Source organism: Nodosilinea sp. LEGE 06152, assembly GCF_015207525.1.
Lineage (GTDB): Bacteria > Cyanobacteriota > Cyanobacteriia > Phormidesmidales > Phormidesmidaceae > Nodosilinea.
On record NZ_JADEWR010000009.1, the window covers coordinates 57,672 to 288,357 of the forward strand.

Here is a 230,686-nt window from a genome sequence, read left to right on the forward strand (position 1 = left end):
AAAGAGAAAGGCTGCACCATTCTCATGGTCACCCACGACAACCGCATTCTCGACGTGGCCGATCGCATCATCAACCTGGTCGACGGGCGGCTAGAGTCTGACGAAAGCCCGCAGCAGTTTGCCGATTCCCACGCACCCAAATCCCTCGACCAAAAGATGTTCATCCTGTAGGGGCTGGCGGAAAGCGGGTTGCTCCACCCAGAGGCAATGCTGGGCGCTGCCCACCCTGCGACCCTACCCGCCCATCTACCCTCCCACCCATCCACCCTCTCCCTCCCCATGCCCATCTCCTTTGCCAGCACCGTTCAGGCGCTTACCTACACCAAAGTCGCCGACTACCTACAAACCGCTACCCTATTTAAAGACAGCCTGCGGGCCTACTCCGATATTCCCCGGTTTGACGTGCTCTACGGCTCGACCCTAGTCGAAATTGAGGTACTGCCCTGGGAGGTGCACCCGTGGGAAAAAGCTGACCTGGCGACGGTGCGGGCCACCAGCTGCGTCACCATCGGCAGCACCATCGACGATCAGCTCATGCACTTTTTGCTCACCGAAAACCGCCGCATGCGGTTTGGGGCTTTTCACCTCGACGAGGCCAACCAGGTGCTGTTTGCCGAAAGCGTGCTCGGCGGCGAAAACATGGATTTGATGGAGCTACAGACCTGTATTCTTTCGGTGGTGACCATCGCCGATACCTACGACGACATTATTGCCCAGCGCTTTGGCGGCGATCGCGCCATTGACCGCCTGGGGCAGGCGATCGCGCCCTAGGTACACTTCTTTGCGGGCGACAACAACTGCTGCCGAGCTTTAACTGCAGCACACAAGACGCTTTTGTGGAACCAACCCCAATTTGAGTTCGCCAGAAATTTCTGCAGACGGTGTAACGACAGGTCTTAAGCTGAAGCTGCCCTGAAATCGGCCGTCCCCATTGACTTCGCTCAGAGAACGGCTATGGCTGTTTTTATCGTTGAGGGTGCCGCGCTAGTGGCATAGATGATTGGTATAAGGCAATCCAAGCTAGTTTGTAAAGGTAGGGCAGGCATCTCGACCATGCAGGCGTCTCGCCTGCCCTACGCATTTTCGCAATTCACACAGGATTGCTAGATGCACTATTTTTCAGCGTCAGTAAGCAAGTTTACGCCATTTTAATAAAACAGGACAGTTGATTAAATAGAACAAGAAGCCAAGTCCAGAAAAGTTACTAGCCGTTTTTTTTGGGCATAGAATCCAAACACTCAAGTTTAACTTCGGTTTAATCACAGTTTAATTTCATAGGACAGCCGTCTACCCGTGCAGCGCACGCACTAATTTTTGTTAAGAGCTTGACCTTGTCTTCAAAGTTTTTGCTTAGAGCAGGTCTACTCGGCTTTTAACCGATTACGTGTGCCCAAGCATTGTCGATTTCGGAGTTCCTAAGCTTCAAGTGATAAAAAACCTGGGCGTTCAAAATCATAAATATTTATATAGTCTAGCCGCATGTTGAATATCAAAAGTTTAACCAAAGGGGTATCTAAACTCAGAGTAGAGCTTTCAAATTTTCAAAGGAATAACTTTCATGCTTGAAAAGGTTTGGCGAAATGACAAGTACAGCAAGACCAATCGGCAAACGATTAAGTAATACTAGATTCGGCTTGCAGCGCCTCAGTTCATAACTGAGCATCTCGTAGAGGTATTACCCTGTAGCGTCTCGAGCTGTTGAAATGGGCGGTAAGACTTGCGATAGTCAACTGGCTTTTTAATAGTTGTAGGTTAAACCTAGTCTGGGCTTTGAATTGTTCGCATCAGCGAACTCCACATCTTAACTTGATTGAGTTTAGATAAAAACGGTAAAAATTCGCTGGCTGCATAAAAATCTCCGAGTGAAAATTATGTTAAGAAAACGCTCAGATCAATACATCTTAAAAGAGACAACCATAGGGCTTGACCATCTACTTGGTTCGAGTACCAATCAGTTTTTTATGTACGTCGACAAAAAATTGGTACCCTGGAATATTTATGACCCTGAACCTGACAACTGTGGCTTTGTTGACTATTTTGGGCAGGTGCTGCAGGCTGTTGATAGAGCTTTGCCCAACCAGGGTTTAATTTTTTACGTCACCATGACTGAGATGAAGGAAATGCCTTCCTATGGTGAGAATGTTTTTGTTTTAATCCTGGGCGATGAGTTTTACCGAATCCCAGACTATGTTGACAAGGTTGGCGGGGTATTTAAGTGCTACGGAACTCGTCAGATCCGGGAGCAGCTAAATCTTTATCGGCCCCTTTTGAAGCCATCCTACTTCAAATTTTTGGTGCTGGGGCAATCGACCAAGAACTTCGCTCATCGCTTTGCCAAAAAAATTAGATACAGGCTCAAGAAAATTAAGTCCTTGCTTTTAGGGAGAAGCAAGATAGTTCCTATCTACGACATTCCGCCAGGGTATTTTAATTCTGAAAACCTGCCCATCAAGCCCGTTCAAGACCGTACTTGCGACGTGTTTTTTGACGGCAGTGTCGTTCAGCATCAGTATCCGGTCTGGTCACTGCGGTACTGGTCTAAAACTCCAAAAGCCCATTCTCGCGAGGAAATGGTTGCCAACCTGAAAAGGTTTAAGGACAATAACCCTGAGTTCCAAGTTCATCTAACGCTTGTAGCTGGTTTTGCTGGGGCCAATTACACACCGCAGAGTACCTACAGTCAAGACTTGATGAATGCCAAAATTTGTTTGGCCCCAAGGGGGACTACCCTAGAAACCTACCGACTGTTTGAGGCCATGCGCTACGGCTGTGTCATTATTGTGGAATCGCTGCCGTCTCGCTGGTTTTACAATGGTGCCCCCATCATTCAAATTGGCAGCTGGCAAAATTTAGAGCCGGTGTTGACCAAACTGCTCAACAACCCAATGCTGCTACAGTCGCTCCACCAGCAAACGCTAGACTGGTGGGAGACCAAGTGTTCTGGAAAAACCGTTGGCAAGTATATTGCCGATGAAATTAACGCTCTCCGGTTAAAGTTGTAGGCGGCTAGGCTGTATCAATCAAGCGCTAAACATCAGAGCACCAATCATGGCCTGGTTAATATAGCCCGGTCAACAACGTTCACAAACTACTCTAGGCCCTGCAAAATGTGCTTGGTGGTGAGTAGAGCGCTCAGGCCCACAAACCCACTACAGCGGCCCCGCTGGGCCGTCATACCCAGGGCGATCGCGGCGGCCTGGGCCGGGTTGCGCACAAAGCGAGGAGAGGTGTTGACGTAGACCACTGCGCTGGTGGCCAGCTGGGTAAAGCGGCTGCCCTCGGCGTAGGCTTCGGTGGCAATGGCGTTGGCGTGACCACTGCTGTGGCGATTGATTAGGGCGACAGCGGTTTGGACATTCTCAACTGAGCCAAAGGCAACGGTTTTACCTAAAAAGGGGCGGCTCCAGTCGGCGGCGGTAGCTGGTTTAACGTTGGGTAGATCGGCCAGCAGGGCCTCGTCAGCTAGCACCTCAAAGTCGTGATCCCACAGGGTGTGACAGAGTTGAGCCAGGGCCGACGGGCTACAGCCCCGATGCACCAGCACCTTTTCGATCGCATTGACGGCGTCGGGCTCGCCCCGGTGGCTGTCTAAAATCATGTGGGTTACCGTGTCGAGCTGGCCCGAGGCCGACCAGTAGAGGTAGCAGTTGCCCATAGCCGTCGGCAGCACCGGCACCCCGGCCTGGCGCACAACCTGCTGCACCAGCCCCGGTCGCCCGTAGGGAATAATCAGATCTACGCCGAGATCTTGCAGCAGCCAGGAGCGGGCCACATCTCCCTGCTCCTCGGTGAGGGAGAGAATGCAGTGCTGAGGCAGGCCCACCTGGTCGAGCGCCTGGTGCAGAGCCTGCAAAATTACCTGGTTAGTCTGGCTAGCTTCGTTGCTGCCCTTGAGAATGAGGCCGTTACCCGTGCGCAGGCTCAACCCCGCCGCGATCGCCGCCAGCTCTGGGAACGCCTCGTAGACCAGGGCAACCACGCCCAGGGGCACCACCTGACCGTAGCCTGCTACGGCCTTGCTCAGGCGGCTGGGAGCAGGGTGCAACAGCCCGCGCGGATCGCCGAGGTAGGCCAATCGTCGCAAAATCTTAGCGGTGGTTTGCAGTCGTTCGGGGGTGAGTTTGAGCCAGTCCAACACCCGCTCTGGTACGGCCATGTCAAGGCTGGCTTCGAGATCGAGGGTATTGGCTTCGAGAATATCGTCGAGGCTGGCCTCAATGGTGCTGGCCACAACCTCGAGCAGGCGGCTTTGGGTTTCTGCCCCAGCTGCAACCAAAACGTGGCTGGCCTGGCGCACCTGCTCGACTGCGGCGCTAAAGTCTGCTTGGGTCGCTAATTCCACCATAGTGCTAACGCCGTGAGGCTAGCCAAAACATGCTCACCACCGCCAGCGATACGGCCAGGGTGGTCAGCAACCGCGCTATAGACTGGGCACCATCAGGGGTTTGCAGGGTAGCCAGCAGCAAAAAGAAAACCATTACCCCAAAGGCCGCCAGCACCACCAGGGGCAAGTAACTAACGCCGAGGGAAGAGCGATCTAGCCGCCACTGCTGCCCTGTCCACCGCCAGATCCGCTTGTAGGGATAGTGGGTGGAGAGCTGCTCAATTACGTAGCCGTCGTCTTGGACAACAAAAATTTGCTGGCAGCGATCGCAGCCAAAGGCCTCGGTCAGGGTAATGGGCTTGATGCAGCCATTCCGGCGACAGGGGCAGGGGTAGTCAGCGTTCTGGTCGATCTTCTGGCTTTTGTAGGTACGCACAGCACTGCCAGTGGGGGGGCAAAAATGGGCTGGTAGTAACCCAATCATTCTGACACATTAACTAAAACCGCTTCTGAAAAACAACCAGCTCGGGCAAGTATATTTAGCGACTTGACCCAGTCGCTAAATTTTTAGCGTCAATGTATCTGCTAAGGCTTGAAATTTTAGGGACAACCGTGGTAGTTAAGAGGCTACTTATCAGTGCGGCTCCTTTTCCAGAATGGTGGGGGAGGTTCGTTCTGGCTCCCCTAACTCCTACGGACAGGATGTTGCTATGGCCACCGATCGCCTGGAGACGGCAGTGAGAAACTTTCAGCACGTCAATCAGATGGTGGAGCGCTACACTCGCCTGTGCCGCGCCTACGTCAGCCTGTCTGAGCGGTTTCACCAGCTCGATGTCGATCACATGACCTTGAAAGGGCAGGTCGTACCCCTGCTTAAGGCGCTCAAAGATCACCAGACCAAACTCAAAGCCGTAGAAACCGAAAAAGCCATTCTCCAGGCCCGCCTAGACCAGCAGGCCACCCAGCACCTGCAGGAGCTGCAGCAATTGACTAAAACCTACGAAGATCGGCTGCAGGCTCTCTCTAGCCACGTGGCCGAGCTGCAGCCCCTAGAGCAGCTGCTCAACGGCGAGACCCACCACGAACTCAGCGTAGCTGAAGAGCAAATGGAGCTGGTAGAAACTACCTTTCTAGAAATGGAGCAGGATAGTTCCCCTGATCTTTCCCACGAAGAAAAAGCCCTGCTGGCCGCCTATCAGGCCGATCCCAACGCCTTTCTAGTCGCCGCCGCCGATGCCCCAGTCAGCACCAGCCCAGTTAGCACCAGCCCAACAGGCACTAACCTGGAAGCGGAAGAACCGGTGGCCTCTCTGTGGAACTACTACGACGACAAGCAGGTTCCCGACGGGCTGGGGCAGTAGCGCTGCCCCAGGGCTGGCGTTTAGGACACAATTTTGCTGATTAGCCAGTTAGCCAAGCCGCCGCCGTAGGGAGCACAGACCTTATGTATGGTTGCGATCGAAAAGCGCTGGCGGTAGAAGCAGAGAATATTGCCATAGACCCCGTTGGCGTAGAAAGGTGACTCACGAGCTAAATCTAAGGACTGCAGGTCAAACACCTTGGCCTGAGTACCCGAGGCGTAGTCAACCATAATGCTGAAGTCGTACCCTAGCTGCTGCAGGGTTTTTAGGCAAGTCATAGTACCCTCAAAAAACCTGGGCGACCAGCCTTTTTCTCCTAGGGCACGGCTGCTGCCGCCACCGTACTCAAACATAACCGCCTGGGGCAGTAGCTCGGCGGGCAGGTCGGCAAACTGCTGAATTACCACCGGCTCCCACCCTTCAACATCGAGCTTAAAGGCGGTGATGCGGGTAGCGGCCACTTGCTCAAGCAGCGCGGCAAGATCTAGGGTAGGCACTGAGCGAGTGATGGTCGAAGCCCCAAACCAGTCGGCCGCCAGCGAGCTAAAGTTGCTGTTGGCCAGGTTGGCAAACTGGCCCATGTGCAGGGTTTGGGTGCCCACCTGGTCCGATAGGCACTGCTCAATTAGCTGAATTGGGTACTGCCCACAAACGACCCGCAGTTTGTCGGTTGGGGAAGGCTCCACCGCTGCGGTGGCAAACCCCAGTCGAGCAAATAGCTCACAGTAAAAGGCAAAGGTACCCACCCCAACATCGATACAAAGGCCCTGCCGCTGGGGGTCGAGTTCGGGCAACAGGTGCTCAAGCAGGGCCTGGCAGCAAGCTTCTACGCGCATTAGATCGGCCCCGAAGAAAAATATGCCTTAAGCGTACCACCTGGGCCAGAGCAGGATTTCAAACCTAATTTAAGTCCAGCCAGTGAAGCTTTGCCGGTAGGAAAACTTCAGATGCTGAGCTGGACTTGCCCTTAAAAATAAATAGCCGTCCCTAGCCCCTTTGGGGCGGCTTCACCAACGACTTCAATCGGGGAAGAGCTATGGCTGTTGTTATCGTTGAGGGTGCCTTGCTAACCACATGAGTGATTGATTCAAACCTCGGCTTGACCGTTGCTGGGGCGCATCTCTCTCTCCTAGCAGACGCATTCAGATTAAGCCGCCGTTAAGGTGAAAGGCTCTGGTGCAAAAGCTAAAGCCAGGGCGGTACGCCAATGGCCTGCCCGAAAATGCGATTGTCTGGGTAGTTGCCCCTAAACAAATTTGTCTTATCAGTCGAAAACGAGAGGTTAAACAATGGGGTCGAAGAAGAAGAGCAAAAAGAAAGCCAAATCTAATCAGTCAGAGGGCAAAAATTCCCAAGGCGATACCACGGTTTTGGGAATGAGCCCGCGAGAACTGGGAGCGGCAGTAGCAGCGGCTGTGGTTGCCGAAGTTTCACAGGTTGCTATTGACAAAATATCTAAATCGGCCGCTCAATCAAACCCTCAAAAGACGCTTCAAAATCAGCTGAATCCTGTCAACGATTCAATTAAAAATATTGTTGGTGGAGTCAAGGATGCGATCGCTGACACTGCCTCACCAGCATCGGATGCGCTTGGCGCGGTAGTAAGTACCGTAGCTAACGGTCGATCCGCGGTAGGAGATAAAGTCGAGCGAGGCTTTGGAAATGCTAAAGAAAAAACGGCTGTAACGGCAGGTATTGCTCAAGATCAGGTTGACGATTTGATCGACGACGCTGAAGAGGGAACTGACCAAACGCGAGACTTTGTCGTTAGTCAGATCGAGAATGCGATCGCGGGCACTCAGGCCACGGCAGACAAAACGCGACACGTGGTAGGCAACACCGTCGAGGCGGGCCAGGATAGCGCTAGTGCTACCCAGGAAGCCGTAGCTGTAGTTATCAATGAGGCCGTTAGCCAGGTGAAATCAATTCTGGCCAATGCTGGCTCAACCCCTTTTCAGCGAAATGGAAAAAAAGGGAAAAAGGGCAAGAAAGGTAGGAAAAACAAAAAGAGTAAGTAACAGGATAGGTACGCTGTGGGGAGTACACTGCTAACGGCATTATTAATTGGCCTGCTCACGGCATTTGCCTTTCATTTACTGCTGGCTTGTTTTGGTTTTGCCATTGGCGTCACAGCCTTGGGTTTTCGGCTTTCTCCATCGGCAGATCCGGCCCTGACGCCTACGGCAAAATCTGTCGAAAATCGGCACGGCATTGCCAAAACCGGCCCCAAAAACTCCAGGTATGCGGGTTTTTGGGTTGGTATGGGACTACTTCTGAGCACAAATGGAGTGCTGTTTAGCGCTTGTTTTTTGGCGGCAAAATTTAGCCGACTAGACGACCCTGTTTTAGGAGCGATCGCGGGGATAGTGATCTGGTCAGCCTACGGATTAGCCCTGACTTGGGCCAGTTCGGTCGCAGTTGGCAAGGTGCTCGATGCCATTTTAAGTACAACTACAGGCGGGCTGCGCCAGTTGCTAGCCGCTGTCGCTGCCCCCTTTCAAAACGAGAACAATACCCCGCTGTCTCAGGAGGAAATAGTTGAGATAGTTCAGCAGGAAATTCAGCAAGCCTTGAGCCCTGTTGCTCTCGAACTGTTGCCTAGCCAACCCGTGGGCGATCCTTCCGATCGTTTAGAGGTTGATGACTCCCTCCAGCGATCTAAGCCAGCCCTTGAGGACGTAAATCTACAGTTAAAGCAAGAGCTAGAGCTGTACCTACGTCACGCCAGTTCAAAACAGCTGACACCAGAGCGCGTTCACTACAAATTAAACGCGTTGTTAGAGGAGGCGCTGGAAAAATCTAGCTTTTCAGCTAAACAACTAAATTTAGACCAAACTCAGTTAAAAGCGGTGCTGAAAAAACGTAAAGCGATAAGCAAGCAGCAGCGTCGGCAGATTTTGCAAGCCGTTGAAACAGCCTGGCAGCAGCTCACCACCCCACCGGAGGCGGTATTTGTACAGGAACAGCCTGAAGCAGACCCCTCATCCTCCCCAGAAGTTTTTCAGGCTATTACAGCCTACGTTACAGAAGCTGTGCGTAAGCTTGACCATCAGTTCTTAGCCAACGTTGAACCGGAAGCCATGCTTCAGAAACATGTGTCTGAAGGCCTAACTTTTTCCACAGCGGCGACCCTGGTGGTTCTACATCAGCTCAGCCAGATCGACTGGGATACACTCCTCGATCGCCTGCCGTTAGGTAAGTTTACCGATCGGCCCGTCGAGCAACTGGTTGGCAGCGTACGCTCGACCGCCCAGGATCTGATCAATCAACCGCAGCAGTGGGTGGAGGACGATTTGATCCCTCAAACCCAGGGGTTGAAAAGTCAGGTGATGCAGCAGGTAGAGCAGTTTGAGCAAGGGCTACAGGCTCGCACACATGCTGTCAAAGCCCAGGCTCAAGAACGCCTGAACAATACCCGCAAAGCGGCGGCCGCCGCCGCGTGGTGGTTGTCAATGACAGCGCTTACAACTGCCGTTTCGGCCGCGATCGCCGGAGCCCTGGCGACGGGAATGCGTGTCCCAATCTTCTAGTCCCCAGTCTTTTGAATGAAACCCCAGCACAGTCCTAGAAAATTGCTCTAGGGCATGACGGATTGGGGTGGGGGCGATGCCGGTCCGCCTACAGCAAAAACCGAATTCCGACGTAGACGCTAATGACCATGAGCTGCAGCGCCATCAGCGGCAGGCCGTAATTCAAAAACAACCGAAAAGAGATGGGTTTGCCGTGCTGCTCGGCAATGCCTGCCGCCACAATGTTTGACGAAGCACCCACCAGGGTGCCATTACCCCCCAGGGTGGCCCCAAACATCATTGCCGCAAACAGCGGTAAAATTTCCGGTGGAATTTGCCCGGCAAAGTCGGGCGACAGCAGCTCTGGCCCCGCCAGGTTCACATTCACCAGGTATTCCTTCAGCAGGGGCACCATTGCCACCACCAGGGGGATGTTGGGAATCAGGCTTGAGAGAATGCCGGTTACAAACAGCAGCAGCATAGCCCCTAAGGCAATGTTTTGACCAATCACGACCCCCAACAAGCCCGAGGCCGAACTAATTACGCCGGTCTCCTGCAGGCCGCCGATCAGTACAAACACGCTCATGAAGAAAACCAGCGTACTCCAGTCGACATCGCGCAGAATGTTTTGCACGGTGTCAATGCCGCTGTGGTGAGTGAGCAGCAGACAGAGGGCGGCACCCAACAGCGCGATCGCCGCAGGCGAAATAGGCACAGGTAAGCTCTCGCCCACCACAAACAGTCCCAGCACCAGGGCCACAATTACACCGCCTAGAGCCAGCATCCGGGGGTGGTTGATCACCGGGTGGGGCAGGTGGTCGAGGTCAGCCAGCTTCTTGTTCCAGGTGCTGGGAAAGAGAACGGGCAGCATGACCACGATGGTGCCCACAGCAATGACGCCCCCCAGGCTGAGCTTCATCACGTAGTCTAAAAAAGACATATTGATCGAGCTGCCCACAATAAAGGTGGCCGGGTCGCCCACAATAGTCAGCAGACCGGCACTATTGGCCGTGAACACCATCAAAATCAGCAGCGGCACAAAATTAACGTTGAGTTCTGCCGCCATGGGCGGAATCAGCGGAGCCAGCAGCATTACCGTGGTAGCGTTGGGCAGCATGGCGCAAACCGGGGTGGTAATGGCCACAATGCCCAGCAGCAGGCGCTTGCCCTCCCCTCGCGCCATGATCACTATCTGGGTGGCCAAGTACTCAAAAATTTTGGTGGGCTCAAAGGCACGCACCATTACCATCACCCCAAAAAATAGGGCCAGGGTGGCATGACTTTTGCCGATGTAGGCGATCGCCTGGTCGAGGGTCAACACATGCAGAAAAATCAGCAGCATGGCCCCCAAAAAGGCAGCGATCGTCAGGTGCAGTCGCTCGGTAGCAATTAGGGCCAAGACCCCAAAAAAGACCACCGACGCGGTGATCCCAGACCAGGTTTCCATACCCTGTCTCCTGTTGTGGTGATATACAAAAACCCTCCGATGAGTAGCCTTCATCGAGGGGGTTAACAATCGTAGGAGAACTACGGATAGCGCTAGAAAAAGCTTCCAGTACGTTCTCTCCCAAGGCCGACGGAGTTAGCTGACGGGCGAGGGGTGAGAGATCCCCTTCTCTGGCGATACGATTCGCCCTGAGATAAGCCCCAAGAGTTGGTTCCTCCGCTTCAGCAAAAGCTGAATTAGGCAGCACAGCTATTGAGCTGAGAAAGAATCTAGCACATCTGCAAGCGATCAACAATCAGCAAATGATCACACAGGCTGACTTGCAGAGCTTACCCACATTAAAATGTGTCTTACACTACCGCATTTTTGGGTACATTTCGGCGGCGCTAAGGACGCAGGTAATACATCAGGGTTTGCACCAGATCGGGGGCCAGCCCCAGGCGACGCTGCAGGTCAGCAAGATCTTGGTAGGGGCCGCGGCGCGATCGCTCCTGCACTACCGCCTGGGCCAAAGCAGCGGGCATTCCCGGCACCGCACAGAGCTGAAGCGCAGTAGCCTGGTTCAGGCTAAGACTGGGGAGGGCACCGCTGTGCTCTTCGTAGTAGCAAAACGACAGCACCGGGGCCAGGCGAGCGAGCTGAGCCGAAGCTACCCCCAGGGCGGCCGCCACATCCTCTAAACAGTGAAACTGCACCCCAGCCTGGCCCAGGCGCACCAACCCCTGGGCCTGACGAATCGATAGCCCCGGCAGTCGCAACCAGTCGTCTACCGTGGCCCGGTTTACGTCAAGGGCAAACCCTAGGCGGGCGGCCTGCTCTACCTCCTGGTAAGACCGCAATCGATAGCTTGGGTCCTGGCTCAGGCGACTAGCGAGGGGATCGAGCTGCGCCCTCAGGGTTTGCCAACGCTTCAGCACAACGTACCTACCCACTTACCGACCAATATCTGCATGTTTCTGAGCGTGTTCTTTGGCCGTGTTCTCTGGCTAGGCTACCCGATCGAGCAGCAGGCGGCGCTTCTGCTCAAATTCAAGCTCTGAGATCAGCCCTTCCTGGCGTAGGGTATCCAGCTCTCGCAGGGCTTCTGCCAAGGCATTAATCTGCTTTGGATCGAGGCCAGCCTTAGCTTCTTGGGCGGGAACATTAACTGCGCCAAAGGCATCTGGCGATTTAGCCAGCAGCAGAAAGCCCTCGATAGCGCAGGCAACCCGAGGAATTTGTGTCCAGCTGAGCAGCAAGTAGAGGGCTCCCCAAAAGGGCTGACCCAGGTAAAACTTATGAAAGCCTGACACCGGAGTAAAAACCCCAGCCCACGCTAGAAAAACGGCTGTTTGACGGGAACGCTGTGCCAACATTGCTTCGTCACCTTTGAAGCCCGTGAAATTTAAACCTTTGAACCAGCTTTGAACTGGCTTGTGAAACCAGTATAAGCCTGGCGTAAAGAATCGACATTGACCTCCGGATTCTAGTATGGGGTTAGCCTTAATCCGTGAAGATAACTTAGAGCCCCTTAGTTCTGCCCCTGAATGCCCCACGCTGCCTTCTCCCCTGAGTGGCTAAAACGCTTTACCGATCCCTACGCACTGCTGGGGTTATCGGTCGCTGCAGACGAGCGCCGTATTCTCAAGCGCTATCGAACCGTAGCTAAACAGCTCCATCCCGATGCCTTGATCAGTGTGGCACCGGAGCTGCGTCAGTTTGCCGACCAGGTGTTGCCCAAGCTAGTCAACCCTGCCTACCAGCGTCTGAAGCAGGACAAGAGCCGCAACGAAGTGCTGGCCATGCTGCGCTTTAAGGTGCGCCGCCTGAGCCGCGATCAGCCGCTCGAACCCACTGGCGAGCAGAGTAAAAAGCTGCTGGAGGTGCCCGAGCCTGAGGTTGACGTGTTCTACGAACAGGCGGTTGACAGGCTATGCGATCGCCAGTACGGGTCGGTGGCCGATTTTGAGGCCTGCACCCAACAGCTGAGCGAGCTAAATCTAGTCTACTTGCGCCGCAAAATGGGCTCACCGGTCATTCGCGAAAAGCGAACCGGGCTGATGACCGCCGCCTCAGTGCCCAACTCGCCTGCGCCGCTGACCGACTCACCTGTCGATGGTAAGTCAGCCTCTGGGCTAATGTACGCCGAGCGCCACTACAGCCGTGCCCAGGAGTATCTCAAAGGTAAAAACGTTCAGGCGGCCATTCAAGAACTCAAAGACGCCCTCAAAATCGATCCGCAAAACAGCAGCTACCACTGCCTGATGGGGCAGGCCTATCTGCTCAGCAAGCTGACGGGGATGGCCAAGGTGCACTTTAAGCAGGCCCTGCGCCTCAACCCCAAAAACGCCGTCGCCCTCAAATATGCCCAGCAGCTGAAGGTAACGTTGACCGAGCCCCCCCAGCGCGGCTCTGGCAGCTCTGAGACTACAGCTAAGCCCACGGCCGAAAAGCGATCGCTGTTTGGCGGTTTATTTTCTAAGGGGCCAACTCGCTAGAGCAGATTGCTCCTTGGGGCTCGATTGGCAACACAGCCTACAGCACAGCAGGGCAGCAGATGTAATAAGATCGCAACGCCGAGAGTATTCCATCTAAAAAACACCCGCATCCCAGACGCCAAGCTCCAGCAAAGTGGGCTGGTCTACTCACATTCTCGATGGGTGTTTAGCTGGAACACTCTAACCATGATTCCCGTCGCGACTCGGAGAGCCCAAGCCCTGTGAACAGCTTTAACGCCAAAACCCACCTCACCGTAGGCAGCACCACCTATACCATCTACAGCCTGCCCGCCGCTGCCGCCATCCTGGGTGATATTGACCGCCTGCCTTTCAGCCTCAAGGTATTGCTCGAAAACCTGCTGCGCCACGAAGACGGGCGATCGGTCACGGCGACCGACGTACAGGCGGTGGCCGACTGGCTGCAAACGCAGTCCTCCTCGCGCGAGATTGCCTATCGCCCCGCCCGCGTGCTGATGCAAGACTTTACCGGTGTGCCCGCCGTAGTCGATTTAGCCGCCATGCGCGACGCCATGGTCAACTTGGGCGGCGACCCCGACAAGATTAATCCGCTTTCCCCCGTAGATCTGGTGATCGACCACTCGGTGATGGTCGATGCTTTCGGCAGCGCCGACGCCTTTGGCCAAAACGTCGAGAAAGAATTTCAGCGCAATTTTGAGCGCTACGCCTTCTTACGCTGGGGCCAAAACGCCTTCGACAACTTCCGCGTGGTGCCGCCGGGCACCGGCATTTGCCACCAGGTCAACCTCGAGTATCTAGCCCAAGTCGTGTGGACAAAAACCGAAAACGGCGAAACCATTGCCTACCCCGATACCCTGGTCGGCACCGACAGCCACACCACCATGATCAACGGCCTCTCGGTACTGGGCTGGGGCGTGGGCGGCATTGAGGCTGAGGCGGCGATGCTGGGTCAGCCCATCTCCATGCTGGTTCCCGAAGTAGTGGGCTTTAAGCTCACCGGGCAGCTGCCGGAAGGGGCTACCGCCACCGATCTGGTGCTCACCGTGGTGCAAATGCTGCGGGCCAAGGGCGTGGTCGGCAAATTTGTCGAATTCTACGGCGACGGCCTCGACCACCTCACCCTGGCCGATCGCGCCACCATCGCCAACATGGCTCCCGAGTACGGGGCCACCTGCGGCTTCTTCCCTATCGATGGCGAAACCATCCGCTACCTGGAGTTCTCGGGCCGTGAGCCAGAGCGCGTCGCCCTGGTCGAAGCCTACGCTAAAGCCCAGGGGCTCTGGCGTGAGGCCAACGCCCCCGACCCCATCTTTACAGACTCGCTATCGCTGGATTTAGCGGCCGTAGAACCGTCTCTAGCTGGGCCAAAACGGCCTCAAGATCGCGTCACCCTGGCGGCCCTTGCTCAGCAGTTTAAGGACTCTGATTTCCCCGCCTTTAGCGGTAAGCCCTACGCCGAGAAGCGCTCCGTCCCTGTGGTGGGCACCGACTACAGCCTTACCGACGGCGACGTGGTGATCGCCGCTATCACCAGCTGCACCAATACCTCTAACCCCTCGGTGATGATCGGTGCAGGTCTGGTTGCCCGCAAAGCTCGAGAAAAGGGGTTAACCGTCAAACCCTGGGTTAAAACCTCCCTCGCCCCCGGCAGTCAGGTGGTGAGCGACTACCTCGAAAAAGCCAACCTCCAGGAAGACTTGGATGCCCTGGGCTTCAACCTGGTCGGCTATGGTTGCACCACCTGCATTGGCAACTCTGGTCCCCTATCTGGCCCAATTGCCAGCGCCATTGATGGCAACGATTTAGTAGTGGGTGCGGTGCTGTCGGGCAACCGCAACTTTGAGGGGCGGGTGAGTCCTCACACCAAGGCCAACTACCTGGCCTCGCCGCCGCTAGTGGTGGCCTATGCGATCGCAGGCAGCCTGGCCATTGATCTCAAAACCGACCCCATTGGCCAAGACCCCGACGGTCGCCCCGTCTACTTAAAAGATATCTGGCCCACCAGCGCCGAAATTCAGGCGGTCATGACTGAGGCCCTCACCCCCGAAATGTTCCGCAGCCGCTACGGCAACGTGTTCACCGGCACCGCCGACTGGCAGCAAATCGCCACTCCAGAAAGCCAAACCTACACCTGGAGCGGCGACAGCACCTACGTCCAAAACCCGCCCTACTTTGCCGATATGGCCCCCAGCGTCAACGGTCAGGCCTTTGCCGATATTGTTGGCGCACGCCCCCTGGCCATTTTGGGTGACAGCATCACCACCGACCACATCTCCCCCGCCGGGGCGATCAAAACCGATAGCCCAGCGGGTAGCTATCTGGTGGGCAACAACGTGACAGCTGCCGATTTCAACTCCTACGGGTCGCGGCGCGGCAACCACGAGGTGATGATGCGCGGCACCTTCGCCAACATTCGCCTCAAGAACGAAATGGTGCCCGGTTCCTCCGGTGGCGTGACCAAATACATGCCCGACGGTACCGACATGTCTATTTATGATGCGGCCATGAAGTACCAGGCCAGCGATACTCCCCTGGTAGTGATCGCAGGCAAAGAGTACGGCACCGGGTCGTCCCGCGACTGGGCCGCCAAGGGTACCCGGCTGCTGGGGGTTAAAGCGGTCGTGGCCGAGAGTTTCGAGCGCATCCACCGCTCCAACCTGGTAGGCATGGGCGTGCTGCCTCTCCAGTTTGTCGATGGGGTACACAGGGGCATGCTGCACCTCGACGGCAGTGAAATCTTTGACCTGACCGGCCTCAGCGGCGGCATTCAGCCCGGCATGACGGTTAACCTGGTCATTCATCGGGTCGAAGGGGACACCACCACGGTGCCCCTGCTGTGCCGCATCGACACCCTAGATGAGGTAGAGTACTTCCGCCACGGCGGCATTTTGCCCTACGTACTGCGGCAGTTGCTGGTAGCTTAGGGCACAACGGGGTCTGCGCTGGAACCGCAATGCCCTGCGTCCGTCAAGGGAAGGAACACGCCGTTGTTCCTAACCAACTCATCAACGACTTATTAAGACTCGTTGAAGTTGAGGTCGGAGGCAGGGCAACCCCAGGAAGAGACTTCTATAGTTTGCATTGTTGGGGGAATCCTCACAGTAACCACTGCACTAACCATTACCAGGGATGCCGGTATGACCTCATCCATTGCTCCAGATCAAGATCCACAGGTAGTTGCCCACCAGCCCGCAGCCGAGGATCTAGGCACCGTTTGTGTCGTTGGAGTGCCATCTACCCTAACCGTTGTTGAGGCGGTTGAGTTTGAAAAACAGGTCAAGCACCACTGCCTCAGTCAGCCAGTCCCTGAGTCCATCATCATTGATCTCAGCCAAACCGAATTTATTGACAGCAGCGGTCTGGGTGCCCTGGTCATCTGCTACCGCACCTGCAAAGCCAAAGGCGTGGAGATGGTGCTGCGAGGCGTACAGGAACAGGTTCGCATGGTGCTGGCCCTCACCGATCTAGAGCAGCTTTTCACTTTTGAGGCGGTGTCAGGGGAGCCAGAAGCCCCGGTTGCCAAACCCGAAATGCGGTTTGTGGCGCTGACGGCGCATCCATCGGTGACCTCTAGGGGCAAGCGCGCGCTAGATATTGTGGGAGCCCTGGTAGGTCTGGCCATTACTGCGGTACTGTCGGTGCCAATTGTGCTGGCCATTAAGCTCGAAGACGGCGGCCCGATTCTCTTTAAGCAGGTGCGGTGCTCGTGGATGGGCAAACGCTTTGAGATCTGGAAGTTTCGCTCGATGGTAATCAACGCCGAAGCCCTCAAGGCTCAGGTTGAAAATGAGGTGGAAGGGCCGCTGTTTAAAAACGAGAACGACCCCCGCATCACCAAAGTAGGCCGTTTTCTACGCCGCACCAGCCTAGATGAACTGCCCCAGTTCTGGAATGTGCTCCGGGGCGACATGAGCCTAGTAGGCACGCGTCCACCAACCCCCGATGAAATTGAGCAGTACAAGGTGCCCGAGTGGCAGCGCCTGGATGTCAAGCCCGGTATGACTGGCGAGTGGCAGGTGAACGGTCGCTCAACGGTGAAGAAATTTGAGGACGTTATTCGAATGGATCTGGATTACCAGAAGAACTGGAGCCTAGCCTACGACGTTCAGCTAATTATCAAGACCGTGCTGGTGCTGTTTTCTAAAAAAGCAGGGGCGGCTTAGCCAGGAGGTAGGTGAGTAGGTCAGTAGGTGGGTAGGTGAGAGCTGGCCGTGTTGACCCAGACAAATTAAGAAGGGTATCTACACAGAATGCGGTCTGACCTGACAAGCCGCGATAGAGTAGTGGTGTTGAGACTTGCGGATGCACCAAGCGCTATGGGGGTTCAGGTTCTGGCGATCGCGGTTTGGCTGGGCAGCATTGCCATGTACGGAGCCGCCTTTTTTTTCCCGGAAGTGCACCGCCGCCACGATTTTTTCTGGAGTGGGGTAGGCGGGTTTTACGGCCTGGTGCTGTGGTTTAGCGCCGTTCAAACCTCGCCGACCGAGCTGCTGGGGCACCTGGCGAGTGTGGTGCTGCTGGGCTGGCTGGGTTGGCAAACCCTGACCCTGCGCCGCAAGCGCACCCCGCTAGATCTGCAAACTCCCCTCACGCCCGACTCCTGGTCTACATTTGGTCGCCAGCTCCAGCAGTCGGTGCTGAACCTGCTCAAAGCCACTCCCCTGCGCCGCTGGCTGCCTGAAACAGAAACTGGCAGACGACCGGGAGATCCGGCGATCGCCATCAGCGAGATTCGGGTTTCATCCCTAAAGGATGTGGACTATGAGTTTGTGGATGAATTGGAGCCGGTCTCCCATCGCTCGAACGCTGCAAAAACCGACTCCGAAAAAATCGACGCTGGTAAACCCGGTTCTGCTAGAACCGGAGGCCGAACGCCTAAACCCACTGTCGCAGAGTCAGCTAGCGCCCCCACCCCAGCGTCAGCCAAGACTAAACGACCGCCGCGATTCGCGAAGCGTTCGGGAGCCGATTCGGAACGAGTATCCCCTCAGAAATCACCAGTGCCACCGGCCCCACTAACCTCGCCGCCGATGGCCTCACCGCAAAAGCCTGCCACCTTGGGGGCGAGATTGACCGGTCTCAAAGCGTGGGTAGGGGATGTCGTGAAGGCTAAGACTACCCCCAAACCCAAGCGAGCCGTGATCGAGATTCCGCCGCGTCCCTCGCCTCTGGCTAAAAAGAAGGCACAGCCTGCGACTAAACCAGACTCCCGGACTGAAGGCAGGTCTGACTCAGGCCAGCCGCCAGGGATTACCATTGTCGACACTGAGGCGATCGCCAGTGTTTATCGGCCTGAGGGCGACGGCGACACGGCAGTAGCCCCAGCGGGCCAGACGAATCCTATTGACGAGCCCCTGGCAGACGCTCCACCCTCGTTCAATAACGGCGCTGGGAGCCTGGGCGACACTGAGGATACGAACTGGGACGATGACGAAAATTGGGCCGATAGCTAAAATTCCCGCACCGCTGCCCTCGACTGGCCAGATTAACCCTACAATTGCCCTCAACCTGACCTAATGTATATAGATGCGTAATGCATCGAATCTGCCATAATGGCGCGAACAATCCTTCACCTTTAGTCGAATTCAGGCTGTGACAGACCCCAAAAGCTACAAAGACACCGTTCTGCTGCCCCAGACAAGCTTTGACATGCGGGCCAACGCCCCCAAGCGTGAGCCTGAGATTCAAGCCTTTTGGGCCGAGCACCAGATTTACGAAACGCTGTCGGCCAACAACCCCGGCGAGGTGTTTGTGCTGCACGACGGGCCGCCCTACGCCAACGGCGACCTGCACATTGGTCACGCCCTCAACAAAATTTTGAAGGACACGATTAACAAGTACCAGCTGCTCAAGGGCCGTAAGGTACGCTACGTGCCCGGCTGGGACTGCCACGGCCTGCCCATCGAGCTGAAGGTACTCCAGGCCATGGACCCGGAGGCGCGGGCCAACCTGACGCCGCTCAAGCTGCGCTACAAGGCCAAGGCCTTTGCTCTCAAAGCCGTCGATCGCCAGCGGGAGAGCTTCAAGCGCTACGGCATCTGGGGCAACTGGGAGCACCCCTACATGACGATGACTCCCGACTACGAAGCGGCCCAGATCGAGGTGTTTGGCCAGATGTACCTAAAGGGCTACATCTATCGCGGCCTCAAATCGGTGCACTGGAGCCCGACTTCTCAGACGGCGCTGGCAGAAGCCGAGCTGGAGTATCCCGAAGGCCACACCTCCCCCAGCATCTACGCAGCGTTTCCGATGGTGAGCGCGTCACCCGAGGCGAAAGCAGCGCTGGAGCCCTACCTGGGGGAGCTGGGCGTGGCGATCTGGACGACCACCCCCTGGACGATTCCCGCTAACCTGGCGGTGGCGGTGAATGCCGAGCTGACCTACGCCGTGGTGGAAGTCGCGGCTGGAAAACCGTTTAAGTACCTGATCATCGCCAAGGATCTGTGCGATCGCATGGCCCAGGTGCTCGGCTCTGAGCTTACCCTCAAAGCCGAGATCAAGGGTGCTGCCCTGGAGCACTCCACCTACCGCCATCCCCTATTCGATCGCACCAGCCCCATCTTGATCGGTGGCGACTATGTGACGACGGAATCCGGTACGGGCCTGGTACACACCGCCCCCGGCCACGGCGACGAAGACTTTAAGGTGGGCCAGCGCTACGGTTTGCCGGTGCTGTCTCCCGTCGACGAAAAGGGCGACATGACCGAGGAGGCCGGTCCCTTTGCGGGGCTGAACGTGCTTACCAATGCCAACCCGGCGGTAATTGAAGCCCTGGAGAAGGCGGGTTCCCTGCTCAAACACGAGCCCTACGTGCACAAGTACCCCTACGACTGGCGCACCAAGCAGCCCACCATCTACCGGGCCACCGAGCAGTGGTTCGCCTCGGTGGAGGGCTTCCGCGACGAGGCACTGAAGGCGATTCAGTCGGTGCAGTGGATTCCGGCGACGGGCGAAAACCGGATTACGGCTATGGTGGGCGATCGCTCCGACTGGTGCATCTCGCGCCAGCGCACCTGGGGCATGCCCATCCCTGTGTTCTACGACACTGAGACCGGCGAGCCGCTGCTCAACGAAGACACTCTGGCCCACATCAAAGCCCTGTTTGCTGAAAAAGGCTCCGATGCCTGGTGGGAGCTGCCCGAGGCTGACCTGCTGCCCGAGGCCTATCTCAACAACGGTCGCACCTACCGCAAGGGCACCGACACCATGGATGTCTGGTTCGACTCCGGCTCCTCCTGGGCGGCGGTGGTTCAGCAGCGCGGCGAGCTAGACTACCCTGTGGATCTGTACCTGGAGGGCTCTGACCAGCACCGGGGCTGGTTCCAAAGTAGCCTTTTGACCAGCGTTGCTGTGAATGGCTACGCCCCCTACAGAACGGTGCTCACCCACGGCTTTACCCTCGATGAGCAGGGCCGCAAGATGAGCAAGTCCATCGGCAACGTAGTAGACCCGGCCATTGTGATCGACGGCGGCAAAAACCAAAAAGCAGAGCCGCCCTACGGGGCCGACGTGCTGCGCCTGTGGGTATCGTCGGTAGACTATTCCTCCGATGTGCCGCTGGGGAGCAACATCCTCAAGCAGATGTCGGACGTGTACCGCAAAATTCGCAACACGGCGCGGTTTTTGCTGGGCAACCTGCACGACTTTGACCCAGCAAAGGATGCGGTGCCCTACGACCAGTTGCCAGAGCTCGATCGCTACATGCTGCACCGCATGACCGAGGTGTTCACCGACATCACCGACGCCTTCGAGACCTTCCAGTTCTTCCGGTTCTTCCAAACCGTGCAAAATTTCTGTGCGGTCGATCTGTCGAACTTTTACCTAGATACCGCTAAAGATCGGCTGTACATCAGTGCGGCGGATTCGTTCCGGCGGCGCAGCTGTCAGACGGTGCTGGCGGTCGCGATCGAAAACCTGGCCCGCTCCATTGCCCCGGTGCTCTCCCACATGGCCGAAGACATCTGGCAAAACCTGCCCTATCCGACCGCCCACCAGTCGGTGTTTGGGTCGGGCTGGGTGCAGCTCGATGACCAGTGGCGGCAGCCGGAGCTAGCCGCAACCTGGAGCCAGATTCGCACCGTGCGCCAGGAGGTAAACAAAGTCCTCGAACAGGCCCGCACCGCTAAGGATATTGGCTCTTCTTTGGAGGCGAAGGCGCTGATCTATGTGGCCGATGCTGACCTGCGCGAGAAGCTAGCGGCGATGAACCCTGAGGATGCTGTAGCCCCCGGCGGCAACCATGTGGACGAACTGCGCTATCTGTTCCTGGTGTCGCAGGCGGAAGTGCTGGATACGCCTGAAGCTCTAAAGGGCGTGAAATGCAGCAGCGAGTCCGACGCGCTGGGGATTGGTGTGGTAGATGCGGAGGGCCAGAAGTGCGATCGCTGCTGGAACTACTCGACCCACGTGGGTGAGAGCAGCGAAGACCCGACTATCTGCGAGCGCTGTGTTGAGGCGCTGGCGGGCACGTTCTAGCCTCCACCGATTTAGGGCGAGCCGCTGGGCCGAATTTGCTGGAGCAAATCTTGGCGGGTGAAGGGTTTCGGCAAAAAGCTCTGGAACCCCTGTTGCTCGGCTTTGGCTACGGCATCGGTGGAGCTGAGGCCGCTCATGGCGATCACCCGCAGGTCTGGGTTAATGCGCTTCAGCAGGGGCACTGTGGTAAGACCATCCATCGTGGGCATCATCAGATCCATCAGCACGGTGTGGATAGTGTCTGGGTGCTCACTTAGCAGAGCGATCGCGGCCTGCCCGCCATGGGCCACCATCACTCGATAGTTGTGCAGCTCTAAAACCGTACGGACTGCTTCGTAGACGGCGGGTTCGTCATCGACTACCAGCACCGTTGACTGGTGCCCATCCAGCGTGGTCACGGGGATATCAACTTCAGGGCTGGGTTCAAAGCTGGCCCGCAGGTACACCTGAAACTGGCTGCCCTGGCCCACCTGGCTCTGCACGTCAATAAAGCCTCCGTGGCTTTCAACAATGCCCAGCACAGCCGAGAGCCCCAGGCCCGTACCTTGGCCCAGGGCTTTGGTAGTAAAAAACGGGTCAAAAATTTGGTTCAGCACCGCTGGCTCCATACCGGTACCGGTATCGGCAATGGTGACTTTGACGTAGAAACCAGGCTGAGCCTGAAAATGCCGCTGGGCTGAGTCATGGTCCAGGGTCAGGTTTTCGGCAGTAATGCGTAGGGTGCCACCAGTGGGCATGGCGTCGCGGGCATTGACGCAGAGATTCATAAACACCTGGTGCAGCTGGGTCGGGTCACCCCACACGGGCCAAAGGCCATCCGGCACGTGGGTGTAGACGTCAATCGACTTGGGCAGGGTTTGCTGCACCAGCTTGCGAATATCCACCAGCAAATGGTTGACCTGAAGGGCAAAACGCTTGCCCTCGACCCCCCGCGTAAAGGCGAGAATCTGTTTGACCAGATCGGCCCCCCGTTGGGTGCTGGCTTCTAAAATATCGAGCTTGCTCTGCACCCAGGGGTCGATCGCTTTTAGCTTGAGGGGCAAAAGCTGCACCACCAGCAAAATGGGCGTCAGGATGTTGTTGAGATCGTGGGCAATGCCGCTGGCCAGGGTGCCTAAGCCTTCGAGCCGCTGCGATCGCAAAAACTGCGCCTCTAGCTGCTTTTTGTCGGTGATATCCATGTGAATGCCCAGCAGCCGTTCGCTGTGGGTCTCCACATCGCAAATCAGGCTGCTGTTAATGGTCAGCCAGTGGACGCGATCGCCTACCAAAATGCGAAACTCGGTTTTGAGCCCCTGCCCCTGCTGGGTGGCCCGCCTCAGCTCCTGGCTAACCCGCTCCGTGTCGTCGGGATGAATGGGCCAGGGCCAGTTGGCGCTAAAGCTGGCCATCATATCGGCGATCGGCCAGGGCGATGCCACCGGGTCCGATGACGAAGGCGGGGCCAGGGCATCGACACACCACTCGAAAGTGCCTATGCTGGCGGCGTTTTGGGCCAAGGTAAGGCGTTCTTGAATGCGCTGGCGCTGCTCGATCTCCTGGCGCAGGTGCCGGTTGGCGGCCTCTAGCTCGGCGGTGCGAGCCTGCACCCGGTCCTCTAAAATCTCGTTGGCGTCGCGCAGGGCGTCTTCGGCTCGCTGCCGCTCGATTGCGTAGAACAGCGATCGCACCAGCACCTCCTGCTGGAGCGATCGCTTCATCAGGTAGTCTTGAGCGCCGTGGCGCACGGCGGCCACCGCCAGGGTGTCGTCGTTGGTGTTGGTGAGCACTACCACGGGCAGGCCGGGAGCCTGCTGAAGCAGCACGTCTAGCGAGTCGAGACCGCTGCTGTCGGGCAGGGTGAGATCGAGCAGCGCCACATCAAAGTCGTCTTGCCCCAGCCAGGCGATCGCCTCCGCCAGGCGCTTGGCGTGGCGGAGCTGAAACCGACTGCGGGGTGCCCCCTTCAGCACCTCCTGCAAAAACCGGGCCTCGGCCAGGTCATCCTCAATTAAAAGTACTCGCACCGCCGCCGGGTTCAGGACGTAGTCGAGGGCAGCGTCGCTGTTTCTAGCCAAAATGCCTCAATTCCTTGCACAATTTTGAACAGCTGGGCCAGGTTGCGCGATTTTGAAATGTAGCAGTTGACGTGCAGGTCATAGCTCTTGCAAATGTCCTCCTCGTTCCGTGAAGTGGTCAGCACAATAATGGGAATGTGCTTGAGGGTATCGCTGGCTTTGATCTCAGCTAACACCTCTCGCCCGTCCTTTTTAGGCAGGTTGAGATCGAGCAAAATTAGGTCGGGGGTAGTGGCCGCCGCAAACTCCCCCTGGCGGTGCAGGTAGTCCATCGCCTCCATGCCGTCCCGCGCGATTACAACCTCGCACGGGGCGGCGGTGCTCTTGAGGGCCTCCTGAATCAGGCGAATGTCGCCCCGATTATCCTCGACTAAAAAGATAGTTTTTGGCCTTGTGTCCGTTGCCATGGTTGCGATCGCGTCCTTCAACGGGGATGGTGAAATAGAAGGTCGCCCCCTGACTGAGAGCGGCCTCTACCCAAATACGGCCTCGGTGGCACTCGACGATTTTCTTACAAATGGCCAGGCCCATGCCCGAGCCCGCATACTCATCGCGGGTGTGCAGGCGCTGGAAGATGACAAAGATGCGCTCGGCAAACTGGGGGTCAAAGCCGATGCCATTGTCTGTCACCGAGAACAGCCAGTGCTCCTCCTGGCGCTGCACCCCAATGTGAATATGGGGTGTTTCGCCAGGCTTGCGAAACTTAATCGCGTTGCCAACCAGGTTCTGAAACAGCTGCATCAGCTGGGTGCCGTCGGCCACGATGGTGGGCAGTGGGTCGGCGGTAATGATCGCGCCGGTTTCGGCGACCCGCCCGCGCAGATTGCCCAGGGCCTGGTCGAGGGCCTGCTGCACTTCCGTCAGCTGCCACTCAATGCCCTGGAGGTCTACTTTGCTGTAGGCCAGCACGTCGTCAATCAGGGTTTGCATCAGGCTGACCCCCTCCACGGCAAAGCCGATAAACTCTTTGCCGTCGTCGTCGAGCTTGGCGTCGTAGCGCATCTCGAGCAGCTGTACAAAGTTGGCCACCTGGTTGAGCGGCTCTTGCAGGTCGTGGGAGGCGATGTAGGCAAATTTCTTTAGCTCAGCGTTCGATCGCTCCAGGTCGTTGGCCAGCAGAGCCAGTTCTTCGGCCTGGCGCAGCACGATGTTGACAATCGCCTTGCGCAGCTCCAGGGCCGCTTTAATTTCTACGCTTTGCCAGGGCAGTGATCGCAGGCTGACCGTCTCCTTCCACAGCTCAAACGACTGGCGCGGGCACAGCCGCTGCTCGTCGCCCTCGCCCACCAGGGTGTAGGCCTCGTTGGGGTTGCCGCCCCAGTTCACCGTTTGAATCACCTCCGGGCGAAACCACAGCACGTAGCTGCGCTTGGAGATGGCGATCGCCAGCAGACCGCTGGCCACATCCTTAAACCGCTGAGCCTCGGTATAGTCCAGCGGCAGGGCATTGGTGACGAAAATGTCCTGCTCGGTTTGCTCAGCCCGGTTGGCCAGCCACTGCACCAGGTAGTTCAGCTCCTCCTCGGGCGGGGTGCGGCCCAAAGTCGTCCACTGACCGCCAAAGCAAATTGCCGCCCCCTTGGCCCCGACTAAATCCAGCAGGCTGGGGTCGTGGCGCACCAGGCCATCGATGAAATAGTCGGCCCGCGCCATTTGGTCAATCAGCGCCGACTGCACCGCCGCCAGCTTTAGCCGATAGCTCTGGTCAGCCTCTTCTTCGAGGGTCGAAATTTCGGCAAAAATCACCCGACCCAAAAATTCGCAGGCCTTGCGCAGCTCGTAGGGCACGTACTTGGGCGTCTTGTGGTGACAGGCAATTAGCCCCCACAGCTTCTGGTCCTTCATCAGCGAAATGGTCAGGGAGGCCTCCACATTCATGTGGTGCAGGTACTCCGTGTGACAGCGGTAGGGCTGTCGCAAAATCGACATCACCAGGTCGGTGCCGTGCTGGGTCACGGGGTTGATGGCGGGCACCAGGTCCACAGGCTCGGCGCTGGCGTTCGGAATCACCCGAATCCAGTTAGACAAAAACATTTTGCGGGCGGGCTGGGGCACATCCGACTCAGGAAAGTGCAGGCCCAGGTAAGCCTCCATATCGTCAAGTTTTTCTTCGGCCAGCACCTCGCCGTGGCCGTCGTCATCAAACTTGTAGAGCATCACCCGATCAAAGCCCGTCACCTGCCGCACCTCGTGGACAATAATGCGGCAAAAATCGGCAAGGCTAGCCGTTCCTGCCTCCAGTTGCCCAATCGACGCCCGCGCCAGGTGGTAAAAGCTCAAAAACGGAATGGCCTCGTTGTTGAGGGCGGGCTCCAGCTCCAGAATCAAAAAGCCCTCGCTATTGCGGTGAAAAATGGCGTCGTACACGCCGTAGTCGTCCCCGCGCCGCCGCACCCACACCTTGGTGGGGTTCATAATGTCCAGGTTGTCGTGGCGCAGGCCAGCTCGCACCTGATCGACCTGGTAAGCATCCAGCAGGTCATCGAGGGTTTGGCCCAGCAACTCCTCCGCCGGTAGGCCAAAGGCCGCGCGAGCGTTGCGACTCACCTGCACAATCGACAGGTCTGTCTCCCGCAGCACCAGCAGCACTCCGTGGGGCTGCACCTGGGTTAAGGTGTGAATCTCGGGCTGCTTTAGGCTCACCAACTGGGCCTCGGGATTCAGATTACGAAGGGTCATAGCGATCGCTCTCCTAGCAAAAATTGTGAGTGTTGCAACGCAGCCTGAACGGCAGAATGCTGTGGTGTTAATCGCTGCCAATCCAGGCTTTGAGGTTTTACTGACGGGTCCTATCGACGGTGGGTTTTACTCGATGTCAGCGCTAAATAAAGTGAACGTCCAGCTTGAAATTCTCTGTCTTAAAATCCTCATGTCTTAAAGTTTTTGGGCTTGAGATTTTCTGCAAGGCTGCGTCACCGCAACCAGATCGAACCTTAGACTGCCCTAGCTCAGTCTAGACTCGAAAAGTCGCAGTTCAGGTACCCAGCAACGGAGGCTAAGGGCTAGGCCTAAAAACCTGGCACACCCCATTTGTCCGGCGGCTTCAACCGTTAGCTTCAACCCTTTATGCAGAGATTATTTTGGGCTGCAATGTTTCCATCTAGCAGCATAGCTCAGATAAATTGATGCCCCAGAAGAGGATTATTAAAAGAATAGAAAGCTTAGTTTTTTGTGTAAATTTAGTTTTTGCTTACCCCGCAAAAACAAGGAAATTGCTAGCAAGAATTTTGATTTGTTTTTGTTTGTTCATCAATCGTATTGACGCGGGTGAGGGCTACATCAGCGGCAGCGTTACAATCTCAAGCCAAAACGCCTCAATTTGTTTCACCGTATGAGACAACTGCTCTATATCAGCTGCCTTCACCACGTAACAGTTGCTTTGGCTGGTATAACTGCGTAAAACATCCTCGGTGCGATCGGACTCAGTGAATACAATCACCGGAATGCGCTTAAGGTGCGGCGTGGTCTTGATCGTGGTGAGAATGTGGTAGCCATCGTCCGGCAGATCGAGATCGAGCAGAACTAAGTCTGGACGCGGTGCCTGGGCGTACTCGCCCCGCTGCAGCAGGTAATCGATCGCGGTCCCCCCATCCACCAAGATCTCAAAGCGATTCCGGGACGGATACTCGTTCTGAGTCGGTTCCCGAACGCCCGGCGAATCGTAGCCCGAGCGCTGGCCTAGAACCTGCTGCACCACCTGGGCATGATCGCGATTGGGGTCAATAACTAAAATGAAGCGCTCTCGTTCCAAATCGTGATCCTGCATAGGGCATAGCCAATCCTAGAGATGATTCGGGTAAGGCTAGCCCCATCGCGCACTTTTGCCTATGGCACTGGGTGGGCCACATATACAGCCTTGATAGTGAACGCTAGCGACAAATAGCTACAAACAGCTCATTGTGCGGAAAGTTGTAAGATTCAGTCCCCTAGCCCTGTTTTCTCCTTGGCCTACCGCTCAGTGGTCTACCACTTAATAGGGCTAAGAATTTGGTTGAGCAACCGCAGCTGGTCGGCATTGCCCATGGTAATTATCGTGTCATTGGGGTAGAGGCGGGTGTCGGCGGTGGGGCCAAAAATCAGCGTGTTGTCGGCCCGGCGAATGGCCAAAATGAGCGCCCCCGACTGGCGACCGAGCTGGGCCTCGGCCAGGGTTTTGCCAACAATGGGGCAGCTCTCAGGCAGCAGCAAAAACTCTTCTACATAGACCGATCGCTCGGCCCCGGTCAAAATACCGTCTAAAAAATCGACCACCTGGGGACGCACCGCCGAGGCGGCCATGCGCTTGCCGCCGGTAATGTAGGGCGATACCACCACATCGGCCCCGCCGCGCCGAAGCTTGACCATAGCCTCCTCGCTGCTGGCGCGGGCAATGGTGCGAATCTGGGGCGACAGGGTCTTGGCCGAGAGCACAATGTAGAGGTTTTCAGCATCGGAGGGCAGCGCCGCCACCAGACAGCGCGATCGCTCTACCCCAGCCTGAAGCAAGGTTTGATCCTGAGTTGCATCGCCCTGCAGGGTCGTGTATCCCAGCTGCTGCGCTGTTTGAATGGCAGCGCTATCGGAGTCAACCACAATAAACGGGATGGCTTCAGCGGCAAACTCGGTTGCTACCTGGCGGCCGGTGCGCCCAAATCCGCAAATAACGTAGTGACCCTGCAAAGATTCCATCAGTCTGCGCCGTTTGAGTAACCGAAATCCGGCCTGAAAATGCCCCTGCACAATGGCATCGGTAAGACTGTTGAGGATGTAGGCAATCACACCTACCCCCATCATGATCAGCAAGATGGTAAACAGCCGCCCTCGGGGGCTGAGCGGATTAATTTCTCCAAAACCAACGGTGGATAGGGTGATCACCGCCATATACGTGGCATCGAGCCAGCTCCACCCCTCGACCAGGCGATACCACAGCACCCCTAAGAGCACCACGCCGCCCAGGGCGATCGCGCCCCGAATCAGGTGCAGTCGAGTGCGTCGGTAGTTTTCCTCAACAACGGTTTCGCCATAGCGAGGGCGTTTTTGACGCACAGGTGGTAGCCCCTCGAACTTGGCTCGCTCAACTTGCCCCCAGACCTGGCTGGTAGCACAACGTTGCCCCTAGCTGCCGCCAATGGGCTGTGCTCTAAGTTGTAGATTGTAAGAGCAAACAGCCGAAGCCGCAAAAAACGCCCTGGGCTGAGCCAGAGCGCGAATCCCCTTTCCTGGAGGTACTAGTCGGTCAGGCGCACTCGCCCGGTCCGAATGCTGTCGAACACCTGGTTGATGTGCTGGCGATCGCTGGGGGTCAGGGCTGGGTTGCTGAGCATCGCCGTCGATAGAATGAGGTGGTCACGGCGGCTCAAAACGCCCTGCTGAATCACGGTGCTAACGAGGGCTTGAATATCTGAAGCGGGGTTTTGGGGTAGAGACGACACCATAATTGCAAATCCTCGATGCAGGAGTGACGATAGTAGGGCCCGTGCCAGAGACAGTAGGCGGTGCTGTAGCGATGGCTACATTTTTATCTTCTTCAAGCATGCCTAATCCCTAAGCGTTACGCTTGGGCAGCCGGTAAAGATTCAGTAAATCTGTATTAAAGCCTGGTCAAGGTTAGATTTTCCACAGAGAAGTTACGGAGACGTTACGACAAATGGCGCAAATTGAGGGAAGCACGATAGAAATCCATCGCGTAGCGGCCTTTCGCGACAACTATATCTTTGTGCTCTACGACACCGCTTCGGCTCAGGCGGCGGTAGTAGACCCCGGCGACGCGATCCCGGTACTCCAAACCTTGGACCGCTTAGAGGCAACGCTGACCACCATCCTTAACACTCACCACCACAGCGATCACGTGGGCGGAAATCGTCAGCTGCTAGAGCGGTTTCCAGCGGCTTTGGTCTACGGTGGGGCTGAAGACCAGGGCCGCATTCCAGGGCAAACGCACTTTTTAAAGGAGGGGGACAGGGTGCAGTTTTGCGAGCGCCAGGCCGAGGTTTTCTTTGTGCCCGGCCACACCCGTGCCCACATTGCCTACTACTTTGCCCCCGCTGACCCCACCGGCTGGGGCGAACTCTTCTGCGGCGATACGCTGTTTGCCGGGGGCTGTGGCCGCCTCTTTGAGGGCACCCCCCAGCAGATGGTCGAGTCGTTGGGCAAGCTGCGGCGGCTGCCCGACACCACTCGCGTATGGTGCGCCCACGAGTACACCCTCAGCAACCTAAAATTTGCCGTTACGGTCGATAGTGCCAACGCGGCCCTGCGCGATCGCCTGGGGCAGGTCGAGGCGGTTCGCGCCCAAAACCAGCCCACGGTGCCCACTGAGCTGGGCCTTGAGAAGCAGACCAATCCCTTTCTGCGGTGGGACGATCCTGCCCTGCAGCGGGCTACCAGCAGCACCTTAGCTGTACAAAGCTTTGCCCGGCTGCGCGGCAAAAAAGACCTGTTTTAAGCTCTGCTACGGGGAGCGGGTGCTATACAATCACAAGAGCAGCGCCATTCTGGGCCATCCTGAGGTAAATCACCTCAGAACGACGTTACAAGGGGCAAAACCTGGCTATGATGCTCAAATCGACCACCCGGCACATTCACATCTACACCGCGATCGTTGCCAACAACGAACTGGTGCCCAGCGACGATAAACTCACCCTAGACATCGACCCTGACAACGAGTTCAACTGGTCCGAAGACGCACTCAAGGCCGTCTACGCCGAGTTTGACCGGCTGGTCGATGCCTCCGCTGGCGAAGATTTGACCGACTACAACCTGCGTCGCATTGGCTCTGATCTGGAGTATTTTGTGCGTCAGCTTTTGCAGCGCGGGGAGATTAGCTACAACCTCAAAAGCCGTGCCCTCAACTACAGTATGGGGCTACCCCGGATAGAATCGGCGGAATCGGCGGAATCGGCGGAATCGGTTGGTTAAGGCGATCGCAAGCGGCTTCTAACCCAGGTCATGCTGTCTTGATCAGGGCAGCTAGGTGGGAACAATCGACATGATTTAAGTGGGTTTGGAGCCAGGGGTTGGCGGCTCCAGCGGTTCAAACTACGGGTTAGATACTCCTGGGTTAGATACTATTTAGAAACATGTGAGTTAGGAACATACGAGTAGAAACTACGAGCTGTTTATCTGCCCCAGAGGATCGTGATCCAGTGCTCTAACCCATCCTGCCGGTCGATTTCGACCCCACCTGCCAGCCGCTGCAAGGTCTGCGAAACGCCCCTGCTCTACCGTTTTTTGCTGGCGGTTGGCGATGAGCCAGTGGCAACTCGCCCCGGTGCGCTGATTGCAGGCCGATTTTTGGTCTGGAATGATGGTTCGAAGTTTGGTTCTGAATCGGTCCCAATCGGGCACCAAATTTGGCTAGATACTCGGCCCGACCACCCTCCCCCGACTCTGGATACGATTCCAGCTTCGGTACTCAACTATTTAAAGCTGTTTGCCCTGGCCCAGCACATTCCCCGGCCCTACGCCCATCTGACTCCAGAGCAAACGGGGCTGACAGCGACCGTGCTGCTGCTCGATATGGCCCCCATCAGTGTTCGGGTCACCGAGCCGGAGGCTGACAGCAAGGCTTCATCTCCAGATTTATCCTCAGGGCTGGGGCAGGTTGAGGCAACGCTGCTGCCCTCCCTGGCTCAGCTCTGGACCCACGGATCGGCTTTGCAACAGCTGAACTGGCTGCGGCAGATCGCCAACCTGTGGCCTATTTTGGCCACCGAGCGGGTGGCTACGACTCTGCTACAGCTTGATGAACTGCGGGTCGATGGGGCCCTGCTGCGGCTTGCCACCCTAGCCGTCGATGACGCCACCCCTACCCTGGCCCAACTCGGCCAGCGGTGGCACGTCCTGGTGGCTACGGCTCAGCCCCCCGTGCGCCCCTACCTGAGCTGGTTGGTCAAGGCCATCAAAGACGGCCAGCTGACCTCCATCAAAGACCTGCTGGCCGAGCTAGAGGGGGCAATTCAAACCCTGGCCCAGGGATTGTTGGTGGCGGTTGACTGGACGGCGGATACGGACCAGGGACCTACCCGCGATCGCAACGAAGACGCCTGCTACCCTGAAAAAGAGCCCCGCCAGCAGCGGTTATCCGGGCTGGCAGCGGGGGTCGAGCCGCCCCCGCTACTGCTGGTATGTGACGGCATTGGCGGCCACGAACAGGGCAACGTGGCCTCCCAAACTGCAATCAAGCTGCTGCAGCAGGAGCTCGAACCGCTGACCCAGCAGCCCCACCTGTCTCCCACTGCGATCGCCGAGCGCCTCAGACAGGCGATCGTTCTGGCCAACGACGCGATCGCGGCCCGCAACAACGACGAACAGCGATCGGCTCGGGCCCGCATGGGCACGACGGTGGTAGTTGCCCTGGTGCATTTTCCCTACGTGTCTGTTGCTCACGTTGGCGACAGCCGGGCCTACCGGGTTAGTCCCCGCACCTGCTACCAAATCACCGTCGATGACGATGTCGCCTCGCGGGAAGCCCAGATGGGCTATGCCCTCTACTCGGAGGCCATGCAGCTGCCCAGCGGGGGAGCCCTGATCCAGGCCCTGGGCATTAGCGACTCTGACTTGCTCTACCCGACGGTGCAGCACCTGCTGCTCGACGACAGCGTCGTGCTATTGCTTTGCTCTGACGGGCTGAGCGACTACGACCGGGTCGAAGCGCTAGCCCCTCACCTGGTCGCCCCCCTAACCCACGCTCCTGGCCCCGCCAGTCACGCCGTCGAGGCCCTAATTCACCAGGCCAATCGACTTAACGGCCACGACAATGTCACCGTTGGACTAATGCGGTTTACGCCCCAGGTGGGAGCCCTGCCGATGCTGCCCTCTGGCCCACTCCGACAGGCCGACGCGGCTATCCATGGCGATTTGGGTACGGTCTCTGCTGCACCAAAAACCGCGCCGCCATCCACGCGAGTCGTAGCCCCAGGCGCACAGAGCGGCGCACAGAGCGGCGCACAGAGCGATACCCGTCCCACCCGCTCCAGAATGGCCTGGAAGCCCTTCTTTGGAGGCATAGCCGTGGTGCTAGCGGGGCTGGGAGCGGCGGCTCTGCTGTGGGAGCGGCGATCGCAGGCTCCGGTGGCGCTACAGCCCTTGCAGACCAGCTGGTCGATCGCCGCCCTGATGGGACAACCACTGCCAGAAGCCGCTCTAGCCGCTACCGTGGACGTGCCCGTGGGGTCGTACTGGCAGGCTCAGCAGGCCGCCACCTCTGGCCCTGCGTCGGGCGGCCTGCGGCTGCGATCGCAGCCAAACCCACCCAGTAACGGGCTTGCCAACGCCCCAGAAGCGCCGGACGTGGCGACAGGCGTGGCGACGGGCAGCGTTCTGCGGGTTGTCAGCCGCCAAACCACGGCCGACAATGTCGACTGGGTCCGGCTGCGGGTTTGCTCTATTCCCTCTGGGGTATCGCTAGACCAGCGCCCCCAGGAGACTAATCAGCCTCCCGTCTCGACCGCTGACCCCGATCTGAGTCAGCAACTCCTGGCTCCGGGTGACGAAGGCTGGGTGCAGGCCCGCCAACTTTACCAAGGCGCGGCCTTTTTAGACTTGGTAACCCCGGCTCAGTCGGGCCGCTGCCTGCCCTAGCCGATTGGCTCCAGTCCTGGCATCTACCTATTTGGCTCTGTTGATTTCGGCTCGCCTATGCTGTCGCCCGATGCTCTCACCCTTTGCCTTGCCATCGATCGCCTCACCCAGGTCGAGTCCAACCACTATGCCATTTGGGTGCTAAAGAGCCCGTTTCCGGGCGGCTATGCCCACCACGATCGCCTGTGGGATAGCCAGATGGCCCAGCTTTGGGAGAGTTGGCAGCAGTTTTTTTCGCTGCGCGGATTGCCCCAGGTGCCCCACGTGCCCTCGGCCTACGTGCCGGCGTTTCATCTCGACGACTTGCTCGATCGGGTGGCCCCAGCCGCCGAGACCGGCGGCAAAACCGGGCGACTGATGCAGGGCTTGGGGGTCAGCCTCTGGGAATGGCTGTTTGATGGCCCCATTCGCCAGACCCTAGAGCGCAGCTTGGGCATGGCCATTGGCCAAAACCGACCGCTCAGGCTGCGGCTAGAGGTGCGACCGCCCGAGCTGATTAGCCTGCCCTGGGAAATTATGCAGCCCGAGCCCGGCTGTCCAGCCCTGTCGCTGGGGCCGCAAGTGCTGTTCAGCCGCACCGCCAGCGCCGTAGAACCCCTGCCCGAGGCCGAACTCGATATCTCTTTACGCATTCTGCTGGTGTTAGGGCAGGATGATCCGGGCAGCGCAGAGGGGGGCAAGAACGTTCTGCAGCTGCCCCAGGAGGCCGAAGCCCTCAAGCAGCTGCTAGAGCTCAGCGCCTCTCGGCTCAGCTATCAGGGAGCTAGCCCAGTGGTTTGCCAGGTGCAAACCCTGATTGAACCCGATACCAAAACCCTGCTGAATGCCTTAGAGACCGGGTACTTTAACGTCTTTTTCTACGCCGGGCATGGGGTACCCGCCCCGGATGGGGGGCTGCTGTTTTTGCGCCAGGGGGGCAGCCTGAGCGGCACCGAGCTGGCCCAGGGGCTGGCCCGTAACGGCATTCGCCTGGCGGTGTTTAACACCTGTTGGGGAGCCCAGCCCGACCTGCAGGAGCAGCAGGTTATTCCCCGCAGCAGTCTGGCGGAGGTGCTGCTGCACCACGGCGTGCCAGCGGTGCTGGCCATGCGCGACTCTATTGCTGACCACGAGGCCTTGAGCTTTATTCAGGTGCTGGCCCGGGGGCTGGCCGAGCGACAGCCCGTGGCCCAGGCGGTGGCCCTGGCCCGACAGCATTTGCTGACGGCCTACCACTTCAACCATACGGCCTGGACGCTGCCGGTGCTCTATCAGCACCCGCAGTTTGAGGGGCACTTGCTGCGCGAAGTTGGCCTGGCCGTGACCCAGCTGCCGGGGCAAGACCTGCGGGCTACCCAGGCAGTGGTGCTGCGCTGTCTGAATACCCCAACCCGCCTGTGGCGTCTCTACGACGGCTATTTGCGGGTGGGGCGGCTGCCCGACAATGACCTGGTGATTTTAGAGCCCTGGGTCTCGGGGCAGCATGCCGAAATCTTTTGCCGCACTCAGTTTGACAACGGGTTTCAAGAGACCCACTACTACCTGCGCGACATGTCACGCTACGGTTCGTACTACTTCGACCAGCGCGGCTGGCACCACGTCCACCGGGCCGAGGTGCCGCTCGCCCTGGGTACGGCCATCCGGTTTGGCAGCCAGGATGGCGAACTGATGGAGTTTACCCTGGAGGGTAGCCCCAAATCGACACCGCCCTGCTAGCAAAATCACAAAATTGCTCACGTCGTACGGAATCCTCAAGCGGCGCGATGTATCCACTGACATCAGGTACTGTTACCATCTCGTGCATCTGTAGATAACGCTATGACCCAGCCATCCCAAAACCCCAATTCTGCTTCTGAGTCCGCCATGGCCGCCGAACACGATTTGCTTGCTGCGATTCTTCACCCCGAACCGGCGTACCCCTGGCAGCCGCTGGCCCCAGAGGCAGAGGGCTACCTGGCCAACCTGGAAACAGAGTTTGACGCCCTGGCCGACGATGACCTCAGTACCGCGATCGCCGCCGGTTGGCAAACCCTGGCAGCCCAGATCACCACCCAAATGGATGCGGCGCAAACGGCTCCTCAAACCGCTGTGGGTCTGGGCCAAATGGCCGCCACCTCGGTGCTCGATCAGCTGCGCCAGTTTCAGGGACGGCTGCCCAATGACCTACTCCAAAGCCTGGCCAACTCCGCTACCACCCTGGCCCGCAGTGGTCAACCCCTGATCGATCAGCTGGTGCAGTGCGCGGGCGACATCTTGCCCGACTGGAACATTGACGATCTGGCCGTGCTGGCCCGTCCTTTGGCCTACTCACTGCGCGACGGCCGGGGCGAAATTGTAGAGCTAAACCTGCGGGCGATTCCGGCCAGTGCCTGGGACTCGCTGTCTGACCTGGAGCAGGCGCGGCTAACCCTGACTATTGCCTCGGTAGCCCTCAAGGCGGCTAAAACCGACGCTGGCCCTGGCAACAACCCCTCCGCTGACTGAGCGGGTTTACAGTCCTCACCTTTGTATCGACGGCTGTAAATGCGAAAACTGCATAAAAGAATGGCGCTACCCGTTACGATCTCGTAATGCTTCACTGACAAGGCCAGATTCCCAAGGAATCATGAGGGTGGATGCCTCTCCTCACCAATGATTCTCAATGCTCATGGGACGTTACTTTACCCCCTGGCTGCGCCGCCAGCAGGCTCGCTATCGCTATCGACAGGCCCTAACCCTGATTCGCCAGGGAAACGTCGATGCCGCGCTAGTGGTGTTGTCCCAGGCCCTAGACGGCTATCCCCATCCGGCCGATATTCACATTGAGCTGGGTAAAGCCCACTGGCAAATGGAGAATACGGCGGCGGCGCTGAGCCACTTTACCGCCGCGATCGCCCTTGACCCCACCAGCATTCGAGCCTACGGTAACCGTGGCTTGCTCTACTGTCACCAGGGGCAAGACGATCTGGCTTTGGCCGACTGGCAACAGGCCCTAGAAGGCCAGCCCGGCCACGCGCTGATTCACTACAACCGAGGGCTGCTGTATTTTCGGCAGCAAAACTACGGGTTGGCCCTGGCCGACTTTAATGCCGCCATTGCCGCCAACCCCAACCTAGCTGAGGCCTACCTGCACCGGGGCCACACCCACGAACAGCTCGGCCAGCCCGATGCCGCCGCCCACGATTGGGAACTGGCCCTCTGCAATGATCTCAACCTCGACCAGGCGCGGCTCAAGTTGCACCACCGCTACCAGGCCCACCGCGATCGCGCCCTTTCTCAGCGCCTGCAGACAGAGCTGGGCCTGCGACACATCACTGTTGTGGCCCAACACCAGGACGACAACTTGAGGATTCAGGTGCATCGCCCGGTAGGGGTCGGCATCAACTACTTCACCCTGCCCGACCAGATTCGCGCCCTGATCATCAAGTGGCAGCTAGAGGAGGTGCAGAGCTTTGAACTCACCGGGCAGGTGCAGGATCAGCCCGTGGTCGAGTGGCGGGGCAGCTACAAGCTGTTTCAGGGGCAGCCCTGTCCTCCGGCCCGGTGGCATCGGGTGCTGCTCACGGCCTTCGTGATTTTTCCACCCCTAGGCATTCCCGCCCTGGCCTGCGCCATGAACCTGCGCCAGGCCTACCAGCGGGGCGACTACCTCACCGCGCTACGGGCCTCCAAGGCCATTCAGGGCCTGTGCCGCGCTGGGGGAATTGCCTCACTCACTTTGGTAACGCTGCTGGCCGGGTACTGGGGCTACCAGCGTTTCTATGGGCCGCCGGAGGCTTCGGCCGCCCCAGCTCAGCTTACCCCGGTTAAGAAGCCGGTTCCGGCTGATAACTAGCCGCCAGTTCGGCGGGGGTCATGGTTTCGTAGCGCTCAAAGGGCTGGTGAATCCAGGGGTTGTCGGGCAGGTAGACCACGTGGTAGTCGGGCTTGAGAATGGAGTCGGCCTTGTACCACAGCACCGCCGTGCGCAGATCTTCAATGTAGAAGCCGTACTTGTGGCGCAGCCAGTCCATCGACTTCTTCAGGCTGTAGCCCGAGTCGACCAGGTCATCGACAATTAGCACCTGGCTGCCCAGGCTGGGGGTGGTCATGCTCAAATCGCGGGAAAACGTGATGGCCCCGCGGGTGCGACCGTCGGCTCCGCCGTAGGAGGCCGTAGACAAAATAGCCAGCGGCACGTCGAACAGGCGGCAGAGGGTATCGCCAATGCGCAGCCCGCCCTTGGCCAGACAGACAATTTGGTTAAACTCCCAGCCTGATTCGTAGATCTGAACGGCCAGCTTTTCGGTATCGCGGTGATAGTCGTCCCAGCTTACGTAGAAATCAGCCATAGCCATTCTCCTAGGCAATCCCCTAGTGGATAAACTGCTGTTCGGCGGTTGTCCAGCCCTCTACTCAGCTATAGAGTTTTGTCCAGAGAAGCGCTACAGTTCCTAAGCTGGACTTGGTGTAGGGCGTTTGCAATGGGGAAATAATACACTGAGGACGCGGTTTGAATCGTTATACATCCACGATCATCGCCCAGTCTTTGATCACTTCGTTTACCGAGCACCCGACCTATGGCTTCTAACGTTCCGCCAAGCGGCGCTAGCTACTCTGTCCCCAAACCGTTTTCGCTGGGAGGCAAGCTGGCCTTTGGAGCCGGAGACATTGGGCCGGGGATGACGGCCAACCTGCTGGCGTTTTCGTACCTGATCTTTTTGACTACGGCGGCGGGTTTGAGCCCGGTGGCAGCGGGCTCGGTACTGGCGATTGGGCGAATTTGGGATGCGGTGAATGACCCGTTTATTGGCTACTTGAGCGACAAAACCCGCACCCGCTGGGGTCGCCGCTACCCGTGGATTTTGCTGGGGGCGATTCCCTTTGGGGTGACATTTTTCTTGAACTGGATAGTGCCAGCGTGGGAAAGCGATACCGCCAAGTTTTGGTACTACGTGGTGATCTCGCTGCTGTTTCAGATATTTTACACGGTGGTGAATTTGCCCTACACCACGCTCACCGCCGAACTCACCAAAGACTATGACGAGCGCACCGAGCTGACCGCCTTTCGGCTGGGCTCGTCGCTGTTTGGGGCGATCGCGGCCCTGGGCCTGGGTCTGGTGATCACTCAATCGATCGCCGATTTGCGCCAGCAGTACCTGGTGCTGGGGGGCATCTGCGCGGTGCTGTCGGTGCTGCCGCTGCTGTGGTGCGTGTGGGGCACCTACCCCTACGCCGTGCAGCGCAACGCCCTCCAGCCTGCCGATACGGACGAAGTTGCCCTGTCGTTTCCCGCCCAGATCAAGGTGGTCTTTGCCAATCGGGCCTTTTTGTTTGTGGTCGGCATCTACCTGTTTGCCTGGCTGGCCCTGCAGATGACCGCCAGCATCATTCCCTTCTACGCCACCTTCTGGATGGGTCTAGATTCGTACTTTTTGGCGGCGCTGCTGGTGCAGGGTACGGCCATTTTGATGATGGTGGTGGTGAACTACCTCAGCCGTCGCCTGGGCAAGCAGGAGGTATTTTACATCGGCATTGGCATCTGGATTATTGCCCAGATCGCCCTATTTTTTGTGCAGCCGGGGCAGGTGGCGTTTCTGTACCTGCTGTGCATTGTGATTAGCTTTGGGGTAGCCACCGCCTACGTGGTGCCCTGGGCCATGCTGCCCGACGTGATCGAACTCGACGAGCTCAAAACCGGCCAGCGGCGGGAGGGCATTTTCTACGCCTTTATGACCCTGCTGCAAAAGGTGGGCCTGGCCCTGGGGCTATTTTTGGTCAGCCTGGCGCTGCAGTTTTCGGGGTTTGTCAGCGAGGCTACCCAGCAGTCTGACCAGGCGCTGCTGGCCATTCGCGTGTTTATTGGCCCGGTGCCGATGGTGCTGCTGCTGGCGGCGATCGCGCTGACCCGGTTTTACCCCATCACCCGCCAGGTGCACGAGGAAATCTTGCTGCAGCTGGTCGAGCGCCAGCGCAACCTGGAGCAGGATGGGTAGTGTCAGCGATCGCTCAAAATGATCGGCACTAAGTCGTAGCGAATCCGACTTGAGGCGGGTAGAATGGTGAGAATCGATACATTTATCTGGCCTATTCCAGCGCTGGAACCGCCTTGGGTCGTCATCGTCTGAGAAAGGCCCTAATCTCGATCTAGCACCCTCGTTGTCTACTCTGTGGGAGTCACCATGAGCAACCCGCCCAGCCCCGACCGCATTCTCATCTTTGACACCACCCTGCGCGACGGCGAACAGTCGCCGGGGGCGACGCTAAACGTCGAAGAGAAGCTGGTGATCGCGCGGCAGCTGGCCCGGCTGGGGGTCGATATCATTGAGGCTGGGTTTCCCTTTGCCAGCCCCGGTGACTTTGAGGCGGTGCAGAAGATTGCGCGGGAAGTCGGTACAGAAAACGGCCCCACCATTTGCGGCCTGGCCCGGGCCACCAAGGGCGATATCGAGCGGGCCGGAGAGGCGATCAAACCCGCCGCCAAGGGCCGCATTCACACCTTTATCGCCACCTCCGACATTCACATGCAGTACAAGCTGCGCAAGAGCCGGGAAGACGTGCTGGCGATCGCGCCCGAGATGGTGGCCTACGCCAAAACCTTCACCGACGATGTGGAGTTTTCGCCCGAAGATGCGGGCCGCTCTGACCCTGAGTTTTTGTACCAGGTGCTGGAAGCGGCGATCGCCGCTGGAGCCACCACCGTCAACATCCCCGACACCGTGGGCTACCTCACCCCCACTGAGTTTGGCGACCTGATTCGCGGCATCAAAGAAAACGTGCCCAACATCGACCAGGCCGTGATCTCTGTCCACGGCCACAACGACCTGGGCCTGGCGGTAGCCAACTTTCTTGAAGCGGTGAAGGCCGGGGCGCGCCAGCTCGAATGCACCATCAACGGCATTGGCGAGCGGGCGGGCAACGCCGCCCTCGAAGAGCTGGTGATGGCCATGCACGTGCGCCGCAGCTTCTACAACCCCTTCCTCGGTCGCCCCGCTGACTCAGAAGCGCCCCTAACCAACATCGACACCCGTCAGATCTACAAGACCTCGCGCCTGGTGTCGAACCTGACCGGCATGTTTGTGCAGCCCAACAAGGCGATTGTGGGGGCCAACGCCTTTGCCCACGAGTCGGGCATTCACCAGGATGGCGTACTCAAAAACAAGCTCACCTACGAGATCATGGATGCCACCTCCATTGGCCTCACCGACAACCAGATTGTGCTGGGCAAGCACTCGGGCCGCAACGCCTTTCGCACCCGCCTCAGCGAGCTGGGCTACGAGCTAGACGACCAGGCCCTCAACCGCGCCTTTTTGCGCTTCAAAGAGCTGGCCGACAAGAAAAAAGAAATCACCGACTGGGATATTGAGTCGATCGTCAACGACGAAACCCAACAGGCCCCGGAACACTTTCACCTCGACCTGGTGCAGGTGTCCTGCGGCGACAGCGCCAAGCCCACCGCCACCGTCACCCTGCGCACCCCCGACGGCGAAGAGCTGATGGATGCGGCGATCGGCACTGGCCCGGTGGATGCGGTGTACAAGGCGATTAACCGAGTGGTGGATATCCCCAACGAGCTGATCGAGTTCTCGGTGCAGTCGGTAACAGCGGGCATCGACGCCCTGGGCGAAGTTACCATTCGCGTTCGCCACGAAGACCGGGTGTTTTCGGGCCACGCGGCGAATACCGACATCGTGGTGGCCTCGGCCCATGCCTACCTCCACGCCCTCAATCGACTCTATGCCGCTCAGCAGGGAGAAAAGGTCATTCATCCCCAGCGCGATGCGGTGACGGCTTCGCTGTAAAGACTACCTCGCGCTCACAACGCTGGTCCTGAGCTGACTCCAACTACTCTAAATGTTCGTTGTGGCAACCTGCGAAACGTTGGCTGATGGGGTAGCGCCAGCCAGGTTATACCAAATTCTATCTGTATACCCCCGGTTTGTAGGGGCATTGCAGTGCAATGCTCCCTACGAGGTATCGGTTTTGAATCGGGGTTGGGTGACTCGGATTTGCTCTATAAATAGCCGTCCCTAGCCCCTTTGGAGCGGCTGAGTGCCCAGCACTCGCTTCGCGAACACCAACGACTTCGCTCAAGGACCGGCTATGGCTGTTTTTATCGTTGGGGGTGCCGCGCTAGCGGCATGGACGATTGGTATTACAGGATCGTGCGATCGCTGGGTCAGGTAGAGTTCATAGCGCTAGCGATCGCCCAGCCGAGGGCGACCTCTATCAACGTCATCGGCGGCCAACTTGCAGATGGTTAATTTAATAAGGCTGTCCATTCGGTCTATCCTTGTAGGATGCCGTGTTCAGCCCAGCCGTAGCCATGCACAACTTCTTACCCGTTGCCTACTTTGAAGGCCAGTTTTGCGACTTTAACGACGCCAAACTTTCCGTTGCCACCCATGCCCTGCACTACGGCACCGGGGCCTTTGGCGGTCTGCGTGGCATCCCCGACCCGGCGGGGGGCAACCGGGCTTTGCTGTTTCGCCTCGATCGCCACTGCCAGCGGCTCAGCACCAGCGCCCGCCTGCTCAACTACGACCTGCCCGCCGACAAAATTCAGGCGGTAATCGAAGACTTTGTCCGCAAAAACAGCCCCGACAAATCCTTCTATATCCGGCCCTTTGTCTACACCTCAGACCTAGGCATTTCGCCCCGGCTGCACAACGTTGAGAAAAGCTTTTTTGTCTACGGGCTAGAGCTGGGCGACTACCTCTCGCCGGAGGGCGTCACCTGCCGCTTTAGCTCGTGGTACCGGCAAGAAGACCGCAGCCTGCCCCTGCGCGGCAAAATTAGCGGGGCCTACATCACCTCATCGCTGGCCAAAACCGAGGCAGTCGAGTCGGGCTTTGACGAATCGATTTTGATGAATGCTCAGGGCAAGGTCAGCGAAGCCTCGGGCATGAACGTGTTTATCGTGCGCCACGGCAAACTAATTACCCCCGGCTACGAGCAAGACATTCTCGAAGGCATTACCCGTGACAGCATTCTCACCGTGGCCCGCGATCTGGGTATCGAGGTGGTTGAGCGCCCGGTCGACAAATCTGAGCTGCTGATTGCCGACGAGGTTTTCTTAAGCGGTACGGCAGCCAAGATTACCCCGGTGCGCCGGGTCGAGTCCTACGATTTGCCCACGAGCCGCCCCATTACCGATCGCCTGCGCGACCAGCTTACAGCCATTACCGAAGGGCGAGTCGAGGCGTACAAAGACTGGGTGTTTGCGATCGATCTGGGCTAGCTTAGGCGGGCTGGAGCAGTTTGCGAAAAGCTACTTTATCATAGCCCGTCGTGTAGAAGTCGCGAATGCGTCCTTCTTCCTCGTAGCCACATTTGCGGTAAAACTGACGGGTGCGATCAAACTCCGGCGTCCCTGCGGTTTCGACCACCAGCATCCGTCCGCCGCGATCCACCAGAGTTTTCTCAACCTGGTGCAGCAGAGCTGTGCCGCGCCCCTGTCCCTGGCGATTGGGGTGAATGGCGATTAGCTGCAAATTCCAGGTCTGATCGGTCATCCGCTCCGGCTCGCAGTAGGCGACCCCCACGAGGCCGCGATCGTCATCAGTCAACCAAAACGCCTCGCTGGCCTTATCACCGTCAAAGGTATTGGCCAACAGAGTGCCCAACATCTTCAGGTCGTTTGCGTCAAACAGGCCAGTAGCCTCAGCTAGGGCCAGTACAGCCCTGACGTCGTGGGGCGTAATTGAACGAATCATGCTCAAGTAGGGGTTAAGGAATGGCACTAATCAGCCGCAGAATTTACGCCCGCAGGGCTTGCACCCGCAGGGCCGCGTTGCTCAGGGCTTATACTACGACATACTACATCGATTACCTTAAAATTCGCTGAGCCTGAGCATGTCGTCAATTCAGGCTAAAGTCCTGATGCCATCAGCATGGCCACGTCCGACCCCAAAATAGGCTAGGAGCTGTAACCCCTGATTCTTGAACCATCGGCGGCTACTTGATGACAGCCCCTAGGGCCATGGCAGGTGAGCCCGTTAGGACCGAGTAATGTCTGGACCCAGAGTTGCCGTAGGGCGTGTTGCACTGCAATGGCCCTAGAGAATCACTACCGCGTGTTCTACCTAAGCCAACTGCTGCGGTAGTCAAACGTTTAAAGTAGATTTTTGAACAGGAGCGCCCCCCGCCCCTTAATCTTCTCCAGGCGAGGGCGGTTTTGCCATTCGGCGTAGCTGAGGCACAAGCTGTTGTCCATGGCCTTGAGAAAAAACTGCTCAACTTTTTGGGCCAGTTCGGGGTAGCACCCGGAGATATTTAGCTCGTCGTTGTGGAAGTAGCTGCGGGGGTCAAAGTTGGCGCTGCCGGTGCTCACCCAGTCGTCGTCAACCAGCACAAATTTGGCGTGCATCATGCTGGGTCGGTGTTCGCAGATTTTGATGCCGGCTTTGAGCAAGGGGCCGTAGAGGCCGCGACTGGCCAGGTGCACCATTTTTTTGTCGGTGGCAGACCCCATGGTGAGAATGCGGACATCCACCCCTTTTTGGCAGGCGCGGATGAGAGCCTGGATGGTGGCATCATCGGGTACAAGGTATGGGCTGCCAATCCAGAGCCGCTTTTTGGCCGCCAGAATGTGGAGCTGCATCAGCAGTCGCATGGATGACTCATTGAGGCTAGAGGTATTGTCGGTGATGAAAAGCGGCGTGGTTCCCGGCTTCTGAACCGAATTTAGGCCCTGTTTGAGATCGATGCAGCCGCCTGCGGAGGACCAGTTTTGCAAAAATTTGCCCTGAAGTAGACTGACCACTTCGCCTTCGTAGGCCACGTCAAAGTCGAGCCAGGGGGCCACATCGTGCTCAAAGGCGACCCCATCCCAAAAGTCGGACACGCCAGCGCCGCCAATATACACCCGTTGACCGTCGATAATCAGCAGCTTGCGGTGCGATCGCGAGTTGTACTCCAGGGGTGCCCGCCAGTCGAGGGGGCGAAAAAACTGAATATCAACGCCTATATTTCTCAGCCGCCGCCAGTATTTTTCGGGCATGGCCTTAGTGCCCTGGTGGTCGAGCAGAAGCTGAACTGCGACCCCGGCCAGGGCGCGATCGGTAACGACTTCGGCAAAGGCATCGGCCCGGCGGCCCGGCGTCATGAAGTAGGTTTCGTACTGAATTAGGTATTTAGCACTGGCGATGGCAGCGTTGCGGGCCGCGTAAATGTCGTCTATCTCGCTCCAAAAGCCGACGAGGTGCCCTGTGGTATCGGCGGAGTTGGCCAACCCCTCAAGGCTGAGGGCAAAGCAGGGGTCATCTAGGCTGGGTACGTTGTCGATCGTGCAGTTAGAGGGTCGGCTAAAGCTACCCCTGAGATACCCATAGCTGACCAGCACCAGCACCAGCAGCACCAGCCCGCCCACTAACCACCACAACCACACAGGGGGAGGCTCCGAATCATCGGTTTCGGTAGACATAGGGGCGAAATGCTCAGCGAATAAAGTAAACCCTAGCGTAGCGTCGAACGTTCTTTCAAGGCTCTACTTCCAAAGATATATCCCGTAGGGAGGGCCTATCTAGACCTGCGATCGCGACGACGGTAGCACTCGACTCAGCAGTACGTAGAGCACCAGCGCCGAGACAATGCCGTTGATGGGCACAATGCCCCAGCCCGCCTGGCCAGTAACGTAGGCGATCGCCGAAGCCACCACGTAGGCCACTACCCCCGCCCAGTTAAACGCAGGCTGACGTTCATCTAGCGCTGGAAACTGACCCCGGCGGTTGACCCAGTAGTCGGCCATGATGATGCCGCCAATGGGCGGAATAAACGTACCCAGCAAAATCAGGTATTGCACCAGCCCTTCGTAGATGCCGCCCCAGGCCATAAACAGCGCGATCGTGGCCCCGCCCAGCACAAACAGCGTGCGACGACTGCTGCGAAACATATTCGACCCGGCAATCGAAAAAGCGTAGATGGTGTTGTCCTGGGTGGTCCACATGTTCAACAGGAACAGGATCAGGCCGCCCACCAGCAGCCCCTGCTGGGCCATCACCTGCACGATGTCGGGTTCGCCGTAGACCTTGGCGCAAAACGCCCCTGAGAAAATCAAAAAGCCGTTGCCTAAAAAGAAGGCAATCAGCGTGGCGATAAAGCCCGCTTGACCGTTTTTGGCAAACCGACTCCAGTTGGTAGCCTGGGTGCCGCCCGAGACAAAGGTACCCACAATAATCGTAATGGCGGCGCTCAGGGGCAGCGGATCGGCGATCGCTGTCGCCTGCAGCCCGGCAAAGCCACCCACATCTCGCGTGGCCACCGTTAGGCTCATGGCCATTAGCAGCACCATGGCCGGTACCGCCAACCGGCTCAGCCAGTCCATGGCGGTGTAACCAAGGTAGGCAGTGGAGCAAAAGGCGTAGGTAAAGAACAAAATAATTAGCCAGTTCCACGACTCGGGCACCCCAGCCAGGGTGTTGAGCAGCTGCGCCATCAGCGCTGAGCCCCAGGCGTACCAGCCAATCTGCGTAAAGCCGAGAATGAAATCGACCCAGCGCGACCCCACGTTGCCAAAGCTAAACCGCGCCATCAGCACGGTTGTCAGCCCGGTTTCGCCCGCAATGTAGCCCAGCAGCGCGGCGTACAGCCCTAAAATCAGGTTGCCGACTACAATCAGCGCCACCAGATTGGGCCAGAACTGAAAGGAAGGACCCACCAGCCCGCCAGCAAACAGGGTGCCTGAGTAGAGCGTAAACCCGACCAGAATGGGGGCCAAGGAAAAGAGCGATCGCCGCGCCGCTACCGGCACCGGACTGAGAGGATAGTCTTCAGCAATGCTGCCCTGGTTGCCCAGAGACGATTCAGTAGTGGTAGACATGGGGTTATTAAAAAACGCCTTGGCCCGCATTGTAAGGATAGGCCAAAGCATAGAAAGTATTCCAGTAAACAGTTGGCTAGTGGGGCGCTCCAGCTAGGCTAATACCAATTGTCCATGCCGCTAGCGCGGCACCCCCAACGATAAAAACAGCCATAGCCGGTCCCTGAGCGAAGTCGAAGGGATGGCTATTTATAGAGCAAATCCTGCATGAATACCCCAATTTTTGGGGACGCAGCATGCTACGCCCCCACGAGGTTCCTGATTATAAATTGGGGTTTACCAAATCAAATTTCCTATGAGACTGGGGGTATGACCCAATTTGGAGCTAACCCTAGGGCTGTCCTGGAGGCAATCCGTTACCTATGCCGCCAAAATTTGAGCAGCGGTCAAATCTAAAGACGGAACCCTAGGCGACTGGAGCAAATCACTCCCTTGAAACACGGCTGAGTCATAAAACTGGTGGTCTAATCCGCAGAGCGTGATGAGATTTTGAACAGGATCAACAATCCAGTACTCAGGAAGGTTAGTTTGTGGGCGGTAGTGGCCATCGCTGATCGCCGCTCCCCTAAGCCGACGGTGGCAGGCGATCGGGCGGTTTACCCTGGCCCAAGCGGTTTTTCATCGCTTCTAGCTCACTATCCACTGTAGTTGAGCCACCCTCAAGGGCGGCAAACTGGCGCTCTAAGGGGTCGCCGCTAAGTTCTTCGAGAGCTTCGGATCTGGCTTCTAGCTCCATCACCCGCTCCTCCATGCGCTCGAAGGCTGCGATCGACCCGCCGGTACCCGTCTGACCCAGCATTTCCTGAATGCGTTGGGAGGCTTCGGCAGAGCGGGCGCGAGCAATGTACAGATCTTTTTTGGTGCGGGCGTCGGAGATTTTAGCTTCGAGCCGCCGCATATTGTCTTTGAGACCGCCGACTACGTCGCGCTGCTGGTCGAGTTGGGCATCCATAGCCTGAGCCGACTGCAGGTAGGTTTGACGCCGGGTGAGCGCCTGACGGGCCATGTCCTCTTCGCCCTTTTGAATAGCTAGCTCAGCCCGGTTGTACCACTCCTGGGCGGTAGATTTGGCCTGGGCACTCTGGCGCTCAGTGCGCTTTTGGGTGGCGATCGCCTGGGCCACCGCCTGCCTGAGCTGAATCAGGTTGGCCTGCATATCGGCCATCGCCTGTTCCAATACCTTTTCAGGATCTTCGGCCTGGCTGACGGCACTGGTGAAATTAGACCGCAACAATCGCCATATCCGATCAAACAGCCCCATCGATCGTTCTCCAGCGAGGGTAACCTGCTTCAGCATAACAGGCGGGTTCGAGTCGCTGTAGGCCCACGATACATCGTGGGCCTACAGCGACTTGTGGCTTTATGGCGAGATCACCTGCGCCGGAATCCCCTGGCTTTCTAGCTGCTGCTGCAGATTGCGGGCCGACGACTCCTGGGAAAATGCGCCCATTTGAATGCGCGTGCTACCGGAGAAATCGCGCACGTAGGCATCGCCGACCGCCCCCCGCGCCGACTCTAAGGAGCTAGCCCCGTTGTAGTCGGTAACCACGTAGTGGCTGGGAGCGGCCTGGGGCGGTGCCTGGGTAATGGGGGCTGGAGGTGCCACGGGAGATGGAGCAGCGACCGCAGGCGGAGCGGTCTGGGCGCGATCGCGGGCCAGAGGCTGCGGGGGTTGAGCGTTGGCAGCCGGAGGGGCTGCGCGCAMCGCTGGGGGCGGAGTTGCCGGAGCAGCCGGGGCGGGGCGAGAAGGCGTAGGGGCAGAGCGAACGGCGCTGGGCTGCGTGGTTGTGGCCGGACGCGGGGCCGCCACAATGTCGGCTCGCACCACGGCTGAGTTAGGCGAGTTAGGTGAATTGGGTCTGCCACCAGCGGGGGTCAACACGCCCGGTCGAGGGGTTGAGGGAACTGCCCCAGGCGCGCTGTCACCCTCAGCGAGAGGAGTTGCGCCCAGCTGGCCTTGCACCGGCACATTCCGAACTGGAGTTGGCGAGTTGGCCGAGGGCAGGGTGCTGATATCGTTTAGACCAATGGAGCCAAACTCCTGTTCCGACAGGTCGGGACCGAGGGGCTTAAAGCCGCTTTCCCCCTGGTTGGCCAAGCCCGCCTGGGCCGCATCGCTGGCGGCATCATCGGCCGGAACGGGGGTGCTCCTCAGTCGTCGGGCAATGGGGTTGTTGCTCAGGTGGCTAATGGCCTCAGGCGAGGTAACCAAATAGCCAAAGCTGGCGCTGCCCACCAGCAGCAGCAGCAGGGCACCCATTCCCAGTGGAGTAGTCAGCTGACGAATTAAAGACGGAGACTCGTCGCCATCCGGCCCGGACTGGGGGCGGCTAGGGCGACTACCCAGCAGCGCTTCAGTGCTTTCTAGATACTCCTCAGGGGAGGGGCGGTAGGTGGTGAGGGTGCCGCCGTGGCTAAGCCGCACCTGGTTGACGGTGGCTTTGGGTGGGTAGGTCTGGCTATTGGGTACCGACGCCTGCCCCAGCAGCTCCTGTAGGCGAGCGTTAGGCGGGGGCGGGGGCGGAGCCGTCGCTGTAGCCCCGGCAGCCGTTTTAAGGGCAATCAAATCGATCGGTTTGCGGTTTGGGCGCAGCTGTAGCCGGGCTGGCGCTGGCACTGTCGCACCCTGGCCAGAGCGATGCTGGCGATAGCGTTGCAGTTCGTCATCCAGGTTGAGGGCGAGGCTCTCGATCGCCCGCTGCAGGCGCAAGGTCGACTCACCTGAGGGGGCAAAACTCTCAGGCCTGGTGGATAGACCGGAGGGCAATGGCGTCATAGTCATCATCTCCTGGATGCGGCAATGATTAATACTACTGATTTCTCAAAAGTTAGCAAGTAAAAATTGCGAAACCTCATTGGCACCACCTGCCATTCCCCAAAGAACCGGGCAATCGCGTTTTGGGGAATGCGCGATCGCGGTGATTCTAAGCCGCCATTCGGGCTTTCTAAAGCTATAGCCAGCGTTGGCTTGAGAGAGACGCTGGCGCGTCTGGTAGCACCTTAGTAATCAGCTTCTCAGCGATCGCTTGCGTTCTCAGCTACCGGGCCATCGCCATATCGGGTGCAGAGAAGAAATGAGTAATCTGACAGGTTTGCTGGGGGCTGGCGCGTACTGCGCGGGGCTGCTCTGGGTCAGTCTTTGGGTGCACCACCTGGGGTTTGACCTCTGGGTTGGAGTCGGGGTAGCGGGCATGGGGGCGCTGGGGGCCGCCGCCCTGGCCGCCCTGGTGCTGCCCGCTCGCTGGTGCAAGGGGCCGACGGCTGCCCAGTGGCTGGTGGCGGGGGCGATCGCCCTGTTGGCCAGCCTCAACTACGGCCTGCGCTACCCCGTCCCAAGTGTGCTCGACATTAGCCACCTGCTTACCCAGGGCGATGCCGTCGGAGCGCAGCAAATTGTCTGGGGCCAGGTGCAGGAAATGCCACGGCTCTCGCGCAGCGGTCGCGGACAGCTGTGGCTCAAGACCGACCAGGTGCGGCGGCTCGATGCCCAGAATAACCCGCTCAGCCCCCCCGGCATTGCCCAGGGCAGGCTCTACATCACCGTCCCCGCCGAGCAAATCGAAGGTCTATTTCCAGGGCAGCGGGTGCAGGTGGAGGGCAAACTCTACGCACCCGCGTCAGCCAAAAACCCCAATGCCTTTGACTTTCGCCGGTACCTGGCCAGCCAGCGCTGCTTTGCCGGGTTTATAGGTAAAACGGTCGTTCCCGAAAAGGGCCAGTTGCCGCCCCGATGGGCGCTGTGGCGGGTGCGCCAGCGCATTGCCCGCGCCCATGCAGCCCGGTTGGGTACTCCCGCCGGGCCGCTGGTCAGCGCTATGGCCCTGGGCCGCAAAGCGGTGGCCGTTCCTTACGACATTCAGGATGCCTTTGTCCAGGCTGGCATGGCGCACACCCTAGCGGCGAGCGGCTTTCACGTGTCGCTGGTGCTGGGGGTGGTGCTGGTGATCCTGGGGCAGAAGGCGATCGCAACCCGGCTTTCTAACCCCGCACAGGCAAAATTCTTGGCCGGCAGCGCGACCCTGATTGTTTACATGCTAATCACTGGCGGACAGCCCAGCGTTATGCGAGCGACGGTGATGGGCTTTGGCATGCTGGTGGGCATTGCCCTGGAGCGCAGCGTCAAGCCTCTGGGCTGCCTGCTGGTGGCGGTGACGCTGCTGCTGCTGCTCAACCCAGGCTGGATTGACGACATTGGCTTTCGCCTCAGCGTGATGGCCACCCTGGGGCTGATGGTGGCGGCAAAGCCGATCGCCGAGAAGCTAGAGTGGCTGCCGACCACGCTGGCGGCAGTGGCAGCAGTACCTCTGGCCGCCTACCTATGGACAATCCCACTCAGCTTAGTTGTCATGTAGAAATGACCAAATCAATTAGCTCTTTATAGAGCAACTTGCAGGCGTAACCGTGTAGATTCCCTGCCCTCTGGTACATATTTTTTCCTTTCCCCTTCAGCTTGTCCCGGTGGTCTTTGAGCTTTGTCGAGAGTGGGGCCTTTGCGCGGCCTGTCTCGATTTGCACCACCGCATAATTCCAAAATGCGATCCGGCTGTACTTGCAACCGATGGGTTGGATCTTGTCCTCCTTGCTGTCGGTACGCTTCTTGGCCTGCCATCGCTTAGAAACCGTTGGCGCTAGTCCTCCATCGGTGCCACTGCGCGGCGTGGACTGCGCGGCCCCTAGAGCTGCCTTGAACTGGCTTAGGCTGCGGTCGTGAGTGCAAATCTTGCCCGTGGTTCGGCTGGGCCTTCTGACGCGCATAGGCAGCCCATCGGCTCCCATGAACCGTTCAAATGGGTAGATCCGAGTCAGCCAGATTGATCGCACGAATTGACTTAGCCCAAGCTTGTCGAATGCTTCCATGTAGGGCTTAAAGCGTTCCTGGGCCAATAGTGCGTTGATGTCGTTTTCGATCGCGGCCATTGCATCCTCGATGTCTGCCATCTGAGTCGCAATCCAGCGAGTGTACTCGCTGACTCCACGGCCAAAGGTGCCGGGGCATTTCACGCGCGGGCGCGGTTGCCCTGGCCCTGGGGCCTTGAGCCGCCTGACTGCGCCATCGTGCAGGTTATTCCAATAGCTATTAGTGACCTTCTCAGCTCGACCGGCTAACCAGGCGATCACTCCATGCACCCCCTGGCCCCAATCCCGTTCATAGGAAAATTCCATCTGTTCGGGGAACTCATAGGCAAACTGCCCGCGCACCCTGGACAGGTGTGCCGATCGCAGCTTGTTGAGGCTATGCCGCCTTAGCCACTGCTGCCTCAACCAGTCCATATCAGGGTCAATGTCGGGCAAAAATGCCCGTGTGTCCTCCCAATGCTTCAGGCCATAGATGGCGATCGCCAGTGCGTCAAAGTGATCGTTCTTCTCCAGCCGCATCTGCTGCCGGTCTAGGCTCATGCGTCGGCCTGAAACCTGGCGGTAGGTGATGCCTTTGGCCCTGAAGTAATCGCTAAATGCCCGCTCGTATCGGCCTCCACTGGCCTCGAATAAGATGGCATCGGGTTCTAAGGCTGCGATCGCCCCCAAGTCGCTTGCATTTGGCTCGATGTGCCAGAACACAAAGTCTTTAGAGTGGATAAAAGTTTCTAGGTCTTGCGGTATTTCCTCCAGCATTACGCAGGTTGCAATGCCCTTGGAAATATCCATTCCTATGATTTTCATGCACCTAAACCTATTGCTTACTACTAAAAAGCCCGCTCAAGCGGGCTGTGTTTTGCTGGTTCCCTTGCGGGTTTCCTCGTTAACTCTTAAAGCTGCCTATGGCTGCCGCTGCTGTTCACAAAAACCAGCGATAGAGGTAGCAACCGATTAAGCTCTAAACGGCAAAGCCGCCTTTTAACCGATTTCTATCTCAAGAGGTAGCAACCGATTAGAGACAAAACGGCAAAATGCTGTCGTGTATTACTTAAGCCGCTACCTCTGCGGGTTGGGGTTGGAAGCCAAACCGCGACACCTGCTTTAGTAGTTCTCGGCCTGAGCAACGTCCAAACTTGTCCAGGCTTGAAGAGTTTTCGGCAGGTGTTTCGGCCCTGGCTAGGGGCCTCGTCAGGCGGGGAAAATGGGCTCAATCTTGGCCTTAGCGAGTGCGGCTTGCCAATTCTCAAAGGTGGCCTCTGGGTCTGGGGTCTGCTGCATGAGCATGGCCAGGGCCTTACCGATCGCCTCGTTGTCGGCATCCTCGGCCAGGTCGAGAGAGAGATTCAGCGATCGCTCGGGCCTGGGCCGTTCCCCAAAATACTCGTCGGCCTCGGCCTCGGTAAGGTCAAACTCGGGATGATAGCCCTGGGCAACCATGCCAGCTAATTCGGGCGTTTCGGTCTTCTGAGCGATCGCCATCGCCAGGTTAGTGATGATCTGCCTGACAAACTCTGCGCTCTGGCCGTGGTTGTCAGGGTGCCTTAGCGCCAGCTGCAGGTGAGCGATCAGGATAAATGCTCTGCCGGGGCTGGTGGCGAACTCGATTACCTCCTGAGAGCGGGCAACGCGATCGATAATTTCCTGTGGTGTCATAGGGTCTTACTCCTGGCCTGGGGCATAAACAACACACTCTGGCTCTGTCCCAATGCCGTCGCCTGGGTCGGCTGCGGTGGGGGTGTCGTCCTCGGTTAGCCACCCTGGATCGGCCTGGGCCTGTAGGGCGATCGCCCGCTGCTGGTTCAAACTTTCCTGATAGGCAAGTTTGGCTATTCGCCTTAAGCGCTCAAACTCTAAATGTGTGCAGTAGATCCCTATGTGGTTTATCAAGTCGTCGCGGGTAGTTAGGTGCATTAAGTCATCCTCGATATGTGGGTCTTGAGCGGGGTCTAGCTCGATGTACTCCAGCAGACCACGCAGGCGATCGCATAGGTCAGCCTTGGTAAAACTCGGGCCTTCCCTCAGCAGGTAACACAGTTCGTTAACCTCTGCGATCGCTATGTTTTGCCATTCCTCCATCGTCAAACCCTCGGTAAAATCGGCTCTGGTCGGTTGATCACTGGTGCTCGGGGGATGTTGTCCCAAACATTTATCCTCACTGGTTCAGGCTCTGGCTCTGGCCCTGGCTCTAGCTGTGGCCGATGGGGCGGCGGGCTGGTGCCGAGGGCTTCTACCTGCATTCGTGCGACATCTAAGCCCACTTGAATCAGGTTTCGACTGCATCTGATCGTCACTTCCACTACTTCTTGGGTGGTGTCTTCGATCGCTTCAACGGTGAATGTCTGTTGGCTCATGGCGTATTCTGTAGGGGTGGCCACCCCGTAGGGTGGCCCTGAACATGGTTCTTTTGGTTCTGTGTTCTCTGGTGGCAGGGCGAGGGGGAGTGTGTAAGCTGGTAACTCATTGCTCCCCTGGCTCGGCCTATAGGCGGGTGCGTCTGCGGCGGGCGGGTTGTCCTGAGTAAGAGGTTTGCCCTGGCCTTGGTCGCTGCTATCCGAAGTCTTCTACCTATCCGGGGGGGTCGTTGCCCTGGCCCCCAATCCGTGGCCCTTGCCGCGTGTGATTAGCTGCCCTGAATGTCGAGCTGCCCACATCGGGCGATCGCATATCGCCTCATGTTGGCGGGGTCTATCGTCACTAGGCGCTGGTGCAAAATTGCGGCCTCTGTGCGGCCAATGGTTTCGGCAATGATCATGTTGGGCTGCATTCTGAGGTCTACCAGGCAGTAATCAAACTGCTTGCCCTGGCTAATGATCGTTGTGTATTCGCCGTCTGGGTCTAGATGTTGCAGGGCATAGACCAGGGTGTTTGCGACGGTGGCGATCCGGGTGCGGGCGATCGCCTCGGAGAACTTTTGCTCTTTGAATAGAACGACAAAATTTAGCTCTGGCCGTACAACCTGACTGGTTGCGGCTGGTGCTGACGCAAGGGGAGGCATAGGCGAAACTCCAAAAGGAAGGAAGGCGATCGCTCATTGGGAACGGCTGAGCGATCGCTGATGCTGTTGGCATAATTTGGTACAAACTTGTACCGTTTCTGTACCATACCACAGGGTACAATATTGGTACTAGGATGTTTCTAATCTGTATCTGTGCGAGGATCGGCACGATGTCTGCGAACGACTCTGACACTATGCCGAAGCGCTTCTGGGTTGGCCCTCTGGGTGTCCATGATGATGATTGGTTAACCATTTGGGCATGGCTAAACAACCGCTCCAAAAGTGCTCAGGCTGGCAGCCTGATTAGTTCTAGGATTCGTGCGAATCAAACTCAAATTGAGGCGATGTTGAGCTACACAGCTGACCGCATGGGCCTTACCCCTGATGAGCTGCGCCGTCAAATCCTCCGCAAAGAGATCACTCCTGGTGATGTTGAGTTACCCGAGGATGACGAATGAGCGAACCCGCCACAGAACGACTTGCCCGCGCTATGGAAGAGGCGGGCTGCCCTGCTGAGGCGATCGCGCTGGCCAGCGCTGGCCACTACGACGATTTCAAATCACCCTTAGCTTTACCCACTGAGCAGCTGCTTATTGATCTGGAGAATAACGGCTTTCCTGAGTTGGCAAAGCGAGTTGCCGCTGGCGAGTTTGACGCTACCGCCGAAGAGGGGCGTGAGTGGTTTGAGGCTGAGGGGCGATCGCTTTTAATGAGTGGGCTTATGCCTGACATCATCAGCGGTTCACCGCCAAACAATCGCCCCACGCCAAAGGGGTTTGGCTGATGTGGGGCACCGTAAACTACACCCCACCCACCCTTACAAGCGCATCTCAATGAGCACCCAAACGGAGAACGGCACGGCCTGGGCCATGGTGACGGCTTACCCCAGCCACGGCAAACGGTATTACCGCTTCATGGCTGGCCTGGGCGATCGCATCGACGTACAGAAGCACATTCCCGGTGGTGCCTGTGGGACTCCGACAGCTGAGGCGCGCGCCTCTGAGGTGGGCAGATGGGTGCGGCTGGGTCGCAGTACCACCGATGTATTAGGGCTGATAAATTCGTGGAGTCACAAAAAGTAAGTCTTCCGCAAGTAACCGAACCACAGTAAAGCTATGAAGAAAACCATCGAAATTTCAGTGAGCAAAATTCTTGACCTAATTGGGGATTTTATTGTTGCGGAGCTGGCTACCAGCGCTGATTGTGAGATGTACGTCAATAACTACGAGTGGTCTGAGGATGGCGAAACGCTCAAGGCCATTGTTTTTGCCGTTGAAGAGCCGGATGAGTTTGACGATTAGCCATGCCGATCGATCGCTCTCGCTACTCCCCTGATTGGCCCAAGATTTCTCGCCAGGTGAAAGAGGCGGCGGGCTGGTGCTGCTGCCGGTGCTCTCGTCCGTGCCGAATGCCTGGGGAGGATTTAACCCAATTCAGCACAAGGGCGATCGCGGCGGGTTGGGGTCTGGAGCTGCACAAACCGGGGCGCTTTGTGCTGACGGTGGCGCACCTTAACCAGAATCCTAGGGACAATGACCCGGCTAACCTGGCGGCCCTTTGCTCGGTCTGCCACATTAACCACGATCGCCCTTACCTGCTGCACAACCGCAGGCGTAAACGTGAGCGGGCGGGGCAGCTAAACCTGATCGAACCGCCAGCGCTGCCGGTGGTGCCTGCTGGCCGTGGCCTCAACCCCGATCAACTCCAGCCCCCATTCTGGGGGTGATGCTCGGGTTGCTCTGGGGCACCGTACAGAATTCGCTTTATAGCTGTCTCCTGACCTTCGGTGATGTGCTGCTTATTGGCCTTGAGTGTAGCGATCGCTTGCTCGATTTCCTGGCGGGCGATCGCTACTGCTTGCCGGTGGGGGTCGCCATAGGTGGGGCTGCTCTCGCTCATGCCTGGGCCTTTGCCGGTGGGGGATATCTAAGCGTACAAAAAACCCAGCCTTGCGGCTGGGCGGGGGTTGTAGTTTCGCCTACTCACACTCTGGCATTATCGGCTAAGAGGCTTTGGCTTTTGCGGCTGAGCTTATGGCGATGGTAAGGGCTGCCTCAGCGTCGACGCCGAGCACTCGCAAAAATCGGGCGAGGTTTTCCCAACTGGCGGAGTCGGGTTTCTCGACGATTCTAAGCAGGGTGTTGCGGTATTTGTCCTGACGCTCAGGCTTCTCCCCGTCCTTGGCTATGCCGTAGGCGATCGCCAACTGGTTGAGGTTGCGCCCATCCGCCTCTACAAGCTGGTCGACCAGAGGCTTTAACATTTCACATACCGCATAAGAATGCGGATTTATCATAGCTCATCCTCTCCTGCGATTTGCCGTAGCTGCCGCCTCTGCCTGGGTGTAATGAAGTCCTCGTGCTTCTCTAGGGCTGCGATCGCTCCCTCAATGGCGGCGGCGATCGCCTGTTGTCGTCTGAACTCTGGCTCTGTTTTCCGCAGTGCCCAGATAACCCTCATCCGCTCGGTGTGCTTTGCCCTGGATCTTTTGGTGCCAGTTCCGTTGAGGGTTGGCTGTAGCTTTGCTATCCATGCGTACTCCCCGATTGAGTTTGGCCCAGAAGTCTCCAAAACCTCAAAGGTGAATGACTCTATGCCGTATTCGTCCGCTAAGGATTGCATGTCGGAGTTGTGGTGTCTCCTGGCGACCAAGTCTTTTCGGTGCTTCTCCCATCTCACCGCAAGCTTGGCCGACCACCCCACATACTGATCACCTGTCGCGGTGCAGGTGATCAGGTACACGCCCTCTGTCATCCCAGCGCCTTCACAACGTAGTCGGGCAGCTCGTCAGCATCGGCATCGGCATCGGCGGCGAATGTGATCAGTCGACCATAGGCAACGGTGTCGCCTTCGCCTTTGCCCATTGCCCGAGAAAACCAGATTGCGGCTCCATACTTTTTGTTCTGGCCTGCCCTCCGCGTGTAGTGGTGGCCCATCCAAAAAACTTTGGTCGGGCCGTGCTGGTCGCGGGCGACTTCGTAACCTCCGATCGCTTTCACCCATCCGTTTTTGTAGCTGGCTAGGGGCCGCTTCCAATTGGGGGGATTGGCGGCGGCGGTGGCCATGAGTGCCAGCTCGATATTTTTAAGAGTGCGGGTTAGCTCGGCGTAGGTGTCGGTCTGCTGTTGGTCGGTCATGGCTGATTTCTCTTTGTGGTGGTTGTGGTTAGCGATAGCGTTTGCCGTTACAGACTGGGCATGGCTCGGGGTTGCGGCGGCTGGTGTCTACTCCGGTGCCGTTGCACTCGTCGCAACTCTGGCGAGCGCGGCGGCTGTCGCGCATAAGGGCAATCAGGCTGCGATCGTTTAGGTAGATGCTGGCTAGCTTGCCTCGGTCTTTGAGGATGGCGACCATCCGGGCTTTCGTCACCAGCGCGATCGGCTGGCTGGTGAGGCGCTTTGGCCTGTCGTCGTTGTGGCCTGAGTGCAGTAGCATCGCTCTGCCGCCTTTGTTGGTGCTCATAGCTGGTTACTCTCTGCTGTGGTGTATGGGTGCCCGCCTGGGCGGCGGGCTGGTGCCGGGTGGGCTAAAGAACTGGGCGGTATAACTTGCAGGTTTGGGCGTAGCTGTTGGGCGGCTGCGGGTTGCGATCGAGCTGCGCCATAGCCCAGCAGTGGGCGGGCCTGAGCTGGCCGTTAACGATGCGGGCCGACTGCCAGCACTGGCAGAAGCTACAGGCGGGCTTGCTTAGCTCGGCCTCTACCCATGCCCAAAAGTCTGCATCTGGCTCTGCCTGCTCGTTGGCCCATTGATCGGCGGTGGTCTGCTGCTCGTAGGTCATGGCTCTGGCTGTGGTGTGGTGGTGAATAGATGAGAGCTGCCCTTGGCGGTGGCTGCGAGTGCCTTAAAACCAGTGCCTTAAAATGCCGGGTCTGGTGTCTAGCGGTCGGTGGCCAACCTGCTGCCGCCACTACCAAGGAGAGATACTTACCGAAGCTTCAAAATGGGCTTTCGCCCTACGCCTTGAGGTGCCTTGCTGTCTCTCGTGCTGGGGTTCGCCTGGTCGGCTGCTGCCCTATCAGTCGGGTACATGGGCTGATCGTTCGCCTGGGCGGCTGCTGCGATCGGCAAATCTTGACTACCTAAGCCGGAATTTCTCTCTTGCTCTTGTCTAATTATACGCGCAGTAATGCGGAAATAGCAAGGCAATAGAGCTGTAAGAATGTAAATATATACGCGCAAAAATGCGGATAGGATGCTACAATAAAGGGGTACCGATATAGGGCTGAGAGATGGGGCTAGTGAGCTGGGCGACATGGGCGAGAGCTGCCAAAATGGGCCGCGCTGGTGTGGTGGTGGCCGTGGCCGATGCTGCCGCCTGGGCGGCTGAGCTGCCCGCGCTGTGCCYCARTKCCNCGCWNGSTGGSWGCNCGYYMSKTKYYMCCARWCCRKMGSSCWGGNCGGYKNNTGKCTCTRSRRYKYYSMKGNAGCNNCWGCWGCKSGNGCCWSMRYNTGCGMRRSWTNNCAGCARCWYRGCGGGAAACCTGCTGCCCTGGTAGGGCTGCGCCTGGGCCGCGAGGCTGGCCCAAACCCCTACGCCAAATGGCTGAACCGCCGCGAAAAAACTTGACAGGCGGGCACGGCCCTGCCACCCCCGAGCCGGGGTGGGGGTCTGGGGGCGGGGCGACGGGTGAGCGCCCGCACCCGGCGCAACCAAAACGCGACCGGAGGGAGCACCATACCCCGTAGCGCAGCGGAGGCAGAGCATCTATCCGATGACAGCGCCCAACGCGAAGCGACACCACGCCGCGAAGGGGCCGCCAGGGCATGAGGCGCAAAAAAATGGTCGCGCTGACCTTAAAAAAGCGGGTGGCTGGCACAGATCCCGAGTGTTGCCGATCGCCTGTGGGCCGCAAGCCAACAACAAAACGAGCACCCCTAAAATGCGCCGGTAGTGCAGCGCTTGCCCTGGTGGCCAGGGGTCTGCGTGGTATGCTTTCCCGCTGCGCTGGCACTCGGCAACGAGAAACTAACTACTTGCGGAAACTCTGACGCGGGTTTCCCGGTGGCCCAACGGGCGACCGTTCCTCTACTTGCGGAAAGTTTGACGCGAGGATTTGCGGAGGGTGGGGCCGACAGCGCAGCACGGCCCGCCCTGGAGCATCCAGCGAGTGAGCAAAGTCGGAACCATAAAAAAACCCAGCAGAGGCGAGAGCCCCTGCCGGGTGAGCCGCTAAGCGACTGACTGAACTAGAACCCGAGCACCGCGCCGCTTGCCGAGGGTGCCCTTGCCGGTGACCAGCAACGGAGTGGCACCGACCGGCGCGTGAAACTTGAGCGCGAACTGAGCCGCTAGAGAGGGGCTGGCGGTGAAGTGAACCCACCGAAAACCGGGAGCGCTAGCGCACTCGCCCGCGCAGGTGACAACACCGCCAAGCTGCTGAACCCGCGCAATGGTGGCCGCGCTGCTGGCTGCCGGGAAACCCCAGAGACAGTAGCCGCCCTGGCCGATGGACTGGTAAAACCGAACGTGCTGCCAGCTGCGAGGAACTGAGGCACCGACGACCAACGAAAACTGATGTGAAGTAAGCATGTGAAACCTGCCGAAACTACAGGCCCTCTACCCGGTACGGTTTCCTTCGGGGCGACCGGGGTACTAGCGCCAGCTGCCAAAGCGACTACCGGCGATCGCAGGCATCTTAGCCCGGTGGCCCAATGGAGCGCAGCACCAAGGGAGGCCGCGCAACGCAGGCCCTAGGTGTGCCGATCGCCTACTGAGTGGCCGGAATAGGCATGGGCTGGCGCGGGTGCTTAGCTAGGGATAATAGAAAACCTGTGGAGGCTAGATAACTGTGGCGGATCGGGGTCTTTGTTGTTCCGGCTGAACAGTGGACTAAGCTCGTGCCCTTTGGGCCGCTGGGGATAGTAGCGGAATGGCCCACGCGATCGCCGGTTAGCATTCACCTTTGATAGGGCCATTGGTAGCGGATAGCCCCAACGAGTGCAGCGGAGCGGAGCGAGTAACCGTGTGGCGATCGCCGGTCAATCATCCTGCAGCAGCAGCGCCAGCAAAAGCAAAGCCTCCGCAAGTGCAGAGGCTGAGTGGGTTGTGAAACTTACGACCGGATTAACCCACAAAGTCTATCGGTAAATCTGCTCACAGCAGCGATCGCACCTTCATAAACCCTTTATTGAAACTCCGGTATTCCTACCGGGCTGGGGGTTTCGGCTGCTTGGGAACTCTTGAAGCATGAGCCGAAACTTTGTCGAAGTCACCGCCAGCCTGGCACAAATATCAGAAGCCCCAGCGCTGGCCCCAACGATGGATCAAATCCCCTTTGGTGAAATCGGCTTCTTTGCGATCGCGGGCCTCTGGATGCTCCAGTACGTGCTGAAAAATAGCGATCGCCAAAACCAGCAATCTAACGCCACCATGCAGCGGCTCCTAGAGTCGCACTTTCAGACCAACGAGACTCTAGCCAAGACTAATCAAGAGCTAGTGCTGCGGCTGGCGCGAGTGCATGAGCGGCTAGAGAGGATAGAACGGGTGCTGCTAGACAGCGGGAAGGTGAGCTAATGGCGCGATCGCGGAAGACCCCAACGGAAACCGACATCCAAAAAATTGAGCGACTGGCGGGCCAAGGCTTTCGCCTGGAAGACATTGCGATCGCCTGCGACATCAGCGTGAGCACTCTGCAAAAGTGGAAGGACACCCCCGAGGTTGAGCGGGCCTACCGGAAGGGAAGAATTGAGGCGACGAGCAACGTTGCCAACAGGCTCTACACCCTGGCGATGGAAGGGGAAGTAGCAGCCTGCATCTTCTGGTTAAAGGCGCAGGCTGGATGGAGCGATCGCCCCCAACCAGAAGCGACGGCACATGCTGAAGTACATATTTATCTGCCGGACAATGGGCGGGCTGTTGCTGCTTAGTGCTACGCGCCCGCGAGATGTGACAGCAAACTAACTCGGGTGAGATGCCCCCGCAGGGCTGCGATCGCTATCGACTTAATGCCGGGACTCCCCCCAACCCACCCCAGCCTACATTTCTTAGACCAGGCGCAAAATTTTTATGATTTCCCAAACCCTCGCCCTCGCCCTGGCCCTCGCCCTGGCGCTGCTGCTGGCCCTGCCGGTGCTGGCCAGTAAGCGCGATCGCTTCCCTGGTCGCCGTCAGCCTGGGACAGCTCCAGGCGCGATCGCTGATGTGCTGGCCTTCGACCTGGACGGCGACGCGACCATTATGGGCATGGAAGAAATTTAGGCGGCTCCAGCCTGGGCAAACTAGGGCGATTCCCCTCCGGGGACGCTGCGCGATCGCCCCTGTGCTGAATGGCTGAACATGCCCCAAACCATCGAACTACGCCCCCAACCTGGCCCCCAAACTCAGGCCCTATCCTCGGCGGCTGACTTCGTCATCTTCGGCGGTGGCGCGGGCGGCGGCAAAAGCTGGACGATTCTACTTGAGGCGCTACGCCACATCCAAAACCCCGCTTTCAACGCCACTTTTTTCCGGCGATCGTACCCTCAAATTAAGAACCCTGGCGGCCTATGGGATGCAAGCTTAGCGGTGTTCCCCCTCGCTGGCGGCATTCCGCAAGTGTCGGCCCTGCGCTGGAATTTCCCCGCAGGCTCTTACGCTGTGATGCGTCACCTCAAGAATGATGCCGCTGTTCTGGAATGGCAGGGCACAGAGCTGGTCTACATCGCCCTTGATGAGCTGACCCACTTTAGCGAATACCAGTTTTGGTACCTCACCAGCCGGATGCGCTCGACCTCGGGCATTACCCCCTACCTGCGGGCAACCTGCAACCCCGAGGTAGACAGCTGGGTGCGATCGCTGATTGGCTGGTGGCTAACTGAGGACGGTTTTGCAGACCCCGAGAAAGCCGGGGTGGTGCGCCACTTCGAGCGACACGACGGGCAGCTGCTGTGGTTCGACGCACCCACCGAAGACAGCAAATCGCTAACCTTCATCCCGTCGAGCGTCTACGACAACCCGGCGCTGCTCCAGAAAGACCCCAACTACCTGAAAAACCTAAAGGCGCTGCCGCTGATTGAGCGTCAAAAACTGCTTGAAGGCAATTGGAACGTGAGGGCCGAGGCTGGGAAAGTCTTTAGAACCGAGTGGTTCACGACCATTCAGCAGCTGCCCCAGGTGGTTAAGTGGGTGCGCGTGTGGGACTTCGCCAGCACCAGCGATCGCGAGGGCAAAGACCCCGACGCTACCGCGAGCATTCGCATGGGCCTGATGCAAAATGGCGGCGTGGTGATCAGCGACTGCACCCACGACCACCTGACCCCTGCCGGAGTCGATACCAAGCTGAAGGCGATCGCCGCTGCTGATGGCCCTGGCATACCGGTGCGCTGGCAACGTGACCCAGGCCAGGCCGGAGAGTACCAGAATCAGGCCCTGCGATCGCAACTTGCCGGGTACGACGCAAAGGGCATTACCACCACGCTAAGCAAGCTAGAGCGGGCTAACCCTCTGAGTCGAGCTGCCGAGTTTGGCGAGGTCTACCTACTGCAAGGGCCGTGGAACAACCAATTTATCAATGAGCTGGTGAGCTTCCCCGATGGTGCCCACGACGATATGACCGACGCGGCTGCCCTGGCCTACCTGGAGCTGCTCGGCGTAGGGCTGCCCAAGTTTGGATCAGCCTCGTTCCGGTAGTCTCACAAAATGCGGCCGGCAGTCTTACGGTGAGACTCAGCGATCGCGGGCATTATGGGCTAGCTCACACGCAAAAAACCACCTTTAAAAAGAACGTGCGCTGGTACACCGTCAAAACTGCCCCCGATACTGAGCCGGTGAAACTCCCCAGCGTCACCAGCATTCTTGATGTGACCATGCCTCAGAATCGCCGCGATACCCTGGTGCGGGCTGAGCTGGCGGCTCCTGTCGATTACCAACTGAGGCGAGAGGCCGCGATCGCTCGGGGCACTGCGGTCGATACCTGGTTTAAGCGCTGTGTTGTCGATGGTCGGGCCTACGGTGCGCCCCATCCGGTAGAGCGTCAGTGTAGGCGACTGCTCCCGCTGGTGCGCTCCATCATCCGAACCGGGGGGCCGGTGTGGGTGGATCAGGTGGTGCACCATGCCGACCTGGGCTATGCCGGGACACTGGATGTGGTGGCCACCCTGCCCATTGTGGGGCTGGCCTGTATCGAGCTGAAAACCTCTGCTTACACCATCTGGCCTGAAGCTGTGGCCGAGGCACAACTACAGGCGATCGCTTATTACCTGGCCTGGAATAGGATGCACCCTGACGAAACCTTGAAGGCGATCGCAACCTTCCACGCAACGCCCTACATGCTGCATCAGCAGGTGATTCATGATCCTACGGCTCTGGGCCGTGCCAATCAGCTTTGGCTGCTGCGCCAGCGTCAGTTTGCCTCGCGCTTCAACCAAATGGAGATGTGATGGCCTCCAAATTCTTTCGTGCCCCTGGTGCGACAGTCACCTATAACGCTTACCAAACCCGCGAATATGTCAGCCGTAAGGCGCGGGTGAGTCGGGGGCTATTCATTACGCCTGCCCGCCGCGATCGCACCCCTGACGGGTGGCGCTTCTGGTTCCCGTCGCCGCGCGGGCCTGCCAGCGATCGCGGCAATTGGAAAGTTGATGTGGTGCGCTTTGAGGAAGACGACGACCCAACCCCACCGCCCTATACCTTTGTTGGTGGTCAGCTGTGCATAGGAGGGATCTGCTACTCGGTTGGCGGCGATAGCGTGGGCACTCCTTACCTGGACGATAAGCGCCCCTTTTACTGGATGCGAACGACTAACCAGGGCGCGGCCTGGGTGGATGTGGGCACCCCCTACGATGCTCTGGTGTCTCAATATGGCAGTGCCAACGTGAAGCCTAGTGACTTTGGCCCTAACCGTGGCTTTGTGCGGGCAAGCGTTTACCTGTCGCCTGGGCCTAGCACTGAGCAGGCCACGGGGGTTGTTACCGGCGGCGGCACCCTTGGCGCGATCGCTACCCTGCCTGCACCCGGTAATAGTGGGCTGTTTGCGATTGAGCAGCGCTACTACTACCTGCTGAATTTCTTTAACCGCTGCAACACCGCCAGGGTTATTCTGCGGAGCACTCCCGGTTACTTCTACGAAACTCCATCAGCGGTTACTTTCACCCGCCAGTACACAACCGCAGCAGACCCCATACCCTACTGGTTTTTCCCGACCTACACAGGGACGAATGATCAGCCTAATTGCCTGGTCGATGGCCCTGGCTATGATGGGCCTTGGCCTTTGCCTAGTGACTCTGGCGGCGGCGGTGCCCTCCCTGATGGCTACCTGCCTGGTGCTGGGCCATGGGCCTACGCCTGCAGCTGCCCAGACTTTACCGGGGAAGAGACACGTTACCGGGTGGCTACCGCCCCATCGCATCGCCGCGATCGCAGCTGGGGGCAGATACGCCCTGAGTCGCCCTGTAAGCACATCGCCTCATCGGCTAAGGCTCTGGGTGATCAGAAGACGTTGGTTAAGTGGGTTCGCACCTTTAAAGACGACAGCCCCGGCTCTGAGTTTAGCCAGTCGCCTACGGTGATCATCGATCGTTCTTACCTGAATGAGCAACGACGACAGGAAGCCGCTTTTAGACGCACGACTCGCAACATGCGCAGGGCTACAGCTGCGCTAAATCGTCAGCAGCGGGCCGAGCGCTCTGCCCTGGCCTTGAGCAATCGCCTGGGCCGAGTTTGGCGCATGAATGCCGATGGCACCACCACGAGCAGCAAAAAACGGGGGCGTTTTGGTGAGTCTTTGGAGGGGGTGCAGGTGCCTAACTGGTATGGCATTGACCCGACAAACGGGGGTGATCAGTTCTCCCGCGAATGGGATGAACGGATGAGGCGCTACCAGTCGCGGCCTGATGTGCGGGTAAGGAATGCGATCGGAGGTGTGCTCTCAAATGCTGGCGATCGCATTCAGCGTAATTTGCCGATGCCACCGCCTAGCTCTTACCTGGCGGGTTTTGATGAATGGAGTAAGCAAAACCCCAACCGCCGATCGAATCACCTGTTTGACACCTACGGCGGTGAGCGCTTTTCTGATGCGGTCTATGGTCAAGGGATGCGGCGGGTGGGTACGTTTGACCCTAGAGTTATTCCTACGGTTCGGGTTCACCCTGCCCCTACGGCGGCCACCCTTTCGATCAACTCCAACCCTGAAGCTTACGGTTACTAGATGCCTTTCGCCACTGCCACCGCCCCCAAGCTGGGCAAATATCTCGGTTACCCTGTCACCCAAAACAGCCAAGAGACGATCGCCGCTGCCCTGGCCACCATCGACGCTATGAGCAACGCTGCTTATAGAGATGCGTCGATCGCCACGATTGAAGGCTACCTAGACACCCTAGACACCCTGGCGGCGGGCATCCTGTCAGAAGCCCAGCTAGAAGGGTCTACCCTCGTTAGCGAACTGCGCCGCGAGTACCGCCGTCACTGCGCCTTGGTGGCGGTGGCCACTGGCCTTGATACCTACTCAGACACGACAGGAGCCACCCAAACATGACGCTTACAGCTGCTGATATTGAAGGCATTCGCCGCTTTTTGGGTTACCCCGGCGATATGGGTACCCACCAAGCGATCGCGGCCCAATGCGCGGCCCGCGTGGCGGAGATTAGCGAACCCGCAATAAGAGCCCACCTGCGCCAGCTGGAGCGACTGCAAACCCAGATGACTACTACGGTGCCTTTTGCGGCCCAAACCTTTAGCTCTGGGGCTGGGGGAACTCAGCAGTATGCGCCTGGTCAACGCATGGCTACGCTACATCAAGAGGCCAACCAATACATTGATGAGATTGCCAGCACTACGGGGCTGGTGGTCTACCGTCGCATCTATGGCGGTGGCGACGGCGGGGGCCGGTGGAGTGGCGGGCTTATAATGCGCGGATAGGATGAACTCTCATAACTGTGGTCTGCCGCTGGTGCTCCTGGCGGCTTTTTCATGCCTTCGACAGCGCACCTTAAAAGACGGCGGTGGCTGGCACAGATTTAGAGCTCCAACCAGCACGCTATGGGCCACCGCCCGCGTAACAAAGGCGCTTCCCCACACCGCTGCGGGTAGACTTAGCCTTAGTCTCATGAGTCTCAGCCTTGCCCGCTGCTTTAATCAATTACGAGTGCGCGTCTTACCGCCAGCAGGCCCCCATCTGGCGGCTGTTGGAGGATGTCTATACCGGCGATCGCGCCTGGTTGGAGTATCGCGCCGACGGCACCATTGAGCCACGACAAAGCGCTAAGCGTTATCTCCCGCAGCTGCCGGGGGAAGAGGCCACCGAGTATAAGCTGCGGCTGCTGCAGTCGCATTTTGACGATCGCTTTGCCCAGAGCTGCCGAGATTTTGTCGGCCTGGTCTTTAACAAAGGGGTGCGCCTGGAGGGTGTGCCGGCTGCGATTAAAAAACACTGGGCCAACCTCGACGGCGCGGGCCTGGCGGGCGATCGCCTGTGTGGCCAGATTGGCATGGCGGCGCTGCGGCTGGGGCACACCTTCACCCTGGTCGATTTTCCTGAAGAAGACGATCGGATTGTGAGCTTGGCCGATAGCCTGGGCGCGGGCCGTGCCCCCTGCTGGAACCATTACAGCCCGCTCGATGTGATCAACTGGCGCTATCGGCGCGTGGGGGGCCGCAAGGTTTTGAGCATGGTGGTGCTGCGGTACAGCCAGATTTTGCCCGATGGCGACTATGGGGAGAGTGAGCAGACTTTCTACCTACAGCTGACCCCTGGGCGCTTCGATACGTTTGTGGTCGTAAAGAATCAGGCTGGCAAGCTTCAGCAGGTTGCCGTCCCTGGTCGCTGTGGGCCGATGGGTCGGCGGCTGCGCGGCGTGGTGCAACCCTTTGACCATATCCCCCTGGTCTGCCTATACGGCGGCGATCGCGCTGGGTTCTTCAGCAGCAACCCAACCCTTTTAAGCCTCGCCAAATTAAACCTGGTGCATTACCAGGTCAACTCTGACCACCGCCAAAAAATGCACTACTGCAGTTTCCCTACTCCGGTTCGCACGGGTGGCCAGGGTGAGGATCTAACCCTTGGGCCGCGTCGGCTCGTGGATGTGCCGTTAGGGGGTGGGTTTGGCTGGGCTGAGCCGAACAGTCAAAGTCTTGCGATGTCGCGTATTGAGGTGAAGGACATTGAAAGCGCAATGGATTTTTTGGGGGCCGATTACCTGGTTAAACCGAGCGATCGCCAAGCTGCAAGCACAACGATGGTGCAGGCCAAAAAGATCGAGAGTGAGCTTTACCTCTTTGCCTCTGATTTTGCCGCTGGCATTAGCGAGTGCCTGCGCCGTCATGCCCAGTGGTTGGGCCTGGACTATGGCGGTACGGCCACCCTAGAAACCAAATTTTTCGAGAATCTTGCCAGCGACCCGCAGCTGCTGTTGGCCTATGCCCGCCTGCGGGAACTGGGCGACATCAGCACAAAAGAAATGCGCCAGCTGGCGGCTGCCGCTAACTTCTTTCCTGACTCTGTAACTTTGGAGGATACCAATGGACTTTCTGCAAGCACTCAACAAACTTAAAACCTCTCTGCCCGAGGGCACCGACACCACCCAGCTTGACGCGCTTCAGCAGGCGCTGCAGCCCTACCAGGGACTAGACCCGGTGGCCGCCCGCGCTGCGATCGATGCTCAGAATCAGCGCAGCGCCACCGATGCCCAGCTAAAGCAAACTCAAACCGAGCGAGATGACTTTAAAACCCAGCTGCAGCAGATGCAGGCGGGTAACGCTCAACTGTCGAAAGAGCTGGCCGCGACTCGCGGCCTCACGGCTGCCGGGGTGCGGCCTCAGTATGAGGAACTACTGCTTGGCAAAGTAACCAGCTCGATCGAGCTGGCCGAGGATGGCACCCCCAAAACTCCCGAGGGTTTTTGGGATGGCCTAAAGACTAAATACCCCGATATGTTCCATGCCGAGGATGGGGCCGGGACTGGGGCCACCCCCGGCGATACCGCCGCCGATACCTCGCCGCGCACGGTGCAGGCCACTAACGGCATTGTCAGCGGTGTTAATCCGACTGATGTGCTCAACGGTTCGGTAACTGTGCAGCGCTAGGTTTCAACGTTCGCTCTCTCTCACACTCTCAACTTAGGACTCTGAAAAATGGCTATCGAAGATCTTTATGGCAAGGTGCTTGCTCTGAGCATCCAAACGATTAGAGCCCAAACTGCTCTACCTGGGCTGGTAAACAACCTCACGGTGGGCGATCGCTCTCAGGCGGCGAATCGCGGCGGGACTACAGAAGTGATTGTTCCGCCTGAGTTTGTAACCCGTAACGTTGTACCGGCGGCGGTGCCTCCGGCCTCGCAGGCTGCCCCTAACCCGACGACCGTGCAGGTGCCTCTAGACTTTTGGCAGGAGGTCAATTTCCCGCTGACGGAGAAGCACATTACCCTTCTCGAAAATGCCGACGCTGCCGCGCCGATGTTTTTGCAAAATGCGGTGGGGCCGATTGTCGAAGCGATTACCACTAGCATCGTGAATACCTATCCTGGCATCTACGGCTATGTGGGCACGGCGGGCACTACGCCCTTTGGGGCTTCCCCAGCTGAGGCACAGCAGGCTAAGACCGTGCTAACTCGCCAGAAATGCCCGCGCTTTATGCGTCAGCTGGTGCTTAACTCGGGGGCCTATGGCAACGCGACCGGCTTGCAAAACTTTCGCCTGGTGGATCAGTCGGGTAGTTCTGAGACTCTGCGCGAGGGTGAGATTGGGCGGGCTTACGGCTTTGATTGGCATGAAGACGTCGGCTTAGATGGCATTAGCCACACCAGCACACCCTTAACCGCTGGGGCTGCCACGATCAACGGGGCGCACCCTGCCGGGTCTACGGTGATCAGCGTGAACAAGGCGACCAACGCTAGCCCGCTGGTGGCCGGTGACATCGTTACATTTGCGGGCGGTACCCAAACCCATACCGTAGTCTCTTCGGTAAACCTGGCGGTGGGTAATACCAACGTGACCATCTCGCCGGGGCTGCGGGTGGCTCGGGTTGGTGGTGAGGCGATGACGCTGCGGGCCTCGCACTCGATTAACCTGGCCTTTCACCCGATGGCCTTTGCCTTTGACTCGCGGCCTGCTGCTCGGTTGAACATTCCTGGGGTGACTAACAATTTCATGACCTGGGTGGACGATATGACCGGCGTGGCCCTGCGGCTTGAAATCAGGGACGAATACCACCAGACCGGCTTTTACCTCTCCTGCCTGTGGGGTCGTAGGCTGGTCGACGCGCGGTTGGCCTGTCGGATTGCTGGGATGGTGGGTGAGTAATGAGTGAACTGCCGACGATCGCGATCGCGGCCCCCGAGGCTCCTGGGGGCTACATGCTGATCAATGCCTCTGAGTTTGACCGTGAGAAGCATCAGGTCTTTGATGGCCTGATTCATGAGCCTGAGTCTATGGGTGAGGAAACAGCACCGCCAGGGCCTGAGCCTGAGCCCAAGGAAACACCAGCGCTGGAAGATCTAACCCTGACTGAGTTGCGATCGCTGGCCAGAGAAAGGGACATCTCAGGCCGATCGGCTATGGATAAGGATGAGCTGATCGAGGCTTTGCGGTGAACTTTGAGCGGGCCTACCTCGCGGCCTTGGATGCGCTGATCGTCGCCCTGGGGGGTGTGGTGCCGGTGGCCACGGTGCCCAACTACCAGGCGGCGGTTTTGCTGCGCCTGGTGGCGATTGTGCAGGCGGTTGGCGGGGTGCTGCCGTCGCCGTCGATGAACTATGAGGCGGCTGTTCTGGCCCACTGGCGGGCGGCGATCGCGGCTCGGGGTGGGGTGGTGCCAACGGTTTACCGGAGTTACCGAGAGGGGCTGCTGCTGCATGTGCAGGCATTCCAGGCGACTCGGGGGGCAGCGGTGGCCACCCTGGGCCGAAACTTTGAAGAGTCGATCTTGGCTCTGCTGAGTGCTGTTCCGGCTGGGCCTGTCTATGATGCCGATGCCCTGACCTGGTTCACTGCTGTTGAGGCGGCTGGATCGGTCTTTGCCAGTGGGGCCAAGGCAGCCTATAACAAATTCGTTGTGCAACTCAAAGCCGATAGCAACCTTGCCCCATTTAGTAATGGGATGCTGCTGGCATTCGCTGGGTTCTCGGGGTTGGGTGGGTGCTTTGTGCCGCTTTGCTCTAGGGGTGGGGCGCTGCCCACTAACATCGGCTTTGTCTCGGGCCAAAAATCTGTGAACGGGTTGCAGGGTAATGGCTCTGCTTATATAGGCTTCAACATTGGGTTTCTGGCTGGTCAGCAAAACAACCACAGCGTCGGGTTTAGCTGCGGGGCCTTACACACAAATTCTTTGAGCATTCAGATCGGGAACTCGGCAGCCGGCTCGACTTCTGGGGCTGTCGAGATATTTGATAGCGCTTCTATACAGCGGGTTGTCAGGTCTTCTAGTTCTGGGGCGGCTAGCAACATCCCTAAAAATCTAGGTTTCTTTGCCGTCAACCGTAGCGCCTCAAACGCTTACACCCATTACAGCTCATCTGGCTCTACTGTTGTCACAAACACCAGCTCTACCATACTCACAACGAATATGTCAGCTTTTGCTGGTGCGTCAGGTGCTGGCCCATCGAATGCCCGCAATCAACTGGTATTTTGGGGTGATTCAATTCCAGATCCGATCGCGTTTCGTACTGCTGTAACTACTCTTTTGTCTGAGCTTGGCGCTGCATGACTCCTGAGCAACTAGAACTAAAGCAGCTGCTCGACGCTAACCCGATCGCCTGGGTCAACCTGACAGCACCCCAGCGATCGCTACTGCGTGACACCCTGCGCCCTGATGGTGAGTTCACCCCTGAGCAAAGAGAACTCCTGCGCGATCGCTGGCTGCCGGTGACCGAAAGCCAAATAGCACAGATGCGATCGCTGCTGCCTCGGTGGGTGGGCGTTGCTCCTATCGCTGACATCGATGGCGGGCTGTGGCTGAGTGCTGACCTGCTGACCGATTGTATGGAGGGCACCGACACCTACCACGCGATCGCCCCCATGCTGGCGATGCTGCCGATAACGCTGCTGGATAGCGATCGCTTTCCCCAACCTGACGAGGAATTGATCTAGCTGAGCGGTGCTGCTCTGAGCTGTGCCGAATGCTGCTGCCACGGCCTGAGCTGTGCTGATGGATTGGGTACAGATGGAGTCGATTGGGTCAGGTGCCCCCGCAGGGCTGCGATCGCTATCGACTTAATGCCGGGACTCCCCCCAACCCACCCCAGCCTACATTTCTTAAACCACGCGCAAAATTTTTATGGTTTTGAGAAAGGGTTTCAGGGGTGGGTTGGACACTTTAGCTAAGAGTGTATTACTTCAACACCCTCACCACCTACAGCATCTTGCTCAATATGGTGGCTACGCCCCTTGTTATGGTGATCAGCTTGGGGGGCATGGTCAGCGGTCTGGTGGCGGCGGTGTGGCCCGCACTGGGCGGCCTGGTTGCCTGGCCCCTGGGGCTGCCCACTCACCTGCTGATTGCCCTGGTACGGTGGGAGGTGGGCCTGCCCGGCAGCGCCCTGACTACAGGCCACATCGGGCTGGGGCAAATGTTTGTGCTCTACGGGCTCTATGTCCTGTGGGGCTGGGGGTCGGGAATTTGGCCAACCGGACGGCGGCGAGGCCTGGTGGCCCTGCTGATTGGGCTGGTGGCGCTGGGGCCGCTGCTGTACCAGGGGGCAACGCGATCGCAGGTCACGGTGCTGGCGGCGGGCAACGATGCGGTTATGGTGGTGCAGGACGGGCGTAACGCTTTAGTCGTCAACAGCGGTACCGACAAAACCGCGTTTTATACCGTGGTACCCTTTTTGCGCCAGGCGGGCATTAACCAGCTAGCCAGCGCCATTCACAGCGACGACAGCGATCGCGACAACTGGCTCACCATTGCAGAGAAAACCCCCATTCGCAATTTTTACGGAGCCAGTTCGGCCCTGGCGATGGCCCCGGCAGTCAAACAGTTTCACCCCCTCACAGCGAGCCAGGTACAGCCCGTCGATCGCCAGCGGGTGGAATATTTGCAGGACGGCGATCGCGGCCTGCGGCTAACGCTGCTGAACAACCACACCTGGCTGCTGCTGCCCAAGCTCTCTGCCGATCGCCAAATGCCCTGGGTTCAAGCTCATCCAGGTCTGCAAAGCGAAGTGCTGTGGTGGCACGGCGAAGCGCTGAGCGAGGCAGCGATTGCGGCGATCGGGGCAAAGGTGGCGATCGCCTCAGCCCCTGCGATCGACCCTGCTACCGAGGCCCTGCTCCAGCAGCACCATGTTCAGGTGTTCTGCACCGAGCGCGACGGGGCTATTACCTGGAACCGCCATCAGGGCTACCGGGCCTACCTGGCTGCCCAACAGCACCCTACGGCGGGACTTGACTAACCCTGTTCTACTGCACCAGCAGATTGAGCTGGTAGTTAATGCGGCCAGTGCCGCCGGTCTGCTGCTGCACCACCGTGTTGGGGCCGTTGAAGGCGATCGCCACCGAGGCCGAGGCCGGTGAGTAGCTGCCCACAATGGTGACTTGGGTAATTGACTCGCTCAGGTAGGGGCTGACATCGACAAATTCTGAACTGGTGCCCAGGGACACGCGGGTGTGGCCATCGATTTCAATGTAGCCCTGGAGCGTCGCCCCCCCCGGCACGCTCACCGACAGCAGATGGGGTTCGTCTAGGTTGGCGCGATCAAGGCTGATGGTATTGGTCTGTTGCTGATAGGAATCCATAACATCCTTGGCGCTGGCCTTTGACAGAATGGCGCTGAGGGCCTGATAGGTACCCCCAAACGACTGATTACCGTTGGCTGAGGAAGGCCCTACCACGGCGGTAACCGCCACTAAAATCAAAAGAGCAACCCCAAGGGCTGACGGATGTTTCATGACATTGACATCTCCAGGAAAAGGGGAAGGCCGTACCAGGGCTGCCATAGCCGCAGGTGCTTGGCAAGGTTAGCACGGCCAAAAACAAGCGCTATGACCTTTGATGCGGTGCTGATACGTCTGAACAAGCCAGGCTAGATAGACACCGTCTCGGGCTAGCGGGTTCCCTCCCTAGACTGGTGCTACCGCCGCAGGCGTTCGGCGGGGTTGTATACATCGACCTGGACGTTGACCGGCACGGTCACAGTTGGCCCCGAGACAGCACCAGTGGCCTGGCCAGAGCCGCGCAGCTGGTGGCGGCTTTGGCGCGTCTGGCGCACCTCACCAGTACCGCCCACCTGAATTTGGCGGTTGGTGCTGACGCTGGTGTTGCCCACGCAGGGGCCTTCGGCATCGACAGCCACGTCGTTGACCTGCTCGGCGGGCTTGTTACCGCCGTGAATTGCCGCCTGAATGGATACATCGGCGACCACACACTGGGCCGAGGCCTCTGGGGCAAACGACCCTAAGGCCCCAGCACAGAGGAGCCCCAGAAGGTACTGAGGTTTAATCATAGTTACGGCACGGTTATAGAGAATTAGAGCGAGGGCTCAGACGTTACTGGCACACCCGTGTGGTGCTGCGATTTTCGCTATAGACCACGTTGCCCCCCGGCGTAGACCGAGTGGCATCGGAGCTGTGCGATCGCGCCGTACAGCCCGGCGCAAAGTTAGCCCTAGGCAGCGGCAGGGTTGAATCGGCCTGGGGGGCGATCGCTGGGCGCACCAGATCTAGGGGCTGGTCAGCCAGGGTGCGGATGTAGACCTGGCCGTTGTTGCTCACCTGAAGCTGCACCCGGTCGGTGTTGATCGACACCGAACTGGCCAGGGCGGCGGGGGCGAGGCTGGCCAGGGCGATCGCCCCCACCAGGCCCACCTTTAAAGTTGAAATCATCATAGTTGTCTCCCTGCAATGGCAAGAGGGTTGAGAATGGGGCCGTCGCCCAGCTCAGCGCTAAGCCTTAGCGACGGCCCCTCGGTGTTTACTTGCGAATGTCGATGCGGGCACCGCCACGGCCATGGCCCCGACCACGGTTGTCGGGACGGCTTTCGCGAATGATGTTGACCTGGTTGCTCTCCTGGTAAGCGGCGTTGTCGTCGCCCACCACGGTACCGGTCTGGTAGATGTCTTGCACAACGCCCGTGCTTTCTACCCGGCGGCCAGCGGGGCCACGGGTCTCAACGCGGTTGACCTGCTGACTGCGTTGCACCGTAGCGTTGCCATCCCCCTGGATGTAAATATCTTGGGTGCCCTGCTGCACTACGGCGGTGTCAGCACTGGCGGGCATGGCCACAAAACCAAGAGCAGCAAAACCCAGTAGACCCAGAATAGAGATGTGCTTCAGCATTGAAACGTCCTCAACAATATTAAGTGTGCAAATGAGTGAACTTGTGAATCCAACTATTTGAAATGAGCTTTGCAAGCAGTTTTATGCCTTTAAAGCAACATTCATTTTCATCGATTCACACCCTCTATGACCCGTGTAATTACGCAAAGGTTCCGGAAAATAAACAATAAAGTTTTGTGGTTTTTGAAAGCCAAAAAATTCCCAAAGGCACAAAAACCTTTGGGAATTAAAAGTAATTCCGTCAAAATGTTGACTATTAAAGCAAGTTCAGCTTTACCCAGAACTCTGTTTAGGAAAAGTTGAAGAAAGCACTAGAACAATACCAAAATAGCAATGGTGAGACAGACATGCTTAGCTTTGGCTTTACTAGAACGATTAGTTAGGACTGGAATTAATCGTCATCGTCATCATCGCGATCGCGGTCATGCCCTCGTCGCTGACCCCGATTGCCCCGCTTGTCGTCGTCATCGTCATCGCCGCTATGGCGAACGCTATTGCCTCGCCCCGGCGACTGCCGCTGCTGATTGATCTGATTGGTTTCTTGGTAGACACTATTGCCATTGCCATCAATAGTGACGCTCTGTGAGCTGTCCTGCACTGTCCCTTGCACGGTGGCGCGGCGATCGTTATTGCCCAACCCTCGGCCTAGACCCGGATGGCTAATATTGACCTGATTAATAACTTGAATCACTTGGTTATTGCTGCCATCAATAGTTGCAGACTGTGTGCCAGTTTGCTGAGTGGCTGTATTAGCAAAAACAGGTAGCGCCAGCGTGCTAATAGCCGCTGCTCCTAATAGGCTAAATGCTCCATGTCGCTGTTTCATTGTGGTGAAGTCCATAGGCAAACGAGTCACTTTAATAGACCCCTACCGATGCCTTTAAGGTTCCAAATGTTACGTGAAGCTTGGATGAAGCTAATTATTTCCACTGTAAAACTACTGAATTGTTGACAGAACTGTTGTATGTGCGTTCCACTTTCATGCGCATTGAAATATAGACGCATCCTACTGTGCATCTACGAATGAAGAATATTCAAATTAGGATCCGGACTTAGAGGTTTGCTACAGGTCTCAGCGAAACCGCTTCGCCAGCTGAGCCATGGACTGAAATAAAGCAGCGGGCATCGCCAAAGCAGCTAACGACGAAAGTTGAAAATTGCCGCGAGCAATACAGGCCATCAAAGCGTGGCGATGACGTCGAATTTCTGCCGTCTGATTGGTCCACTTACTGCCCAGCAGCAGCAGTTCGTGAGCCCGATATTCCAACCCGTTTTGGCGATAGACCTCAAAGTGCTTTTGGGCCACACGGTACCACGACATGGGGCTAACCTTGCGGCTGTTGCTGCCCAGATATTTGCGCCAGATGTAAATTATCGCTGGGGTGCCGTAGTAGCCGCAGGGCAACGCCATCGCCCGCACCCAAAATTCTAAATCGTGCAGGTCTTCAGCTCCCAGCTCGGGGTCGCTGTGGCCCACCGCCTCCCAAAGCGATTTGCGCAGCGGAGCGGTGCCAATTAGCGTCCAGTTGGTGCTGAGCGAAAATCGTCTGGCCCGCAGCAGCGAATTCAGCGAAATCGGCGCTGCTTTGACCACGCGGGTGTCGCCAGGGTGGCGCTGACACAGGTAGCTACCGTAGATAAACCCAGCGTCGGGATGGTTGGTAAACGCTTGCTGAATGTGGCTCAGGGCATCGGGGGGCAGCAGGTCGTCGGCATCAAGGGGTACTAGGACTTCTCCTTTGGCAGCGGCAAACCCGGCGTTGCGGGCTATCGAAGGGCCACCATTTTGGGCCTGCCACACTAAAGTAATATCTGGCTCGGTCTCAAGCTGGCGGCAAATCTGGTTAGTGCGATCGCTCGGCGAAGCGTCATTAACAATGACAATCTCCAGGGGCGGCTGGGTCTGCTGCCGCACGCTTTCCACCGCCTCCAGCAGCAGGTCGCCCTCGCGGTAACAGGTAATGACAGCGCTCAGGGTAGGGGGCATAGCTGACAACTAGAGCTCAATGCGTTAAGGGTGCTTTAGTTAGGGGTTAACCGATCGCGCCTTAGCTTCAACCATGATATCTAGTAGGCGGTGGGCCAGGTTTTTGCGGGTGTACTGCTCAATTTTGTCGTACTGAGGGTTGTAGGGCAAAGTATGGCCGGTCAGCAGGGGAGCCAGTAAATCGGCGATCGCTGTTGGGTCGTTGCCTACGGGGTGCCCTACCCCGAGGTCGAGTATGAGCTGGCCAGCCGCGGTGGCGGGGGTAGCGCCAATGCCAAGGATGGGCTTGCCTGCAAAGATGTACTCAAACAGTTTGCCGGTCAAAATGCCCTTGGCTGACGGGTCTTGCCAATCTAGAAAAACGAGTGCGTCGGCGCTAGCCTGCATAGATAAAATTTGCGATCGCTGCCGCGAACCACCCAAGCTCACTATATCACCCAAATTGTCGACCTCTGCCTCTGCTGCTAAGGGGGCCAGGTTCCAGCCGTAGAGCAAGACCTCTAGCCGTTGATCGAGGTTGGGGTACTGACAGCGGAGTAAAGCTAGGGCAGCAAACAGAGGCGCAATGTTCTGCTTGCCAGGGTAAACCGTGCCGGTATAGAGCAGGTGAACTTTGCCATTGGGCCAGTGGTAGAGCTCCACAGCGGTTAGATCGTCGGTGTCAAAGCCATTTTCAACGGTGGCTACGGGAGTGTGCAGCCGCGTAGACAACGCCTCAGCTAGCCCCTCAGATACAGCAGTGACCAAGTCGGCGTGCCGCAGGCAGCGGCGCTCTCGCCAGTCTTCTAGGCGGGCCAGGGCGGTATTGATGGGCAGGTAGCTGTTGCCGTGCCAGAGATCACGGTAGTCGGCCACCCAAAACAGGCCAGTGGTTTGCCTAAGGCGGGCGGCGATCGCGTGATTAGCCGGGGGCCCGTAGGTGCTGATTACCAGGTCTAACTCAACGGTCCGGTGCAGTCGTAGCGCTGCGCGGTAGGCTGGGACCTGCCAAAAGTCGCTGGTTTGAAGAAAACTGCCCAGTTTTAACGTTTGGCGGGTGACTTGCAACAGCGATCGCAACTCACCCAATACTCTAGGTTTAAAGAATTTCAGGGTGGTAGGTGCCGCTGAGCTCTCAGGGATGGGCACTGGCATGGTCTTGGTGGGTCTAGCAGGCCAGTAGGGCACTCCTAGCACGGTAGGGTTGGGACCGGAGGTGGGGCGATCGGCTCGGTGGGCAGTGATCACGTAGATCTGATGGCCAAGTTGCGACCAATATTTAGCCCAGGCGTGGGGGCGTAGGGAGGCAATTTTGGCCCAACTGTTCTCTGGGGGGTAGTAGAAAGCAATGATGAGGATTTTCATCTCAAGGAGCTTCTACCTGCTGCCCAACACTGACTGGTAAACTTCGATCAGCTTTTCCTGCTCAAATTCCCAGCTATAGAGCTGTCTAGTGGTAAGCACCTGGGCTCTCGCCTGGGCCAGGTCATCGGGACTAAGCGACTGCACCAACTGGATCACGGTTGCCGCATCCACGCTAGACTTCCACCCAACCCCGTGGGTATCAACCATCCGGGCCATTTCAGGAAAATTGCTAACGATAATGGGCAAACCTGCGGCCATATATTCAAAAACCTTGTTGGGCAGACAGTAGTAGTAGCTCAGGCAGGTATTTTCAATCAACGAAATGCCCACGTCGGCAGTGCGGGTGTAGGACAACACTTCCGCCGGAGGAACCGCCGGGAAAAAGTGGATATTTGAGAACTGGGCCGCATAGTTTCTCACCAGGTCTTCGAGCTCACCGTAGCCCATAAACACAATGTGTCGATCGCCCGGCAGTTGCGAAAAGGCCTCCAGTAAGATTTGAATGCCTCGCCCCGCAAAAATAGCGCCTTGGTAAATAAATAGAGTTTCTGTGGGGGGAACGTGAAGCACCCGCTTCAGATCGGGCAGATTGCCAGCTTCTTCTACTCCATTGAAGTGGATTTGGGAAGTAACATCGGGAATATTTCTAACGACGTGAACATTGTCTAAGGAATAGGTTTTGCGGTACCAATCGGCGATCGCATCCCCCACCACCAACACCGCATCTGCAAAGGGAATAAACAGCTTTTCGAGCACCTTGTAGGTCTTTTTGCGGTTCCCGGTCAACCCGTTAGACTCTGTCTCTAGCTCGTGAGCATCGTAGACTAGCTTAGCCCGCCGCAACCATTTGAAGAGCATGCCAGCGGGCAGAGCGCTGAGACTATGCACATGCACAACCGGCACCTGTCTGTCGCAGGTCTGCACAATGATCCTAATGATCCACTCAATGTATTTGAGCACATGCAGAAATGGCAGCTTGCGAGTAATTAACTTGATTCGCCAGATGTCCCTAGACGAATCAATGGGTTCTCGCTCTACCATAGTCCTTCTCCAAATGGCCGCAAAGAGAACCCGTTGGAAGAGATCCGCTTCCACCAAGCTCTTCGATTCCTTTAAAGCCCTCGACTCGTGGGTAAAAGGCGACAAAAAAATATGTAGGTTGGTAGACAGTGGAGGCATTGTTGAAACTAGGCTAGATTTTTTACCAAGGTCTTGTCAAAACTTGAGCTTGCTTTTTATCTTCCTGGCCACCTTAATCGCGCCGCGCAGGCCGCGAGTGAGGTAGTAGTTTGAGGGATAATTGCGGAAAGTTGTCTTGGGAGCCTGGAGCAGCGCCTCCAACTCGCCCTCGGTAATGCCCAGTTTCTTAATTACAAAAGCTCGGTCTTCCGCCAGTTGATCTAGTGGGTAAGCGTCACGACTTAATTCCGCTAGGGCCGCTTCACGGGTCATCTGACCCGACACGACCAGACTAGACAGGTGAGCCTTGCGCTTATCGTAACCAAAGCGAATGGGCAGATAGTAGCCTTGGAAAAACTTGGTAAAGCGCGACTCATAGTGCTTACCGCCGTAATAGCGCCAACCCAGCTCTTTCTCTAAGATTGTCATCGCCTCTTGTTTGTCGTAGGGCATGTAGTTGAGGGGAGCCACTACCTTCATCCGGCGAAGGAAGGGATAGTTGATGTTGTAGTCGAAGAAGCTGACGGTGGGAAACGACTGGAGTGGGCGCTGGCCAAACCGTTTGTGAATCGCCTTGAGGTGCTGAGCATCCATAGCATCGTAGCCCCACGCCTTAGGCAAAATTGACTCGGTGGCCAGGTTGCTGCCGCTGAGCACGTAGCGAATGTTGTTCTGAACGGCAAACCCGTAGAGGGCGGCAAAAAAGGCATGATCCTGGGGTACATCCTGGTTTGCCACGCCAGAGCGCAGAAACGCCACCTGCAAATCCTGCATCTCCTCCCAGTCCACCACATAGGTATAGAGGTCAATATTTAGCAGCTTGACGATGTTCTCAATATTTTTCACCGCCAGTTCCGAGTTCCACCCGGCATCTACATGCACCGCCAGGGGGCGCAGACCCATGCGCTTAACCTGGTAGGCCAGGTACGAACTGTCTACCCCGCCACTGAGACCAATGATGCAGTCATAATCCTGGTCTTTGCCCTCGGTTTTGATCTGCTCAACCATTGCCTCTAACTTGGCGCGGCCAATCTCGTTAGGAAACCAGGCGGGCCGCACTGAGGTCTCGAACCAGCGGCAATAGCTACAGACTCCCTCGGCATCAAAAGTGATTTCGGGATCGGTGGTATCCATCACACAGCGGGTGCAGATCTGATGGTCGCTGGTGATAGAGGAGGGCTGGAGGTTCTTACTGGCTTTGAGGGAGCTGGCCATAGCGTTTAAGGGGGTTAGGGCGTAAATAGGTCGCGAATCTCTTGTCTGGATGGGTAGGTGACTAGAACTGCGCGGTGCTTGCCGTGGAATACAAACTGACTGCCTGCTGCTAGGGCCGAGGCGCCCGCTTGAGTAGCCTGCTTGAAGTCAGATAAGGAACCGGCACCACCGCAGGCAATGACCGGAATATCTACAGCATTAGCCACTTTTTCGATGATGGGCATATCGTACCCAGCCATTGTGCCGTCTCGATCAATAGAGTGAAGGAGGATTTCGCCTGCCCCCCGACCTTCTACCTCGCGGGCGTGTTCTACTGGGTCGCGCCGCCAGTCTTGTTTACCCCCGTGGGAAAATACGCTGTACTTACCTAACAGGTTTTTTTTGATGTCGATCGAGACTACGATGCTTTGAGCTCCAAAGACGGCACTGGCTTCAGTAATGAGTTCTGGGGTTTCAAGGGCAGCAGCATTGATAGAAATTTTTTCTACGCCTACCTCAAACAGTTGGCGTATTTGCTCAACTCGTTTTATGCCACCTCCGTAACAGACTGGCATAAAGCATTCGCTAACGATATCGCGCAGAAAATCTAACCGCAGTTCCTGATTATCTACGGTGGCTAAGATGTCGACCAGAATAATCTCATCCACTTCCTTTTCGTTGAAGATGCGCACGGTATTGACAATGTCGCCAATATATTTAGGGTCTTTAAATTTGACGGTCTTGACTAAACCATTGCGGCGAATCAGCAGGCAGGGGATGATGCGGGGATTGATCACAATTACAGCTCAGCGAAGTTCTTGAGTAACTGCATACCGTAGCGGTGGCTTTTTTCGGGATGGAACTGCACTCCAAAGATGTGGTCACGCTCTAGGCAAGCTACAAATTTGCGACCGTATGCGGCGGTGCCTGCTACCTCTTGAGGGTTGTCACTAAATACATAATACGAATGGACAAAGTAAAACCGGGCTTCGCCCTCCCAACCTTTGAACAGTCGGCTCTGGGGGTTGTAGCTGACCTCGTTCCAGCCCATGTGGGGAATTTTGTGGCGGCGATCGCTCGGTAAATCTCCCGGTTGAAAGCGCACTGTGTCGGCGGCAAACCAGCCTAGACCGTGCCCAGTGCCCTCTTCACTACGGCGAGTCATTAGCTGAATCCCTAAGCAAATTCCTAGCACGGGAGTGTGCTGCTCCAGCACTGCCCTGTTGAGCGGCTCCAAAAGCCCTCGTTCTGCCAAGTTCTGCATGCCTCGGTCAAAAGCCCCTACCCCCGGCAAAATTAGCTTGGTAGCCGCTGATACCGTGACTGGATCGCTAGAAATAGTGGACTCGGCCCCAATTCTTCGTAGCATGTTGAGCACTGAGCCCAAATTGCCCATGCCATAGTCAAGGATGACGATCATAGGTATCAGTACGTTATGTTGGGTTTAAGCCCATAGCTACACAATATATACTGCGTAGTGCATTGACTACTGGTTTGGAGCCGAATCTATCTAAACAATCTTTCTGAATAAGCGCAGGATCAAAGCGATTTATATTTTCGGCCATGCCTTGAATTGCACCTGCTAAAGCATCAGCATTATCAATTGGAACTAGAATACCGTTGCGATCATTGACAATACACTCGGGTCCGCCGCATGCTGTAGAAATCACAGGTTTTCCATGCATCAAAGTTTCTATTAAAACTACTCCAAAGGTTTCATAACGGCTGGGGTGAACCAAACAGTCGCACTTCAAAATTTCATCCTTAACTTGCCTACGATCTAGATAGCCTTTGAAAGAAATTATCTCCATAATATTTAACTGCTTAGCCAATTGCTTCAGATTCTCTTTTTCAGGACCAGAACCCACAATCGTAAGCCTAACTTTGCTGCTTGTGTGAACAAAATTAGCCAGGGCTCCAAGAAGAGTATCAATACCTTTGTTTCTATCCAAGCTAGCGATTGCTAGTAGTTTAAGCTCACCCACTAATTCCTTTTTTCTATAGGTCTTTGGCAATCCTGACTCAAACTCTGGGTCGATTAGATTTGGAACCCATTGCCATGTTTGCCTAAGTTGATGAAACTTGCCTTCCAAAAGTTCACAGAGGCTTGGACTGACAGCAATTAAGGCTTTGGAATGACTATAAGCAGTTTTTACATCGTTTAATTCTTGATCGTCAAGGTTGCCAAGAGCAAATACAGAGCTATGTTCTGTGATGACATATGGAATGTTATACTTTTGATAAATGGATTGGGCCAAAAGGCCAGCTATAATTGCATTGTGCGCATGGATAACATCAGGTATACCATGGCAGTTGATGTATTTTTCAAATATCCCTAGGCCAGTTTTTATCCATACACGGGAGTAGTTTGAGATAAATCTCTCCCAAACCCAAATTTTTTTCTTGTGAACAGGAATTTCTTCGTCTAGGTAAGTAAAATCCCTAGCATTTCTCTCTGACACTCTGATTTTCAACATCTCTGAGAACCTAGAGGTGAACAAATCAGGAGACACTATCCCAACTTGGTAGCCATGACGCACAAGGGCTTTGGCTTGATGACGCTGAAAAATACCTGACAACGGAGAATCATCAGGCAGATATCTTTCAGAGGGAATGATCAGAATATGCATTTTTCTTGAGAAGAGAAAAATATTTTCACGGTTGTCTTCTAATTCATTGCTTAAAATCTAAATACATTTGGACAATCAAACATCCAATATTTTCATTTGAGAATTAGATGATATTTTGCGCGTCCATAGGATTACACCAAGCAAACTAAGGCTTGCAATTGAGGATACGCCTAGAAGCAAAATGCTAAATTCAACTTGAAAATTAGCTAGAACTAAAGCGAATCCAGGCAAAAGGATACTGACCGCCAGTCCTATAAAGAAAAATTGTTTTTGTTTGCCAAGGACAACGGGCACCATGGATAGCGGCGAAGCCAAAAAGCTAAGAATAATCCAAGGGACTAAAATCCTGGCGTAGATCCCAGCTTTTAACCACTTGTCTCCAAAGGCAATGGAGAAGACAACTGGGGCAAGTAACATAATCCCTAGAAGTAGAGGCAAGAAGACAACAAGCAATTTTTTAATTAGCTCTTTACACTTCAGCCATAAGTTAATTCTATGGTTATGAGCTTCAGCTATTTCTTGATAGAAAACCTGTGATATCGGTGTACTAATCAGACTTATAGGAAGCTGGATAACTCTCTGAGCTAAGGAATAGTGACCAAGACTTTCCATGGAATAAAATGTTGATATAGCAAAGTAGATTCCATTTGTTCTGAAAGTATCAAGAAAAACCTGCGGGGCGTTAAACTTTGGAAAGTCCTTGTATTTGGCTGCATAAACAAAGCTCTTATTTAGGCTTACATACTTTCCTAGTTCGTGATCCTTCCTGAATATATGAAAACCTAGGTAGGATATTCCAATCGTCTGACTAATTAATCCGCTACATATCAACCCGCCCACTCCCAAATCGTTAAGTCCAGCATATAGATTAAAGGCGGCTCCTAGCAAAGACTGCAAAATAGATGTTTCTACGAGTTTTCTATAGTATTTCTTCCGATTAGACCAGTAGCTAAGTGTTTGATAAACACCCGTTTGCAGAACCGTAACTGGAATGAAGTAGAGCCATCGCGAGATTTCTATGTTACTAATCTGTTTAGCAATGCTCTGATTGAATACACTAATAATCACTAATGATAGTAGACTCGAAATAACTGCCAGGGAAGCAGTAAGTGCGACAACATTAACTGCTTCTTCGTCTTTCTCTGGCAAAACTATTGAAACCTCATACTGCCCTGTAGCAATCACTGAAATCGAAGTTGTAATACCTAAGTAAATAGCTATTACACCATAGTCGCTAGGTGTAAACAACCTGGACAGAATAGGAGACATGCCTATGGAAACTACTTGAACAAAGGTTGTTCCTGTAGCCAGCTTAAGCACATTTTGATTAAAGCCATCTTTAGAAAACCATGCCTGTATTGATTTCATGTTTCAAGAGTCAAGACATCAAAAGTTCAATTAATTTTCTTTGCGCTATTCACTCGCGAGTCAATATCACTGATGAAATGGTATAAATGGTCATCAAAAATCAATTCAGACGGACAGGGTTATGGATTTTCGCTACCGGGATCAAACCTTTTCAATCAATAGCCTTTCAGAAAGTGATCATATTTACAAGCATATTGTTGAGAGCAATAGTTTTTATGAAATTGACCTACTTGAGTACATTTACTCGTTAAGATCTTTTTTGCCTCGCGGTAAAGCTATTGCTATAGACGTAGGAGCTAATATTGGTAACCATTCTATCTTTTTAGGAAAATTTTTGTCAGACTACGTCTTTGCGATTGAGCCTTACGAACCTACCTTCCAAGTTTTACAAGACAATCTTAGAAGAAATTTGTCGGGTGATCAGTATTTCACCTTCTGCCTAGCTGTAGGAGAATCGGATGGAACTGGTGTAATGAAATTACCTGACGATGGCGATAGCAATTTTGGCATGATGAAGTTTGAAGCATCCTCCGAAGGTGGGAGAACTCGTTTAGTAACCTTGGAAAATCTAGTTGATGAAGCTTGCACGAAGGAGCTTTTAAACGCTAATGTCGCTATCGTAAAGATTGACGTTGAAGGCATGGAAATGTCGGTTTTAAGAGGGGGAAGAAAAATCTTAGAGAAATTCAAGCCTCATCTATTCATTGAGCTTTCAACCGATTCTGCTTTTGAGTCGGCTAGTCAATTTTTGGATGAGCTGGGGTATAAAGTTATGAGTTGTCACGCAGATACTCCGGTCTATCATTTTGCTTACAAACCTAATCAACTGCTGTATCTCTTCATTAAATACCTAAGTGCCAAGCTCTATTTCGACAAACATTTAAAGCCTAGAATTATTCAAAAGCTGCACACAGTTTTTAGCTGAAGGTGGCTGTATCCAAGGCACTCAAAGCCCCAAGCTTATCTGACGCAGTAAGTTCACCTGTTCACGAGTCCAACAATAGCAATCAGTATCGTAGAGAGACTCGGACATCGCGCTTACCCCACTGGAGCAACCTGTAACGCCGAAAACCGTTGATACTTAACTTCCATTGAATCTACGGCGAAACCCTCGGCATCAAACTCCAGCACATCACCGTAGGCACTCATCCAACCCATGATCTTGGCTGGCACCCCCGCTACCATGGCATAAGCTGGCACATCCTTCGTCACTACCGCCCCCGCCGCCACAAAAGCGCACTCGTGCAGCGTCACCCCACACACGATTGTCGCATTAGCCCCAATGCTCGCCCCCCGCTTCACCCTCGTAGTCAAGTAGTCGTCGGAGGTATTGCGTGGAAACTCGCAGCGCGGTGTTTTCACGTTGGTAAACACCATACTGGGGCCGCAAAACACGTAGTCTTCCAAAATTATCCCCTCGTAGAGGGAGACATTGTTTTGGATTTTGCAGCCGTCGCCAATGGTGACCCGATTGGCCACATAAACATTTTGCCCCAGTGAGCAGTTTTGGCCGATGGTAGCCCCAGCCATAACGTGGCTAAAGTGCCAAATTTTGGTGCCCTCGCCAACGGTGGCCCCAGCGTCGATGAGAGCGGTATCGTGAGCAAAAAAATCAGCCATGGAGTGCCGCCTCTACCTGTTCCAAAATATTTACTACCGCAACCCCATTCCACCCGTCTGAGTGGGGGCGCTGACGGCTAGCCACACAAGCTAAAAAATGTTCACATTCCAGTTTGAGCGGCTGAGCATCGGCAATATCGATAATTTGGGTGCCCTTGTCCACAGCATTAAGATCGCCGTCGAAGTGCTTGTGATGCACCGTCACTACCTGCTCAATCTCGTCGTAGACCAACATTTGATGCTCAGCAATTACTACAGTGCCCCGCTGCTTGAGGGGCCACTGCCAAGAGCAGTGAAGATGGGCGGTTTGCCCGGTGGCAAAGGCAAGGTCTACCTGCACCTCGTCAGCGATCGCAGTTTGTAGACGGGCATGCCCCACCGCCTGCACCGCCTCAAGGGCAGGCGACCCCAGCAAATCGAGAATGATAGAGACATCATGGGGGGCCAGCGACCACCATACATTTTCAGTGGTGCGTACCTTGCCTAGGTTAAGCCGCTGGGTGGCTACATGCTGCACCATCCCAGCTTCCCCCGATCGCAGATAATTGCGCATCCAAGCGATGGCAGGCTGGTAGAGCAGCAGGTGCCCCACCATCAAAATGCGATCGTGGGCATCGGCGTACTCAGCCAGCTGCCGCGCCTCAGTAGCCCGCAGCGTCATGGGCTTTTCGACAAACACATCTTTGCCTGCGGTGAGCGCAGCTAGGGCCAACTCAAAATGAGTGGGGGCCGGGGTGGCCAGCACCACAGCTGGCGCATCACTGGCAAGGGCCAGATCAAAGGTTTCGTAGATAGTGGCTTTGGGGTGGTTGGCCTGTAGGCGCTGCCGCAGGGCCGCATCTACCTCGACCACTCCGGCCAGGTGGCCCAACTGCTCAAAGTTGCGCACTAGGTTTTGGCCCCAGTGACCGCTGCCAACTACAATCACATCGGTCATAGCAGGGTTACCTTATGGTTGGGATCGCTTAGGTGGCGGGTGGCTCCTCGGGTGTCAAGAATGGCCTTGGCCTGGTGCAATACCCGGCTAAAGTCTACAGAACTGTGCTCGGTGGTGATGATCACCAGGTCGGCGCTGGCAATGGCATCATCGGTCAACTCTACGCTCTCTAACAAGTGGCCGTTGAGGTGCAGCGACGGCACGTAGGGGTCATGGTAGCGCAGGGTAACCTGCTCGTGCATGAGCGACTCCATTACCGCCAGGGCCGGCGATTCGCGCCAGTCGGCCAAGTCTTTTTTGTAGGTGACGCCGATGACTAAAATTTGCGATCGCGACGGGGCAATACCTAGCTGATTGAGTACCCGACAGGCTTTGCTGCGCACAAAAGAGGGCATGCGGCGGTTGATCTCGCCTGCCAGGGCAATGAAGCGGGTGTTGAAGTTAACCTCTTTGGCCTTCCACTCCAAGTAGTGGGGGTCGATGGGTATGCAATGGCCGCCGACACCAGGGCCAGGGTAGAAAGGCATGATGCCAAAGGGCTTGGTGTTAGCGGCGTCAAGCACTTCCCAAACATCAATATCAATACGATCGCACAGCAGCGCTAACTCATTCACTAGAGCGATGTTGACGGCCCGGAACGTATTCTCAAAGATTTTTACCAGCTCAGCGGCCTTGGCGCTGCTAACGGGCACCACGTGATCGATCGTCTGCTGGTAAAACAGGGTGGCAATCTCCAGGGAAAGTGGGTCAGAGGCCCCCACTACTTTATTGGTGTTTTTGGTGGTATAACGCTGATTGCCCGGGTCTACCCGCTCCGGGGAATGGGCTAGAAAGAAGTCGCGCCCCTGCTTCAGCCCACTGTGGTGCTCTAAGATCGGCCGCATCACGTCGTCGGTAGTGCCCGGATAGGTGGTGGACTCCAGGGAAATCAGCTGGCCGGGGCGCAGGTGGTGGGCAATGGCGGTGGTCACACTCTCGATGTATGACAGGTCGGGGGTAAGGTTTTTGGTCAGGGGCGTGGGCACGCAGATTACTACTACGTCGGCATCAATGATGCGATCGAAGCCGGTAAATGCTTGAATTTTGCCCGCTTCCACCAGCGCCTTGAGTTCGGCATCATCCACATCGGCAATGTAGTTGTCGGCTCGGTTGACCCGCTCGGCCCGTTTGGGGTTTTGCTCAATGCCCAGCACCTGAAATCCGACCTTAGCTTTTTCGACCGCAAAGGGAAGGCCAACATAGCCCAGCCCAACAACGCCAATGCGGGCGGTATGCTGAGTAATACGCTCTTTAAGCTGCAAAAAACACGCGGGTAGAGGCGTTGAAGTCCTTTGGGGGTCAAAGGTAGTTGAAGTCATAGGTGTAAGGGGGGCTCATTACAATTTATCTTGCCCACGGGTATGGCCAAACCTACACCAACAGGAACTCGTTACTGTGCTTTACAAAGCTGGTCAATTCGCTAGAACGAGTACCCCCCACTAGGGGTACTTCACTTGTTACTGGCAAAGACATAGGTAATCTCAGCACCTCAAGAAAAATCACTGGCACTGCCGGGGCGCTCGATAGGGGCACCATCAGCCCGTCCAGGCAAAATGAGCTTTCTTCGACAACGGAAACCACATACTCGAAGGCACAGTCTGCCAGCAACCCAGGGGTGAGTTCTGCCAGTAGGGCGGACGATCGCACCCCTCCACCCTCCGCTAAATCACGTCGGCAAAGGTGCGCTCCATGCGGCGGAAGTAGAGAACGCCTGTGACCAGCAGCACCACCACCAGCAGCATCGAGAGCCAGAACCCCGGCCAGTAGAGCGCCACATCGCCGCCAATGATCGCCCAGCGAAACCCATCGATCACCCCCACCATGGGGTTGAGGGAGTACAGCAGCCGCCAGCGATCGGGAATGATGCTGCTACTAAAGCCGACGGGCGAAATGTAGAGGCCAAACTGCACTAAAAACGGCACCACGTAGCGAAAGTCGCGGTACTGCACATTGAGGGCGGCCAGCCAGAGACCTGCGCCCATAGCGGCAGCAAAGGCGATCGCAATAAACACAGGCAGTGTCACCACCCGCCACGAGGGCATTTCCTGGTACCAGGCCATCAGCCCCAGCAAGATAATGCCCGAAATCAGAAAGTCCACAAAGCTGACGATGACGGCGCTGGTGGGCACCACCAGCCGAGGAAAGTACACCTTAGAAATCAGGTTGGCGTTGGTAATCAGGCTGTTGCTGCACTCGCTGAGGGCGTTAGAAAAGAACTGCCAGGGCAACAGCGCTGAAAACACCAAAATGGGGTACGGGGCACTGCCCTCGGTGGGCAGGTTGGCCAGGCGACCAAACACCACCGTAAACACCACCATGGTCAAAAACGGGCGAATCAGCGCCCAGGCCACCCCGATCGCGGTCTGTTTATAGCGCACCAAAATATCGCGCCAGGCGAGAAAGTAAAATAGCTCGCGGTAGCGCCACAGGTCGCGAAAGTATTGGGCTTCGGTGCGGCCCGCCTCAATAATCAATTCGGGCGGAGCGGCGGGGGCGGGGCGGCGGGGACGTTTTAGGCGAGGCATAGGCACAGGTTACTCTATGGGCCAAGGTGCCCATCCTAAAGCCAAAGTCGCTCAGATGAACACCTGAGCGCTCAATTTTTTTAGCCTTAGCCTGCTATCCGGCTACCACAAAGTTGACCAGCTTGCCGGGCACCACAATCACCTTTTTGATCTCCTTGCCGGTCAGGTAACGTTGGGCTGCCTCCGACTCGCGGGCGTATTGCTCGAGCGCGGCTTTGTCGGAGTCGGCGGGTACCTCCAGGGTGCCGCGCGTCTTGCCCATGATTTGAATCACCAGGGTAATCTCATCCACTACCAGGGCGCTGGGGTCAAATACAGGCCAGGGAGTGCGGTGGACGGACTCGCTATGGCCCAGCTGGTGCCAGAGTTCGTCGGCCAGGTGGGGCGCAAAGGGGGCCAAGAGCAGCACCAGGGCGCGTACACCCTCGGCGTAAACCGGGGATGCTTTCGTGGCAGAGTCTGTGAGGGCATTGCTGAGCTTCATCAGCTCTGAGACGGCGGTGTTGAACTGGTAGTCGCCATCAATGTCTTCGGTAATCGCTTGAATGGCGGTGTGGATGGCGCGGCGCAGATTTTTTTCGTCCTTAGAAAGATCGGCAGCGGTATCCCCGGCGGGCGAGCCACCATTTGCCCCTGCGGTGGCGATGTATTCGGTTACCAGCCGCCAAACTCGGTTGAGAAAGCGGAACTGCCCCTCTACGTCGGCGTCATCCCACTCCAGGTCTTTTTCGGGCGGGGCCTTGAAGAGAATGAACATACGGGCGGTGTCGGCCCCGTACTTGGCCAGCACGGCCTTGGGATCGACGCCGTTGTACTTCGACTTTGACATTTTTTCGTAGAACACCTCCAGGGCATCGCCTGTCTGCGGATCGACGGGGTGCGCTGGGTCGGCCACATCCTCAGGGGCAACATACCTACCCGTCTTGGGGTTTTTGTAGGCGGTGTTTTGCACCATGCCCTGGGTTAGCAGCCGCTCAAAGGGTTCGTCGCAGGAGAGCAGGCCGCGATCGCGCAGCACCTTAGTAATAAAGCGCGAGTACAGCAGGTGCAGAATGGCGTGCTCAATGCCGCCTACGTACTGATCCACAGGCATCCAGCCGTTGGCCTGGGCGGTGGCAAAAGCCTGCTCAGGGTTTTGGGCATCGGTATAGCGCAAAAAGTACCAGGACGAGTCGATAAAGGTGTCCATGGTATCGGTTTCGCGCCGAGCGGGGCGATCGCAGGTGGGGCAGGGCACATTCACCCAGTCGCCTAGCTGGGCCAAGGGCGAGGCACCGCGCCCCGAAAATTCCACATCCTCGGGCAGGGTGACGGGCAGCTGCTCATCGGGCACAGGCACAATGCCGCACTCCGGGCAGTGCACCACCGGAATTGGCACCCCCCAGTAGCGCTGGCGCGAGATTAGCCAGTCGCGCAGGCGATAGTTCGACTCGCCCTGTCCCTTCTTGTTGGCCTCCAACCAGCGAATAGCGGCTGGGACGCTTTCGGCCTCCCCTTTACCCGCTGGAATGTCATTGAGCGGTCCAGAGTTGACCATAACGCCTTCCCCGGCCCAAGCGGCGGTCATGGTATCGCCGTCGAGAACGTCTCCCTCTGGCTGCACCACCACCTTGACCGGCAGATCAAACTTGCGGGCAAACTCAAAGTCGCGCTGGTCGTGGGCGGGCACCGCCATAATCGCCCCGGTGCCATAGCCCATCAGTACATAGTCGGCAATCCAGATGGGGATCTTGGCCCCGTTCACTGGGTTCACCGCATAGCTGCCCGTCCACACGCCGGTTTTTTCGCGGTCTTCGGCGGTGCGATCGATCTCGCTTTTGGCGGCGGCGGCCTTGCGGTAGTCGTCTACGGCAGCGACGCGATCGGGCGCGGTCAGCTTCTCCACCAGCGGGTGCTCCGGCGACAGCACCATAAAGGTGGCCCCCCACAGGGTATCGGGTCGGGTGGTAAACACCGGCAGGGCATCCCCCGCCTCGGTTTTAAATACGACTTGAGCGCCTGTGGACTTGCCAATCCAGTTAGCCTGCATGGTGCGCACCCGCTCGGGCCAGCCGGGCAGCTTATCCAGGTCTTGCAGCAGCTCCTCGGCGTAGTCGGTAATCTTTAGAAACCACTGGCGCAGCAGCTTTTTCTCTACCAGAGCCCCCGATCGCCAGGACTTGCCCTCGCTGTCTACCTGCTCGTTGGCCAGCACCGTTTGGTCAATGGGGTCCCAGTTGACCGCCGCCTCTTTTTGGTAGGCCAGGCCCATTTGCAGCATTTGAATAAAAATCCACTGGGTCCAGCGGTAGTAGTCGGGGGCGCAGGTGGCCACCTCGCGCTCCCAGTCGTAGGAGAGGCCGAGTTCCTGAAGCTGTGCCCTCATCTGGTCAATGTTCTGGTACGTCCACTGGGCCGGGTGAACGCCGCGATCGATTGCTGCATTTTCCGCAGGCAGGCCAAAGGCATCCCAGCCCATGGGGTGCAGCACCCGGTAGCCCTGCATCCGCCGCACCCGCGCCACCACGTCGGTAATGGTGTAGTTGCGCACGTGGCCCATGTGCAGGTTCCCCGACGGGTAGGGAAACATCGACAGCGCGTAGAACTTGGGCTGATCGGGGTTCTCGATCGCCCGATCTAGCCCTTGCTCGGCCCAGACCTGCTGCCACTTCGTCTCGATCTCTGCGGGGTTATATTTGGACTCCACGTCCCTAGCTCCTACTGCTGCACTGGTGCGAACTGTAGACCATGATAGCGACGAGTGGGAGCGAGATTGCGAACAAAAAGATGCGTTCGTCCTACAAATTTTCAGCCTGTCCAGTTTACGACCCGCCCCTACGTCTCTAGCAGTGACCCTAAATACATAGGGTCACAGGTGGCTATGCACGCACAGAAGTTGTTTTTTGGTCACGTTGCCTTAGGTTGCGGCAATCAGCAGGAAAAATTCATAAGCAGGAACACTGCACAGAAAAAACTTGTCACTTTTCGGCAATGAAACCTTCTTAAATGAGCTAAAAGAATAAAGTTCTGCGGGTCTAAATTTATGATGACAACCGCACCGGACACATGAGCTATGACTGAGATTTTAGAGTTTTGTGGAGAATTTTCTCCACCCACAATTGGAACTAGATCCAATTCAGTTAAAATTGCTGGAGATGGCTTTTGTCAATTGACAGACAAGGGATTGAGAGTTCAGGGGTTCAAAGATCGTCGACTCAGCAAAACCGAGTGGATCAATGCGGTTTTCTGGGTGCTAGTTTGTTTTGTCACCGGTTTTTTTGTTTTCTTTGTTTGGTTTGCTGGACTGGGATATGTGATTAGGTTAATTAACTTAAGAAAACGAAAAAATAAGCGTGGCAAGCCAGTTGATATTCTGATTCCCTGGAAGAAAATCTCATCCTATAGCTTAAGTTCAGCAGCCGACAAGATAATTATTATCCACCTTAAGAAGTTCAAATCAAGACAGGGAACTTTTGCTGGGAAGTTATTTTTTCAAGTGGATGACTCACGGAATTCAATGGATTTTTTGGATTTTGCTGAAGAACTAGTGAATTATGGAATTCGGCCTCTGTCTTAGCCAGAATTTTAGAATTAGGCCTCAAGGAGGTAAGCACCTTGGTGCCTACCTCCAAACCCCGAAAACTCTGGAAGCACGCACCTCAGGGTTAAAACCTTGCGCCTAATCAACCAGAGCGGGCTAGATGCCATATACACCCTACCGCGCTGTAAGCAGGTACACCTGAGCAATCAGCATCTTAATCGCGATATAGCAAGGCTTCTAACGATTCAGGATTACGTTTAAGTAGGCTTACTTACTTAATTTCCTCGGCAAAGCTGGCCCGGCGCTTAAACATAAACGGCCCCGCCAGCGATCCCCACAGGTGCTCGTTGGTCTCCGGGTCGCGGCCCCGATCCCAGCTGATGAACTGGTCGGCGTCGATTTCGAACTCGCTATCCAAATAGGTGAGCTTGCCGTTGCGGGTCACCATACAGGCGTTGCCGGGTTCGACTGCCCCTTTGAATTTAGTGCCCGTCCAGTGGACGATCATGTTGCAGCCGGGGGTTTTCTCAAAGTGGTCGGCGGTGAGCTTGGCCAACTGCCCCAAATCGCGGGAAGCGCCGTAGAAGGCTTCGCCGTCCTTGACAGTGTAGTTTTCAATCAGGATATGGTCGTCTTGGGCGCTGAGCCGCATGCCGCGCGCCCGGTAGGGCTGATTGAGCTGAAAATCGTAGGCCTGCTCAATATAAAAGCCCAGACCGTCGAGGGTGGCGGTGGGCAAAGGGCGCATGCAGACGCGAATGTGGGCAAACAGGGGCGGGTTGTCAAAGGCCTGCTGCTGATTGCTAAAGTCTGCCGCCATCCAGCGGGCCAGGGTGTGAGTATCAGTCGCGTGGGTCATGGATGGGTATAGAAAGCATCGTGATAAGGTTCTAGTCTACAGGTTTGGCGGTGCTAACTTTTGGGAAATGCCGTGGTGAAGAAGCTCCATATCGCTCTGTCTACCGAGGACATTGCCGCCTCTGTGGCCGATTATTCGGCCCGTTTGGGCTGCCGCCCCGAGCTGGTGGTCGAAGGAATTTATGCCCTTTGGCGGACTGACCAACTCAACCTTTCGATTCGTCGGGCCGACGGTGTGCCACCGGGGCAGCTGCGTCATCTGGGCTGGGAAGATGATGCTGCCAAGGCCTTTACCGCCGAGGTAGATGTCAACGGCATTACCTGGGAGCGCTTTGCCGCCCACCACCAGGCCGATGAAATCAACCAGATCTGGCCGGAGACGAACTACCGGGTTGAATCTGGAGCGGAGGAATGAAGCTAGGGCGGGGCGATCGCGTTTTGACTGTGCTCAACTCTCGATGGCCACGCTTCGCTTTACCCCACGCCAGCCAGGCCTAGCAACGTCGAAACTGGCGCTAACTCAATCACCCCACAGAATCTTGGCGATGACGACTCACCCCACTATTGAAACCTTTTGCCTGCACCTCGAATTGCTCGACAGCGACCCGCCGATCTGGCGACGGGTCTGCCTGCAAGGTGATACCTCCCTAGAGGCGCTGCACCGGGTGCTGGCAGCCGCAATGGGATGGTCGGGGCAGGCCGACTACGTAATTAAAGGGCAGGGCCAGGGTTTGCAAAGCGGCGAAGACAGAACGCTCTCTACCCTGCTTACTCAGCCCGGCGACAGCTTGATCTATACCTACGCCCCGGCCCAGGGCTGGCTGCACAAAGTTACCCTCGAATCGATTGGCCCCGCTGAAGGCTCGGTGCCCCGCTGCACCGCTGGAGAGCACCAGTGCCCGCCCGAGTTTTGCCAGGGCGTATGGGACTACGTCGATCTACTCGATCGCCTCAGCGATGGCGACGACCCCGACGAGGTCGATGCCCTCTGGCAAAAGGTCGGCTACGACTTTGACCCCGAGTACTTTGATTTAGCTGCCGCCAACCAGCGATTGCAGGAGCGATCGCGGTAGGGGCACAGGGTCAGTACAGCCTCGCGGCACCGTTTCCCGATGCTGGTGGGCAGAGGCTGCGATCGCACCCCTAAACCGCATCCCGAATATCCTTCACCAGCGCATCGATCGCCTCGGTAGTCGTGTTCCAGGCGCACATTAGCCGCGCGCCCTCAGTGCCAATGAAGGTGTAGAACTTCCAGCCCCGGCGGTACAGCTCCTCCGTCAGCGCCGGGGGCATCTGCACAAACACTCCATTGGCCTGACGGGGAAACAGCATTTTCAGCTCAGGAATTCCCTGAAGCTGCTGCTCTAGGTAGGCGGCCATGCGGTTGGCGTGCTCGGCATTGCGCAGCCAGGCTCCGGTCTCGAGCAGCCCTAGCCAGGGGGCCGAAATAAACCGCATTTTGGAGCACAGCTGCCCCGCCTGCTTGCAGCGGTAGGCAAAATCTTCCGCCAGTGCTTTGTCAAAGAAAAGAATAGCCTCCCCAATGCCCATACCGTTCTTGGTGCCGCAGCAGCACAGCACGTCAACGCCCGCCTGCCAGGTCAGCTCGGCCGGGGTTTTGCCCGAGGCTACCAGCGCATTGGCAAAGCGCGCCCCATCCATATGTACTTTGAGTCCGTGGTGGCGGGCCAGGTCGCTGAGAGCAGCCAGCTCATCGACCGTGTAGAGGGTGCCCACCTCGGTGGCCTGGGTGAGGCTAATCACCTTGGGCTTGGGGTAATGAATGTCGGTGCGCTTAGTAATTAACCGCTCCACGTTAGCGGGGTCAAGCTTGCCATGCTCGCCCTGGGCCAGCAGCAGCTTCGAGCCGTTGCTGGCAAACTCGGGGGCACCGCACTCGTCGGTTTCCACATGGGCCAGCTCGTGGCAAATGACGCTGTGGTACGACTGGCACAGCGACGCCAGGGTGAGCGAGTTGGCCGCCGTACCGTTAAAGACGAAAAAAACTTCGCAATCGGTCTCAAAAATGGCGCGAAACTTATCGGTGGCTCTTTGGGTCCACTCGTCATCGCCATAGGCGGGCACATCGCCCTGGTTGGCGGTCAGCAGGTAGTCTAGCGCCTCGGGGCACATGCCGGAATAGTTGTCGCTGGCAAACTGAATAGGGCGCGTGGCTGGTGGGGCAGTGATCATAGCGGCAATGGCGTTAGGGGTGTTTTGAGGATAGCTTGGGGAAACGGTCGCTGGATGTTTTGCAGACGGGTGCCAACCCGCCGCGGCTCCAGAGCAGCAGTGGCATTGCAAGGCGTGCGGAGGCCGGGTGGACAGAATCTAGCAGTGGGCCAGGGCCAACGGCAGCGACGGAGGGATGGAGTAAGATTGGAAAGCTAGATAAGCGTTAGACCACAACGGGATTAGGACTTGGGCTATGGCAGATGGGTTGCGCTGGGTTTGGTTGACGGCAGCAGCAGCAGGGGCATTGGTAGCCCTCAATGGCGGCAACCTGGCCCAGCTAGGGGTTGCACCGGCCCAGGCTCAGGATGGGGGTGCTATTACCCTGCGATCGGATATCCAAGAAGCCAACGCTGCCACGGGCATCATCACCGCCCGCGGCAATGTGCAGATCGACTATCCCAGCCGCAGCATTCAGGCCACATCAGCCCAGGCCGACTATTTCAGCAATGAGCAGCGCATTGTGCTCAGCGGCGGTGTTGTGGTTACCCAGCGAGGAAACACGCTGCGAGCTGAAGTTGTTACCTATCTCATTGAAGAAGATCGCTTTGTGGCCACCCCACGCCCCAACGATCAAGTCGAGGCGGTGTACATACTGCCCGAGTCAGCGCCCAGTTCGGTTCAAGGAGAAGCGCCGGGGAATACCCGTCCGCCTACGCCTCGCCCGCCCACGGTGCTAGATGTCAGCCCCATTGAGCCTGAGCCTCAACCTTCGACCCCCCTAGAAAATTAGGACCACCGGCTACAGACGTTTGCCTAATACCAGAGCTGCCTAAGAACAGCTCCGAATGATTCTATGGATCAAAATACTCTGTAAGTGAGGGGTCTGAGCCACTTGACCCTGGCAACCACAGTGCTAATCTTCGGTAGTTACCTGGATAGACTTTCTATGTATTCACATCCCCCCAAAGGTAGATTTTATTTATCTGGGCTTTATTAAACTGCCTCTAACGAAAAGTATTGTGAAAAGGGTTCTATGCGTAATGGCGATCGCAAGGGCAATCCTAGATAGTAGGAATAGAGCACAGGTCACAGCGGAAAGAGATCCCTTGGGTTTGCTGTGCATTAAGTGTTTCCCTGGCTGAGTTGAAATCTACCGCATAGTTGATTGGCTGGATGGTTGCTTCCGCAGTCACCCCTAATTAAGGACGCACACGCGTAAAAAATAACGATGTTCAGCCCCTTGGATCTACAAGTTTAGGGTGCCAGCTCACAGCTGAGCAGACTTAGCGCTGGCGTGCACGCGACCTTTTTCACTCTTTTGTAATTAATGCCGATCTGTGGCTGAGATTTTGCAGATGTTTTTGACATCTGTCACATTCCCCTGCGCCCCAAACGAGACCTGCCTGTTCCTGTAAAGCGTTGCTGAATAATGCGTTTTTAATTTCGGCCAACATGCTTACTTATTTTCTGTCTTCATTTTCACTAAAAGAGAGTTCTATTGTTGGCTCACTAAATCTGGTGCTGAGTAAAGTGCGGTCAATTCTGCGGCTGCTGTGGGGCGACCCACGTTTTTTGGTGATGAGCTGGCTGGCGCGCTTTATTGCCGTGCGGGAGTGGGTGGCCGATCGCGGCGGCTACCAGCCCCCGGCAACCATTGATACAACGGTCATACAGGCGACAGTCGGGGCTCGTTCCTTAGCAACGTCAGGCCAGGTTGCGAAGCTCATTCAGGCCCATGGCTACTACGTCGGCTTTACTCTACAAAACAGCATTTTGCAGGACTTGCTCACCTTTGCTGAGACAAAACCTTGCTATGCCAACCGCGATCCGGCTCTGCCGTTTTATATCAAAAACAAAGATCAGTTGGAGCAATCGTTAGGTACCCAGCTGCTGGTGGCAGGATATTTAGACACCCATGAAGCCTGTGACGCTTACCAAAAACTGAAGACAGACCCATACCTTTTAGATGTAGCCAGCCAGTACCTCAATCACTCAGCAATTTACATGCGGGGCGAGTTGGCCTGGGGATTTCCGGCCCCCAATACCCCGGCAGAGAAAATTAGCACAGCGCGAGTTTACCACTGCGATATCAATGACTTTAAGACGATTAAGTTTTTCTTTTACCTCACCGAGGTGGGCGAGGGCGAAGGCCCCCACGCCTATATTAAAGGCACTCATCGCCACCGTCGGTTTAGCCACCAGTGGATTGGCCAGGGCTGTGCTGCCCTTGACGACGAAGCTCTAGTCGATATCTATGGCCGCGATCGCGTGCATGTTGTTACCGGGCCAGCCGGGCTGGGCTTTGCAGGCGATCCCTACTGTTTGCACAAAGGGGGCGTACCTTACCAGCAGCCTCGGCTGCTGCTGCAGCTTGAGTTTGGCATTTACCCCTATCGCATTTGGTACTTTTAGAGTTTGCTATGCTTGAGCTGCCTAACTTTTATACAAAGGACGGGGTGGACCGTGGTCGTTAAGCAACCGTTGCAGGTCACGGGTTTGGGCACCCTAGATTTATGGTTCTAGTCGTCAAAATATACCAGCCTAGGATATAGATAATGTCGATCGCTCAACCGGATACTCCTGCACAGACGGCCCCAAAAGTCGCCTACCTGGTCAATCAGTACCCCAAGGTCAGCCATAGCTTTATTCGGCGTGAAATTGCTGCCCTCGAAGCCCAAGGGCTGACAGTAGCTAGATTTTCAATTCGCTCCTGCGCCGACGAACTGGTAGACCCCGACGACATCAAAGAGCTGGATAAAACTCAGATTGTGCTAGACCATCCCTGGTCTGAGCTACTGCTCACCATCGCTCGGGTTGTGCTCCAGCGACCGCTGGCGTTTGTCGCCGCCCTCGGCTTAGCCCTTCAGCTCGGCCTAAAGGATGAGTCGGGGCCGCTGTATCACCTGGCTTACCTGGCCGAAGCCTGCGTGCTGCTGGCCTGGTTCGAGGCCGCCGATGTCGACCATGTGCACGCCCACTTTGGCACCAACTCAACCACCGTCGCCATGCTGTGCCACGCCCTGGGCGGGCCACCCTACAGCTTTACGGTGCATGGGCCAGAGGAGTTTGACAAGGTGAGGGCCATTTCCCTGGCCGAAAAAATCAGGCGTGCCGCCTTTGTGGTCGCCATTAGCTCCTTTGGCAAAAGCCAACTATACCGCTGGAGTGCCCTGGAAGACTGGCCCAAGATTCACGTCGTGCACTGCGGCCTCGATCAAAACTTTTTGGCCCAGGCGTTTACGCCCATTTCGGAGCAGCGCCACCTGGTCTGTGTGGGGCGGCTCAGCGGGCAAAAGGGCCACCTGCTGCTGCTGGAGGCCGTCAAACAGCTCGTGGATGCGGGCTATCGGTTTACGGTGACGCTGGTAGGCGATGGCGAAATGCGATCGCAGGTCGAAGCGCTACTGGCCACCTACGGCCTGCAAGACTGTGTTTCGATTACGGGATGGGCCTCCAGTCAGGTGGTCAAAGATCAGTTGCTCAAGGCCCAGGTGATGGTATTGCCGAGCTTTGCCGAAGGGTTGCCCGTCGTCATTATGGAGGCCCTGGCCCTGGGTCGCCCGGTCATTACCACCTCTATTGCCGGCATTCCTGAGCTGGTCGAAACGGGCGTCAACGGCTGGCTGGTCGTTCCCGGATCGGTTGAGTCGCTGGTCGAGGCCATGCGCGCCGCCCTCGATACCTCCCCCGCAGAGCTAGAGACCATGGGCAAAGCGGGCATGGCCAAAGTTGCTCAGCAGCACAACGTTGACAACGAGGCCGCCCACTTGGCCCAACTTTTTGCCAAGCAGCCTCCCAGCTAGACAGGGTCTGGTGCGTTAGCACTGGTCCTGAGCGTAGGCCATCACAATAGCCATCCGTTTGCTAACCACCTGAGCCCTTGGGAAGCAGCGGGTTAATGGTGTACCAGGTGGTCAGGTTTTAACGGCGCATAGCCTCGGCGATCGAGGACTGAGCGCAGTCGTTTGTCCTCTGGCGGGCGTTGCCAACGCGCGGCGTCTCCCAACGGGAGAGAAGTTCGATCAGCGGTTACCTTGTTCTCTTGCTAGCCCCTGAGACTCAGGCGAGGGGCAGAATCTCCTGACCTACCCCATCGAGGCTACCGCCTAGAGTAGGGAAGAGCTTTGATACAATTTACGCAGCTCAATAAACCCTAAAGGCCAAGGCGCGCCCTTGAAAATCGTACTTGACAACGTTCAAAAGACCTACGGCAAGCGCCAGGTAGTTGACCGGGTTAGCCTTTCGGTAGCCCAGGGCGAAATTGTGGGACTGCTGGGGCCAAACGGGGCGGGCAAAACCACCACGTTTTATATGGCGACTGGGCTAGAGCGGCCCGATGGCGGCAAGGTCTGCCTCGACCAAATCGACATTACCGACTTGCCCATGCACCAGCGGGCGCGGCTGGGCATTGGCTACCTGGCCCAGGAGCCGAGCATTTTTCGCAACCTGACGGTGGCCGACAATATTTTGCTGGTGATGCAGCAGACGCGGGTGCCGCCGGACGAGTACGGCGATCGCCTGCAGGACCTGCTGAAAGAGTTTCGTCTGGAGAAGGTGGCTAATTCTCTAGGCATTCAGGTGTCGGGGGGCGAGCGTCGCCGCACCGAGCTGGCCCGATCCCTGGCCTCTGGCCCCGAAGGACCAAGGTTTTTGTTTTTGGACGAACCCTTTGCTGGGGTAGACCCGATCGCCGTCAACGAAATTCAGGAGATTGTGGCCAAACTGCGCGATCGCGACATGGGCATTCTCATCACCGACCACAACGTGCGCGAAACCCTCCGCATTATCGATCGCGCCTACATCATGAGCGACGGCCAAATCCTGGCCTCCGGCAACGCCGACGACCTCTCCAGCAACCCCCTGGTGCGCGAGCACTACCTCGGCAAAGACTTCGCGATTTAGCCCCCCCTCAAGCCTCCCTCCTCAGGCCCCCCTCCTCAGGGCTTAAGCCCGTGGGCTATCCTGCAACCAAGGGGCATCCTATGCTACTTCAGCCGCCCTATTTTCTCATCCCCTCACCTCCTCATCCCTCGCACCTCCTCCCCTTTCCCCTACCGCCGCACCTATGACCACCGCTCCCTACAGTCCCCCGCGCCCCCGCCCTCGGCCGTCTCCGCTGACGGTGATGGATCGCTACATTGCCAAAGAGCTGACCATGCCCTTTTTGTTTGGGGTGGGCGCATTTTCCTCGATTGGCATTTCGATTGGGGCGCTGTTTGAGCTGATTCGCCGCATTACCGAGTCGGGGCTGGCGATTACCCTGGCGGTGCAGATTTTTGTGCTCAAGCTGCCCGAGTTCATTGTGCTGGCCTTCCCGATGTCAACGCTGCTGGCCACGATGATGACCTACAGCCGGTTCTCCAGCGACAGCGAGCTGATTGCCCTGCGGGGGGTGGGGGTGAGCATTCGCCGCATTATTGCCCCGGCGGTGGTGCTCAGCCTGCTGGTGACGGGCCTGACCTTTGTGTTCAACGAGCTAATTACTCCGGCTGCCAACTACCGGGCCGCCATCACCCTGGAGCAGGCGCTCAAGTCGGAGCGGCCCCCCTTTCAGGAGCGCAATATTTTCTATCAGGAGTTTCAGCCCGCCAGCGACGACCCCGCCGCCCAGGAGCTTAAGCGCCAGTTCTACGCCCGCCGCTTCGACGGCACCACCATGCACGGGCTGACCATCATCGACTTTTCCCAGGCGGGTCTAAACCAGGTGGTCAGTGCCGAGTCGGCCAACTGGGATGTGGAGAGCAACGCCTGGACGTTCTACAACGGCACCATTTACGTGGTTGCTCCCGACGGCTCCTTCCGCAATATCATTACCTTTGAAACTCAGGAGCTACAGCTGCCCCGCACGCCTCTCGACCTGGCCAGCCGCACCAAAAATGACACCGAGATGAACATTGCCGAGGCCACCCAGCAGCTAGAGCTGGTGCGCCAGAGCGGCGACGAAAAGATGATTCGCCGCTGGCAAATTCGGATTATGCAAAAGTATGCCCTGCCCTTTGTGTGTGTGGTGTTTGGCCTGGTGGGGGCCTCGATTGGGGTGCTGCCCCAGCGCACCAGCCGCGCCACCAGCTTTGGCATCAGCATTGTGATTATTTTTGGCTACTACCTGCTGTCGTTTATTACCAATGCCATGGGCGAGGTGGGGGTACTGTCGCCGTTTTTGTCGGCCTGGCTGCCGACGCTGCTGGGGCTAGCGATCGGCCTGTATCTGTTGTTTCGAGCCTCAAAGTAGGGGCACAGCATGCTGTGCCCCTACGGGGCAAGATTTTACAAGACGGCGTCTTTTTCACGGCCTATGCTTAGAGCTGATGTTGCCCTGGACTCGGCAGTGATAGAACAGGCAAAAGCGTGGCGATCGCCGATTTTCACCAATTTAGAAGTGCTCCATGCCAGCTATCGCACCCATGCTTTTGCCCGGCATGTCCACGAAGATTTTTGTGTTGGCATCATTGTTGATGGTGTAGAAGCAGTTAAATATCGAGGAGCTACGCACACTGCCCCCAAAGGCAGTATTGTTGTGCTTCAGCCAGGTGAGGGACACAGCAATTGGGCTGCTGTCGATGCTGGCTGGAGCTTCCATGTTATCTATCCTTCCACAGGTCTTTTGCAAGCATTGCTGGTTGAAGAAACCGAACAGCCAACAGCGATTCCTTTTTTTGCCGAACCTGTGATTTGCGATCGCCCGCTGTTTCGGCAGCTAGCCCATGCCCATGCGCTGCTGGCGCAGCCAACAGTAGAAGACAGCCTATCGCTAGAGACGCATTTATTAACCCTGCTGCGCAGATTGGTGAGCCGTCATGCTGTTCACAGCGGCCATAGCCCTCGACGGCGCAAGTTTGAACACCCGATGGTGCAGTCTATCAAGCACTACTTAGAAACCCACTACTCCCAGCATTTCACCCTAGACGATTTATCGCGGCAGTCTGGGCTCAGCCCGTACTATTTAACCCGAGTATTTCGAGAAGCGGTTGGGCTACCGCCCCACAGTTACCTCACCTATCTCCGTATTGCTCAGGCCAAGCAGCAGTTGCGCCAGAATACCTCGCTGACTCAGCTGGCGTTAGATCTTGGCTTTGTCGATCAAAGCCACTTTACAAAAACTTTCAAAGCCTGGGTAGGTGTTACCCCTGGGCAATATCGGATGCAGCTCACCCGTTAAGCGGTCACGCCATTATTTAAACCCGTCCTCAACCCAATATTTGCGAAGCGCAGAAATGTTTAATTTCCCTCGTCTGCTTCCCCTTGGTTCAGGCTGCCTGGCGGCTTTGGGCTGGGGACTCACCGGCACGTTCATTAAGCTGATGCCTCAGTTCAGCACCTTAGAGGTGCTATCAATTCGGTTGGGAATTGCTGGATTGGTCATGCTGCCAATTTTAGTGATGCGCCGCACCCTTTGGTCAGACTTGCGGATGCTGCTGAAAGACCCCCTAACGGTTTTGCTGTCGAGTTTGATGGTGCTCTATTACCTGTTTGCCGTTCGAGCATTTCAGCTGGCCCCCGTGGGCGATGTCGTTTTGGTGGTGGGGCTGTCGCCGCTGCTGGGGCTAGCCGCCAAGACCTGTCTCAGGCGGCCGCTGACGGCAGCCGAAGGCATCGGTGGAGTGGTGGCGTTTAGCGGACTAGTGTTGTTTGTGCTGCCCAAAATCCAGGGAAACAGTGATGACAGTTTGGCCTACCTAACAGGGTTGGGGTTTGCTCTACTGTCTGCGGCCACTACCCTTGCCTATGCCTCACTGTTTAAATTCCACGGCGCAAAACAGCCTCGGCTAACCCCGCTGCTGGTGGCGTTTATCACCTTCGCGATCGGGTCAATCTTGATCATCCCAATAGCCTGCCTATCCACCTCCCACCGCCTCAACGACCTGGTTCAGCCGCAGGTAGGGACGATTATGCTGGGATTGGGATTGATCTCAACGGTAGTTCCTACCCTGTGTTATAGCTACGCTGCCAAGCACCTCTCACCGATTTTGACCACGGCATTAAACCTGATGACACCCATATTTGCCGCTGCAGTCGCCGCTATTTTACTGGGTGAATACCTGTCCGGATGGAACATCGTTGGTGCATCGCTGATCCTCACGGGTATTCTCACCCTATCTGGGTTTCGCCCTAGAGGCACAACCCAACAGCATTGAGATACCACTAACGACCGATATCCTCTACCAAAAGGACCCTGCCAAGGCTGGGACTGGGGTGGTACACCACCTAGCTTCTCAACAAAAACTAAAAGAAAAATCCGTCTTGCTCGATTTCTTCAATGGTTTGTAGCCCTCGGGTGTCGCCAACCTTGAGCAGAGCGGTGCGGGCGTCTTCGCGCACGCCCAAATCGTCTTCTTCGGCAAAGCTCTCGATCAGGGCATCGATCGCGGTGTGGTAGACCACGTTAGAGGGCAGTTCGCGGCAGAGCTGACCCACGGCCCAGGCGCAGTTGCTGCGCACCGCCGGTACCGAGTCGCGGCGCAGGCCCTCAATCAGGGGGGGAATGGCGGCAATCACCGACGCGTAGCTGACCTGAGACATTTGGGCTAAAGCGCTGGCGGCCCACAGTCGCACCGCCGAGATATCGGTCCGCAGGGCTTCGATTAAAGGCAGCAGCGATCGCCCGTCGTGGGCATTGCCCAAGGCCCACACCAGCCCCTTGCGCACATAGCCATTCCAGTCGGTCGCCAGCTGGGCAATCAAGGCTTCCACCGCCGACGGGTGAGGGTTACGGCCCAGGGCGTAGGCCGCACTGACCCGCACCAGGGGGCAACGGTCGGTGAGCAGCGCCGTCAGGGGGGCCACGGCACGGCTGTCTTCTACCTCGCAAAAGGCTCGGGCCGCCAGCATGCGCTGCTGCGGATCGGTTGCCGTCAACAGAGGCAGCATGGCCTCGGGGTCGTACTGGGGTGCCTGCTCCTCGTCTATAGGACCAAGGGCATCAAGGGGGTCGGCAAACTCCAGATCGGGGTTTAGGGTTGTGAGATCGTCGTCATACATAGGGCTACTTTATCTGGTTGTGCCGCACTTTTAGCGGTAGCAACAGACCCCTGCAAACTTTCGTTAAGCAAAGCCATAAAACCTGCCTTAAAGGCTGTTGAGCGGCCCGGTGAATGAGCTGTACCACCGCGCCCTTAGTAAAAGACGCGCCGGTACGAAGCAGGCCCCTGCCATGGCAAGGGGCCGCAAAAGGATTTTGTCCTGTGAGAACAGCCGCAACGGCCATCTACAGCGGGAGATGATGCCTAACCGTCAAACCGTGGATGTTATATCAATCGTCCAGCGCTATGAATGGCAGTAGCAAGGGGCAGAATCCTCCCTTAGATTGGCGAAATAACCAAACTGAGGGGGTGGCAACGGTCCCCAACTTTCCGAAGAATATCCGTAGTTCTCTGTAGCCCATCCAGACAGCCGTTAGGATGAGGGCATAGGCCGGGTAAGACATTCCCCAGCGACCAAGGCTACGCCTCACTGACGCTGGCCGATCGCCTAACTGATTAACTGACGACTAAATCGGGCTCGGTCAGCTGACGCAACTGACGCCTATCCCACCCAGAGACAACCCCGGCGATGTAACCAGGAGTATGGTAGCAATGGCTTCCCAAGATCAAACTAGAAACTTTTTGGCCCACTGGTTTCAACTGGGCAAACCCGTGGTGCTAGCCGAAAATCGCGGCGAATGTCTGCCCGACCCTGTTTTTCAAAACGGTCGCTATAGCTCGTCGTTTGAAGACTGCTGGCACAGAATCATGGTGACCAGCGGCCGAGACTGCTATCTCAAAGGCACTACCCAAAGCATTGCCGAGATGCTGTCCCCCGTCTGGGATATCACCCCCTGCGCTCGCTGCGATATGCCCATTGCCATACCCGCCGCAGGCGTTATGACGTCCCTCTGCCCCTGCGATGACTTACCCACCTGGCCCAATACCGACATGCCCATGCCTCGCACCGCTGTCGATAACCAGCAGCACCTCACCAACCTGAGGCAGCGGCTGGGCAACGTCAAGGGGTAGTCAGTATCAGAACTCATAGGCGCTCGGCTGTTGGCCAAGCGCCTGTGCCTAGACTGACGACGAAGCCAGCACCTTCTCGTCCTGCCGGGGAATGTCGTAGATCATAAAGTCGTGGGCCATCGCCGTGTGCGGAAAAATGGCCTGAGCCTCAGCCAGCAGATCGGGCAGCTGAATGTCGTTGCCGGGGGCATAGCGAGGGCTGAAGTGGGTCATAATCAGCTGCTTGGCCTGGGCGGCAAGGGCCACCTGGGCCGCCATGGTTGAGGTGGAGTGCAGCCGCTGGTAGGCCAGATCGGCATCGCGGTGGGAGAAGGTGGCTTCGTGGATGAGCACGTCGGCGTTGGCGGCCAGGTCTACGGCGCGATCGCAGTAAATGGTATCGGTGCAGTACACCAGCTTGCGCCCGACTAAATCTGGCCCGCAGAGGTCGGCCCCGTTGATGGTGCGGCCATCGTCGAGCTTCACCCGCTGCCCCTGCTTCAGCTGCCCGTAAATAGGGCCTGAGGGAATGCCCAGGGCTTGAGCCCGCTTGACATCGAAGTGACCGGGGCGATCGCGCTCTTCGATGCGATAGCCGTAGGCGGGCACCCGATGCTCTAGCAGGTCGCAAAACACCCGAAAGTCGTCATCTTCAAACACCAGCCCCGGCTCGACAGCGTGGATTTTGATCGGCAGCGAGAAGTGGGTTTGGGAGTAGCGGCGGCTGGCCTGCAGGTAGTCATTCAGGGGTTTGGGGCCGTAGATATCGATGCGCTGCTGGCGGTTGCCCGCTAGACCGCAGCTGGCTAGCAGCCCCATCAGGCCAAAAATATGGTCGCCGTGCATGTGGGTAATAAAAATGCGGCGAATTTGGCTCGATTTGAACTCGCTGCGCAAAAACTGGTGCTGGGTGCCCTCACCGCAGTCAAATAGCCACACCTCGGCCCGCTGGGGCAGCCGCAGGGCCACGCTCGACACGTTGCGCGCGCGGGTAGGCACGCCAGAACTGGTACCCAAAAATGTAATCTGCAAAGAAACCGCCTCTGGGAAACGCAACGAGCTAGGGCGGCAAGCCCACAGCCCAAGCCTACCCACCTATCTTGCCACGACCCAGAGCCATTGGCTGGGGCCACCGGTAGAATCTAGCGCCACGGAGTATCATCGACACAGGTGGGTTATGCCTACCCAGGGCCACGTCAAGCCGCAGCGATGGGAAAACACCAATGATTTCAATTTCAATGACCTATTGGCTGACGGCGTTGGTGAGCGGGCTGGGGCTGGTCGCCAACATGCCCGCCGCCCAGGCGGCTCCGCCAGGTATCCATTACGCATGGCAGGTGCTGGGCATCGACACCGCCCAGTGCTTGAGCCAGGCTAGCCAGGCGCTAGAGTCCCAAGGGCTAGAGCCGGTGCAAAACGATTCCACCAGCGTGGCCGGGCGTTCTGAGACGGTAACGGCCATGTTTGTCTGTATTGAGAATCCTGCGGCCATAACCACGGTCATGGTGGTGGTGGCCAGCGACAGCGACGAACAGGCCTTGGCCCTGCGTGAAGCGCTCAAGCAAGCGTTCTAGGTCATGCGCATCGTCGCCTACCGCTACCGAGAGGTCGATGTCTCAGCCGATCCTGCTCTTGAGGCCCTCGGCGAGGAGACGCTGGCAGCGGTTGAGCGAGTCTACATCGATGTAGCGCTGCCGACAGAGCCGCACTACCGGCCTGAGCGCGATCGCCTACTCGCTGATAGCCGCACCAACCCGCCCGACCTGGTGCTGGTCGACGATCTCTCTAGCCTCGGCAACGACCCCGAGGACGTCTGCCACTGGGTTCAGACCCTAGAAGCGACCGGGGCCGAAGTCGTTTCTGTTAAGGACAACCCGGTCGATCTCGCCAGCCTTCGGCAGGGAGCCCTTTTGGCCACCCAGCAGCGTCGTCGCCGCCTGCGTGAGGGGCACGCCCGCAGCCGCTTGCAGGCCCTACCGCCCCCCGGCAAACCACCCTACGGCTACCGTCGCGGTCAGGGCCGCTACCTGATCGATCGCGCCACGGCTCCGGTCATTACCGCCTTTGTGAACGAGTTTTTGCTCTACGGCTCGCTGCGGGGGGCGGTGCGGTTTATCGAAACCCGCTTTGGCAAGCGCATCTCGGTGTCTACCGGGCGGCGCTGGCTCACCCACCCGGTGTACCGAGGCGACCTGCAATACCAGGATGGCAACACCCTACGCGATACCCATGCCGCCATCATCAGCCGCGACGAGGCCGCCCAGATCGATCGCCTGCTGCGCCGCAATCGCCCCCTGCCCCCCAGAACGGCGGGAGCCGCGCGATCGCTGGCGGGCCTTGTCACCTGCCAGGAGTGCAGCCAGCCCCTGACCATTTCTAAAACCGCCCCCAAAACCACGCCCAGGAGCCAGGCCAAAAGCTACCTCTACCTCCGACCCAGCGGCTGCTCCCGCCGCCCCCGCTGTAAAGCCATTCCCTACGACGATGCCTTGCAGCACATCGTGGCCGAGATTTGTCGGGTACTGCCCCAGGCCGTCGCCCAGTTCACCAGCAGAATTCCGGTGGGAATGCCGGCCCCCAGCACCCGGTTGCAGGCGGAGATCGACGCTAAAGAAGCCGTCCTGGCGCAGCTTCCCGACCTGGAGAACACTGGCATTTTAGATGCCGAAACCGCTGCCCTACGCCGCTACAAGCTGCGTGGCGAAATCTCTGCTCTGCACCAGCAGCTCGCGCAGCTGCCTCCGGTTAACCTGCAAGAGCTGTCGCAGTCGGTGTCAATTCCTCAGTTTTGGCTCGATCTATCCGAAGCCGAGCGGCGATTCTTCTTCCGCGAATTCATCCGCGATATTCAGATCGTGCGGGATGAGGGCGCTTGGCGAGTGGAGTTAGTTCTGGTGTTTTAAAGAGATGATTTAAGCTCAAGCAAACTGGCCAGCGCTACAGCTTAAAGCCCCTGGCCAGAGATGCAGACGCAGTCTGACCAAGGGCGATCGCTGGACGCGACCCATTAGTGGGTGGTGAGCTTAGGCAGTTTTACAATGCCCCGACGCAGGGCTACGGCGGTGCCTCCCGACAGCAGCAGTAGGGCAACGCCGCCGAGGCCCATGGTGCTCAGGGCTGCCCCCGATGAATCGTTGTTGAGGGCGGCCTGGGTTTTGCTTAGGTAGTCCTGCACGTAGGGGTAGCTGGGGTTGAGCTCGCTGACCTGGCGAAAGCTGGCTAGGGCGCGCTTGAACTGGCCCCGCTCAAACTGGGTTACGGCCGTTTGGTAGAGCTGAGAAACGCCGCTGGGGGCAGGTTCTACATTGGCCTGGCTCAAAAATTCGTTCACTACGCCCATGGGGATGACGAAGTTCGCCCCCTGCACCTGGTTGCCCGTGGAGGGGTCAACCTTGGCAAAGGTGGCAATGCCGATCGCCTCACCAGCCTCGTTAAACACCGGACCACCGCTGTTGCCGCTGCTCATGGCGGCATCGGTCTGCAAAATATCCCAGCCGTCGGTCATGGTTTTGCGGGCGCTGACCAGCCCGGCGGTGAGGGAGGCTTCGACCGCTTCTTGCTCGTCGATCACCCCAGCGCCGGGGTAGCCGAGAATGAACATGCGATCGCCCGCTGCCAGCGCTTTGTCATCTCCCAGGGCCACGGTGGGCATGTGGGTGGCCTCGATTTTGAGAATCGCCACATCCTTACCGGGGGCAGGTTCACCGATCGCCTTGACGGTGGCTTTTTGGCCCTTTTCTACAATCTGGTCGCGGGCGGTAGCACCCATTGCCGCATAGATTTTGGTGTCGAGCGCATCCAGCGACATGTGGTGGGCAAAGTATTTGGCGTGGGCCTGCAGACAGAGCTGCACAAATTCCTGGGTACCCATCAGCGCCCCGACCGCCTCTTGGTAGGAGCCGCTGCCAAAATCGTCCCAGATGTTCTGACAGCTCGAAACCGCCACTTCCTCCAGGGCGCTGTCGGCCAGCATCGCCTTAATGTCGTCCTGCTCCGAAGAGACGACATGGGCGTTGGTAATTAGGTAACCATCTTCGGTGACGGCCAGGGCCGAGCCGGTAGTGCTGATCTCAGCCTGCTCCTGAACCCGCGTGGAGATCGGGGTGAAGTAGGCCAGGGGGTCGGATAGCACCGTTTGAATGATGGCCACAAACACCTGCTGCTCGGAGGTGTATTCGCCACTGGCCACTTTTTTGCCCAGAGCCTCGACGAGCTGGGCCATTTTGACCTCGTTGAAGTCGTAGTCGGGCACCGAAAACTCGGCGTTGTGAACGGTTTGAATGATCAAGGTGCCAGGCTTGTTTTGTTCGGCTAGCTGGCTAGGGCTGAGGGCGGTAGTTTTGCCGCAGCCGGTGAGGGCAACGGTGAGTAGGCTAGCGGCGATCGCCAGAGACTTGAAGAAGCGGGTCATGGGAGGATTCCTTTAGAAATAAAAGACTGGGGGGGCAGAGATGCCGAAGGCGGTAGCGTTCAACGAAACCTATGTCTGAGCTAAGCCAAGTTATTCAACCCGTCAGGGGTGCGCCGGGGCTACAGCCCATTGCCGATGAGAATGAAGGGAGCCCAGTAGTAGGGATGGCTGAGGTTTTCGGTGACGGCTCTGGGCAGGCCGCTCTGGGCGGTAACGAGGGTAATATCAGCGCGATCGCCCGTCCCTTCAACCGTAAAATCGCCGTCGATTAGCGCTTGCTGGGCGAGCTGTAGGGCGGCGGCTTTGGTGTAGCCCGCCTGCAAGCCAGCGTAGAAGGCATTCATCAGCACCTGGGTGCCGCCGTCGCTGACCTGCCAGAGGGAGGCGATCGCCGCCTTGGCTCCAGCGGTCTGCATCTGGTAGCCAAAGCCCAAAATCTCGACCCCGCTGCCCAGTTGAGCTTCACCCACGGCGGTTTCGCAGGCGCTCAGCACCACCAGGTCGGCATCGAAATTCCAGGCCTGCATGTCGCGTAGGGAGACTGAGCCGCCATCGCCCGTGACAATGAACGATTCGCGGCCCTGGCCCTGCAAAAACTTGGCGTGGGTAGCCAAATGCACAATGGGAAACCGGCCCATGAGAGAACGCAGATCGCCCGCGCTAAAGGCCTCGTTCAACCGCAGCTCGGTATTGGGAATTTGCGCCGCCAGGGTTTCGACCTCGACCCCAGCATTGGGCAGGTCGGCAAAGCGGTAGCCGTTGATATTCTCAAAGCTGCACTGCACACAGGCGGCAGCCAGCAGTTCCAGGTTGCCGGGTTGGTAGGTGGGGCGAGCCGTAAAATCGATCAGCGAGGCGGCGGTGATGTGGCTGACGGCAAAGCGCTCGGCCAGCCACCCCTCGCCATCGTGCAGCGCCGCCAGCGGAATGTAGCGCAGCGCGCCATCGGGGGCATAAATGATGGTTTCGGCCTTGACCGCCGCCAGGTCGTCTGCAATGGGCGCGACCAGCCACTGGTAGAGCTGCTGAGCGGAGGCCTGGGCATCGAGACGCGGGTCTTTGAGCGCCTGGCCCAGCTCGACAATGGCGCGGTTTAGCGCGGCAGCTTCGACGGGTACAGGCCGCCGAATGGGGGCACCGTAGGGGGTGATCAGCACCAGCTCCAGGCGATCGGGCAAGATCAGCGGGTAGAGCAGCACGGCGTTGGTGTCGAGGCTGTCCAGGCTGTTTTGCAGCTGGTTAAAGTGGCTCAGCTCGATATTTTGGCCGTCGGTGCTGGTGCGGAGCTGAGCGATCGCCGCCCGCACATCGTCGCGATCGCGAAAGTCTTGAAAGACGCTGCGCAGCTCATCCTGGCGGGCCAGCAGCTCGTCGCGCCGCTGGGTTTCGGCGGGGGTTAGGGAGTCTTTCGCCTCCAGGGCAGCCAGCTCTGCCCCTTCGGCAACGGTTTGGTTGTATAGGTCGAGAATGCGCTGCTCGGGTTCCCACAGGTCTACTCCTGTGGCGGTTTGCTCGGTGCTGCGCACGTTGTGCAGGTAGTCGTCTAGCTCCTGCACCCGCAGCAGGTCGAGCACCCGCTGGGCCTCGAGCACGCGGTTTTGCAGCAGCAACAGGTCGGCCAGGGTGCGGTAGGTGTCGGCCACGCTGTCGGTGTACGACTGTTGCAGGTCGGCGGGCAGGGTGCCCAAGTTGGCACGAATGCCCTCGGTGATGTTGACCGACTGTTTGTAGAATGCGATCGCCATTTCGGGCTGGTTTTGGGCGGCCAAAAGCTCCCCCAAACTGGCCAAGGTCTGCGCCTCGATCGCCGGTTCGTTGATCTGGCGCTGGAGTGTAATTGCCTGCTGAAACGCTGCTAACGCTTCATCCTGTTGGCCCTGCTTGCCGTAGACAACGCCCAGGCCGCGCAGAGCGCTAGATTCGGCCAGCCGAAAGCCCGTCTGACGCGCCAGCACTAGGGCTTGCTGATAGGTGGCGATCGCGCGATCGCTCTGCCCCTGGCGATCGTAGGTGCGGCCCAAAGCATCTAAAAACGCCGCCTCGGTGTTGACCTCGCCAATGTCACGGGCGAGAGCTAGGCCCTGCTCGTAGAGCGACTGAGCTTGGGAAAGCTGGCCTTGACTGAGATAGGTTCTGGCCAGGTTTCCCAAAGCCAAAGCTTCGTTCGAGCGCTGGCCCACCGCTCGGCTGAGGTCGAGCGCCTGCTGGTGAAACTCGCGAGCTTTGTCGTCTTGGCCCAGGGAATGATACACACGCCCCAGACCAATCAGGCCGCTGATTTCGCTCGAGCGCGCCCCTATTTCTCGATAGATAGCGATTGACTGCTGCCTCAGCTCAAGCGATCGGCTGTAGTTGCCCTGGCCTGAGTAGATGTCAGCCATATTTCCTAAAACGGTGGCTTCTGAGAGGCGATCGCCCGATGATTGAGCGATCGCTAGGGCCTGCTCTAGTTTTTCTAAACCCTCCGCACTGAGCCCTTGATCGGAGTCCAAGACAGCCAAATTGTTGAGGCTGGTTGTCAGGTCCAGCCCTAATTCCTGGTTGATCGCCAGGGCTTGTTCATAGACATCACGGGCCTCGGCGACCCGGCCTTGGGCACTGTAAACCGCACCGAGATTGCCCAAAACTGTGGACACGGAAGATGGGCTGTCAATGGCCTGAGCCAGTTGAAGACTGCGTTGATACACCTCCAGGGCACTGGGATAGTCGCCTTTTTCGCTATAGGTACGGCCCAGGTTGTTGAGGGCAATGCCTTGATTTGGGCGGCTGCCGGTGGTCAGAGCAATGGCTAGGGCACCTTCGTAGGCGGCTATGGCCTCGACGTAGTTACCCAGTTCGTCGTACACGCCGCCGATGTTGAGCAGCAAAGAGGTCTCTAGCTCAAGATTTTTGTAATCCCGGGCAATGGCTAGCGCCTGATTGTAAGCCGCGATCGCCTCTGGGTAGCGCCCCAGGGATTGATAGTAGGAAACTTGATTGTTCAAACCCACAGCCATGCCATAGCGGTAGGTACCTAGGCACTGCTGCCGAATGACGGCACCTACATCCTTGGCGTAGCCGCTGCAAAATCGATCGAAGCTCTCGTCACTGTTGGTTTCCAAAGCATCGATCGCCTCCTGCTGACGGGCGATCGCCTGCTGCTGTGTCTCTAACGCTTGCCGATAGTTGCCCTGATCTGAATAGACGGTGGCAATGTTGTTGAGCAAAGAAATTTCGGTATCAATGTTGCCGATGGATTGCGCGATCGGCAGTGCCTGCTGGTAATGGTCTAGCACCGCCGGGTACTGACTCAGGTTATGGAAAGCCTGCCCCAGTTTGGTGAGGGCCTTCAACCTAGCGGAGGCATCGTCTGGCAGCTTTTCGGTGGCGATCGCCATAATGCGCTGAGCCACGGCTAGGGCTTGGGCATAGTCGCCCAGGTAGGCGTGGTTGCTCGACTCCAGGCTCAACGCCGATATTTGCCGAACGGGGTCATTGAGCTGTTCCGCAAGTTGCCCAGCGCCTTGAAAAGCCGTAATGGCCTCAGCATACTGACCATTATTGGAGTAAGCGACTCCAAGTTGGCGCAGAGCATCTAAGCGCTCATCCAGGTATTTGGCCTTGGATATGCGATCGCGGTAGGTGTCTAAAATTTCAAGAGATTGCCGATGGGCCGCGATCGCCTCAGGAAACTGGCGCAGTTGGCCAAAGGCCAGACCTTGGGTGGAGTAAACAATGTGGGCAGAGGTAACTAGGGCTCCATCCTGTTCCAGACTCAACCCTGCGGCCTTGGCCCGCTCGAGCGCCTGTTGGTAGGGCGCGATCGCCTGCCGGGCAGTAGCGACCGACTCTGCGTAGGCTTCATCGGCGTAGAGGCGCTGGGCCTGGCCGAGGTAGGTAGAACCCACACCCCAAAAACCATAGGCTTCTTGAGTAACGTTGTTGACCTGCTGAGCGCGATCAATCTGCCGCTGAAAGTATGATCTGGCCTGTTCGTAGTCCCGCAAGGTTTCGTAGGTATAGCCAATTGTGTTGAGCAGTCCAAGCTCACCGACAGCATTGTCCTCGGCCTGGAACAGAGCCAGAGCCTGCTGGTGAGCCGCAAGGGCCGGGTGGTACTGTTCTTGCCGCTTGTGGGTATGGCCAATATCAGACAGTCGCCAGGCTTGGGCACTGCGATCGCCCAGGCTAATGTAAAGCTCGAGCGCCTGCTGATAGGCCACTCGCGCCTCATCGTAATTTTCCTGATCGTAGTGCAGATTGCCGATGCGGGTGTAGCCGTCGGCCACCGCCGCAGAAATGTTGAGGGCCTGCACGGCGGCAATGGCCGCTTCATAGTTGGCGATCGCCTCAGTAAAATCGCCCTGCTCTTTTTGCAGATCGCCCAAAAACTTCAGCGCCAGGCTTTCGAGGGAGCGGTTGCCCAATGTACGAGCCAGCTCCAGAGCCTGCTGCAACGAGGCCACCGCCGTTGCGTAGTCGCCCTGCTGCCCCTGGGCGTACCCCAGCCAGGCCAAAATTACGCTGCGTCGGTACTGCTGGCGCTGCTCTAGAGCGGGTTCGACCGGGGCATTGAGAATGGCGATCGCCTGTTGCATAGTGGCCAAACCCTGGGCTGCATCGCCCTGCTTGGTTTGACCAATGCCAATCAGGCCCAGCGTCCAGCCTTCCCCCGACTGGTCTTGCACCGCCTGGCGCAGCGTCAGCGCCTGTCGCAGGCTGGCAACGCCCTCATCGTACTGACCCAGATTGAGCTGGGCATCTCCAATGGCGTGGAGGGCGGCGGCTTCGCCAGCGCGATCGGCTAGGGCCTGGTAAATTTCTAGAGCCTGCTGGGCCGCCTCTAGCTGGTCATCAAACTGCCACGACCAGAGATATGATTCTGACAATCCTAACAGGGCCGCGGCGGCCCCTGAGCGGTTGTGGCTCTGCTGACACTGCACTAGGGTGAGCTGAAATGATGCGATCGCGCCCTGGAGCTGACTGGTGTAGAGCTGCTGATAGCCCTCGGCCATTAGCTGGTCGACCATAGCGATCGATTCTACTGAGGCGGGCTGTTCTGCCAGGGAAATGGGAGTTTGGGCTGCTGCGGGTAGGATGGGCGCGATCGTAGCTAGCAGCCAGGAAGAAGCCAATAGACCAAACAAATATGTACGGCGCATAGGTTAAATCCTGAAAGTAGCTAGAGCATATAGGTCTGGCCAAAGTGAACTTATTCACTTTTGTGCCACGCTGCCTGCGCAACCCTACAAAGACTGCCTCTCCGGTTTGCGCTGACCGTATGAGCCGTTAGGATTGAGCTACCGCGTTGCGTTCAGAGGATGACTATGGTTGCTGCTTCAGCCTTTAGCTATGTCTCCCCAGAAGACTACCTAGCCGCAGAAGCCACCAGCCCCACCAAGCACGAGTACCGCGATGGCGAGGTTTATGCCATGGCTGGGGGCACCGATGCCCATGTCACCATTGCGCTCAATTTTTGGGCACTGCTGCGGGGGCATTTACGAGACCAGGGCTGTCGAGCCTATGCGCTGGATATGAAAGCCCGCATTGAAGTGCTTAATTGCTACTACTATCCAGATGTAATGGTCACCTGCGACGATCACGATCTCCCTTCCAGCACCTTTAAGGGCTATCCCTGCCTGATTGTTGAAGTGCTCTCAGACAGCACCGAAGCCCTTGACCGAGGGGATAAATTCACCGACTACCGCCACCTGGAGAGTCTGCAAGAGTACGTGCTAGTTTCCCAAACTCGGCAACAGGTGGAGGTGTTTCGCCGCAATACCGAAGGGTTATGGGTGCTGCATCCCTTTAGCGAAGGCGATCGCATTTCGCTCGCTAGCGTGGGCTGGGAAGGGGCGATTGCCGACCTATACGAAGACGTTACCTTCTCTGAATCTGACGCGGCACCACTCAGGGACGCTGAAGCCCGCTAGTAAAAGCTCCGCTGGGCCATACGCTCTAAGGCTAATCTCAACTACTCAGGGAGTAGAGCTTTTCTCCTGAAACTGGGTAACGCTGGCTTCCAATTCTTCTAGAGCCTGTAAACTCCCCACCGTCCAAGCGCGACTCACAGCCTGCTCGACCCAGCCAGCGATGGGAAAGTGAGGAAACAGCGGGCTGGTGTCTGAGGCAACGTAGTCTCCGGCCTGGAGCAGGTAAAGGGTTAACTTGCCGTCGGCGTAGATCCAAACTTCGGGGACTGCGATCGCGCGATAGGCCGTTATTGTGGTCAGCGACGTAACATCGGTTTCGATAGCTAAATCGGGCGGCGGATCGCCTGGCTGTAGCTTGCGTCGGCCAATCATGCGTTCATAGTTGTGGATGTAGAAGCAGGCATCAGGCTCTACCCCGGCCACCCCTGGCTGCTTAAATGTAGTAGAGCCAAAAGGCTGATAGCGTCTGCCCGTCATCCGCAAGAGCAGCTTGACAATGTCTGAGATTAAATCCGTCGGTACTTCATGTTCAGGCAGCGGCACTGCAATTTCTAGAACGTTTAAGCTGTAAGCAATTCGAGCCGCTCGCCGCTCACCTAATTCTTGCAAAATAGCCTCAAACTCTGCCCAACTTACATCTGGAATGGTAACCTTACTGCCCGGAGCAAGGTGTAGTTGGCTAATCGGTTTGCTGACAGGAACAAGGGTTGTCATGGTGCCAGACGGGGAGTGCTCATGTCTCGCGCTGCTCTCATTGTAAGTGGGCATGGTAAGCGAATACCACCGTAGAGCACTATCACCCACCTACACCTGCTGGCGCTTGACCAACTGGCTAAACAACCCCTCTGCGGTGGCCAGTTGATCAAAGCTGCCCTGCTGAACTAGGCGACCTTTTTCGAGCACGTAGATGCGATCGGCATTGCGAATGGTGCTGAGGCGGTGAGCCACCACAATGCGCGTCACCCGCAGCCGCTCCAGGCTTTCGCTGACGATTGCCTGAGTGCGGTTGTCCAAAGCACTCGTAGCTTCATCAAACAGCAAAATGCGGGGACGCAGGGCCAGGGCGCGGGCAATCAGCAGTCGCTGCCGCTGCCCACCCGAAAGGTTGGTGCCCCCCTCGCTCACCACTGTGTGCATCCCCATCGGCATCGAGAGAATGTCGTCGGCCAGACCCGCCATCGAGGCCGCCTCCCAGGCTTCTTCCATCGTGATGCGGGCGCTGCTGGCGATATTTTCAAAAATTGAGGCCGACATCAAGCGGCTGGTTTGCAGCACCACGCCAAACTGTCGCCGCAGAGCGTTGAGGTCTAGCCCCGCCATATCCTGCCCGTCAAAATAAACCGTGCCCACCTCTGGCGCATCAAACCCCAGCAGCAGGCGAAACAGCGTCGATTTGCCGCTGCCCGAGGGGCCGACCAGGGCAACAAATTCCCCCGGTTCAATGGCGAGGGTGACGCCGTCGAGAATAAGATCCCCATCGGAGCGGTAGCGAAAGCCCACGTTGCTCACCGTCACCTGGCCTGAGATCCGCCCAGGGTCGGCCTTAGAGGGGTCAACCTCCGGCTGGGCGGCGAGAATGGGTTCGGCCCGCTGCCAGATGGGCAGCACATCCAGCACGTCAATCACGGTGCTGCTGAGGCTAGTAGCCCCACCAATAAACGTGCCAAAGGCCGCATTAAAGGCCAGAAACGTGCCGGTCGAAAAGCTCCCATCCCCCGCCTGCGACTGCTGGATCATGCCGGTAGCGAAGGCGAACAGCACCGCCGGGGTGAGGGCCGCCAGCAGGTTGTTGATCACCGTCAAATTGTCTTCGATACCTTCTGAAGCCAGGGTGAGCCGCAGTTCTTGACCATACTGACGCCCCCAGTAGGCAAAGGCGCGGGTCTCGGCCCCAGCTACCCTGAACTTGGCCACGCCGTTGATCATCTGCACCATCATGCCGAAGAGCTTGCCCTGCTGGTCGTGGAGGGGGCGAATTTTCTTCAGCGTCAGCACCCCAGAGACTACGGTGACGGCCATGTTAAGTAGGGCAACCCCAGCGGCAATCAGCGCCAGGGGCACGCTGTAGTAAAACAGCAGCCCCAGATTCAGCAGCGAGAACAGGCTCGAAAACAGGCTCTTGAGCAGGGTATTGCCCAACCGCTGGCGAATCTGGCTAATCGACGACACCCGCGCGCTCAAATCGCCAATGGAATAGCCGCGAAAGAAGGAGGTTTTCAGCTTCAGCAGCCGATCCCACACGGCGGCCTGGGTGCTGCTGTCGGCAAAGGACTCGATTCGCATCAGGGCAATGCCCTGGGTGAGCTGAAACAGGGTGGCCCCAAAGGTGGTGGCCAGCAGGGCAAAGGCAATCTGTAACAGCAGGGTTTGGTCGGCGTTGGGGATGGCCTGGTCGATGAGAATGCCCGTGGCCTGGGGCGTCACCATGCCCAGCAGGGTAGCGGCAATGCTGGCGATCGCCACCACCAGCAATTCCTGACGGTGCCCTTGCAATGCAAACTGAAGCAGCTGCACGGGCTTGAGTTGGTAGGGCAGCGGTCGGTAGAAGGTGTGAGCCGTGGGTAAAATTCCCTCGGCAACGGCTCGACTGCACGGTACCCGCGTGCCTCGCTGCGGGTCAACCACCTCGTAGCGGGTCGCCCCCACCGGCAGCAGCGCCAGCGGACGGCCATCCTCACGGGCGTAGGCCAGCAGGGGGCCACCGTCGCGCCGCCACCAGTCATCGCGCAGGGCCACCTGGCGAGTGCGAATTTGGGACGCGCGGGCGATCGCCTCCAGTGGATCCCTCACCCGCCGCAAGTCCTCCGACTGAGCTGGGGGCTGAATGGCAATTCCCAAAGCACGTCCCACCGCCCCAGCCGCAACTAGCAGAGCATCCTCGCTGGGCTGCTGTCCCTGGGAGTCTTGAACAGCAGCGGCGGGCTCAAATACCCCCGCCAGCTGTGTTAGCGTTTGGCTCACGGCTTGGGTGTTTAGCCGCGCGCGAGCTTCAAACCGCTGATATTCCTGTACCTGCTGCTGCGCTTCGAGGTGCTGAATGCCCCTAAGCACCAAGGTTTGCAGGTGGCCCAGGCCAGCTAAAACTGGCTCCGCCCGCCCCTGGGGCTGCCAGATTTCTAGCTCCACCATCGCCGTCGCCTGCAACCACAGGTGGCTACTGAGGGGTATGGGGCCAACCGCCGGAGTCAGCGTCAGATGCTCCAGCCCCAGCAGTTGCCCCTCCCCAGCCAGCAGCCGCACCCAGGTGATCCGTCCTTGGGATGGCTGATACACCTCTCCCGGCGACAGCAGTCCGCTGGTCTCAATCGGTGTCGCCAACCGGGCCGATACGGTGTCTGACAGCGCCGCCCCTAGCCGATGCACCCAGTTTTCTAGGGCTTCCAGATTGGTTGCCGCCGTCTGGCTATTGGCCAACTCGTCTGCCAATGCCGTCAGGGCGATCGGTCTCAAACTCACCGATTCCAGCGGCATCGCCATCAGCTGGCAGGGGGTCTCTTGCTCCAGCAACGCCACCGGAAACAGCATCGCCCCCGGCTTGACGCTAAACAGATAGCGCCGCCGACTGGTCAGCGCCTGCACACTGACTGCAAACAGCGCCAGCGTACCCGCTTCAACCCGCCAGCAGGTCTTGGGGTCGTCGAGGAAGAATGGTTCGTTGCTGCGGAGGGCGTGGGGGGGGAAGGGGAGGGGGTGGTGGGTGGTAAGCATGGGTGGATGGGTGGATGGGTGGGAGGGTGGATGAGTGGATGGGTAGGAGGGTGGAAGAGGAGAAATGCAAAATGCAAAGTACAAAATTTTGAATTCTCAATTTTGAATTTTGAACTCAAAACTTCCTCACCCTTCTTCGCTGCGAATCAGCTGCAAATACGGCCCTTCCTGGTCGCGCAGGTCGTCGTGGCTGCCGCGCTGGACGACTTTGCCGTGGTGCATGACGATGATTTCGTCGCAGTCGCGGATGGTGCTGAGGCGGTGGGCGACGATCAGGCAGGTGCAGCCGCGCAGGCGCAGGTTGTAGTCGATGGTGCGTTCGGTTTCGGTGTCGAGGGCGCTGGTGGCCTCGTCCATGACCAGGATGGCGGGGTTGTTGACCAGGGCGCGGGCGATTTCGAGGCGCTGGCGCTGGCCGCCGCTGAGGTTAGCGGCCCCTTCGAGCAGTTCGGCGCTGTAGCCGCCGGGCATCGAGAGAATGGTGTCGTGAATGGCGGCATCGCGGCAGGCTTGGATCAGGTTGGCGTCGGGGATGGTGGTATCCCACAGGGTGAGGTTGTCGCGCACGGTGCCCGCAAACAGCAGAATGTCTTGCTCGACCATGGCTAAGGAGTTCGTCAGAACGGGGCGCGGAATCTGGTGGCGGGGCTGGCCGTCGAAGCAGATGTCGCCCGACCAGGGCTGGTAGAGGCCGCACACCAGCTTGGCGACGGTGGATTTGCCGCTGCCGCTGCCGCCGACTAGGGCTACCCGCTGCCCCGGCCTGAGGGAGAGGCTGAGGTTGTCGATTAGCGGCGGCGCGGTGCGGTTGTAGCCGAAGGTGAGGTGGTGGAGGTCGAGGAAGCCGTGGAGTTTGGGAGAGAGGGGAGGGGTAGGTGGGTAGGCGGGTAGGCGGGTAGGCGGGTGGGCGGGTAGGCGGGTGGATGGGTGAGCGGTGGCAGTTGTTAGGGTAGAAGGATTGGGTTCTTGATCGACAGTTTCTTGCGGCTCTGTGTTTCGCCCACCTGCCCACTCGCCCACTCGCCCACTCGCCCACTCCCCGTCGGGCAGCAGCGGATCGACGGGATTCTGGAGCACGTCGTCGAGGCGATCGAGGGTGCCGCCAAGTTCTTGGAAGTCGCCTGCGAGCTTGAGCAGCTGGTTGACGGGCTGCATAAACTGCTGGATGAGGGACTGGAAGGCGACGAGCATACCGATGCTGAGGGCACCGTCGATGACGCGAAAGCCGCCGATGGTGAGCAGCAGCATGGCGCTGAGGCCAGAGAGAAAGGCGGGGAGCATGCCGAGGCGCTGGTTGAGGCGGTCCATCTCCTGGCGGGCGTTGAGCGATTTGGCGTAGTACCCGGCCCAGCGGTTGAAGAAGTCGGACTCTAGACCCGAGGCTTTGAGGGTTTCGATGCTTTGCAGACCGGCGATCGCAACCCCGCTGACCTTGCCCTGCTCCTGCATCAGGCGCATATTCGTGTCCGATCGCTGGCGGGCCACCCAGCGCAGGGCAATCAAATTTACCGCTACTGAGCCAATGCCGATCAGGGTCAGCACCCAGTCGTACTGCCACATCACCAGGCCGTAAAAGACCACCATGACGCAGGAAATGGCGGTGGTGGCCAGCTCGCCCGAGAGCAGGCTGGCCAGGCGATCGTTGAGCTTGATGCGGTTGCTGATCTCCCCGGCAAAGCGCTGGTCGTAGAAACTCACCGGCAGGTGCAGAATGTGCCACAAAAAACCGCTCGACATGCCCATAGCCAGCTTGATCCGCAGCCGCCGCAAAATTTGCAGCTGTAACCGCGTCAGCAGTCCGGTTAGCACCGAGGTGACCAGCATCCCCAGCAGCAGCGGTCGTAGCCAGCTACTGCGGCCCTGAATCAGCACCTGATCGACAAACACCTGAGAAAAGGCGGGCATGGCCAACCCCGGCAGCACCAGCAGCAGCCCCGCCAGCAGGCAAAAGGCCAGGGCGCGCACAGAGCCGCGCAGGCGCAGGCGCAGCGATCGCACCAAATCCCGCCTTTGCCCACCTCTTTCAAACTCGGCATCGGGGGCAAAGGTCAGCACCACCCCAGTAAACCCCTCGCTAAATTCGTCAAGGGAAACCGTGCGCGGGCCGGTGGCCGGGTCATTCAGGTACACCTTCTGGCGGTGAAACCCTTCCACTACTAAGAAGTGGTTAAAATTCCAAAACACGATGTAGGGCCGCTCTAGCTGCTGCACCGCTTCTAAGGAAACCTTAAAACCCTTGCCGTTGAGGCGATACAGCTGCGCCGCATTCAGCACATTCGACGCCTTGCTGCCATCGCGCGAAACGCCGCAGGCCTGGCGCAAATCCGCCAGAGAGACAATCCGTCCGTGGTAGCCCAGGATCATGCCGAGGGAGGCAGCACCGCATTCCACCGCTTCCATTTGCAGCAGGGTGGGCGTGCGCCGCAGGTCGGGGCGGCGGAGGCGGTCTTTGAGTTTGGCAATGAGGTGTTGCATGGGAGTGGATGGGTGGGAGGGTGGATGGGTGGGAGAGTGGATGGGTGGGAGAGTGGGAGGGTGGATGAGTGGGAGGGTGGATGGGTGGATGAGCGGGCAGTGTAGGTAGGGGATGAATGGGGATATGAGGGGATAGCATTCAAAACCAATACCCATCCACCCATCCACCCCCTACCCATCCACCCCCTTCACCGCCTCATCCCCAAACCCCGCCCACTGCTTAAGAATGGGCAGCACGTAGGAGATCGGGCGGCGCTTTTCGACGGTGATGCGCACGGTGGTGGTCATGCCGGGGGTCATGGGCTGGTCGGGGCCTTGGGGGGAGGCTGACCAGCGCAACTGGCTGGGGTTGTTGGGGCTGTAGTCGGGTTGCAGGGTGGCAAAGACGGCGATGTGCGGCCCCTGGCCCATAACGCCGGGAAGGATGTCGGGATGGCCGACCAGGCGGGCGGCTCCGGCCTGGGTGACGGGAAAGCTGGAGACCTGATCGACGGTGCCGAGGATGCCGCCGTATTCTTCGCGTTTGACGGTGGTAGGGGTGGCCTGGAGGGCCATGCCGACGCTGATTTTTTTGCCCTCGCTGACGGGCAGAAAGGCCACGCTGGTGAGGGGGGTGTTGCTGTCTTGGGCGGCGATCATGGCCACGGGCATGCCGGGGTCGAGGCGCTGGCCGGGCTGGGCCATGACTTCAACCACCTGGCCGTCGTGGTCGCTGGTGATGGTTTGGTTGCGGCTGAGCTGCTCGGTGAGCTGGGCGATGGTGGCCTCGGTATCTTTGATTTCTTTTTGGCGCTGGGCGGTGGTGGTGCTGTCTTGCTCACGCTGGGCGGCGGCGCGGGCGTCGAGATCTTGAAGTTGAGCTTGGAGGTCGGCGATACGGCTGAGGTTGTCGAGGTAGTCGCGCTGGGCTTCGGTATCGCGCAGATCCAGGGTTTCGAGCTGGGTTTCAACGTCGTTGACTTCGTTTTGCAGTTCCTGATATTCGAGCTGCACGCTTAGCACCTCTTCTTGGGACATTGCGCCCTCGTCGGCCAGGCGCTGCCAGTTTTCCCAGCGGGTTTGATAGATGGGCAGGCGGGCTTGCAGGGTGGCGAGCCGCTGCTGGAGGGTTTGGCGCTCCTGGCGTAGCGATGCTTCGGCGCGGGATTGCAGGGTGGGGGTGAGGGACTGCTGCGATCGCAGATCTTGCTCCAGTGCCCGCCGCTGCTGGGCGATCGCCCCCTGGTCTAGCCCGCTGCGTTCGCTGTTCAGCCGCTGGGCCGTCTGGTCTTGAATTTGGAGCTGGGTCAGCTTCTCCTGGGCCAGCCGCAGCTGGGTCTCTAGCTCAGACTGATCGAGCACTGCCAGAATGTCGCCCGCCTTCACCCAGTCTCCCGGCTTCACCTCAATGGATCGTAAGGGGCCGGCACCGGGCGACTGCGCCGTCACCACATCGCTGGGGTAAACCAGCACCCCCTGCCCAGTAACAGTTAGGGGAATTTGGCCCAGTACGCTCCAGGCGGCCCCGGCGCTGACCAACAAACCCAGGGCCGTCAGCGCCAGCCAGCGCTTGGGGCTGACCACCTGCACCAGCTGGTCGAGCTGTTCGGGAGAGGCGCTGCGCTCTAGCGCCTGGGGGCGAAATAGGTTGCTATGCTTTGCCGTTACCATGGTCAAACTCCGGGAAAAAGGCAGAAGGAGGAAGGGTGAAAAATGAGGAACGGAGGGCGTAGGGTGGGCAACGCCCACCAGGCACATCAATAAATTGGTAGAACCGCTAGTGCAGGCCCCTAACCACAGGCGCAAATCCAAAATCCAAAATCTAAAACTGAGCCTGGGTCTGCAAACGCTGCACCAGCCACTCAAACCGGGCCTCAGCCAGGGCTACCCGCTCCAGCAGCTGACCATCAAGATCGGTGTTGGGGGCCAAAACGCCCAGTTTTTCCAGCATGAGCTGCTGTTTGCTGGCCAGCAGCAGCGCTAGCAGTCGGTAGAGGCGGGCGGCAAAGGGGCGATCGTAGAGCAGCTTGGCCAGCAGCCGCCAGCGGGGAATGGTCAGCAGAGTAGACTCCCGCAGGGCGATCGCCCCCACCGACGCCGGAGCCGAGTCGAGCAGCAGGGTTTCACCAATTAAGTCGCCCCGCGACAGGCGGGCAAACTCGGTCTCAGCTCTCTCTAGTTCTGGCCTGAGGGCTGCCACCACCAGGTTAGGCGGTTGTTCTTCAGCGTTCAGGCCCACAGCCCCTTCTAGAAGCAGGTGCAGGGCATCGACTGGGTAGCCGCAGCGCAGCAGAGGCGTGCCGGGTTTGACCGATTCGACCTGCCTCACTGCCATCATCCAGTCCAGATCGCTATCGGCCAGTTCAGCAAACACCGTCGCTGCTTCTTTAAGCTGAAGCTGGCCGAGCAGGGCGACGCTGTAGCCCATTTGCATCGCCCACTGGGTGAGCTGGTGCCGCATAGACAGAGCCACCACCCGGTAGAACGGGGCAGCGAAGTTGGCATCGTCGGCTAGCTTTTGAGTGAGAGCAGCTAGGGGAAGCGCCAGAACAATCGCATCGGTGAGGGCAAACAGGGTGGATCGGGAGAGGTGTGTCGTTACGGCAGGTATTGCGCCAGTCAGCTCCCCGCTGGATAACCGCAGAATTTCTGTGGCGATAGCTTTATCGCCCTCGTTAACGGGCTGTGCTTCTAACACAACTGAAAGCTGACCGCTGACCACAATCCACAGATGGTCAAGAGGCTGGGGCGGGGTGTGGAGGCGATCGCCCGCCTGGAGCGATCGCAGCGTGCCGGTTTGCCCTAGCCAATCCACATCCGCCTGGTTAAATTCTCGCAGTAGGGGCGTCGTCATAGCGAAATCCTTGAGTTGCTAATCGTTGAAAAATTGCTATCGCCCGAACAATCGCGAGAGTCCGGCGAAGACCGCAAAAATTTGATCTACCGATTCAAAACCCAACCCGGCAAACTGAAAGCTGCCGGAGGATGTATTGGAGGTTTGAGCCAGCTTAGATCCAGGGCAACCACAGCTCCCAGACTGGCCCAAAAGACTATCGTTCTGCTCAAACATTGCGCCCGAAATAAAAATATCCAGGCCACCAGAAATATCGTCCAATTCCGCCGAGCTTAGCTCCACCGGAGCGAGATCTAAATTTTGTTCTTCCATGACAAAGCATCCTTTGCCTAAATAAATTACTGAGTCAATCTGACCTATCTTTTGGGGAGGAAACATGCAGAGATATGGTGGAGCCATACCTCTGCATGGAGCCCTATCTGATGGTTGAACGAGGACCTTAAAAGGTCACCCCCCTAAGGTCACTCGCGGCATTGATCCTGAGCCTGTCTACAGCCCGAAGCTAATCACATCGGAGTTACCGGAGGCGGTGTTGAAGCCGGTGAGAGAGCTCATGCTGCCAGCACCGTTAGGGCCAGCAAAGCTCACCTGATCCATCGTGACACCCGACTGTTCGAAGAAGCTGCTCGCCCCTTTGAACAGGCTGCTGATATCGCCCAGACCGCTAGCACCCCCGCTACAATCGTCGAGTTCGCCTGCGGAAAGCTCGGTAATGGCCAGGTTGGCAGCCTCTTCAGCTTCAGCAATGATGTCGTTGGGCTTAATCATGTCAGACATGGAAGTTTCTCCTTTTGAGAAAGTTGGTTTTTTCCGAATGAGGAAGGTAAGTTTGATTGCCTTCCTGTTTTTACCTATGTCTTGGGGAAGTGAGCTTATTCACTCTTGGGATGGGAGTTAGCAGAAATTTTGGGTGCGATTTTGAAAGCTGTCCTAGCTGGCCTCGGCTGGGCGTAGAATGGGTTGGTTTTACCCGTTGTGGGATGGTGGGCAGTGCCCACCCTACGAGATCTATAACCTAGAAGAAGTAGGTTGGGTAAAACGAAGTGAAACCTAGCGCTTGACTAAACTCTGTTAGTTCTGCTAGCGGGCTAACCAGCTTACACAACGATGAGTTCAACTCATTTAAAAAGCAGGGACATAGCATGCTATGTCCCTACAGGGATGCGGATAAAAGCTGGGGCTAGGCCAATAAAATCTGGGGAGACAGTGGGCAGCATCCATGGGAGATGCAAATCAGTAATAGCCTTCTTCTGTGGGCTGTAGGGCAATTGGAGCGGGGACATTGTTTGCGCTGGCTTTGGGCTTGGCAGCCTGCTGTAATTGCCGCGCCTGCTGGTGATAGCGCAGGGCAACTTTGTTTTGCTGTAAGCCTTCGTGCAGGTTAGCGAGATCGATTAAAATCTCGGCGGCCAGGGCGCGATCGCACTTTTGGCACAGCAACAGAGCGGCCTCAAAATGGGCGATCGCTAAATCGGTGTGCCCTGCACAGTTGGCCAGCCTGGCAATGCGCCTGCGAATCATGATTTCGTAGCCATTTCCCTCAAGCAGGGTCTGGTGCTGGCGATAGCCGTCGAGGGCCGCCTCATAACAGGAGAGCGCGCACCAGTGCTCGCCTCGGGCTGCATAGACTCGCCCCATGCAGCCCAGGGTAATGGCTTCGCCCAGCTCATCGCCCAGTTCGTGGCGCAGGGCGAGGGCTTTTTCGAGAGTTTTGAGGGCCAGTCGGTAGCGGCGACGGTAGTAGTGGCCCATGCCTAGGGTGTGCAGGGCGGCGGCATAACCCGCGTTGTCTGCGGTATTGTGCAGGTGTTGCACGGCCTGGGCGGCGTAGTCGTAGGCCCAGCGGTACTGCTGGCGCTGGGCAAACACCACGCTGAGGTGGGTGAGGGTGCGGCCCAGGGCAACGGCGTCTTCGGCATGGCTAAAGGCATTGAGCGATCGCAGATAGGCCCCGGCAGCACGATCCCATTCGCCCAGTTGACAGTAGAGGTGGCCCAGGGCACTCTGGGCTTTGCCGGTTTCGAGCAGGGCAGGCACAGATCGCAGCCAGGAAAGCTGATAGCGCGGTTCGATGGTCTGTACTGTCGGGAACGCCTGCATCAAAATTACGGGGCGGCTCTGGGTCAGGTAGGCGATCGCAAAGCGGGAACTGGTCATAGGAATGGGGTTGAACTCATCTACCATTACGTATGTCTGGAACGACTAAACCGATTCAACGTTGACCAGCTGGCGATTTCGGCGGAGATCTCTTGCTAAGTCGGTTCCCGTTTCTGGATGCCAAAGGCTTTACGCTACGCGAATTGCTCCTGCCGAGTGCTCAGTTTTCGACCACTCGAATTAGGGTAGATAGGGCCGCGAGCTGGGTGGTGTCTACCCCGTGCACGTCGCCGCGCAGGCTTACCGAGCTACGGGTGGTGCGGTCAATATCGCCCAACAGGGTTTCGACCACATTGACGGGGTCATCGTTTTGCAGGCCGATGGGGTCGCCGCTGCGGGTGTTGTTAGCAGCGGCAATTTGCTGAAGACTGCGCAGGGCATCGCGCAGGGGGCTGGTGCTCACCAGGGTCAAAATTTCGGCGTAGCCAGAGCTGCTCAGGCACAGGTGAAAGGCCCGGCTGGGGTCGCTACAGTAGTTGCGGTTTGGGTCGCGCCCTGGCCCCTGCCGGGGAATGTCTAACTGCTGCCCCGGCTCCAACAGCGATTCGCTTTCGGGAGCATCCCAATCGGTGGGGTGCAGCACTGACATACTTCCCGAACTGCCGATGGCCAGCACGGCTACGTAGAGGCTGCGAAATTCACCATTGGTCACCGTCACCACAATTTCGCTGCCCGATCGCAGCGCTTGACCAGAGCCATCGAGCCGTTGGGCTATCTCGCCGCTGTTGCCCCCTCGACTGCTGGCGCTGCGACTGGCAATAACAGGGCCATTCACCGGCTGTACAGCGACATCGACGTTGAGGTTGGAAGTGTCGCCGTTGAGCAGCGATCGCAGCACCTGTCCGGCCAACAGCAGCTTGAGCGTGGGGTTGAGCCGCTGCACAGCATCGGCCATAGATTCTCCCGGTTCACCAAAGCTGGCCCGTAGGGCCACCAGCCCCGGCGTAAACAGGCCAATGCTGCCCAGTTCGCCCACATTGCGCACGGCTTCAGCAGCGGCAATTTCAAGCCCCTGCTCGGTCATGCGACCCAGCAGGTAGTGGGGGCTTTGGTCGCTGTCTACCGCAACGGGCTGAACGCGATTCAGGCGAGAAAGCTGCGATGGCGCCTCCCCCAAATCAGCGCCCAGGGAAGTATCTAGACCTACTCGCAGGGTCAGGTCAGTCGGTATTCCCCGCACTCGCTCCCGCAGCAGTTGCCCCATTTTAATCTGACTTCCAGTGCCTCTAACTAGAGTGCCGTAACCCTCTAGCCCTACCCGCCGGGTTTGCGCGACCTGGCCGATCTCATGGCCATCGCTATCTACAACCGAGAAAACAGCTCCGCTCTCAAACGCCGCCAAACTTTGGGACGATACGCCCCCCAGCCAGAATTTGACCTCGCCAGCCCCAGCACCCACCACCACAGCCTCTGCCGCCGGGGTTTGGGGCGAGCTAAAAAAGAGCGGCTCTTGACCAAAGTTGCGGCCCGGCGCTACCTCGTAGATAGGCGACTGCACAATGCGGGCGCTATTAGCCACATCTCGCGTACTGCGGGCCAGGTCGACAAACACGCGATCGAGGGGCGGGCTGCCGGGCTGCTGCCACAGGTAGCGAGTCAGCGCGTAGGTAAACGCCCCGGCGTAAAACTGCCCATTCCCCTCGCCAAAGGAGGCATCTGCCGCCAGTTGATTAGCCTGGGCCGACCCCAGCGCTACTCCCTTGGCAATGCCTCGGCTGCGCTGAGTCTTTAGCTCAGCCGATGACCAGCCCAGCCGCAACCGCCAGCGTTCCTGTTCGGCCAGTTCTAACGGGCTGGGTTCTGCATCGCCCAGCGCCACCCGCGACTCAACGGCCCGCAGAATTAGATCGCCTCGGGTGCCGCCGCCGGAGTGGCAGCTGTCGAGCATGACCGTCACCTGATCGGTTTTAAGGTTGGCCATCAGCAAAAACAGGGTTTTGCCCATGATGTCATTGACCTGGTTGCCCCCCAGGTTTAGCCGGGCGTCGTAGGGCAGCAGGCTGCCGTTATAGCCTTCCAATGCTGTGGGTATGGGATCAGGGTCACGCACTAAGGAACCGTGACCTGAGAAGTGAAACACCACCACATCCCCCGGCTGAGCCTGATCGATCAGGTGCGTCTCAAAGGCGTCGAGCAAATTCTGACGGGTGGCGGCCTGGTTTTCTAGGGTGAGAATGTTGGCGGGGTCAAAGCCAAAGCGATGCACCAGCAGCTCCTTTTGCATTCGCACGTCAGTGAGACAGCCTCGCAGGGGAGTGACTCCAGCGGGGTACTGATTGACACCCACCAGCAGGGCTAGTTTGCGAGGGATGGGTTGGGCCAGGGCTAGGGCATAGCGATCGCCCTGTCGCCGCACATTCATTTGGTTAAGGCCTACGGCGGCTAGGGCCGACCCAGCGACCTGCAAAAACCGTCGTCGCTTGAGGTTAGGCATGGGAATAGTTCCTGAATGGCGAAGAGGGGGCAGGCCGGGTGACTGTCAACGCTCAGTTGGGCTGGTGGGCAGTGCCCACTACGGTAGAGCGGGAGTACATTAGCAGGCCAGTCGATGCTGCTGGCGCAGCGCAGCTTGCTGGGGCCAGGACTCCCTCTATGTTTTGGGAACCGGCGGTCAGCGACGACAGAACCGCTGCCAGACCGCACAGCCCAGCCAGGGCCACCCTCTGCAGCCGTCGAGAGGCAAAACGCGGCGGATGTGGGAGTCATGGGAAAGTCCTCTACGGTGGGGCAAAGAGGCGTTGGGGTCTCTCTGCAAGGTTCTATAGCTGCAACCTTGAAACTTATTCAGTGATGCAAAACGTTGGCGCGACCAGGTTTGGGGTTGACCCACCGCTATGGCCACGGTCCCGCCGCTGGATTGATGGACTCTAGAACTGTAGATTGACTGCCGCACCCAACGGGTACGCAAACCTGACCTTGTCTTTGCCGAAAACTGAATAAGTTCACTCGGCCCAGCCCTATAGTCTGGTGTCGTCAACGGAATTTTGGTTAATCGCTGCCATGCATTAGCTGCTGCCACCAGGAGTTTTGCCATATCACCCGTAGCTGAAGCGATCGCCTAAAAGGCATCAATCAGCGCCTTTTCAAAAATATTTTTATCCTTTCAACAGCAGTATCACTCTTTGGCTTTGCCCTCACCTATTCCTTTGCTCCAGTCGCAACTTAGCTGCAAAATCATGACGATATTTCGATACTGGCAACTTCTTCGCATCACCAGTGCAGGTGAGTGTCAGGCACATTTGCTGTCCCACGTGCAGGATTGGCTTCAGCAGGCCTTTGCCGACTCGCTCAGCGACACCGAGGCCCAAGCAAGCAATCTGCAGAAGGCGCTGCTCGATCGCTGGCGTTCGAAAACAGCCCAGGCCGACCTGGCGTTGCTCAGTTTGCGCTGCTTTGTCAGCCACCAAATCCGCGATGCCTGCCACCGTCTGGCGCAAAAATTTGGCCACCACTATGGCTTCACCACCGCCGAGCTGCTGGCAGTCGTGCTGGACGACGACGGGCGATCGCCCTCTCCCCATCGCCCCTTTACCCAGCAAATTTTGGAGAGCTACGACCCTGACAAGGCCGCCCTGAGCACCTGGAGCAGTCGGCTGACCTGCAACCACCCCGAGCTAGACCAGCTATTGCTACAAAAAGGGCTTTACCGGGTCAGCGATTGGGCGATTCTCAACGACACCAGCCTGGAGCAGGCGAAAAAGATTTTGCGCACCTTCCACCTGTGCAGCGAGTACGAAGTGACGGTGGCGGTAGCGCTGCTGGAGCAATATCAGCGGGTGTACTGCCGCGATCGCCTAGCCCAGCGCCAGAACAGTGGCCCCCGCCGCTGCCCGACCCCTACTGACAAACAGCTCAAAGAAATGGCCCCTGGGTTAGCTCCCAACACGACCCTCAGGCAGCTGCGCGATCTGGCCAGCCTGCTGCGCCAGTATCGCATCTCTGTGCGAACCGGCGGCCCCCATCAGCCCGAAGCCCCCGACTGGGAGCAAGTGCCCGATGCCACCCCGGTGCTCGACGAGCAGGAGGAGTTTTTGGCGGCGTTTCGGCAGGCGGTTCAGCAGGGGCTAGACGGAGCGATCGCCCAGGTGATTGCCGCCAATATTCACCGTCTTAGCCAAAAGAAAACCCCAGAAGACAGCGTTTACGTCCAGGGGTTGCACCGCTTCTACTGTCTGGGCCAAACCATTGGCGCTCTGGCCTCAGAGCTGGGTCTGGGCAACTTTGCCCGAGCCCGACGGCTGCTCGACCTCCAGCGGCTGCGCGCCGACGTGCGCCATCGGCTGATTCCCACCCTGTACGACCAGGTGCGGCAGGAGGCCGTTGACTACAGCTCCCCCGAACAGCTACACCAGCTCGATCAAACCCTGGAGGCAATTTTGGCCGAGCACATCGACAGCCTGATAGCCGAAGACGCCGCCGCCGCCCAAAGCCCCCACCGCTCTGGCCCCACCAGCCTGTTTGCCCAACAGCTCTGCGCCACCATTCACCAATTCATGCCCGATTCAGAGTAAGACCATGGCTTTTCCTACCTTCTATTCACCCGCTACCCTAAACGCTATGAACCCTTCCCCCGACCCAGTCGATTTTGAGTTTACGCCCCAGCGGGCTACCACCGTCACGCTGTCGAGAGAGGCGGTGAACTGGGCGGTGCAGATGGGCCAACAGGTGTCGGATGGGGCACAGCCATGGCCGACATTTTTGCGCGCTATGGCGCTGCGAGGGTTGCAGCATTGGCTAGAGGCCGGTGCCCTCAATTTAGCCCTCTACTACGACACCCATCAGCCCCCCACCCCTGGCGTTAACGGGCGAGTGGGCAACTACCGCCTCTGCCTGGTGGCCCAGGGCAGCCTCAGCGACGATGAGGTGGCTATCCCCGCCGCCACGGTGAACGACCCAGCGGGGTTTGCCCACCTCTATATATTGGCCGAGGTGCAGGAAGAGGTAGACCAGGTGACCATTTTGGCCGGGCTGCGGCGCGATCGCCTGCTCGCCCAGCAACACACCCTGGGCCTGGTGCCCCAAACCGACGGCACCTACCGCATCCCCATCCACTGCTTCGACACCACGCCAGAGGATCTGCTGCTCTACCTCACCTGCCTCAACCCGGCCCAGATCGGTGGCTCAGAGACCGCTCCAGCAGCGGCGATCGCCCTTCCCCAAACCCTTCCCCAGCCCGACCCAACCCGCGCCCCCATCAATGTCGGTCGCTGGCTGCGCAACCAGCTCGACGCCGTTGCCGACAGCCTGGCCTGGACGCTGATGCCGCCACTAGCCACAGCCAATGCCATGCGATCGATGAGAACACCCGTGGAGCAGCTCGAAGATATTCTGCGGAAATTGCAGCCCACGGGCGTCACCATTCCCCCCAGCGCGCGCGGAGCCTACACCGACCTACAGACCATGGGGCTACCCTTTCGCCTCTACGCCCTCACCTGGACGCTGGTTGAACCTCACCCCCCCGAGTGGACGCTGTTTTTGTTCCTAGGCCCCGCCCCCGGCGAACACCTGCCCCCCGGCACCCGCCTAATTGTGCGCGACGCCGCCACCGTTTTGGCCGAGCAAACTCTGGCCCAGGGCAACGAAGGCGGCTTTCTCTACGCCCAGGCGATCGGCACCTGGGATGAAGCCTTTACCGCCACCGTTGAACTGCCCAACGGTAACACCCTGAATTGGCCTCCGTTTGTGTTTCAGCCTGAGGGGTAGGCGGTGAGGGGTGAGCGAGTAAGGAGTAGGCGGGTGGATGGGTGGGAGGGTAGGCGGGTGGGCGGGCATGGCTGCGGGTGTAGACCTTGGCATGGCTGCTGCCAAGGCGGAGTCTCTCCCTAGCGTCATCCCCCTCCTAAACCGAAAGCCGTCCCCTCCCCTTCCACCTCATTTATCCCCCCTCCCCTCATTCATCCACCCATCCACCCTCCCACCCTCCCACCCATCCACTCCCCCACCCATCCACCCTCCCCCCATGCCCTACCGCCTCACTGTGCATAAAATCGACCAGAGCTGCCTGTTCGAGCTGGCCTGGGGTCAGGGGCAGCGGCTGACTGCTAGTCTGAGGTTTCCGGCGCAGCTTTTAGAGCTGTACGAGAGCTGGCGGCGGACTTACCTGGGCTATTACAAACAGGCGCTGCSRSRKCGACCTGGGGCGGTGGGCCAGGTCGCTGTGGAGGTCGATTGGCACAGCCAGCTGGTGCAGGCCGAGGCGCGGCTGCTGTCGGAGTTTCACACCTGGCTGAAGCACGGCGACCTGTTTGACCTGCGGGAGGAGCTGCGGCAGGCGGCCCAAAATCAGGGCGGTCAGGCGCTGTTTTTGACCTGCACGCCGCTGGAGCTGGCCCGGCTGCCCTGGGAAACCTGGGAGTTTGGCCCCCAGATGCAGATTGTGCGATCGCCCGCTACCATTCGCTCGGCTACGGGCGATCGCAGTCAGTTTCGCCGGGGCAAAGCGCGAGTGCTCGCCATTCTGGGGGATGAGACCGGGCTAAATTTTGCCGCCGAGCGCCGCGCCCTCAACGCCCAAAAGAGCTTGCTAAATATTCACTACCTGGGCTGGCAGCCGGGCGAGAATGCCGCCGACCTGAAGCAGCGCATTTGCCAAACCATTGCCGACCCCCAGGGCTGGGATGTGCTGTTTTTTGCCGGACACAGTAACGAGGAGGCGCTGCTGGATGGACAGATTGCCATTGCGCCCAAAACCGCTATTTCTGTCAAAGAACTGTCGCCTTACCTGCAACAGGCCCAGCAGCGGGGGCTGCAGTTCGCCCTGTTTAACTCGTGCAGCGGCCTGGATATTGCCCAGGGGTTAATTAATCTGGGGCTAAGTCAGGTCGTCATTATGCGCGAGCCAATTGATAACGACGTTGCCCAGGCCTTTTTGGTGCAGCTGGTGCAGCGCCTGGCCCATTACGAAAACGTGCAAGAAGCGGTGAAAGGAGCCTGTGAATTTCTCAAGCTGGCAAAGCACCTCACCTACCCCTCGGCCTACCTGTTGCCCTCGCTGTTTTATCATCCCCAGGCGGTGCCCTACCGGCTTCAACCGATGGGGTGGCGAGCGCTGCGGCGGCGATGGCGACCGACCCAGCGAGAGGCGATCGCCCTGGGAGCGCTGGCCCTGTTCAGCCTGCTGCCCCAGCCCCAGCAGTGGCTGCTCGATCAGCGGGTGGCGGTGCAGGCCCGGTATCGCGGCCTCACTGGCCAGGTGGTCGCCGGTACGACCCCGCCCGTGGTGCTGGTGCAGGTCGATCAGGCCACCTTTGTGCAGCAGGGCATCAGCGACTTTAAGCCCATCGATCGCGCTCTGCTGGCCGACATCATTACCCGTCTGAACGAACTCAATGCTCCGGTCATTGGCATCGATTACCTGCTCGACCTGGCCCAGGCCGACCACGATGCCACCCTCAACCAGGCCCTGAGCGAAACCATGGCCAACCAGGCTTGGCCCGTCTTCATCACTGTCCAAAACCCCGGTGGTGATTGGGCTGAACTGTACTCCCAGGTGGCTGACCCCTACCGAGTGCTGCACGGCGATGCCTGGGTGCCCCAGTGGCACATTCTGCCGCTGCGGAATGCGCCCGACTATCGTGCCCCCTTCAGCTACCAGCTGGCCCTGGCCCACCAGTTGAGTCAGCAATCGCGTCCCAACCGCCCCCGGCCCGGCCTCTCTGGCCCTCCACTCCAAGCCCAGGCGCAGGCCTACCTGAGAGAGCATGGCGATTTAGCCCCATCCCCCTGGGCCAGATTGCACCCCATCACGCATATGTCCTACCGGTTTAGGCAGCGCTGGTTACAACCCTTGCTCGATTTTTCGATTCCCCCAGAGCAGGTCTACAGGTCAGTTTCTGCTGCCGCGCTGCTGGTTAATCCAGAGGGTGAGGTGCCCCAACTCGACGGGGTTCGCCTAGAGGATGCGGTGGTGATTGTGGCAGCGGGAGGCTACTACGCTGCTGGGGTTGCCGCCGATGGCGACGACAATCTGCCGATGCCCCCGGCCCTCGGCTACTGGTTTGGGCAACAGGGCGACAGTCGCGTGGATTTGACCGGTGGCGAAGCCCATGCCTACATGACCCACCACTTTTTGACCGACCGACTGGTGGTGCCCATCCCCGACCTGTGGCTGATTTTAGTCGCAGCCCTGGGGGGCAAGGCCCTGGCTCTGTATCTCAGCGATCGCCCCAAGTTTGGGCGAGCCAGTCTAGGGGCGGCCCTGGGCACAGCCACAGCAGGCTACGGCTGGCTGAGCCTACAGCTTTACATTGGCGGAGCGGTGCTGTTGCCCTGGCTGCTGCCGTCGCTAATGGTTTGGAGTTACGCACTACCGCATTTTAAGGAGGCTAACCATGAGCAACAATAACTGGATCTTGGCCGGGCTGATGACGGCGGCAATGGCGAGCAACCTGGGGCTGCCGGTGGCGATCGCCCAACCCGCCCCCGAGCCATCCCTGGCGTTTGAACAAGTGTTTGACTTTTTTCGCGGCGAGGTGCGCGATCGCCGCCGGGGCCAGATCAGCGGCTCTAGACCGGTGAGGGGGGGCGAACTGCCTTGTCTAGTTAACCCTGGCGACAGCGAAACTATCTGGCACCAAAAGCCGTTGTTTGTGCTGCGGGGAGACATAGCTCAGATTGAGGTGCAGCCCTTGGGTAACGCTGCCGCACAACCCTGGAACGCCGCACCAGCTGCAACCGAATCGGGCTTATTAACCGCTCCCTACGACGGCGAGCCGCTGCGGTTAGGCAGCCTCTATCAAATGCTGATCTATGAAAATCAGCCGATCCTTGGTCCGGTGCAAACGGTGCAAATTCCCTTTCGGGTGATGGCGGCGGGGGATGAGCGCGATCGCATTGCCGCCGATCTAGAGCAAATCACTGCTGAGCTGACCCATGAGCAGGCCAATGCTGAGGCGATCGCCCAGGCCAAAGCCGACTACTTCCTCAAAAACGAGCTGCCCGCCGACGCCCTACACATCCTTTTCACCGTTGAAGCCCCCTCTGAAGAACTGGTTGCTGCCCGCGAAGCACTAGCCTCTGACCTTTGCAGTGAGGAGTTACAGCCCTAGCGCACGCCATCCCTATTATCCGTCCAAACCGCTGGTGTAAGCGGCCTCACCAGTAGCGACGAAGTCTGTTTACAGAGGTTCTCGATCGTTAAGAGTGAGCCGGATTCAGCTTAAGCCCGTGGTAGGGTTGCCTTGAACTATGCTCTAAACCGCATCTATGGCTATTTTTCCTGCTTTGAGCAAAGCCTTACTGACAAGGTCACTGCCGCTGACTACGACCCTGGTTTTGCTTGCAACGGCAGGAGCAACGCCCCTAGCCCAGGCGCAAGTTATGCCCGACGCCACCTTGGGAAACGAGGCGTCTACCGTAACCCCTAATGTGCCGGTGCGCGGCAGCGAAGCCGATTTGATAGAAGGCGGTGCCCTGCGCGGCAGCAACCTGTTCCACAGTTTTCAAGAATTTAACGTCGATGCTGGGCAGCGGCTTTACTTCGCCAACCCAGCGGGGGTCGAGTCAATTCTCAGCCGTATTACCGGGGGCAACCCCTCGGCGATTTTTGGCACCCTGGGGGTTGATGGCGCAGCCGATCTGTTTTTGATCAACCCCAACGGTCTGGTGTTTGGCGAAACCGCTACCCTCGATATCCAGGGCTCGTTCTACGCCAGCACTGGCGAGGCCATCCCTATAGGCGATGGGGTCTACAGCGCCACGGCCCCCGAGCAAAGCACCCTGCTCACGGTGAACCCCAGCGCTCTATTTAGCAACTATCTCAGCGAGTCATCTGGCAACATCGTAAGCCGAGCCCCCCTGGCCGCGGGCGAAAACCTCATCCTGGCCGCCAACCAACTCGACTTGCAGCGACAGGTAGCAGCAGGCGGCGATTTAATGCTGCTAGGCAATACCGTGCAAATTCGCGATGCGGTAGATGCCCCGTTTGTGGGGTTCGCTGGGGGCGATTTGCTGGTGCAGGGCAACGAGCAAGTCGATATTGTGGCCCTCAGCCACCCTGACAGCGGGCTGTATAGCTATGGGGATATGGTGCTGCGATCGCAAAACCCCGTCGGCGGCGATGCCCACTACTGGAGCGGCGGCAACTTCACCGTAGAAACCCTCGACGGCAGCGGCGGCAGCCTCTACAGCCCCATCGACCCCATCATCCGCTCCCTGGGAGACGTATTTTTTGAAGTTTATGTAGGCAGTTCGCTCCATATCTTAGCTGGTGGCTCAGTTGCGTTCGACACGGCTGTTATCACAGATCCTGACCCTGGAGTTTTGGGAATTGATTTTTTACAAGAAACTATTACTCTGTCAGATAGCACAGTAGTGCAAGTGGATGGCGGTGCCCAACCTACACTAGACGTGCGAGCTGGTGTTCGTCCAGAATTTTTGGGAGCGCCACCGATAGAGTTGTTAACAGGCTTTGATATTGCTACTGACGCCTTTGACAATCTCTTTTTTGAAGACGTCCCGTCGAGCGCAAACATTATTGTCGGCGACGTTTTGATCGCAGCACCTAATGGCTTGGTGCTGCTAACCAACCAATATCAGCCCAATACAAATCTATCTGGGAGTGATATTTCAATTGTAGGCGGGAGCATCTTTAGCGACAGCGGCATTAATGTAAGCAGAGCTAGTGACCAGGGCGGTGCTGTTTATCTTGATGCTCGTGGCGATGTCTCTATCATTAACAGTTTTATTGATACTTCCTCGGCAGGAGACGTGGGTAACGTAGTAATTAATGCCAACAGCACGGTTCGATTAGACAGCACCAATAACCGTTTCACTGGAGTTTTTGTGAACCTGGTGACTGGGGAAGAGGGTGTTGGCGGCGATATTCGAATCAATGCCACCAATCTTGAAGTAGTAAATGGAGCACAAATAGGCACAGTAGTTTCAGGCCGAGGCCAGGGTGGTAACGTTGAGTTAGCCATCCGCGATACCGTTCGTCTTGTAGGCTCTAATCCAGCTACTGGTATACCTAGCAGCATTTTGAGTAGTGTCGTTCCTACAGGCGAGGGCAACAGTGGCAATATTCAAATTACTGCTAGGAATCTTGAAGTTTTAGATGGAGCACGGATTGGTACAGGTATTTCTGGACTAGGAAATGCAGGCAATATAGATTTAAATATCTCCGAAATGGTTCGCCTTGCTGGCTTTAATAATGTTAGTGCTGATAACAGTGGAGTCTTTAGTATTATCAATACATCCGGAGAAGGAGTAAGCGGCAATATTCAGATCACTGCTGGCAATATTGAGGTATCAGATGGGGCTCAGATTAATACCTCAACCTTTGGATCGGGGAACGCGGGCAGTGTGATTTTAGAGACAACAAACTTGACCAGCTTTATTGGGTCTAATCCAGTTAGTGGTAATCCTAGTGGAGCTTTTAGTAGTATTGAATCCACTGGAAATGGAGTAGGAGGTAATATTCAAGTTACCGCTAGAGTCCTAACTGTACTGAACGGAGCCGTGATTGATGCCTCGACTCTTGGTGTTGGAAATGCAGGCAGCGTAATTTTAGATATTGCTGGGCTGGCCCAATTTGTTGGCGCGGATACTATGGGTCTTCCTAGTGGGGCTTTTAGTCGTATTTACCCCGGTGGAGTAGGAGCAGGAGGCAACGTTGAAATCACAGCTGGTGCTCTAGATGTCTTGGCTGGAGCATTGCTCGATGCTTCAACTTTTGGCCTAGGGAACGCAGGCAACGTAACCTTAAACATCACTAACCAAGCCCGCTTTGCGGGTTCTGGCTCTATTGACGGTATCGCTAATGGAGCATCTAGCAGCGTACAACCAATGGCAATCGGGGCAGGAGGCAATCTGCAAATAACAGCTAGTACTCTCGAAGTTTCAGGAGGATCAACACTGAGCGCATCATCCTTCGGTAGTGGGAATGCAGGCAGTGTTACTTTAGATATTAGTGAGCTAGCGCGCTTTGTCGGCATTGACCCGATTGATGGTAGCCCTAGCGGTGCTTCTAGCAGCCTTGAATCGACTGGGGAAGGAACAGGTGGTAATCTTCAAATAACTGCCAGTACCCTCGAGGTTTCTGGCGGAGCAACCTTAAACGCTTCAACTTCTGGAATTGGTAATGCAGGCAATGTCACTTTAGATATTACTGAACTCGTGCGTCTCTCCGGTTCTAACCCGTTTGACGGCAGCCCTAGCGGTGCCTTTAGCAGCATTGAGCCTACCGGAGAAGGCGCTGGAGGTAACGTTGAAATAACGACTAAAACTCTTGAGGTTTTAGATGGGGCACAGATTGGGTCTTCGACTTTCGGAGTAGGAAATGCAGGCAACATACTTCTAAATGTTACTGGGCTAGCTCGCTTTGTTGGCTCTGACCTATCTAGTGGAGTGTTTAGTAGCGTTGAACCAGGTGGAAATGGTAGAGGTGGTAACGTTCAGGTTATTGCTGGCAATGTAGAGGTTTTAGAAAATGCTGCGCTAGCAGCAAGTAGCTTTGGTTTTGGCAATGCGGGAAATATTATTTTGCTGATCCCTGGGGGGCTGTTGGTAAGTAACGGCACCATAGCAACTAATTCACAGGCTGCATCAGGTGGGCAAGTTAGTATTCAGGCGGGTCGGGTTCTTCTCAGAAATGATGGAGACATTCAAACTTTCGTCAATCAGGGAGCCGGAGGTGGTGGCAACATTACGATCGCATCCAATTTCCTCATTGCCCTCGAAGACAGCGATATTCTGGCCTTTTCTGCCGATGGCCGGGGTGGAATTATTGACCTCAGCCGCACCACATTCTTTGGGCAAAACCCCAGCATTGCAGCGCGTAATCTAAGCCTCAATGAACTGCTAGATTTAGACGGCAACGATCGCGTCGATATCAACGCCACAGGCGGCATCGAGTCAGGGCAAATTTTTGTGGGCGATGCCACCTTTGTCGAAAACAGCCTGACGGCCCTAACCGATGCCATTGTCGATACCAGCGCCCTCACCGCAGGGAGCTGCATTGCCCGCAACGAGAACAGCCTGGGCTCTTTCGTCGTCACAGGCCGTGATGGGTTGCCTGCTACCCCTGGCGATGGTGGCATCTCGGCCTATCCCACCGGCACGGTACGCACTCTGGATGAATCTACCGCCACCGTCATTCAAGAGCCCGATGGCGTGTATCAACTCCCCAACGGTCGCCTGGTGCTGGGTCGGGCTTGTAACTAAACGCTCTACTCTTGCTCGGCCAGGTAGCTGAGGCGATCGCTAAACAAAGAAATACCATCGTTGGGGTTCAAAGCCTCCTGCTCGGCCAGCTCCGCCAGCAGCTCGCGGCGGTAGGTGTCGGCCTCTGGGGAAACTGGAGCCTCCGACAGTAGGGCGATCGCATCGTACCAGAGCCCCGCTGCGATCGCCTGCTCGGCGCGATCGACCAGACTGCCCTGCCCCACAGCAACCCGATTCGAGGCGGTCACCACCTGCAAGTCGGCCTCATCCAGCGCCACCTGGGAGGGTCGGCCTGGGTTGCACAGCAAAATTACTTTCCAGCGGTAGGTGCTGCCCACCGCTAGCGCGGGTTCGTCCTCAGGCAGGGTAAACGACTGGTAACCGGGCTGGCTGTCTCCCAGGTTGAAGGTGTTGACCGGCGTGAGTTCATCACCCTCAGCCGCCGCATAGCGATAGAGCTGAAGCTGCATTGAGTAAGGGGTTTCGTCGGGTACGTACCAGACCAACGTGGGACGAGTCGCCGCCGTTGCGCCGATGTGCGCCTGGGGGGCCAGCGCCGTGAGGTTGATGGGGGCGGTGCCATCGCAGCCGCCTCGGGTGCCGCCCCCCACGGTGCGGCGGGGGGCACGGGATGTGGGCGGCGGCTGATAGCCTCGGCGATTCGAGCTTTGAGCGATCAGAAGGGGGCTTGGGGCCACCTGATTGCCCCAGCTGGGGTTGCCCACCGATAGAAAAACACCGGTTAGGCTGCTGACCGTCAAAAGTGCCGCCGCGATCGCTGGTTTGTGCATCCCTAATTACCCTTCTGTAGGTGTGCCCCTAAGATTAAAGGAGCGGCCTAGCCAATGGGCAAAATTTTGCGCCAGTTCATCGACGCTTAACGGTCACAGGCGTTGCCGGTTTCGGCAAAGGGCGCGGCTTGGGGCAGGGTTTGAGTCTCGTCAACTCATCGATTCAATCCCCAAAACCCCAGACGGTGCGGCTTCACCAAAGGCCATCGCAGCTCGCAACAGGTGCCCGCACTGCTAAACTCGCGCTTAAACTGCCCTTTCAATCGCTGAGCCAGTTGTTTGGCCTGCCGGGTGCCCCAGCCTGTACCCGCCGGAGAGGCCTCAAGGGAGTACGGTCCCTGGCCGTTGTCGATCACCTGAATCAGGTTTTCGGTGTCGGTGGCTTGGCAAACCACCGTCAGGCGGGTCACATTCACCCCGTGCTTGCCCACATTCAGCAGGGCCTCTTCTAAAAACTGGCGAAGCCCCTGCTGGTCGTCAGCGGAAAGGCCCAGGGTGCTGAGGGGTTCAAAGGTAACAACCTTGAGCTTGAGCGATCGCAGCCCCGGAAAGTCTGGCTCGCCCCGCTCCAGGGTTGTCGTATAGGTTTCCCATAGCTTTTCGTGCAGAGGAGCGGACTGATCGCCCCCTGGCAAAGCAACGGCGGGCAGGCTCTCGCGGATATCGCGCAGCTCTTGGTTAAGGCGCTCCAGTTTGGGTCGGGCCTCGGCCCAGGAGACTGGGTCGGCCTCCCGCAGCAGCAGGGCCAGGGTTTGCAGCGGGCCATTGTGAATGGCGCTATAGGTTTGGTCAATAATTTGCTGGCGCTCGGCAATGCGCGATCGCAGGGTTTGGTCATACAGATAAAACCCCGGCAGCACCAGCCCGTTGACGCTAAACACCACCAGCGTCGGCACCAGCGGTATCCACCAGCCCCCCAGCCACAGCAGGCCAAAGCTTACCCCCACCAGGCCTAGACCAATCAGGCCCATCGTTAGCAGGTACCAGGAGGGCGACCTGACTCCCCAGATCAGCACCGTGCCCATCCCACCCCACAGCACAATCCACAGATATTCCAGGCCGTCGGGCCAGGGGCGCAGCAGGGGGCGATCGTCTAGCACCGCACTGACCAGCTGACTGGTAGCGTGGGCCTGCATCACCACCCCATACACCAGCCCTGGACTATCGGTCGCCACCGCCGCCGAGTTGAGAAAATCCTTTGCGCTCGACGAGGTGATGCCCACCAGCACAATGGCATTCTCAATCCAGGTGGGGTCTACGCTGCCATCGAGCACCTGCTGCAATGACACCCGCCGAAAGGGTTGAGGGCCACTGCGCCCGTTGAGCAGCACCTGGTGCCCCCCTGCATCGGCCCCTACGTAGCCGCCGGTTTGGGGAGAAATCTGAGAAAATTCTGTCGAGCCAAAGCGCATGGCCCAGGGGTCGCGTCGGCCATTTTTGAGAGTCAGCCCCTCCGCCTGCAAATAGGTCTCGGCCAGCCGCAGCGCCAGGGAAAAGCGAAACTCTCCCACCGCATTGGGCGATCCCAGCAGCGCCCGGCGCACAAATCCGTCGTCATCCTGGGGAAAGTCCACAAACCCTACCTGCTCAGGGGGCAGGTAGGTCGGCCCCGCCACTGGCGGATTGCTCAAAATATTCTCAATGGCGATCGCATAGGGCAGGGTGTCTAGGGTTTCGACCAGGGCTGCGTGGCCCGGCTCCACCGCCAGATCGCGGTAGATGTCGATGCCCACCGCGCGGGGCCGATGCGCCGCCAGGGTTTGCAGCAGCTCGGCCAGCACCCCGTCGGGCACCGGGTAGGTGCCCAACCGCTGAATATCGGCCTCGTCAATGCCAACGATAAGCACCCGCTCGTCGGTGGCCTCAGCCGGTCGCCAGCGCAGCAGCTGATCCAGCATCTTCAGCTCCAGACCCTCAAACAGCCCCAGCAGCCGGGCACCCACCACCAAGCCCAGCACCACCACACCGGGCACCACCTGCCGCCACGGCATTTTCCCTGCCGGGTAATGGCGCTGCCAACTGTGCCGAACTTCGTCAAAAGGTTTCATAGGGCCAAGGAATTAATGACGGTCAGGACGGGTGATCACCGCTAAGCCAAGCCTACAAAACCTTAGCGCTAGAACGTTGCAGAGTTACGTTAACCCGCTTGCTGAAACCTACGCAATGTCAGGTTGAGTGGGAGCAGGTTCACCTCCAGATTCATGTCTCAACTCAGCAACGCCACCACCCGCTGATCCCAAAGTTTGACCGTCGTAAAGCGGAGACAGGTGCTAAAGTTTGGGTGCTTTTTCTCTGTCCTTGGTTATGCCCCACTCTACCCTCCCTGTTTGCGGCGTGTTGGTGTTGGGGGCGATCGCCACCCTCGCCGCCGCTCCCCCCACGTTGGCGCAGCTCGTGCCCGACACCACCTTGGGGGCCGAAAACTCAACGGTGACCCCCAGTGCCCTAGTGCAGGGAAATCTCGTCGAACTGATTGGCGGCGGCGCTGTGCAGGGGGGCAACCTGTTCCACAGTTTTTTGGAGTTCAACGTGGACGCCGGGCAGCGGGTCTACTTTGCTAACCCCGCTGGAGTCGAGGCGATCTTTAGCCGTGTCACCGGGGGCAACCCGTCAAACATCTTTGGCACCCTGGGGGTCGATGGCACAGCCGATCTGTTTTTGATGAACCCCAACGGGCTGGTGTTTGGCCCCAGTGCCCGGCTAGATGTGCAGGGAGCGTTTACGGCGACGACGGCTAGCGCCATTCAGTTTGGGGAACAGGGTAGCTTTGACGCTGCCGATCCAAACCCGCTACCGATTCTTACCGTTGACCCCTCAGCCCTCTGGTTCAACCAACTAAGCCAGGGAGCGATCACTAGCCAAGGAATCCTCGACGTCGAGGCTGGGCAAAATCTTGTGTTTGCAGGCGGAGATCTTACGCTAGATGGCAGCATTTTAAATGTAGGTTCTGCGGCTGGAGGCCGCATTGAGCTGGGTGCTGTAGCTGGGGAGGGTGCCGTGGCATTTGCCCCAAACGGTGGCCTGGTTTTTTCAGAGACCTTGGGACGGGCCGATATTTTGATCGGCAATGGTTCAGCGCTGGATGTCACCGCTAACAATGGCGGCAGTATTGCCCTTACGGGCCGCAACATTACTATTTCTGGCAGTCAGCTGAGTGCGGGTATTCCCCCTGGGTTGGGCACTAGCCAGAGCCAAAGCGGCAACATTCAGATCAGGGCAACTGAAACTGTACGCATTGAGGACAATAGCCTAGTTAACAACGTTATTTTTGGCAATGCGATAGGCAATCTTGGCACTATTGAAATTGAAGCTAACAACCTCACCGCTCGGCGATCGCAGATTAGTGCCAGCACCATCGGTTCAGGTAATGCCGGTAATATCAACATTCGGGTTGCGGAAAATATTTTTTTAGATGACGCCAATGTGTTTAGTTTGGGGGGGCGAGGTGTTACTGCTAACGCAGGAGATATCAACCTTGAAACCACCAATCTTGCGCTGGTAAACGGGGCACAAATTAGCGCCAGCACCTTTGGGGTAGGAGCCACGGGCAATGTGGTAGTTAATGCTCGCGATCGCGTTAGTCTAGACGGGTTTCCTAGCGCTATTTTTAGTTCTATCTTTGGCAGCTCACCGACACCAGGGGGCAACATTGAAATTACGGCCCGAGAGTTTTTACTCACCAACAGTGCCAAGCTGGATACGAGCGTTAACGGCCAAGGGGAGGGCGGTGATGTCATCATCAATGCTCAAGACGGGGTAATTATTGATGGCATTCAGTCGGGCAGGCCAGGCAGCTCGATTTTTAGCACTATTGAAGAAGTTTCCTCTGGTACTGCGGGGGATATTCGCATCAATACTGGTTTTCTGGCGTTGACCAATGGCGGCAATATTCAGTCACTGGTGCGCGGCCAGGGAGATGCTGGCGACATTCGCATTCAGGCCCGCGACTATGTGGTTTTAGATGGCTTTGGCATTCAGAGCGTAACAACTGTTCCCGGTGGTCAGGTGCTCAATATTATTGCCAGCGCCATCTCAAGCGGCGTTACTAACAATGACGGCGCGTCAGGCAACGGCGGTAACATTACCATCCAGGCTGAAGACTATATCTCCCTCAGCAACAATGCAAGAATTGAAAGCAGTATTGAGCTAGAGACAGCGATCGGTAATGCAGGCAACATCACTTTAGAATCTGGTTCATTCCTGATGGATGATGCGCGTATCGACACGACCACCGTTGCCCAGGGAAATGCGGGGGAAGTTACGATTAATGCCCGCGATCGCGTATCGATGGATAATGAATCTCTAATACTATCTTCTACGAGCGGTAGGGGCAATGCAGGCAATATAGACATCAAAGCTGAGGGCACTGTGGCCCTTAACAATGATTCAGTTATTTTTAGTACTGTAGAGCGGAATGGTCAGGGCTCAGCGGGCAATATTTCTGTCAACTCAGGCTCACTACAGGTAAGCAATGGTTCTCAGTTTCTTACGGCCACCCTCGGCGAAGGAAATGCTGGGAATGTCTTGATTTCTGTCGCAGATTCAGCAGTATTTAACGGAAGAAGTCCTGGTGATTTTTCCAGCGGCATTTTTGCGTTTGCAGGAGAAGAAAGTATCGGAGACGGAGGCGACATTCAAATTGCGGCTCGATCGCTTTCTCTGTCAGAAGGTCAAATAACAGCTGTGACATCAGGAAACGGAGATGGAGGAAACATCTTACTCGATATTCAAGAAGAAACAGTTTTAGATAACGAAACACTTGTTTCAACAGCCGTGTATACTGACGCCAGGGGTGATGCAGGTAATATTCAGGTAAATACCGGAACGCTGACCGCCAATAATTCTGGAGCATTTGAATCGGATACTGATGGGTTTGGAAACGCAGGTGACATTACGCTAAATGTTCGCGGTGATGCCCAGTTTTCTGGTGCTGTTATCATTGGCAATCGAATTCGTCCAAGCGGGGCCAGCAGTTCTGTGAATAGAAACGGAGTAGGGGATGCTGGAGCCATTCGGTTGACTGCTAATTCAGTGTCTTTGACTGATTCAGCTGCTCTGCAAACCAACACCCTTGGCCAAGGAAATGGTGGCGATATCTTCGTAGAGGCAGCCAACCAAGTTTTTCTAGATAGTGCCAGGCTGGCTGCCATTGTGGGCGACGGAACAGGTCGATCTCTCATCGGCAGGGGGGATGGTGGCACCATTCGCGTTCAGGCTCAGGATTTATCTTTAGTGAATGGTGCACAGCTTCAGGCCAGTACTTTTGGCAACGGCGATGCCGGAAATATTGAGATTGATGCGGCAAATACGGTGTCTCTAGATGGCGAAGTTCTCGTTCGGGATGATGATTTTTTGCGCAGTGCGTTCTTTAGCATTGTCGGCATCACCGGCATTGGCGCAGGCGGCGATATTTTGGTGAAGACAGGAACGTTATCAGTTACCGAAGGGGCTGTTATTAGTTCCGCTACCGTGGGCCGTGGGCCAGCGGGCAATATTCAGGTGGAGGCCCGCGATCGCCTCGTCGTCGATGGCTTTAGCACGCAATCGGGCTTTCCCAGCACCCTGCAAACCTCTACTGAGTTACCGTTTAGTGGGCAGGGGGGCGACATTGACCTCTCCGTCGGCCAGCTAGAGGTGCTGAATGGTGCGCAGGTGCTGGCCACCAGCTTGAACCAAAGCCCAGCAGGCACCGTGCGAGTCAATGCTACCGAGGGCATTCTGGTTGCTGGCGGCAACCCAACCTTTGCCGCCCAGGCAGCTCGCAGTCCAAATATTAGAAGGCTCTTTGTGCCCCAAAGCGCCATTTCGGTGCGCTCCAGTGCCGAGGGCGCAGCGGGCAACTTGATCATCGGTGACCGGGGCAACACTCCGCGCCTGGTACTCGACGGCGGTCAGCTAATTGCCGAGTCGGCAGCGGTCGATGGCGGCAACATTGTCATCGACCTGAGCCAGGTGCTGCTGCTGCGCAACGGCAGCCTGATCTCCACCACGGCGGGCACCGCCCAAGCCGGGGGCAACGGCGGCAACATCACTGTGCGATCGCCTTTCATCGTCGCCATCCCCAGCGAAAATAGCGACATTCGTGCCGATGCCTTTGCCGGGTCGGGGGGCAATGTGTCTGTCACCGCGCGGGGCATCTTTGGTATTGAACCGAGGCTCGAGCGCAGCCCCCTCAGCGACATTACCGCTACTTCAGAACTGGGGGTAAGCGGGGTGATTGCCGTCGATACGCTCGATACCAGCTTCATTGAAAGCAGCCTGACCCCGCTTGAAGATGCTCTGGTAGACACGGCGGCCCTGACCAGCGGCAGCTGCATTGCCCGCACCGAGCCGGGGCTGGGGGCGTTTACCGTCACAGGCGGCGGTGGGCTACCGCTCAGCCCTGGGGATGGAGCGATTTCAGCCTACCCTACCGGCACCGTGCGTACCTTAGACGAATCCGCAGTATCCCCGATTCAAGAGCCAGACGGGGTGTATCAACTGCCCGATGGTCGCCTGGTGCTCAGTCGTCGCTGTGCCGATCGCTCAGCCCCCAACGGCTAGAGGCCTAAAGCGCAGATCGCCAAATTGGCCGGTTTCTCCATTGACTCTGCGATCGCCCCGTTGGATAGTTTGAGCCGCAGGGTTAACTCCCCATGCCACCGTCGGTTTTGTAATCAGAGGCGCTAGTTGTGATGCATCTACTTCGTGCTGGGCTGTGCGCCCTGATCGTGGTGTTGGCCCTCGACCAAGGGGGGCAGGCCCAGACCCCACCGCCCAGTTTGCCCCTGCCCGAGCCGACTGAGCCCAGCCGACCCGCCCCCCTCAACCCGCCCCTGCCCGAGCCGATTCCGCCGCAGGAGCCGCTGCTGCGACCGGAGCCTGCCCCCGAGGCCAGTCCCCCAGGGGGTGAGCTGGTGTTTACCGTCAACCGCATTGAGGTGGTGGGCAACACTGTTTTGGCGGATGAGATTGCGGCTTTGGTGGCACCTCTGGAAGGGCAAGCCCTATCACTGGCCGATTTGCTCGGGCTGCGCACCGCCATTACTGAGCTGTACCAGAGCAACGGCTACGTCACCTCCGGGGCCTTTTTGCCCACCAACCAGGATTTGGGCAGCGGGGTAGTGCAGATTCAGGTGATTGAGGGCGGGGTCGAGACCATTCAGGTGAATGGGTTGGGGCGACTGCGCGAGGGCTATGTGCGCGATCGCATTGCCCTGGCCACCCAGTCGCCCCTGCAAATAGCCCAAATCGAAGACGCCCTGCGCCTGCTGCAAATCGATCCCCTGCTGGAGCGCGTCGATGCCGAACTCACCGCTGGCAGCCGACCGGGGCAAAACATTTTGATTCTCGACGTGGCGGAGGCCGACCCCCTATCGGCAGCGATCACCCTCGACAACTCTCAGTCGTCGAGCATCGGGGCCTGGCAGGCCGAGGCCCAGGTGCAGCACCGCAACGTGCTGGGTCTGGGGGATGCTGCCAGCCTGCGCTACGGCCGCACCCAGGGGCTAAACCTCTACGAGCTGCGCTACGGCCTGCCCCTCAACGCTCGCGACGGCACCCTGCAACTGCGCTACGAGAACGCCAGCAGCCGCATCGTCACGCCCCAGTTTGTCGATGCGGGCATTCGCAGCAACAGCCAAACCCTGGCGCTGAGCCTGCGCCAACCTCTAAGTCGCTCCATCAGCCAGGAGTTTGCCCTGGGCCTGGCCTTTGATCTGCGCCAGAGCCGCAGCTTCATTCTCAACGACATTCCCTTCTCGTTTTCGATCGGGCCAGAGAATGGGGTGGCGAAGGTGAGCGCTCTGCGGTTTTCCCAGGATTGGCTGGCGCGAGATCTGCGGCGGGTGGTGGCGGCGCGATCGCAGTTTAGCCTCGGCCTTGGCCTGTTTGATGCCACCGTCAACGACACGGGCACCGATGGTCGCTTTTTTGCCTGGCTGGGCCAGTTTCAGTGGGTTGAACGGGTTTCGCCCAACCTGCTGCTGGTCAGCCGCGTCAACGCCCAGCTCACCCCCAACTCGCTGCTGCCCCTGGAGCGCTTCAGCGTCGGCGGGCAAGACACCGTGCGCGGCTACGCCCAAAACCAGATCGTCACCGACAACGCCGTGGTCGGCTCCGTCGAGCTGCGCATTCCCCTGTTGGCCGACCCCAACCAGCTCTTGCTGATTCCCTTTGTAGACGCGGGCACCGGGTGGAATACATTGACCGAAAGTCCTACCCCCTCGGTGCTGCTGGGTACCGGCCTGGGGGTGCAGTGGCAGCCCATCCCCGACGCCAGCCTGGGTTTCACCTACGGCATTCCCCTGATTGGCGTACCGAACCGGGGCAGCTCTTGGCAAGAAAACGGCTTCTATTTCACCTTTACCTATCAGCCGCTTTAATTGGGCGTAAGCGAAAGGGAATGCCCTGTCCCATTGCAGAGAACCAGATTGCAGAAAAGTGCAAGGTCTCTGGCTGCAAATGCGGTTTAATTCTGATTGAGTCGCCCTAGAGTAGAGAGCAGAGAGCAGCTAGGGAATTCGTCTCGGCTGGCACAGCGAGGGAGAGCTTGTTTGACAAAGCTTGTGAAGCCCGTTATCGACTCGGCTTGGCTATTGCGCTGGTGGCACCGGCACCAGGCCCAGTGGCTAAACCGCGAAGCCGATGCCATTCGCAATGGTCTGCTGCAAGACCTGTTTGCGGTGCGGCGGCAGCTAGAGCTGCTGCCCAGTGGCGGTGGTCTGGCCACCGTCGAGCACCTGTATGAGGCACTCGCAGACCTGGGCAATCGGCTCAGCTCGCCCTACCTGCACGACTCGCTGCCCTTGGCGATTCAGCAGGCATTGGCAGACTGGCCGCCCCAGGTGCCTGCCAGAGCAGAGCTGCCTGGCCAATGGTCGGTCGAACCGGTCGAGCACACCCTGCTGCTGCTGGCCGTGTTAAACCACCTGGGGCAAGCTCTGGCGGCTCAGCCCAACCAGCCCCAGCTCTGCGTTGTGAGTCTCGCCGAAGGCCCCGATCGCAAGCGGTTGACGGTCTCTGTTGACTACGCGATCGCCGTTCCGCCTGCCCTGCTGGATCTCGATCAGTCGGAGGCCTGGATGGCTTACCTCACCACCTTTGACCTGTTTAGCCAGGGTCAAGCTAGCTCTACCTACGAAGCCACCACCCTGCGCTGGACCTTTGACTGGTAGCGGTTCGCCGCGATCGCCCCTTGAATTTGTTGCTGCACCTCTCTAAACCTATGACTACTTCCCAACGCCAACAGCTGCTCGTCGTCGATGACCACGATGCCGTGCTCAGCGGCACCGTCAGCGCCCTGCAAAAAGACTACCCCGAGGCCGATATTCGCACCGTGCGCACTGCCGACGAGGCTGCGACCAGTGTGGCGACGGTGCTGCCCGCCCTGCTGGTCGTCGATCTGTCGATTCCAGAAAAAGTGGGGGCACCGTCGCTGCCCGAGACCGGCATTGGCCTGCTGCGATCGCTCATGCAGCAGCACCCCGACCTCAACATCGTGGTGCAGAGTGCCCATGTCAAATCGCTGGTGCGGCTCAAACCGGCGATCGACGCCCATCAGGGAGGCTTTACCATCGTCGATAAAAGCCTGCCTCTGCACGAAATGCTGACCAAGGTGAGCTGGGCCATGCAGGGGCTCATCTACACCCCCAGAGACATGCGCAGCGGCTTGGAGGTTAAACCCGAGTGGCTGAACGTGTTGCAGCTGGCGTTTAAAGAAGGGCTGCAAGACAAGGCCATCGCCGATCGCATGAATGTCTCAGAACGTACCGTGCGCCACTACTGGAGCAAAGTGCAGGATGCCCTGGGCGTCTACCCCGACCCCGGCAAAAATATTCGCATTCAAACCGAAATTCGCGCCCGTGAGGAAGGACTGATCGACTGAGCAATTAGGTGTTGCCGAATTGAATTTGGGTAGGAAAAAAACGGCTGTTTTTCTTTACGAGAGACGTTGCAGTTTTGATTCATACCGAATCCTGCCTGACTACCCTCGATTGGTAGAAACATTGCAGTGCGACGTCCCTATGGGGAACCTGTTTTAAATCGGGGTTTCTTATGGCGGATTTTGTACCATACCTGCATCCAGCAGTGCCAGCGATCGCATATTTTCTCATCTTTACCTGCTGGCAATAGTAAGCGACCTCAATCAGCGGCCCCAAATGGGGCCGCTTTTTTGTTCTGTAGTTTTCGGCAACCTACCTGGTGGGTTTAAGTCATTTCATTGGCATTTATACCTCCTGATTGGCGAATACAAAGGCTCTATTCTAAAAACCATAGAGAGCAAAGAAATTCAGCCAAGGTTCTGAATCAGGCATCTCTTTAACTGTCATCAAATGACCGCATTGACTTCTGTCAAAGTTGTGCAAATTCAACTGAAAGCGGCTTAATCGTTCCACTCTTATTTTTTGGAGAAACCCATGGCTATTATCAACGGCAGTGTTTTTGGTGATGTTGTGACTGGCACCATTGGCAACGATTCGATTGCATCCTTTGGGGGCAACGACTACATCTACGGCAGCTTTGGCAATGACTTAATCAAGGGCGGTTCCGGCATTGACACCGTTGACTACAGCATGCTGGGTCAGCCTATCACCCTGGGGGCTGGTGGATTTGTCGGCAAGGGAGCGGCTGGGGTTGATCAGATCGTGTCTGTCGATAACGTTATTGGCGCGACCGGTCAATTTAATACCATTGATGCATCTACGGGCAACAGCGGCATTGTATCGATTAGCGTCGATCTTTCTATTAATAGCCTGGTGGTTAATAACATTCCTGGTATTGGCACAATTGGGCTAGGGGTACAAAATTTTATTGATGTAATTGGCACCACCCAAGACGATTTTATTGCCGGTGATTTTCAAAACAATATTCTGGACGGCAACAGCGGTGATGACTTTTTGTTTGGCAACTCCGGCAACGACCTAATATTTGGCGGCAAGGGCAGCGACATTGTCCTGGGGGGCAGCGGCAGCGATACGCTAATCGGTGGTTCTGGCAACGATTTCCTCAATGGCTACGGCTTTACTCTAGGCGAGTTTGATGTGCTTGAGGGCGGTTCAGGGGCCGATGTATTTGCCCTCGGCGATGCCAATGGTCCCTACTACCTCGACAATGGTTATGCCACCATCACCGACTTTAACTACCTGGAGGGCGACAAGATTCAGGTTACGGGTAGCGCTAGCAATTACGGCATCGCGTTTCAGAATTTTTCTGGCGGGTTGGCCACCGATACGCTGATCTTCTTTGGCGGTGATCTGATTGGCGTGGTGCAAGATACGGCAAACGTGGTTCCCAAGTTTGATTTCATCGCCGCCTAGGGCGGGGCGATCGCGCTAATTTTCGCCAATGCTTTCCTCTCTAGCAGTGCGGTCGCTCCGCGTTGCTAGAGTTTTTAACGTTTATAGCCCACCGCCTTGGCTCCTGAGCAGAACACCTGGATTGGGTGCCCTGCCTGAGATCCTCTGGTACCCTGGGCTTAGCTGTTGCCAAGGCTTGAGTGGAACCAGCTCAACAGGTCGCATTGTCATTTGAATAGGGGTGTGTTTCGATGCCAAACCGTCTGCGTCGTCGCCTAAAAAGCCTCTGGGGCCTGCTGTTTTTGGTGGGGCTGCTGCTGGCGATTTGGAGCGGCCAGGGGTGGTGGTCAGCGGGGTTGGCAAATGATGCGATCGCACCTGAGACTGGCACCCCAGAGCAGCTGGTGCAGGCAGGCGTCTCCTTCTACCAGGCTGGCGACTACCAGAGCGCCATCGATCGCTGGCAGCGAGCTTTGCAGAGCTATGGCCCCGGCGCTGAGTCATCGCAGCGGGCGCTAGTCTACGAAAACCTGGCCAGAGCGCACCAGCAGGTGGGGCAACCTGCCGAGGCGCTAGACGCCTGGGCAGCAGCGGCGACCCTCTACCGCGATCTGGGCGACTCGCTGCACCTGGGGCGCACTTTAACCGAACAAGCTCAAGTGCATTTGAGTTTAGGGCAGCACCGACGGGCAATCGCCCTGCTCTGTCTACCTCAGACCGAGGCTCCCGCAGACGCCTGCACCCCCGGCTCGGCCCTCGCCCTCGCCACCGCCACCGACGATGATCTGGGGGAAGTCGCGGCCCTGGGCAGTCTGGGCGAAGCCTACCGCCTGCAGGGTGACTACCCCGAGGCCGAGGCCGTGTTGCAGCGAGGGCTAACACTTGCCCAATCGTCGGGCTATGGTGAGTTTGAGGGGCCATTGCTCAACAGCCTGGGCAGCATTTTTCAGCGGCGATCGCGCCTTGACTACCGCCGAGCCGAGGCAGCGAGCCAGCTGGGGCTAACCGGCATTGCCAACACCTTTAGCAGCCAGGCCGAGGGGCAAGCGCAGCAGACCCAGCAGTTTTTAGAACAAGCCCTTGAGCGTGCTCAGCAGCAGAGCAATCTAGCCGCTGAGTGGCAAACCCGACTCAATCTGCTGCCCCTTTACCGCCAGCAAGACGCCCCCACCGCTGTGGATGCGACCCGCCAGCGGCTGGCCGAGTTGGTAGCTCAGCTGCCCGCCAGCCGGGCGGTAGCCTATGGGGCGATCGCCGTAGGGCGGTCGTACCAGCCGGTGGGCACCACCTTTCGCTGTGCCCTGCCCAGTGACGAGGCCCAGGCCCAGACTTGGCTAGAGCAGGGAAGGGCGATCGCCGCTCAAATTGGCGACTATCGCGCCCAATCCTTTGCCTTAGGAGAGCTGGGCCACCTGCGCGAGTGCCAGGGCCAGCTCGAGGCCGCTATGACCCTGACCCAGCAGGCCCAGGTGGCCGCCACCCAGGGGTTGGCCGCCGCCGACAGCCTCTACCTGTGGCAGTGGCAAGCGGGCCGCATCGATCGCCGCCAGGGTAACGCCGAAGCGGCGCTGGCCGCCTACACCCAAGCCGTCACCACCCTGGAGAGCATTCGTACCGAAATTTTGGTGGCCGATCGCGATGTGCAGTTCGACTTTCGCGATACCGTTGAGCCCCTCTACCGCGAGCTGATTGAACTCCAGCTGTCGGGGGTGGACAGTCTCCAGGCGGCCGCCAAGCAAGCCCTGCCCCCCTCGGCCTCGGCTCTAGAGTCGGCCCTGGTCACCGCCGATGCCCTGCGGCTAGCCGAGCTGCAAAACTACTTTGGCAACGACTGCATTCTCAACCCCGTTGCCCAGGCCCGCGTTGACCTGCTGGCCCAAAGCACCAATACCGCCGTCATCAGTTCGGTCGTGCTGCCCCAGCGCACGGCCCTGATCGCCAACCTGCCCAACCAACCGCCCCAGCTAATTTGGATTAACAACAGCGCCCAGCTGCGAGACACCGTGGTGCAGTTTCGCCTGGGGTTAGAGGCCTTCTACACCGAACCCTACGACACCACCGTGGCCGAACAGCTCTACGGGCAGTTAATCAAGCCCCTAGAACCGGCGCTAAAGGCGGGCAACATTACCACCCTGGTGTTTATCCACGACGGCTTTTTGCGCAGCGTGCCCATGGCGGCGCTCTACGACGGCAGCCAGTTTTTGATTGAAAAGTACGCCGTGGCCACCACCCCGGCCCTCACCCTGACCCCTGCSSYSSSSCAGCRCNNCCSRACWRMTKRCRGSSGYNTNGGTGCTGGGCAGCAGCCAGGCGGTGGTCGCGGCGGGGCGCAGGTTTCCGCCCATTCCGGCGGTGCCGACGGAGGTGGCCTCGGTCTTAGCGGCGCTGCCGGGCAGTCAGGCCCTGCTCGATGAAGCCTTTAGCCAGGCTCAGCTACAGCAGGCTCTGCAAGAAACGCCCTTTTCCATTCTGCACTTTGCCACCCACGGGCAGTTTAGCCCCGACCCGACGGAGAACTTCATCATCACCGGGCAGGGGGAAACCGTTACCTTTGGTCAGCTAGAGGGGTTCATTCAGGCGGGGAACCCCAACAACTCCCAGGTTGACCTGGTTATGCTGACGGCCTGCGACACCGCCGCCGGGGACGATCGCGCTACCCTGGGTTTAGCCGGGGTGGCGATTCGGGCGGGGGCAAGGAGTGCGATCGCCTCTCTCTGGCAGGCTGACGACACGACCACAGCCCAAATTAGCCAGGATTTCTACCGGTTTCTGAAAGAGCCTGATCTCAACAAAGCCCAGGCGCTCCAGCAGGCTCAAATTCAAGCTCTTCGTCGGGGTTCTAGCGTGACCCCCGGCAAGTGGGCATCACTCATTTTGGTGGGCAACTGGCTTTGAATCCAGCGTTACAGCAATGACAAAAGCCCATATTCGCCCCGCCCAGCCAGGCGATAAAGCGCAGATTCTAGCCTTTTGCCAGCACACCTGGGATGACGAAGCCGACTATATCCCCACCGTGTGGGATCTCTGGCTGGCTGACCCCGCAGGCCACATCCTGGTCGCCGACATCAATGGCCAACCCGTCGGCATGACCAGGCTTGTGCAGCTTTCCGACACCGAAGGCTGGTGGGAGGGGCTGCGGGTCGATCGCGCCTTTCGCCGCCGGGGCATTGGCTCTCGCCTCACCCAGACAGCTCTAGATCTAGGACATTCCCTGGGCCTCACTACCCTGCGCACCTGCATCAACGTCACCAATACCTCCATGCATCCCTTCGTGCAGCACCAGGGTTTCAGCCCCCTAGGTGACTACGCCATTTACCATGCCGCCAGCGAGAATGCCCCTACGGCCCTGCGGTTGCTGGAAAAAGATGACTGCGATCGCGCCTGGGCCGCCATTAACCGCTTTGTAGAGCAAGAGCGCGATCTGCTCTTTGTCGTGCGCGGGGCTAAATGGCAAGCCCTCACCTCGGCCCACCTCGCCCAGCGCCTGGGCCAAAGCTGGGTCTGGGGCTGCTTTGAGGGCGATACCTTGGTCGGCCTATTCATCCGCAGCCCCATGGAAAACCCCGACGGCACCCTTTGGACTGGCTGGCTAGGTGGCACAGCCGCCGGAGTTCAGGCGGCCCTGCATGGCTTGTGCAGGGTGGCCCACTCGGCGGGCTTCAGGGCGATTGGCGGGTTCCTACCCCAGGGCACCTTGGCCACTGTTCTAAAAACGATTGGCCACGAATGCTCCGACACCAGCGTCTACAGACTGTACGAAAAACGTTTATAACGCTGGAGGTCCGCCTGGGGTTCTATACGGCAGGCGGCGGGGCTAAAAGTCAACACCCCGCTTTAAATCGATGCCTTTTTCGGCGTAGTGTTTGTGGTTAAACACCTCAGAGTGGGTGCTGGCCAGCTCAAAGTAGGCGGGGCGGTTTTTGCAGCGTCCGGTAATAATGACCTCGGTGCCGCGGGGCTTGCGCAGCAGCGCCTGCAAAATTGGCTCTTCGGGCAACAGCTCGAGGTCTACAGTAGGGTTTAGCTCGTCAAGAATGATGGTTTTGTAGAGGCCGGAGGCGATCGCCGTGCGGGCAATTTCCCAGCCCCGCTCGGCCTCGACGTAGTCAATTTCCTGCTGCTGGCCGCGCCAGACGATCGCGTCGCGGCCACAGCGCTGGTGGTCGACCAGGTTGGGGTAGATTTTGCGCAGGGCGGCGATCGCGGCGTCTTCGGTATAGCCGTTGCCCCCCTTGAGCCACTGAATAATCAGCACCCGGTGAGAAAAATCCTGACTGATGCCGCGACCGATCGCCTGGAGCGCCTTGCCCAGGGCGCTGGTCGATTTGCCCTTGCCCGAGCCGGTGTAGATCTCGATGCCCTCGATGCCTTCGATGCCTTCAGGTTTAGGCTGGGGCTTCATTTCGGAGTGCAGGTTGGCGACATCGAGCAGGGGCTGGGGGGCACCGCGCCCGGTAGCAATAATCTCCAGATGGTCGGGCTTGTTGCGCAGGGTTTTGGCCACTTCATCCACGTCGAGCAGGCCCAGGTCGAGCACCGGGTTAATTTCGTCGAGCACGACCACCGAGTAGAGACCCGAGGCGATCGCCCCCTTGGCCACATCCCAGCCCCGCTGCGCCTCCTGCTTATCGAATTTGGTGATGTCGTCGGGGCCAAAAAACTCGGCCCGCCCGGTGCGCACCTGGTCGATCAGGTGGGGAAAGCCCCGCTGCAGGGCCTCAATGGCGGCGTCTTCGTCGTAGGTGCGGCCCGGCCCTTTGAGAAACCGCAGCAGCAGCACCCGGCTCTCTAGAAAATTTTGAATGCCCAGACCAATCGATCGCAGCACCACCCCCAGCGCCACCTGCGACTTACCCTTACCCTCGCCGTCGTAGACGTGAATTTGCCCCGTAAGCCGCTCGTTGCCCTGCTGAGCGGTGCGAATGCCAATGCCGGTTCTAACCATGGGTGTTGCGTATTGCGTAGTTTGTTGATGGGGCCGCTACAAGATCTTAGCGAAAGCTGGGTCGAGGTTATACCCTTGATAGTGCACTGAGAAACCCTTAAGACCCTCGCGTTTGCCGCCCGCCCCATGCCCCTTAACGATTTGCTGTCAGAACTTGGCATTATGCCGCTGCGGGCGATCGCCTTTCAGAGCCTGCTGCTGATGGTGGCCATTGTGCTCGAAGCCATGGTGCTGCGCCAGCAGCTGCGCCTGGGCTACCGCACCAGTATGCAGTACGCCGCCACCCTCAACCTGCTGGCCACAAGCCTGGGCTGGGTGGCGTTTTTGGCGGCCGAGGCGGTGCTGCCCCTGGCCCTGCGCAGCCAGATTATCAGCTATGTCCTGTTTAACCGCTTTTACGCCAACAGCTGGACCGACGTGCTGCCGGTGGTGGTGGTGGTGGTAGCGATCGCCGCCTTCTTCTTCACCTACTGGATCAAGCTCCAGGGCCTGCTCTGGCTGCTGCAGCTGCTGGGTCAAAAGCCCATCGATACCACCCCAGAGGCGATCGAAGTCAGCCGTCGCCAGCGCTACCAGCGGGCCCGCCGTGTCCAGGTTGAAGAACAGCGGAGCGACTCGCCTCGGGCCCTGGCGGTGCTGCAGGCCAACGCCCTGAGTTTTACCGCCATTTTGGTGCTGTTGCTGCTGGTCAATCAGACTGGGGTGGTGGGATGGTAGGAGGGCTGTTAACTTTTCTGCGCCAAACGCTGATTGAGCTGGGCAACCTGCTGAGCAACCTGCTGCCGCCGCGCTACTTTTCCTGGCAGACCGTCATTTATATGAGTCTGTTCTCGTGGCTGATGTCGCTGCTGGCCCGCCTGCTTGCCACCACGGCGTTCACCATCGGGCTGCTGGCGACCATCAGCTGGATCTGCCTGGCGATCGGGGTAGGCTGGGCTCTGGAGTCCAACAAAGCCCGGCTGTTTGGCATACCCATTGCTCCCTGGGTGTCGGGGGCCATTCTGTGCCTGTTTTTGTTTGGGTCGTGGGGCGGGCGGTGGCTACAGCCCGCCCTGGTGGCCTGGCCCCTGGTGTCTTTTGCGGTAATCGCGGTGCCGAACCTGCTGAGCTGGGATTTTTCGCTCAAAAACCCGCCCCCCGCCGTGCGTCAGCAGCTGGCGCTGCTGTTTTGTCTCAGCCTGCTGTTTAGCAGCTGGTTTCAGTTTTACTTTCGCATTCAAACCTGGGTACGCAACTACCCCAGCCTGGTGGCCGACAGCGTTGAGAATAGCGCCTTTGTCTACCGCATACCGGGCCAGACCATTGCCTTACCCGCCGGGGTCACCCACTTGACCATTGCCGAAGAGCTGCTGCGCGAGCAGGTTGACAACAAACCCTGGCCCTCGGTAGAGCGGTGGCTGCTCAACCTTGACGGCCAGCGCCAGGTCATGCGGCAGCGGGTGCGCAGCCAGACCGGGCGCACGACATCCCTCGAAGACTCGCTCTGGCAGCTCGATTTTCAGCCGTTGTCCAATGGCGATGGCTACACCCTCAAGCTGTGGGCAATTTGGTCGGGGCCAGCGGCCAGCCCCAGCGGCTACTACCTAGAGAAAACCTGCCTGCTCATGCCCGTCAATCGCGGCGGTCTGTTGCCAGAAAACTCGCCAGCGGGCTACAGCACCACTCAGTGGGCCAGTCTCACCTGCGACTTAGAAACGCCGCGGCTGGCTGGGCACCCTAGGGGGGTAGGCGCAAGAGGTCAGGTTTGAAGCCAGTTGTGAGGTCACTAGGGAGTTGAGATCGATGGTGCTATCTCGGGTGGCGGTGATTGCCCGCACGGTATTTTTAGAGGTGATTCGCGATCGCATTCTGTATCTGGTCGCCCTGTTTGCCCTGGTCATGGTGATAGCGCGAGTGCTGCTGCCCGATATTGCCGCCGGAGCCGAAAACAAAATCTTGCTCGACCTGGGGCTGGCCGCCATTCACCTGCTAAGCGTGATTGTGGCCGTGTTTGTTGGTACGGGTTTAATCAACAAAGAAATCGAAAAGCGCACGGTGCTGGTGCTAATTGCCAAGCCCGTCAGCCGCGCCGAATTTATCATCGGCAAGCACCTGGGGCTGACGGCGGTACTGGCCGTGCTAATTGCCGCGCTCGGGCTGATTTTTGTGGTGCTGCTGGGGGCTAGCGGCGTGCCCTTTTCGCTGAGCAGCATCGGGCTGGCCCTGGCCTTTATGATTTTGGAGGCGGCCCTACTGGTGGCGGTGGCCATTGTGTTTGGGGTGTTTACCAGCTCGCTGCTGGCCACCCTGCTGACCTTCGCCGTCTACCTGATGGGCCACCTCAGCCAGGACATGGTGGCCTTTGGAAACCTGAGCGAAAACCCGGCGGTGCAGCGCCTGACCAACACCCTTTACCTGGTGCTGCCCGACCTGGAACGCCTCAATCTGCGCAATGCCGCCGCCTACGGCCTGGAGCTGCTGCCCGCTGCCCCAGATCTGTGGGGCCACACCATCTACGGCCTGCTCTACACCGGGCTATTGCTAGCCGTGGCAATTCTGGTTTTTTCGCGCCGCCAGTTCTAGAGACCAGTACAGAACCCCGGTTTCTTGGCTCCTTGTCGTTAGGGCGGCGATGGCAGAAACCAGGGTTTTAGCCATGCCGTACCAAGGCTCTAGGGGCTGGGCGTGGCAATGGGGATGGCATCAGGACTTTAGCCGGAATTGATGACACGCCCTAGGACTTGATTAAAGAATCTGTTTTGAGGGCTCTAATACCAATCGTCCATGCCGCTAGCGCGGCACCCCAACGATAAAAATAGCCATAGCCGGTCCCTGAGCGAAGTCGAAGGGATGGCTATTTATAGAGCAAATCCGAGTCACACAACCCCGATTCGTAATCGGTACCTCGTAGGGAGCATTGCACTGCAATGCCCCCACAAATCGGGGGTATACAGACAGGATTTGGTATAACGTGTTTATAGCGGTGGCCAGTCCGCTTAGGACATTGGTAACCGCCATTGGCGAAAACTCGGGCAGCGAACTGGCGTATAGCCATCGCTCCAGAAGCTCCGGAATATCCTAACCGTCCTGGCGATGGCTATAGCTTAGCTATCGGCGAGGGGGCGATCGCTGGTGGCTTTGCGAGCGGCCAGGGCTGCAGCCAGCAGGCTGATGCCGGTCAGCAGCAGGCTAATGCCCACGTATAGCCCAATCAGCCAGAGGGCGCTAACGGGCCAGCGATTGAGCACCATAATGCCAAGAATGAGGGTGACAACGCCGTTGAGCACCACCAGCCACGACATGCTGCGGCCCACCTTTTGGGTAAACCCCATAATAATGGTGTAGATGCCTTCAACAATAAATAAAATACCGAAGGCCAGGGTGAGGGCGAGCAGGGCTGCCCCCAGGTTTAACAGAATATAAAGACCCGAAATGGCGTAGAGCAGACCGACCACCAGGTTGAGCCAAAAACCGCGCACGGGGTGCGATCGAAAGGATTGAATTACCATTAAAATGCCGCTGACCAGGGCAATCCATCCCATCATGGCGGTGAAGAAGGCCGAGGCCACCATTGGCGAAATGATGGCGAAAATGCCGAGCACAATCAGCGCAATGCTCAGAAAAATGACCCAGTTTGTCGCTTTTTTAATGTCTTCGCTCGAGAGTAGGTCGGATGTCATAATCGTTTCCTCGCGTTTTGTTATTGAGGGGGACTGAGGGGTTCCGAAACATCAACACTTAGCTAGCGTGAAATGAAACGACTGTGAAAATTGTAGGCGGTGACAAAAGCCAGTGAAATTAATAGATGTAAACCGTGCCCACCCCGTCTACATAGAAGGAATGGAAGAAGGCTACGAGTTCAACACCGTAACGCCGCGCAAGAATAAACCCAGCGCGATCGCTCGGTTGTTCAAACCCACGGGTTTATCCTGATATTCAGCGCCGATCGCGCACAGTAACCAGGCCGCGGCACTCTCGATTTAGTTCACCGTCGCCCCCTGGCTGTAGAGAATCTGCACCACCCGCGAGCCGGGTTCGCAGACGGCGTCGCGGGCCACCACGGCCACTTCGCCCATGACGCCAGCTCGGTACTCGGCCACCACATCGCCAAAGGCATTGCGCTGCCGGGCGATAGGCTGGCCGGGAATGACGCGATCGCGCAGATCCACTAGCATCTCTAGAAACCCGCCCGTGGTGGCGCGAATGGTCTCCAGGGCGTCGCCCACCACCGTACCCACCTCGGCGGCGGTGCGGCCCAGGGGGCCATCGACCAGGCCGTAGTGCTTGAGCACGTTGAGGGTGCCCTCCACCGCTCCGGCAATCTTGGTCGGGTCAAACCGCCGGGGGCCGCCAATTTCCACCGTCATGGCTGGAATGCCTGCCTCTACCAGGGCCGTTTCGAGGGTGCCCGCCAGGCCGGGGTCGTTTTGCATCTGCTCAGCCGGAAACAGCTCGGCCATCTGCCGCACCGTGGGCTGGCGCAGGTCGGCAAACAAAAACAGGGTAAAGTCGCTGCCGGTAGTCACGGTGTGGTAGTCGATCACCATATCGACATTGTTGATTAGCAGGCGGTTCCACAGCAGCCCAGCGTGGCGGGTGGCGGCCGTAGCCCCAGCTTCATTCCCCGGCCACACCCGGTTCATATCCACCTGGGAGCCGCCGCCCTGGGCGGTCAGCCAGTGCGATCGCGTATACTCCACCGCCGGGCGCGACACCCCCAGCACCGCCACCACGCTGCCCGCCATCGCCGTCGGGTCGAGCTGAGCCATCACCCGCTGAACCGCATCAATGCCGCTCACCTCGTCGCCGTGGATGCCCGCGACCAGACCGACACAGGGGCCGGAGCGATTGCCCTTGGCCACCACCACCGGCACGTACCAGTGCTGGCCCGTGCCCATCTGCACCCCCTCAAAAAAGAAGCGATGGCACTGCCCCGGGGCCAGTTCGCCAACGCCCAAATGGCTAATCACCGGCACCCCCTGGAGGATGTCGCCGGTGTAAACGGTCTTCTCGAGGTTGGGAATGGAACTTGGGTTGATAAGAGTGGTCATAGTAGTTAGCGATTGTGGGATTTACACCGTGCCGTAGACCAGCGACAGCAGCGGGTTAGCACTATTAAAAGTGCAGCAGAGCCGATAGAGAAAGCTGGAAATACCTAGAGTGAGAAGAGCGCTTTCAACGCCCCGTAGGAGATCCAGGGTACCAGGAGTGAGGGGGCGTTCCTGCATCGGTGGCAACCTATTCTACCCGCGCTTGGCACTGCTGCCGCTAGCCAACCTAGCGTTGATCAGTTCCCTCACCCGAATTAGGGCATTAAAAACCCCTAAAAACGTTCAAACGCTTTTAGGGGCAATGTCTCAACCAGACGGGCTACAGCTATAGCCTCTAGAGCTGAGGGATTCGAGGGGCAAACGGTACGTTTGAGGGCTGGGTCTCACAACTTATCGCCTAATACCAAATCCTGGTTACCTACCCCCGATTGGCTGAGGGCAAACAACCGTTTGCCCCTACGGAATGCCCGTTTTGATTCGGGGTTTTTGAACTCGGACTTGGTATAACGACTACACGATTGGCGTATGGGTCTTGAGGTTGAACCGGTAACCCTGGGGCAAAATATGCAGCTTGACCCCGCATAGGGCAATGGGTTCGTCGTTGAGTAGCCCCTCCAGGTTGTTGTGAGTAGCGCTGGTTTCATCGACCACGGTGACGGTTCCCTGGCCAATCACGGTAAATTCGTCCCCGGTCACGATAATGCCGGTGTTTTCGTCAATGCCCAAACCCAGCACCGCTGGCTGCAGCACCAGCGCCGCCAGCAGACGCCCCAGGCGGCCCCGCTGGGCAAAATGCTGATCGACTACAATGCCCGGTAAAAAGCCCATACCTGGTCCCATTTCCACCGCGTCAACACTGGGGTTCGACACCGAGGCACCGCCCACAATCATTTCGTCGGGCATCATCGCGGCCCCGGCGCTGGTACCGCCAATCACCGCCCCAGCGGCACGGCGCTCGCGAATGGCCTTGCCCAAGGGCGTATCTTTGACATAGTCAACAATTCTGGACTGGTCGCCCCCGGTGAAGAAAATGCCGGTGGCTTCAGAGACCTTGCGAATGCCGTCTTCCCGCTCAGCGTCTTCCCGGCGCTCGGTGTGCACAACTTCTACTGACTCGGCTCCGAGCCGCTCAAACACGCGGATATATTCGTCCCCAACTTCGCCAGGCAGGCTGGTGGCAGCGGTCATGACAGCAACGCGGGCATTGACACCCCCGGCAGCGCGAAGAAATTCTCTCAGCACAAGGCAGTCGCCTTCTTTGTCTTCTGCGCCACCAATAATGACGAGCGAGCCTAGTTGTTGTTCTTGTTCGGTACCCACGGTGAGACTCCTTAAAGCGTCTGTCGTTACAGAACTCAAGTATCACAGACGAATAGGTTAGTCATGCTATGCCTATTGGCCATACCTTTCGGCTACTAGGCTATTCCTTAATGTCTCAGCTAGGCACGACCTAGCTGAGGCGATCGCCTCAAACCATCGGCATATGGGTTTTGAGATTAGACCGATAGCCGTGGGGCAAGATGTGCAGTTTCACTCCCCATAGGGCAATGGGTTCGTCCTTTAGCCCCCTCTCCAAGTTGTTGTGGGTGGCGGTGGTTTCGTCCACTACGGTAATACCGATGGTCTCAGTACCCACAGCGGAAACTCCTGTGGGGTTGGTTGAGAGCGTAGCGACCTGTCCCAGACGGGTAGGCGGGTCATGCTAGACCTACCGGCTGAGTTCTAGAGTAAGGAGTTGCCGTTGGCGCAGTCCATCGCGCGCTCATAGTCCAACGTTAGCCCGCTGTTACCCCTCCTCCAGGAGGGGTGTAACAGCGGGCTGTACCATGTTATTTACAAATCTCTGCTGGGAAGGACTGACCGTGACCCATAAGCGACTAATTATTGAAATGGGAATGGGCGTCGATCAGCACGGCCAAGACCCCACCGTGGCGGCGGCGAGAGCGGTGCGCAATGCGATCGCTCACAATGCCCTCCCCGGCGTCTGGGAAGTTGCCGACCTCAGCCACCCCAGCGAAATGCTGGTCGAAGTGCAGGTCGCCGTCCCCTTTCCCGAACAGGTGCGGCAGGATGAGGTGCTGGCGGTGCTGCCCTTTGGCCAAAAGACCCTGGTGCTCAAGGAAGGCGGCATGGTCGTGGCCGGTCGCGCTATCCCTGAGCTTGACGACAAAAACGATGATATGTACGTGGCGATCGCCGCCGTTACCGTCTCGATTCCTGACAAAGGCTAGCGATTTTGAATTTTAGACAGTGGGTCTGAATCCAAAATCCCTAATCCAAAGTCGCCCTACCGCAACCTCGCTCCCCGATACCGCATCTCCTTCTTGATCGCGTTCTGCTGGGCGAAGTTAGGCATATCCCCCTGGTGGCCCATCAAAATTACTGAGTCGCCTAGGGCCAGATAGGTGGCTCGGCTGGGGTGAATGATCACCTCACCATCGGCTCGGCGCAGGGCCACGGTGATAAACGTGCCCTGGCCCTTGAGTTCAATGTCGCCAATGGTGCCGCCAATCAATGGTGAGGTAGCATCAATTACCAGCTCATTGAGCTGAATATCTAGCTCCGCCAAAAACTCATTCAGCCCGTGCTGGCCATCAGTCTGCGACAAAAAGTCCACCGCTGACGGATGACTGATCAGGTGGGCCATGCGCAGAGCGCTAATGCTGGCGGGCAGCACCACGTGGTTAGCCCCCGCCAGCCGCAGCTTTTTCTCGGTAGAGGGCATTTCACCCCGAGCCAAAATCATCAAATTGGGGTTCATCTCCCGCGCCGTCAGGGTAATGAATACATTGGCGGCATCGTTGGGCAGCACCGTGGCCAGCGACCTGGCCCGAAGAATACCCGCGGCCTCTAGGGCAGCCTCGTCGGTGGCGTTGCCCTGATAAATGAGATAGCCCTGCTCCTTGGCTAGGGCTACTCGTTCCATGTCGTTATCGACAATGATAAATGGCTGGCGATCGCGCTTTAGCTTGCGGGCCACCAGCTGGCCAATGCGACCAAAGCCGCAAATAATCACGTGGTCCTCTAAGTCGGCAATTTCTTTAGTCATGCGTTTTACATGGAGGGCTCGATGGATCTCCCCTTCGGTAATCATCTGCACGAAACCCGAGACGGTGTAGGCCACCGACAGCGCCCCGGCCACAATCACAAAAATTGTAAACACTTTCAGGGGCGGCGAGGTCAGGGGTTGTACTTCGCCATAGCCCACCCCAAAAATGGTGATCACGACCATGTAGATGGCGTCGAGGAAATTCCAGCCCGCCGCCATATAGCCCGTCACCGCTACCACCACCGTCAGCGAGAAAAAGACAATTCCCGTAATAATCCGCCGAAACGAGCTATTTAGCATCAATCCCTCAGACAATGCCCAGGCCTCGACAGAAATCGGATCAGTTTTCAAATAAAGGCTATGGTAATTGACAGCCTGCCCCTCAAAGAGTGCGGCACATAGCAAATTACGATACAGTATAAAGTGAACTCATAATGACTTCGACTAAATTGACTACCTACGCCAATCCTCGTCGCTGAACCACTGGCCCTGGGGCTTTGGGGCGATCGCTCCGGCCCAGACAGTTTTATTGTTTTCGTACCCTTCTACCTCAAATTGATTCTGTGACTATGACAGCTACCACTCTGCAAAACCCTCTTCTCATTGGTGCAGGTCTACCTCCCTTCGACAGCATCGACCCCGCCCACGTTGTCCCCGGCATTACCGCCCTGATTGACGACCTCACCACCGACTTAGAAACCCTCGAAGCCCAGGTCACCCCCACCTGGGATGGCCTGGTAGAGCCCCTAACCCATATCGAAGAGCGTCTGGGCTGGAGCTGGGGTATTGTCGGCCATTTAATGGGGGTGAAAAATAGCCCTGAGCTGCGGGCTGCCTACGAAGAGGTGCAGCCTGCCCTGGTGCAGTTTGCCACCCGTCTGGGCCAGAGCAAGCCCCTCTACGAAGCTTTTAAGCAGCTGCGCGCCAGCCGTCAGTGGGAAAGCTTCGACCCCGCTCAGCAGCGGATTGTCGAGTCCTCAATTCGCGAAGCTGAGCTGTCTGGGGTAGGTCTAGAGGGGGCAGAAAAAGAGCGCTTCAACGAAATTCAGCAGTCCCTGGCCGAGCTCACCACCAAGTTCTCGAACAACGTGCTCGATGCCACCAAAGCCTTTAGCCTTACCCTCACCACCCCTGAGGAGATCGACGGCCTGCCGCCCAGCCTGCTGGCTTTAGCCGCCCAGCTAGCCCGCGATGCCGGCGACGAGAGTGCGACCCCTGGCGCGGGTCCCTGGCGCATTACCCTCGACTACCCCAGCTTTGGGCCGTTTATGCAGCACAGCCGCCGCCGCGACCTGCGCGAGCAGCTCTACCGCGCCTTTGTCACCCGCGCCTCCGAGGGCGATCTCGACAACAGCCCCAACATTGAGAAAATTTTGGGACTGCGCCACGAAATGGCCAATCTGCTGGGTTACGCCACCTATGCCGACCTCAGCCTGGCCCGCAAAATGGCTCCTTCAGTGGAGGCGATCGAAAAGCTGATGGGCGAGCTGCGGGTCGCCAGCTACGACACTGCCGTCAAGGAGCTGGACGAGCTCAAAGCCTTTGCCCGCGCCAAAGGTGCCGCCGAAGCCGACAGCCTCACCCACTGGGATACGGCCTTCTGGGCCGAGCGCATTCGCGAAGAAAAGTACGGCCTTAACGACGAAGAACTGCGCCCCTACTTCCCGCTGCCCCAGGTGCTTGACGGTCTATTTGCCCTGGCCAACCGCATTTTTGATGKCACCATTGCCCCTGCCGACGGCGAAGCGCCCGTGTGGCACGCCGATGTGCGCTACTTTCAGGTGCTCAACGGCAGCGGCGACCCGATCGCCCACTTCKAYCTCGACCCCTACAGCCGCCCCGCCGAAAAGCGCGGTGGAGCCTGGATGGATGACTGCATCAACCGGGGCAAAATTAACGGGCAGGTGCGGCTGCCGGTGGCCTACCTGGTCTGCAACCAAGCTCCCCCGGTCGATGGCCAGCCGAGCCTGATGACCTTCCGCGATGTAGAAACCCTGTTCCACGAGTTTGGCCACGGCCTGCAGCACATGCTGACCCAGGTAGACTACACGGGTGCCGCCGGCATTAGCAACGTGGAGTGGGATGCGGTTGAGCTGCCCAGCCAGTTTATGGAGAACTGGTGCTACCACCGCGACACCCTGCTCACCCTGGCTCGCCACGTCGATACCGGCGAACTGCTGCCCGAAGACCTGTACCAAAAGATTGTTGCCGCTCGCACCTTTATGACCGGCAGCGCCATTCTGCGTCAGGTCCGCTTTGGCTGGACCGATATCGAGCTCCACCACCGCTACCGTCCGGGCAGCGATGAAACGGTGCGGCAGGTCAGTCAGCGCATTGCCGAGCAGTCATCCATTCTCAAGCCCTTGCCAGAGGATGCCTTTTTGTGTGCCTTCACCCATATTTTTGCGGGGGGATATGCGGCAGGCTACTACAGCTACTTCTGGGCTGAGGTGCTGAGCGCCGATGCCTTCGCGGCCTTTGAGGAAGCCGGGCTAAATGACGAGGCGGCGATCGCAGAAACTGGGCACCGCTTCCGCGACACCGTGCTGGCCCTAGGCGGTAGCCGTCACCCCATGGAGGTGTTCAAAGCCTTTCGGGGCCGTGAGCCTAGCACTCAAGCGCTGCTGCGCCACCGAGGGCTAGCGGCCGCCTAGCATCCATCCAAAACCGGGCTGTTGAGGCGTCAGACCCCCCACTCAGGGGCTTGAGCCCAGCGGCCCGTTTTTTGTCTCTATGGATGTGTTTCTGGGGCGCGATCACGCCCCAGAAGGTCGGGCTCAACCTCCCCAGCTGGACTTAGGTCAGGTTCAGCGCAATTACTGACTCAACCGTTCTATAGCTTTAGCCAGTTCGCTGCCCCAGTTCAACGACTAACCGTAGAACTGGGGCAGCGATCCGTCGTGTAGCTATCGCCAATAGCTAGCGTTAATCGATGTCAGCCCCTGACCTCCAGTTCTCGCTTGAACCAAACTCCTAGCGAGCGATCGCAATCTTAGATCTAGCTTACGAAAACGCTTGGAGCCTGCGTTTAGTCTGCACAGGCAAGCGCCTAATCTTTTTACGATTCAACTTGAATCGCCATGTCTATTCAGTATTCCGCGTAGGTAAAGATACAGGCAATCATTCAGGAATAGTAGGTTTACAGAATCTCTATCAATGGTAAAGATAGGCTGATCACTATGTTTACAAATCTTTAAATATTTGGTTGATATAGAAACAGCTCAAAGCTATGCCTATTGGGGTTGCTTCTGCCCGTCTATTGGACGATGAGGCACTGAAGTTATCTTCTTATGCTTTACAAAGACGAACTAAAGGAGGCTTTTTTATGCCTTTACATAGACTCAAAGATTACTACCCTAACTATCGCGAAACCCTAGCCGATGGGCAGATGGGTGATCTCGATTCATACTCCATCTACACTCAAGGTGAAGAGCGAGTAGGCACCGCCAAGGATTTGCTGGTGGATGACTCAGGTCGTTTCCGCTATGTAGTCGTTGATACGGGTCCGTGGATCTTCGGCAAAAATGTTTTGCTGCCCATTGGTCTGGCCAACTTCGACTACAACAAGACCCGCATTTATGTAAACGGGTTGTCTAAATCTCAAGTGGAAAATCTGCCTGAGTACAACGAGAACACCGTTGTTGACGATCGCTATGAAGACCAGGTGCGCGGGCAGTACAAGCCGCTCGCCCAAGGCCGTTCTAATCGTCAATTCCTAGGCAACAACTATGCTACGCCTAACGATGCCAGCAGCATGACCGCCCTGGATGCCGATAAGCAGTCCATGCGTCCCCTAGAGAGCAATGCGGCAGTTCGCGCCACGAACACTCAGGCCACCAGCGCCAGCATCTACGATCGCGAACCCAACTACTACGGTTTGAGCGACCAAGATAACCACGGTCCTATCCGTTTGTTTGAAGAGCGCTTAGTTGCCCACCGCAGCCACAACAAAGTGGGTGAAGTGCGCGTTGGTAAGCAAATCAGAACCGAAACTGCCGAAGTTTCTGAACCGATTACCAAAGAGCGCGTCGTGATCGAAAGACATGATGTCACCGGCCAGCCTGCGGTCGCTGCTGATCACGCCTTTGAAAACCAAGAGGTAGCGCGGATGGAAGTTTACGAGGATGAAGTTACTGCTGAGAAGCAGGCTTTCGTCCGAGAAGAGGTCAACATCCGTAAAGAAACCGAGCAGGAAACTGTGCGGCTACGGGATCAGGTGCGTCGTGAAGAACTAGACATTGACACTGACGGCAATCCCAGAGTCAATCGATAAAACCTTAGAAAGATTTGGGTCAGATCTTCTGGCCTAGTCTTTCTGGTTTTTAAGCCTCATGGGGCATTGCAGCAGCAGTGCCCCATCCTTAAATTAAATTGTTTAGATTCTCTCTGTAGCTGCTATGCCTGAACATCAATTGATTAACGGTTCTGTACTCGATCGCTCTGGCTCTCTAATTGGGACGGTCACTAGAGTGAATCCCCTCGCAGGAGGTGATTTTTCCCTGGTCGTGCAGCCTATTAATGAAGGACAGGCTGGGGCTGAAGTAACTATTGATAATAGCCAAATCAAGGGCATTGATGCCGAACGAAAAACGGTGACGGTCAATGCCGATCGTCAACAGCTAATCTCTAATGTCGGCAAAACTATTCAGCTGGTTGAAGAACGGTTAGTTGTTAACCGCAGACGCGTTAAAGTCGGTGAGATTAGCGTGCGCCGCGTAGTCGAGACAGAAATAGTAGAAGTTCCAATTCGGCGAGAAAAGCTAGTTGTTGAAAGAATTGGCGAGGGCGAGCCGCTAGTCGAGCTTAAGTTAGGCGAACCCCGCCTGCTGGGCAATGCGATCGCCTCTGGTTCTGGCTCTAACCCTAGCCCCGACGCTGGCATAGAGTCTCACACCCACGATCTAACCGCGATCGGCAACTTAAGCACTATTCGCGATGCCGTCAACTTTCTGGAAGCGGCCCAAACCCTAGATGACCACTGCGAAAAAATTAGAGTTTACATTTTTCTCAAGCAGCAGACGGGCCTAAAAGCCACAGTTCACCAGTTTGAGTCGTCTGAAACAGCAATTCAGGTGCTCCTAGGTCTGGAAATGGCATTGCTAAAGCGGTGTAGCAACGTTCGCCTAGAGCTGTTCTTAAACGATGACTCGATGATGCAAACCTATCAAAATCGGTTTGCCCAATATACGGCACCTACGGCACTATAGCCTGACCATTCGGGCGCGGCTGACAACCAGCGATCGCCCTAGGAAGCCCTATCTCGGATCGGCACGCCACTGAGCAGGTTTGACTCAACCGTGATTCGGATTTGGTAGGAGGCGCTGAGCTTTTTGTATAGCCCAAAAGGTTTAGCTGCCGCTCAAGTCGACGGGGTTGTAGAGGTTCATCGCTTTTTCGACCCCGTCGGTGGTGGCCTTTTCCAGCGCCCGCAGAGCTGTATCAACTACGGCATCCATGGTGGTACGCTCAGCTTTTGAGAAGTTACCCAGCACGTGGGAGACAACGGCCCCATCGCTGCCGCGATCGCTTGCCCCAATGCCAACCCGCAGGCGAGGAAAATCTTGGGTGCCCAGATGGGCGATCGCCGACTTCATGCCGTTATGCCCTCCGGCTGACCCCGATAGCCGCAGCCGCAGCCGACCCACCGGCAGATCCATGTCGTCGTAAACCACCAGCACCTGGGCTGGAGACAGCTTCAGCCAGTCTAGCGCCGCCCGCATCGACTGACCCGAGCGGTTCATGTAGGTGAGGGGTTTGAGCAAGTACACCTTCTCATGGCGGGGGCCAAAGCCCGCCCCGTATTCCGCCTGAAATCGTCGCTCTTGCTTAAGAGCGATAGCCCAAGTTTTGGAAAGGCGATCGACCACATCAAAGCCAATGTTGTGGCGGGTGCCCGCGTACTTGTCCCCCGGGTTTCCCAGCCCGACAATCAGGCAGGGGGTAGGGGGAGATAATGCTTCAGCCATAGCGCAACGGCCCCAGTCAACCTTACGTAGGAGAATTGGTTTCAGCCGACTCCTCGGGACTGCTGCCGTTGGTATCGCTGACCTCCACCGGGGTCTCGGCTACGGTGAGTTCGGCGTCAGCGGCGGCGTCCGGAGGTGTTAGCACCTTTTGCGACTCTGGCTCTAGCGTCGCCTTCATGGGCGTAGTGACAGCTTTTTCGATCTGCTGAGCTTCCTTCTTAAACTCCTCCTCAAACTCCCGCGAGGCATCCTGAAAACCCTTAATTGCCTTACCCAAGCTGCGGCCAATCTCAGGCAGCTTTTTAGGGCCAAACACCAGCAGTGCTAGCACTAAAATCAGCGCCATCTCTGGCAAACCCACACCAAAAACGTTCATAGGCCAACCCCAAGGGCAATTTGCGTGAACTACTGCTGTTATGCATGAAATGGCAAAAGAGGCCGGGTAGTCAAGGGTCTACGCCAGCCTCAGACAGGTAAATTCTGGATCTAAATCCAAATTTTGATTGCACAGGTCAGTGCCAAACCATCAAGGCTCAGCCCTCTAAATCCCTAGAGACCTACGCTGCGCCAGTCAACATCAAAGCTGTCTAGCACGATGGAAGAATTGTAAAGCTGCAAAATAATCAGCAAAAACACGAAGAACAGACCGATGAAAACGGCCATCACAGGGGTGGTGCCCCAACCGGGAGCAACCTTGCCGTACTCAGAATTGAGGGGCTTCAACACGTCTCCTAACCAAGTCCGTTGTGCCATGGATCCTTCCACAATCAACACTTTATAGTTCGTAATATTATAGGATGGAGTGGTTTCTTATTCTCATAAATCCTATGGAACCTGCAACAGTTCTTATCATTTCTGTCGCGACCGTGCTCGTTGCCGTTACCGGTTACTCAGTTTACATGTCTTTTGGGCCGCCCTCCAAACAGCTGGCTGACCCCTTCGACGATCACGAAGACTAGGGCACAAAGACCAGATACAAAGATTAGGGCTCGCCCAACGCCTAGCCCAATGTGTCAAACTCCAAGCACTAGACCAAAAGCCTGGGGCAAATTGGCAGGGTGCAGCTCACCAGACCTAGAGCTGCACCGAAACCTGTCTTTTGGCCGATCCGTTGCTGTCAGGGGTTTCTAATGCTAGGATTAGAAACTTGTGGATTCAGTTTGGCTGTCTCGTCATCATCCATTTGAGAACTCTTTCACCCTTACGATTGTTGCTCTAAACCCTATGATTAAGCTTCGACTCAAGCGTTTCGGTAAAAAGCGGGAAGTCAGCTACCGCATCGTGGTCATCAACAGCGCGGCCCGTCGTGATGGTCGCCCTCTGGAAGAAGTTGGCTTTTACAACCCTCGCACTGACGAAACTCGACTGGACGTTCCCGCCATCACGCGCCGCCTGGAGCAGGGTGCTGAGCCCACCAAAACCGTGCGGCACATCCTTGAAAAAGCCAACCTGCTCGAGCGGCACAAGGTTGAAGCCAAGGTCGAAGCTAAGGCCGAAGCCTAGATCGTTCACTGTCTTTAGCCCCCACCCCCGACATGGATAGCCCGGATTTCCCAGGTCTGGTTCGGTTTCTGGTAGAGCCCTTTTTAGACTCGCCCGACTCGTTGCGCATTGATTGCGAAGAAAACCCAGTTCAGGCCAAAGTGTGGATCAGAATCGCCTTTAAGGGCGATGAGCGAGGGAAGGTTTTTGGTCGGGGCGGGCGCAATATTCAGGCTATTCGCACCATCGTGCGCGCTACGGCAGCGCTATCGGGGTGGTCGGCCTACGTAGATGTTTACGGTGCCTCGGAGTCAGACAGTGGTTCTGACCGCAGGCCTTCCGCAGCATCGCAGCGATCGCCCGGTAAGCCAAAGCCACAGCTGCGGCCAAAACCCTAGAATGGTTATACATAAGCCTAAACGTTAGGCAACTGGTTTGGATGTCTACTCCCCTGCAGATTGAATTGCCCAGCCTGGAGGGTGCTCTGGCTCTGGCTGGTTACCGCGACGAAAACCTCAAACTCCTGGCTAGCCAAACTGGAGCATCTCTAGTGTTGCGCGGTCAGGAGTTATTTGTTGCGGGCACAGACAATGGCGTTGCTCTGGCCCAGCGGTTGGTGCAGGCCCTAGAGCCCCTGTGGAGCCAGGGCCAGCCCGTTACCAGCGCCGACATCATGACGGCTCGTCAGGCTCTCGATACCGATCGCGTTGACGAACTTCAGGCCATTCACCAGGATGTGGTGGCTCGCACCCGCCGAGGTGAGGTAATTCGGGCCAAGACCTTTCGCCAAAAGCGGTACGTCAAGGCTCTGCGCAGCACCGATATGGTGTTTTGTATTGGCCCAGCGGGCACCGGCAAAACCTTTCTGGCTACCCTGGTGGGGGTGCAGGCTCTGCTCAACAACGAGTTTGAGCGGTTGATTCTCACCCGTCCGGCGGTAGAAGCTGGCGAACGGCTGGGCTTTTTACCCGGCGACCTGCAGCAGAAGGTCAACCCCTACCTGCGCCCCCTCTACGACGCGCTCCACGAGCTGGTTGACCCCGAAAAAATTGCCAACCTGATGGAGCGCGGCATCATCGAAGTGGCTCCCCTAGCCTATATGCGAGGTCGCACCCTCAACAACGCTTTTGTAATTATGGATGAGGCTCAAAATACAACTCCGGGCCAGATGAAGATGGTGCTGACCCGCTTAGGGTTTAAATCGCGCATGGTGGTGACCGGCGATGTCACCCAAACCGACCTGCCCAGCGATCAAACCTCCGGCCTAGCGGTAGCCCAAAAAATCTTGCAGGGGGTTAACGGCATTGACTTTTGCCAGCTCAACCAGGCCGACGTAGTGCGCCACCCGCTGGTGCAGCGGATTGTGGCGGCCTACGAAACCTATGAGGGCACTAGCGCACCCCGCCGAGGCGGGAAACCCTAGCAGACCGCTTGAGCTGGGTACCGGGTTAGAAGAGGGGCAAAGTGCTTAACCTGTGCAGGCTACACAGCCGCCAGTTCTTCAGGGGCGGAGGTGGTCGCAGCCCCATTGCTGGGTACGGAGGCGTAGACTTCGGCGGAATTGTTGGGGCTTTCGATCAGCTTTACCTTGTGCAGGCTGGCTCTCAGCTCAGCGATCGGCCCTTGCAGCAAGTCGCGAATATGGACGGCGATGTTTTCGGCGGTAGGCACCACTTCGGCAAAGTAGGGGATGTCTTTGTTGAGGAAGGTGTGGTCAAAGGGCTCGACTACGTGCTCATCGATCGCAGCCTGCAGCGCAACTAGGTCGACCAGCATACCGGTGCGGGGGTCAATCTGGCCCTTGACGGTGACCTCTAAGTGGTAGTTGTGGCCGTGGCCGTGGGGGCGGGCGCACTTGCCGTAGATTTCGCAGTTTTCCTCGTAGCTGAGCCGGGGCGAGGCCAAGCGGTGAGCGGCGCTGAAGTGGGTGCTGACGGTGAGCAAAGCTTCCATGGCGTTACCTGAGTAGTCGGACCAGAGTTCGGGATGTTCAAAAAGCTGAATGTTGACGATGGGCAGGTGGGGGGCGAGGCGATCCCAAATTGCCTTGGCGATGAATTCTGTGGTGGGTAGCGTGTGCTGAAACTCGGGCCAGACCTCGTTGAGGTAGGCGAAATCGAGCTGGGCGGTGACTTCTTTTTTGATCACGTGCTTGACATCGGAGAGGTTGAGCACCATGCCGTACTCGTCGAGGTCGCCCTCCATGGCGACGTAGAGCACGTAGTTGTGGCCGTGGCCAGGGAAGTTGGTGCAGGGGCCAAACAGTCGAGCGTTTTCGGCATCGCTAAGCTCTGGTAGCCAGTAGCGGTGACTGGCAGAAAACTGCGCCCGACGGTTAATAGTGCATTTCATAGGAGGGGAAACCCCGTGAGGTGTAGCAGACAGTTGTTAAGTAACTGTTACATCTTCAGCATAGTGTAAATTGCTGTTCTTTGAAGGTTGAGCAAAGGGGGATAAAGATTGGCGCGGCTACGTAAAGAATTGCAGCCGGGCGATCGCCCCTACCTTCGCCCCAATCCCTTGCTCAGCAAGCTCTTTCTGGGGATAGATATTCACTGAAAATCAAATGCCATGACTTGTTGACATCAGGAATATTCGGTAAAATTGAATACAGAATACGTTGAATACGTTGACGTTCATCTTGTTGGCAAGTGTGGGGTAGCTGCTCCACTAGCCCTAGACGGAAGTAAGGAGACTGACTCCTGAAGGAACGCACCCTGCTTACGCAGTTTGTTAAATCCTTGGTCAACAGGAGACATTATATGAAACTCTGCTATCGCGGTGTGGAATACGACTACAATCCACCGTCGCTCGAAGTGAGTGAGAGTGAGCTAACTGGGCAATACCGGGGGCGTCCCCTCAAGTTTTCCTACGTCAGCCATTTGCCGGTGACTCAGCCGATTGGCAATTACACTTACCGTGGGGTCGCCTACAGCACCAATTGCTACGGGCAAGTGCAGCCTCCGGTTGCGGCTTCCCAGCGTCAGCCGATTTTTCAGGCTGGGCGGGTGGCTCCCGGCCGCGGTTTGCAGGCCCGGCGGCAGCTGCTGAGGGAGGCCGCAGAGGCCCATCGCGTCAACATTCAGCGATCGATTCAGCATCGCATTGAGGTGGCACGGGCCCAGGGCAACGACCAGCTTTTGCAGCAGCTTGAGGATGAGCTGCACCAGTTAGCCTAGCGACTGCCTAACCATCGAGTCAGCTCGGTAACTGAAGAGTAGGCTGATGCTTAGAAAGCCGACTACGGAGAGGTTGCCTGGTATGCATGGGTGGTAACAAGGCCAACACTGACTATTAATCAACTTTTGCCGTCACCTCAGCTTTGTGCTGTAGCTGGAGCAGTAAGGGGCATCTCTAAGGAGATGCCCTTTTTCTATAGGGGTAGGAGGACGTCACTGGGGATGGTTCTTGACCAGGACACCGACAGTTCCCTGGGTCGCCGCTAAGTAATCCTGGGGGGCTAGCCACAGCATGAGCCCCCGCTTGCCAGCCGATACCGCCACGGTCTTAAAGGCCAGAATCGAGTCATCCACGTAAACTGGGTAGGCTTTTTTAGTACCCAGGGCGGTGACGCCACCGCGAATGTAGCCGGTGAGGGGCTGCACGTCTTTGAGCGGTACAGTATCGGTTTTGCGATCGCCCGCCAGGGTCGCCAGGGCCTTTAGATCGAGCTGGGCGCTGCCGGGGATGACAGCGAGGCAGACCCCCGTGCGATCGCCTTTGGCCACCAGGGTCTTAAATACCTGCTCCGGCGGCAGGCCCAGCTTCTCGGCGGTGCTTTCGGCGGCCAGGTCGTCGGGGTCGACCTCGTACTCCAAAATCTGGTAAGGCAGCTTGAGGCGATCGAGAATGCGGGCGGCGTTGGTCTTACTCACAGGGCAATGGCAGGAATTGGCGAGGCATAAACAACTTTACTGCGCCATAAAGTTATTGGGCTTAACGCTTTCCCAAAGTGCCTGAATCTCATCCTCAGAGAAGGCATCTTCCCTTGCAGCTTCTGACAAGGCATCTAGCCTACTGTAAGCAAAGGTACGAGCCACGCGAACGAGATCGTCTTCGGGATAGGCCGGGTGCACCCAAACCACTAGCTGACTGGCTGGGATTCCATCTGAGATCAGACTAAAGATGACTTTGTGGTAAGGCTCTGAGAAGCCATCCCTGATAGTCCATCGCTCAATTTCAGCAAGCTCGACCGTGCTGGAATAGCGCATAAGGACGTCTTAAAAACACAACAGAAGTTCAATCCATACGCAATATAAAGCCCCCAGCCGCTTTCTGAAAGAGAGATAGCTGAGGGCTTCAAAGAACTAAACGCATGCCCGGCATCAGAAACGAGAATTTTTGCAATGGACAGAACTAACCATGCAAAATCCCTCGTGAGGGCAAACCACCGTTTGCCCCTACTTGATAAACAGCATCTCCTGGTAGGTAGGTAGGGGCCAGAGATCGTCGGCCACTTCGCCTTCGAGGACATCGGCATACTCCCGCACCTGGTCCATCAGAGGGCGAATGGTTTGAGCGCAGAACTGCATGTGCTCTTCTACCGACATGAAGTGTTTGGTCATCATATCGCTCAGCTCGCCCACCGAGGCCATCATCGACTGGGTGAGTTCGGCTACCTTGACCACGCTGTCTTTGCCAAACTCAATGCCCATACCGCTGAGGCTGTCGATGGTTTTAGCCAGTTCGCCCATATAGCGCATGGCAGCGGGGTAGATGATGGTTTTGGCCATGCTGATTACCAGTTTGGCCTCGACCTCGATGTGCTGAATGTACTGCTCGGAGTAGGCCTCAAAGCGGCTGCCCAACTCTACCGGAGTGAGCACGTTTTCTTTGGAGAACAGGTCTTCGATGTACTGCTCACGCAGCACCGGCAGGGCGTCGGCGGTGGTGCGCAGGTTGAGCAGGCCCCGCTCGTTGACGGCCATTTCGTGCCACTCACTGGAGTAGCCATTGCCGTTAAACACCACGGCCCCGTGGTCGCGAATCACATCGCGCAGAATGTCGTGGATGGCGACGTTGAGCTCTACGCCGCTGTTCAACTTGGCCTCCAGCTGATCGGCCATCCAGTCGAGCGAGTCGGCCAAAATGGTGTTCATCGCCACCAGCGGCCCCGAGACCGACTGACCCGAGCCCACCGCGCGAAACTCAAACCGGTTGCCGGTAAAGGCAAAGGGAGAGGTGCGGTTGCGATCGCCCGCATCCTTAGTAAATTTTGGCAGGGTGGGCACCCCCAGATCCATCTCGCCCTTAGCCTGGCAGCCAGTGACTTCCCCCGAGGCGATCTGGTCAAACACATCCTGCAGCTGGCTGCCCAGGTAGATCGAAATAATCGCGGGCGGGGCTTCGTTGGCCCCCAGTCGGTGGTCGTTGCTGGCGCTGGCAATAACTGCCCGCATCAGCGGCCCGTACTTGTGCACGCCGCGAATTACTGCGCCACAGAACACCAGAAACTGCGCGTTAGAGTGGGGCGTATCGCCGGGGTCGAGCAGGTTGCCCTGGGTGGCGTTGCCCACCGACCAGTTGACGTGCTTGCCCGAGCCGTTGATGCCCGCAAAGGGCTTTTCGTGCAGCAGGCACAGAAAGCCGTGCTTTTTGGCGGTGTTGCGCAGCACGGTCATGATCAGCTGCTGGTGGTCGCTGGCGACGTTGGCGGCCTCAAAGAAGGGGGCGATCTCAAACTGGCCGGGGGCCACCTCGTTGTGGCGAGTTTTGGCCGGAATGCCCAGGCGGTAGAGCTTTTCCTCCACATCCTGCATGAAGATCTGCACGCGCTCAGGAATTGCGCCGAAGTAGTGGTCGTCAAACTGCTGACCCTTGGCGGGCGACTTGCCAAACAGGGTGCGGCCCGCCAGCAGAAGATCCGGGCGCACGGTGGCGAAGCTGGCATCGACCAAGAAATATTCCTGCTCAGCGCCGCAGCTGGAGTTGACCGGGGCTACCTCGCTGTGGCCCAGCAGCTTGAGGACGCGGGTAGCGGCCTTGCTCATGGCGGCGTTGGAGCGCAGCAGCGGGGTTTTTTTGTCCAGCGCTTCCCCAGTCCACGACACAAACACCGTAGGAATGCAGAGAGTGACGCCGTTGTCGGTCTCCATCACGAAGGCGGGGCTGGTCACATCCCAGGCGGTGTAGCCCCGGGCCTCAAAGGTAGAGCGAATGCCGCCGTTGGGGAAGCTTGACCCATCGGGCTCGCCCTGCACCAGCACCTTGCCTGAAAATTCTGAGATCACCGATCCATCGCTCTGTACTGAAATAAAGCCGTCGTGCTTCTCGGCGGTGGCGTTAGTGAGCGGGTAGAACATGTGGGAGTAGTAAAGCGCCCCCTTAGAGATGGCCCAGTCTTTCATAGCCACCGCCACTACATCGGCCACCGACATATCGAGGGTAGCCCCGGTGGTGATGGTCTTTTGCAGCGATTTGAATACCGACTTGGGCAAACACTCCTGCATTTTGCTGAGGCTAAAAACGTCTTTGGCCCACAGGTCTTCGAGCCGCCCTGGTGTGTTTACCGCCACCTTAGGACGGCTAGCAATGCTGGCAATGGCCTGGGCGCGCAGCTCGTTTCCACTCATAACAATCTCCTAGTAATTGAATGCATTATGACCGTGGGGCGTAACATTTTGGTCAATCTAGGCAGGCCCACCTCCTGCGCCAGATTGTGAAGAAGCAAGTAGCCAGCTGGCCCAAACCCGCCGACAAGACGTGCGCTTATCACCCAAACAGGGATAACTAACGCTGCTACACGAGGGCGATCGCCCCTGCTTTGGCATTAGAAAAGCCTGAGAAGTTTACCGTTAGACAGCCTTAGAGAACCCACATCACAACGGCAGAAACTGGCAACCCCTTGACGGGAAATCTCTGGTTGTCATGCTTATCGTCTTAGTGGTCTAAAAGAACCCCTCAGACAAACCCAACGTCGCTGATATAGCTGGTCTGGGTTGCTGTCTAGAGCGGCTGGCCAAATTTAAGGCTCATCCAGCACCCTGCACCAAACTGATACCGAGACTGACAAACTTTGAAAGATTTGAACCCAAAAGCCCACGTAACCATTCTGTGGAGAGACATTACCGTTGCGGGTGTTGTCGCCAATTCTTCGCTCCTAGACGTCATCTAAATCTCTAGGCTCTGGCGACAACCAACAGTGAAAACCTAGGGAAATTTGCACTTTGGATAGTAAGGGCAAAGGATGGGGGCTTTTGTAGCTACAACTACGTTTGCCGGTTCTTTCAGCTTCCCTAAAGGCTGCCCTGGGGAAACTGGGCGCAGGTGTTGCTGACTTGAGGCATAGATCTGCAGTGGCGATAGCCTCGCGTCGCTCTCTAAAGACTCGCATTCCAGGGACTTTGAGACGCCACTCCCCCCAGGTTTAGGAGGCAACCCTGTTGGCGATTAGCCATGCCGAGGCTGTAAACCCGCGATCGCCCCCCGAGGTTTGTTGCCGCTGGCCATGCCCGGACGGGCCGCAGTGGGTCAGAATAGGTAACAACCTGTGTCAACCTACTACAGAACCCCCTACGACTATGCCGCGCATTCGAGACATTTTGCACGCTGGTGAACCGGGCCACACCGCTACCGTCCAGGGCTGGGTGCGCACCAAGCGCGAGGCCAAAGGAATTACCTTTGTGGAGGTGAACGACGGATCGTCGATGGTGGGGCTACAGGTGGTGCTCAACGCCGACATGACCGACTACGACACGGTGGTCAAAGACCTCACTACCGGCTCCTCGGTGGAGATTGGCGGCACTTTGGTAGAGTCGCCCGGTAAGGGCCAGCGGGTTGAGCTGCAGGCCAGCTCGATTACCGTATTCGGCACCGCCGACGGGGAGACCTACCCCCTGCAGAAAAAGCGCCACTCGTTTGAGTACCTGCGCACGCTGGGGCACCTCAGGTCGCGCACCAACACGCTGGGGGCAGTCTTTCGGGTGCGTAACGCCTGCGCCCAGGCAATTCACCAGTTCTTTCGCGATCGCAACTTTCTCTGGATTCACACCCCCATCATTACCGCCAGCGACTGTGAGGGCGCAGGCGAAATGTTTGCCGTCACGGGTTTGAATTTAGCCAATCCTCCTAAAACTAAAGACGGTTCCATAGACTACAGCCAGGATTTCTTTGGCAAGCCCGCCTACCTCACCGTCAGCGGCCAGCTCGAAGCCGAAATTATGGCGATGGCCTTTACCGATGTCTACACCTTTGGCCCCACCTTCCGGGCCGAAAACTCCAATACCTCCCGCCACCTGGCCGAGTTCTGGATGGTGGAGCCGGAAAAAGCCTTTTGTGACCTGATCGGCAACATGGACCTGGCGGAAGAATTTCTCAAGTACATCTTCCGCTCGGTGCTGGAGCATTGCCCTGAAGATATGGAGTTTTTCAACGATCGCATTGACAACACAGTGCTAGCTACCGCCGACAACATTATCAACAACACCTTTGAGCGCATCACCTACACCGACGCGGTGAAGCTGCTGCAGAAAGCCGACAAAACCTTTGAGTTTCCGGTCGAGTGGGGCATTGACCTACAGTCGGAGCACGAGCGCTATCTAGCGGAAGACCTGTTCAAAAAGCCCACCATCGTCACCGACTACCCCACCGGCATCAAAGCCTTTTACATGCGCCTCAATGACGGCGGCGAGACCGTGGCAGCGATGGACGTGCTAGCCCCCAAGGTGGGCGAAATCATTGGCGGCTCCCAGCGAGAGGAGCGCCTCGACGTGCTGGAGCGCCGCATTGTCGAGGCGGGTTTGCCCCTGGAAGACTACTGGTGGTACCTCGACCTGCGCCGCTTTGGCACAGTGCCCCACGCGGGCTTTGGCCTCGGCTTCGAGCGCCTGGTGCAGTTTATGACCGGCATGGGCAACATCCGCGATGTCATCCCCTTCCCCCGCACCCCCGACAGCATCGAGTTTTAAGAAAATCGTAATTGCTCAACTGGGTTGGCGGGTACCAGGTGAAGAGCGAGGGCGGCAGACTTTTGTTATAAAACTCTGCCGCCCTTAAAAAGACTTTGGGCAGGCTTTCCCTACCCTTTCCTCAAGGAAAATCAGTGTTGTAGCATGTGCAGCATTTTCCATTCAGGAACCGCTATGAGCTACTCCAGGCGCGGCTAATTTTATTGATAACGACGCGCGATCAAACGCTCTTCGTAAGAACGCAAAAGGCCGTGATTATCTTCTTCGCTGAGGCCGTAGTAGCTCATTTCCTGGTCGTAGATGCTGGGGCTGTGCTGAGGCATGTCAGCGTTGTGGACAGCGGTTGGTCGGTTTTCTACGGTGGTGCGATCGCTTCCGGTCAGAGGCCCCATTCGCCGCAGGTCGCCTTCATCTGCGCCAGTGGCCCCGGTATTGCCAAGCGGCGGCATGCGGCGCAGATCTCCCGCAGCCACCTGGGTTTGCCGGTCAGCACCGTAGTTGTTACCTAAAAATTGACGGTTAGAACGACCCTGAGCAATGGGTTGGTACACCTTCCTAACTTGCTCTTCGTGGTGTTCGTCTACCACCATGTCGTCGTTGTATTTGGGCAGATGTTCAACCTGTGATTTAGTCAAATCATCTACATAGATGCGGTTTTGATCGTAATCAAACCGGGCTAGGCCAATGGGCAGCAGTACGCTCTTGCCAAAAATCCAGGGTCCGGTATCTACGACTAAGTAGCGAAAACAACCGGAGTCGTCGACCAGTAAGTCTTTGGCTGAACCCACCTTGTCCTCACCCTGGGCGTAGACAGAATAGGAACCGATTCTATCCATTTGCCCGTCAGCTAGGGTTTCGCTGTAGTCAGGATAGTAATCTTTGAGTCGATGTAAAGGCATACTAGCCTCCCTAAGTTCTGCTCCTATCGACTACTTTATCGGGGCAGGTTTTCGCCTCCATCACCCGAGCGATAGGCAAGTCTAGCCCCAGTGGGCATACATTAGGTCAAGGGGCAGCAGTTTATGGGTAGCGGTAGATCGTGATGCAGGTTGAACCAACCCTGACAACAGATGTGGTGCTAGTGGGCGGCGGCCACACCCACGCCCTGGTGCTGCGGCGCTGGGGTATGGCTCCCCTGCCGGGGGTGCGGCTAACTCTGCTGACGGACTTGGTCGACACGCCCTACTCGGGCATGCTGCCCAGCTATGTGGCCGGGCGCTACAGCTTTGATGAAGCCCACATAGACCTGCGGCCTCTCACCCGCTTTGCCCAGTGCCGCCTGATTGTCGATCGCGCGGTGGGGCTCGACCTGGCCCAGCAGCGGGTGCTGTGCGCCAACCATCCCCCCCTTGCCTACGATGTGCTGTCGGTTGACACGGGCAGCACCCCGGCAACGCTGTCGGTGCCGGGGGCAGCGGAATATGCGATCGCGGCCAAGCCGGTGCCCGCTCTGCTGCGCCAGTGGCAACACCTGGTGGAAAGCGTGGCGGCGAATCCTCAAAAACCACTCACCCTAGCGGTGGTAGGCGGTGGTGTAGGCGGCGTGGAGCTAACCATTGGTCTGCAGGAACGGCTGCTGGGGCTGCTAGATACCTTGGGCCAACCAACGACTAACCTAGCGATGCACCTGTTTCACCGGGGCGAAGAACTCGCTGCCGAACGCAATCGGTGGACGCGCCGCCGGTTGGAGCGGGTGCTGCGATCGCGCCACATTCACCTTCACCTCAGCGAAGAAGTCAAGGAAATTCGTCTGAACGAAGGCAGCGATCAGCGGGTGGTGATAGGAAAATCGGGGCTGGCGGTGGAGTGCGATCGCGTCTTTTGGGTCACCAGCGCCGCCGCCCCCGAATGGCTCCAAGAGTCTGGCCTCTCACTCACTGACCAAGGGTTTATCCAGGTGAGCGATACCCTGCAAACCCTCTCTCACCCCAACGTGTTTGCGGTGGGCGACGTGGCCACCATGGTGAACCATCCCCGTCCCAAAGCCGGGGTGTTTGCCGTGCGCCAGGGGCCGCCCCTGACCGACAACCTGCGCCGCTCTGTGCAGGGCAAGCCGCTCAAACCCTTTCGCCCCCAGCGTCAGTTTCTCAGCCTGATCGAAACCGGCGACGGCAGTGCGATCGCCGATCGCGGTCTCTTGTCAATCCAGTCACCCCTGGCCCACCGCTGGAAAGACCACATCGATCGCAAATTCATGGCCCGCTTTAGCAACCTGCCCGTCGGTCAGATGCCGCCAGCTAAAACTCCCGCCCCAGCGATCAAGCCACCGCCGCCCTGCGCAGGCTGCGGCTCTAAGGTGGGCAGCACCGCCCTGACCGAAGCCCTCCGTCGGGTACGCCAAGACTTTCCCGAGGTGGCCAGCGACGCCGTGTTAATTGGTCTAGACGCCCCCGACGATGCAGCCGTAGTCACCGTGCCGCCAGGGCAGGTCATGGTGCAGACCGTCGATTACTTCACTGCACTAATCGACGATCCGTTTATCCTTGCCCAGATTTGCCTCAAACACTGCCTGGGGGATCTTTACGCCATGGGTGCCCAGCCCCACACGGTGCTGGCCCTGGTGCAGGTGCCCTACGCCACCCCAGCTAAGCAGGCCGACACGCTCTACCAAATTCTAGCGGGCACCTACAAAGGTTTGCTGGCCGCTAATACTCCGCTGGTGGGTGGCCACACCGTTGTAGGCCCTCAGCTGGCCCTGGGTTTTGCCTGCAACGGCATCGCCAGCCCCGATGCCCTGCTGCGCAAAGGGGGCATGCAGCCCAACGATGTGCTGATTCTCACTCAGCCCTTGGGCACGGGTACATTATTTGCCGCCGACATGCAGGGTAAAGCCAAGGGTCGGTGGATTGAAGCGGCGATCGCCCACATGCTCACCCCCAACCAGGCCGCCGCTGCCATCTTTCGCACCCACGGAGCTACGGCCTGCACCGATGTCACCGGCTTTGGCCTGGCCGGGCACCTGCTCGAAATGGTGCGCGCTTCTCAGGTCGCCGCCACCCTAAACCTCGATGCGCTCCCCGTTCTAGCGGGTGCCGCTAAAACCTTGGCCGCAGGCATTGCCAGTACTCTCCAGCCCCAAAACCTCCACGCCGCCGAATTTATAGATCCTGCTGAATCCAGCCACCCCCTTTACCCGCTGTTATTTGACCCTCAGACTGCAGGCGGGCTGCTTGCCTCTATACCTGCTGCCGCCGCCCAAGCTTGTCTGTCTGATCTACATTGCCAGGGCTACGCCCATGCCGCCATTATCGGCCAGGCAAAAAAGCGTTCACACTCTAAGGTCTTCCTAGAGCTTAAAAGTGCCTAAAACTTTAGCTAACCCAGCAAGATCGGCCAGGGGCGAACGGCACTCCTAACCGCCTTAGCTATTTAACCAAAAGACATTTTTTTGCTTACGCTGTCGCGGCTTTGTAGGCGGCCCAGCCACCGTAGCTCGAAATATCGGGCCAGCTGTGCTCATCAATCAGTTCTTTGGGGTAGAGAAAGGCGATCGCAGTTCCCCCATCCACCAGCTTGACCTCATGGGGATACATGTGCGGCGGCTCGTTGTCTTTCAGGTAAGCGTACTGCTCCGCCGTCATCACATACAGCTCCCCCGGAATCGCAATCCCATCGGCTTCAACCTCGTAAATGCCGGGATGCCAGCCCTCTTTCACCGCGTGCAAACGGTAGATGGGAGCCGTTTCGGTCGCTCCCACAAACTCGGCATTCTGCAAATTTTGGTTGTCGGGCTGACCGCGCAGGGCCGAACCACAAATAAAGACTGTGACAGTTTCGGTAGAGTCAGTCATGGCAAACGTTCCAGTACCAGGGATAGCGCAAAAGAGGTTCCAGACTACAACCTTAGAGGATCACGCTACCCCCGACACATCTTTTTGTATACAGCCTACCGTCATCACCCTAAACGATACGGCCATTGGGTTCTAGCAGTGCCAGAGTCAGCGTAGGCGGCTCGATTACCAGCAGCGTTTCGTCGCCTCGGCGAGCCAGCTTGGCCGCAATCTCCAGTACCCGAGCCGCGTCAGTGTCTTGCTTAAAAAAGCTGTAGTAGCGGTTGTTGTAGGTTAGCGCCATCAGCGGTTTAGTAACATCGGGCACCTGCAGTCGGCAGGTCTGGTAGGCGCTCTTATCAACTGCTATCAGGCAGGATTGAGGCCCAAACACGGGGCGAATACCATAGTTTGGCTGACGGGTCGGGGGGGCATAGCGCGCGCCGGGTTCGTGGGCCCAGACCGCATAGCCCCGGCGAGTCAGCGTCATCGCTGCGGTGTTGTCTCGTTTACCTAACCGCAGCACAACATCAATTGCCTTGCGCGCCTCCGGCACAATTTTAAGAAAGCTGTAGAACTGATTGTCCACATAGATAGCCGACAGTCGCTGGTCGGTATCGGGTACGCGAATGTGGCAGGGCGCATACAGATCGCGGTCAAATAGCAGCTTACAGGCCATGGCTAAGGTTGRCACAGCCGCTAAAGAGGCCAGGGAATCGAGGCGGGGGGAAACGCTCATAGGGCAGGAACAATTGCGGTGGGTGGGGCCATTACCGGGGGAACAATCCCGGCAACAGTAGGTTTACTCAATAGCATGGGGGATAGTCAGTAATTTCCCAATGTTGAAATAACGGAGGTTTTGCTGGCTCAGTAGAGGTTTTGACTGAGGAAAATACGGAGGCTGGAAACCGTTTGCAACATAATGCAACACAATGCGGGTACGGGCAGGGTGGTTGGCTACCTGCGGGGGCCATCTATTCGGTCTGGCCCTGGCCAGGACAGGGGTAGGGTTTGGCAATTCCTGATAAGGTAAAAGACTGACCTCTTGCCCATTCTGAGTACGTTGCCTGCGCCATGACGGCTACAGTAGATTCCCCAATTCCGGTTGTATTTCCCCTGGCGGCGGTGGTCGAGCAGGGAGCGATCAAAATGGCCCTGCTGCTGGCGGCGGTCGACCCCAACCTGGGTGGGGTTGTCATTGCCGGACGCCGCGGCACGGCCAAGTCGGTTATGGCCCGAGCGCNTGNCWCYWRYTCNCWKCYCCNNNCCMWYGAGRYAWYYSAGGRTYYCKKMTGCNNCGYCKWCYSCWYSRMMMMRMAAMNTGWRGRAWNGAYCRNNAWMCMGYRATCSMWYCRRCKMCGCCCCCGATCCTGCCGACCTGCCCACCCGCGTTATTCCCGCCCCCTTTGTGCAAATTCCGCTGGGCGTCACCGAGGATCGGCTGCTGGGTTCAGTCGATGTGGCGCGCTCGATTCAGGCCGGAGAGAGCGTGTTTCAACCGGGGCTGCTAGCCGAGTCTAACCGGGGCGTGCTCTACGTTGACGACATCAACCTGCTCGACGACCAGGTGGCTAACCTGCTGCTGGCCTCCCTCACCGCCCGCCGCAACCAGATCGAGCGCGAGGGGCTGAGCTTTCAGCACCCCTGCGAACCGCTGCTAATTGCTACCTACAACCCCGAGGCCGGGCCGCTGCGCCAGCACCTGCTCGATCGCATTGCGATCGCCCTCTCTGCCGACGGGGCCATGACCCTTGAAGATCGGGTGGCAGCCGTGGAGCAGTCGACCCAGTTTGCCAACGATCCCCAGGCGGTGATTGCCGCCTACGCCGACGAGATCGACGCCCTCAGAACCCAGATCATTCTGGCGCGGGAGTGGCTCAAGGAGGTCACCATCAGCCGGGAGCAGATTCAGTACCTGGTGACGGAGGCGCTGCGGGGGGGGATTCAGGGGCATCGGGCCGAGCTGTTTGCGGTGCGGGTGGCCAAGGCCCACGCCGCCCTGGAGGGCCGCGCTGAGGTGAGTGCCGACGACCTGCGGGTGGCGGTGGAGCTGGTAATTGTGCCCCGGTCTCTACTGCCCCAGGACATGCCGGAAGAGCCGCCCCCACCCCCACCCCCACCGCCCTCCAACCAGGATCAAGACGAACCCCAGGACAATACAGAAGATCAGGATCAGGATAAAGAGGAGGACGACGACACCCCCGACGAGGACGACAGCCCCCCCAGCATTCCTGAGGAGTTTGTCTTTGACCCCGAGGGCGTCATCATTGACCCGTCAATGCTGTTGTTTGCCCAAACCATGGGTCGCCAGGGCAAATCCGGCAACGCCAACCTGATCTTCTCAGAAGAGCGGGGCCGCTATATCAAGCCCTTTTTGCCCCAGGGGCCGGTGCGCCGCATTGCGGTCGATGCCACCCTGCGGGCCGCCGCCCCCTACCAAAAGGCCCGCCGCGATCGCGAACCCAACCGTCGAGTCATTGTAGAGCAGGGCGATATTCGCGCCAAGCGCCTGGCCCGCAAGGCCGGATCGCTGATTATTTTTGTCGTCGACGCCTCAGGTTCGATGGCGCTCAACCGCATGCAGTCGGCCAAGGGGGCCGTACTGGAGCTGCTCACCGAAGCCTACCAAAACCGCGACCAGGTGGCGCTAATTCCCTTTCGGGGTGAGCAGGCGGAGGTCTTGTTGCCCCCCACCCGCTCGATCGCCATGGCCCGACGGCGGCTAGAGCGCATGCCCTGCGGCGGCGGCTCGCCCCTGGCCCACGGCCTGACCCAGGCGGTACGGGTAGGCGTCAACGCCCAGCAGTCGGGGGATGTGGGCAGCGTCGTGATTGTGGCGATTACCGACGGTCGCGGCAACGTGCCTCTGTCCCGCTCCTTAGGCGAAATGCCGGAGCCCGACGCCCCCAAGCCCGACATCAAGCAGGAGCTGCTGGAGATTGCGGGGCGCATTCGCGGGGTGGGGTATCAGCTCCTGATTATCGACACCGAGCGCAAGTTTGTCTCCACCGGGTTTGGTAAAGAATTGGCAAAGACCGCCGGGGGCCGATACTACCAATTGCCCAAGGCAACCGACCAGGCCATTGCTTCTATGGCCCGTGGGGCGATCGCCGATATGAAGAGTGGGTAAACAGTTCTGCTTTTGGCCTCTATTTGGCGCGTTGCCCGGTCTAGACGGGCAATATGTAAAGTATGAGCGTCTGGGGGTCTGCCCCTGTCCCGGATGCGGCCCATACCTGCTGTGCACCATTGCGAGTCGCCATGGAACGTCGAGTGTCATCGTTATCCCAGGGGCAACGCCTGCTCGCTGCCATCATGATCACCGACGCGGTGGGCTTCAGCACCCGCATGTCGACCGACGAAGAGCGCACTCTGCGACTAATTGACCGCGACCTGACGCTAATCGGCGATATCTGCCGAGAGTTTGGCGGCACCGTGCTCAAGTCAACGGGCGACGGCCTGCTGATTTACTTCTTGAGTGCTGTCGAGGCGGTCTCTTGCGGGCTGGAGATGCAGCGGCGGCTGATCGACTTGGCCGAGGGGCTAGAGCCCGATCAGTATCTGGACCACCGCATTGGTATTCACCTGGGCGATATTCTGGTCAGCGAGCAAGACGTGATGGGCAACGGGGTAAATATCACCGCTCGCCTGCAAACCTATGCCAAACCGCGAGGCCTGTGCGTATCGCGCACCATTTATGACGTTGTGAAGGCTCGGCTTACCCTCCATGCCACCTTCCTCGGGCCGCTGCACCTCAAGAATATAGAGGAGCCGGTGCCCGCCTACCAGCTGGCCCTCCAGGCCGAAGACACCGAGCCCGGTCCCCACGGGTCTGAAGACCACACCTGCACCCTGCCCATGACCACCGAGGCGCTGCTGGACAACGCTGTCCGCACCCTCAGCACCCATACCCACAGCCTGCGAATTAAAAAACTGGTGTTTGCCACGTATCAGCAGGCCTGGGAAAACGATTCTAAGGTGCTAGAACAGTTTGACCTCAGGGTGCTGCTGTTGTCGCTGCGCGATCGCTACCCTGCCCTGGCCGACCTAGAAGTTCAATTCAAGCGGGTGGTCGTTGGGCTCAACCGCCAAGATATCTACAGCGAGGTAACCGACACCATTCTCAAACAGCTTCAAACCTGGTACGGGCGATCGCTGTTCCAAAACCCAGAGGGGGCCGAGTCAGCCTTTACCCAGCTAACGGTGCGCTCGCTCGACGAGCAATGTCAGGCCACTGCCGACCAGTTTGACCGCAGCCCCGATGCGCTGCGGCTGCGCAAGCTGCTCCACTGCATCTGCTACGGTAGCTGGGAAAACGACCCCAGCCGCCTCACCCAAATCCCTTTGCCAGCCCTGATTCAGCAGACGCTGATGGTAGCCCCCAAACCTCAGGATCTGCGCTACCGCCTGGGTCGCATCGTCAAGCACCTCAACCGACGCCAGCAGTACACGCGGCTGGCCAACCAAATTGTGGCGGGCTTTCAGCCCCTCTACCAAAGCCAGTCTGGGGCATGGCCCGACGCCACAGCCCTGGCCGAATCGACGGTATTAGCCGAGGCGACCGCTCTGGCCGAACCCTCCGGCCCCTCCGGCGGCAGCGAGGGCGGCTACACCACGCTCACCAGTTTGGCTGGCCCTGAGCAGCCCGCCGATTTGACCACTCTCCACGGCACCCTTTCTAACCCCCTGGGTGTAGGCCATGAAGATAGTGGTCCCCGGCGCGATCGCTCCTCGCTGTTTGACCTGCGGGGCGATATTGTTCAGTACGCTAACCCGCTACGGGCTAAAATTCTGCTGTATTCCTGCCTGCATGGCCCCTTTGGCTACACCCCCCAAGACTGGTCTAACCTCAATCGCCGCACCCTCAACGACCTGCTTGAGCAAACCTTCGAGTATTGCCCCACCTATACCGATTTAGACAGTAAGCTATCCATTATTGCCCACTGCCTGGGCCGGGCTGGCGATAGCGGTCAGGTGGCTAGCGCCATTACCCAGGCCATGCGGGCCTACTACCCCCAGGATCCCAACGTTCCGCTAGAGCCCCTATCCCCAGTGCAGGCCGATGTTCCCAGTCAGCCTCACCCCCCTGCCGCTGGGCGCGAGTTGACTAGCCGTGGCGATCGCCCCGCCGTGGTGGCTCGATCCTCCGCTCGATCCTCCGCCTAAGCCCCCCTGGTTTTCGATATGAACGCCCGTGAACTGCTCGATGCCTATGCCCGTGGCGAGATGGATTTTAAAGGTAAGACCCTGGTTGGTATTGATCTGGCCGGGGCTGATTTAATTGGGGCCAACCTGGTGCAGGCCGATCTCGAAAACGCCAACCTGATGCTGGCCTTTCTGACGCGGGTGCGGTTTCGCCAGGCCAACTTATCGAAGGCGCGCCTGGGCGGTGCCAACCTCAACCAGGCCGATCTATCGGCGGCCATGCTGCGCGATGCTGACCTGCACGGTGCCAGCCTGCAGGGAGCCGACCTGCGCAGTGCCGATATGACCCTCGCCGACCTGCTCGACGCCAACCTGACCGGGGCCGACCTGCGCAACGCCGACCTCAGCGGGGCCAACCTCACCGGAGCCTGCCTGCGAGGGGCCAACCTGCGTCAGGAAAACCGCAAGTACACCACCAACCTGCGGGGAGCCAAGCTCCGCTTAGCCGACCTGCGGGGTACCAATCTGTCGGGGGCCGATCTGGCCTATGTTGACCTCAGCGGGGCCAACCTGAGCGAGGCCGTGCTGCGCGATGCCAACCTGAAGGGAGCAAACCTCCAGGGGGCGCTGCTGCGCAACGCCAACCTCAGCGATGTCGATCTCAGTCAAAGCTGCTTGGAGTCAGCTGATCTGACCCACTGCCGATTTCCGCGCAGCAACCTCAGCCAGGCTAACCTCAACCGCACCAGTGCCAGAGGGGCCGACTTCACCGAAGCCGTCATGGCGCTGGCTCAGATGGATGACTGCAACCTGGCCGATTCCCGGTTTAGCCGGGCCGACCTGGCGCGAGTTACCTTGCGCCGCTCAGTTTTGACTAAAGCCCTGCTGGTAGAAACCTACCTGGGCCGAGCCGATCTCACCGACGCCAACCTCAGCGAAGCTATTTTAGAACGGGCCGAAATCAGCAGCACCACCCTGGCCAATGTCATTCTGACCGGAGCGACCATGCCCGATGGTACGATCCACGGGTAGTGGGGAGGGTAACGGCTGCTCAGATTCGACTTAATGTTTGAGAAGGGGCTGTGCCAATGTTGACTGCGCCGCTGGGTTGAGGGCTGAAATTTGAAGTTTGATCGATTCAAACTGCTGCGGTGGGGCCAGCTCGTCGGCCAACACAGCTGCCGCGCTTGGCTCAGCGTCCAGACCTGGCTACGGGATACGTTCTTAGCCGCAGCCGCCTGGGTCGAAAATGCTCTGTCTCCGATGCGGCGGCAGGCGGCGGCAGGCGATCTAACCCGCCTTCGCCAAGACCTGTTAACCGAATCGCAGCTGAGCTGGCATTACCTGGTGCTGGTGGTAGGGTCGTGCATCATTGCCACACTGGGGCTGCTTGCTAACAGCGCCGCTGTCATCATTGGGGGTATGCTGATTGCGCCCCTGATGCTGCCCATTCGCGGGGCGGCCTTAGGCATTCTAGAGGCCGATCGCATTCTGATTCGGGCCAGCATGCTTGCTTTGATCGCTGGTTCGCTTTTGGCGGTGGCCATCTCAGCGCTGCTAGGGGCAGTGACCGGAGTGGCCCAGTTTGGCAGCGAAGTGCTGGCCCGCACCCAGCCTACCCTGCTCGATCTGGGTATTGCGATTACGGCTGGGGCCTTGGCAGGGGTGGCTAAGGTGGAGCCCAAGCTGTCGAGCACGGTGGCGGGAACGGCGATCGCGGTAGCCCTCATGCCCCCTATCTGTGTAGTAGGTCTGTGGCTGGGGCAGGGCAATTTAGCCCTCAGCCGCGGGGCCTTGCTGCTCTACCTGACCAACTTATTTGGCATTACCCTGGCCTGTATGGTGGCCTTTGTGCTGTTTGGTTACTCAATGGTGCGCCGGGCGCGACGGCCTCTGGGCATCACGCTAATTTTCACCACTCTGTTAATTATTCCCCTGGGCGCTAGTACCGTGCAGCTGCTCCAGCAGAACCAGCTAGAAGCCAGCGTCAAAACGGCGCTGCTCGATCGCACGCTCACCTTTCAGCGCGTCACCCTGGTTGACATGGACGTTAACTGGCTAACTACCCCGCCCGAAATCTCTCTCACGGTACGCGCCTCAGAACCCATCACGCCCAAACAGGTCGAACTGCTTGAACAATTTTTAGTCCAAGAAATGAGACGCCTGTACAAACTCACATTTTTTGTTAGCCAGGTGGAAGAAGTGATCAGCAACCCACACGACTAAAACGGTCAAATCAACGCAGTAAACTAGCGCTTAGATAGGTCGCTGAAGGCAGGCTGTATGTGCACTAAACCTAGCCCTAATAATCCAGCTCCTCTTCGTATTCGGTGACCTTTTTCTTTTGGGGAATATTGAGGGGCTTGGGCTCGTAGGGTTGGCCCTCGTCTTCCTCAGTCCAGACATCTTCGGTGACGTCTTGGAAGTCGGCGTCGTAGGCTTTGTAGCCGCCCTGGTCATCGAGGGTGGCGGCCTGATAGCGCTCGGCGGGCTGCTGGGCCTGGAGCGGTTCTTCAATGCGCTCGGGTTCGCCCCAGTCGTCGTCGCTCCAGCGCTCCTCGGCGGCAGCCGGTCGAGCTTTGCTAAATTCGGCGGGCACCTGCACCCCAGAGGGCAGCTGGTTCGCGGTCGATACCGGCATGATGTATTCGCTGTCGTCGTTGCGGTCCCACGGGGCACTGCCAATGCCCAGGCGCTCTAGCAGGCCAACGCTGAGCTGCACCATTTTTTCTTCGGCACCTTCGAAAACGATCAGGCGATCGGGGCCGCTGCTGACCACTTCGTCGATGGAGAGTTCGTAAGTGCTGATGACCTGGTCAGGAATTTGGGGTAGCCCAAAGGAGGCAATCACAATAGTTTCGATGCGGCCATTGGTAACGTCAAACTTGAAGCCCCGCACCCGGCCCAAGGGCTCGCCGGTTTCGGTAATAACCTCACAGTTGACCAGCGTGCTGTAGGGGGCAACGCTCATTTCGTCATCCAGCGCTGCCTCGTCGTCAACCAAAATCACATCCCCGATCTGGCGAATGTTGGTCAGGGCCATGACCTGCTGGGTGCTCGACACTAGCCCAGACATAATATTTTCTCGCAGACCAATAGCTACGACCTCTCGCTGGTCGACATCAACCCAAACCTGGCTGACAATGCCCAGTCGCTGGCCAGAGTTGCGGGTAATCACCTGAGTACCCAGGAAGTCGGAGCGGAGACGATACTTGTCTAAGGTCATGTTTAATCCATCTCGTAAACCGAGACAACAGATCGCTGAAAGTTCAAGCCTGTAGGCGAATCGCCTTGCCAGAAGACAATAGAACCCCTTAGCCTGAATAGTTATCTTAACTAGAATCGTCTAATTCTACAGGAGGGAAGACCGAACTACCAGACCGGGCGAGACGACCTGCGCCACGGATGATGACAGCCTTGATGACAACTGGTCTAGTGCAGCGTCAATACTAGAAATTAGGGTTCCTGTAGGTTGGGTTCCACTCTGTTTCACCCAACCTACAAACTTGGTCTTGACAGACCACTAGCTTTCGGGGCCCTGGTCTGGATGAGCGCCCATCGGCGGAGACATTGGGGCTGAGGGCAAGTTGCCCTGGGCCAGGGTTTGCACCGTCTGGGTGAGGTCTAGCCCTGTGGCCTGCTTGAGCTGCTCCATGAAGCTGGCTAGCTTAGTGGCGCTGCCGCCACCGCCTGGGTCGATCACGGTGATACTTTCTACCTCTACATCGGGCACGGTGGCGACCAGGTTGACCAGCAGCGCCTCCAGCTTCTGAAAGAGAAAGATTTCCCGCGCGTGGTCGCCAGCGGCCTTCCAGGTGGTGGCCAGTTCGCGAATGCCCTCGGCGCGGGCACGACCGTCTTCGACGATGCTGGCGGCGTCGCCTTTGGCCTGGGCCTGGGCCTGCTGACAGGCGGCGGCGGCGGGGGCAATTACATCGGCCTGGAGCTGTTGCTCGACCTGGTTGCGGCGTTCGCGCTGGACGGCGAGTGCGGCCTCGGTGCGGGCCACCTCGGCGGCGATTTCAGATTCGGCCTCGGAGATGGCGGCTTGGCGCTGACTGAGAGCATTTTGCAGGCGGCGATCGGCGTCAGCGCGAGTGGTTTCAATCTTGGCTTCGATCTGGCGCAGAGAGGTGCGCTTGAGGTTTTCGGCGGACTGGAGAGCAGACTGGGCTTTGGCCTCGGCTTCGGCGATGCGGGCATCGCGCAGCAGGTCGGCGCGCTGCTTGCGGCCAATGGAGTTGAGGTAGCCGACATCGTCGGAGATGTTCTGAATTTGCAGGTTGTCGAGAATCAGGCCGAGCTGGGCCAGGTCGTCGTCGGCTTCGTCGAGCAGGTTGCGCACAAAGGCCATTTTGTCTTCGTTCACCTGCTCGGGGGTGAGGGTGGCGAGCACGCCGCGCAGGTTGCCCTCCAGGGTTTCGCGGGCGATTTTTTCGATCGCCTCGCGGCTCTTGCCCAGCAGGCGCTCGATCGCGTTGTGAATAGCGGGTTCTTCCCCGGCAATTTTGATGTTCGCTACGCCGTCAACGCTGAGGGGAATGCCGCCCTTGGAGTAGGCGTTGGTGACCCGCAGCTCGATGATCATGTTGGTGAGCTCCATGCGGAAGGTTTTTTCCAGCAGGGGTTTGCGAATGCTGCTGCCGCCCTTGACCAGGCGATAGCCAACCCGACGGCCATCGCTGACCGTGCGGCGATCGCCCGAGAAAATCAGCACTTCGCTGGGCTGACAGATGTAGTACAGGTTTTTAATGATCAAGAGGAGGCTGCCGGTAGCGCCAAACATGACCACCAGCAGAGCAAGAATCAGGCTCATAGTTTCTCCGAGGAGTGAGTGGGGGCATTCGGCTGAGGCGGCACCTGGGTCGCCAGACTGGCGGACAGGGGAATACCGAGGATATCTTCGGACTGCCGTAGAAACTGCTTCACCATCTCGGGATAGGCATTGAGCAGGGATGCGATCGCCTTGCCGTCCCCGTTATCGATCACGTTTACCTGGCCGAGGTGGAGGCGACCCGGAATGCGACCGGCCTCTTTAAGCACCATTTCGAGCTGCTGCACCAGGAAGATTTGGGAGGCGTCAACCCCCGTGTCCTGCCACACCTTGACCAGCATTTGGCTGGCCTGGGCTGAGGCTTTAGCATTTTCTTCGAGGGTGGCGGAAGTGCCGCGAGCCTGAAATTCTTGGGCGCGCTGCTGAGCTTTGGCGGGCAGCACCTGCTCTACCTCTAATCGCGCCTGCTCCAGGTTGGCGCGAATGGCTTGTAGCTCCCGCTGAGCACGGGCGCGGGCTTCGGCGGCGGCGGCCAGGGTACGCTCTTCTTCAATGCGAGCCTGCTTTTCGACCTCGGCGGTGATGCGGCGCAGCTCGTTTTCTTTTTCTTGAATAACGGTGCGGGCCTGGGTTTGGGCGACTTCGGCCTGGCGGGTGCTGTCGGCCTCAATCTGCTCGGCTTCGGCCACGGCGTTGGACTCGGCGATTTCGGCGTCGCGTACCACGTTGGCAATCTGGCGACGCCCGATGGAGTTGAGGTAGTCGACTTGATCTGAAACACTCTGAATTTTTAGGGTGTCGAGGTGTAGACCAAGCTTGACCAGGTCGTTGCGCACATCGCTGGCAATACGTTCGGCAAACTCCAGGCGGTCCTCGTTGAGCTGCTCGGGGGTAAGGGTAGCCACCACGCCCCGCAGGTTGCCCTCCAGGGTTTCGCGGGCGACGCGGGCAATTTCTTCGGACCCTCGCCCTAAAAAGCGCTCGATCGCGTTGCCCACCAGAGCCTCATCGCGGGCGATTTTAACGTTGGCGATCGCTTGAATATCCAGCGGTGTGCCGCCTTTAGAGTAGGCGTTAGTGACCTCAATGGGCACGGGCATGGTGGTCAGATCCATGGTTTTGACCGTTTCGAGAATCGGAATCCGGAAGGTACGCCCCCCGTAAATCACGCGATAACCTGTGGTCTCACCATCGGGGCGGCGGTACTTACGGCCCGAGATGATCAAAATTTTGTTGGGGTCACAAATTTGCACCAGGGCGTTGACGCCCCAAATAGTAATCAAAATGGCAAAGATGAGGACGGCGATCGCCCCACCCCCCAGGGCTCGACTGCCGGTCTGCCCGATTACTGGAACCGGGGATATTACCTCTGCCACCGCTACCGACTCGGTCCTGCTTATTCCATCCGCCATAGCGTGCTATTTCCTTGATCAATAGTCCTAGGTCTGTAACCCCTCAGTGGAGGCTACCCACAGCTTGTTGTGCTCTAACCCCACCACCAGCACGGCGTCTCCTTTCTGAAATTCCCGCTCCTCCTGAGTCATGGCGAAAAAGCTGATGGTCGAGTCGCGCAGGCGCAGATATACTTTGCCCCGGCTGTGGGCATCGAAGGGAATTTCTACCGTGGCGATCTGGCCGGTCAACTCTTCGGGGCGAATCAGGCTGCTGACCGGCTGCCGGGCGAGCGATCGCAGCACCAGAGCCGCCACCAGCCCACAAAATAGCCCCATCAGTAGCGCCAGCAGGGTGGTTAGCCACCCGGCCAGATTGGGCTGTGCCCAGGTGAGCAGCAGCCCTGTGAGGCCAAAGAAGCAGAGCGCAAAGGTCCAAAACCGCAGGCTGAGGAAGGGCAGCCACCAGCGGTTGCGCAATGCGGCAAAGGTTTCGCCCAGGTGGGTACCAAAATCGATATCGTTCAGGCTACCATCGCCATCACTGTCGATAGCAACATCAAAATCGCCATCGAAATCGCCCGCCAGGTCTACGCCATCGAGCCCGCCTAGGGCAGCCAGAAAGACAAAAATGCCCCCCACAATAAAGCAAATTCCGTAGACCAGCATGGCTTCACGCTACCTCTGGGGTCACCGATGTTCGTCCCCGTTGCCAGGGTACTCGCGACGCGGCGACCAGCGCCCGTTTTCTTCACCGACCTTAATTAGAAATCCTGCTTTGGGAGGATGATCAATACGGCGCGTTGTGGAGATCAATCTTTCTGCACGGAAACATGATGCATCTAGAGAGTAGCGCTCTGGGCCTGTAGGTCGATACCGAGCACCTGGGTGTAGGCTCCCCGCGCCTGGGTGACGCCAATGGTGCGCTGAGCCGATTCGATCATGGGGCGGCGCAGGCTCACCACAATAAACTGGGCCGACTCGGCCTGGCGCTTGATCATGCGTGAGAGGCGCTCGACGTTGGCCCCATCCAGAAACATGTCAACTTCATCGAAGGCGTAGAAGGGGGAGGGGCGATAGCGCTGCAGGGCAAAGATAAACCCCAGCGCCGTGAGCGATTTTTCACCCCCGGACATCGAGGCCAGTCGTCGCACGGGCTTACCCTTGGGGTGAGCGACCAGGTTAAGGCCGCCGTTGAAGGGGTCTTCGGGGTCCTCAAGCTGGAGGTGGCCGTCGCCGTCGGAAAGTTCGGCAAAGATGGCCTGAAAGTTTTCGTTGACGGCGTTGTAGGCCTCGGTAAAAGCCTGGCGGCGTAGAGTGGTAAACGTTTCGATGCGCAACAGCAGTTCGGTGCGCTCCTCTTCGAGGGTGGTGAGCTTGTGGGTGAGTTCGCCCAGGCGCTCTTCGGTGCGGTTGTACTCTTCGAGGGCCAGCATGTTGACGGGCTCCATCGCTTCCATCCGGCGCTGGAGCGATCGCAGCTCTTTGCGCAACTCCTCCAAATCGGTCTCCGGCGGAATTTCAGGCAGCGGGTCGGGCAGCTCTGCCGCCTGGGTGGTCAGCAGTTCCTGGGCCTCGGCCAGCTGCTGACGGCGCTCCTGCTGGGTTTCGATCAATTTTTGGCGTTCCCACTCCTGCTGCTGGGTCTGGGTACGCTGAGCGCGCAGGCGCTGCTCTAGCTCGTCGCGGGCCGCTTTCTCAGCCGCCAGGGTTTGGTCGAGAGCCGCCATCTGCTGGCGCAGCTGAGCGATTTCGCTATTTAGAGCAGTCTGCTGCTGCTGGATCTGGGTGAGCTGCTGGTCGCGATCGCCCTGCTGCTGAGCCAGGGTCGTGAGCGTTTGCTGGGCCTGGTTGAGGGCCAAATCGAGCTGCTGGCGCTGGGTGTGTAGGTCTTGCAGATGGCGTTCGGCGGCCTGGAGCTCCTGCTGGCGATCGCTGAGCTGAGCCTCCAGCTGCCCCACCGCCGCCTGGGCCTGCTGCCATTCGCTGTGGGCCTGGGACTGCTCTAGCTCGCTGAGGGCCTGCTGCTGACGAGCAATTTCAGCCTCTTGTACGGGTAGCGACTCGGCAAGCTCTTGCAGGCGGGTTTGGGTGCTGGCTAGCTCTTGCTGGTGCTGGCTGAGCTGGGTGGCGAGGGTGGCACGCTGCTGGGCCTGCTGCTGCTGCTGGGCCTGCTGCTGCTCGCCCGCCAGCTGTAGCTCGCGGTACTGCTGGCGCTGGGCCATCAGAGACTGGGTGAGGGTTTGCAGGGTGGCGGAGGTGGTGTTGAGGTCGCGATCGCAGCGTTCCAGCATCACCTCGATGTCGCTCAGCCGCTGGCGCAGGGCCTGGGCCTCGCTAGACTCGGCGGGTTCAACGGTGCCAAAGTGCAGGCTGCCGGAGCGCGACGACACGTTGCCCCCGGTCATGGCCCCGCTGGTTTCTAGAATCTCGCCCTCCAGGGTGACAATGCGGTAGTCGCCCAGGTACTGCCGGGCCGACTGCAGCGTGTCGAACACCACGGTACTGCCGAAGGTGTAGCCAAAAATATCGCGATAGCGCGAGTCGCAGTCAATTAAGTTGACGGCGTAGTCGAGAAATCCGTCGGGGCGCTTCCAGTCGGGCACCGGGGTAAAGCGGGGGGCACGAATTTTGTTGAGCGGCAGAAACGTAGCCCGCCCCGCCTTGCGCTGCTTAAGAAACTGGATGCCCTGGGCCGCCACCCGATCGTCTTCGACCACCAGGTAGCCCAATCGCGCTCCAGCGGCAATATCTAATGCCAGCTGGTACTTGGGGTCGACCTTGCCCAGCTGAGCGACCAAGCCGCTAATGCCCGCCATGCCGCTTTCCAACAGCAGTCGGGTGGCGTGGGTGCCCTGGCTCTCCTGCATGGCCTGGGTTTGGGCCTCTAGCTTGTCGAGGTCGCGCTGCTTGTCGCGCTGTTCTTTGAGCAGGCGGGTCTGGGTATCGCGCTGCACCGAGAGTTCCGCCTCGGCGGCGGCAATTTTGGCGGCGGTGTCTTGGATAGCCTTCTCGGCTGCCGCCAGCCGCTGGGTGAGGCTAGCATCCTCGGCGGCAGCGGGACCGTCTCCCAGGGTACTGCTCTGCTCGTTAAGCGCTTCAATCTGCTGCTCTAGCTGGTGCAGTCGCTCCTGCAGGCGAATCTGCTCCGTGCGCTGAGGATCAATGTCGCGGCGCAGGGCTTCGATCGCCTGGCGCATCTGGGTCTGCTGCTGAATGCTGGTTTGGGAGGCGGAGGCGATCGCCAGAGTGGCCTGGCGGCGCTCTTCTAGGGCCTGCTGCACCTGGTCTTTGGCCGCGCTGAGGGCAACTAGATCTCCGGTTGTCAGGGCCGCGATCGCCTGGCCCACCTGTTCCAGATCGCGCTGCTGCTGCTGCCGGGCAATTTCGGTGTCGCGGCGCTGGGCCGCGGCTTGGTTAGTAGCGGCGCGGTTTTCCTGCTCCTGGCGCTGAAGCTGGCGCAGCTCGGCCTCATGGGTGGCGACCTGAGCCTGCAGGGCTAGGTGTTCGTCTTCGCCCATAGCTCGAATGTGGGCGTTGAGGGTGGCGAGTTCGGCATCGAGGGTGGCGATTGCCCCCTGCCCCTGGGCAATGGCCGCCGCCAGCGCGGTGGACTTAGCCTCACCCTGCTCTAGGGTTTGGCGCAGGGCGGCGATCGCCCGCTGCTGGCTCTGCCACAGCAGCACCGCTTCCCACTGGCTCTTGGCCTGAAAGGTCTCTTTGAGGCGCTGGTACTTTTCGGCTTTTTGCCGATCCTGGGCCAGGCGCTCCAGCTGGGCCTGCAGCTCGCGCTCCACAATGCGAAAGCGCTCCTCGTGGTCGCGCACGGCCTCCAGCTTGCCCCGGGCCTGGTCAATCTTGCGATCGAAGGCCGCTACCCCGGCCAGCTCGTCAATGATCTCTCGCCGCTCGCGGGAATTCATCGAAATAATGCTGGTGACATCCCCCTGGAGCACCACGTTGTAGCCTTCGGGATAGACGTGAAACCGCTGCAGCTGCTCGTGGAGCTGATTGAGGGTGCAGGGCTCACCGTTGATGTAGTAGTTTGACGTGTAGGTGCCCTGACTGGTCACCCGCAGCCGCCGGGTCACGCTCCACTCGCGACCCACGGGTAGGGGAACCAGGTTGGCACCGGGTTCTTCAGCGGTTGAAATATCTAGCGTCGGGGCATGGCCATTGCCGCCGCTGCCGTTTTCGCTGTGGCCGTTACTGCCGTTGCCGTTGGCCAGGCTGCCGTTGCCATTTGAGCCGTTACCCCCATCGTCGCTGCCCTCCATGAGCAGTTCGGCGGGCACATCGCTGAGGTCAAAGGTAACCGTGACGCTGGCCTCCGAGGTCGCGCGCCGACTCATCTGGCTCTGGTTGACCAGGTCGGGCAGGCGATCGGCCCGCATACCCTTAGAGCTGGCCAAGCCCAGGCCAAACAGCAGCGCGTCTAGAATATTCGACTTGCCCGAGCCGTTAGGGCCAGAAATAACGGTAAACCCAGGCAGCAGTGGAACCTGGGTCGTACCTCCAAACGACTTAAAATGCGACAACTCGACGCGCTTAATGTGCACTGGCCAGCGTTAACCTTCGGGCTTGAAACAAGTGTACTATGGCAATTTCTTTTTGACCACCTTATCTTTTGGATCCACAGCGTCATCTGCTGCTGCCGACTAAGTTTAGTGCAAAACCCCCAGTTTGTACGCTTGCGCTCAGCCCTCTAATTTGCCCTCTGCATCGCTGAAATCGCAATTTTCTGAGCAAATCGGATCAGGGTGGCACAATGAAGGGGCAAGTCTAACCCCCAAACCCCGTGAGCCAGCCTACCCCGCCACCCCTGTCTCAACCGGTGATTTTGGGCTTTGACCCCGGACGGCAAAAGTGCGGCCTCGCCATTATGGGGCTGGACCGCATGCTGCACTACCAGCAGGTTGTCGCAGCCGAGGCGGTGCTAAATGAAATTACGGCCCTGCGGCAGCGGTTCCCGATCTCAATGGTGGTGCTGGGCGACCAAACCGCCTCGCAAGGCTGGAAAGATACGCTCAGCCAGCTCCCCGACCCACCGCGCATTATGCTGGTTGACGAACGATATACGACGCTGGAGGCGCGCGATCGCTACTGGCAGATGTATCCGCCATCGGGGCTAGTGGGGCTGGTACCCCAGTCGCTGCGCAAAATTTCTCGCCCTATTGACGACATCGTGGCCATTTTGCTAATCGAGCGCTACCTGAACCGGCTAACGGGCACATAGGAACCGGCGCGTAGAGAATGGCGCTTAGAAACCGCCGTTGCTGCGGCTCGAACCGTCTTACTTAAAAGGCTAAAAGGTCATCGGCGCGATCGGTTCGATCGCCGGGTCGTGGCCGCCCACCTGGCTGGTGCGCAACACCCAGGCCGACGCGCCGTACTTGAGAAACTTGTGCACTACCACATCGCTGGCCTTACGGGGAAACACCGTACGCCAGCTGCCCAGGCCCATCAGCAAATTGCGCAGGGGCTCGTCTTCGATGGAGCTGCCCAGGTTAAACTCATTCTTCTCCCAAGCGGGGCGCAGGCTGCCCAGGGGTTGCAGCGTATCTTTGAGGTCTTTGTTAAAGAGGGCGAGCTGGTGCAGGGGCTCGGCCTGGTCGGGGTGTTGATCGATCAGGGCGTCGGCGTGGCGATAGAGACTGATGCCAATGCTTTGCAGGCTGGCAAACAGCGCCTGATTTGAGTCTTGGGAGCAGTTGTTGGACGGGCCGACGAAGGTGCCGCCAGTGCCGTCGCCGATGCGGTAGCGGGCGGTCATGGCCTGCAGGTGGGCCTCCATGCGGGTGAGAGGCGATCGCCGCTCGTCGTCAAAGTAGTAGTAGCGGCTAAAGGCATCGAGCTTGACCAGAATGTCACAGGTGGGCCGGGTGCCCAGCCAGCCCCGCTGGCGATCGCCCTGGTACCTCGACCAGTGAATGGTGCCTGCAATTAGCCCATCGATGTTGTGGGCGTAAACCTGGTAGTAGCGAATCTCAAATCGGCGCTCGTCAGCCAGTTGGTCGTGCACCACCTCGGCTCTGCCGTAGGCAAAGTGGCCAAAGAAAATTGGGGTGGCGGCGGAGGGTTCTTTTTGCTCGCCGCCAATGCCGCCGTAGGTGTGCAGAATGAGGGCGCGATCGCCCACCTGCCATTCGTCAATGGCCGCTGCGATGGCCTCCGGACGGCCATTGTCTCGCGCCGTGCAGAGTACCGAACCCACCTGCCCCTTCTGGGCCACCACATCGGCCCACGATTCTTTGCGAATGTAGCGGTAGGCCGCTTTTGCCCCACCAAACACGACCCGCTGGGGCTGCAGGCGAAACAGCGATCGCGGCCCCAGCGACTGCACCACAAAGGTGCCATCGGCATTCTGCGCCCCGTAGATGTACCAGCCCGACTCGTTGTAGGGCGAGGTCTCAAGTCCCTCGGTGGTAGAGGGGTCGCTGCCGTAAACCTCCATCCTGGCCACCGGGGGCAGACTCACCACCTCCTCGGGGCCAGCAAAGGCTCGACTACCGCGATCGAAGTGCCGCACTCGCCACTGATCGGTATCCACGACGGGCTCGATAAACTGCACCAGGCCGTAGTAGCGCCCGGTCACCTCCATGGGCTGGGCATCAATAAACAGCGTCACCCCGTCTTTATCGAGCATGACCTGGGGTGCTTCTACCACCACAATCATGTCGTCCTCGGGCAGCGACCCGGCCAGCGACTCTAGCGGATCGACCCGCAGCCAGTGGTTGAGCCGCACCGGGTTAATCACGCCGCCAAAGCGGCTGGCGTATTCGGCATCGGCGCTGAAGTGCACATCGTGGGTGACCGCCTGCACCAGCTTTTGGGTGAGCGGGTTGTCCGACCAGCGCAGCTTGACCACCTGGCCCAGCAGCCCTTGATGATCGGCTGGCGCGTGGTGAATTTCGTAAAAGACACCCCCAAACCGCCTGTGCTTGGGGGGCAAAATTAGCCGCCCAATCCAGTCGCCAATGGGGTGATAAAGATCGGCATTGGGCCGCTGATCGAGGGGGTAGCTCTGATACTGCACCAGGGGGTTGGCGGCAAAAATGTCGTAGTTATTCGCCTTGCCGCCCCGCTCTAGCTCGGCCTCTAATATTTCGCCCCGCAGAATAGCGTTGATGGTGTCGATGGTCTGCCCCAGAGAGCTGCGACCGTCGGGCAGCACCAGCTTGGGGTCGAGAATGCCCCCCGGCACCTGGTGCCCCACCGGCCCTAGAGACACAAAGCTGATTTTGCCCCGCCGCTTGGCCCGGTTCCAGTAGGAGAGGGGAAACAGCTTCCAGCGACCCGGAAAAATCTTGGGGCCGAGCTTCTCTACCACATCTTTCTCGCCCGACAGGTGGTAGAGGTGCTCCAGCTTGAGCAGGTTAATGTTGGCGCTGATAACCCCGCCCAGAGAGATCACGTCGATGGGAGCCCCCAATGCTCGCTTGAGGTAAGGGGCACTGGCGCAGGACATCTGCCCACCGCCGCTGTAGCCCATTAGCGTTACCGGAGTGCCGCTACCCACCTGGTAGCCGTTCTTAACCAAACCGTTGAATACCACCTGGGCAATGCCCTGGTTGTACAGCGGGCCGTAGCGCTTGTCGGCAGACACCCCCACAATTAGCACGTTGCGAATATTGACCAGCAGGCCCAGCACGCTCATGGGGTTGGCGAAACGCAGCCGGTCGGCATAGCGCCACAGAAATGACAGGGGCCGATCTTCGTCGAGGGGCGCATTCATTACTGAGTAGGGCATGATGCCGCGAATCAGCGCCATGCCCTGGGGCAGGGTGGGGGCCAGGGTGTCGAGAAATTCTTCGATGTCGGGCAGGTACTCAAAGCTGGAGATGCCAATGCCGTCGAGGTAGACTACGTAGCGGCTGATCCGGCTGGGGTCGGCCACGGGCTCGGCCAAATTTCCGGCGTTGACGGTGGTGTTGATCTCGTCGTCGTACCAGCCCGCCCACCAGCCCAGGGTTTCGAGCGGGGCCAGCAGTCCGGCCACCACCAGGGCCACCAGGCCAATCCAGATCAGGTTCAGCACCAGCCGCATCGGGGTGGGCAGGCCTGCCAGCCAGCCAAACCACCACTCGCGCAGGGGCCGCAGCAGGATCAGCACGATCGCCGTCAGCACCGCGATCGCAACCAAACCCAGCAGCGGCTTCAAGCTGTTGCCAAGGCGCTCGGCATTGGGGCCAGCATTGACGGCAACGGTCAGTTCACTGGCTCCGGCCATCGCCAGGGCGGTCGGTTCCCCCGTGACGGCGGCCATGACATTGCCCTGATTAAAAGCAGCAATGCGCTGGGTAAACTCCTCCTGCCAGCGGGTGGAGGTTTCAGCCAGGTTGTCGCGGTACGACTCGGCTAGGTCGCGGCGGTTGGTAACCAGCTCAACCCCGGCAGCCCGGTTGGCAATCCGCTTGCCTAGGTTGGCAATGGGTTGACCGACGGTGTTTTGCAGCACCTGCAGCACCACCCAGCCCAGGGCCACATAGCCAAAGGCGTTGCTAATGCCCAGGTTTGCGATCGCCGCCACCCCCACCACCATAGCCAGCAGGTGCCACACCGACAGCAGGTTGAGAATGGGCACCCCCAGGTAGGGCAGCGCCCCCAAAAACGCAAACAGCAGCGGCGCGTAGGCCGCCCCCAGCACCGTCACCAGCTGGCTCAAGGGTATGCTCCGTGTCCAGGGAGCTAGGGTGACCAGCCAGGTGCTCAGCACCAGAGCCAAAAAACCAAAGGCAAACAGCACCGCGTTGATGCCCAGGCTGAGGGCAAACCGGGCGGGCCGCACCTGATTGACAAACAAAACAATGCTCTGCCCAATGCCCTGGGATAGCCCTGCCAGCAGCACCAGCAGCAGCGCCAGCCCCTGCCCCCCTGGGAGCGTGGTGGCGATGCGAAAGGCTTCCTCATTGAGGGCAAAGACGTACCCCAGCACTTCCCAAAAGCGATCGAGCATTGGCCCAGCCTCAGTGGTATGGGGGGATTTTACTCCAAGGCCAAGGCCAAAATGGCCTCTGTTAGGTTAAATGAAGGGTTTGTGGCACGATCCCCCTAGCTCACCCTCAGCATAGCCTCAGCCGTCAGAGGCCAGGCTGGAAAATTGGGCGATCGCACCACCGCCTCTGCGGCAAACACCGCCTCCTCGTAGCCCTGCGCCGTGAGGCTAAAAACCGTCACCTGCCCCACCACCGGGTCGAGAATCCAGTATTCAGGGATGCCGCGCCACTCGTACTGGTTGCGCTTTTCTAAATAGTCACGGCGGCGATTTTCAGCCCCTGGGCTAACCACTTCTACCACCAGCAACGGGGGAGCCATTTCTAGCGTGATGGCAGCCTGCCCCAGTTCGCGCATCTGCTCGGGGTGCTCGGGACGCAAGACCGTCAGGTCTGGATAACGATTTTTGGGCTGCCCCGGCATAGCTAAGGCTAATCCTTGGAGACGAATCTGGCTCATATCTACTACAGCCTTCAAGGCCTCGTACAGCCTCAAGGCTCGATATAGGTTGTCATCAGATTCTGGCGGCATTTCAACCAGTTCTCCATTGGTGAGTTCGTGGTAGCCTTCGACCTCCTGGGCGTAGGCGAGAAAGTCGCTAAAGGTTTTGAGCTGGGGTTGAGCTTGTACCACGGGCGATCACCTGCTGCTCGATGCCGTTATTTTATCGGCTTACCAGGTGTGTGGTAAGGCTTTCCAGGTAGGACACGCGGCTAGCTACGGCCACCGCATCGTTGAGGGTTACGCAAACAGGGCGCCACTGTCGTGAGCCTCTTACCTGAGTGAACCTTGGCCAACCCATTACACAATTATTTCCCTGGAAAACCACTGGGCTGGAATAGTCCTACACTGATGGAGATGGCTCAGATTTGCCATTAAGGAACCCTAATCGCCCCTTAATGGCAGGTTTAGGGCAAACCGACACTGGTCTTGATGGATGAAGGAAAATGCCTCATGGACATGACTCACAGCAGCAAAATACCGGAGATACTAAAAATTCATGAGGCAGATCTGCTGTCGGAGTGGAATCAGGAGCTGATCGCGACCAACACCCGCAAAGGGTTAATCAAAGAAGCAGAGCTGCAGGAAGAGTGCCGGGAATTTCTCAAGCTGCTGCGCATTGCGGCTCAATCGGGTAATTTGAGCAATATTCAGGCGCTCGAATGGCGCGAGGTGCGGGAAATGCTATCCAGCATTTCGCGATCGCGCTCCCAAAAAGGCTTCACCCCCACTGAAACGGCTACCTTTATCTTTTCATTCAAACGACCGCTGTTTGATCGGCTGCGGCAGCAGTTGCACGACTCCGCTGAGCTAGGTGAAGAGGTTTGGCAAGCCACCGACCTGCTTGATCGCCTGGGCTTGCTGGTCATAGAAGCTTACCAAAAGTCGCGAGAAGAGGTGATTTTGCGGCAGCAAGAAGAAATGATGGAACTGTCCACACCCGTGGTCAAACTTTGGGATGGCATTTTGGCCCTGCCGATTATTGGCACCCTCGACAGTGCCCGTACCCAGGTGGTGATGGAGTCGCTCTTGCAGAAAATTGTTGAAACCGGTTCAGAAGTCGCCATTATTGACATCACCGGGGTGCCAACCGTCGATACGCTGACCGCTCAACATTTGTTGAAAACGGTTACAGCCGCCCGTTTAATGGGTGCCGACTGCATCATCAGCGGCATTCGACCTCAGATTGCCCAAACGATCGTGTATCTCGGCATTGATTTAACTGATGTAACGACAAAAGCAACCTTAGCTGATGCCTTTTTGATGGCATTAAAGCGAAGGGGAACGACGATCGCCCGTAAGTAGGTCCAGAGGAAAAACTGATGGAACGGATTCCCATCCTTCAAATGGGCGAATTTTTGCTCGTCACGATTCAGGTCGATATGCACGATCGCCTGGCCATGACACTACAAGATGATCTGACTAATCGTATTAGTCAAACCAACGCAAACGGGGTTTTAATTGACATTTCTGCCCTAGAGATCGTCGATTCTTTTATTGGTAGAATTTTAGGCAATATTGCCAAAATGTCGCGGGTCATGGATGCTGAAACAGTGGTCGTCGGCATGCAGCCTGCTGTCGCCATTACCCTGGTGGAGCTAGGGCTTTCGCTCACCGGCATTCGCACCGCACTGAATGTGGAAAAGGGGATGGCGCTGTTGCGGGCGACGGTGGGTGAACCCGCAACCGAGGCCATTGCGACGGAATGGGACGAAGAGGACGATGCAGAAGATTGAGGAGATGAAAATTCAATCCTCTGCGGACGTGGTTTTGGTGAGGCAAGCCGTGCGCCAGTTTGCCATTGAGGTTGGCTTTGGTTTAGTCGACCAAACCAAAATTGTCACCGCGGCCAGCGAACTCGCTCGCAACACCCTAGATTATGGCGGCGGCGGCACCGTCAAATTAGAAACGCTTCAGGAAGGCGGGCGGCGGGGTCTCAAGCTCACCTTTGACGATCAGGGGCCGGGCATTCCAGATGTTGATATGGCGCTCAAGGATGGCTTTACCACCGGTGGCGGTTTGGGAATGGGGCTGGGGGGGGCAAAACGGTTGGCCAACGAGTTTGAAATTGAGTCTGTAGTAGGAGAGGGAACGCGGGTAATCGTCGTACGCTGGAAGTAATTTGAGGAAACCGATTGAATGAATCTACGGCGATCGCCATCACAGAGCCAAGTCAAACCGGGGAGGCCCGACGGGCCGCTCTGGCCTTAGCCACCCGGCTTGGTTTTGAGGAAACCGAGCGAGGCAAGGTTGGCATTCTGGTGACCGAGGTGGCCAGCAATCTCATTCTGCACGCCGGGGGCGGCGTGATTGTGCTACGGGCGATCGCCCAGGACGACATCCTCGGGATCGAAGTGCTGGGGCTAGATCAAGGTTCTGGCATGATGGAGGTGGAGGAATGCTTGCAAGACGGCTTTTCTACGACCGGTACAGCGGGCAACGGGCTGGGTGCCATTCGCCGCCTCGCCGACTTCTTTGACATTTACTCGCAGCCCAACAAGGGAACTGCACTGCTCGCTCACCTTTGGGCAAAATCCTCCCTCCACTCGCCACCCAAAATCATTGAAGTTGGCGTAGTGGCGTTACCCAAGCTGGGCGAGGAAATCTCTGGAGATGCCTGGGCCTGGGAAGGCGATGATCACCGCAGCCAGTTTCTCGTGGTCGATGGGTTGGGCCACGGCCCGGCGGCGGCCAGCGCGTCATCCGCTGCTATTCGGGTGTTTCACGATTGTCATCACCAATCGCCGCAGCGCATTGTCGAAGCGGCCCACGCGGCATTGCGCAGTACCCGAGGGGCAGCCCTGGCGATCGCCGAAATCAACTTCGAGCAGCAGACCGTTTGCTTTGCGGGCGTTGGCAATATTGCCGCCAGCATTTCTTCGGGAACCGAACACCACAACCTGATGTCCTACAACGGTACGGTGGGGCATGAGGTGCGCAAAATTAAAGAGTTTACCTACCCCTGGTACGTCAACGGGCTGCTGACGATGCACTCCGACGGCATCAGTACCCAGTGGAAGCTCGATCGCTACCCCGGTTTAAGTCAAAAACACCCCAGCCTGATCGCAGGGGTGTTACACCGAGATTTTCATCGGGAGCGTGACGATGTAACCGTATTGGTGGCGAAAGGAACGGGCGCATGACCACCCTTTTCACCCTGCAAGTTCACTACGAGCAGGATGTAGTGCAGGCGCGGCAGCGAACCCGCGAGTTGGCCGAGCAACTCGGGTTTGACGGGCAAGACCAGGCGCGGCTAGCCACAGCGGTTTCAGAAATTGCCCGCAACGCGTTTCAGTACGCCCAGGGTGGAACGGTGCAGTTTGACCTGGCAGAAAACCGCCAAATTTTTCTGATTCAGGTGCAAGATCAGGGCGGGGGCATTCCGCATCTGAGCGATGTTTTAGAGGGTCGCTATGAGTCGTCTACCGGTATGGGGTTAGGCATCACTGGCACGCGCCGACTGATGGATGCCTTTGAGGTGGAGTCGAGCGAGCAGGGAACTACCGTGAGAATCGGCAAAGCTTTACCAAAGCGATCGCCCCTTCTCACCGACCTTCAGCTGCAGCAGATTCGAGATGCCGTCGGGGGGCGATCGCCCCAAAATCCCTACGACGAAATCCAGCGGCAAAACCAGGAATTGCTGCGGGCGATGGCCGAACTCCGCAAGCGCGAAGAAGAGCTAACCCACCTCAACCGTGAGTTAGAAGACACCAACCGAGGCGTGATCGCCCTCTACGCCGAACTAGACGAAAAGGCCAGCTCTCTGCAACAGGCCAACGAGCTAAAAACCCGCTTTCTTTCTAACATGAGCCACGAGTTTCGCACGCCGCTCAACTCGATTTTGAGCCTATCCCGCATGCTGCTGGCCCGCATGGATGGAGATTTGTCTTTAGAGCAAGAAAAGCAGGTGACATTCATTCGAAAAGCGGCCGATGGACTGTCGGAACTCGTCAACGATCTGCTGGACTTGGCCAAGGTAGAAGCCGGCAAAACCGAGGTGCATCCCACCTCCTTTGAGGTGAGCGATCTGTTTGCCACCCTGCGGGGCATGCTGCGTCCGCTGCTGGTTCAGGGCTCCTCGGTATCGCTCGTGTTTGAAGAACCCGACGGCCTGCCGCCGCTCTACAGCGACGAGGGAAAAATTGCTCAAATCCTCAGAAACTTTATCTCAAATGCGCTCAAATTTACCGAGCAGGGAGAGGTGCGAGTTACAGCCGAGCAAATGGGTCAGATGATTCAGCTTTCGGTATCTGACACCGGCATCGGTATCGCCCCAAACGACCAGGAGCGCGTCTTTGAAGACTTTGTGCAAATTGAGTCTCCCCTGCAAAAGCAGGTGACCGGCACAGGGCTAGGATTGCCCATATCCTGCAAGTTGGCCGAGCTTATGGGGGGCAGCGTTTCGGTTCAAAGTGAGCTGGGTCAAGGGTCCACCTTTTCGGTCTGTCTTCCGATCGTTTACCCAAAAGCGACAGAGCTGCCTGATTCCCTGCAACCGATCACCGCCCTAAACCCGGCCCGCTTGCCTGTTCTAGCGATCGAAGACCACACCGAAACGCTATTTATCTACGAGAAACACCTGCAAACGTCCAGATATCAGCTGATCGCTACCCGCACCCTGGCTCAAGCCAGACAGGCCCTACAGCAGCTTCAACCAGCGGCAATCGTGCTAGATATTTTGCTGGAGGGGCAAAACGGCTGGACGTTTTTGCGAGAACTCAAAAGTGATGAAGCCACTCGCCATATTCCTGTGCTGGTGATCACGGTTGTGAATAACGAAAAACAGGCTGTGGCCCTAGGAGCCGATGGTTTCTTAATTAAGCCTGTAGACCAATTGCCCTTGCTCACCAAACTCAATACACTAGTCGGTCAGGGCAAGACTCAAAAACTCTTACTTATTGATGATGATCCGGCTTACCGATATGTGATTAAACAGTTGTTGACGGATATTCCGTTACAGATTCTAGAGGCGGCCAGTGGTCAGGAAGGATTGGCAGTGGCGGAGATTGAACAACCTACAGCCATTCTGCTTGACCTTGAAATGCCTGAGCTGAGCGGTTTTGATACGCTCGATCGGCTGCGTAATAACTCCGTTACTCAGTCCATTCCGGTGATTATCCACTCGTCAACTCGGCTAACTGGAGAAGCCCGGAACCGTTTCGCCCAACAAGGTGTCGCTATCCTTTCTAAGGAGAGAACATCTCAAGCAGCAGCAGCCTCTCACCTCCGAGAAGCACTTGCTAAGGCTGGACTCGTTTTAGATGCTTGAGGATGCACCATGTTTGAGTCCAGCGAAACCATCCTGCATATTGATGATAACGAAGCCAATCGTTACATCGTCAGGCGAATTTTGCAAAATGCAGGGTTTGCCGTTGTAGAAGCGGCAACAGGTTCCGCAGGGCTAGAGGCGATCGCCCACCATCAGCCAGCGCTGGTCATTCTAGACGTAAAGTTGCCCGATCTAAACGGCTTTGAAGTCTGTCGTCAGATCAAGTCTGACCCGCAAACTCGCTTTATTCCGGTGCTGCATCTCTCCGCCAGCTTTGTTAAAAGCCAGGACAAGGCTGAAGGATTAGACAGTGGCGCGGACGGTTATTTAGCCCAGCCCGTTGAACCCATTGAACTGCTGGCAACGGTGCGATCGCTCTTTCGAATTCGCCAGGCGGAGGAGTTAGCGCTTACGTCAGCGCGGGAGTGGCAAACCACCTTTGATGCCATTAACGACAGCGTTTGCCTGCTCGATCAGCAGGGCAAGATTTTGCGCTGTAACCAGGCCATGATGCGGCTTTTTGGTAGACCCGCTAAAGATATGGTGGGGCACGTCCACTATGAGTTGATGAATACCATTTTGGGGGTAGGAGACGGCACCTGCTTTTACTGTGCCAAAGAAACATACCAGCGCCAAATGCTAGAGCTGCAAAGCCAGGGACGCTGGTTTGCCAAAACAATGGACCCAGTTCTCAATGAATTTGGCACCTTTACAGGGGCAGTTTTGACCCTGGTAGACATTACCAATCGCAAGCAAATCGAGGATGAACGCAAGCAGGCAGAGCTGATTCTACAAGAGCGCAACCAACGCCTAGATGCGCTGTATGAAACGACCCGCGAGCAAGCGGATCAACTGCGGCAGGCGAATCGCATCAAAGACGAATTTTTGGCCGTGCTGTCCCATGAATTGCGATCGCCTCTCAACCCCATTCTTGGCTGGGCAAAAATACTGCAAACCAGAAAGCAAGACGCAGCAAAAACGCAGTATGCCCTCGAAACCATTGAGCGAAACGCTAGGCTACAAGCGCAACTCATTGAAGACTTGCTCGATGTTTCCCGTATTCTTCAGGGCAAGCTGAGCTTAAACACCGTTCCAGTTAGTCTACCCTTCACCATTAAGTCTGCGCTTGAAACAGTGCAGCTGGCGGCTGAGGCAAAATCTATCCACATTGAGACCAGCTTTGAACCCAATGTTGGGCAAGTTCTAGGCGATTCTGGCCGCCTGCAGCAGGTCATTTGGAACTTAATCTCCAACGCCGTTAAATTCACGCCCCAGGGTGGCAGTGTGCAGGTGCGGCTAGAGCAAATTGAGGTTGAAGAAGACCACGGTGCCTCTCCGCAAGGCCCCGTTGCCTACGCTCAAATTACGGTCAGTGACACTGGCCAAGGCATCACCGCTAGCTTTTTGCCCTACGTCTTTGACTATTTTCGGCAGGCTGACAGCACCACGACTCGAGCTTTTGGCGGGTTGGGGTTGGGGTTAGCGATCGTCAGTCACCTGGTCGAACTGCACGGCGGCACCGTTCAGGCCGCGAGTTTAGGCGAGGGGCAGGGCTCAACTTTTATCGTGCGGCTTCCTGTTATGGCGGTCTCAAAACGGCATTCCGATCATCCCTCGGCGCGCAATCGCTCAGAGCTGCAGTTGAGTGGATTGCGAGTGCTTTTTGTCGATGATGAGAGAGATTCACGCGAGCTGGTTACTTTTCTGCTAGAACAGCAGGGTGCAAAGGTTACCCAGGTAAAATCGGCAAATGAAGCGTTAGGCCAGCTACAGCAAGCAACGTTTGATTTGCTCATTAGCGATATCGGCATGCCCGATATGGATGGCTATACATTGCTTCGCCACATCAGGGAGCGATCGCCCGACCAGGGCAGAGATATTTTGGCGATCGCCGTTACTGCCTATGCGGGAGAAAACAATCAGCAGCAAGCCTTAGCAGCCGGATTTCAGCACCACATCACCAAACCGATTGAGCCAGAAACGCTGTTGCAAACGGTTTGGACGCTCGTGCAACAACAGGAATAGGGGCTCAGACACCCTGGTTGTGCTGTAAGAAGTGGTAAATGCTTTGGGGAGCTGCTTGCTTCAGTACTAAGAATTATTTCGGTATCAAGGATCACTTCGACCGGGCTGGGCATCTTGGGAAGGAACCCATCCAGGCCGCGCGATCGCGCCTTAGCTGCTATGAATAACGCTTTACTCACCGCCATCCGCGAAGCCGACGGTCGTTACCTGAGCGATCTAGAGCTACGCCCCTTCGACCACATGATGGAGGCCTTTCAAACCCGCGTTGGCCTCTACAGCTACGTTAGAGACCACGGCAAAGAACTGGTGCTCAACGCCCTGCGGCGGCTGATGCAAACCCCCCATCGTCAGGTAGTGCAGGAGCACGCCCAGCAGTGCCAGCGCGACATGCTGTTTACCCTAGAGTACGTTTCTAAGGGCATTTTGCTCAACGACGAAGACGGCTTTATGGAAGAGTATCTGGTCTGGATGCAGAACATTATTCGCTCCTTCAACCGCCAGAGCGCCTGCATTGTGGCCTATCGACTGCTGAAGGAGGAAGTGCGCTCTACAATGCCTGCCGACCAGGGCAACCTGATGGGGCTCTACCTCGACAAGCTAACTGAGGCACTAGATAACGGCATCTAGCGATCGCGGCAGCGGCAGCGGCGGCACCTGTACCCGGCGGTGAGCGAAGGGCTGACGGATGCAGCCCAGGTCAACCGCTCGGGTAACAATTTCTTGCTAACGCCCGCCCAGTTTCCCAGGTCTCCGGTTTGAACTTAGACTAGGGACAGTATTCCGTTACTGATTCCTGTCACCAGTCTCATCCTATGGGAAAGTCACGTCTTAGTCCCAGGCAGCGGTCCTACGAGGCCGATTTGATTAATCGCCTATCGGATAATCATCAGCTTAACCAGGCCCAGCAGCGTATCAGCGGGCTAACCAACCGAGACCGCGATCTGGTTGCCGAGCGCCTCAGCAGCCGCACCCGAGAACGACTGCGACATAGCAGCTAAGCCTGACGTCGAAACGCTGGCCGGCGAAGCCGTTTACTAGGCCTGGGGTTGTTTTGCGACGGGCCTAGGCTTAATCAAGTTAAACACCACTTGTATGCCACAGGCTACCATCAACCAGGCCACCATCCCCAGCGACGGCAGGTTGGTGCCCAAAATAGCGAGCGCGATCGCAAACAGAGCCGACCCCAGGCGATAGGTGCTCAAACTGCGCCTAAACCTTGGCGTGCCCAGGGTGCAGGTCATCCAGTGAATGGCGGCCAAAGCCGACAGCACCAGGGCGATCGCGCTGCAAAACAGCCACAGTTCGGCCTGCTCTGGCGGCGTGGTGGGGCCATTGGCAATCATGTGCTCTAGCCCCACCCCGGCCATGGCAATGCCTGCAGTCAGGGGCAAGTGACAGTAGAGCCAGGATAGGGCGGTGCCCATTTTTCCCGCTCGCATCGATTGCAGGGGCGAGCCGTCTACCGAGTCAAAGTACAGCCACCAGAGGCAAAAGGCGATCGCCAGCCCCAGCACGGCCGTAGTTTCTGCGGCCAGCGTCCAGTCTAAATTGCTCAACCCCCGCACCACCCCAATCACGGCCTCCCCCAGCACGATTATCGTGAACAGCCCCACCCGTTCTGGCACGTGGGTAAAGCTGGGCGGCACCTGCACCACCAGCCGCCCGGCCGTCAGGGGCGTACTCAGGTCAATCAGCAATCCGGCCATCCACAAAACGTAGCGCCAGGGAGCGGGCACAAACACCGACCCCAGCCACAGCAGCACGCTCAGCCCAAACCCTACGGAGTAGTGCCTAACCAGCCCCTCAGTGATGGGGTTGTAGTACCCCGCAATTTGATATTGAAGCACCAGCAACCCGCGAAACGCCGCGTAGCAGAGGGCAAAGCCGATATCACCGCCGCCCAACCCGTGGTGCACATGCACCGCCATCGCCGCCACAATCACCATTTCCATAAAGGCAAACAGGCGATCGAACAAGCCGTCAGCGTCAAACCGGGTGGCGTAAAAGGTGGCCCCCACCCAGCACCACCAGATCGGCACAAAAAATAGCCCAAAGCTCAGTAGCCCAGCCCAGCTCAGGTGCCCGCTCAGGTAGTGGGAGAGCTGGCTAATGGTGGCGACAAACACCAGGTCATAGAACAGCTCTAGCCAGGTAGCCCGGCGATCGCTGTCTTCAGCGTCGTCTTGCCGCAGGGTTGGGGGTTGCCAAATTGCTGGAGGCATCGCGGAGAACGAGAGAACAATAGGCCCCATTCTCTCACCAAAACTGTAGCCCCAGGTGCATCCTACGCTTCACCTGGGGCTACGGGGGTTTCAACGTCGTCTATAGTTTGGTGTGGCTACCATCGCAGAAGGGGGCATTTTGGGTGTACTTGCAGGCGCACAGCGCTACCTGCTTTTTCTCCTCCAGGGTGAATTTCATCGGGACAAACTCGGTACCTGCGTGGGCACCATTGCAGAAGGGCTGGTTGGTTGACTGGCCGCAGGTGCACCAAAAGTAGTCGCCTGCCTCCAGCTCCATCACCACAGGTTTAGTATCGGCAATTACAGGTTCAGCCATCGTTCGCTCCTCGCTTAGGTTATTCCGTAGCACGGGCATGCTGCGAAGGCAGGTATCCCCTGCCTCCGCGAGCCTTAGAAGTAGATAGCTGCGGTTAATGAGTAATTGCTGGATGCACCGCAGCTATCCTCGGCTTAGGCAGCCATATCAAACACCAGCACCTCGGCCTCGTTAGTACCAGTCAGGCTCACGGTGTCGAGGTCGCTGACGGCGGCTCCGTCGCCAGCGGTGAGGTCGTGGCCATTGAGGTTGACGGCTCCTCGGGCCACTTGCACCCAGGCTACCCGGCCCGGAGCTAGGGCATGCTCAACGCGATCGCCCTCAGCCAGCGCGGTGGCGTACAAACTCACATCCTGGTGAATGGTAACGGAGCCATCGCGCCCATCGCGGGAGCCCACCAGGCGCAGCTGCCCCTGCTTGGTTTCCGGTGCGATCGAAATTTGCTCGTAGCCGGGGTCAATGCCCTCGGCCTCAGGCAAAATCCAGATTTGCAGAAAATGCACCGGGTCGCTGTTAGACGCGTTGAACTCGCTGTGGCGAATACCCGTGCCCGCCGACATGCGCTGCACATCGCCAGGGCGAATCACCGACCCCGTGCCGAGGCTGTCTTTGTGCTCCAGCGCCCCGTCGAGCACGTAGGTGACAATTTCCATGTCGCGGTGGCCGTGGGTGCCAAAGCCTTGGCCGGGGGTCACTTTGTCTTCGTTGATCACCCGCAGGCTGGCAAAGCCCATGTGGCTGGGGTCGTAGTAGTTGCCAAAGGAGAATGTGTGACGAGAATCGAGCCAGCCAAAGTTAGCAGCACCGCGATCGCTAGCAGGACGAACCGTAATCATTAGAGACACCTCCTGTGTCAATGGATTGGAAACATCCGAATAAATTAAAGATATACTGAATCCAAATAAACGACAATACCTAATTTTATGGACATATTGTCGTCTTAAAGGAGACAATTGATTTCCCCCTTCAACTCCGCTCAGGGACCGCCTTCGACTCCGCTCAGGGACCGCCTTCGACTCCGCTCAGGGACCGCCACCTACCCGCCTACTCGCCTACTCGCCTACCCGCCCACCCACTCCCCTTCCCCAAGATGGACAAACTCGAAAGCATGCGCGCCTTTACCCAAGTCGTCGAAGCGGGCGGTTTTGCCGCCGCTGCCCGCCGGATGGATCTGTCGCGATCGCAGGTCAACAAGCTGGTGATGAACCTGGAAGATCACCTGCAAACCCAGCTTCTGCACCGCACCACCCGCAAGGTCTCCCCCACCGATGCCGGGCGGGCCTACTACGATCGCTGTCTCGCCATCCTCGCCGACCTCGAAGAAGCGGAGCTGGCCCTGACCCAGCTTCAGCAGGAGCCGCGCGGCAGCCTGCGCATCAACGCGCCAATGACCTTTGGCACCCTGCACCTGGCCCCGCTGGTGGTGGAGTTTATGGCCCAGTACCCCGACTTGCAGGTGGAGCTGGTGCTCAACGATCGCCGCATCGACCCGATTGAGGAAGGCTTCGACATCACCATTCGCATTGCCGCCCAGCCCCCTGGCCCAGGGCTGATTGCCCATACCCTGGCCCATTGCCCCCTGCTGCTGTGTGCGGCCCCCGACTATCTACAGCAGCGCGGCACCCCCACCCATCCAGACGATCTACAGCACCACGCCTGCCTGCACTACGGCCACCGATCGCAGGACAACAGCTGGACTCTGGTAGGCGACGAGCCGCACACCGTCACCATCAACGGGCCGCTGTGCTGCAACAACGGCGAGGTGCTACGAGCCGCTGCGCTGGAGGGGTTAGGCATCGTCATGCTGCCCGACTTTATTGTGGAAAAAGACTTGAAGGAGGGGCGATTGCACCCTATTCTGGCGGCTTACTCACCGCCAGCGATCAATATCTACGCGCTGTACCCAGTAAATCGTCACCTATCGGCCAAGGTGACGCGCCTGGTGGAGTTTTTAGCCGAGAAAGTTTAGTCAGAATGATGGCAGATATCATCAGGTGCGGCGTGTTAACCGTTCAAATCATTTTCAGCCCGATTCAGGATGTCTTGAATCTCGGTGACAGAAATATCTGCACGGTCGGATTTTGAATAGATAGTAATTAGCAAGATCTGCGTTTCAGTTTTTAGATAGTACAGAATGCGATAGCCACCGCTTTTACCCTTTTGAGTATCAGTATTCCTGACTCTGACTTTGAAAACGGTATAGTTCAAATTTGGGATTTTATCGCCTAAAGCTTCACCTGCTTGGAGTCTTTCAATAATAGGCCGAATGTCACGCTGGATTTGACGATAGCGTTTAGCTAGGCGGTGCAGTTCTTTTGCAAAGCGATCAGTGAAATTTACCTGGACAGGGGAATTATTCGGCATCTAAGCCATCCCAAAGCTCGGCGATAGGGCGAGTCTGGCCCATTAGAGCCTGTTGCCAGCCTTCACGAATGCTCTCCATTACCAGTTCTATAGGGTCGTCATCGAGATCATTATCTAAAGTGCTATCAGGTTCCCCTTCTTCTGGGATTAGCACAATAACCCGGACGCGATCGCGATGAATAATGTCAGGAGGGAGATCGATCGCTAGTTGCCCCTGGTCGTTAATGGTGGCGGTAGTTTCAATCGCTTTCATTGTTCAGGCTCCGTACTGATTTTAGCATTGAGGTTTATCTGTTTTCTTGGCCTTCCTTAACTCCATTGCCACTTATCAAATACCTACGGCAATTCCGCGAAAGGCTTCATCTTGCTTGCGCCAAGTCATCGAGGTGCAGCCCACCCTGCCTCCATCTTATTACGGCCGTCCTACGGCCGTAGAATAAGGGTATTCTCTGCAATTTCGCTGTTGCTGCATGAGTCAGGCTGTAAAGCAAATTCGCTGGACCGTTCGCGATCTGGAGGTGCTACCCCAATACGTCAGCTATTTTGAGGAGCTAGAGCCACGGCGCAAAGCAAAGCGTGCCATCAGATCATGATTTTGGTTGTGATGGATTGATAAACCTAAATTGTTAACCCCAAATTGCCCATTCAAGAATGGGCTCACTTCGCGCGGCTAAAGGCTATTGCCGCCGCAATAATTAAGCTGAGTAATGCCAAAGGCACCCAGAGGTCATTTGCCATCATCATGGGGCTACACCGTGTAGAGCGTGGGGTGAACCATGACTGTATCCGACCGGGTAATCTTTTTGCAGGAGCGCACCCCCCTCAGTTTGTTGCCCGCCACCACTCTGACCCCCCTCGCCCGCCAGCTTAAAACCGTCACCATAGGGGCGGGCGAAACCGTGGTCGAGGCTGGGCAAGAGCCCCAGGGTCTCTACATTGTATGGCAGGGCAGGCTCGAAACCGTGGCCGAGCTGGGCGGGCTGAGCTTTTTACCCGGCGCGGTGCTGAATTTGGAGGCGCTGCTGCTGGATCAGCCCGTCGAGCAAACCATTCGCACCATCACCGACAGCACCCTCTGGTTTGTCGATCGCGCCCAGTTTCAAGCCCTCGTCGAGCAGTACCCCGGCATTCTGCAAACCTTTACCCGACAGCTGGTGGATGCGGTCAAGCGGCTGTCGTTTCAGTTTGACCGCGAGCAGGAGCGCCAGGGGATTTTGCGCCCCTACCTGGTAGCCAAGGCCAAACGGGGGGTGATTGGGAGAAGTCGGTACGGCGATCGCCTGCGGACCGAAATTCGCGGGGCCGCTAGCCATCGCCGCTCGGTGCTGATCTTTGGCGAGCCGGGGCTAGAGAAAGACAACCTCGCCGCCCTGATCCACTTTGGCTCGACCCAGCGGCGGCTGCCGATCATCAAAGTAGACTGCGGCCAGCTGCAAGCTAGCGGAGCCGACCTGTTTGGGCGAGCCGGAGGGCGGCTGGGCCTGCTGAATGCGCTGGGCCAGGGCACCCTGGTGCTCAACAACCCCAACGAGCTCGATGCCGACCTGGTCGAACCCGTGGCCCAGCTGCTCAAAACCGGACAGTACCGCCCCGCAGGCCGCAACGGCGATGCCCCGCTGGTAACCGCTGAAGCCCGAATCATTTTGCTCTCCGAGCAGGGTCTCCCCGTCCTCGGCGGTGCGGTGGCCGAAACCATCAAGGTGCCACCCCTGCGAGTGCGCAAGGCCGATATCGAAGACTGGGTCAACTACTACCTGTCGTTGATCTGCCGCCGCCGGGGCACCGGGCGCATTACCGTTACCCCCGAAGCCATTCGTCGCCTGCAGTCCTACGACTTCCCCAACAACCTGCGCGAGCTAGAGAACCTGGTAGAGCGGGCGGCGGCCCAGCTCTCGGGCGGCGGGCTAATCACTGAGGAAATCATCTGGCCCGCCCAGAGCAAAAAGAAACAGCTGCGGCTAAATTTGCTCAACCGCTACCCCGACCTGCGGCGGTTTCTCCGTAGCCCCTGGTGGCCCGATCGCATCAACTACGGCCTTACCCTGGGGCTGTTCGCGGTGGTGATCGCTGTGCTCTGGTTTGGCCCCCAGCAGCGCCATGAGAATGTGGCCCTGACGGTGTTTTGGGCCTGGTGGTGGCCCCTGGTGCTGCTGAGCTTTCCCTTTGTGGGGCGGCTGTGGTGCGCGGTGTGCCCGTTTATGATCTACGGCGAAGTCACCCAGTGGATCTCTGAAAAACTGTTTCCCGGTCGGCTCAAACGCTGGCCCCGGCAGGCGGCGGAGCGCTGGGGAGCCTGGTTTCTGTTTGCCCTGTTTGCCCTGATTCTAATTTGGGAGGAGGTGTGGCACCTAGAAGACACCGCCTACCTCTCCGCCTGCCTGCTGCTGCTGATCACCGCCGGGGCCATGATCTTCTCGGCCCTGTTTGAGCGCCGCTTTTGGTGCCGCTACCTCTGCCCCATCGGCGGCATGAACGGCCTATTCGCCAAGCTCTCCATGACCGAGCTGCGGGCACAGCAGGGCACCTGCTCGGCGGAGTGCACTACCTACCAGTGCTACAAGGGCGGCCCCGCCAAGGGGGAAGGGCAAGAGACCAACGGCTGTCCTCTGTACTCGCACCCGGCTCAGCTAGTCGACAACCGCGACTGCGTGCTGTGCATGACCTGCCTCAAGGCCTGCCCCCACCGCTCGGTAGAGCTAAACCTGCGCCCTCCCGGCATCGAGCTGTGGACAACGCACCGGCCCCGCGCCGCCGAGGTGGCGCTGATGTTCTTGCTGCTAGGGGCTGTGTATCTGCACCGCCTGCCCGAGCTAGAGGCGCGCCTGGGAATTCAGCTGCCCACAGGTACGGTGGTGGGCCACAGCCTGGTGGCGCTGGGGCTGTTGGCCCTGCCCGCCCTGCTTCCCCTCACAGTCGAAGGTATCCAGTGGCTCTGGCGCAGGTCCCAGAATTTAACCCCGCGCCCAGTGGTGCGGCTGGCCTATGGCTACCTACCCCTGGTGTGGGCCGCCAACCTGGCCCACTATCTGCGGCTAGGTCTGGGGGAGGGAGGGCGCATTTTGCCCGTGTCTTTAGCCACCCTTGGAGCCTCAGGGGCAAATCTGCCGGTTTGGGTTGCCCACCCTGCAGTGGTAGCCTTTCTCCAGGGTGTGACGCTGCTGTTGGGTATGGGGCTATCAGTGTGGCTAACGGCCAAAATTTGTCGCCAGTCTGGCCCTCAGCGCTGGATTCAGCACGCCTGCACAGGACTGCTGGGTTTGAGCCTGTGGTGGCTGATTCCAGGGTTCTAAGAGGCTCAAATCAGGGTTACGGCCCCTATCGATTTAATCCTAGTGGCGATGTAAAGTTTCAGTATGGGCTTGGTCCTAAGTAGTGTCCCTCACAGTCGACCCCACCGCGAGCCTGGTAGGGTACTGCTTAATTGAGCATGCGTACCAAGTCTCAGCCGAGTCGCTAGTTGTTTACCCCTCCAGGTTGGTCACGTTAGTTTCGTCACTTTGCTCCGAGTTCCTCTTCATCGGTTCCGCCCATGTTCCAGGAAAGCTCGCTGGACTTCAAGCTGGTTCAACGCGTTTGTTTGCTGCAGCAGGCCCTCGATCAGGCCAAAGAATCTCTAGAAGATATGCAGGAGCAGGTGGCCAACCACCAGATGCTCCAGGCCCACCTCGCCCAGACCGAAGAATATTCCAACGTTCAGCAGAAAATTATTGTCAACCTCAAGCAGCAGCTAGAGGCCAAAGACCAGTGGCAATCGCAGGTGCTCGAACAGCTGGTGGCGGGCGTTAAGGATCTGATAATTGACCAGCAGCTTGAGCTAGAGCGGCTGCGGGTACGCGTTCACCAGGGCCAGGCCGAGGTACAAGACTATCTGGTGAGGCTCAAGAACCACTACCAGGGTTTGGCGGTAGGCCGATCGCCCATCCATGACCTAGATTTAAACTCTGAGGTAATGATTGCGCGATCGCTCACGGTTAGCCTCAGCAGCAAGCTGCAGGCGGCGCAGCAGCACATTCAGCACCTCGACAATACTCTCACCCGCCACCAGGTCACTCTGGCCCGCATGCAGGCCTCCGTCAACGGCGCGAGTCAGGGAATTGGTGGGGCGATCGAATCAGATGCGCCTCTCGCCCTGCCTCCGGCGACCCAACCCCAGCCCGACAGGGAGGATCCAATTGCGCTCAGGGCTATTATTGACGCCCAGCAGCAAAAAATTGCCGAACTCAGCGCCGAACTGGGGCAGCAGTTCCACCAGCAAACCAGCCTCAAGTACCGCTGCCAGGAAATCGCCGCCGAACGCGACGGCCTCAAGCAGCGGGCCGTGGCCCTCAGCCTGGAGAATGAAGCCCTACAAGAGCAGATCTGGCATCAGGACCTCGACAGCGTGGGGTGAAGGGGTGCAGGGTTTAAGGAGTCTCGCCCAGCTTGAACCTGCCCCTGCCAGACCGAGAGCTTGTCCTGGTTGGGGAGCAACTATGGCCGCCTTCGCTTTGGGATGGCAAGATCTCTAGCAGGTCGCCCTACCTTCGGCCTGAGCAACGCCCTACGTGAGCTATCTACTGAGGTCAATTCATTGCCATAGTTGACTTGAAGCGTCAGGAAACCAATAGCGGTGGCTGAACTTGGCCTAGGTCGCTTAGGGGTCTACCTGGTGCTATGGGGAGCGGCGGCCTCAAGCTTGAAGTAGGCCATGGCCTGCTGCAGTTGCTCTGCCTGAGCGGCAATGTCATGGCTGGAGGCGGCCACCTGGGCGGCCGCCGTGGCGTTGTGCTGGGTCACCTCGTCGAGCTGCACCATGGCGCTGTTGATTTGGGCGATGCCGTTGTTTTGCTCAAGGCTCGAACGGGTAATTTCTGCGATTAGCTCTGAGGTTTGCTGAATGCTGGGCACGATCTGCTGAAAGAGGTCGCCGGTGCGTTTGCTGACTACCATGCTGCGATCGGCCAGAGCGGTAATTTCCTCGGCGGCCAGGCGGCTGTGCTCGGCCAGTTTGCGCACTTCCTTGGCGACAACGGCAAACCCTTTGCCCGCTTCTCCGGCCCGGGCGGCCTCCATGGTGGCGTTGAGGGCCAGCATGTTGGTCTGCTCAGCAATATCCTCGATGACGTTGATTTTGGCGATGATGTCTTGAATGACTTGCACCGTTTCGGCGACGGCCCTCTCGCCCTCATCGACCCTGGTTACCGACTGAATAGCTGATTGATAGGTGTATTCGGCCTGCTGAGCGTTGTGATTGATGATGGCGTTCAATTCCTGAATGGCGGCCGTAGTTTGGACTACGCTGGCCGCCTGTTTTGAATTTCCTAGCGAAAGCCCTTGTGCGGCCCCGCTGAGGCAGTCAGACATTTCTAGCATTCGTTTGGCGGACTGCTGCTCGTCCTGAATGATGGTAGACAGGCGCGTTGTCATCACCTGTAGCGCGTTCAGCATTTGGCCAATTTCATCCTCTCTGCCCACCGGAATTTTGGCGTACAGGTTGCCAGCCGCCACCTTTTGGGCGATCGCCGCCGTGGCCACAATCGGCTGCGTGATGCGGCCCGCCAGGTAGTAAGCCAGGCTAACCACTCCCAGGCCAATCAAGACACTGCCTCCAAAAATGTAAAGCGCCAGCCGGGTAGCAAAATCTAGGGTATTACCCAACTCATTTTCGAGGGCGGCCAGCCCGTTTTGAGAATCGTTGAGAAAACTCTCAAGGGTGCCAGTGTAGGCCGCTTTGGTGCTCTGGTACTCGGGTCCATCTAGCAGGGCAAGGGCCTGTTCGGGCTGCCCCGACTGCAGCAGGTTCACAACGTCTGTTTCAATCTCAGCCAATTTGTCGTTAAGCCCTTTTTGCTCGTCAAAAAGGGCCTGTATTTTAGGATCGGCAGCGTTGGCTTGGGCCGCTATGATCAGGTTTTCCAGGGGGGCAAAGTTAGTGTCGTAGCGGTCTTGCCACTGGCTGTCCTGGGTCAATACGTAGTTGCGCATCGACTGAGTCAGCACTTCGTCTAACCACATGATTTGCTGGGCGCGGGACAGCTGCTGCTGCGACGCGCTGACCGAAATTAGCCTGGTGCGTATTTGCCCGACGGCGAAGTACATCATTGTCCCGACGCCAATCAGGGCGATCGCCCCGCAGAGATACCCGCCAAAAATTCGCGTGCGAATTTTGCTAGAAGCTAAGCGCTTGAGTAGGAATATCATGGCTAAGGGGGCTAGGGGGGTGAGGTGCGCACAGACGGCTACGTCCAGCTTTCCCGCACTGGTCGGCAACTCAACTTTTTCGGAGAAATGCAGACCAGGGATGTCGGTTGAAATGTGACGAGTTAGCCTCAGGCGCGATTAGAAACCCTCGATTGCCCTATCCTGCGATAAAGTTGCAGGTGAAATTGGCACCGCAACTATGCCCCTTAGCTCTCCGTTTCGCCCTAAACATTTTGGCCCCAGTGCGCCTGGCTCAGTGCAAATTTGGGTTGGGGCCCGTCCCCGACGGCTGAGGGGCTGGTTGGGAGTGCTGCTGGCCTTAATCAGCTTTGGTGGGGGGCTGGCGCTGGTGGGGTTGAGCTTTCGGCTGGGGCTGCGGCTCATGCTCAATCCAGAGGCGTTGCCTCAGGTTTTGGCGCAGTTTCAGCGATCGCAGCAGATGGCATTGCCCCCGGCTACTAGCCTGGAGGATCTGCGACGGCAGGCAGAGGCAGACCAGCAGCGGTTGGGCGAGCCGCTGCGGCTGGGCGAACCCGACCCTGATGGCAGGGGCATGCTGCTCGTGCCGCTGCAATCGTCTGCATCGGGGGCGATTGTGTCCCTCGCGCTGCTGCAGGGCAAGGACAGCGAAGGCGAGCTGAGGGCGATCGCAACCCTCCCCATTCCCCCCCTCTCAAAAGACCTGGTGCTGGCCCCCTGGCTGAACAATTCCCAGGCCCCCACTGCGGCTCCGTCTACGTTTGCTTTTAGCCGGGTAGTGCCCCTGCCCGCCCCGCCAGTGGCGACTGACGGCATTTGGCTCACCCTGGAGGGCAGCTGGCCGCAGCAGGGTTTGACCCTACGCTATGGCCACCTGGTGCACTACGACCCTCAGCATCAGCGGCTAGAGCTGCTCAAACCCTGGAGCAGCCCCGCCAACCGCCCCCCTCAGTGGGCCGACCTGGATGGCGATGGCCCCAGCGATTTGATCATTGACGAAACCGTAGGACTGGAGCCAGCGCTCCAGGGATGGCAAGTGATAGCTGGGGCAACACCGCGCCTGCAGTCGGTGTCGTGGGTGCGAGTGCCTGGGGATGCTGGGGCTCGGGCGGGGGCCTACCAGCAGGCGCTGCGTCTGGCCCGCAGTGGTCTCTGGAGTCTGGCCGCAACCTCTCTGAGCGATCTCAAAGCCGCTCTGGCCGAGGGCTGGACTCCTGTCGCCGAGGCTCAGCTCAGACTGGCTGAGCGCCACGCCGCCATCACCCGACAGCAGGCCGACCAAGACTGGTCAACGCCGACCCAGCAAGTGCTGGCCCTGCTGATCGACGGCCGGTGGGAGGCCGCCCTGACCCAACTGGAGGCCAACACCGACCTGCTGCCGACTCTAATTAGCCGATTGGCCACCGATCGCGGTCGCATGTGGAGCCGAATTAGCGCCGCAGCGGCGCAGCCCAACCCCGAGCCAGCGGTCTATGTGTGGGGTGGTTTAGCCCTCAAAGCTCAGCAAAACCAGCCCACCAGCCTGGATGGAGCAACCCAGGACTGGCTGACTCGCCAGCCGGTGCCCGCTGCGAGTCGCCAGCGGCTCAATCGAATGCTCACCGCCCTGTCTAGCGCTCAGGCCCAGACCGTAGCCAACAAGAGCGATGGGGCGACCCGTCAGGACTTGGGCCAAGGGGCGATCGCGCCGGCTCAAACGGTGGCCGATGGGGCGATCGCGATCGCTCCGCTGGAGGCCATCATTGGTCAGGCCAGACCCATTTCTGCTCCCCAAACCGGGTACGCTGCACCGGGCCAGACCCTCGATTCTGCGTTGGGTCAGTGGTATGCCGTAGAGCTGCGAACCGTCCGCCAAAATCAAACCTGGCGGCAGGGTTTTGCTACGCCCGCCACGGCTGACCCCGCCGTGGTTTGGCCAGCGGTGCGCACCGCCGCCCAGGCCTCGCCGCAGGTACTGCGCTGGGTTACCCCTACCACCGGGGTGCCCAGCCTCCTCACCGTGCGGGGGCTGACTTTGGCCAATGGCACTACCACCCTGCTGGCCACTGGCCCAGCGGTCGATGCCTCGGTGCTGCCGCCGCTGGTGTTTTCCCAGGGGGCGCTCACCTGGCTCGATGCCAGTCAGCGCCAAAGACCCGATGCTGAGGCGATCGCAACGCCCGTCGGCGCTGTCCTCTTTGGCCGTCAGCCGCTGCCGGCGGAGTTTGCCAGGGCGCTCACCAATCTGGCTCAGCACAGTCTTGACCTGACCGGCGACGGCCAGACCGAGCGAGTGCTGACCTGGGATGACGCCGCACTGGCTCAGCTGACCCAGTGGCAGCTACCGGTGGACAGGTCGGCTCCCAAAACAGTGATTCTGAACTCAGATAATCAGGTGCTTTACAGCGATCTGTTCGCACCCCAGTCGCTGGTAGCGCTGACCAATCCAACCCTTGGGGGCTCGATTGCTCTACTGGTGCACCGATCGGGGAGTTACGACTTGCTGACCTGGAACGCCGCGACAAAGCAGTTTGAGTAAAGCAGCCCAAGCCGGGGTGAGGTCGTTGAAATAACGCGAAGAATCACAGGTTCAAAAAATGCCTGTTCTGAAGCCGCTGAGCCAGGGGTGGGCGATCGCGTGATCCACGGCCACCTCGATTTCGGAAGACACAACAAATTCACGGCCTGCCGGGCGATCGCATACGTTGTAAAGAATATTGTCGCCGTCCTGATTGAGGGGCTGGGCGGTAGAAACAGATTTCTGTGCCCTGATGCAGGCTGCTGCGCGATCGCTCTGTACTCGACAGTGCTGAGCTACCGAGCACTGGAGATCGGCATGCTTGGTATACAGGGCAACATTTTTTGTGACACTAGCGCTAGACTGGCCTGACTATGCCCCAACCCCGCAAACATCAACTAGCGCCTCTTGCCCAGGGCATTAAAGCCCTCGGGCTACTGATTTTGGCGTCGGGATGCTCCGCACGGCCTGAGCTGGGGGCAATCGATATGCAGTCTGGAGGAGCCGAAGCCGATCGGCAACGCCCTTTACCGACCGAGGTTTCTGACCAGGCAGAGGCTAGCGAAGCGCAGTGGCAGCAGCGCTACAATCAGGCGCTAGAGCAGGGAATGGCGGCGGCGGTAGCGACCCAAACAGCGCAGTCGGCCAGCGATTGGCGACAGGTGGAGGGGCAGTGGCAGCAGGCGATCGCCCACCTGAGCGCCATTCCCAGCGGCAGCGATCGCTTTGTTGCCGCCCAGCAAAAGCGCCAGGAATACGAAGCCAATCTGGCCTACGCCGCCCAGGCCGCCGCCGCCAAAACCCTACCCACCGCCACTGTGGTTTCTGTCGGCGATGGCGATACCCTGCGGGTGCAGGGGCAGAGCGGCCCGCTCACCATTCGCTTGGCCTGTGTGGATGCACCCGAAAGCAACCAGGCCTTTGGCCCCGAGGCCTCGCTGCGGCTGCGGCAGCTGCTCTCAACCGGTCAGCCGGTGACGGTGCGGGCCATCGAGCGCGATCGCTACGATCGCACCGTGGCCGAAATCTACAGCGGCGACCAGTCGGTGGGCCTGCAGCTAGTGCGCGAGGGCTACGCCGTGGTCTACGAGCAGTACATTGCGGGCTGCGCCGCCACTGCCGACGACTACCGCCAGGCCGAAGCCGCCGCCCGCAACGCCCGCCGCAACTTTTGGAGCCAGCCCAACCCCACCATGCCCTGGGATTTTCGTCGGGGTGGCTCATCCTCTGGCGCTGTGGCCCCCGTGCCACCGATCGCGCCCCCAGCGCCAGCGGCGACGGCCCCAGCGGCAGCTCCCAACCTACCGACCTGCGTATCGAGCGACTGCGACTGTGGCGACTTCGCCACCTGGGAACAGGCCCAGGCTGTGCTCAACGCCTCCCCTGGCGACCCCCATCGCTTAGATGGCGACAGCGATGGCGTTGCCTGCGAAAGCCTGCGCTAGCTACCCCGGCAGGGCAAATGGCATTTGCCCCTACTCCATTCACCGCGATCGCCGCCAGTTAAACCAGTTCTCGGCCCAGTCGCGCCGCCAGGTACCGGGGTGCCAACGCTGCTGCTGCCAGGCGCTCACCATTGACGGCAGAATAGCCGCCAGGCTGTGGGGTAGTGTCGGCAGGCGCTCCAGCTGGGGGAGGGCAATGCCCTGCTGCATAGCCAGCGCCAGAGTGTGGATCAGTTCGCTGGCCCCAGGGCCGCAAATTTGAGCGCCAATTAGCTGCCCGTTGCCACGCACCACCCAGCGGCAAAAGCCGGTGATGTCATCGCCGTGATGAGCTTTGAGCAGTTGGCCAAAGGGCACCTGTAGCACCGCAGCCTCGCTGCCGTACCAGCGGTGGGCCTGGGTGGCGGTCAGGCCCAGGCGGGCGTACTCTGGCGTAGTGTGCAGCAGGGCCGGCCGATCGCGAAAGGACAGCTTGCGCCACGGCAGGTAAAGCAGGTTGCGCAAAGCGATCGCAACGTCTTGATGGTCGGTGGTTTCTGCCCAGTAGCCGCCGACCGCCGGACCGCAGGCAAAAACACGGGGGTGGGCAGTCGCGAGGCGATCGTCCACAGGCAGGGCCGTGGTGTTGCCGTGAACGGTGCGGGGGCAAATGCCGATGCTGGCTAAATTGAGGGTTTCTAGCAGCGGATGGGGAGCGGTGGCCAGCACCAGCACCTGGGCAGCGATCGCGCCGCCGTCGCTGAGCAAAAGTTCGACGTCGTCTTTCTGGCGAATAGTCTCGATCTGCGTGCCTAGCCTCAGCGTTACCCCCGCCGCCTCCAGTAGGACACTAACAAAGGCAGACAGGTCTGCATCTTCGGTGGGCAAGAGAACCTCACCCCGGCTGACCAATGTAGTGCGGGTGCCGTGCCGAGCCAGGGCCTGGGCCAGAGCGATCGCCGCCCCACTGCGCCCCAGCACGATCGCGGTTTTTGGCTGCGTCTCCAGCTCCAGCAGGCTATCCAGGGTAAAGTGCGGAGTTTCAGCCAGGCCAGGAATGTCGGGTACGGTGACCTCGGTGCCGGGGGCCAGCAGGTAGCCGCGCGACGTGAGCCGTCGAGCTAGGGTCGTCACCGCCAGCCGGGGTCGAGGGCTAAACTGACCCGGCTCTAGCACCACGTCCACACCGCCAGTAGCCAGGCGATCGAGACTCAGGTGGGGGTAGGCCACGGCTTCTAGCGCCCTAACCTGATGCTGCAAGCGATGCCAATCAGTCCCTGGGGCTGCCGCCATCGCGGTGAGAATGAGCTGACGACGAATGAGCCCATCCACCGACCCCAGCGGCTCTACCAGGGCCACCCGCGCCCCCTCGCGGGCCGCCAACGCCGCCGCCTCGCGCCCCTGCACCGTGCCGCCCAGAATCACTGCATCGTAGTCAACGGCCATGATCTCCCCGTCGTGGTGTTTCCATGAGTTTAGCGGGGAAGGGGTGGGGAGGAAGGTGAGGAGATTGAGGAAGGGGAAGAGTTCAAAATGCAAAATTCAAAATTTTGAACTTTGCATTTTTAATTTTGCATTCACCCACCCATCCACCCGCCTACCCMTCCACCCTCCACCCCTCTACCTCTTAAACTCTGAGTAAAGTTTCTCCACCATCCTGATGGGTTGCAACCAGGCAGGTAAGATCTGAAACGAAGCAGCATGGACGCACTATGACAGGTACTACCTCGATTCGCGAGTCGAGCATAGCAACAGATTTTGCCAACTTTGCCCCGTCAGAAATTACCGGCGATCGCATCCTTGCAGCCATTGATGTGGGCACCAACTCGATTCACATGGTGGTGGTCAAGATTCAGCCTGACCTGCCCGCCTTTACCATTGTCGATCGCGAAAAAGAGACCGTGCGTCTGGGAGACTTTAACGAGGCGACGGGCGGGCTGTCGGAGGCGGCGATGGAGCGGGCGATTAAAGCGCTAAAACGGTGCTGCGCGATCGCCACCAGCCTCAAGGCCGAAGACATTGTCGCCGTTGCCACCAGCGCCGTGCGTGAAGCCAGCAACGGACAGGCGTTTATCGAGCGGGTTTATGACGAAATTGGCCTGGCCATCAACCTGATCTCGGGCACCGAAGAAGCCCGCCGGATCTACCTGGGCGTACTCTCAGGCGTGGAGTTCAACGGCGAGCCCCACGCCATTATCGACATTGGCGGCGGCTCCACCGAGCTGATCTTGGGCACGGGCGAACCCCATCGCTTTCTCAGCAGCACAAAGGTGGGCGCGGTGCGGCTGACCGCTCAGTTTGTTTCCACCGACCCGATTTCAGAGCCAGAATTTAGCACCCTGCGGGCCTACGTGCGGGGCATGATCGAACCCAATACCACCGG

At 58.0% G+C, this 230,686-nt stretch carries 197 protein-coding genes, 1 pseudogene and 2 riboswitches (2 of these 200 only partly in view); of the genes and pseudogenes, 102 read left to right on the plus strand and 96 right to left on the minus strand.

All coding sequences use genetic code 11. The features are described 5' to 3' along the window. From IQ265_RS13490 to IQ265_RS13500, 3 genes are all read left to right on the plus strand, one after another. A protein-coding gene (locus IQ265_RS13490; protein WP_194054406.1) for a DevA family ABC transporter ATP-binding protein crosses the window boundary here: on the plus strand, positions 1 to 171 show its final stretch. The gene continues 615 nt to the left of window position 1, outside the view; only the last 171 of its 786 coding nucleotides appear in the window; its start codon lies beyond the left edge, outside the window; the stop codon is at positions 169 to 171. A 108-nt stretch (positions 172 to 279) separates the two neighbouring features. Then, positions 280 to 771 carry a hypothetical protein gene (locus tag IQ265_RS13495; protein WP_194054407.1) on the plus strand — a complete coding sequence of 164 codons (492 nt, stop codon included), beginning with the start codon at positions 280 to 282 and terminating at the stop codon, positions 769 to 771. Positions 772 to 1,871: 1,100 nt separating this feature from the next. Further along, the gene (locus IQ265_RS13500; protein WP_194054408.1) at positions 1,872 to 3,002 is read left to right on the plus strand and encodes a glycosyltransferase family 1 protein; all 1,131 of its coding nucleotides are present in this window, start codon (positions 1,872 to 1,874) and stop codon (positions 3,000 to 3,002) included. 86 nt (positions 3,003 to 3,088) lie between these two features. On the opposite strand, the gene IQ265_RS13505 is transcribed toward IQ265_RS13500, so the two are convergent. Together IQ265_RS13505 and IQ265_RS13510 are read right to left on the minus strand one after the other, a co-directional pair. Next, positions 3,089 to 4,345: an aldehyde dehydrogenase family protein gene (locus IQ265_RS13505; RefSeq protein WP_194054409.1), complete on the minus strand. Its 1,257-nt coding sequence runs from the start codon at positions 4,343 to 4,345 to the stop codon at positions 3,089 to 3,091. A 4-nt stretch (positions 4,346 to 4,349) separates the two neighbouring features. Further along, positions 4,350 to 4,760 (minus strand): hypothetical protein, encoded by a 411-nt coding sequence (locus IQ265_RS13510; RefSeq protein ID WP_194054410.1) that lies wholly within the window; start codon positions 4,758 to 4,760, stop codon positions 4,350 to 4,352. Positions 4,761 to 5,034: 274 nt separating this feature from the next. On the opposite strand from IQ265_RS13510, the gene IQ265_RS13515 reads away from it, so the two are divergent. Next, positions 5,035 to 5,685, plus strand: coding sequence for a hypothetical protein (locus tag IQ265_RS13515; RefSeq protein WP_194054411.1), 651 nt, complete (start codon positions 5,035 to 5,037; stop codon positions 5,683 to 5,685). A 20-nt stretch (positions 5,686 to 5,705) separates the two neighbouring features. Here IQ265_RS13515 and IQ265_RS13520 read toward each other — a convergent pair whose 3' ends face one another. Next, positions 5,706 to 6,521 (minus strand): FkbM family methyltransferase, encoded by an 816-nt coding sequence (locus IQ265_RS13520; RefSeq protein WP_194054413.1) that lies wholly within the window; start codon positions 6,519 to 6,521, stop codon positions 5,706 to 5,708. 453 nt (positions 6,522 to 6,974) lie between these two features. On the opposite strand from IQ265_RS13520, the gene IQ265_RS13525 reads away from it, so the two are divergent. Then, positions 6,975 to 7,703 carry a hypothetical protein gene (locus IQ265_RS13525; RefSeq protein ID WP_194054415.1) on the plus strand — a complete coding sequence of 243 codons (729 nt, stop codon included), beginning with the start codon at positions 6,975 to 6,977 and terminating at the stop codon, positions 7,701 to 7,703. A gap of 15 nt (positions 7,704 to 7,718) precedes the next feature. Then, positions 7,719 to 9,215: a hypothetical protein gene (locus tag IQ265_RS13530; protein WP_194054417.1), complete on the plus strand. Its 1,497-nt coding sequence runs from the start codon at positions 7,719 to 7,721 to the stop codon at positions 9,213 to 9,215. A gap of 88 nt (positions 9,216 to 9,303) precedes the next feature. Here the strand turns inward: IQ265_RS13530 and IQ265_RS13535 are convergent, their stop codons facing one another. The 3 genes from IQ265_RS13535 to IQ265_RS13545 all read right to left on the minus strand — a co-directional run bounded on the left by IQ265_RS13535 (position 9,304) and on the right by IQ265_RS13545 (position 11,996). Continuing rightward, entirely contained in the window at positions 9,304 to 10,641 is a 1,338-nt protein-coding gene (locus IQ265_RS13535) for an SLC13 family permease (protein ID WP_194054419.1), read from the minus strand. Positions 10,642 to 10,751: 110 nt separating this feature from the next. Next, a riboswitch (cyclic di-AMP (ydaO/yuaA leader) is annotated at positions 10,752 to 10,894 on the minus strand. A 133-nt stretch (positions 10,895 to 11,027) separates the two neighbouring features. After that, positions 11,028 to 11,558 (minus strand): ComEA family DNA-binding protein, encoded by a 531-nt coding sequence (locus IQ265_RS13540; RefSeq protein WP_347404963.1) that lies wholly within the window; start codon positions 11,556 to 11,558, stop codon positions 11,028 to 11,030. Between the two features lie 69 nt (positions 11,559 to 11,627). Further along, positions 11,628 to 11,996 carry an NINE protein gene (locus tag IQ265_RS13545; RefSeq protein WP_194054422.1) on the minus strand — a complete coding sequence of 123 codons (369 nt, stop codon included), beginning with the start codon at positions 11,994 to 11,996 and terminating at the stop codon, positions 11,628 to 11,630. A gap of 171 nt (positions 11,997 to 12,167) precedes the next feature. On the opposite strand from IQ265_RS13545, the gene IQ265_RS13550 reads away from it, so the two are divergent. From IQ265_RS13550 to ileS, 5 genes are all read left to right on the plus strand, one after another. Next, positions 12,168 to 13,118, plus strand: coding sequence for a tetratricopeptide repeat protein (locus IQ265_RS13550; RefSeq protein ID WP_194054424.1), 951 nt, complete (start codon positions 12,168 to 12,170; stop codon positions 13,116 to 13,118). Between the two features lie 221 nt (positions 13,119 to 13,339). Then, positions 13,340 to 16,021, plus strand: coding sequence for an aconitate hydratase AcnA (acnA, locus tag IQ265_RS13555; protein ID WP_194054426.1), 2,682 nt, complete (start codon positions 13,340 to 13,342; stop codon positions 16,019 to 16,021). A gap of 213 nt (positions 16,022 to 16,234) precedes the next feature. Beyond that, positions 16,235 to 17,260: an anti-sigma factor antagonist gene (locus tag IQ265_RS13560; protein ID WP_194054428.1), complete on the plus strand. Its 1,026-nt coding sequence runs from the start codon at positions 16,235 to 16,237 to the stop codon at positions 17,258 to 17,260. Positions 17,261 to 17,413: 153 nt separating this feature from the next. After that, positions 17,414 to 18,550, plus strand: coding sequence for a Ycf66 family protein (locus IQ265_RS13565; protein WP_194054430.1), 1,137 nt, complete (start codon positions 17,414 to 17,416; stop codon positions 18,548 to 18,550). Positions 18,551 to 18,689: 139 nt separating this feature from the next. Beyond that, entirely contained in the window at positions 18,690 to 21,572 is a 2,883-nt protein-coding gene (gene ileS / locus IQ265_RS13570) for an isoleucine--tRNA ligase (RefSeq protein ID WP_194054432.1), read from the plus strand. An 11-nt stretch (positions 21,573 to 21,583) separates the two neighbouring features. Here ileS and IQ265_RS13575 read toward each other — a convergent pair whose 3' ends face one another. The 6 genes from IQ265_RS13575 to IQ265_RS13600 all read right to left on the minus strand — a co-directional run bounded on the left by IQ265_RS13575 (position 21,584) and on the right by IQ265_RS13600 (position 29,043). Then, positions 21,584 to 23,629 (minus strand): hybrid sensor histidine kinase/response regulator, encoded by a 2,046-nt coding sequence (locus IQ265_RS13575; RefSeq protein ID WP_228037882.1) that lies wholly within the window; start codon positions 23,627 to 23,629, stop codon positions 21,584 to 21,586. Beyond that, on the minus strand, positions 23,590 to 24,036 hold the full coding sequence (locus IQ265_RS13580) for a response regulator (protein WP_194054434.1): 447 nt from the start codon (positions 24,034 to 24,036) through the stop codon (positions 23,590 to 23,592). Before IQ265_RS13580 ends, IQ265_RS13575 begins: the two co-directional genes overlap by 40 nt. Continuing rightward, positions 23,990 to 26,308 carry an ATP-binding protein gene (locus IQ265_RS13585; protein ID WP_194054442.1) on the minus strand — a complete coding sequence of 773 codons (2,319 nt, stop codon included), beginning with the start codon at positions 26,306 to 26,308 and terminating at the stop codon, positions 23,990 to 23,992. The genes IQ265_RS13580 and IQ265_RS13585 overlap by 47 nt, the downstream gene beginning before the upstream one ends. Before the next feature lie 595 nt (positions 26,309 to 26,903). Continuing rightward, the gene (locus tag IQ265_RS13590; protein WP_194054444.1) at positions 26,904 to 27,395 is read right to left on the minus strand and encodes a response regulator; all 492 of its coding nucleotides are present in this window, start codon (positions 27,393 to 27,395) and stop codon (positions 26,904 to 26,906) included. Positions 27,396 to 27,592: 197 nt separating this feature from the next. Continuing rightward, positions 27,593 to 28,582, minus strand: a complete 990-nt coding sequence (locus IQ265_RS13595) for a potassium channel protein (protein ID WP_194054804.1) — start codon at positions 28,580 to 28,582, stop codon at positions 27,593 to 27,595. 254 nt (positions 28,583 to 28,836) lie between these two features. Beyond that, positions 28,837 to 29,043 (minus strand): hypothetical protein, encoded by a 207-nt coding sequence (locus IQ265_RS13600; protein ID WP_194054446.1) that lies wholly within the window; start codon positions 29,041 to 29,043, stop codon positions 28,837 to 28,839. A 236-nt stretch (positions 29,044 to 29,279) separates the two neighbouring features. Here IQ265_RS13600 and gloB point away from each other — a divergent pair, with 236 nt between their 5' ends. The 6 genes from gloB (at position 29,280) to IQ265_RS13630 (ending at position 36,983) form a co-directional block, all read left to right on the plus strand. Further along, positions 29,280 to 30,053, plus strand: a complete 774-nt coding sequence (gene gloB / locus IQ265_RS13605) for a hydroxyacylglutathione hydrolase (RefSeq protein WP_194054806.1) — start codon at positions 29,280 to 29,282, stop codon at positions 30,051 to 30,053. 107 nt (positions 30,054 to 30,160) lie between these two features. Next, complete coding sequence (locus IQ265_RS13610; RefSeq protein WP_194054448.1) at positions 30,161 to 30,526, plus strand: NAD(P)H-quinone oxidoreductase subunit M; 366 nt, start codon at positions 30,161 to 30,163, stop codon at positions 30,524 to 30,526. Between the two features lie 219 nt (positions 30,527 to 30,745). Continuing rightward, positions 30,746 to 33,190 (plus strand): protein phosphatase 2C domain-containing protein, encoded by a 2,445-nt coding sequence (locus IQ265_RS13615; protein ID WP_194054450.1) that lies wholly within the window; start codon positions 30,746 to 30,748, stop codon positions 33,188 to 33,190. A gap of 57 nt (positions 33,191 to 33,247) precedes the next feature. After that, complete coding sequence (locus IQ265_RS13620; RefSeq protein WP_194054452.1) at positions 33,248 to 34,885, plus strand: CHAT domain-containing protein; 1,638 nt, start codon at positions 33,248 to 33,250, stop codon at positions 34,883 to 34,885. Positions 34,886 to 34,987: 102 nt separating this feature from the next. Next, positions 34,988 to 35,653: a hypothetical protein gene (locus IQ265_RS13625; protein ID WP_194054454.1), complete on the plus strand. Its 666-nt coding sequence runs from the start codon at positions 34,988 to 34,990 to the stop codon at positions 35,651 to 35,653. Between the two features lie 163 nt (positions 35,654 to 35,816). Next, entirely contained in the window at positions 35,817 to 36,983 is a 1,167-nt protein-coding gene (locus tag IQ265_RS13630; protein WP_194054456.1) for a tetratricopeptide repeat protein, read from the plus strand. Here the strand turns inward: IQ265_RS13630 and IQ265_RS13635 are convergent. Continuing rightward, the gene (locus IQ265_RS13635) at positions 36,955 to 37,479 is read right to left on the minus strand and encodes a phosphoribosyltransferase family protein (RefSeq protein WP_194054457.1); all 525 of its coding nucleotides are present in this window, start codon (positions 37,477 to 37,479) and stop codon (positions 36,955 to 36,957) included. The genes IQ265_RS13630 and IQ265_RS13635 overlap by 29 nt on opposite strands. Positions 37,480 to 37,707: 228 nt before the next feature. On the opposite strand from IQ265_RS13635, the gene IQ265_RS13640 reads away from it, so the two are divergent. From IQ265_RS13640 to IQ265_RS13650, 3 genes are all read left to right on the plus strand, one after another. Beyond that, complete coding sequence (locus tag IQ265_RS13640) at positions 37,708 to 39,123, plus strand: MFS transporter (protein ID WP_194054459.1); 1,416 nt, start codon at positions 37,708 to 37,710, stop codon at positions 39,121 to 39,123. Positions 39,124 to 39,309: 186 nt separating this feature from the next. Further along, positions 39,310 to 40,929 (plus strand): 2-isopropylmalate synthase, encoded by a 1,620-nt coding sequence (locus IQ265_RS13645; protein ID WP_194054461.1) that lies wholly within the window; start codon positions 39,310 to 39,312, stop codon positions 40,927 to 40,929. Between the two features lie 524 nt (positions 40,930 to 41,453). Beyond that, positions 41,454 to 42,368, plus strand: a complete 915-nt coding sequence (locus IQ265_RS13650) for a branched-chain amino acid transaminase (protein ID WP_194054463.1) — start codon at positions 41,454 to 41,456, stop codon at positions 42,366 to 42,368. 1 nt (position 42,369) lies between these two features. Here the strand turns inward: IQ265_RS13650 and IQ265_RS13655 are convergent, their stop codons facing one another. The 5 genes from IQ265_RS13655 to IQ265_RS13680 all read right to left on the minus strand — a co-directional run bounded on the left by IQ265_RS13655 (position 42,370) and on the right by IQ265_RS13680 (position 48,723). Further along, positions 42,370 to 42,843 carry a GNAT family N-acetyltransferase gene (locus IQ265_RS13655; protein ID WP_194054465.1) on the minus strand — a complete coding sequence of 158 codons (474 nt, stop codon included), beginning with the start codon at positions 42,841 to 42,843 and terminating at the stop codon, positions 42,370 to 42,372. 398 nt (positions 42,844 to 43,241) lie between these two features. Next, positions 43,242 to 44,552 carry a phosphatidylserine/phosphatidylglycerophosphate/cardiolipin synthase family protein gene (locus IQ265_RS13660; protein ID WP_194054467.1) on the minus strand — a complete coding sequence of 437 codons (1,311 nt, stop codon included), beginning with the start codon at positions 44,550 to 44,552 and terminating at the stop codon, positions 43,242 to 43,244. Positions 44,553 to 44,651: 99 nt separating this feature from the next. Then, positions 44,652 to 45,947 carry a cytosine permease gene (gene codB / locus IQ265_RS13665; RefSeq protein ID WP_194054469.1) on the minus strand — a complete coding sequence of 432 codons (1,296 nt, stop codon included), beginning with the start codon at positions 45,945 to 45,947 and terminating at the stop codon, positions 44,652 to 44,654. Positions 45,948 to 46,512: 565 nt separating this feature from the next. Then, positions 46,513 to 47,208 carry a PspA/IM30 family protein gene (locus tag IQ265_RS13675; RefSeq protein WP_194054471.1) on the minus strand — a complete coding sequence of 232 codons (696 nt, stop codon included), beginning with the start codon at positions 47,206 to 47,208 and terminating at the stop codon, positions 46,513 to 46,515. Between the two features lie 99 nt (positions 47,209 to 47,307). Then, a complete protein-coding gene (locus IQ265_RS13680; RefSeq protein ID WP_194054474.1) occupies positions 47,308 to 48,723 on the minus strand; it encodes an SPOR domain-containing protein in 1,416 nt (471 codons plus the stop codon). Between the two features lie 298 nt (positions 48,724 to 49,021). Here IQ265_RS13680 and IQ265_RS13685 point away from each other — a divergent pair, with 298 nt between their 5' ends. After that, entirely contained in the window at positions 49,022 to 50,299 is a 1,278-nt protein-coding gene (locus IQ265_RS13685; protein WP_194054476.1) for a ComEC/Rec2 family competence protein, read from the plus strand. Here IQ265_RS13685 and IQ265_RS13690 read toward each other — a convergent pair. The 5 genes from IQ265_RS13690 to IQ265_RS13710 form a co-directional block, all read right to left on the minus strand. Beyond that, positions 50,292 to 51,608 (minus strand): transposase, encoded by a 1,317-nt coding sequence (locus tag IQ265_RS13690; protein ID WP_194054478.1) that lies wholly within the window; start codon positions 51,606 to 51,608, stop codon positions 50,292 to 50,294. The genes IQ265_RS13685 and IQ265_RS13690 overlap by 8 nt on opposite strands. A gap of 384 nt (positions 51,609 to 51,992) precedes the next feature. Then, the gene (locus IQ265_RS13695; protein ID WP_194054480.1) at positions 51,993 to 52,457 is read right to left on the minus strand and encodes a hypothetical protein; all 465 of its coding nucleotides are present in this window, start codon (positions 52,455 to 52,457) and stop codon (positions 51,993 to 51,995) included. A gap of 6 nt (positions 52,458 to 52,463) precedes the next feature. Next, entirely contained in the window at positions 52,464 to 52,880 is a 417-nt protein-coding gene (locus tag IQ265_RS13700; protein ID WP_194054482.1) for a hypothetical protein, read from the minus strand. A 2-nt stretch (positions 52,881 to 52,882) separates the two neighbouring features. Further along, positions 52,883 to 53,155: a hypothetical protein gene (locus IQ265_RS13705; protein WP_194054484.1), complete on the minus strand. Its 273-nt coding sequence runs from the start codon at positions 53,153 to 53,155 to the stop codon at positions 52,883 to 52,885. 269 nt (positions 53,156 to 53,424) lie between these two features. Then, positions 53,425 to 53,799 carry a hypothetical protein gene (locus IQ265_RS13710; protein ID WP_194054486.1) on the minus strand — a complete coding sequence of 125 codons (375 nt, stop codon included), beginning with the start codon at positions 53,797 to 53,799 and terminating at the stop codon, positions 53,425 to 53,427. 170 nt (positions 53,800 to 53,969) lie between these two features. On the opposite strand from IQ265_RS13710, the gene IQ265_RS13715 reads away from it, so the two are divergent. The 5 genes from IQ265_RS13715 to IQ265_RS13735 are packed head-to-tail and all read left to right on the plus strand — an operon-like array spanning position 53,970 to position 55,525. Further along, positions 53,970 to 54,257: a hypothetical protein gene (locus IQ265_RS13715; RefSeq protein WP_194054488.1), complete on the plus strand. Its 288-nt coding sequence runs from the start codon at positions 53,970 to 53,972 to the stop codon at positions 54,255 to 54,257. Next, the gene (locus IQ265_RS13720) at positions 54,254 to 54,583 is read left to right on the plus strand and encodes a hypothetical protein (protein ID WP_194054490.1); all 330 of its coding nucleotides are present in this window, start codon (positions 54,254 to 54,256) and stop codon (positions 54,581 to 54,583) included. Before IQ265_RS13715 ends, IQ265_RS13720 begins: the two co-directional genes overlap by 4 nt. A gap of 49 nt (positions 54,584 to 54,632) precedes the next feature. Next, positions 54,633 to 54,881: a hypothetical protein gene (locus IQ265_RS13725; RefSeq protein WP_194054492.1), complete on the plus strand. Its 249-nt coding sequence runs from the start codon at positions 54,633 to 54,635 to the stop codon at positions 54,879 to 54,881. Between the two features lie 33 nt (positions 54,882 to 54,914). After that, positions 54,915 to 55,100, plus strand: coding sequence for a hypothetical protein (locus tag IQ265_RS13730; RefSeq protein WP_194054494.1), 186 nt, complete (start codon positions 54,915 to 54,917; stop codon positions 55,098 to 55,100). A 2-nt stretch (positions 55,101 to 55,102) separates the two neighbouring features. After that, positions 55,103 to 55,525: a hypothetical protein gene (locus IQ265_RS13735; protein ID WP_194054496.1), complete on the plus strand. Its 423-nt coding sequence runs from the start codon at positions 55,103 to 55,105 to the stop codon at positions 55,523 to 55,525. On the opposite strand, the gene IQ265_RS13740 is transcribed toward IQ265_RS13735, so the two are convergent. The 7 genes from IQ265_RS13740 to IQ265_RS13770 all read right to left on the minus strand — a co-directional run bounded on the left by IQ265_RS13740 (position 55,498) and on the right by IQ265_RS13770 (position 59,332). Continuing rightward, entirely contained in the window at positions 55,498 to 55,698 is a 201-nt protein-coding gene (locus IQ265_RS13740; RefSeq protein ID WP_194054498.1) for a hypothetical protein, read from the minus strand. The two genes, IQ265_RS13735 and IQ265_RS13740, sit on opposite strands and share 28 nt — an antisense overlap. A gap of 103 nt (positions 55,699 to 55,801) precedes the next feature. Continuing rightward, positions 55,802 to 56,062 carry a hypothetical protein gene (locus IQ265_RS13745; protein ID WP_194054500.1) on the minus strand — a complete coding sequence of 87 codons (261 nt, stop codon included), beginning with the start codon at positions 56,060 to 56,062 and terminating at the stop codon, positions 55,802 to 55,804. Between the two features lie 29 nt (positions 56,063 to 56,091). Next, positions 56,092 to 56,553, minus strand: a complete 462-nt coding sequence (locus IQ265_RS13750) for a GIY-YIG nuclease family protein (RefSeq protein WP_194054502.1) — start codon at positions 56,551 to 56,553, stop codon at positions 56,092 to 56,094. Beyond that, the gene (locus IQ265_RS13755; RefSeq protein ID WP_194054503.1) at positions 56,550 to 56,936 is read right to left on the minus strand and encodes a single-stranded DNA-binding protein; all 387 of its coding nucleotides are present in this window, start codon (positions 56,934 to 56,936) and stop codon (positions 56,550 to 56,552) included. The genes IQ265_RS13750 and IQ265_RS13755 overlap by 4 nt, the downstream gene beginning before the upstream one ends. 28 nt (positions 56,937 to 56,964) lie before the next feature. Next, positions 56,965 to 57,261, minus strand: a complete 297-nt coding sequence (locus tag IQ265_RS13760) for a hypothetical protein (RefSeq protein WP_194054505.1) — start codon at positions 57,259 to 57,261, stop codon at positions 56,965 to 56,967. Positions 57,262 to 57,325: 64 nt separating this feature from the next. Beyond that, positions 57,326 to 57,580, minus strand: coding sequence for a hypothetical protein (locus IQ265_RS13765; RefSeq protein ID WP_194054507.1), 255 nt, complete (start codon positions 57,578 to 57,580; stop codon positions 57,326 to 57,328). A gap of 1,392 nt (positions 57,581 to 58,972) precedes the next feature. After that, positions 58,973 to 59,332 carry a hypothetical protein gene (locus tag IQ265_RS13770; RefSeq protein ID WP_194054509.1) on the minus strand — a complete coding sequence of 120 codons (360 nt, stop codon included), beginning with the start codon at positions 59,330 to 59,332 and terminating at the stop codon, positions 58,973 to 58,975. A gap of 657 nt (positions 59,333 to 59,989) precedes the next feature. Between IQ265_RS13770 and IQ265_RS13775 the strand changes: the two genes are divergently transcribed. From IQ265_RS13775 to IQ265_RS13845, 15 genes are all read left to right on the plus strand, one after another. Then, positions 59,990 to 60,316 carry a hypothetical protein gene (locus IQ265_RS13775; RefSeq protein ID WP_194054511.1) on the plus strand — a complete coding sequence of 109 codons (327 nt, stop codon included), beginning with the start codon at positions 59,990 to 59,992 and terminating at the stop codon, positions 60,314 to 60,316. Beyond that, positions 60,316 to 60,669, plus strand: a complete 354-nt coding sequence (locus IQ265_RS13780; protein WP_194054512.1) for a hypothetical protein — start codon at positions 60,316 to 60,318, stop codon at positions 60,667 to 60,669. Before IQ265_RS13775 ends, IQ265_RS13780 begins: the two co-directional genes overlap by 1 nt. A gap of 139 nt (positions 60,670 to 60,808) precedes the next feature. Continuing rightward, positions 60,809 to 61,000, plus strand: a complete 192-nt coding sequence (locus IQ265_RS13785; protein ID WP_194054514.1) for a hypothetical protein — start codon at positions 60,809 to 60,811, stop codon at positions 60,998 to 61,000. Between the two features lie 78 nt (positions 61,001 to 61,078). Continuing rightward, entirely contained in the window at positions 61,079 to 62,410 is a 1,332-nt protein-coding gene (gene terL, locus IQ265_RS13790; RefSeq protein ID WP_194054522.1) for a phage terminase large subunit, read from the plus strand. A 29-nt stretch (positions 62,411 to 62,439) separates the two neighbouring features. Then, positions 62,440 to 63,159: a hypothetical protein gene (locus IQ265_RS13795; protein ID WP_194054524.1), complete on the plus strand. Its 720-nt coding sequence runs from the start codon at positions 62,440 to 62,442 to the stop codon at positions 63,157 to 63,159. Next, complete coding sequence (locus IQ265_RS13800) at positions 63,159 to 64,925, plus strand: hypothetical protein (RefSeq protein ID WP_194054526.1); 1,767 nt, start codon at positions 63,159 to 63,161, stop codon at positions 64,923 to 64,925. Before IQ265_RS13795 ends, IQ265_RS13800 begins: the two co-directional genes overlap by 1 nt. Further along, positions 64,926 to 65,252: a hypothetical protein gene (locus IQ265_RS13805; protein WP_194054528.1), complete on the plus strand. Its 327-nt coding sequence runs from the start codon at positions 64,926 to 64,928 to the stop codon at positions 65,250 to 65,252. Beyond that, on the plus strand, positions 65,249 to 65,635 hold the full coding sequence (locus IQ265_RS13810) for a hypothetical protein (RefSeq protein WP_194054530.1): 387 nt from the start codon (positions 65,249 to 65,251) through the stop codon (positions 65,633 to 65,635). Before IQ265_RS13805 ends, IQ265_RS13810 begins: the two co-directional genes overlap by 4 nt. A 200-nt stretch (positions 65,636 to 65,835) precedes the next feature. Next, a complete protein-coding gene (locus IQ265_RS13815) occupies positions 65,836 to 67,266 on the plus strand; it encodes a DUF4055 domain-containing protein (protein ID WP_194054532.1) in 1,431 nt (476 codons plus the stop codon). Next, positions 67,235 to 67,798 (plus strand): hypothetical protein, encoded by a 564-nt coding sequence (locus tag IQ265_RS13820; RefSeq protein WP_194054534.1) that lies wholly within the window; start codon positions 67,235 to 67,237, stop codon positions 67,796 to 67,798. The genes IQ265_RS13815 and IQ265_RS13820 overlap by 32 nt, the downstream gene beginning before the upstream one ends. A gap of 48 nt (positions 67,799 to 67,846) precedes the next feature. Then, entirely contained in the window at positions 67,847 to 69,013 is a 1,167-nt protein-coding gene (locus IQ265_RS13825) for a P22 phage major capsid protein family protein (RefSeq protein WP_194054536.1), read from the plus strand. Next, positions 69,013 to 69,303 (plus strand): Rho termination factor N-terminal domain-containing protein, encoded by a 291-nt coding sequence (locus IQ265_RS13830; RefSeq protein WP_194054538.1) that lies wholly within the window; start codon positions 69,013 to 69,015, stop codon positions 69,301 to 69,303. The genes IQ265_RS13825 and IQ265_RS13830 overlap by 1 nt, the downstream gene beginning before the upstream one ends. Continuing rightward, positions 69,300 to 70,415 carry a hypothetical protein gene (locus IQ265_RS13835; RefSeq protein WP_194054540.1) on the plus strand — a complete coding sequence of 372 codons (1,116 nt, stop codon included), beginning with the start codon at positions 69,300 to 69,302 and terminating at the stop codon, positions 70,413 to 70,415. The genes IQ265_RS13830 and IQ265_RS13835 overlap by 4 nt, the downstream gene beginning before the upstream one ends. After that, the gene (locus IQ265_RS13840; RefSeq protein WP_194054542.1) at positions 70,412 to 70,798 is read left to right on the plus strand and encodes a hypothetical protein; all 387 of its coding nucleotides are present in this window, start codon (positions 70,412 to 70,414) and stop codon (positions 70,796 to 70,798) included. The genes IQ265_RS13835 and IQ265_RS13840 overlap by 4 nt, the downstream gene beginning before the upstream one ends. A gap of 236 nt (positions 70,799 to 71,034) precedes the next feature. Beyond that, a complete protein-coding gene (locus IQ265_RS13845) occupies positions 71,035 to 72,099 on the plus strand; it encodes a ComEC/Rec2 family competence protein (protein ID WP_194054544.1) in 1,065 nt (354 codons plus the stop codon). Positions 72,100 to 72,106: 7 nt separating this feature from the next. Here IQ265_RS13845 and IQ265_RS13850 read toward each other — a convergent pair whose 3' ends face one another. The 13 genes from IQ265_RS13850 to IQ265_RS13910 all read right to left on the minus strand — a co-directional run bounded on the left by IQ265_RS13850 (position 72,107) and on the right by IQ265_RS13910 (position 83,684). Then, positions 72,107 to 72,595, minus strand: a complete 489-nt coding sequence (locus IQ265_RS13850; RefSeq protein ID WP_194054546.1) for a hypothetical protein — start codon at positions 72,593 to 72,595, stop codon at positions 72,107 to 72,109. Positions 72,596 to 72,777: 182 nt separating this feature from the next. Next, complete coding sequence (locus IQ265_RS13855; protein WP_194054548.1) at positions 72,778 to 73,149, minus strand: hypothetical protein; 372 nt, start codon at positions 73,147 to 73,149, stop codon at positions 72,778 to 72,780. Positions 73,150 to 73,192: 43 nt separating this feature from the next. Beyond that, complete coding sequence (locus IQ265_RS13860; RefSeq protein ID WP_194054550.1) at positions 73,193 to 73,531, minus strand: hypothetical protein; 339 nt, start codon at positions 73,529 to 73,531, stop codon at positions 73,193 to 73,195. Positions 73,532 to 73,616: 85 nt separating this feature from the next. Continuing rightward, positions 73,617 to 73,982, minus strand: coding sequence for a hypothetical protein (locus tag IQ265_RS13865; protein ID WP_194054552.1), 366 nt, complete (start codon positions 73,980 to 73,982; stop codon positions 73,617 to 73,619). A gap of 391 nt (positions 73,983 to 74,373) precedes the next feature. Beyond that, positions 74,374 to 74,673 (minus strand): hypothetical protein, encoded by a 300-nt coding sequence (locus IQ265_RS13870; protein WP_194054555.1) that lies wholly within the window; start codon positions 74,671 to 74,673, stop codon positions 74,374 to 74,376. Positions 74,674 to 75,054: 381 nt separating this feature from the next. Further along, entirely contained in the window at positions 75,055 to 75,969 is a 915-nt protein-coding gene (locus tag IQ265_RS13875) for a glycosyltransferase family 2 protein (protein ID WP_194054557.1), read from the minus strand. Positions 75,970 to 76,008: 39 nt separating this feature from the next. Continuing rightward, positions 76,009 to 77,313 (minus strand): glycosyltransferase, encoded by a 1,305-nt coding sequence (locus tag IQ265_RS13880; protein WP_194054559.1) that lies wholly within the window; start codon positions 77,311 to 77,313, stop codon positions 76,009 to 76,011. 12 nt (positions 77,314 to 77,325) lie between these two features. Further along, positions 77,326 to 78,354: a glycosyltransferase gene (locus IQ265_RS13885; protein ID WP_194054561.1), complete on the minus strand. Its 1,029-nt coding sequence runs from the start codon at positions 78,352 to 78,354 to the stop codon at positions 77,326 to 77,328. Positions 78,355 to 78,528: 174 nt separating this feature from the next. Beyond that, entirely contained in the window at positions 78,529 to 79,707 is a 1,179-nt protein-coding gene (locus IQ265_RS13890; protein WP_194054570.1) for an N-acetyl sugar amidotransferase, read from the minus strand. A 14-nt stretch (positions 79,708 to 79,721) separates the two neighbouring features. Beyond that, entirely contained in the window at positions 79,722 to 80,483 is a 762-nt protein-coding gene (locus IQ265_RS13895; RefSeq protein ID WP_194054572.1) for an AglZ/HisF2 family acetamidino modification protein, read from the minus strand. A 2-nt stretch (positions 80,484 to 80,485) separates the two neighbouring features. After that, positions 80,486 to 81,106 carry an imidazole glycerol phosphate synthase subunit HisH gene (gene hisH, locus IQ265_RS13900; RefSeq protein ID WP_194054574.1) on the minus strand — a complete coding sequence of 207 codons (621 nt, stop codon included), beginning with the start codon at positions 81,104 to 81,106 and terminating at the stop codon, positions 80,486 to 80,488. Between the two features lie 13 nt (positions 81,107 to 81,119). Beyond that, entirely contained in the window at positions 81,120 to 82,316 is a 1,197-nt protein-coding gene (locus IQ265_RS13905; RefSeq protein ID WP_194054576.1) for a glycosyltransferase, read from the minus strand. Positions 82,317 to 82,391: 75 nt separating this feature from the next. Beyond that, positions 82,392 to 83,684 carry an oligosaccharide flippase family protein gene (locus IQ265_RS13910; protein ID WP_194054578.1) on the minus strand — a complete coding sequence of 431 codons (1,293 nt, stop codon included), beginning with the start codon at positions 83,682 to 83,684 and terminating at the stop codon, positions 82,392 to 82,394. A gap of 121 nt (positions 83,685 to 83,805) precedes the next feature. Here IQ265_RS13910 and IQ265_RS13915 point away from each other — a divergent pair, with 121 nt between their 5' ends. Beyond that, positions 83,806 to 84,609, plus strand: a complete 804-nt coding sequence (locus tag IQ265_RS13915; RefSeq protein ID WP_194054580.1) for an FkbM family methyltransferase — start codon at positions 83,806 to 83,808, stop codon at positions 84,607 to 84,609. Between the two features lie 113 nt (positions 84,610 to 84,722). Here IQ265_RS13915 and IQ265_RS13920 read toward each other — a convergent pair whose 3' ends face one another. From IQ265_RS13920 to leuS, 5 genes are all read right to left on the minus strand, one after another. Next, positions 84,723 to 85,304, minus strand: coding sequence for an acyltransferase (locus IQ265_RS13920; protein WP_194054582.1), 582 nt, complete (start codon positions 85,302 to 85,304; stop codon positions 84,723 to 84,725). After that, positions 85,297 to 86,241: a Gfo/Idh/MocA family oxidoreductase gene (locus IQ265_RS13925; RefSeq protein ID WP_194054584.1), complete on the minus strand. Its 945-nt coding sequence runs from the start codon at positions 86,239 to 86,241 to the stop codon at positions 85,297 to 85,299. The genes IQ265_RS13920 and IQ265_RS13925 overlap by 8 nt, the downstream gene beginning before the upstream one ends. Next, on the minus strand, positions 86,238 to 87,599 hold the full coding sequence (locus IQ265_RS13930) for a nucleotide sugar dehydrogenase (RefSeq protein WP_194054592.1): 1,362 nt from the start codon (positions 87,597 to 87,599) through the stop codon (positions 86,238 to 86,240). Before IQ265_RS13930 ends, IQ265_RS13925 begins: the two co-directional genes overlap by 4 nt. A gap of 342 nt (positions 87,600 to 87,941) precedes the next feature. Further along, positions 87,942 to 88,805, minus strand: coding sequence for an ABC transporter permease (locus tag IQ265_RS13935; RefSeq protein ID WP_194054594.1), 864 nt, complete (start codon positions 88,803 to 88,805; stop codon positions 87,942 to 87,944). A gap of 94 nt (positions 88,806 to 88,899) precedes the next feature. Next, complete coding sequence (gene leuS / locus IQ265_RS13940; RefSeq protein ID WP_194054596.1) at positions 88,900 to 91,491, minus strand: leucine--tRNA ligase; 2,592 nt, start codon at positions 91,489 to 91,491, stop codon at positions 88,900 to 88,902. Between the two features lie 366 nt (positions 91,492 to 91,857). Here leuS and IQ265_RS13945 point away from each other — a divergent pair, with 366 nt between their 5' ends. Next, a complete protein-coding gene (locus IQ265_RS13945; RefSeq protein WP_194054598.1) occupies positions 91,858 to 92,361 on the plus strand; it encodes a hypothetical protein in 504 nt (167 codons plus the stop codon). A gap of 235 nt (positions 92,362 to 92,596) precedes the next feature. On the opposite strand, the gene IQ265_RS13950 is transcribed toward IQ265_RS13945, so the two are convergent. Next, positions 92,597 to 93,184, minus strand: a complete 588-nt coding sequence (locus IQ265_RS13950) for a chromophore lyase CpcT/CpeT (protein WP_194054600.1) — start codon at positions 93,182 to 93,184, stop codon at positions 92,597 to 92,599. 75 nt (positions 93,185 to 93,259) lie between these two features. On the opposite strand from IQ265_RS13950, the gene IQ265_RS13955 reads away from it, so the two are divergent. Beyond that, entirely contained in the window at positions 93,260 to 93,598 is a 339-nt protein-coding gene (locus IQ265_RS13955; RefSeq protein ID WP_194054602.1) for a hypothetical protein, read from the plus strand. A gap of 130 nt (positions 93,599 to 93,728) precedes the next feature. Beyond that, complete coding sequence (locus tag IQ265_RS13960) at positions 93,729 to 94,256, plus strand: plasmid pRiA4b ORF-3 family protein (protein WP_194054604.1); 528 nt, start codon at positions 93,729 to 93,731, stop codon at positions 94,254 to 94,256. 70 nt (positions 94,257 to 94,326) lie between these two features. On the opposite strand, the gene IQ265_RS13965 is transcribed toward IQ265_RS13960, so the two are convergent. Continuing rightward, the gene (locus IQ265_RS13965) at positions 94,327 to 95,376 is read right to left on the minus strand and encodes a low specificity L-threonine aldolase (RefSeq protein WP_194054606.1); all 1,050 of its coding nucleotides are present in this window, start codon (positions 95,374 to 95,376) and stop codon (positions 94,327 to 94,329) included. A gap of 235 nt (positions 95,377 to 95,611) precedes the next feature. On the opposite strand from IQ265_RS13965, the gene IQ265_RS13970 reads away from it, so the two are divergent. The 7 genes from IQ265_RS13970 (at position 95,612) to IQ265_RS14000 (ending at position 103,493) form a co-directional block, all read left to right on the plus strand. Then, entirely contained in the window at positions 95,612 to 96,148 is a 537-nt protein-coding gene (locus tag IQ265_RS13970; RefSeq protein ID WP_194054608.1) for an LptA/OstA family protein, read from the plus strand. A 740-nt stretch (positions 96,149 to 96,888) separates the two neighbouring features. Continuing rightward, complete coding sequence (locus IQ265_RS13975) at positions 96,889 to 97,770, plus strand: hypothetical protein (protein WP_194054610.1); 882 nt, start codon at positions 96,889 to 96,891, stop codon at positions 97,768 to 97,770. Between the two features lie 143 nt (positions 97,771 to 97,913). Further along, complete coding sequence (locus IQ265_RS13980) at positions 97,914 to 99,161, plus strand: glycosyltransferase family 4 protein (RefSeq protein ID WP_194054612.1); 1,248 nt, start codon at positions 97,914 to 97,916, stop codon at positions 99,159 to 99,161. A gap of 370 nt (positions 99,162 to 99,531) precedes the next feature. After that, on the plus strand, positions 99,532 to 100,260 hold the full coding sequence (gene lptB, locus IQ265_RS13985; RefSeq protein ID WP_194054614.1) for an LPS export ABC transporter ATP-binding protein: 729 nt from the start codon (positions 99,532 to 99,534) through the stop codon (positions 100,258 to 100,260). Between the two features lie 223 nt (positions 100,261 to 100,483). Beyond that, positions 100,484 to 101,590 carry an LptF/LptG family permease gene (locus tag IQ265_RS13990; protein WP_194054810.1) on the plus strand — a complete coding sequence of 369 codons (1,107 nt, stop codon included), beginning with the start codon at positions 100,484 to 100,486 and terminating at the stop codon, positions 101,588 to 101,590. A 63-nt stretch (positions 101,591 to 101,653) separates the two neighbouring features. Then, entirely contained in the window at positions 101,654 to 102,517 is an 864-nt protein-coding gene (locus IQ265_RS13995) for an AraC family transcriptional regulator (RefSeq protein WP_228037884.1), read from the plus strand. A gap of 55 nt (positions 102,518 to 102,572) precedes the next feature. Beyond that, on the plus strand, positions 102,573 to 103,493 hold the full coding sequence (locus IQ265_RS14000) for a DMT family transporter (RefSeq protein WP_194054618.1): 921 nt from the start codon (positions 102,573 to 102,575) through the stop codon (positions 103,491 to 103,493). An 88-nt stretch (positions 103,494 to 103,581) separates the two neighbouring features. On the opposite strand, the gene IQ265_RS14005 is transcribed toward IQ265_RS14000, so the two are convergent. Further along, entirely contained in the window at positions 103,582 to 104,337 is a 756-nt protein-coding gene (locus IQ265_RS14005; RefSeq protein WP_194054620.1) for a HEAT repeat domain-containing protein, read from the minus strand. A gap of 593 nt (positions 104,338 to 104,930) precedes the next feature. On the opposite strand from IQ265_RS14005, the gene IQ265_RS14010 reads away from it, so the two are divergent. After that, positions 104,931 to 105,350, plus strand: coding sequence for a hypothetical protein (locus IQ265_RS14010; RefSeq protein ID WP_194054622.1), 420 nt, complete (start codon positions 104,931 to 104,933; stop codon positions 105,348 to 105,350). 48 nt (positions 105,351 to 105,398) lie between these two features. On the opposite strand, the gene IQ265_RS14015 is transcribed toward IQ265_RS14010, so the two are convergent. Beyond that, entirely contained in the window at positions 105,399 to 106,361 is a 963-nt protein-coding gene (locus IQ265_RS14015; RefSeq protein ID WP_194054624.1) for a ribonuclease Z, read from the minus strand. Between the two features lie 191 nt (positions 106,362 to 106,552). Here IQ265_RS14015 and IQ265_RS14020 point away from each other — a divergent pair, with 191 nt between their 5' ends. Continuing rightward, complete coding sequence (locus IQ265_RS14020; RefSeq protein WP_194054626.1) at positions 106,553 to 106,903, plus strand: hypothetical protein; 351 nt, start codon at positions 106,553 to 106,555, stop codon at positions 106,901 to 106,903. A gap of 3 nt (positions 106,904 to 106,906) precedes the next feature. Then, the gene (locus tag IQ265_RS14025) at positions 106,907 to 108,232 is read left to right on the plus strand and encodes a recombinase family protein (protein WP_194054627.1); all 1,326 of its coding nucleotides are present in this window, start codon (positions 106,907 to 106,909) and stop codon (positions 108,230 to 108,232) included. A gap of 104 nt (positions 108,233 to 108,336) precedes the next feature. Here the strand turns inward: IQ265_RS14025 and IQ265_RS14030 are convergent, their stop codons facing one another. Continuing rightward, the gene (locus IQ265_RS14030) at positions 108,337 to 109,740 is read right to left on the minus strand and encodes a trypsin-like peptidase domain-containing protein (RefSeq protein WP_194054629.1); all 1,404 of its coding nucleotides are present in this window, start codon (positions 109,738 to 109,740) and stop codon (positions 108,337 to 108,339) included. A 119-nt stretch (positions 109,741 to 109,859) separates the two neighbouring features. Continuing rightward, complete coding sequence (locus IQ265_RS14035; RefSeq protein WP_194054631.1) at positions 109,860 to 114,881, minus strand: tetratricopeptide repeat protein; 5,022 nt, start codon at positions 114,879 to 114,881, stop codon at positions 109,860 to 109,862. 165 nt (positions 114,882 to 115,046) lie between these two features. Here IQ265_RS14035 and IQ265_RS14040 point away from each other — a divergent pair, with 165 nt between their 5' ends. After that, positions 115,047 to 115,652, plus strand: coding sequence for a Uma2 family endonuclease (locus tag IQ265_RS14040; RefSeq protein ID WP_194054633.1), 606 nt, complete (start codon positions 115,047 to 115,049; stop codon positions 115,650 to 115,652). Positions 115,653 to 115,697: 45 nt separating this feature from the next. Here IQ265_RS14040 and IQ265_RS14045 read toward each other — a convergent pair whose 3' ends face one another. The 9 genes from IQ265_RS14045 to IQ265_RS14085 form a co-directional block, all read right to left on the minus strand. Then, positions 115,698 to 116,366, minus strand: a complete 669-nt coding sequence (locus tag IQ265_RS14045; RefSeq protein ID WP_194054634.1) for a Uma2 family endonuclease — start codon at positions 116,364 to 116,366, stop codon at positions 115,698 to 115,700. 90 nt (positions 116,367 to 116,456) lie between these two features. Then, a complete protein-coding gene (locus IQ265_RS14050; protein WP_194054636.1) occupies positions 116,457 to 119,360 on the minus strand; it encodes an NHLP bacteriocin export ABC transporter permease/ATPase subunit in 2,904 nt (967 codons plus the stop codon). 126 nt (positions 119,361 to 119,486) lie between these two features. Continuing rightward, positions 119,487 to 121,835 carry an NHLP family bacteriocin export ABC transporter peptidase/permease/ATPase subunit gene (locus tag IQ265_RS14055; RefSeq protein ID WP_194054638.1) on the minus strand — a complete coding sequence of 783 codons (2,349 nt, stop codon included), beginning with the start codon at positions 121,833 to 121,835 and terminating at the stop codon, positions 119,487 to 119,489. 171 nt (positions 121,836 to 122,006) lie between these two features. Further along, on the minus strand, positions 122,007 to 123,485 hold the full coding sequence (locus IQ265_RS14060; protein ID WP_194054640.1) for an NHLP bacteriocin system secretion protein: 1,479 nt from the start codon (positions 123,483 to 123,485) through the stop codon (positions 122,007 to 122,009). A gap of 151 nt (positions 123,486 to 123,636) precedes the next feature. Further along, complete coding sequence (locus IQ265_RS14065; protein ID WP_194054642.1) at positions 123,637 to 124,668, minus strand: cyclic nucleotide-binding domain-containing protein; 1,032 nt, start codon at positions 124,666 to 124,668, stop codon at positions 123,637 to 123,639. A 36-nt stretch (positions 124,669 to 124,704) separates the two neighbouring features. Next, positions 124,705 to 124,980, minus strand: coding sequence for a hypothetical protein (locus tag IQ265_RS14070; protein ID WP_194054644.1), 276 nt, complete (start codon positions 124,978 to 124,980; stop codon positions 124,705 to 124,707). 177 nt (positions 124,981 to 125,157) lie between these two features. Continuing rightward, entirely contained in the window at positions 125,158 to 125,445 is a 288-nt protein-coding gene (locus tag IQ265_RS14075) for a hypothetical protein (protein ID WP_194054646.1), read from the minus strand. 456 nt (positions 125,446 to 125,901) lie between these two features. After that, positions 125,902 to 126,825, minus strand: coding sequence for a tetratricopeptide repeat protein (locus tag IQ265_RS14080; RefSeq protein WP_194054648.1), 924 nt, complete (start codon positions 126,823 to 126,825; stop codon positions 125,902 to 125,904). A 160-nt stretch (positions 126,826 to 126,985) separates the two neighbouring features. Then, positions 126,986 to 129,259: a caspase family protein gene (locus tag IQ265_RS14085; RefSeq protein WP_194054650.1), complete on the minus strand. Its 2,274-nt coding sequence runs from the start codon at positions 129,257 to 129,259 to the stop codon at positions 126,986 to 126,988. Between the two features lie 742 nt (positions 129,260 to 130,001). Between IQ265_RS14085 and IQ265_RS14090 the strand changes: the two genes are divergently transcribed. From IQ265_RS14090 to IQ265_RS14110, 5 genes are all read left to right on the plus strand, one after another. After that, positions 130,002 to 131,336, plus strand: a complete 1,335-nt coding sequence (locus IQ265_RS14090; RefSeq protein WP_228037885.1) for a hypothetical protein — start codon at positions 130,002 to 130,004, stop codon at positions 131,334 to 131,336. Positions 131,337 to 131,340: 4 nt separating this feature from the next. Continuing rightward, positions 131,341 to 132,528: a DUF1822 family protein gene (locus tag IQ265_RS14095; RefSeq protein ID WP_228037886.1), complete on the plus strand. Its 1,188-nt coding sequence runs from the start codon at positions 131,341 to 131,343 to the stop codon at positions 132,526 to 132,528. Positions 132,529 to 132,784: 256 nt separating this feature from the next. After that, positions 132,785 to 135,169, plus strand: coding sequence for a CHASE2 domain-containing protein (locus tag IQ265_RS14100; RefSeq protein ID WP_194054652.1), 2,385 nt, complete (start codon positions 132,785 to 132,787; stop codon positions 135,167 to 135,169). Continuing rightward, positions 135,156 to 135,872, plus strand: coding sequence for a hypothetical protein (locus IQ265_RS14105; RefSeq protein WP_194054654.1), 717 nt, complete (start codon positions 135,156 to 135,158; stop codon positions 135,870 to 135,872). The genes IQ265_RS14100 and IQ265_RS14105 overlap by 14 nt, the downstream gene beginning before the upstream one ends. A gap of 271 nt (positions 135,873 to 136,143) precedes the next feature. Further along, complete coding sequence (locus IQ265_RS14110) at positions 136,144 to 139,986, plus strand: filamentous hemagglutinin N-terminal domain-containing protein (protein ID WP_228037901.1); 3,843 nt, start codon at positions 136,144 to 136,146, stop codon at positions 139,984 to 139,986. Between the two features lie 5 nt (positions 139,987 to 139,991). Here IQ265_RS14110 and IQ265_RS14115 read toward each other — a convergent pair whose 3' ends face one another. Both IQ265_RS14115 and IQ265_RS14120 read right to left on the minus strand, forming a co-directional pair. Next, positions 139,992 to 140,777: a DUF928 domain-containing protein gene (locus IQ265_RS14115; protein ID WP_194054658.1), complete on the minus strand. Its 786-nt coding sequence runs from the start codon at positions 140,775 to 140,777 to the stop codon at positions 139,992 to 139,994. A 155-nt stretch (positions 140,778 to 140,932) separates the two neighbouring features. After that, on the minus strand, positions 140,933 to 142,825 hold the full coding sequence (locus IQ265_RS14120) for a CHASE2 domain-containing protein (protein WP_194054660.1): 1,893 nt from the start codon (positions 142,823 to 142,825) through the stop codon (positions 140,933 to 140,935). A gap of 256 nt (positions 142,826 to 143,081) precedes the next feature. Between IQ265_RS14120 and IQ265_RS14125 the strand changes: the two genes are divergently transcribed. The 8 genes and pseudogenes from IQ265_RS14125 (at position 143,082) to IQ265_RS14160 (ending at position 155,825) form a co-directional block, all read left to right on the plus strand. Further along, complete coding sequence (locus IQ265_RS14125; RefSeq protein ID WP_194054662.1) at positions 143,082 to 147,320, plus strand: filamentous hemagglutinin N-terminal domain-containing protein; 4,239 nt, start codon at positions 143,082 to 143,084, stop codon at positions 147,318 to 147,320. Between the two features lie 131 nt (positions 147,321 to 147,451). Beyond that, positions 147,452 to 149,140, plus strand: coding sequence for a ShlB/FhaC/HecB family hemolysin secretion/activation protein (locus IQ265_RS14130; RefSeq protein ID WP_194054664.1), 1,689 nt, complete (start codon positions 147,452 to 147,454; stop codon positions 149,138 to 149,140). Between the two features lie 171 nt (positions 149,141 to 149,311). Beyond that, positions 149,312 to 149,932 (plus strand): hypothetical protein, encoded by a 621-nt coding sequence (locus IQ265_RS14135; RefSeq protein WP_194054666.1) that lies wholly within the window; start codon positions 149,312 to 149,314, stop codon positions 149,930 to 149,932. A gap of 50 nt (positions 149,933 to 149,982) precedes the next feature. Beyond that, a complete protein-coding gene (locus IQ265_RS14140) occupies positions 149,983 to 150,642 on the plus strand; it encodes a response regulator transcription factor (protein WP_194054668.1) in 660 nt (219 codons plus the stop codon). Between the two features lie 532 nt (positions 150,643 to 151,174). Then, positions 151,175 to 152,074: a calcium-binding protein gene (locus tag IQ265_RS14145; RefSeq protein WP_194054669.1), complete on the plus strand. Its 900-nt coding sequence runs from the start codon at positions 151,175 to 151,177 to the stop codon at positions 152,072 to 152,074. A gap of 230 nt (positions 152,075 to 152,304) precedes the next feature. After that, a pseudogene (locus IQ265_RS14150) lies at positions 152,305 to 154,467 on the plus strand (tetratricopeptide repeat protein). Continuing rightward, the gene (locus IQ265_RS29490) at positions 154,418 to 154,948 is read left to right on the plus strand and encodes a CHAT domain-containing protein (RefSeq protein WP_347404964.1); all 531 of its coding nucleotides are present in this window, start codon (positions 154,418 to 154,420) and stop codon (positions 154,946 to 154,948) included. The pseudogene IQ265_RS14150 and the gene IQ265_RS29490 overlap by 50 nt, the downstream one beginning before the upstream one ends. A 16-nt stretch (positions 154,949 to 154,964) precedes the next feature. After that, positions 154,965 to 155,825 carry a GNAT family N-acetyltransferase gene (locus IQ265_RS14160; RefSeq protein ID WP_194054673.1) on the plus strand — a complete coding sequence of 287 codons (861 nt, stop codon included), beginning with the start codon at positions 154,965 to 154,967 and terminating at the stop codon, positions 155,823 to 155,825. Between the two features lie 42 nt (positions 155,826 to 155,867). Here the strand turns inward: IQ265_RS14160 and IQ265_RS14165 are convergent, their stop codons facing one another. After that, a complete protein-coding gene (locus tag IQ265_RS14165; RefSeq protein ID WP_194054675.1) occupies positions 155,868 to 156,998 on the minus strand; it encodes a cob(I)yrinic acid a,c-diamide adenosyltransferase in 1,131 nt (376 codons plus the stop codon). A 126-nt stretch (positions 156,999 to 157,124) separates the two neighbouring features. Here IQ265_RS14165 and fraC point away from each other — a divergent pair, with 126 nt between their 5' ends. Genes fraC through IQ265_RS14180 form a run of 3 tightly spaced genes read left to right on the plus strand, consistent with a single transcriptional unit; the run spans position 157,125 to position 159,560 of the window. Continuing rightward, positions 157,125 to 157,715: a filament integrity protein FraC gene (gene fraC, locus IQ265_RS14170; RefSeq protein ID WP_194054677.1), complete on the plus strand. Its 591-nt coding sequence runs from the start codon at positions 157,125 to 157,127 to the stop codon at positions 157,713 to 157,715. After that, complete coding sequence (locus IQ265_RS14175) at positions 157,709 to 158,746, plus strand: DUF5357 family protein (protein WP_194054678.1); 1,038 nt, start codon at positions 157,709 to 157,711, stop codon at positions 158,744 to 158,746. Before fraC ends, IQ265_RS14175 begins: the two co-directional genes overlap by 7 nt. 34 nt (positions 158,747 to 158,780) lie before the next feature. Next, positions 158,781 to 159,560: an ABC transporter permease gene (locus IQ265_RS14180; RefSeq protein WP_194054679.1), complete on the plus strand. Its 780-nt coding sequence runs from the start codon at positions 158,781 to 158,783 to the stop codon at positions 159,558 to 159,560. Between the two features lie 521 nt (positions 159,561 to 160,081). Here the strand turns inward: IQ265_RS14180 and IQ265_RS14185 are convergent. The 5 genes from IQ265_RS14185 to IQ265_RS14205 form a co-directional block, all read right to left on the minus strand. Beyond that, positions 160,082 to 160,657 carry a DUF308 domain-containing protein gene (locus IQ265_RS14185; RefSeq protein WP_194054680.1) on the minus strand — a complete coding sequence of 192 codons (576 nt, stop codon included), beginning with the start codon at positions 160,655 to 160,657 and terminating at the stop codon, positions 160,082 to 160,084. Between the two features lie 300 nt (positions 160,658 to 160,957). After that, entirely contained in the window at positions 160,958 to 162,028 is a 1,071-nt protein-coding gene (locus tag IQ265_RS14190) for a succinylglutamate desuccinylase/aspartoacylase family protein (RefSeq protein WP_194054681.1), read from the minus strand. A 21-nt stretch (positions 162,029 to 162,049) separates the two neighbouring features. Continuing rightward, the gene (locus tag IQ265_RS14195; protein WP_194054682.1) at positions 162,050 to 162,205 is read right to left on the minus strand and encodes a hypothetical protein; all 156 of its coding nucleotides are present in this window, start codon (positions 162,203 to 162,205) and stop codon (positions 162,050 to 162,052) included. A gap of 333 nt (positions 162,206 to 162,538) precedes the next feature. Further along, positions 162,539 to 163,348: a cyanophycinase gene (locus IQ265_RS14200; RefSeq protein WP_194054683.1), complete on the minus strand. Its 810-nt coding sequence runs from the start codon at positions 163,346 to 163,348 to the stop codon at positions 162,539 to 162,541. Between the two features lie 148 nt (positions 163,349 to 163,496). Beyond that, on the minus strand, positions 163,497 to 163,664 hold the full coding sequence (locus IQ265_RS14205; RefSeq protein ID WP_228037888.1) for a hypothetical protein: 168 nt from the start codon (positions 163,662 to 163,664) through the stop codon (positions 163,497 to 163,499). A 226-nt stretch (positions 163,665 to 163,890) separates the two neighbouring features. Here IQ265_RS14205 and IQ265_RS14210 point away from each other — a divergent pair, with 226 nt between their 5' ends. Continuing rightward, on the plus strand, positions 163,891 to 164,259 hold the full coding sequence (locus IQ265_RS14210; protein ID WP_194054684.1) for a Lin0512 family protein: 369 nt from the start codon (positions 163,891 to 163,893) through the stop codon (positions 164,257 to 164,259). 56 nt (positions 164,260 to 164,315) lie between these two features. On the opposite strand, the gene IQ265_RS14215 is transcribed toward IQ265_RS14210, so the two are convergent. Beyond that, positions 164,316 to 165,377 carry a potassium channel protein gene (locus IQ265_RS14215; RefSeq protein ID WP_194054685.1) on the minus strand — a complete coding sequence of 354 codons (1,062 nt, stop codon included), beginning with the start codon at positions 165,375 to 165,377 and terminating at the stop codon, positions 164,316 to 164,318. A gap of 269 nt (positions 165,378 to 165,646) precedes the next feature. Here IQ265_RS14215 and IQ265_RS14220 point away from each other — a divergent pair, with 269 nt between their 5' ends. The 3 genes from IQ265_RS14220 to IQ265_RS14230 all read left to right on the plus strand — a co-directional run bounded on the left by IQ265_RS14220 (position 165,647) and on the right by IQ265_RS14230 (position 170,284). Next, the gene (locus IQ265_RS14220; RefSeq protein WP_194054687.1) at positions 165,647 to 167,731 is read left to right on the plus strand and encodes a M3 family metallopeptidase; all 2,085 of its coding nucleotides are present in this window, start codon (positions 165,647 to 165,649) and stop codon (positions 167,729 to 167,731) included. A gap of 671 nt (positions 167,732 to 168,402) precedes the next feature. After that, a complete protein-coding gene (locus IQ265_RS14225) occupies positions 168,403 to 169,350 on the plus strand; it encodes a DUF2382 domain-containing protein (RefSeq protein ID WP_194054689.1) in 948 nt (315 codons plus the stop codon). Between the two features lie 124 nt (positions 169,351 to 169,474). Continuing rightward, complete coding sequence (locus IQ265_RS14230) at positions 169,475 to 170,284, plus strand: YsnF/AvaK domain-containing protein (protein ID WP_194054691.1); 810 nt, start codon at positions 169,475 to 169,477, stop codon at positions 170,282 to 170,284. Positions 170,285 to 170,425: 141 nt separating this feature from the next. On the opposite strand, the gene pth is transcribed toward IQ265_RS14230, so the two are convergent. The 3 genes from pth to psbH all read right to left on the minus strand — a co-directional run bounded on the left by pth (position 170,426) and on the right by psbH (position 171,796). Beyond that, positions 170,426 to 171,043 (minus strand): aminoacyl-tRNA hydrolase, encoded by a 618-nt coding sequence (gene pth, locus IQ265_RS14235; protein ID WP_194054693.1) that lies wholly within the window; start codon positions 171,041 to 171,043, stop codon positions 170,426 to 170,428. A 22-nt stretch (positions 171,044 to 171,065) separates the two neighbouring features. Next, positions 171,066 to 171,419 carry a TatA/E family twin arginine-targeting protein translocase gene (locus tag IQ265_RS14240; RefSeq protein WP_194054695.1) on the minus strand — a complete coding sequence of 118 codons (354 nt, stop codon included), beginning with the start codon at positions 171,417 to 171,419 and terminating at the stop codon, positions 171,066 to 171,068. A gap of 173 nt (positions 171,420 to 171,592) precedes the next feature. Beyond that, positions 171,593 to 171,796, minus strand: coding sequence for a photosystem II reaction center protein PsbH (gene psbH / locus IQ265_RS14245; protein WP_194054697.1), 204 nt, complete (start codon positions 171,794 to 171,796; stop codon positions 171,593 to 171,595). 74 nt (positions 171,797 to 171,870) lie between these two features. Between psbH and psbN the strand changes: the two genes are divergently transcribed. The 4 genes from psbN (at position 171,871) to IQ265_RS14265 (ending at position 173,948) form a co-directional block, all read left to right on the plus strand. Beyond that, positions 171,871 to 172,002 (plus strand): photosystem II reaction center protein PsbN, encoded by a 132-nt coding sequence (gene psbN, locus IQ265_RS14250; protein ID WP_040697336.1) that lies wholly within the window; start codon positions 171,871 to 171,873, stop codon positions 172,000 to 172,002. 265 nt (positions 172,003 to 172,267) lie between these two features. Next, positions 172,268 to 172,546, plus strand: a complete 279-nt coding sequence (gene rpsP, locus IQ265_RS14255) for a 30S ribosomal protein S16 (RefSeq protein WP_194054699.1) — start codon at positions 172,268 to 172,270, stop codon at positions 172,544 to 172,546. 32 nt (positions 172,547 to 172,578) lie between these two features. Further along, positions 172,579 to 172,923 carry a KH domain-containing protein gene (locus IQ265_RS14260; RefSeq protein ID WP_194054701.1) on the plus strand — a complete coding sequence of 115 codons (345 nt, stop codon included), beginning with the start codon at positions 172,579 to 172,581 and terminating at the stop codon, positions 172,921 to 172,923. 41 nt (positions 172,924 to 172,964) lie between these two features. Further along, positions 172,965 to 173,948: a PhoH family protein gene (locus tag IQ265_RS14265; protein ID WP_194054702.1), complete on the plus strand. Its 984-nt coding sequence runs from the start codon at positions 172,965 to 172,967 to the stop codon at positions 173,946 to 173,948. Positions 173,949 to 174,007: 59 nt separating this feature from the next. On the opposite strand, the gene IQ265_RS14270 is transcribed toward IQ265_RS14265, so the two are convergent. Continuing rightward, positions 174,008 to 174,877, minus strand: coding sequence for a 6-carboxytetrahydropterin synthase (locus IQ265_RS14270; protein ID WP_194054703.1), 870 nt, complete (start codon positions 174,875 to 174,877; stop codon positions 174,008 to 174,010). A 279-nt stretch (positions 174,878 to 175,156) separates the two neighbouring features. Next, a riboswitch (Glutamine riboswitch) is annotated at positions 175,157 to 175,242 on the plus strand. Between the two features lie 45 nt (positions 175,243 to 175,287). On the opposite strand from IQ265_RS14270, the gene IQ265_RS14275 reads away from it, so the two are divergent. Beyond that, positions 175,288 to 175,704 carry a DUF4278 domain-containing protein gene (locus IQ265_RS14275; protein WP_194054704.1) on the plus strand — a complete coding sequence of 139 codons (417 nt, stop codon included), beginning with the start codon at positions 175,288 to 175,290 and terminating at the stop codon, positions 175,702 to 175,704. A 213-nt stretch (positions 175,705 to 175,917) separates the two neighbouring features. Here the strand turns inward: IQ265_RS14275 and ybaK are convergent, their stop codons facing one another. The 3 genes from ybaK to IQ265_RS14290 form a co-directional block, all read right to left on the minus strand. Next, positions 175,918 to 176,400: a Cys-tRNA(Pro) deacylase gene (ybaK, locus tag IQ265_RS14280; protein ID WP_194054705.1), complete on the minus strand. Its 483-nt coding sequence runs from the start codon at positions 176,398 to 176,400 to the stop codon at positions 175,918 to 175,920. Between the two features lie 36 nt (positions 176,401 to 176,436). Continuing rightward, the gene (locus tag IQ265_RS14285) at positions 176,437 to 176,736 is read right to left on the minus strand and encodes a hypothetical protein (RefSeq protein WP_194054706.1); all 300 of its coding nucleotides are present in this window, start codon (positions 176,734 to 176,736) and stop codon (positions 176,437 to 176,439) included. A 189-nt stretch (positions 176,737 to 176,925) separates the two neighbouring features. Further along, a complete protein-coding gene (locus IQ265_RS14290; protein WP_194054707.1) occupies positions 176,926 to 179,097 on the minus strand; it encodes a glutamine synthetase III in 2,172 nt (723 codons plus the stop codon). A gap of 948 nt (positions 179,098 to 180,045) precedes the next feature. Here IQ265_RS14290 and asnS point away from each other — a divergent pair. Next, on the plus strand, positions 180,046 to 181,431 hold the full coding sequence (gene asnS / locus IQ265_RS14295) for an asparagine--tRNA ligase (RefSeq protein ID WP_194054709.1): 1,386 nt from the start codon (positions 180,046 to 180,048) through the stop codon (positions 181,429 to 181,431). A gap of 200 nt (positions 181,432 to 181,631) precedes the next feature. Here asnS and IQ265_RS14300 read toward each other — a convergent pair whose 3' ends face one another. Then, positions 181,632 to 182,330 (minus strand): PRC-barrel domain-containing protein, encoded by a 699-nt coding sequence (locus IQ265_RS14300; RefSeq protein ID WP_194054711.1) that lies wholly within the window; start codon positions 182,328 to 182,330, stop codon positions 181,632 to 181,634. A gap of 143 nt (positions 182,331 to 182,473) precedes the next feature. On the opposite strand from IQ265_RS14300, the gene selD reads away from it, so the two are divergent. Next, positions 182,474 to 184,738, plus strand: a complete 2,265-nt coding sequence (gene selD / locus IQ265_RS14305) for a selenide, water dikinase SelD (RefSeq protein ID WP_194054713.1) — start codon at positions 182,474 to 182,476, stop codon at positions 184,736 to 184,738. Positions 184,739 to 184,823: 85 nt separating this feature from the next. Here selD and IQ265_RS14310 read toward each other — a convergent pair whose 3' ends face one another. After that, positions 184,824 to 185,222 (minus strand): gamma-glutamylcyclotransferase, encoded by a 399-nt coding sequence (locus IQ265_RS14310; protein WP_194054723.1) that lies wholly within the window; start codon positions 185,220 to 185,222, stop codon positions 184,824 to 184,826. A 109-nt stretch (positions 185,223 to 185,331) separates the two neighbouring features. Continuing rightward, complete coding sequence (locus IQ265_RS14315; RefSeq protein WP_194054725.1) at positions 185,332 to 185,940, minus strand: hypothetical protein; 609 nt, start codon at positions 185,938 to 185,940, stop codon at positions 185,332 to 185,334. Between the two features lie 669 nt (positions 185,941 to 186,609). Here IQ265_RS14315 and bchD point away from each other — a divergent pair. The 4 genes from bchD (at position 186,610) to IQ265_RS14335 (ending at position 192,572) form a co-directional block, all read left to right on the plus strand. Then, the gene (gene bchD / locus IQ265_RS14320) at positions 186,610 to 188,331 is read left to right on the plus strand and encodes a magnesium chelatase ATPase subunit D (RefSeq protein WP_347404965.1); all 1,722 of its coding nucleotides are present in this window, start codon (positions 186,610 to 186,612) and stop codon (positions 188,329 to 188,331) included. A 131-nt stretch (positions 188,332 to 188,462) separates the two neighbouring features. After that, positions 188,463 to 190,367, plus strand: a complete 1,905-nt coding sequence (locus IQ265_RS14325) for an adenylate/guanylate cyclase domain-containing protein (RefSeq protein WP_194054727.1) — start codon at positions 188,463 to 188,465, stop codon at positions 190,365 to 190,367. 18 nt (positions 190,368 to 190,385) lie between these two features. Further along, positions 190,386 to 191,378 carry a pentapeptide repeat-containing protein gene (locus tag IQ265_RS14330; protein ID WP_194054729.1) on the plus strand — a complete coding sequence of 331 codons (993 nt, stop codon included), beginning with the start codon at positions 190,386 to 190,388 and terminating at the stop codon, positions 191,376 to 191,378. Between the two features lie 90 nt (positions 191,379 to 191,468). Then, the gene (locus tag IQ265_RS14335) at positions 191,469 to 192,572 is read left to right on the plus strand and encodes a DUF389 domain-containing protein (RefSeq protein ID WP_194054731.1); all 1,104 of its coding nucleotides are present in this window, start codon (positions 191,469 to 191,471) and stop codon (positions 192,570 to 192,572) included. Positions 192,573 to 192,648: 76 nt separating this feature from the next. On the opposite strand, the gene IQ265_RS14340 is transcribed toward IQ265_RS14335, so the two are convergent. The 5 genes from IQ265_RS14340 to smc all read right to left on the minus strand — a co-directional run bounded on the left by IQ265_RS14340 (position 192,649) and on the right by smc (position 201,070). Continuing rightward, on the minus strand, positions 192,649 to 193,572 hold the full coding sequence (locus IQ265_RS14340) for a PRC-barrel domain-containing protein (protein WP_194054733.1): 924 nt from the start codon (positions 193,570 to 193,572) through the stop codon (positions 192,649 to 192,651). 297 nt (positions 193,573 to 193,869) lie between these two features. After that, positions 193,870 to 195,162, minus strand: coding sequence for an SPFH domain-containing protein (locus IQ265_RS14345; protein WP_194054735.1), 1,293 nt, complete (start codon positions 195,160 to 195,162; stop codon positions 193,870 to 193,872). Beyond that, positions 195,159 to 196,532, minus strand: coding sequence for an SPFH domain-containing protein (locus IQ265_RS14350; protein WP_228037889.1), 1,374 nt, complete (start codon positions 196,530 to 196,532; stop codon positions 195,159 to 195,161). Before IQ265_RS14350 ends, IQ265_RS14345 begins: the two co-directional genes overlap by 4 nt. 27 nt (positions 196,533 to 196,559) lie before the next feature. Next, positions 196,560 to 197,180, minus strand: a complete 621-nt coding sequence (locus IQ265_RS14355) for an OB-fold-containig protein (RefSeq protein WP_194054738.1) — start codon at positions 197,178 to 197,180, stop codon at positions 196,560 to 196,562. A gap of 173 nt (positions 197,181 to 197,353) precedes the next feature. Then, positions 197,354 to 201,070 (minus strand): chromosome segregation protein SMC, encoded by a 3,717-nt coding sequence (gene smc, locus IQ265_RS14360; protein ID WP_194054740.1) that lies wholly within the window; start codon positions 201,068 to 201,070, stop codon positions 197,354 to 197,356. Between the two features lie 323 nt (positions 201,071 to 201,393). On the opposite strand from smc, the gene IQ265_RS14365 reads away from it, so the two are divergent. Next, complete coding sequence (locus tag IQ265_RS14365; protein ID WP_228037906.1) at positions 201,394 to 201,747, plus strand: resolvase; 354 nt, start codon at positions 201,394 to 201,396, stop codon at positions 201,745 to 201,747. Between the two features lie 69 nt (positions 201,748 to 201,816). Here IQ265_RS14365 and IQ265_RS14370 read toward each other — a convergent pair whose 3' ends face one another. Both IQ265_RS14370 and IQ265_RS14375 read right to left on the minus strand, forming a co-directional pair. Then, the gene (locus tag IQ265_RS14370) at positions 201,817 to 205,467 is read right to left on the minus strand and encodes a CAAX protease (protein ID WP_194054742.1); all 3,651 of its coding nucleotides are present in this window, start codon (positions 205,465 to 205,467) and stop codon (positions 201,817 to 201,819) included. Between the two features lie 95 nt (positions 205,468 to 205,562). After that, complete coding sequence (locus IQ265_RS14375) at positions 205,563 to 206,138, minus strand: Uma2 family endonuclease (RefSeq protein WP_194054744.1); 576 nt, start codon at positions 206,136 to 206,138, stop codon at positions 205,563 to 205,565. A 321-nt stretch (positions 206,139 to 206,459) separates the two neighbouring features. Here IQ265_RS14375 and IQ265_RS14380 point away from each other — a divergent pair, with 321 nt between their 5' ends. The 8 genes from IQ265_RS14380 to IQ265_RS14415 all read left to right on the plus strand — a co-directional run bounded on the left by IQ265_RS14380 (position 206,460) and on the right by IQ265_RS14415 (position 214,298). Continuing rightward, positions 206,460 to 207,311, plus strand: coding sequence for an STAS domain-containing protein (locus IQ265_RS14380; protein ID WP_194054746.1), 852 nt, complete (start codon positions 206,460 to 206,462; stop codon positions 207,309 to 207,311). 17 nt (positions 207,312 to 207,328) lie between these two features. After that, positions 207,329 to 207,742, plus strand: coding sequence for an STAS domain-containing protein (locus IQ265_RS14385; protein ID WP_194054748.1), 414 nt, complete (start codon positions 207,329 to 207,331; stop codon positions 207,740 to 207,742). A 4-nt stretch (positions 207,743 to 207,746) separates the two neighbouring features. Next, a complete protein-coding gene (locus IQ265_RS14390; protein ID WP_228037890.1) occupies positions 207,747 to 208,127 on the plus strand; it encodes an anti-sigma regulatory factor in 381 nt (126 codons plus the stop codon). 14 nt (positions 208,128 to 208,141) lie between these two features. Then, positions 208,142 to 209,149, plus strand: a complete 1,008-nt coding sequence (locus IQ265_RS14395; RefSeq protein ID WP_194054752.1) for an ATP-binding SpoIIE family protein phosphatase — start codon at positions 208,142 to 208,144, stop codon at positions 209,147 to 209,149. Next, positions 209,146 to 211,275, plus strand: coding sequence for an ATP-binding protein (locus IQ265_RS14400; protein ID WP_194054754.1), 2,130 nt, complete (start codon positions 209,146 to 209,148; stop codon positions 211,273 to 211,275). The genes IQ265_RS14395 and IQ265_RS14400 overlap by 4 nt, the downstream gene beginning before the upstream one ends. 9 nt (positions 211,276 to 211,284) lie before the next feature. After that, positions 211,285 to 213,300: a response regulator gene (locus IQ265_RS14405; protein ID WP_194054756.1), complete on the plus strand. Its 2,016-nt coding sequence runs from the start codon at positions 211,285 to 211,287 to the stop codon at positions 213,298 to 213,300. A gap of 159 nt (positions 213,301 to 213,459) precedes the next feature. Further along, positions 213,460 to 213,927 (plus strand): hypothetical protein, encoded by a 468-nt coding sequence (locus IQ265_RS14410; protein ID WP_194054758.1) that lies wholly within the window; start codon positions 213,460 to 213,462, stop codon positions 213,925 to 213,927. 185 nt (positions 213,928 to 214,112) lie between these two features. Continuing rightward, positions 214,113 to 214,298 carry a hypothetical protein gene (locus tag IQ265_RS14415; protein WP_194054760.1) on the plus strand — a complete coding sequence of 62 codons (186 nt, stop codon included), beginning with the start codon at positions 214,113 to 214,115 and terminating at the stop codon, positions 214,296 to 214,298. A 36-nt stretch (positions 214,299 to 214,334) separates the two neighbouring features. Here IQ265_RS14415 and IQ265_RS14420 read toward each other — a convergent pair whose 3' ends face one another. The 3 genes from IQ265_RS14420 to IQ265_RS14430 all read right to left on the minus strand — a co-directional run bounded on the left by IQ265_RS14420 (position 214,335) and on the right by IQ265_RS14430 (position 216,695). Continuing rightward, positions 214,335 to 215,522, minus strand: coding sequence for a low temperature requirement protein A (locus IQ265_RS14420; protein WP_194054762.1), 1,188 nt, complete (start codon positions 215,520 to 215,522; stop codon positions 214,335 to 214,337). Between the two features lie 100 nt (positions 215,523 to 215,622). After that, positions 215,623 to 215,859 carry a CDGSH iron-sulfur domain-containing protein gene (locus IQ265_RS14425; protein WP_194054764.1) on the minus strand — a complete coding sequence of 79 codons (237 nt, stop codon included), beginning with the start codon at positions 215,857 to 215,859 and terminating at the stop codon, positions 215,623 to 215,625. Positions 215,860 to 215,993: 134 nt separating this feature from the next. Further along, positions 215,994 to 216,695, minus strand: a complete 702-nt coding sequence (locus tag IQ265_RS14430; protein WP_194054765.1) for a pirin family protein — start codon at positions 216,693 to 216,695, stop codon at positions 215,994 to 215,996. A gap of 254 nt (positions 216,696 to 216,949) precedes the next feature. Here IQ265_RS14430 and IQ265_RS14435 point away from each other — a divergent pair, with 254 nt between their 5' ends. Next, a complete protein-coding gene (locus IQ265_RS14435) occupies positions 216,950 to 217,828 on the plus strand; it encodes a LysR family transcriptional regulator (RefSeq protein ID WP_194054767.1) in 879 nt (292 codons plus the stop codon). Between the two features lie 35 nt (positions 217,829 to 217,863). Here the strand turns inward: IQ265_RS14435 and IQ265_RS14440 are convergent, their stop codons facing one another. Continuing rightward, complete coding sequence (locus IQ265_RS14440) at positions 217,864 to 218,223, minus strand: type II toxin-antitoxin system RelE/ParE family toxin (protein ID WP_194054769.1); 360 nt, start codon at positions 218,221 to 218,223, stop codon at positions 217,864 to 217,866. Further along, positions 218,213 to 218,476 carry a hypothetical protein gene (locus tag IQ265_RS14445; protein WP_194054770.1) on the minus strand — a complete coding sequence of 88 codons (264 nt, stop codon included), beginning with the start codon at positions 218,474 to 218,476 and terminating at the stop codon, positions 218,213 to 218,215. The genes IQ265_RS14440 and IQ265_RS14445 overlap by 11 nt, the downstream gene beginning before the upstream one ends. Positions 218,477 to 218,999: 523 nt before the next feature. On the opposite strand from IQ265_RS14445, the gene IQ265_RS14450 reads away from it, so the two are divergent. After that, positions 219,000 to 221,513: a cyclic nucleotide-binding domain-containing protein gene (locus IQ265_RS14450; protein WP_194054772.1), complete on the plus strand. Its 2,514-nt coding sequence runs from the start codon at positions 219,000 to 219,002 to the stop codon at positions 221,511 to 221,513. 239 nt (positions 221,514 to 221,752) lie between these two features. Further along, complete coding sequence (locus IQ265_RS14455; protein WP_194054774.1) at positions 221,753 to 222,613, plus strand: hypothetical protein; 861 nt, start codon at positions 221,753 to 221,755, stop codon at positions 222,611 to 222,613. 251 nt (positions 222,614 to 222,864) lie between these two features. Here the strand turns inward: IQ265_RS14455 and IQ265_RS14460 are convergent, their stop codons facing one another. Next, positions 222,865 to 224,403 (minus strand): methyl-accepting chemotaxis protein, encoded by a 1,539-nt coding sequence (locus tag IQ265_RS14460; protein ID WP_194054775.1) that lies wholly within the window; start codon positions 224,401 to 224,403, stop codon positions 222,865 to 222,867. Between the two features lie 199 nt (positions 224,404 to 224,602). On the opposite strand from IQ265_RS14460, the gene IQ265_RS14465 reads away from it, so the two are divergent. Both IQ265_RS14465 and IQ265_RS14470 read left to right on the plus strand, forming a co-directional pair. Next, the gene (locus IQ265_RS14465; protein ID WP_194054777.1) at positions 224,603 to 226,900 is read left to right on the plus strand and encodes a hypothetical protein; all 2,298 of its coding nucleotides are present in this window, start codon (positions 224,603 to 224,605) and stop codon (positions 226,898 to 226,900) included. A gap of 353 nt (positions 226,901 to 227,253) precedes the next feature. Then, complete coding sequence (locus tag IQ265_RS14470; RefSeq protein WP_228037891.1) at positions 227,254 to 228,324, plus strand: thermonuclease family protein; 1,071 nt, start codon at positions 227,254 to 227,256, stop codon at positions 228,322 to 228,324. 39 nt (positions 228,325 to 228,363) lie between these two features. On the opposite strand, the gene IQ265_RS14475 is transcribed toward IQ265_RS14470, so the two are convergent. Next, the gene (locus tag IQ265_RS14475; protein WP_194054779.1) at positions 228,364 to 229,749 is read right to left on the minus strand and encodes an FAD-dependent oxidoreductase; all 1,386 of its coding nucleotides are present in this window, start codon (positions 229,747 to 229,749) and stop codon (positions 228,364 to 228,366) included. 266 nt (positions 229,750 to 230,015) lie between these two features. Here IQ265_RS14475 and IQ265_RS14480 point away from each other — a divergent pair, with 266 nt between their 5' ends. Further along, positions 230,016 to 230,686, plus strand: the beginning of a protein-coding gene (locus IQ265_RS14480) for a Ppx/GppA phosphatase family protein (RefSeq protein ID WP_194054781.1). Its footprint extends 985 nt past the window's final position; 671 of the gene's 1,656 nt are visible here — the first part of the coding sequence; the start codon lies at positions 230,016 to 230,018; its stop codon lies beyond the right edge, outside the window.

Bases quoted from the DNA above. Each gene is read 5' to 3' on its own strand.
- IQ265_RS13495 (WP_194054407.1), top strand. From the start codon at position 280: ATGCCCATCTCCTTTGCCAGCACCGTTCAGGCGCTTACCTACACCAAA.
- IQ265_RS13500 (WP_194054408.1), top strand. From the start codon at position 1,872: ATGTTAAGAAAACGCTCAGATCAATACATCTTAAAAGAGACAACCATA.
- IQ265_RS13505 (WP_194054409.1), bottom strand. From the start codon at position 4,345: ATGGTGGAATTAGCGACCCAAGCAGACTTTAGCGCCGCAGTCGAGCAG.
- IQ265_RS13515 (WP_194054411.1), top strand. From the start codon at position 5,035: ATGGCCACCGATCGCCTGGAGACGGCAGTGAGAAACTTTCAGCACGTC.
- IQ265_RS13520 (WP_194054413.1), bottom strand. From the start codon at position 6,521: ATGCGCGTAGAAGCTTGCTGCCAGGCCCTGCTTGAGCACCTGTTGCCC.
- IQ265_RS13525 (WP_194054415.1), top strand. From the start codon at position 6,975: ATGGGGTCGAAGAAGAAGAGCAAAAAGAAAGCCAAATCTAATCAGTCA.
- IQ265_RS13535 (WP_194054419.1), bottom strand. From the start codon at position 10,641: ATGGAAACCTGGTCTGGGATCACCGCGTCGGTGGTCTTTTTTGGGGTC.
- IQ265_RS13545 (WP_194054422.1), bottom strand. From the start codon at position 11,996: ATGTTGGCACAGCGTTCCCGTCAAACAGCCGTTTTTCTAGCGTGGGCT.
- IQ265_RS13550 (WP_194054424.1), top strand. From the start codon at position 12,168: ATGCCCCACGCTGCCTTCTCCCCTGAGTGGCTAAAACGCTTTACCGAT.
- IQ265_RS13560 (WP_194054428.1), top strand. From the start codon at position 16,235: ATGACCTCATCCATTGCTCCAGATCAAGATCCACAGGTAGTTGCCCAC.
- IQ265_RS13565 (WP_194054430.1), top strand. From the start codon at position 17,414: ATGGGGGTTCAGGTTCTGGCGATCGCGGTTTGGCTGGGCAGCATTGCC.
- IQ265_RS13580 (WP_194054434.1), bottom strand. From the start codon at position 24,036: ATGGCAACGGACACAAGGCCAAAAACTATCTTTTTAGTCGAGGATAAT.
- IQ265_RS13585 (WP_194054442.1), bottom strand. From the start codon at position 26,308: ATGACCCTTCGTAATCTGAATCCCGAGGCCCAGTTGGTGAGCCTAAAG.
- IQ265_RS13590 (WP_194054444.1), bottom strand. From the start codon at position 27,395: ATGCAGGATCACGATTTGGAACGAGAGCGCTTCATTTTAGTTATTGAC.
- IQ265_RS13600 (WP_194054446.1), bottom strand. From the start codon at position 29,043: ATGGTGTCGTCTCTACCCCAAAACCCCGCTTCAGATATTCAAGCCCTC.
- IQ265_RS13610 (WP_194054448.1), top strand. From the start codon at position 30,161: ATGATGCTCAAATCGACCACCCGGCACATTCACATCTACACCGCGATC.
- IQ265_RS13620 (WP_194054452.1), top strand. From the start codon at position 33,248: ATGCTGTCGCCCGATGCTCTCACCCTTTGCCTTGCCATCGATCGCCTC.
- IQ265_RS13625 (WP_194054454.1), top strand. From the start codon at position 34,988: ATGACCCAGCCATCCCAAAACCCCAATTCTGCTTCTGAGTCCGCCATG.
- IQ265_RS13630 (WP_194054456.1), top strand. From the start codon at position 35,817: ATGGGACGTTACTTTACCCCCTGGCTGCGCCGCCAGCAGGCTCGCTAT.
- IQ265_RS13635 (WP_194054457.1), bottom strand. From the start codon at position 37,479: ATGGCTGATTTCTACGTAAGCTGGGACGACTATCACCGCGATACCGAA.
- IQ265_RS13640 (WP_194054459.1), top strand. From the start codon at position 37,708: ATGGCTTCTAACGTTCCGCCAAGCGGCGCTAGCTACTCTGTCCCCAAA.
- IQ265_RS13645 (WP_194054461.1), top strand. From the start codon at position 39,310: ATGAGCAACCCGCCCAGCCCCGACCGCATTCTCATCTTTGACACCACC.
- IQ265_RS13650 (WP_194054463.1), top strand. From the start codon at position 41,454: ATGCACAACTTCTTACCCGTTGCCTACTTTGAAGGCCAGTTTTGCGAC.
- IQ265_RS13655 (WP_194054465.1), bottom strand. From the start codon at position 42,843: ATGATTCGTTCAATTACGCCCCACGACGTCAGGGCTGTACTGGCCCTA.
- IQ265_RS13660 (WP_194054467.1), bottom strand. From the start codon at position 44,552: ATGTCTACCGAAACCGATGATTCGGAGCCTCCCCCTGTGTGGTTGTGG.
- codB (WP_194054469.1), bottom strand. From the start codon at position 45,947: ATGTCTACCACTACTGAATCGTCTCTGGGCAACCAGGGCAGCATTGCT.
- IQ265_RS13675 (WP_194054471.1), bottom strand. From the start codon at position 47,208: ATGGGGCTGTTTGATCGGATATGGCGATTGTTGCGGTCTAATTTCACC.
- IQ265_RS13685 (WP_194054476.1), top strand. From the start codon at position 49,022: ATGAGTAATCTGACAGGTTTGCTGGGGGCTGGCGCGTACTGCGCGGGG.
- IQ265_RS13690 (WP_194054478.1), bottom strand. From the start codon at position 51,608: ATGAAAATCATAGGAATGGATATTTCCAAGGGCATTGCAACCTGCGTA.
- IQ265_RS13695 (WP_194054480.1), bottom strand. From the start codon at position 52,457: ATGACACCACAGGAAATTATCGATCGCGTTGCCCGCTCTCAGGAGGTA.
- IQ265_RS13700 (WP_194054482.1), bottom strand. From the start codon at position 52,880: ATGGAGGAATGGCAAAACATAGCGATCGCAGAGGTTAACGAACTGTGT.
- IQ265_RS13705 (WP_194054484.1), bottom strand. From the start codon at position 53,155: ATGAGCCAACAGACATTCACCGTTGAAGCGATCGAAGACACCACCCAA.
- IQ265_RS13710 (WP_194054486.1), bottom strand. From the start codon at position 53,799: ATGCCTCCCCTTGCGTCAGCACCAGCCGCAACCAGTCAGGTTGTACGG.
- IQ265_RS13715 (WP_194054488.1), top strand. From the start codon at position 53,970: ATGTCTGCGAACGACTCTGACACTATGCCGAAGCGCTTCTGGGTTGGC.
- IQ265_RS13720 (WP_194054490.1), top strand. From the start codon at position 54,254: ATGAGCGAACCCGCCACAGAACGACTTGCCCGCGCTATGGAAGAGGCG.
- IQ265_RS13725 (WP_194054492.1), top strand. From the start codon at position 54,633: ATGAGCACCCAAACGGAGAACGGCACGGCCTGGGCCATGGTGACGGCT.
- IQ265_RS13730 (WP_194054494.1), top strand. From the start codon at position 54,915: ATGAAGAAAACCATCGAAATTTCAGTGAGCAAAATTCTTGACCTAATT.
- IQ265_RS13735 (WP_194054496.1), top strand. From the start codon at position 55,103: ATGCCGATCGATCGCTCTCGCTACTCCCCTGATTGGCCCAAGATTTCT.
- IQ265_RS13740 (WP_194054498.1), bottom strand. From the start codon at position 55,698: ATGAGCGAGAGCAGCCCCACCTATGGCGACCCCCACCGGCAAGCAGTA.
- IQ265_RS13745 (WP_194054500.1), bottom strand. From the start codon at position 56,062: ATGTTAAAGCCTCTGGTCGACCAGCTTGTAGAGGCGGATGGGCGCAAC.
- IQ265_RS13750 (WP_194054502.1), bottom strand. From the start codon at position 56,553: ATGACAGAGGGCGTGTACCTGATCACCTGCACCGCGACAGGTGATCAG.
- IQ265_RS13755 (WP_194054503.1), bottom strand. From the start codon at position 56,936: ATGACCGACCAACAGCAGACCGACACCTACGCCGAGCTAACCCGCACT.
- IQ265_RS13760 (WP_194054505.1), bottom strand. From the start codon at position 57,261: ATGAGCACCAACAAAGGCGGCAGAGCGATGCTACTGCACTCAGGCCAC.
- IQ265_RS13765 (WP_194054507.1), bottom strand. From the start codon at position 57,580: ATGACCTACGAGCAGCAGACCACCGCCGATCAATGGGCCAACGAGCAG.
- IQ265_RS13770 (WP_194054509.1), bottom strand. From the start codon at position 59,332: ATGCTTACTTCACATCAGTTTTCGTTGGTCGTCGGTGCCTCAGTTCCT.
- IQ265_RS13775 (WP_194054511.1), top strand. From the start codon at position 59,990: ATGAGCCGAAACTTTGTCGAAGTCACCGCCAGCCTGGCACAAATATCA.
- IQ265_RS13780 (WP_194054512.1), top strand. From the start codon at position 60,316: ATGGCGCGATCGCGGAAGACCCCAACGGAAACCGACATCCAAAAAATT.
- IQ265_RS13785 (WP_194054514.1), top strand. From the start codon at position 60,809: ATGATTTCCCAAACCCTCGCCCTCGCCCTGGCCCTCGCCCTGGCGCTG.
- terL (WP_194054522.1), top strand. From the start codon at position 61,079: ATGCCCCAAACCATCGAACTACGCCCCCAACCTGGCCCCCAAACTCAG.
- IQ265_RS13800 (WP_194054526.1), top strand. From the start codon at position 63,159: ATGGCCTCCAAATTCTTTCGTGCCCCTGGTGCGACAGTCACCTATAAC.
- IQ265_RS13805 (WP_194054528.1), top strand. From the start codon at position 64,926: ATGCCTTTCGCCACTGCCACCGCCCCCAAGCTGGGCAAATATCTCGGT.
- IQ265_RS13810 (WP_194054530.1), top strand. From the start codon at position 65,249: ATGACGCTTACAGCTGCTGATATTGAAGGCATTCGCCGCTTTTTGGGT.
- IQ265_RS13820 (WP_194054534.1), top strand. From the start codon at position 67,235: ATGGACTTTCTGCAAGCACTCAACAAACTTAAAACCTCTCTGCCCGAG.
- IQ265_RS13825 (WP_194054536.1), top strand. From the start codon at position 67,847: ATGGCTATCGAAGATCTTTATGGCAAGGTGCTTGCTCTGAGCATCCAA.
- IQ265_RS13830 (WP_194054538.1), top strand. From the start codon at position 69,013: ATGAGTGAACTGCCGACGATCGCGATCGCGGCCCCCGAGGCTCCTGGG.
- IQ265_RS13840 (WP_194054542.1), top strand. From the start codon at position 70,412: ATGACTCCTGAGCAACTAGAACTAAAGCAGCTGCTCGACGCTAACCCG.
- IQ265_RS13850 (WP_194054546.1), bottom strand. From the start codon at position 72,595: ATGAAACATCCGTCAGCCCTTGGGGTTGCTCTTTTGATTTTAGTGGCG.
- IQ265_RS13855 (WP_194054548.1), bottom strand. From the start codon at position 73,149: ATGATTAAACCTCAGTACCTTCTGGGGCTCCTCTGTGCTGGGGCCTTA.
- IQ265_RS13860 (WP_194054550.1), bottom strand. From the start codon at position 73,531: ATGATGATTTCAACTTTAAAGGTGGGCCTGGTGGGGGCGATCGCCCTG.
- IQ265_RS13865 (WP_194054552.1), bottom strand. From the start codon at position 73,982: ATGCTGAAGCACATCTCTATTCTGGGTCTACTGGGTTTTGCTGCTCTT.
- IQ265_RS13875 (WP_194054557.1), bottom strand. From the start codon at position 75,969: ATGCCCCCTACCCTGAGCGCTGTCATTACCTGTTACCGCGAGGGCGAC.
- IQ265_RS13880 (WP_194054559.1), bottom strand. From the start codon at position 77,313: ATGAAAATCCTCATCATTGCTTTCTACTACCCCCCAGAGAACAGTTGG.
- IQ265_RS13885 (WP_194054561.1), bottom strand. From the start codon at position 78,354: ATGGTAGAGCGAGAACCCATTGATTCGTCTAGGGACATCTGGCGAATC.
- IQ265_RS13890 (WP_194054570.1), bottom strand. From the start codon at position 79,707: ATGGCCAGCTCCCTCAAAGCCAGTAAGAACCTCCAGCCCTCCTCTATC.
- hisH (WP_194054574.1), bottom strand. From the start codon at position 81,106: ATGATCGTCATCCTTGACTATGGCATGGGCAATTTGGGCTCAGTGCTC.
- IQ265_RS13905 (WP_194054576.1), bottom strand. From the start codon at position 82,316: ATGCATATTCTGATCATTCCCTCTGAAAGATATCTGCCTGATGATTCT.
- IQ265_RS13910 (WP_194054578.1), bottom strand. From the start codon at position 83,684: ATGAAATCAATACAGGCATGGTTTTCTAAAGATGGCTTTAATCAAAAT.
- IQ265_RS13915 (WP_194054580.1), top strand. From the start codon at position 83,806: ATGGATTTTCGCTACCGGGATCAAACCTTTTCAATCAATAGCCTTTCA.
- IQ265_RS13920 (WP_194054582.1), bottom strand. From the start codon at position 85,304: ATGGCTGATTTTTTTGCTCACGATACCGCTCTCATCGACGCTGGGGCC.
- IQ265_RS13925 (WP_194054584.1), bottom strand. From the start codon at position 86,241: ATGACCGATGTGATTGTAGTTGGCAGCGGTCACTGGGGCCAAAACCTA.
- IQ265_RS13930 (WP_194054592.1), bottom strand. From the start codon at position 87,599: ATGACTTCAACTACCTTTGACCCCCAAAGGACTTCAACGCCTCTACCC.
- IQ265_RS13935 (WP_194054594.1), bottom strand. From the start codon at position 88,805: ATGCCTCGCCTAAAACGTCCCCGCCGCCCCGCCCCCGCCGCTCCGCCC.
- IQ265_RS13945 (WP_194054598.1), top strand. From the start codon at position 91,858: ATGACTGAGATTTTAGAGTTTTGTGGAGAATTTTCTCCACCCACAATT.
- IQ265_RS13950 (WP_194054600.1), bottom strand. From the start codon at position 93,184: ATGACCCACGCGACTGATACTCACACCCTGGCCCGCTGGATGGCGGCA.
- IQ265_RS13960 (WP_194054604.1), top strand. From the start codon at position 93,729: ATGACGACTCACCCCACTATTGAAACCTTTTGCCTGCACCTCGAATTG.
- IQ265_RS13965 (WP_194054606.1), bottom strand. From the start codon at position 95,376: ATGATCACTGCCCCACCAGCCACGCGCCCTATTCAGTTTGCCAGCGAC.
- IQ265_RS13970 (WP_194054608.1), top strand. From the start codon at position 95,612: ATGGCAGATGGGTTGCGCTGGGTTTGGTTGACGGCAGCAGCAGCAGGG.
- IQ265_RS13980 (WP_194054612.1), top strand. From the start codon at position 97,914: ATGTCGATCGCTCAACCGGATACTCCTGCACAGACGGCCCCAAAAGTC.
- IQ265_RS13990 (WP_194054810.1), top strand. From the start codon at position 100,484: ATGGATCGCTACATTGCCAAAGAGCTGACCATGCCCTTTTTGTTTGGG.
- IQ265_RS13995 (WP_228037884.1), top strand. From the start codon at position 101,654: ATGCTTAGAGCTGATGTTGCCCTGGACTCGGCAGTGATAGAACAGGCA.
- IQ265_RS14000 (WP_194054618.1), top strand. From the start codon at position 102,573: ATGTTTAATTTCCCTCGTCTGCTTCCCCTTGGTTCAGGCTGCCTGGCG.
- IQ265_RS14005 (WP_194054620.1), bottom strand. From the start codon at position 104,337: ATGTATGACGACGATCTCACAACCCTAAACCCCGATCTGGAGTTTGCC.
- IQ265_RS14010 (WP_194054622.1), top strand. From the start codon at position 104,931: ATGGCTTCCCAAGATCAAACTAGAAACTTTTTGGCCCACTGGTTTCAA.
- IQ265_RS14020 (WP_194054626.1), top strand. From the start codon at position 106,553: ATGATTTCAATTTCAATGACCTATTGGCTGACGGCGTTGGTGAGCGGG.
- IQ265_RS14025 (WP_194054627.1), top strand. From the start codon at position 106,907: ATGCGCATCGTCGCCTACCGCTACCGAGAGGTCGATGTCTCAGCCGAT.
- IQ265_RS14030 (WP_194054629.1), bottom strand. From the start codon at position 109,740: ATGACCCGCTTCTTCAAGTCTCTGGCGATCGCCGCTAGCCTACTCACC.
- IQ265_RS14035 (WP_194054631.1), bottom strand. From the start codon at position 114,881: ATGCGCCGTACATATTTGTTTGGTCTATTGGCTTCTTCCTGGCTGCTA.
- IQ265_RS14040 (WP_194054633.1), top strand. From the start codon at position 115,047: ATGGTTGCTGCTTCAGCCTTTAGCTATGTCTCCCCAGAAGACTACCTA.
- IQ265_RS14045 (WP_194054634.1), bottom strand. From the start codon at position 116,366: ATGACAACCCTTGTTCCTGTCAGCAAACCGATTAGCCAACTACACCTT.
- IQ265_RS14050 (WP_194054636.1), bottom strand. From the start codon at position 119,360: ATGCTTACCACCCACCACCCCCTCCCCTTCCCCCCCCACGCCCTCCGC.
- IQ265_RS14055 (WP_194054638.1), bottom strand. From the start codon at position 121,835: ATGCAACACCTCATTGCCAAACTCAAAGACCGCCTCCGCCGCCCCGAC.
- IQ265_RS14060 (WP_194054640.1), bottom strand. From the start codon at position 123,485: ATGGTAACGGCAAAGCATAGCAACCTATTTCGCCCCCAGGCGCTAGAG.
- IQ265_RS14065 (WP_194054642.1), bottom strand. From the start codon at position 124,668: ATGACGACGCCCCTACTGCGAGAATTTAACCAGGCGGATGTGGATTGG.
- IQ265_RS14070 (WP_194054644.1), bottom strand. From the start codon at position 124,980: ATGGAAGAACAAAATTTAGATCTCGCTCCGGTGGAGCTAAGCTCGGCG.
- IQ265_RS14075 (WP_194054646.1), bottom strand. From the start codon at position 125,445: ATGTCTGACATGATTAAGCCCAACGACATCATTGCTGAAGCTGAAGAG.
- IQ265_RS14080 (WP_194054648.1), bottom strand. From the start codon at position 126,825: ATGACCAGTTCCCGCTTTGCGATCGCCTACCTGACCCAGAGCCGCCCC.
- IQ265_RS14085 (WP_194054650.1), bottom strand. From the start codon at position 129,259: ATGCCTAACCTCAAGCGACGACGGTTTTTGCAGGTCGCTGGGTCGGCC.
- IQ265_RS14090 (WP_228037885.1), top strand. From the start codon at position 130,002: ATGACGATATTTCGATACTGGCAACTTCTTCGCATCACCAGTGCAGGT.
- IQ265_RS14095 (WP_228037886.1), top strand. From the start codon at position 131,341: ATGGCTTTTCCTACCTTCTATTCACCCGCTACCCTAAACGCTATGAAC.
- IQ265_RS14105 (WP_194054654.1), top strand. From the start codon at position 135,156: ATGAGCAACAATAACTGGATCTTGGCCGGGCTGATGACGGCGGCAATG.
- IQ265_RS14110 (WP_228037901.1), top strand. From the start codon at position 136,144: ATGCCCGACGCCACCTTGGGAAACGAGGCGTCTACCGTAACCCCTAAT.
- IQ265_RS14115 (WP_194054658.1), bottom strand. From the start codon at position 140,777: ATGCACAAACCAGCGATCGCGGCGGCACTTTTGACGGTCAGCAGCCTA.
- IQ265_RS14120 (WP_194054660.1), bottom strand. From the start codon at position 142,825: ATGAAACCTTTTGACGAAGTTCGGCACAGTTGGCAGCGCCATTACCCG.
- IQ265_RS14125 (WP_194054662.1), top strand. From the start codon at position 143,082: ATGCCCCACTCTACCCTCCCTGTTTGCGGCGTGTTGGTGTTGGGGGCG.
- IQ265_RS14130 (WP_194054664.1), top strand. From the start codon at position 147,452: ATGCATCTACTTCGTGCTGGGCTGTGCGCCCTGATCGTGGTGTTGGCC.
- IQ265_RS14140 (WP_194054668.1), top strand. From the start codon at position 149,983: ATGACTACTTCCCAACGCCAACAGCTGCTCGTCGTCGATGACCACGAT.
- IQ265_RS14145 (WP_194054669.1), top strand. From the start codon at position 151,175: ATGGCTATTATCAACGGCAGTGTTTTTGGTGATGTTGTGACTGGCACC.
- IQ265_RS14160 (WP_194054673.1), top strand. From the start codon at position 154,965: ATGACAAAAGCCCATATTCGCCCCGCCCAGCCAGGCGATAAAGCGCAG.
- IQ265_RS14165 (WP_194054675.1), bottom strand. From the start codon at position 156,998: ATGGTTAGAACCGGCATTGGCATTCGCACCGCTCAGCAGGGCAACGAG.
- fraC (WP_194054677.1), top strand. From the start codon at position 157,125: ATGCCCCTTAACGATTTGCTGTCAGAACTTGGCATTATGCCGCTGCGG.
- IQ265_RS14175 (WP_194054678.1), top strand. From the start codon at position 157,709: ATGGTAGGAGGGCTGTTAACTTTTCTGCGCCAAACGCTGATTGAGCTG.
- IQ265_RS14180 (WP_194054679.1), top strand. From the start codon at position 158,781: ATGGTGCTATCTCGGGTGGCGGTGATTGCCCGCACGGTATTTTTAGAG.
- IQ265_RS14185 (WP_194054680.1), bottom strand. From the start codon at position 160,657: ATGACATCCGACCTACTCTCGAGCGAAGACATTAAAAAAGCGACAAAC.
- IQ265_RS14190 (WP_194054681.1), bottom strand. From the start codon at position 162,028: ATGACCACTCTTATCAACCCAAGTTCCATTCCCAACCTCGAGAAGACC.
- IQ265_RS14195 (WP_194054682.1), bottom strand. From the start codon at position 162,205: ATGCAGGAACGCCCCCTCACTCCTGGTACCCTGGATCTCCTACGGGGC.
- IQ265_RS14215 (WP_194054685.1), bottom strand. From the start codon at position 165,377: ATGCTAAATAGCTCGTTTCGGCGGATTATTACGGGAATTGTCTTTTTC.
- IQ265_RS14225 (WP_194054689.1), top strand. From the start codon at position 168,403: ATGCCTTTACATAGACTCAAAGATTACTACCCTAACTATCGCGAAACC.
- IQ265_RS14230 (WP_194054691.1), top strand. From the start codon at position 169,475: ATGCCTGAACATCAATTGATTAACGGTTCTGTACTCGATCGCTCTGGC.
- pth (WP_194054693.1), bottom strand. From the start codon at position 171,043: ATGGCTGAAGCATTATCTCCCCCTACCCCCTGCCTGATTGTCGGGCTG.
- IQ265_RS14240 (WP_194054695.1), bottom strand. From the start codon at position 171,419: ATGAACGTTTTTGGTGTGGGTTTGCCAGAGATGGCGCTGATTTTAGTG.
- psbH (WP_194054697.1), bottom strand. From the start codon at position 171,796: ATGGCACAACGGACTTGGTTAGGAGACGTGTTGAAGCCCCTCAATTCT.
- psbN (WP_040697336.1), top strand. From the start codon at position 171,871: ATGGAACCTGCAACAGTTCTTATCATTTCTGTCGCGACCGTGCTCGTT.
- rpsP (WP_194054699.1), top strand. From the start codon at position 172,268: ATGATTAAGCTTCGACTCAAGCGTTTCGGTAAAAAGCGGGAAGTCAGC.
- IQ265_RS14260 (WP_194054701.1), top strand. From the start codon at position 172,579: ATGGATAGCCCGGATTTCCCAGGTCTGGTTCGGTTTCTGGTAGAGCCC.
- IQ265_RS14265 (WP_194054702.1), top strand. From the start codon at position 172,965: ATGTCTACTCCCCTGCAGATTGAATTGCCCAGCCTGGAGGGTGCTCTG.
- IQ265_RS14270 (WP_194054703.1), bottom strand. From the start codon at position 174,877: ATGAAATGCACTATTAACCGTCGGGCGCAGTTTTCTGCCAGTCACCGC.
- IQ265_RS14275 (WP_194054704.1), top strand. From the start codon at position 175,288: ATGAAACTCTGCTATCGCGGTGTGGAATACGACTACAATCCACCGTCG.
- IQ265_RS14285 (WP_194054706.1), bottom strand. From the start codon at position 176,736: ATGCGCTATTCCAGCACGGTCGAGCTTGCTGAAATTGAGCGATGGACT.
- IQ265_RS14290 (WP_194054707.1), bottom strand. From the start codon at position 179,097: ATGAGTGGAAACGAGCTGCGCGCCCAGGCCATTGCCAGCATTGCTAGC.
- asnS (WP_194054709.1), top strand. From the start codon at position 180,046: ATGCCGCGCATTCGAGACATTTTGCACGCTGGTGAACCGGGCCACACC.
- IQ265_RS14300 (WP_194054711.1), bottom strand. From the start codon at position 182,330: ATGCCTTTACATCGACTCAAAGATTACTATCCTGACTACAGCGAAACC.
- selD (WP_194054713.1), top strand. From the start codon at position 182,474: ATGCAGGTTGAACCAACCCTGACAACAGATGTGGTGCTAGTGGGCGGC.
- IQ265_RS14310 (WP_194054723.1), bottom strand. From the start codon at position 185,222: ATGACTGACTCTACCGAAACTGTCACAGTCTTTATTTGTGGTTCGGCC.
- IQ265_RS14325 (WP_194054727.1), top strand. From the start codon at position 188,463: ATGGAACGTCGAGTGTCATCGTTATCCCAGGGGCAACGCCTGCTCGCT.
- IQ265_RS14330 (WP_194054729.1), top strand. From the start codon at position 190,386: ATGAACGCCCGTGAACTGCTCGATGCCTATGCCCGTGGCGAGATGGAT.
- IQ265_RS14340 (WP_194054733.1), bottom strand. From the start codon at position 193,572: ATGACCTTAGACAAGTATCGTCTCCGCTCCGACTTCCTGGGTACTCAG.
- IQ265_RS14345 (WP_194054735.1), bottom strand. From the start codon at position 195,162: ATGAGCCTGATTCTTGCTCTGCTGGTGGTCATGTTTGGCGCTACCGGC.
- IQ265_RS14350 (WP_228037889.1), bottom strand. From the start codon at position 196,532: ATGGCGGATGGAATAAGCAGGACCGAGTCGGTAGCGGTGGCAGAGGTA.
- IQ265_RS14355 (WP_194054738.1), bottom strand. From the start codon at position 197,180: ATGCTGGTCTACGGAATTTGCTTTATTGTGGGGGGCATTTTTGTCTTT.
- IQ265_RS14365 (WP_228037906.1), top strand. From the start codon at position 201,394: ATGGGGCTGGACCGCATGCTGCACTACCAGCAGGTTGTCGCAGCCGAG.
- IQ265_RS14370 (WP_194054742.1), bottom strand. From the start codon at position 205,467: ATGCTCGATCGCTTTTGGGAAGTGCTGGGGTACGTCTTTGCCCTCAAT.
- IQ265_RS14380 (WP_194054746.1), top strand. From the start codon at position 206,460: ATGGACATGACTCACAGCAGCAAAATACCGGAGATACTAAAAATTCAT.
- IQ265_RS14385 (WP_194054748.1), top strand. From the start codon at position 207,329: ATGGAACGGATTCCCATCCTTCAAATGGGCGAATTTTTGCTCGTCACG.
- IQ265_RS14390 (WP_228037890.1), top strand. From the start codon at position 207,747: ATGAAAATTCAATCCTCTGCGGACGTGGTTTTGGTGAGGCAAGCCGTG.
- IQ265_RS14400 (WP_194054754.1), top strand. From the start codon at position 209,146: ATGACCACCCTTTTCACCCTGCAAGTTCACTACGAGCAGGATGTAGTG.
- IQ265_RS14405 (WP_194054756.1), top strand. From the start codon at position 211,285: ATGTTTGAGTCCAGCGAAACCATCCTGCATATTGATGATAACGAAGCC.
- IQ265_RS14410 (WP_194054758.1), top strand. From the start codon at position 213,460: ATGAATAACGCTTTACTCACCGCCATCCGCGAAGCCGACGGTCGTTAC.
- IQ265_RS14415 (WP_194054760.1), top strand. From the start codon at position 214,113: ATGGGAAAGTCACGTCTTAGTCCCAGGCAGCGGTCCTACGAGGCCGAT.
- IQ265_RS14420 (WP_194054762.1), bottom strand. From the start codon at position 215,522: ATGCCTCCAGCAATTTGGCAACCCCCAACCCTGCGGCAAGACGACGCT.
- IQ265_RS14425 (WP_194054764.1), bottom strand. From the start codon at position 215,859: ATGGCTGAACCTGTAATTGCCGATACTAAACCTGTGGTGATGGAGCTG.
- IQ265_RS14430 (WP_194054765.1), bottom strand. From the start codon at position 216,695: ATGATTACGGTTCGTCCTGCTAGCGATCGCGGTGCTGCTAACTTTGGC.
- IQ265_RS14435 (WP_194054767.1), top strand. From the start codon at position 216,950: ATGGACAAACTCGAAAGCATGCGCGCCTTTACCCAAGTCGTCGAAGCG.
- IQ265_RS14440 (WP_194054769.1), bottom strand. From the start codon at position 218,223: ATGCCGAATAATTCCCCTGTCCAGGTAAATTTCACTGATCGCTTTGCA.
- IQ265_RS14445 (WP_194054770.1), bottom strand. From the start codon at position 218,476: ATGAAAGCGATTGAAACTACCGCCACCATTAACGACCAGGGGCAACTA.
- IQ265_RS14450 (WP_194054772.1), top strand. From the start codon at position 219,000: ATGACTGTATCCGACCGGGTAATCTTTTTGCAGGAGCGCACCCCCCTC.
- IQ265_RS14455 (WP_194054774.1), top strand. From the start codon at position 221,753: ATGTTCCAGGAAAGCTCGCTGGACTTCAAGCTGGTTCAACGCGTTTGT.
- IQ265_RS14460 (WP_194054775.1), bottom strand. From the start codon at position 224,403: ATGATATTCCTACTCAAGCGCTTAGCTTCTAGCAAAATTCGCACGCGA.
- IQ265_RS14465 (WP_194054777.1), top strand. From the start codon at position 224,603: ATGCCCCTTAGCTCTCCGTTTCGCCCTAAACATTTTGGCCCCAGTGCG.
- IQ265_RS14470 (WP_228037891.1), top strand. From the start codon at position 227,254: ATGCCCCAACCCCGCAAACATCAACTAGCGCCTCTTGCCCAGGGCATT.
- IQ265_RS14475 (WP_194054779.1), bottom strand. From the start codon at position 229,749: ATGGCCGTTGACTACGATGCAGTGATTCTGGGCGGCACGGTGCAGGGG.